The 230686-nt window shown below is 64.8% G+C and carries 197 protein-coding genes, 3 rRNA genes and 8 pseudogenes (2 of these 208 cut by a window edge); 124 read left to right on the forward strand and 84 right to left on the reverse strand.

What is annotated here, in order from left to right; genetic code table 11:
• The 8 genes from CNE_RS08000 to mdcH all read left to right on the forward strand — a co-directional run.
• Positions 1-24, forward strand: the 3' portion of a protein-coding gene (locus CNE_RS08000; protein WP_013956620.1) for a LysR family transcriptional regulator. It extends 894 nt beyond the left edge of the window; only the last 24 of its 918 coding nucleotides appear in the window; the start codon falls outside the window, past its left edge; its stop codon occupies positions 22-24.
• 136 nt (positions 25-160) lie between these two features.
• Positions 161-1819, forward strand: coding sequence for a malonate decarboxylase subunit alpha (gene mdcA / locus CNE_RS08005; RefSeq protein WP_013956621.1), 1659 nt, complete (start codon positions 161-163; stop codon positions 1817-1819).
• Positions 1819-2760, forward strand: a complete 942-nt coding sequence (locus tag CNE_RS08010) for a triphosphoribosyl-dephospho-CoA synthase (protein WP_013956622.1) — start codon at positions 1819-1821, stop codon at positions 2758-2760. Before mdcA ends, CNE_RS08010 begins: the two co-directional genes overlap by 1 nt.
• Positions 2741-3058, forward strand: coding sequence for a malonate decarboxylase subunit delta (locus CNE_RS08015; protein WP_013956623.1), 318 nt, complete (start codon positions 2741-2743; stop codon positions 3056-3058). Before CNE_RS08010 ends, CNE_RS08015 begins: the two co-directional genes overlap by 20 nt.
• Positions 3055-3906 (forward strand): biotin-independent malonate decarboxylase subunit beta, encoded by an 852-nt coding sequence (locus tag CNE_RS08020; protein ID WP_013956624.1) that lies wholly within the window; start codon positions 3055-3057, stop codon positions 3904-3906. Before CNE_RS08015 ends, CNE_RS08020 begins: the two co-directional genes overlap by 4 nt.
• Positions 3903-4739 (forward strand): biotin-independent malonate decarboxylase subunit gamma, encoded by an 837-nt coding sequence (gene mdcE, locus CNE_RS08025; protein WP_013956625.1) that lies wholly within the window; start codon positions 3903-3905, stop codon positions 4737-4739. The genes CNE_RS08020 and mdcE overlap by 4 nt, the downstream gene beginning before the upstream one ends.
• Positions 4727-5374, forward strand: a complete 648-nt coding sequence (locus CNE_RS08030; protein ID WP_013956626.1) for a malonate decarboxylase holo-ACP synthase — start codon at positions 4727-4729, stop codon at positions 5372-5374. Before mdcE ends, CNE_RS08030 begins: the two co-directional genes overlap by 13 nt.
• The gene (gene mdcH / locus CNE_RS08035) at positions 5371-6288 is read left to right on the forward strand and encodes a malonate decarboxylase subunit epsilon (RefSeq protein WP_013956627.1); all 918 of its coding nucleotides are present in this window, start codon (positions 5371-5373) and stop codon (positions 6286-6288) included. The genes CNE_RS08030 and mdcH overlap by 4 nt, the downstream gene beginning before the upstream one ends.
• Positions 6289-6346: 58 nt before the next feature.
• Here mdcH and CNE_RS08040 read toward each other — a convergent pair whose 3' ends face one another.
• The gene (locus CNE_RS08040) at positions 6347-6913 is read right to left on the reverse strand and encodes a YbhB/YbcL family Raf kinase inhibitor-like protein (protein ID WP_013956628.1); all 567 of its coding nucleotides are present in this window, start codon (positions 6911-6913) and stop codon (positions 6347-6349) included.
• Positions 6914-6962: 49 nt separating this feature from the next.
• Positions 6963-8165, reverse strand: a complete 1203-nt coding sequence (locus CNE_RS08045) for an MFS transporter (RefSeq protein WP_013956629.1) — start codon at positions 8163-8165, stop codon at positions 6963-6965.
• A gap of 361 nt (positions 8166-8526) precedes the next feature.
• Between CNE_RS08045 and CNE_RS08050 the strand changes: the two genes are divergently transcribed.
• Positions 8527-8907 carry a hypothetical protein gene (locus CNE_RS08050; RefSeq protein ID WP_013956630.1) on the forward strand — a complete coding sequence of 127 codons (381 nt, stop codon included), beginning with the start codon at positions 8527-8529 and terminating at the stop codon, positions 8905-8907.
• 50 nt (positions 8908-8957) lie between these two features.
• Here the strand turns inward: CNE_RS08050 and CNE_RS08055 are convergent, their stop codons facing one another.
• The 7 genes from CNE_RS08055 to cyoA are packed head-to-tail and all read right to left on the reverse strand — an operon-like array spanning position 8958 to position 15514.
• Complete coding sequence (locus CNE_RS08055) at positions 8958-9206, reverse strand: hypothetical protein (RefSeq protein WP_041227897.1); 249 nt, start codon at positions 9204-9206, stop codon at positions 8958-8960.
• Between the two features lie 28 nt (positions 9207-9234).
• Positions 9235-9774 carry a DUF934 domain-containing protein gene (locus CNE_RS08060; RefSeq protein WP_013956631.1) on the reverse strand — a complete coding sequence of 180 codons (540 nt, stop codon included), beginning with the start codon at positions 9772-9774 and terminating at the stop codon, positions 9235-9237.
• Positions 9767-11506: a nitrite/sulfite reductase gene (locus tag CNE_RS08065; RefSeq protein WP_013956632.1), complete on the reverse strand. Its 1740-nt coding sequence runs from the start codon at positions 11504-11506 to the stop codon at positions 9767-9769. The genes CNE_RS08060 and CNE_RS08065 overlap by 8 nt, the downstream gene beginning before the upstream one ends.
• 27 nt (positions 11507-11533) lie before the next feature.
• Entirely contained in the window at positions 11534-11911 is a 378-nt protein-coding gene (cyoD, locus tag CNE_RS08070) for a cytochrome o ubiquinol oxidase subunit IV (RefSeq protein WP_013956633.1), read from the reverse strand.
• Positions 11908-12540, reverse strand: coding sequence for a cytochrome o ubiquinol oxidase subunit III (gene cyoC, locus CNE_RS08075; RefSeq protein WP_013956634.1), 633 nt, complete (start codon positions 12538-12540; stop codon positions 11908-11910). The genes cyoD and cyoC overlap by 4 nt, the downstream gene beginning before the upstream one ends.
• Before the next feature lie 2 nt (positions 12541-12542).
• Positions 12543-14519 carry a cytochrome o ubiquinol oxidase subunit I gene (cyoB, locus tag CNE_RS08080; RefSeq protein ID WP_013956635.1) on the reverse strand — a complete coding sequence of 659 codons (1977 nt, stop codon included), beginning with the start codon at positions 14517-14519 and terminating at the stop codon, positions 12543-12545.
• A gap of 2 nt (positions 14520-14521) precedes the next feature.
• On the reverse strand, positions 14522-15514 hold the full coding sequence (gene cyoA, locus CNE_RS08085; protein ID WP_013956636.1) for a ubiquinol oxidase subunit II: 993 nt from the start codon (positions 15512-15514) through the stop codon (positions 14522-14524).
• Between the two features lie 167 nt (positions 15515-15681).
• Between cyoA and CNE_RS08090 the strand changes: the two genes are divergently transcribed.
• On the forward strand, positions 15682-17064 hold the full coding sequence (locus CNE_RS08090) for an aminotransferase-like domain-containing protein (protein ID WP_013956637.1): 1383 nt from the start codon (positions 15682-15684) through the stop codon (positions 17062-17064).
• A 21-nt stretch (positions 17065-17085) separates the two neighbouring features.
• Here CNE_RS08090 and CNE_RS08095 read toward each other — a convergent pair whose 3' ends face one another.
• Positions 17086-18015 (reverse strand): LysR substrate-binding domain-containing protein, encoded by a 930-nt coding sequence (locus CNE_RS08095; RefSeq protein WP_013956638.1) that lies wholly within the window; start codon positions 18013-18015, stop codon positions 17086-17088.
• A 163-nt stretch (positions 18016-18178) separates the two neighbouring features.
• Here CNE_RS08095 and CNE_RS08100 point away from each other — a divergent pair, with 163 nt between their 5' ends.
• The 3 genes from CNE_RS08100 (at position 18179) to CNE_RS08110 (ending at position 21115) form a co-directional block, all read left to right on the forward strand.
• Complete coding sequence (locus tag CNE_RS08100; RefSeq protein WP_013956639.1) at positions 18179-19171, forward strand: tripartite tricarboxylate transporter substrate binding protein; 993 nt, start codon at positions 18179-18181, stop codon at positions 19169-19171.
• Between the two features lie 35 nt (positions 19172-19206).
• Entirely contained in the window at positions 19207-20418 is a 1212-nt protein-coding gene (locus tag CNE_RS08105; RefSeq protein WP_013956640.1) for an aminotransferase-like domain-containing protein, read from the forward strand.
• A 91-nt stretch (positions 20419-20509) separates the two neighbouring features.
• The gene (locus CNE_RS08110) at positions 20510-21115 is read left to right on the forward strand and encodes a glutathione S-transferase family protein (protein WP_013956641.1); all 606 of its coding nucleotides are present in this window, start codon (positions 20510-20512) and stop codon (positions 21113-21115) included.
• Between the two features lie 21 nt (positions 21116-21136).
• On the opposite strand, the gene CNE_RS08115 is transcribed toward CNE_RS08110, so the two are convergent.
• Positions 21137-22105 carry a Bug family tripartite tricarboxylate transporter substrate binding protein gene (locus CNE_RS08115; protein WP_013956642.1) on the reverse strand — a complete coding sequence of 323 codons (969 nt, stop codon included), beginning with the start codon at positions 22103-22105 and terminating at the stop codon, positions 21137-21139.
• A 32-nt stretch (positions 22106-22137) separates the two neighbouring features.
• Positions 22138-23637 carry an argininosuccinate lyase gene (gene argH, locus CNE_RS08120; RefSeq protein ID WP_013956643.1) on the reverse strand — a complete coding sequence of 500 codons (1500 nt, stop codon included), beginning with the start codon at positions 23635-23637 and terminating at the stop codon, positions 22138-22140.
• A gap of 126 nt (positions 23638-23763) precedes the next feature.
• Between argH and CNE_RS08125 the strand changes: the two genes are divergently transcribed.
• The 11 genes from CNE_RS08125 to CNE_RS08175 all read left to right on the forward strand — a co-directional run bounded on the left by CNE_RS08125 (position 23764) and on the right by CNE_RS08175 (position 40740).
• Positions 23764-24642: a LysR substrate-binding domain-containing protein gene (locus CNE_RS08125; RefSeq protein WP_013956644.1), complete on the forward strand. Its 879-nt coding sequence runs from the start codon at positions 23764-23766 to the stop codon at positions 24640-24642.
• A 120-nt stretch (positions 24643-24762) separates the two neighbouring features.
• A complete protein-coding gene (locus CNE_RS08130; RefSeq protein WP_013956645.1) occupies positions 24763-25254 on the forward strand; it encodes a VOC family protein in 492 nt (163 codons plus the stop codon).
• An 81-nt stretch (positions 25255-25335) separates the two neighbouring features.
• A complete protein-coding gene (locus CNE_RS08135; protein ID WP_013956646.1) occupies positions 25336-25590 on the forward strand; it encodes a hypothetical protein in 255 nt (84 codons plus the stop codon).
• Between the two features lie 92 nt (positions 25591-25682).
• Positions 25683-28049 (forward strand): DNA polymerase II, encoded by a 2367-nt coding sequence (locus tag CNE_RS08140; RefSeq protein ID WP_013956647.1) that lies wholly within the window; start codon positions 25683-25685, stop codon positions 28047-28049.
• 289 nt (positions 28050-28338) lie between these two features.
• Complete coding sequence (locus CNE_RS08145; RefSeq protein WP_013956648.1) at positions 28339-29490, forward strand: efflux RND transporter periplasmic adaptor subunit; 1152 nt, start codon at positions 28339-28341, stop codon at positions 29488-29490.
• Positions 29491-29517: 27 nt separating this feature from the next.
• The gene (locus tag CNE_RS08150) at positions 29518-32679 is read left to right on the forward strand and encodes an efflux RND transporter permease subunit (RefSeq protein ID WP_013956649.1); all 3162 of its coding nucleotides are present in this window, start codon (positions 29518-29520) and stop codon (positions 32677-32679) included.
• Complete coding sequence (locus CNE_RS08155; RefSeq protein ID WP_013956650.1) at positions 32676-34139, forward strand: AdeC/AdeK/OprM family multidrug efflux complex outer membrane factor; 1464 nt, start codon at positions 32676-32678, stop codon at positions 34137-34139. Before CNE_RS08150 ends, CNE_RS08155 begins: the two co-directional genes overlap by 4 nt.
• Positions 34140-34381: 242 nt before the next feature.
• On the forward strand, positions 34382-36706 hold the full coding sequence (locus CNE_RS08160; protein ID WP_013956651.1) for a xanthine dehydrogenase family protein molybdopterin-binding subunit: 2325 nt from the start codon (positions 34382-34384) through the stop codon (positions 36704-36706).
• On the forward strand, positions 36675-37139 hold the full coding sequence (locus CNE_RS08165) for a (2Fe-2S)-binding protein (RefSeq protein WP_013956652.1): 465 nt from the start codon (positions 36675-36677) through the stop codon (positions 37137-37139). The genes CNE_RS08160 and CNE_RS08165 overlap by 32 nt, the downstream gene beginning before the upstream one ends.
• 113 nt (positions 37140-37252) lie before the next feature.
• Positions 37253-39139: a preprotein translocase subunit YajC gene (locus tag CNE_RS08170; protein ID WP_238553064.1), complete on the forward strand. Its 1887-nt coding sequence runs from the start codon at positions 37253-37255 to the stop codon at positions 39137-39139.
• Entirely contained in the window at positions 39136-40740 is a 1605-nt protein-coding gene (locus CNE_RS08175; RefSeq protein WP_013956654.1) for a GMC oxidoreductase, read from the forward strand. The genes CNE_RS08170 and CNE_RS08175 overlap by 4 nt, the downstream gene beginning before the upstream one ends.
• 46 nt (positions 40741-40786) lie before the next feature.
• Here the strand turns inward: CNE_RS08175 and CNE_RS08180 are convergent, their stop codons facing one another.
• Together CNE_RS08180 and CNE_RS08185 are read right to left on the reverse strand one after the other, a co-directional pair.
• On the reverse strand, positions 40787-42310 hold the full coding sequence (locus CNE_RS08180; protein ID WP_013956655.1) for an amidase: 1524 nt from the start codon (positions 42308-42310) through the stop codon (positions 40787-40789).
• Between the two features lie 27 nt (positions 42311-42337).
• Positions 42338-43333, reverse strand: a complete 996-nt coding sequence (locus CNE_RS08185; RefSeq protein ID WP_013956656.1) for a Bug family tripartite tricarboxylate transporter substrate binding protein — start codon at positions 43331-43333, stop codon at positions 42338-42340.
• Between the two features lie 170 nt (positions 43334-43503).
• Here CNE_RS08185 and CNE_RS08190 point away from each other — a divergent pair, with 170 nt between their 5' ends.
• The 3 genes from CNE_RS08190 to CNE_RS08200 all read left to right on the forward strand — a co-directional run bounded on the left by CNE_RS08190 (position 43504) and on the right by CNE_RS08200 (position 46766).
• Positions 43504-44424 carry a LysR substrate-binding domain-containing protein gene (locus tag CNE_RS08190; protein ID WP_013956657.1) on the forward strand — a complete coding sequence of 307 codons (921 nt, stop codon included), beginning with the start codon at positions 43504-43506 and terminating at the stop codon, positions 44422-44424.
• A 151-nt stretch (positions 44425-44575) separates the two neighbouring features.
• Complete coding sequence (locus CNE_RS08195; protein ID WP_013956658.1) at positions 44576-45820, forward strand: NAD(P)/FAD-dependent oxidoreductase; 1245 nt, start codon at positions 44576-44578, stop codon at positions 45818-45820.
• Positions 45821-45854: 34 nt separating this feature from the next.
• Positions 45855-46766 carry an ATP adenylyltransferase family protein gene (locus tag CNE_RS08200; protein ID WP_013956659.1) on the forward strand — a complete coding sequence of 304 codons (912 nt, stop codon included), beginning with the start codon at positions 45855-45857 and terminating at the stop codon, positions 46764-46766.
• Positions 46767-46783: 17 nt separating this feature from the next.
• Here CNE_RS08200 and CNE_RS08205 read toward each other — a convergent pair whose 3' ends face one another.
• Positions 46784-48079, reverse strand: a complete 1296-nt coding sequence (locus CNE_RS08205; protein ID WP_148271573.1) for a DUF3422 family protein — start codon at positions 48077-48079, stop codon at positions 46784-46786.
• A 107-nt stretch (positions 48080-48186) separates the two neighbouring features.
• Here CNE_RS08205 and CNE_RS08210 point away from each other — a divergent pair, with 107 nt between their 5' ends.
• On the forward strand, positions 48187-49038 hold the full coding sequence (locus tag CNE_RS08210; protein WP_013956661.1) for a LysR family transcriptional regulator: 852 nt from the start codon (positions 48187-48189) through the stop codon (positions 49036-49038).
• Between the two features lie 239 nt (positions 49039-49277).
• Here CNE_RS08210 and CNE_RS08220 read toward each other — a convergent pair whose 3' ends face one another.
• The 3 genes from CNE_RS08220 to CNE_RS08230 form a co-directional block, all read right to left on the reverse strand.
• A complete protein-coding gene (locus CNE_RS08220; RefSeq protein ID WP_013956662.1) occupies positions 49278-50252 on the reverse strand; it encodes a Bug family tripartite tricarboxylate transporter substrate binding protein in 975 nt (324 codons plus the stop codon).
• Positions 50253-50340: 88 nt separating this feature from the next.
• On the reverse strand, positions 50341-51099 hold the full coding sequence (locus CNE_RS08225) for an SDR family oxidoreductase (protein WP_013956663.1): 759 nt from the start codon (positions 51097-51099) through the stop codon (positions 50341-50343).
• A gap of 47 nt (positions 51100-51146) precedes the next feature.
• Entirely contained in the window at positions 51147-52100 is a 954-nt protein-coding gene (locus CNE_RS08230; RefSeq protein ID WP_013956664.1) for a 2-hydroxyacid dehydrogenase, read from the reverse strand.
• 108 nt (positions 52101-52208) lie between these two features.
• Here CNE_RS08230 and CNE_RS08235 point away from each other — a divergent pair, with 108 nt between their 5' ends.
• Positions 52209-53363 carry a citrate/2-methylcitrate synthase gene (locus tag CNE_RS08235; protein WP_041227904.1) on the forward strand — a complete coding sequence of 385 codons (1155 nt, stop codon included), beginning with the start codon at positions 52209-52211 and terminating at the stop codon, positions 53361-53363.
• Positions 53364-53395: 32 nt separating this feature from the next.
• On the opposite strand, the gene CNE_RS08240 is transcribed toward CNE_RS08235, so the two are convergent.
• Positions 53396-53959 (reverse strand): c-type cytochrome, encoded by a 564-nt coding sequence (locus CNE_RS08240; RefSeq protein ID WP_238553081.1) that lies wholly within the window; start codon positions 53957-53959, stop codon positions 53396-53398.
• Between the two features lie 88 nt (positions 53960-54047).
• Positions 54048-55778, reverse strand: coding sequence for a pyrroloquinoline quinone-dependent dehydrogenase (locus tag CNE_RS08245; protein ID WP_013956667.1), 1731 nt, complete (start codon positions 55776-55778; stop codon positions 54048-54050).
• Positions 55779-56131: 353 nt separating this feature from the next.
• Between CNE_RS08245 and CNE_RS08255 the strand changes: the two genes are divergently transcribed.
• Entirely contained in the window at positions 56132-56812 is a 681-nt protein-coding gene (locus CNE_RS08255) for an ankyrin repeat domain-containing protein (protein WP_013956669.1), read from the forward strand.
• A gap of 11 nt (positions 56813-56823) precedes the next feature.
• Here CNE_RS08255 and CNE_RS08260 read toward each other — a convergent pair whose 3' ends face one another.
• Both CNE_RS08260 and CNE_RS08265 read right to left on the reverse strand, forming a co-directional pair.
• Complete coding sequence (locus tag CNE_RS08260; RefSeq protein ID WP_013956670.1) at positions 56824-57888, reverse strand: YVTN family beta-propeller repeat protein; 1065 nt, start codon at positions 57886-57888, stop codon at positions 56824-56826.
• Between the two features lie 37 nt (positions 57889-57925).
• Entirely contained in the window at positions 57926-60247 is a 2322-nt protein-coding gene (locus CNE_RS08265) for a TonB-dependent receptor (protein ID WP_013956671.1), read from the reverse strand.
• Positions 60248-60468: 221 nt separating this feature from the next.
• Between CNE_RS08265 and CNE_RS08270 the strand changes: the two genes are divergently transcribed.
• The 4 genes from CNE_RS08270 (at position 60469) to rrf (ending at position 66747) form a co-directional block, all read left to right on the forward strand.
• Positions 60469-61233, forward strand: coding sequence for an NADPH-dependent F420 reductase (locus CNE_RS08270; RefSeq protein ID WP_013956672.1), 765 nt, complete (start codon positions 60469-60471; stop codon positions 61231-61233).
• Positions 61234-61770: 537 nt separating this feature from the next.
• Positions 61771-63302: ribosomal RNA gene (locus tag CNE_RS08275) — 16S ribosomal RNA — on the forward strand.
• Between the two features lie 325 nt (positions 63303-63627).
• Positions 63628-66508, forward strand: a 23S ribosomal RNA gene (locus tag CNE_RS08280).
• A gap of 126 nt (positions 66509-66634) precedes the next feature.
• Positions 66635-66747: ribosomal RNA gene (gene rrf / locus CNE_RS08285) — 5S ribosomal RNA — on the forward strand.
• The 16S, 23S and 5S rRNA genes sit together here, the layout of an rRNA operon.
• A gap of 74 nt (positions 66748-66821) precedes the next feature.
• Here the strand turns inward: rrf and CNE_RS08290 are convergent.
• From CNE_RS08290 to CNE_RS08305, 4 genes are all read right to left on the reverse strand, one after another.
• Positions 66822-67073: a hypothetical protein gene (locus CNE_RS08290; RefSeq protein ID WP_013956673.1), complete on the reverse strand. Its 252-nt coding sequence runs from the start codon at positions 67071-67073 to the stop codon at positions 66822-66824.
• A gap of 23 nt (positions 67074-67096) precedes the next feature.
• Positions 67097-67555, reverse strand: coding sequence for a MarR family winged helix-turn-helix transcriptional regulator (locus tag CNE_RS08295; protein WP_013956674.1), 459 nt, complete (start codon positions 67553-67555; stop codon positions 67097-67099).
• A 176-nt stretch (positions 67556-67731) separates the two neighbouring features.
• Positions 67732-67968 carry a hypothetical protein gene (locus CNE_RS08300; RefSeq protein WP_013956675.1) on the reverse strand — a complete coding sequence of 79 codons (237 nt, stop codon included), beginning with the start codon at positions 67966-67968 and terminating at the stop codon, positions 67732-67734.
• 87 nt (positions 67969-68055) lie between these two features.
• Positions 68056-68508, reverse strand: coding sequence for an Ohr family peroxiredoxin (locus tag CNE_RS08305; protein WP_013956676.1), 453 nt, complete (start codon positions 68506-68508; stop codon positions 68056-68058).
• Between the two features lie 195 nt (positions 68509-68703).
• Between CNE_RS08305 and CNE_RS08310 the strand changes: the two genes are divergently transcribed.
• Positions 68704-69348 (forward strand): TetR/AcrR family transcriptional regulator, encoded by a 645-nt coding sequence (locus CNE_RS08310; RefSeq protein ID WP_013956677.1) that lies wholly within the window; start codon positions 68704-68706, stop codon positions 69346-69348.
• Positions 69349-69355: 7 nt separating this feature from the next.
• Positions 69356-70465 carry an alkene reductase gene (locus CNE_RS08315; protein ID WP_013956678.1) on the forward strand — a complete coding sequence of 370 codons (1110 nt, stop codon included), beginning with the start codon at positions 69356-69358 and terminating at the stop codon, positions 70463-70465.
• 107 nt (positions 70466-70572) lie between these two features.
• Here the strand turns inward: CNE_RS08315 and CNE_RS08320 are convergent, their stop codons facing one another.
• Positions 70573-70956: a hypothetical protein gene (locus tag CNE_RS08320; RefSeq protein WP_013956679.1), complete on the reverse strand. Its 384-nt coding sequence runs from the start codon at positions 70954-70956 to the stop codon at positions 70573-70575.
• A 362-nt stretch (positions 70957-71318) separates the two neighbouring features.
• On the opposite strand from CNE_RS08320, the gene CNE_RS08325 reads away from it, so the two are divergent.
• Positions 71319-72524 carry a M48 family metalloprotease gene (locus CNE_RS08325; RefSeq protein ID WP_013956680.1) on the forward strand — a complete coding sequence of 402 codons (1206 nt, stop codon included), beginning with the start codon at positions 71319-71321 and terminating at the stop codon, positions 72522-72524.
• Positions 72521-78043, forward strand: coding sequence for an AAA domain-containing protein (locus tag CNE_RS08330; protein WP_013956681.1), 5523 nt, complete (start codon positions 72521-72523; stop codon positions 78041-78043). Before CNE_RS08325 ends, CNE_RS08330 begins: the two co-directional genes overlap by 4 nt.
• 24 nt (positions 78044-78067) lie before the next feature.
• On the opposite strand, the gene tolA is transcribed toward CNE_RS08330, so the two are convergent.
• The 4 genes from tolA to CNE_RS38920 all read right to left on the reverse strand — a co-directional run bounded on the left by tolA (position 78068) and on the right by CNE_RS38920 (position 81066).
• On the reverse strand, positions 78068-78820 hold the full coding sequence (gene tolA, locus CNE_RS08335; protein WP_013956682.1) for a cell envelope integrity protein TolA: 753 nt from the start codon (positions 78818-78820) through the stop codon (positions 78068-78070).
• Between the two features lie 41 nt (positions 78821-78861).
• Complete coding sequence (locus CNE_RS08340; protein ID WP_013956683.1) at positions 78862-79386, reverse strand: hypothetical protein; 525 nt, start codon at positions 79384-79386, stop codon at positions 78862-78864.
• A 168-nt stretch (positions 79387-79554) separates the two neighbouring features.
• On the reverse strand, positions 79555-80085 hold the full coding sequence (locus CNE_RS08345) for a VOC family protein (RefSeq protein ID WP_404997189.1): 531 nt from the start codon (positions 80083-80085) through the stop codon (positions 79555-79557).
• 48 nt (positions 80086-80133) lie between these two features.
• Entirely contained in the window at positions 80134-81066 is a 933-nt protein-coding gene (locus tag CNE_RS38920; RefSeq protein WP_013956685.1) for a hypothetical protein, read from the reverse strand.
• A gap of 102 nt (positions 81067-81168) precedes the next feature.
• On the opposite strand from CNE_RS38920, the gene CNE_RS08355 reads away from it, so the two are divergent.
• Both CNE_RS08355 and CNE_RS08360 read left to right on the forward strand, forming a co-directional pair.
• Positions 81169-81591 carry a hypothetical protein gene (locus CNE_RS08355; protein ID WP_013956686.1) on the forward strand — a complete coding sequence of 141 codons (423 nt, stop codon included), beginning with the start codon at positions 81169-81171 and terminating at the stop codon, positions 81589-81591.
• Between the two features lie 53 nt (positions 81592-81644).
• The gene (locus CNE_RS08360; protein WP_013956687.1) at positions 81645-85058 is read left to right on the forward strand and encodes an adenylate/guanylate cyclase domain-containing protein; all 3414 of its coding nucleotides are present in this window, start codon (positions 81645-81647) and stop codon (positions 85056-85058) included.
• 64 nt (positions 85059-85122) lie between these two features.
• On the opposite strand, the gene CNE_RS08365 is transcribed toward CNE_RS08360, so the two are convergent.
• The gene (locus CNE_RS08365) at positions 85123-86226 is read right to left on the reverse strand and encodes a tartrate dehydrogenase (protein ID WP_013956688.1); all 1104 of its coding nucleotides are present in this window, start codon (positions 86224-86226) and stop codon (positions 85123-85125) included.
• 852 nt (positions 86227-87078) lie between these two features.
• Between CNE_RS08365 and CNE_RS08370 the strand changes: the two genes are divergently transcribed.
• From CNE_RS08370 to CNE_RS08390, 5 genes are all read left to right on the forward strand, one after another.
• Positions 87079-87960 carry a lyase family protein gene (locus CNE_RS08370; RefSeq protein WP_404997188.1) on the forward strand — a complete coding sequence of 294 codons (882 nt, stop codon included), beginning with the start codon at positions 87079-87081 and terminating at the stop codon, positions 87958-87960.
• A 370-nt stretch (positions 87961-88330) separates the two neighbouring features.
• On the forward strand, positions 88331-89854 hold the full coding sequence (locus CNE_RS08375) for an aldehyde dehydrogenase family protein (protein ID WP_049800555.1): 1524 nt from the start codon (positions 88331-88333) through the stop codon (positions 89852-89854).
• A 222-nt stretch (positions 89855-90076) separates the two neighbouring features.
• A complete protein-coding gene (locus CNE_RS08380; RefSeq protein ID WP_013956691.1) occupies positions 90077-90742 on the forward strand; it encodes a haloacid dehalogenase type II in 666 nt (221 codons plus the stop codon).
• 28 nt (positions 90743-90770) lie between these two features.
• Complete coding sequence (locus CNE_RS08385; protein ID WP_013956692.1) at positions 90771-92060, forward strand: NAD(P)/FAD-dependent oxidoreductase; 1290 nt, start codon at positions 90771-90773, stop codon at positions 92058-92060.
• Between the two features lie 74 nt (positions 92061-92134).
• Positions 92135-93754, forward strand: a complete 1620-nt coding sequence (locus CNE_RS08390; protein WP_013956693.1) for an ABC transporter substrate-binding protein — start codon at positions 92135-92137, stop codon at positions 93752-93754.
• Between the two features lie 382 nt (positions 93755-94136).
• On the opposite strand, the gene CNE_RS08395 is transcribed toward CNE_RS08390, so the two are convergent.
• The 4 genes from CNE_RS08395 to CNE_RS40970 all read right to left on the reverse strand — a co-directional run bounded on the left by CNE_RS08395 (position 94137) and on the right by CNE_RS40970 (position 98371).
• The gene (locus CNE_RS08395; protein WP_013956694.1) at positions 94137-95774 is read right to left on the reverse strand and encodes an ABC transporter ATP-binding protein; all 1638 of its coding nucleotides are present in this window, start codon (positions 95772-95774) and stop codon (positions 94137-94139) included.
• Entirely contained in the window at positions 95775-96659 is an 885-nt protein-coding gene (locus CNE_RS08400) for an ABC transporter permease (protein WP_013956695.1), read from the reverse strand.
• 27 nt (positions 96660-96686) lie between these two features.
• The gene (locus CNE_RS08405; protein WP_013956696.1) at positions 96687-97643 is read right to left on the reverse strand and encodes an ABC transporter permease; all 957 of its coding nucleotides are present in this window, start codon (positions 97641-97643) and stop codon (positions 96687-96689) included.
• A gap of 491 nt (positions 97644-98134) precedes the next feature.
• Complete coding sequence (locus CNE_RS40970) at positions 98135-98371, reverse strand: hypothetical protein (protein WP_148271574.1); 237 nt, start codon at positions 98369-98371, stop codon at positions 98135-98137.
• Between CNE_RS40970 and CNE_RS08410 the strand changes: the two genes are divergently transcribed.
• The 4 genes from CNE_RS08410 to CNE_RS08425 all read left to right on the forward strand — a co-directional run bounded on the left by CNE_RS08410 (position 98354) and on the right by CNE_RS08425 (position 103365).
• Positions 98354-98989: a response regulator transcription factor gene (locus tag CNE_RS08410; RefSeq protein WP_238553065.1), complete on the forward strand. Its 636-nt coding sequence runs from the start codon at positions 98354-98356 to the stop codon at positions 98987-98989. The genes CNE_RS40970 and CNE_RS08410 overlap by 18 nt on opposite strands.
• Positions 98990-99306: 317 nt before the next feature.
• Entirely contained in the window at positions 99307-100422 is a 1116-nt protein-coding gene (locus CNE_RS08415) for a porin (RefSeq protein ID WP_013956698.1), read from the forward strand.
• Between the two features lie 440 nt (positions 100423-100862).
• Positions 100863-102845 carry an acetate--CoA ligase gene (acs, locus tag CNE_RS08420; protein ID WP_013956699.1) on the forward strand — a complete coding sequence of 661 codons (1983 nt, stop codon included), beginning with the start codon at positions 100863-100865 and terminating at the stop codon, positions 102843-102845.
• 223 nt (positions 102846-103068) lie between these two features.
• The gene (locus CNE_RS08425) at positions 103069-103365 is read left to right on the forward strand and encodes a hypothetical protein (protein WP_013956701.1); all 297 of its coding nucleotides are present in this window, start codon (positions 103069-103071) and stop codon (positions 103363-103365) included.
• A gap of 158 nt (positions 103366-103523) precedes the next feature.
• Here CNE_RS08425 and CNE_RS08430 read toward each other — a convergent pair whose 3' ends face one another.
• Entirely contained in the window at positions 103524-104381 is an 858-nt protein-coding gene (locus tag CNE_RS08430) for a GNAT family N-acetyltransferase (RefSeq protein WP_013956702.1), read from the reverse strand.
• A 512-nt stretch (positions 104382-104893) separates the two neighbouring features.
• Here CNE_RS08430 and CNE_RS08435 point away from each other — a divergent pair.
• From CNE_RS08435 to CNE_RS08445, 3 genes are all read left to right on the forward strand, one after another.
• Entirely contained in the window at positions 104894-105646 is a 753-nt protein-coding gene (locus CNE_RS08435; protein ID WP_013956703.1) for a cupin domain-containing protein, read from the forward strand.
• 194 nt (positions 105647-105840) lie between these two features.
• Positions 105841-106542: an HAD-IA family hydrolase gene (locus CNE_RS08440; protein WP_013956704.1), complete on the forward strand. Its 702-nt coding sequence runs from the start codon at positions 105841-105843 to the stop codon at positions 106540-106542.
• Between the two features lie 96 nt (positions 106543-106638).
• On the forward strand, positions 106639-106989 hold the full coding sequence (locus CNE_RS08445; protein WP_013956705.1) for a cupin domain-containing protein: 351 nt from the start codon (positions 106639-106641) through the stop codon (positions 106987-106989).
• Between the two features lie 170 nt (positions 106990-107159).
• Here CNE_RS08445 and CNE_RS08450 read toward each other — a convergent pair whose 3' ends face one another.
• From CNE_RS08450 to CNE_RS08470, 5 genes are all read right to left on the reverse strand, one after another.
• The gene (locus CNE_RS08450) at positions 107160-108326 is read right to left on the reverse strand and encodes an NAD(P)/FAD-dependent oxidoreductase (RefSeq protein WP_013956706.1); all 1167 of its coding nucleotides are present in this window, start codon (positions 108324-108326) and stop codon (positions 107160-107162) included.
• Positions 108323-109723, reverse strand: coding sequence for an FAD/NAD(P)-dependent oxidoreductase (locus CNE_RS08455; RefSeq protein ID WP_013956707.1), 1401 nt, complete (start codon positions 109721-109723; stop codon positions 108323-108325). The genes CNE_RS08450 and CNE_RS08455 overlap by 4 nt, the downstream gene beginning before the upstream one ends.
• A complete protein-coding gene (locus CNE_RS08460) occupies positions 109720-110094 on the reverse strand; it encodes a (2Fe-2S)-binding protein (protein ID WP_013956708.1) in 375 nt (124 codons plus the stop codon). The genes CNE_RS08455 and CNE_RS08460 overlap by 4 nt, the downstream gene beginning before the upstream one ends.
• Before the next feature lie 51 nt (positions 110095-110145).
• A complete protein-coding gene (locus CNE_RS08465) occupies positions 110146-111549 on the reverse strand; it encodes an aspartate aminotransferase family protein (RefSeq protein ID WP_013956709.1) in 1404 nt (467 codons plus the stop codon).
• Positions 111550-111743: 194 nt separating this feature from the next.
• Positions 111744-112631, reverse strand: coding sequence for a GNAT family N-acetyltransferase (locus CNE_RS08470; protein WP_013956710.1), 888 nt, complete (start codon positions 112629-112631; stop codon positions 111744-111746).
• Positions 112632-112900: 269 nt separating this feature from the next.
• Here CNE_RS08470 and CNE_RS08475 point away from each other — a divergent pair, with 269 nt between their 5' ends.
• The gene (locus tag CNE_RS08475; RefSeq protein WP_013956711.1) at positions 112901-114520 is read left to right on the forward strand and encodes an ABC transporter substrate-binding protein; all 1620 of its coding nucleotides are present in this window, start codon (positions 112901-112903) and stop codon (positions 114518-114520) included.
• A gap of 61 nt (positions 114521-114581) precedes the next feature.
• On the opposite strand, the gene CNE_RS08480 is transcribed toward CNE_RS08475, so the two are convergent.
• The 8 genes from CNE_RS08480 to CNE_RS42700 form a co-directional block, all read right to left on the reverse strand.
• Positions 114582-115370, reverse strand: coding sequence for a transporter substrate-binding domain-containing protein (locus CNE_RS08480; RefSeq protein WP_013956712.1), 789 nt, complete (start codon positions 115368-115370; stop codon positions 114582-114584).
• Between the two features lie 179 nt (positions 115371-115549).
• On the reverse strand, positions 115550-116866 hold the full coding sequence (locus tag CNE_RS08485; RefSeq protein ID WP_013956713.1) for an aspartate aminotransferase family protein: 1317 nt from the start codon (positions 116864-116866) through the stop codon (positions 115550-115552).
• Positions 116863-119820 carry an FAD-binding and (Fe-S)-binding domain-containing protein gene (locus CNE_RS08490; RefSeq protein WP_013956714.1) on the reverse strand — a complete coding sequence of 986 codons (2958 nt, stop codon included), beginning with the start codon at positions 119818-119820 and terminating at the stop codon, positions 116863-116865. Before CNE_RS08490 ends, CNE_RS08485 begins: the two co-directional genes overlap by 4 nt.
• A 253-nt stretch (positions 119821-120073) precedes the next feature.
• Positions 120074-121555, reverse strand: coding sequence for an NAD-dependent succinate-semialdehyde dehydrogenase (locus CNE_RS08495; protein ID WP_013956715.1), 1482 nt, complete (start codon positions 121553-121555; stop codon positions 120074-120076).
• Positions 121556-121581: 26 nt separating this feature from the next.
• Positions 121582-123225 carry an ABC transporter ATP-binding protein gene (locus CNE_RS08500; RefSeq protein ID WP_013956716.1) on the reverse strand — a complete coding sequence of 548 codons (1644 nt, stop codon included), beginning with the start codon at positions 123223-123225 and terminating at the stop codon, positions 121582-121584.
• Positions 123226-124110, reverse strand: coding sequence for an ABC transporter permease (locus tag CNE_RS08505; protein ID WP_013956695.1), 885 nt, complete (start codon positions 124108-124110; stop codon positions 123226-123228).
• A 27-nt stretch (positions 124111-124137) separates the two neighbouring features.
• Positions 124138-125094: an ABC transporter permease gene (locus tag CNE_RS08510; RefSeq protein WP_013956696.1), complete on the reverse strand. Its 957-nt coding sequence runs from the start codon at positions 125092-125094 to the stop codon at positions 124138-124140.
• A 24-nt stretch (positions 125095-125118) separates the two neighbouring features.
• Positions 125119-125244 carry a hypothetical protein gene (locus CNE_RS42700; RefSeq protein ID WP_269148712.1) on the reverse strand — a complete coding sequence of 42 codons (126 nt, stop codon included), beginning with the start codon at positions 125242-125244 and terminating at the stop codon, positions 125119-125121.
• A 212-nt stretch (positions 125245-125456) separates the two neighbouring features.
• On the opposite strand from CNE_RS42700, the gene CNE_RS08515 reads away from it, so the two are divergent.
• The 3 genes from CNE_RS08515 (at position 125457) to CNE_RS08525 (ending at position 128015) form a co-directional block, all read left to right on the forward strand.
• Positions 125457-126479 (forward strand): GNAT family N-acetyltransferase, encoded by a 1023-nt coding sequence (locus CNE_RS08515; RefSeq protein ID WP_238553066.1) that lies wholly within the window; start codon positions 125457-125459, stop codon positions 126477-126479.
• Between the two features lie 5 nt (positions 126480-126484).
• The gene (locus CNE_RS08520; protein WP_013956718.1) at positions 126485-127423 is read left to right on the forward strand and encodes a 2-hydroxyacid dehydrogenase; all 939 of its coding nucleotides are present in this window, start codon (positions 126485-126487) and stop codon (positions 127421-127423) included.
• A gap of 97 nt (positions 127424-127520) precedes the next feature.
• A complete protein-coding gene (locus CNE_RS08525; RefSeq protein ID WP_013956719.1) occupies positions 127521-128015 on the forward strand; it encodes an Lrp/AsnC family transcriptional regulator in 495 nt (164 codons plus the stop codon).
• Here CNE_RS08525 and CNE_RS08530 read toward each other — a convergent pair.
• The 4 genes from CNE_RS08530 to CNE_RS08545 all read right to left on the reverse strand — a co-directional run bounded on the left by CNE_RS08530 (position 127979) and on the right by CNE_RS08545 (position 132008).
• Positions 127979-128566 (reverse strand): helix-turn-helix domain-containing protein, encoded by a 588-nt coding sequence (locus CNE_RS08530; RefSeq protein ID WP_013956720.1) that lies wholly within the window; start codon positions 128564-128566, stop codon positions 127979-127981. The two genes, CNE_RS08525 and CNE_RS08530, sit on opposite strands and share 37 nt — an antisense overlap.
• Before the next feature lie 188 nt (positions 128567-128754).
• Positions 128755-129486, reverse strand: coding sequence for a maleate cis-trans isomerase family protein (locus tag CNE_RS08535; RefSeq protein ID WP_013956721.1), 732 nt, complete (start codon positions 129484-129486; stop codon positions 128755-128757).
• Between the two features lie 71 nt (positions 129487-129557).
• On the reverse strand, positions 129558-130895 hold the full coding sequence (locus CNE_RS08540; protein WP_013956722.1) for an MFS transporter: 1338 nt from the start codon (positions 130893-130895) through the stop codon (positions 129558-129560).
• 459 nt (positions 130896-131354) lie between these two features.
• Positions 131355-132008, reverse strand: a complete 654-nt coding sequence (locus CNE_RS08545; RefSeq protein WP_013956723.1) for a TetR/AcrR family transcriptional regulator — start codon at positions 132006-132008, stop codon at positions 131355-131357.
• 236 nt (positions 132009-132244) lie between these two features.
• On the opposite strand from CNE_RS08545, the gene CNE_RS08550 reads away from it, so the two are divergent.
• The 17 genes from CNE_RS08550 to CNE_RS08630 all read left to right on the forward strand — a co-directional run bounded on the left by CNE_RS08550 (position 132245) and on the right by CNE_RS08630 (position 149108).
• Positions 132245-133513 carry an aromatic ring-hydroxylating oxygenase subunit alpha gene (locus CNE_RS08550; protein WP_013956724.1) on the forward strand — a complete coding sequence of 423 codons (1269 nt, stop codon included), beginning with the start codon at positions 132245-132247 and terminating at the stop codon, positions 133511-133513.
• 18 nt (positions 133514-133531) lie between these two features.
• Positions 133532-133918: a hypothetical protein gene (locus CNE_RS08555; RefSeq protein WP_013956725.1), complete on the forward strand. Its 387-nt coding sequence runs from the start codon at positions 133532-133534 to the stop codon at positions 133916-133918.
• Positions 133919-133943: 25 nt separating this feature from the next.
• Entirely contained in the window at positions 133944-134369 is a 426-nt protein-coding gene (locus tag CNE_RS08560) for a cupin domain-containing protein (protein ID WP_013956726.1), read from the forward strand.
• Complete coding sequence (locus CNE_RS08565) at positions 134366-134746, forward strand: cupin domain-containing protein (RefSeq protein ID WP_013956727.1); 381 nt, start codon at positions 134366-134368, stop codon at positions 134744-134746. Before CNE_RS08560 ends, CNE_RS08565 begins: the two co-directional genes overlap by 4 nt.
• Positions 134743-135978, forward strand: a complete 1236-nt coding sequence (locus CNE_RS08570; protein ID WP_013956728.1) for an NAD(P)/FAD-dependent oxidoreductase — start codon at positions 134743-134745, stop codon at positions 135976-135978. Before CNE_RS08565 ends, CNE_RS08570 begins: the two co-directional genes overlap by 4 nt.
• The gene (locus tag CNE_RS08575; RefSeq protein WP_013956729.1) at positions 135975-136541 is read left to right on the forward strand and encodes a nuclear transport factor 2 family protein; all 567 of its coding nucleotides are present in this window, start codon (positions 135975-135977) and stop codon (positions 136539-136541) included. Before CNE_RS08570 ends, CNE_RS08575 begins: the two co-directional genes overlap by 4 nt.
• A gap of 21 nt (positions 136542-136562) precedes the next feature.
• Positions 136563-136937, forward strand: coding sequence for a non-heme iron oxygenase ferredoxin subunit (locus CNE_RS08580; protein ID WP_013956730.1), 375 nt, complete (start codon positions 136563-136565; stop codon positions 136935-136937).
• On the forward strand, positions 136934-137983 hold the full coding sequence (locus CNE_RS08585) for an asparaginase (protein WP_013956731.1): 1050 nt from the start codon (positions 136934-136936) through the stop codon (positions 137981-137983). Before CNE_RS08580 ends, CNE_RS08585 begins: the two co-directional genes overlap by 4 nt.
• A gap of 31 nt (positions 137984-138014) precedes the next feature.
• On the forward strand, positions 138015-138929 hold the full coding sequence (locus CNE_RS08590) for a dioxygenase family protein (RefSeq protein WP_013956732.1): 915 nt from the start codon (positions 138015-138017) through the stop codon (positions 138927-138929).
• A 181-nt stretch (positions 138930-139110) separates the two neighbouring features.
• Positions 139111-140205: a porin gene (locus CNE_RS08595; RefSeq protein ID WP_013956733.1), complete on the forward strand. Its 1095-nt coding sequence runs from the start codon at positions 139111-139113 to the stop codon at positions 140203-140205.
• Between the two features lie 65 nt (positions 140206-140270).
• Entirely contained in the window at positions 140271-140876 is a 606-nt protein-coding gene (gene maiA, locus CNE_RS39130; RefSeq protein WP_013956734.1) for a maleylacetoacetate isomerase, read from the forward strand.
• A gap of 616 nt (positions 140877-141492) precedes the next feature.
• Positions 141493-142464: a LysR family transcriptional regulator gene (locus CNE_RS08605; protein ID WP_013956736.1), complete on the forward strand. Its 972-nt coding sequence runs from the start codon at positions 141493-141495 to the stop codon at positions 142462-142464.
• A 328-nt stretch (positions 142465-142792) separates the two neighbouring features.
• The gene (locus tag CNE_RS08610; RefSeq protein ID WP_013956737.1) at positions 142793-144133 is read left to right on the forward strand and encodes an MFS transporter; all 1341 of its coding nucleotides are present in this window, start codon (positions 142793-142795) and stop codon (positions 144131-144133) included.
• 45 nt (positions 144134-144178) lie between these two features.
• On the forward strand, positions 144179-145657 hold the full coding sequence (locus CNE_RS08615; protein ID WP_041227916.1) for an amidohydrolase: 1479 nt from the start codon (positions 144179-144181) through the stop codon (positions 145655-145657).
• Positions 145654-147084 (forward strand): M20 family metallopeptidase, encoded by a 1431-nt coding sequence (locus tag CNE_RS08620; RefSeq protein ID WP_013956739.1) that lies wholly within the window; start codon positions 145654-145656, stop codon positions 147082-147084. The genes CNE_RS08615 and CNE_RS08620 overlap by 4 nt, the downstream gene beginning before the upstream one ends.
• Positions 147085-147119: 35 nt before the next feature.
• Complete coding sequence (locus CNE_RS08625; protein ID WP_013956740.1) at positions 147120-147812, forward strand: hypothetical protein; 693 nt, start codon at positions 147120-147122, stop codon at positions 147810-147812.
• Positions 147813-147986: 174 nt separating this feature from the next.
• Positions 147987-149108 (forward strand): porin, encoded by a 1122-nt coding sequence (locus CNE_RS08630; protein WP_013956741.1) that lies wholly within the window; start codon positions 147987-147989, stop codon positions 149106-149108.
• Between the two features lie 137 nt (positions 149109-149245).
• On the opposite strand, the gene CNE_RS08635 is transcribed toward CNE_RS08630, so the two are convergent.
• On the reverse strand, positions 149246-150670 hold the full coding sequence (locus tag CNE_RS08635) for an amidohydrolase (RefSeq protein ID WP_013956742.1): 1425 nt from the start codon (positions 150668-150670) through the stop codon (positions 149246-149248).
• 580 nt (positions 150671-151250) lie between these two features.
• Here CNE_RS08635 and CNE_RS08640 point away from each other — a divergent pair.
• The 5 genes from CNE_RS08640 (at position 151251) to CNE_RS08660 (ending at position 154824) form a co-directional block, all read left to right on the forward strand.
• Positions 151251-152051, forward strand: coding sequence for a dihydroorotate dehydrogenase electron transfer subunit (locus CNE_RS08640; RefSeq protein WP_238553067.1), 801 nt, complete (start codon positions 151251-151253; stop codon positions 152049-152051).
• Entirely contained in the window at positions 152045-152983 is a 939-nt protein-coding gene (locus CNE_RS08645; RefSeq protein ID WP_013956744.1) for a dihydroorotate dehydrogenase, read from the forward strand. Before CNE_RS08640 ends, CNE_RS08645 begins: the two co-directional genes overlap by 7 nt.
• Positions 152984-153009: 26 nt before the next feature.
• Positions 153010-153705, forward strand: coding sequence for a hypothetical protein (locus CNE_RS08650; RefSeq protein ID WP_013956745.1), 696 nt, complete (start codon positions 153010-153012; stop codon positions 153703-153705).
• 104 nt (positions 153706-153809) lie between these two features.
• Entirely contained in the window at positions 153810-154145 is a 336-nt protein-coding gene (locus tag CNE_RS08655) for a hypothetical protein (protein WP_041227918.1), read from the forward strand.
• A 133-nt stretch (positions 154146-154278) separates the two neighbouring features.
• Positions 154279-154824 carry a winged helix DNA-binding protein gene (locus CNE_RS08660; protein ID WP_013956747.1) on the forward strand — a complete coding sequence of 182 codons (546 nt, stop codon included), beginning with the start codon at positions 154279-154281 and terminating at the stop codon, positions 154822-154824.
• Between the two features lie 31 nt (positions 154825-154855).
• Here CNE_RS08660 and CNE_RS08665 read toward each other — a convergent pair whose 3' ends face one another.
• The 4 genes from CNE_RS08665 to CNE_RS08680 are packed head-to-tail and all read right to left on the reverse strand — an operon-like array spanning position 154856 to position 160070.
• On the reverse strand, positions 154856-156277 hold the full coding sequence (locus tag CNE_RS08665) for an amidase (RefSeq protein WP_013956748.1): 1422 nt from the start codon (positions 156275-156277) through the stop codon (positions 154856-154858).
• 32 nt (positions 156278-156309) lie between these two features.
• Complete coding sequence (locus CNE_RS08670) at positions 156310-157638, reverse strand: M20 family metallopeptidase (protein WP_013956749.1); 1329 nt, start codon at positions 157636-157638, stop codon at positions 156310-156312.
• Positions 157639-157672: 34 nt separating this feature from the next.
• Positions 157673-158695: a ring-hydroxylating dioxygenase ferredoxin reductase family protein gene (locus tag CNE_RS08675; protein WP_013956750.1), complete on the reverse strand. Its 1023-nt coding sequence runs from the start codon at positions 158693-158695 to the stop codon at positions 157673-157675.
• A gap of 25 nt (positions 158696-158720) precedes the next feature.
• Positions 158721-160070 (reverse strand): Rieske 2Fe-2S domain-containing protein, encoded by a 1350-nt coding sequence (locus tag CNE_RS08680; RefSeq protein WP_013956751.1) that lies wholly within the window; start codon positions 160068-160070, stop codon positions 158721-158723.
• Between the two features lie 137 nt (positions 160071-160207).
• On the opposite strand from CNE_RS08680, the gene CNE_RS08685 reads away from it, so the two are divergent.
• The 10 genes from CNE_RS08685 (at position 160208) to CNE_RS08730 (ending at position 169359) form a co-directional block, all read left to right on the forward strand.
• Entirely contained in the window at positions 160208-161398 is a 1191-nt protein-coding gene (locus tag CNE_RS08685; protein ID WP_238553068.1) for a porin, read from the forward strand.
• An 87-nt stretch (positions 161399-161485) separates the two neighbouring features.
• A complete protein-coding gene (locus CNE_RS08690) occupies positions 161486-162607 on the forward strand; it encodes an alcohol dehydrogenase catalytic domain-containing protein (RefSeq protein WP_013956753.1) in 1122 nt (373 codons plus the stop codon).
• A gap of 37 nt (positions 162608-162644) precedes the next feature.
• The gene (locus CNE_RS08695; RefSeq protein ID WP_013956754.1) at positions 162645-163175 is read left to right on the forward strand and encodes a cupin domain-containing protein; all 531 of its coding nucleotides are present in this window, start codon (positions 162645-162647) and stop codon (positions 163173-163175) included.
• 107 nt (positions 163176-163282) lie between these two features.
• Complete coding sequence (locus CNE_RS08700; RefSeq protein ID WP_013956755.1) at positions 163283-163792, forward strand: bacteriohemerythrin; 510 nt, start codon at positions 163283-163285, stop codon at positions 163790-163792.
• 2 nt (positions 163793-163794) lie between these two features.
• Positions 163795-164736: a 3-carboxyethylcatechol 2,3-dioxygenase gene (locus CNE_RS08705; protein WP_013956756.1), complete on the forward strand. Its 942-nt coding sequence runs from the start codon at positions 163795-163797 to the stop codon at positions 164734-164736.
• A gap of 29 nt (positions 164737-164765) precedes the next feature.
• The gene (gene mhpD / locus CNE_RS08710) at positions 164766-165557 is read left to right on the forward strand and encodes a 2-keto-4-pentenoate hydratase (RefSeq protein ID WP_013956757.1); all 792 of its coding nucleotides are present in this window, start codon (positions 164766-164768) and stop codon (positions 165555-165557) included.
• Between the two features lie 13 nt (positions 165558-165570).
• Positions 165571-166539 carry an acetaldehyde dehydrogenase (acetylating) gene (locus CNE_RS08715; protein ID WP_013956758.1) on the forward strand — a complete coding sequence of 323 codons (969 nt, stop codon included), beginning with the start codon at positions 165571-165573 and terminating at the stop codon, positions 166537-166539.
• The gene (gene dmpG, locus CNE_RS08720; RefSeq protein ID WP_013956759.1) at positions 166536-167570 is read left to right on the forward strand and encodes a 4-hydroxy-2-oxovalerate aldolase; all 1035 of its coding nucleotides are present in this window, start codon (positions 166536-166538) and stop codon (positions 167568-167570) included. Before CNE_RS08715 ends, dmpG begins: the two co-directional genes overlap by 4 nt.
• Positions 167571-167586: 16 nt before the next feature.
• Positions 167587-168456 (forward strand): alpha/beta fold hydrolase, encoded by an 870-nt coding sequence (locus CNE_RS08725; protein WP_013956760.1) that lies wholly within the window; start codon positions 167587-167589, stop codon positions 168454-168456.
• A gap of 159 nt (positions 168457-168615) precedes the next feature.
• Positions 168616-169359 carry an SDR family NAD(P)-dependent oxidoreductase gene (locus tag CNE_RS08730; protein WP_013956761.1) on the forward strand — a complete coding sequence of 248 codons (744 nt, stop codon included), beginning with the start codon at positions 168616-168618 and terminating at the stop codon, positions 169357-169359.
• Positions 169360-169435: 76 nt separating this feature from the next.
• Here the strand turns inward: CNE_RS08730 and panP are convergent, their stop codons facing one another.
• The gene (panP, locus tag CNE_RS08735; protein WP_238553069.1) at positions 169436-171094 is read right to left on the reverse strand and encodes a pyridoxal-dependent aspartate 1-decarboxylase PanP; all 1659 of its coding nucleotides are present in this window, start codon (positions 171092-171094) and stop codon (positions 169436-169438) included.
• A 580-nt stretch (positions 171095-171674) separates the two neighbouring features.
• Positions 171675-171935 (reverse strand): XRE family transcriptional regulator, encoded by a 261-nt coding sequence (locus tag CNE_RS08740; RefSeq protein ID WP_013956763.1) that lies wholly within the window; start codon positions 171933-171935, stop codon positions 171675-171677.
• 149 nt (positions 171936-172084) lie between these two features.
• Here CNE_RS08740 and CNE_RS39135 point away from each other — a divergent pair.
• Positions 172085-172332, forward strand: a pseudogene (locus CNE_RS39135) (MFS transporter); the annotation flags it as partial.
• A gap of 30 nt (positions 172333-172362) precedes the next feature.
• Here CNE_RS39135 and CNE_RS08750 read toward each other — a convergent pair.
• Together CNE_RS08750 and CNE_RS08755 are read right to left on the reverse strand one after the other, a co-directional pair.
• Positions 172363-173094, reverse strand: coding sequence for an enoyl-CoA hydratase/isomerase family protein (locus tag CNE_RS08750; protein ID WP_013956765.1), 732 nt, complete (start codon positions 173092-173094; stop codon positions 172363-172365).
• Entirely contained in the window at positions 173091-174323 is a 1233-nt protein-coding gene (locus CNE_RS08755) for a CaiB/BaiF CoA transferase family protein (protein WP_013956766.1), read from the reverse strand. Before CNE_RS08755 ends, CNE_RS08750 begins: the two co-directional genes overlap by 4 nt.
• An 82-nt stretch (positions 174324-174405) precedes the next feature.
• Here CNE_RS08755 and betC point away from each other — a divergent pair, with 82 nt between their 5' ends.
• From betC to CNE_RS08785, 6 genes are read left to right on the forward strand one after another with little or no spacing between them, the layout of a single operon-like run.
• Entirely contained in the window at positions 174406-175929 is a 1524-nt protein-coding gene (betC, locus tag CNE_RS08760; protein WP_013956767.1) for a choline-sulfatase, read from the forward strand.
• 10 nt (positions 175930-175939) lie between these two features.
• On the forward strand, positions 175940-177442 hold the full coding sequence (locus CNE_RS08765; RefSeq protein WP_013956768.1) for an aldehyde dehydrogenase family protein: 1503 nt from the start codon (positions 175940-175942) through the stop codon (positions 177440-177442).
• A complete protein-coding gene (mmsB, locus tag CNE_RS08770; RefSeq protein ID WP_330995907.1) occupies positions 177358-178344 on the forward strand; it encodes a 3-hydroxyisobutyrate dehydrogenase in 987 nt (328 codons plus the stop codon). The genes CNE_RS08765 and mmsB overlap by 85 nt, the downstream gene beginning before the upstream one ends.
• Positions 178345-178382: 38 nt before the next feature.
• Positions 178383-179354: a Bug family tripartite tricarboxylate transporter substrate binding protein gene (locus tag CNE_RS08775; RefSeq protein ID WP_013956770.1), complete on the forward strand. Its 972-nt coding sequence runs from the start codon at positions 178383-178385 to the stop codon at positions 179352-179354.
• A gap of 4 nt (positions 179355-179358) precedes the next feature.
• Entirely contained in the window at positions 179359-180102 is a 744-nt protein-coding gene (locus CNE_RS38670) for a hypothetical protein (protein WP_013956771.1), read from the forward strand.
• 30 nt (positions 180103-180132) lie between these two features.
• Positions 180133-180819, forward strand: coding sequence for a GntR family transcriptional regulator (locus CNE_RS08785; protein ID WP_013956772.1), 687 nt, complete (start codon positions 180133-180135; stop codon positions 180817-180819).
• Positions 180820-180849: 30 nt separating this feature from the next.
• On the opposite strand, the gene CNE_RS08790 is transcribed toward CNE_RS08785, so the two are convergent.
• Genes CNE_RS08790 through CNE_RS08800 form a run of 3 tightly spaced genes read right to left on the reverse strand, consistent with a single transcriptional unit; the run spans position 180850 to position 184120 of the window.
• Positions 180850-181647, reverse strand: a complete 798-nt coding sequence (locus CNE_RS08790) for a class II aldolase/adducin family protein (RefSeq protein ID WP_049800559.1) — start codon at positions 181645-181647, stop codon at positions 180850-180852.
• A gap of 47 nt (positions 181648-181694) precedes the next feature.
• Positions 181695-182690: a tripartite tricarboxylate transporter substrate-binding protein gene (locus tag CNE_RS08795; protein ID WP_063712330.1), complete on the reverse strand. Its 996-nt coding sequence runs from the start codon at positions 182688-182690 to the stop codon at positions 181695-181697.
• Complete coding sequence (locus CNE_RS08800; RefSeq protein ID WP_013956775.1) at positions 182687-184120, reverse strand: amidase; 1434 nt, start codon at positions 184118-184120, stop codon at positions 182687-182689. The genes CNE_RS08795 and CNE_RS08800 overlap by 4 nt, the downstream gene beginning before the upstream one ends.
• 125 nt (positions 184121-184245) lie before the next feature.
• On the opposite strand from CNE_RS08800, the gene CNE_RS08805 reads away from it, so the two are divergent.
• Complete coding sequence (locus CNE_RS08805; protein WP_013956776.1) at positions 184246-185127, forward strand: LysR family transcriptional regulator; 882 nt, start codon at positions 184246-184248, stop codon at positions 185125-185127.
• A 362-nt stretch (positions 185128-185489) separates the two neighbouring features.
• On the opposite strand, the gene CNE_RS08810 is transcribed toward CNE_RS08805, so the two are convergent.
• From CNE_RS08810 to CNE_RS08825, 4 genes are read right to left on the reverse strand one after another with little or no spacing between them, the layout of a single operon-like run.
• Positions 185490-186803, reverse strand: coding sequence for an NAD(P)/FAD-dependent oxidoreductase (locus CNE_RS08810; RefSeq protein WP_013956777.1), 1314 nt, complete (start codon positions 186801-186803; stop codon positions 185490-185492).
• Complete coding sequence (locus CNE_RS08815) at positions 186800-187558, reverse strand: amino acid ABC transporter ATP-binding protein (protein ID WP_013956778.1); 759 nt, start codon at positions 187556-187558, stop codon at positions 186800-186802. The genes CNE_RS08810 and CNE_RS08815 overlap by 4 nt, the downstream gene beginning before the upstream one ends.
• On the reverse strand, positions 187555-188226 hold the full coding sequence (locus CNE_RS08820; RefSeq protein WP_013956779.1) for an amino acid ABC transporter permease: 672 nt from the start codon (positions 188224-188226) through the stop codon (positions 187555-187557). The genes CNE_RS08815 and CNE_RS08820 overlap by 4 nt, the downstream gene beginning before the upstream one ends.
• 5 nt (positions 188227-188231) lie before the next feature.
• Positions 188232-189005, reverse strand: coding sequence for an ABC transporter substrate-binding protein (locus CNE_RS08825; protein WP_013956780.1), 774 nt, complete (start codon positions 189003-189005; stop codon positions 188232-188234).
• A gap of 177 nt (positions 189006-189182) precedes the next feature.
• Between CNE_RS08825 and CNE_RS08830 the strand changes: the two genes are divergently transcribed.
• From CNE_RS08830 to CNE_RS38925, 3 genes are all read left to right on the forward strand, one after another.
• Complete coding sequence (locus CNE_RS08830) at positions 189183-189983, forward strand: IclR family transcriptional regulator (protein WP_013956781.1); 801 nt, start codon at positions 189183-189185, stop codon at positions 189981-189983.
• Between the two features lie 383 nt (positions 189984-190366).
• The gene (locus CNE_RS08835; protein WP_013956782.1) at positions 190367-193780 is read left to right on the forward strand and encodes an adenylate/guanylate cyclase domain-containing protein; all 3414 of its coding nucleotides are present in this window, start codon (positions 190367-190369) and stop codon (positions 193778-193780) included.
• A 137-nt stretch (positions 193781-193917) separates the two neighbouring features.
• A complete protein-coding gene (locus CNE_RS38925) occupies positions 193918-194205 on the forward strand; it encodes a hypothetical protein (protein ID WP_238553071.1) in 288 nt (95 codons plus the stop codon).
• A 167-nt stretch (positions 194206-194372) separates the two neighbouring features.
• Here the strand turns inward: CNE_RS38925 and bluB are convergent, their stop codons facing one another.
• Both bluB and CNE_RS08850 read right to left on the reverse strand, forming a co-directional pair.
• Positions 194373-195035 carry a 5,6-dimethylbenzimidazole synthase gene (bluB, locus tag CNE_RS08845; RefSeq protein ID WP_013956784.1) on the reverse strand — a complete coding sequence of 221 codons (663 nt, stop codon included), beginning with the start codon at positions 195033-195035 and terminating at the stop codon, positions 194373-194375.
• Between the two features lie 116 nt (positions 195036-195151).
• Positions 195152-196381, reverse strand: coding sequence for a tyrosine-type recombinase/integrase (locus tag CNE_RS08850; RefSeq protein WP_041227924.1), 1230 nt, complete (start codon positions 196379-196381; stop codon positions 195152-195154).
• A gap of 150 nt (positions 196382-196531) precedes the next feature.
• Here CNE_RS08850 and CNE_RS08855 point away from each other — a divergent pair.
• From CNE_RS08855 to CNE_RS08880, 6 genes and pseudogenes are all read left to right on the forward strand, one after another.
• A pseudogene (locus CNE_RS08855) lies at positions 196532-197731 on the forward strand (DNA-binding protein).
• A complete protein-coding gene (locus CNE_RS08860) occupies positions 197715-197990 on the forward strand; it encodes an H-NS family nucleoid-associated regulatory protein (protein WP_013956787.1) in 276 nt (91 codons plus the stop codon). The pseudogene CNE_RS08855 and the gene CNE_RS08860 overlap by 17 nt, the downstream one beginning before the upstream one ends.
• 882 nt (positions 197991-198872) lie before the next feature.
• Complete coding sequence (locus CNE_RS08865; protein ID WP_238553072.1) at positions 198873-199328, forward strand: dethiobiotin synthetase; 456 nt, start codon at positions 198873-198875, stop codon at positions 199326-199328.
• Between the two features lie 167 nt (positions 199329-199495).
• Positions 199496-200107, forward strand: coding sequence for an RNA polymerase sigma factor (locus CNE_RS08870; protein WP_013956789.1), 612 nt, complete (start codon positions 199496-199498; stop codon positions 200105-200107).
• A 7-nt stretch (positions 200108-200114) separates the two neighbouring features.
• On the forward strand, positions 200115-200777 hold the full coding sequence (locus CNE_RS08875) for an anti-sigma factor family protein (protein ID WP_041228392.1): 663 nt from the start codon (positions 200115-200117) through the stop codon (positions 200775-200777).
• 158 nt (positions 200778-200935) lie between these two features.
• The gene (locus CNE_RS08880) at positions 200936-201163 is read left to right on the forward strand and encodes a hypothetical protein (protein WP_013956791.1); all 228 of its coding nucleotides are present in this window, start codon (positions 200936-200938) and stop codon (positions 201161-201163) included.
• A 313-nt stretch (positions 201164-201476) separates the two neighbouring features.
• Here the strand turns inward: CNE_RS08880 and CNE_RS08885 are convergent, their stop codons facing one another.
• Together CNE_RS08885 and CNE_RS08890 are read right to left on the reverse strand one after the other, a co-directional pair.
• Complete coding sequence (locus tag CNE_RS08885; protein ID WP_013956792.1) at positions 201477-201746, reverse strand: VOC family protein; 270 nt, start codon at positions 201744-201746, stop codon at positions 201477-201479.
• A 132-nt stretch (positions 201747-201878) separates the two neighbouring features.
• Positions 201879-203039: an RNA-guided endonuclease InsQ/TnpB family protein gene (locus tag CNE_RS08890; RefSeq protein ID WP_049800573.1), complete on the reverse strand. Its 1161-nt coding sequence runs from the start codon at positions 203037-203039 to the stop codon at positions 201879-201881.
• Positions 203040-203093: 54 nt separating this feature from the next.
• Here CNE_RS08890 and CNE_RS39145 point away from each other — a divergent pair.
• Positions 203094-203177: pseudogene (locus CNE_RS39145) on the forward strand (transposase); the annotation flags it as partial.
• An 88-nt stretch (positions 203178-203265) separates the two neighbouring features.
• Here the strand turns inward: CNE_RS39145 and CNE_RS42880 are convergent.
• Positions 203266-203394: pseudogene (locus tag CNE_RS42880) on the reverse strand (VOC family protein); the annotation flags it as partial.
• Positions 203395-203477: 83 nt separating this feature from the next.
• Positions 203478-205175: an adenylate/guanylate cyclase domain-containing protein gene (locus CNE_RS08895; RefSeq protein ID WP_013956794.1), complete on the reverse strand. Its 1698-nt coding sequence runs from the start codon at positions 205173-205175 to the stop codon at positions 203478-203480.
• Positions 205176-205535: 360 nt separating this feature from the next.
• Here CNE_RS08895 and CNE_RS08900 point away from each other — a divergent pair, with 360 nt between their 5' ends.
• The 9 genes and pseudogenes from CNE_RS08900 (at position 205536) to CNE_RS08930 (ending at position 213645) form a co-directional block, all read left to right on the forward strand.
• A complete protein-coding gene (locus CNE_RS08900) occupies positions 205536-206480 on the forward strand; it encodes a metallophosphoesterase family protein (protein WP_013956795.1) in 945 nt (314 codons plus the stop codon).
• 36 nt (positions 206481-206516) lie between these two features.
• Positions 206517-206864 carry a cupredoxin domain-containing protein gene (locus CNE_RS08905; protein ID WP_013956796.1) on the forward strand — a complete coding sequence of 116 codons (348 nt, stop codon included), beginning with the start codon at positions 206517-206519 and terminating at the stop codon, positions 206862-206864.
• A gap of 293 nt (positions 206865-207157) precedes the next feature.
• Positions 207158-207250 (forward strand): annotated as a pseudogene (locus CNE_RS43025) (DUF3141 domain-containing protein); the annotation flags it as partial.
• A gap of 148 nt (positions 207251-207398) precedes the next feature.
• Complete coding sequence (locus CNE_RS42705; protein WP_080569539.1) at positions 207399-207596, forward strand: putative sulfate exporter family transporter; 198 nt, start codon at positions 207399-207401, stop codon at positions 207594-207596.
• 428 nt (positions 207597-208024) lie between these two features.
• Positions 208025-208606 (forward strand): annotated as a pseudogene (locus CNE_RS08910) (TrkA C-terminal domain-containing protein); the annotation flags it as partial.
• Positions 208602-209174, forward strand: a pseudogene (locus CNE_RS08915) (NAD(P)-dependent oxidoreductase); the annotation flags it as partial. The pseudogenes CNE_RS08910 and CNE_RS08915, both read left to right, overlap by 5 nt.
• A gap of 965 nt (positions 209175-210139) precedes the next feature.
• A complete protein-coding gene (locus CNE_RS08920) occupies positions 210140-211120 on the forward strand; it encodes a quinone oxidoreductase family protein (RefSeq protein WP_013956802.1) in 981 nt (326 codons plus the stop codon).
• A gap of 9 nt (positions 211121-211129) precedes the next feature.
• Positions 211130-211978 carry a TauD/TfdA dioxygenase family protein gene (locus CNE_RS08925; RefSeq protein ID WP_013956803.1) on the forward strand — a complete coding sequence of 283 codons (849 nt, stop codon included), beginning with the start codon at positions 211130-211132 and terminating at the stop codon, positions 211976-211978.
• A gap of 20 nt (positions 211979-211998) precedes the next feature.
• Entirely contained in the window at positions 211999-213645 is a 1647-nt protein-coding gene (locus tag CNE_RS08930; RefSeq protein WP_013956804.1) for a fatty acid--CoA ligase, read from the forward strand.
• An 88-nt stretch (positions 213646-213733) separates the two neighbouring features.
• Here CNE_RS08930 and CNE_RS39160 read toward each other — a convergent pair.
• The 5 genes and pseudogenes from CNE_RS39160 to CNE_RS08950 all read right to left on the reverse strand — a co-directional run.
• A pseudogene (locus CNE_RS39160) lies at positions 213734-213946 on the reverse strand (VOC family protein); the annotation flags it as partial.
• Between the two features lie 123 nt (positions 213947-214069).
• Positions 214070-215056 carry a Bug family tripartite tricarboxylate transporter substrate binding protein gene (locus CNE_RS08935; RefSeq protein ID WP_013956805.1) on the reverse strand — a complete coding sequence of 329 codons (987 nt, stop codon included), beginning with the start codon at positions 215054-215056 and terminating at the stop codon, positions 214070-214072.
• Between the two features lie 123 nt (positions 215057-215179).
• Positions 215180-215890, reverse strand: coding sequence for a DsbA family oxidoreductase (locus CNE_RS08940; protein ID WP_013956806.1), 711 nt, complete (start codon positions 215888-215890; stop codon positions 215180-215182).
• Positions 215891-215951: 61 nt separating this feature from the next.
• Positions 215952-216155: a DUF1289 domain-containing protein gene (locus CNE_RS08945; protein ID WP_013956807.1), complete on the reverse strand. Its 204-nt coding sequence runs from the start codon at positions 216153-216155 to the stop codon at positions 215952-215954.
• 70 nt (positions 216156-216225) lie between these two features.
• Positions 216226-217281: a BKACE family enzyme gene (locus CNE_RS08950; RefSeq protein ID WP_013956808.1), complete on the reverse strand. Its 1056-nt coding sequence runs from the start codon at positions 217279-217281 to the stop codon at positions 216226-216228.
• Between the two features lie 173 nt (positions 217282-217454).
• Here CNE_RS08950 and CNE_RS08955 point away from each other — a divergent pair, with 173 nt between their 5' ends.
• From CNE_RS08955 to phaZ, 7 genes are all read left to right on the forward strand, one after another.
• Positions 217455-218501, forward strand: coding sequence for an AraC family transcriptional regulator (locus tag CNE_RS08955; protein WP_013956809.1), 1047 nt, complete (start codon positions 217455-217457; stop codon positions 218499-218501).
• Between the two features lie 84 nt (positions 218502-218585).
• Complete coding sequence (locus CNE_RS08960; RefSeq protein ID WP_013956810.1) at positions 218586-219584, forward strand: AraC family transcriptional regulator; 999 nt, start codon at positions 218586-218588, stop codon at positions 219582-219584.
• Positions 219585-219828: 244 nt separating this feature from the next.
• Positions 219829-221631, forward strand: a complete 1803-nt coding sequence (locus tag CNE_RS08965; RefSeq protein WP_013956811.1) for an acyl-CoA dehydrogenase — start codon at positions 219829-219831, stop codon at positions 221629-221631.
• Between the two features lie 59 nt (positions 221632-221690).
• Positions 221691-222155, forward strand: a complete 465-nt coding sequence (locus CNE_RS08970; protein ID WP_013956812.1) for a MaoC family dehydratase — start codon at positions 221691-221693, stop codon at positions 222153-222155.
• 225 nt (positions 222156-222380) lie between these two features.
• Positions 222381-224012: an alpha/beta fold hydrolase gene (locus CNE_RS08975; protein WP_148271630.1), complete on the forward strand. Its 1632-nt coding sequence runs from the start codon at positions 222381-222383 to the stop codon at positions 224010-224012.
• A 58-nt stretch (positions 224013-224070) separates the two neighbouring features.
• Entirely contained in the window at positions 224071-224502 is a 432-nt protein-coding gene (locus CNE_RS08980) for a phasin family protein (RefSeq protein ID WP_013956814.1), read from the forward strand.
• A 72-nt stretch (positions 224503-224574) separates the two neighbouring features.
• Positions 224575-225405 carry a poly(3-hydroxyalkanoate) depolymerase gene (phaZ, locus tag CNE_RS08985; RefSeq protein WP_013956815.1) on the forward strand — a complete coding sequence of 277 codons (831 nt, stop codon included), beginning with the start codon at positions 224575-224577 and terminating at the stop codon, positions 225403-225405.
• Between the two features lie 138 nt (positions 225406-225543).
• Here the strand turns inward: phaZ and CNE_RS08990 are convergent, their stop codons facing one another.
• The 3 genes from CNE_RS08990 to CNE_RS09000 all read right to left on the reverse strand — a co-directional run bounded on the left by CNE_RS08990 (position 225544) and on the right by CNE_RS09000 (position 228751).
• Positions 225544-226707, reverse strand: a complete 1164-nt coding sequence (locus CNE_RS08990; RefSeq protein WP_013956816.1) for a porin — start codon at positions 226705-226707, stop codon at positions 225544-225546.
• A gap of 112 nt (positions 226708-226819) precedes the next feature.
• Positions 226820-227389: an RBBP9/YdeN family alpha/beta hydrolase gene (locus CNE_RS08995; protein WP_013956817.1), complete on the reverse strand. Its 570-nt coding sequence runs from the start codon at positions 227387-227389 to the stop codon at positions 226820-226822.
• A 27-nt stretch (positions 227390-227416) separates the two neighbouring features.
• Entirely contained in the window at positions 227417-228751 is a 1335-nt protein-coding gene (locus CNE_RS09000; RefSeq protein WP_013956818.1) for an MFS transporter, read from the reverse strand.
• Between the two features lie 685 nt (positions 228752-229436).
• On the opposite strand from CNE_RS09000, the gene CNE_RS09005 reads away from it, so the two are divergent.
• Together CNE_RS09005 and CNE_RS09010 are read left to right on the forward strand one after the other, a co-directional pair.
• On the forward strand, positions 229437-230390 hold the full coding sequence (locus tag CNE_RS09005) for a hypothetical protein (RefSeq protein ID WP_013956819.1): 954 nt from the start codon (positions 229437-229439) through the stop codon (positions 230388-230390).
• A protein-coding gene (locus tag CNE_RS09010; RefSeq protein WP_013956820.1) for a HesA/MoeB/ThiF family protein crosses the window boundary here: on the forward strand, positions 230387-230686 show its start. It continues 585 nt past the right edge of the window; only the first 300 of its 885 coding nucleotides appear in the window; it begins with the start codon at positions 230387-230389; its stop codon lies off the right edge, out of view. The genes CNE_RS09005 and CNE_RS09010 overlap by 4 nt, the downstream gene beginning before the upstream one ends.

Consider the following 230686-nt stretch of genomic DNA (forward strand, 5'->3'; position numbering starts at 1 on the left):
GCCATGCGCGACGCGGAGCCATAGGACGCCGAGGCTGGGTCCGGCCGCGCTTCAGGCCTTGCTTCCGGCCAGCGTAATGGTTCTCCGCCCAACGTGATTGTTCGGTGAGCGCCGCCTGTTTAAGGTGGGCACATCAGACAGACGTCAGCCCGGAGATGCAATGACCACCACCAGCACAGGCCGCCAATGGAACACCCGCAGGGAAGCCAAGGCGCGCCGCAAGCAGAACGCCGCCGCCATTGCCCAGGGCAAGCTGGTGCCGACCAGCGATATCGTGCCCTTCCTGGAGGCAGTGCTGCTTTCGGGCGACCGCGTGGTGCTGGAGGGCAACAACCAGAAGCAGGCCGACTTTCTGTCGCGCTCGCTGGCACAGGTCGATCCCGCGCGTGTGAATGCACTCCACATGATCATCCCGAGCGTCAGCCGGGTGGAACACCTGGACCTGTTCGAGCGCGGCATCGCGCGCAAGCTGGATTTCTCGTACGCCGGCGCGCAGAGCATCCGCATCTCGCAGTTCCTGGAGGACGGCCAGCTCGAAGTGGGCGCGATCCACACCTATATCGAGCTTTATGCGCGGCTGTACGTGGACCTGGTCCCCAACGTCGTGCTGATCGCCGGCTACAAGGCCGACCGCGAGGGCAATCTCTACACCGGCCCCAGCACCGAGGACACGCCGGCACTGGTAGAGGCCGCGGCCTTCCGCGACGGGCTGGTCATTGCGCAAGTCAACGAGATCGTCGACGACCCCACCGGCCTGCCGCGCGTGGACGTGCCCGGCTCCTGGATCGACTACGTGGTGCAGGCGGACAAGCCTTTCTTCTGCGAACCTCTGTTTACGCGCGACCCGCGCCTGATTAAGCCGGTCCACGTGCTGATGGCGATGATGGCGATCCGCGGCATCTACGAGCGCCACCAGGTGCAGTCGCTCAACCATGGCATCGGCTTCAACACCGCGGCGATCGAGCTGATCCTGCCGACCTACGGCGAGTCGCTGGGTCTGAAGGGCAAGATCTGCAAGTATTGGACCCTCAACCCGCATCCGACGCTGATCCCCGCCATCGAGACCGGCTGGGTCGAGAGCGTGCACAGCTTTGGCAGCGAACTGGGCATGGAGGGCTATGTCGCCGCGCGGCCGGATGTCTTCTTTACCGGTGCGGATGGTTCGATGCGTTCGAACCGCGCGTTCTGCCAGCTTGCCGGCCAGTACGCGGTGGACCTCTTCATCGGATCGACCCTGCAGATCGACGGCGACGGCCACTCGTCCACAGTGACGCGCGGGCGGCTTTCCGGCTTTGGCGGCGCGCCCAACATGGGTCACCAGCCTGGCGGGCGCCGGCATCCGACGCCGGCATGGCTGGATCTGATCGAGACGGACGACCCGCTCGCGCGCGGCCGCAAGCTGGTGGTGCAGATGGTTGAGACCTTCCAGGCGGGTGGCAAGCCCACCTTCGTGGAATCGATGGACGCGGTCGACGTGGCGCGCGAAAGCGGCATGCCGCTCGCCCCGGTGATGATCTACGGCGACGATGTCACGCACGTGCTGACCGAAGAGGGGATCGCCTACCTGTACAAGGCGCAATCGCTGGAAGAGCGGCGCCGGATGATCGCCGCGGTGGCAGGCGTCACGCCGATCGGCATGAAGCATGATCCTGCCACCACGCGCCGGATGCGAAGCGACGGCCTGATCGCGCTGCCCGAAGACCTGGGTGTGCAGCGCAGCCAGGCCACGCGCAGCCTGCTGGCGGCCAAGAGCATGGCCGAACTGGTGGACTGGTCCGGCGGGCTGTACGCGCCGCCCGCCCGCTTCCGGAGCTGGTAATGGCGAGCGCAGCAGCAAGGATCCTGCACACGCCGGCGCAGCACTGGCACCAGCCGGCGGCCGTTCCGCGCGCCCAGGCACTCGCTGGCCTGGCGGTCAGCGCGATCGTGGAAGAAGCACGGCTGTCGCCCAAGCCTGGCCTGGTCGACAGCCGTGGCAGCGGCGCTCATGCCGACCTGACATTGTCGCTGATGCTGCGCTCAGCGCACTCGCTGGGCCCGTCGTTCGCGGCGATGGCCGATGCCGGCCTGCAGGCGCCGCGCGTCGGGTATGGGCTGCGCGAGCAACTGGGCGCGCTCGGCCGCGAGGCAGAGGCGGTGATGCTGTCCGCCACCGGCGGTGTCAATACGCATCGCGGCGCCATCTGGTGCATCGGCTTGCTGGTCGGCGCCGCAGGACAGCTCGGCGCCGCCGGGCAGCCCGCCAATGCCGCGGCGATCAGTGCCACGGCGGGTGCCATCGCCGCGCTGCCCGACCGCCACCGGCCGGTGGTTACCGGCAACAAGGGCGAGCTCGCCTGCCTGGCGTACGGCGTTGGCGGTGCGCGGGCGCAGGCACGGGCAGGGTTCCCGCACGTGATGCGGCTGGCGCTGCCGGCCCTGCAACGCAGCCGCGCGCGCGGCGACACCGAATCCACGGCACGCCTCAATGCGCTGCTGGCGTTGATGAGCGAGCTGGACGATACCTGCGTGCTGGCGAGGTCGGGGCGCAAGGGCCTGGACTACATGCAGGCCGGCGCAAAGGCGGTGCTCGCTGCCGGTGGCACGGGCACGGTGGCGGGACGGCGGCACCTGCGCAGCCTGGACGCCGGCATGCTGGCGCAGCGCGCCTCGCCGGGCGGCGCGGCGGACTTGCTGGCCGCGACGATCTTCCTCGACCGGCTGTCGCAGGGCTCGATGGGCAACAATTCAGGGGACTTTGATGGAACAACTGCGATTTGAATTTCCGGCGGGGCAGCCTGCCAGGGCGCGCGTGCTGGTGGGCGTGGTGGGGTCGGGCGACCTCGAGGTGCTGGTCGAGCCCGGCAGCGGCGGCGTGACCACGGTTGAGATCACCACTTCGGTCAATGGCTATGGCCGTGTCTGGGATGCGCAGCTCGCGCGCGTCTTCGCCGCCGAGCCGCGCGCGTCGATGCAGATCCGCATCCACGATTTCGGCGCCACGCCGGGCGTGGTCGGCATGCGCCTGGCGGAGGCTTTCGAGGCGCTGGGCGACCCCCAACAAGGAGAGGGCGCATGAACACGGCGGAACTGCTGGCGCGCAACAGCTTTATCGAACTGGGGGCACGCGAGCGCGCTCGTGCGTTGCTGGACCCGGGCACCTTCCGCGAATTGGCGGGGCCGTTCGACGGCCTGCAGTCGCCGTGGCTGCCGCCGCAGGGTGTGGTGCCGCAGAGCGATGACGGCGTGGTGGTCGCCAAGGGGCGCATCGACGGGATGCCGGTGGTGGTGCTGGCCATCGAAGGCGCCTTCCAGGGCGGCAGCATGGGCGAAGTCGGCGGCGCCAAGATTGCCGGTGCACTGGAGCTGGCCGCCGAGGACAACCGCCGCGGTGAACCGACGCGCGCAGTGCTGCTGCTGGAGACCGGCGGCGTGCGCCTGCAGGAAGCCAATCTCGGCCTGGCCGCGATTGCCGAGATCCATGCGGCCATCGTCGACCTGCGCCGCTACCAGCCGGTGGTCGGCGTGATCGCGGGGCAGGTGGGCTGCTTCGGCGGCATGTCGATTGCCGCGGGCCTGTGTACCGCGCTGGTGATGACGCAGGAAGGGCGCCTTGGCCTGAACGGTCCGGCCGTGATCGAGCAGGAGGCGGGCATCGCCGAGTACGACTCGCGTGACCGGCCCTTTATCTGGAGCTTCACCGGCGGCACGCAGCGCGTTGCCACCGGCTTCGCCGATGCGTATGTCGATGACGACTGCGACGCGATGCGCAGGCAGGTCGCCGAACTGTTGCGCGGCCCGGTCGCGGGAAGCCATCGCAGTGAACAATACGCCCAATACCTGGCCGCGCTGCAGGCGTACGACGCCAGTGCGCAGCCCACGCCGGCCGATGTGCAGGCGTTGTTGCAACGGGGGACCGACGCATGAACTCACCAACCCAAACCGCTACCGCGCGCGAACCCAGCCGCGGTGAACGCTGGCTGCAGGCACTGGCGCCCGCGGCACGGATCCAGCCGGGGCTGCCGGACTCAGTGCTGGTTGCCGACGGCGAACTGGCGGGGACCGCGGTTCGCTGGATCGCGCTGGTGCCTGACGCCGACAGCCGCTTCCCGCGGGCACGTCATGGCGAGGCCGGTCTGCTCGAAGGCTGGTCGCTGGCGCGCGCGGTGCGCGAAGCGATCGAAGCAGACCGCGAATTGCCGGTCAAGCGCGCCATCGTGGCGATCGTCGATACGCCCAGCCAGGCCTACGGCCGGCGCGAAGAAGCGCTCGGCATCCACCAGGCGCTGGCCGGCGCTGTCGCTGCCTATGCCGAGGCGCGGCTGGCCGGCCATCCGGTGGTGGCGCTGATCGTCGGGCGTGCCATGTCGGGAGCCTTCCTCGCGCACGGCTACCAGGCCAACCGCATCATCGCGTTCAATGACGAGGGCGTGCTGGTGCATGCGATGGGCAAGGAGGCCGCCGCCAGGGTCACCATGCGCACAGTCGAGGACCTCGAAGCGCTGGCGTCGACGGTTCCGCCGATGGCCTACGACATCGAAAACTTCGCCACGCTGGGCATCCTGTGGCGGCTGATCGACGTCGAGTCGGCAAGTGCCCCGGTGCCGGCCGATGTGCACCTGGCGCGCGACACCATCCTTTCTGCGCTGGCGGAGATCCGACGCGACCCGGCGCACGGACTGTCCGGCCGGCTGGCGGGCGCAAACCGCAAGGCGTCGGCTGCAGTGCGTGACTGCCTGTCGCGGCAATGGCAAGCCTGAACACGGCGACGCCCGCGCCACACGACCTGGTCTGGCTGGGCGATCCGGCAAGCGACCTGGGCCGCGACGCCTTGCCGGAATGGGTCTGCCTGCCAGCGCTGCGCGAGACCCCGCTGGTCGTCCGGCGCGACGGCCGCCGGCCTGGCGCAGTCCCCGTCGGGCTGCGCGGCCGCACGCGCGCGGAACGCTTCGGCACCTGGATCACGCCCGCGGCGATCCGCAAGATTGTCACGCCGATGGACCTGGCCGCGCAGCGTGCATGGCGGCGGCGGCCGGAGCTGGCGGCCCTGCCAGCAATCCTCGCGCTCGAGGCCATCGCCGACTGGCTCGACGCCGCCGGTATCCGGTGGGGCGTGACGGGCAGCGCCGGCTTCTCGCTCGCCTGTCCGCACAACGTGCTGCGTGCCGACAGCGACCTTGACCTCGTCGTGCAGGCCGCACAACCCCTCCCGGCCCCGCATCTGGACCTGCTGGCCGAGCTGCAGCGCGCCGCGCCGGCCAGGCTCGATATACAGGTCGCGACCCCGTTTGGTGGCTTCTCGCTGCTGGAACGCCTGCGCAGCGGCGGCAAGGTGCTGCTGAAGACGGATCACGGCCCGCGGCTGTGCGACGATCCCTGGCAACCCACGGCATGAATGTCCTGCTTACCTTCCCCGGCCAGGGCACACAGCGGACCGGCATGCTGAAGGACCTGCCCGCGCATGCCGCGGTGGCAGCGGTGCTGGCCGAGGCGGAAGACGTGCTGCAAGTGCCGGCGGCGGAGATGGATACGCCGGCAAGCCTGCAGTCCACGGTATGGACCCAGCTTTGCCTGCTGACGGCGGGCGTGGCCATGGCGCGCTGCCTGGCCGCGCATGACGCCCGCGCCGACGCGGTGGCCGGTCTCTCCATCGGCGCCTATGCGGCGGCGGTGACCGCAGGTGTGCTGGACTTTGCCGATGCGTTGCGGTTGGTGCGTTTGCGCGGGGAGTTGATGGCGCAGGCCTTTCCGCATGGCTATGGCATGACGGCGATCCTCGGCCTGGACCGGAACCGGCTTGAACCGCTGGTGGCGCAGGTCTGCACGCCGCAGCAACCGGTGTACCTGGCCAATTTCAACGCCCCCACGCAGATTGTGATCGCGGGCAAGCTGTCGGCGCTGGCGGAAGTGTCGACGCTGGCGCTGGCGGCTGGTGCGCAGGCGGCCAGGCCGGTCGCCATCCACGTGCCGTCGCACTGTCCGCTGCTGGCTGACGCCGCGCGCTCCCTGGGCGAAGCCATGCAGGGGGTGGCGATTTCGGCGCCTGCGCTGCGCTACTTCAGTGCGAGCAAGGCGCGCGAACTGCGCGATCCACGCAGAATCGCGGAGGATCTCGCGCAGAACATGGCGACGCCAGTGCGCTGGCATGAAACCATGTTGCTGGCCCACGCCAATGGCGCCAGGCTGGTGGTGGAGGCACCGCCGGGCGATGTGCTGACACGGCTGGCGCAGCCGGTGTTTGCGGACGGCATGGCGCTGGCCTGTGACAGAACCCGGCTGGATTCGATCGTGGCAATCATGCGGCGCTGATTTTGCATCCGGCCGGCTACCCGACGCCGCACTACCGCACCGGGACACGCCGCGCCCTTCAACGCCCAAACCGTCCGACAAAGCTCTGTGCCTCCAGGGCATGCCCCTTGAGCGCAGCCATCAGTTCCTCGCGCGTCATGCCCGCAGGCAGGTTCGGCGCCAGATCCGTCGCGATGACCGTGACGACGTAGTGGTGGGGCGCCTCGCCGGTTGGCGCGCAGGGGCCGCGGTACGTTGCCTCGCCACGCACGTTCTTGCCGACCGTGATGCCTGGCCCGTCCGCCTTGCCTTCGCCTTCCTTCAGCTGGCCGCGATTTGCGGCAATGTTGTAGGCGACCCAATGCGAGACCCCGAGACCGGCGACGCCGTCCATGTCATACATCAGGATGGCGACAGACTTCGCGCCCGCGGGAAGCTTCGTCCACGAGACCTGCGGCGACACGCCCTTGCCACCGCAGGGCTTCTGGTCGCCGCCAACGCCATCATGCGCATACTGCGAGCCGATCGTGGCTCCCTCGGCGTACGAGGTGGACGACACCTGCATGCCGGCGGCGTGTGCGGTGCCGATGCACAGGCACATCAACGCCCCGGCCACCGGAGCGGAAACTGCGCTAGCGATCTTCATTCGAATTCTCCAGATAGGTAAGCAGCGGACCAGGAAAGGGAAGGCCCCGCTAACCGGAACCGACCTGCTGGCGCAGCACCTGTCTGCGTGCCATCAGGTAGGTCAGGTTTCCTGACAGGAAAGCCGCCAGCAACAGGGCACCGGCACTCCAGGCCACGGCTGGCAGCCATGGCAGCAGGCTTGCCAGCACGGCGGTCTTGCTGGCGCCCGATGACACCAGGGCAATGCGCATGAACGCGGCAACCGCCAGGGCGGCAAATACGAGCCCGGTGTACATCCCTTCGCGGCCGACTTGACCGGCGTCGAGCGCCGCATTGGCCGTCGCGGCGAACATGATTCCCCACAGGCCGCCGGCAAGACACTGCACGGCGAGGATGGCCCGGAGCGAGCCCGCAATGGTGAAGCCGAACAACGACAGCGCGCCAAGGGCCGCGGCGGTCACCAGCAGCGTATAGGGCGGATAGCGCCGCAGCAACGATGTCGCGGGCAGCAGCGCGCCCAGCGCGAAGCCAATCCAGAACACCGGCGTCACGCGCTCCAGCCCGGCAGCCGTGACAAAGCGCAGGTAGGCCGGCGCGGAGTTGACGGTGGTGTGGATCTGGAAGCCGAGCGCAAGCACCCAGACTGCGGCAAAGAGCAGCCAGACGCGCCTGAGCGCAACGCCGGCTGCCGGCGCGGGCACGGCGTCGGCATCGTGGCGCGCCGGGCCGGATTCCATCCATCGCAGCGCGGCCACGGCCACCACCAGCCCCGCGCTGGCGGCCAGGAACGGCAGCATGGGCGACGCATCGCGCAGCCGGGCGGTCAGCAGCGGCGCCACGGCTCCGGCAAGGCCGACGCCGAGCAGCGAGCATCCCACCAGGAACGACGACGCGGTCGCGGGCAGCTGCCGGGCAATGATCACCATGGGCGGCGCGCGCAATGCCGAAGAGGTGGCCGCCCACAGCGCGGTCAGGCCCAGCAGCAGCACCGGTGAAGTTACCCGGGGCAGCAGCACGAACGCCATCGCGGAGATGACGGACAGCCCCAGCACCCAGCCTCCCAGCCTGCGCATTGCGTTGGCGACACGGTCGGCCGCGATGCCCAACGTGAAGTCCATCGCGACAAAGATCAACTGGTCCATCAGCAGGATCAAGGCGACGTGCGCGCGCGCGATGCCGGCCTGCGCGGCCAGTTGCGGCAGGAAGGCCACATAGAGGGTCCATGTCACCGCCAACAGGAACTGCACAGAGCAGAAGACCAACGCGCGCATGCCGCCCTCCCGCCGGGATTGACCAACAGCCGATTCCTGTGCCCGACGGCAGGATCGCCGCGCGGAGCCTCCCATAGCAAGGATAGGGCAGCGCCTTGCCATGGGAGTGGCGGGTTGTGCAGGTGCGATTGGGCCTCGCGAGTCGCTTGCGGCCCAACAGTCCTCGGGAAGTGCCGGGCCGGTGCCAACACCGGACCAATAGCGCCGCACCGGCGCCGCGCTCAACCGCCGCTCGCGCAGCCAATGCCGGGGCGTAATGTCATAAACGGGCGGTAGGCTGCACTTTTGGCATGGCCTGGCCAGGAACTTGCTTGGTCAATGCGTAGGATCGCAAGGCGACAACCATCCGTTGGGAGGATCTATGCAGCACGCACGCATCACCGCGCACAGGGGGATTCTGGTCGTCGAGCTGTTACCTGACCAGGAAAACGGCGAGACCACCTCGACCAACAAGCTCCGCAACCTGGCCACGGTCATTCATGACACAGGGCGGCACCTGGGGGTTTCAGAGGAAGCCCTGGCGCTGCTGAAGATGGTGAAGCGCGGCCTTGACGCCATCGGCGACTTCGCGTGGTTCCGGAGTGACGACGGGAGAGATCATTTTGCGTGGCTGGGCGGCCCGAAGCGGCTGGTGAATCCCGCCGCAGTGGCGGCTGCCCGGAGCTACGCGATACTCGCGCACCGTGTCATACCGAACGAGGTGCCAGAGGGCGCCAGGAAGGCCATCGAAGCCAATTTTTGAACGCGCGGCATCGCTCCGGGTCGGGCCGATCTTCCGAATGATCCGCACAGCTAGAGCGCGGAGAGTGTGGAGCGATACCTTTCCCAGAGCTCTTGCAGGATGGATTCCGAAGGCGGTGTGATTTCAAAACCGGCGACGTTTCCGAAGACACCGAGAATGCGAGCCCTGAACGAAGCCATATCCGTCGTCGCCTTCCGTGAGAGCTGCGCGATATCGATAATCGTATGCAGTTGCTCGCCCGAGAGTTCGGCGATAGCGGACCACAAGCTATCAGGCTTGGCGCAGGGCTGGGCGGGCATCTTTCGTATCGGCGCCAGGCAGCGCTTGCTATCGGCTTGCCGGGCCATAGCTACGCTGGTACGAAGACGAGAACGTGGCCAGAGCGCGCAGCGCCGCTGCCGGGTCGTGCCCGGGCTTGAGCGCAAAGCTGTTGAAACCGCAACGCGCCAGGTAGTGCACGGTGTCGATCATCACGTCACCCACGGCGCGCAGCTCTCCGGTCCAGCCTAGCTGGTGCCGGAGCAGCTGTGCGATCGAATAGCCACGACCATCCGTGTAGACCGGGAAATCGATGGCAATCATCGCTATGCCGGTCGGGTCAACGACCGTGGCACCAGGTTCCAGCAGGGTCTGAGGCTCCGCGTCCGGCGACAGGTAGACCGCGAGCGGATACTGTCGCAGCCGATATCGCTGGCAGTGGGCGATCCAGTTCTCCAGTGTCACCAGGTAGCCGGGCGCGTCGGGCGGGCAGGTGTTGTCGGCGTCTTGCGCATCCCCGATGTGAGCCAGCCAGTCATCTGCGATCAGTCGTCCGTCACGGATGACGTTGTGCCGGTCCTGCCCGGCGCAATGGTCATGGTCAGGCATTTACTGCCTCCTGGCGAGCTCGCCGCGAGCCGCTGTCAGGGTCCGGGTACACCGCGCGCTGGAAGGGTTCGATGCCGATACGGCCAACCACGTCGACAAAGCGTTCGGCTTCGCTGTCCCGATGCAGCAAATAGGTCTCGATCAGCCGCTCCACCACATCCGGAACCTGCTCCTGGGCAAAGGACGGCCCAATGATGCGGCCGATGGCTGCGCCGCTGGCCGCCACGCCATCCGGGCGGCGTTGGCCGTCGCCGCCGTTCTGCCGGCCGCCGATGGTGATCTGGTACCAGGCCTCGCCGGCCTTGTCGACGCCGAGGATGCCGATGTGGCCGATATGGTGGTGGCCGCAGGAGTTGATGCAGCCGGAGATGTTCAGGTCCAGCTCGCCGATGTCGTGTACATGGTCGAGGTCGTCGAAGCGCTCCTGGATCGCCTGTGCCAGAGGGATCGAGACCGCATTGGCCAGCGAGCAGAAGTCGCCCCCGGGGCAGGCGATGATGTTGGTAATCAGGCCCACGTTCGGCGTGGCCAGCCCGGCAGCGTCCAGCGCTTGCCACAAGGCGTGCAGGCCGCTGCGGCGGACATCGGCAAGGATCAGGTTCTGCTCATGCGACACGCGCAGTTCGCCGAAGCCGTGGCGCTCGGCCAGGTCAGCCATGATTTCCATCTGCTCCGCAGTGATGTCGCCGGGCGCCTGGCCCGCGGCTTTCAGCGATGCCGTGACGGCTGCGTAGCCAGGCACCCGGTGCCGATGCACATTGCTTTTCAACCAGAGGCGGAAGGCACGGTCAGTCTTGGCCAGTTCGGCTGACTCGTCCGGCTCGTCGGCGGCCGCGGGCTCATACGGCGGGATCGTGAAGCGCTCGGCAATGGATGCGACAAAGCCTTCAGACACGGTGTCCGGGCCCCCGCGAATGCGTTGCCACTGCTCATCCACCTGCGCCCGGAACACTTCCGGGGTCAGGTCCTTCACCAGGATCTTGATGCGCGCCTTGTACTTGTTGTCGCGGCGGCCGTGCAGGTTGTAGACGCGCAGCGTGGCCTGCAGGTAGGTCAGCAGGTCCTGCCAGGGGACGAAGGGGTTGATCAGCTTGCCGACCATCGGCGTTCGGCCCATGCCGCCACCGACCCAGACCTTGAAGCCGGCCTGGCCGTCCTGTTCAACGGCCTGCAGCCCGATGTCATGGACGCCAACCGCGGCCCGGTCCGTCTGCGCGCCACTGATGGCAATCTTGAACTTGCGCGGCAGGAAGGCGAACTCCGGATGCAGCATCGACCATTGCCTGACGATCTCGCACCACACCAGCGGGTTCACCAGTTCGTCGGGCGCAATGCCGGCAAAGTGGTCGGTGGTGGTATTGCGGATGCAGTTGCCGCTGGTCTGGATCGCGTGCATCTGCACCGTGGCCAGCTCCGCGAGAATGGCAGGCGCATCCTCGAGCCGCGGCCAGTTGAACTGCAGGTTCTGCCGCGTGCTGAAGTGCCCGTAGCCGCGGTCCCAGCGGCGCGCGATCTCCGCAAGCTTGCGCAACTGCCGCGACGCCAGCATGCCGTAGGGAATCGCCACGCGCAGCATGGGTGCATGGCGCTGGATATAGAGGCCGTTCTGCAGCCGCAGCACGCGGAACTCATCCTCGGTGAGCTGGCCGCTCAGGAATCGGCGGGTTTGGTCGGCGAACTGCACGACGCGTTCGTCGACGAGCTTCTGGTCAATGGCGTCATAGATATACATGGTGGAAAGCCTCCTTGCGCGCGAGCGCTAGTCTTTTGCACGTGCCCGTTCGATGGACATGTCGGTCGGCATCATGTTGATATCGGCGTTGTGCATCACCCACAGCGAGCCGGCCACGACGATGACGATCAGGAAGCCGGTACAGGCAAAGATGGCGGTGTTGCCGCGCTGGCCGGGACCGGTGCCCAGATGCAGGAAGTACACCAGCTGCACCAGCAGTTGCGCGACACAAAGGCCCACGACCAGCGCGATCGCGGCCTGCGTTGGCAGGGATCCGGTCATCACTGCCGCAAACGATGCCATCGTCAGCGCGACCGACAGCAGCAGTCCGATGGTGTAGCTGCGCACGCTGCCGTGCGCGGCCGTCTGGTCCGCATGCACCGAATGAAGGTGGGACGATTTCATGCGAACTCCCGCAGATAGACGAAGGTGAAGACACAGATCCAGACCAGGTCCAGGAAGTGCCAGAACAGGCTCAGGCAGGCCAGGCGGCGGCGCACGATATCGTCCAGCCCGAAATGCCTGATCTGGTGGATCATCACCGCAAGCCACAGCAGGCCAGACGTGACATGCAGCCCGTGCGTGCCGACCAGCGTGAAGAAGGCCGACAGGTAGGCGCTGACGCCGGGGCCCGCACCCTCATGCAACAGGTGCGCGAACTCATAGACCTCCATGGCGATGAACAGTGCGCCGAGCGCGAAGGTCACCGCCAGCCAGCGGATCATCCGCGGCGCGTCGTCGGCGCCCTGCCTGAGCATGGCCAGGCCGAAGGTATAACTGCTCAGCAGCAGCACCATGGTTTCGGCGAACACGAACGGCAGCTCGAACAGTTGCCGCCCGCCGGGGCCGCCGGCCGTGTTTCCGGACAGCACGCCGAAGGTGGCGAACAACACCGCGAAGATCAGGCAGTCGCTCATCAGGTAGAGCCAGAACCCCAGCGGAGTGTGCGCGCCGGCTTCGTGATGGTGGTGCGCCGCGTCGTGGGCCGCCTCGTGCCCGGGATGGTGCAGGGTAGGGGAGAGAGTCGGAGTCATGGTCAGGCAGCTTCCTGCAGTTGTGCATAGCGCGCGCGCTCGATCCGCTCGACTTCGGCGGCTGGCACGTAATAGTCGACGTCGCGGTCATAGCTGCGCACGATGAAGGTGGCGATGGCGCCGACCAGGCCGACGGCGGCCACCAGCCACATGTGCCAGACCAGCGCGAAGCAACACAGCAGCCCGAACGCCGACACGATGAAGCCTGCCGAGGTGTTGCGGGGCATGTGGATGTCTTCGTAGCGGGCCGGCTGGCGCCATGCGCGCCCGGCTTCCTTGTCGTCCCAGTGCTGTTCCAGCGAGGTGATATGCGGCACGTGCGCGAAGTTGTAGAACGGCGCGGGCGAGGCGGTCGACCATTCCAGGCTGCGGCCATCCCACGGGTCGCCGGTCAGGTCCTGGTTCTGCTTGCGGTCGCGGATACTGACCGCGAACTGCACGATCATCGCCAGGATGCCAGCGCCGATGACGAAGGCACCCACCAGCGCCACCACCAGGTAGGGATGCCAGTCGACGTTGGCATAGTGGTTCATCCGGCGGGTCATGCCCTTGAAGCCGAGCACGTAGAGCGGCATGAAGGCCAGGAAGAAGCCGGTCAGCCAGCACCAGAACGACACCTTGCCCCAGAACTCGTTCAGCTTGAAGCCGAACACCTTCGGGAACCAGAAGGTGATCGCGGCCAGGCAACCGAACAGCACGCCGCCGATGATCACGTTATGGAAGTGCGCGACCAGGAACAGGCTGTTGTGCAGCACGAAGTCGGCGCCGGGAATGGCGAGCAGCACGCCGGTCATGCCGCCGACCGCGAACGTCACCATAAAGCCGATGGTCCACATGGTCGAGGTATGGAAGCGGATCCGGCCCCGGTACATGGTGAACAGCCAGTTGAACAGCTTGACGCCAGTGGGGATCGAGATGATCGAGGTCATGATGCCGAAGAAGGCATTGACGTTCGCCCCGGAGCCCATGGTGAAGAAGTGGTGCAGCCAGACGAAGAACGACAGCACGCCGATCGAGGAGGTGGCGTACACCATCGACTTGTAGCCGAACAGGGGCTTGCGCGAGAACGTGGCGATGATCTCGGAGAAGGCGCCGAACGCCGGCAGGATCAGCACGTAGACCTCCGGGTGGCCCCAGATCCAGATCAGGTTCACGTACATCATGGCGTTGCCGCCCAGCTCGTTGGTGAAGAAATGCATGCCGAGGTAGCGGTCGGCGGTGAGCAGGGCGAGCGTGGCGGTCAGTACCGGGAAGATCGCCACGATCAGGATGTTGGTGATCAGGGCGGTCCAGGTGAAGACCGGCATCTTCATCAGGTTCAGGCCCGGCGCGCGCATGCGCAAGATTGTGACGATGAAGTTGATGCCCGTCAGCGTGGTGCCAAGCCCGGATATCTGCAGTGACCAGATGTAGTAGTCAACGCCTGGCGTGGGGCTGTAGCCCAGCTCGGACAACGGCGGGTAGGCGACCCAGCCGGTGGCGGCGAAGTCGCCGACGAACATCGACATCATCACCAGCACCGCGCCCATTGCCGACATCCAGAAGCTCAGCGAATTGACGAACGGGAAGGCAACGTCGCGCGCGCCGATCTGCAGCGGCACGATCACGTTCATCAGGCCGAGCACCAGCGGCGTCGCGACAAAGAAGATCATGATCACGCCGTGCGCCGTGAAGATCTGGTCGTAGTGGTGCGGCGGCAGGTAGCCCGCGGCATCGCCATAGGCGATCGCCTGCTGGGCGCGCATCATGATGGCATCGGCAAAGCCGCGCAGCAGCATCACCAGCGCCAGGATGATGTACATCACGCCGACCTTCTTGTGGTCGACCGAGCATATCCAGTCGTTCCAGAGGGTCTTCCACTTGCCGTAGTACGTGATGGCGCCCATCAGTGCGATGCCCAGCACGATCACGACGGCCAGCGTCCCCATGATGATCGGCTCATGGAGAGGGATGGCGTCCAGGTTGAGTTTTCCAAGCATTCTTATTGCTCCATGCGGCCAGCGGGCGCCGGCGGGACGCGCTGGAAGGCCTGCAGAGATTCCGGGGTGTCCGCGCGGCAGATCTGGCCGTTTGCCAGCATGTATTTGTCGACGACCTGGTCGAACAGCTTCGGCGCGACGGCGGCGTACAGCGTCACGGGGTCCTTGCTGCTGGGCAGTTCAAGCGTGCGGTAGGTCTTGAGGTCGAGCGCCTGCGACGAAGCGCGGGCAGCCTGGATCCAGGCATCGAACTCCTCGCGCGAGGTGGCCAGGGTCTTGAAATGCATGTCCGAGAAGCCGGGGCCGCTGTAGGCGGCGGACTGGCCGAGATAGACGCCGGGGGTGTCGGCGATCAGGTGCAGGCGCGTCTGCATGCCCGCCATGGCGTAGACCATGCTGCCGAGCTGCGGGATGAAGAACGAGTTCATCATCGATTCCGCGGTCAGCCGGAAATTGACCGGCGTGCCGACCGGGATCGCAAGCTGGTTCAGCGACGCGACGCCGTATTCCGGATAAATGAACAGCCATTTCCAGTTCAGCGCGATTACATCGACCTGGATCGGCTTGACCTGCGATTCCAGGGGCCGATAGGGATCGAGCTTGTGCGTCGAGTCCCAGATCAGCACAGCCAGGCAGGCCACGATCACGCAGGGGATGCCCCAGACCACGACCTCGATCTTGGTGGAGTGCGCCCATTTGGGGGCATAGGGGGCGCTCGTATTGGTTTCGCGGTAGCGCCAGGCGAACCACAGCGTCAGGACGATCACGGGGATGACGACCATCAGCATGACGAACAGGGAGATCAGGATCAGTGACTTTTCCTGTTCCCCAATGCTGCCCTTGGGGTTGAGCAGTTCGAGGTTGCAGCCGCTCAGCAGGGCGCTCAGGCAGGCGCACAGCAACAGGGTGGGAAGACGGCGCTTCGAGCCGGGGGATGGGCGGGGGAGCGGGCCTTGTCGATTCTTGTCTGCCGGCCCGGCAATAGGTTTGAGCATTTCGGACACCTTGGTTACGGATCACCGAAGGCTCCCGGCCACGCGCTCCGATTCAAGTGCTGGCTCAGCCCCGCGCGGGCGTGGTTTGTATGGATTCCCTCGGTGATGTCTGGCATGCTAATGCAAGACAAAACCCATACATCGAAGAAATATACGGGATGAAATCCATGCAAGGAAGCGATGTCAGTGCTAAATGGGATCTTGAGATCACAATCGGTGGCGGTGCCCGCTACTTGCAGATCGTGGACTTTATCGAGCGGGCGATCGGCGAAGGCCGGCTGGTAACCGGCGATCGCGTGCCGCCACAGCGCAGCCTGGCCAAGACCCTCCGCGTGGACCTGACCACCGTCACGCGTGCCTACAACGAGGCCAAGCGCCGCCATCTGATCGATGCCCGCGGGGCCCTCGGCACCTTCATTGCCGCGCCGCGGGCGGAGCTGGCGCGGGTGATCGACATGAGCATGAACGTGCCGCCGCCACCGGCGGGGCTGGATTTCCAGGACCTGTTGCGGCGCGGCCTGTCGCAGGTGCTGCTGCATAGCGACCCGCACCTGCTGATGACCTACCAGCTCGGCGGCGGCAGTGCTGCCGACCGGTCGGCCGGAGCGCTCTGGCTCGCGCAGATATTCGGGCCCATCGCCACTGGGCGGCTGGTGGTATGCCCGGGCGCCCAGGCTGCGCTGGCCGCCGTGATCCTGGCCCGGACCCGGCCTGGCGATGCGATCGTGAGCGAGCCGCTGGCCTACCCCGGCATTCGCGCGGCCGCGGCACAACTCGGGCGGCGTGTGATCATCGCGCAGGTCGATGCCGACGGGATGCTCCCCGACGCCCTCGAAGCGGCCCGTGCCGACGGTGCAACGCTGGCCTACCTCAATCCGACAGCCCAGAATCCCACTACGCACACCATGCCGGCCTCACGCAGGGAGGCTATTGCCAGGGCCGCGGCGCACTGTGATGTCACCTTGCTGGAGGATGATCCCTACTGGCTGCTGACGCCGTCAGCGCCGCCGCCGCTGTCCAGCTTCGCTCCCGAGCGCACGTACTATGTCTCGACCCTGTCCAAGACGCTCAGTCCGGGGCTGCGGACCGCATATGTCATGCTGCCCGAGGGCAGGCGCGGCGACGATCTGCTGGCATCGCTGCGGGCTTTTGCCCTGATGGCGGCACCGATGACCGCCGCCCTGGCGACCCAATGGATCCACGATGGCTCGGCAATGCAGCTGCTCGACGGCATCAGGACCGAAGCGTTGGCCAGATGCGCGCTGGCAAGCCGATGGCTGAGCGGGATCGGCCAGCTCCCGCCCAGCGCCATCCACGCATGGCATCGCTTGCCCGAGCACTGGTCGGCGCAGCAGCTCACCAGGGCCGCGCTGGCGGAGGACCTGCGCGTGACGCCGTCCGACGCCTTCTGGGAGGGGCCCAACGCGCCGAATGCCATCCGCATCTCGCTCGGTGGCGTGGAGGACCGCGCGCAGTTATCGGCTGCGCTGCGCAGGCTGGCCGCATTGCTGGAACGCCGGCCGACGCCGGGTCTGGAAATGGTGGTGTGAATTGCGGCGTGCGTCGGCTTGCTAGTTGCCAGCATCGTCCGCAGGCGCAGACTGTTTTGTCGCAAACTCGCCCGCGGCTTCCAGCAGCCACTCGCGCAGCCGCTGCATCGCCTCGCTCATCGGCCGCGTATCCGGCGAGACCAGGTGATACGCGCTCGTGGAGCGCTGCGAATGGGCGACGGGCATGACCAGCTGGCGGTTTGCCAGGTATTCCCCCACGAGGAAGCGCGGCACCAGACCAACGCCCAGCCCGGTGCGTGCGGCGGCGATGACCATGGAGTGGTGGTCGAAGCGTGCACCGCGCATGGCGTTGACGTCGTCGATGCCGGCCGCTTCCATCCATTGCTTCCAGCCGAGAATGCGCGTGGCGAGGTGCAGCAGCGGGGACAGGGCGATGTCCTGCGGGGTGATCCGCTTTTTGCCTTCGAAGAAGTCCGGATGGCAGACCGCGACCGATTCTTCGTCAAACATCCGGTCGGCACGCGCGCCGGGATAGACGGCCTCGCCAAAGTGAATCGCCGCGTCGTAGGGCGTGCCGTCGAACAGGAAGATGTCTGACTGCGCGCTGATATTGACGACGATCCCCGGATGGCGCGCATAAAAGGCCGGTAGCCGCGGTATCAGCCACTCGACCGCCAGCGTGGGCACGCAGGCCAGCTCGACGGTGCCGCCCGCGCCCTCGTGCGCCATCAGGTCGAGCGTGTCGCGCTGCAGCTTGCGCAGCAACTCCCGCACCTGCCCGCTGTAGAGCGTGCCGGCCACCGTCAGCGTGATGCGCTGGTTGGCGCGGTGGAACAGCTGCACGCCAAGCAGCCCTTCCAGCGACGCAATCTGGCGCGACACCGCGCTCTCGGTGATAAACAGGTCCGCCGCCGCGCGGCGCAGGTTCAGGTGCAGCGCGGCTGCCTCGAAGGCGCGCAGGCTGGACAGGCTGGGGAGTCGTTGCCGCATCGGGGGGCTGAGTTGATGATTTTAGGTCATCATCCTATACGGAAATCTCGCTTGAAAGCTTGGAGTTGATGAGAAATCATTCGATCCTTGCGTTGCCGCCTCTTCTCGGCATCGTCATCGCGACAACCTCATAACGACAACCATCAGGTAGACAGGAGACTGCATGAAACACTTGTTCAGCGCGCTCGCCGCCGGCGCCCTTGCATTCGGCGCGACCATGCCCGGCATTGCCGGCGCGCTCGAGTTCCCGGCCAAGCCGGTGCGCATCATCGTGCCGTACCCGCCGGGCGGCACCACTGACATGGTGGCCCGGCTGATCGGTGAGCAACTTGCCACGCAATGGAAGCAGTCGGTGGTGGTCGACAACCGCCCCGGCGCGGGCGGCATCGTCGGCACCGGCACGGCGGCCAAGTCCACGGCGGACGGCTACACCTTGCTGATGGGCTCAGTGGGCGAGTTCGGCATCAACCCGGCGTTGTACAAGAAGCTGCCCTATGATGCCGACGCCGATTTCGCGCCGGTCGCGATGGTGGCGCGCGTACCCAACGTGGTGGTGCTCTCGCCGGCGTTTGCGGAACGCGCGCGCGTGCAGACGCTGCCCGAGTTCATCGCCTACCTGAAAGCCAATCCGAAGCGCGTCAACATGGCGTCGGCCGGAAACGGCACCTCCACGCACCTTGCGGGCGAGCTGTTCCAGCGCATGACCGGCACGGAGATGAGCCACGTCGCCTACAAGGGCAGCAGCCCGGCCATCGCCGACCTGATGGGCGGCAGCGTCGACGTGATGTTCGACAACCTGCCGGCGTCGCTGCCGTTTATCCGCTCGGGCAAGCTCAAGCCGCTGGCCGTGACCACGCCAGCGCGCTCGTCGGCGCTTCCGAATGTGCCGACGGTCGCCGCCGCGGGCCCCGTCCCCGGCTTCGATGCCAGCCCATGGTTCGGCCTGCTTGCGCCGCGCGGGGTGCCCGCCGCGGTGGCCCAGAAAATCAGCCAGGACCTGACGCGCGTGCTTAGCGAGCCAGGCGTGCAGGCAAAAATGCGCGAGCTGGGCGCGGAACCGGCGCCCAGCTCGCCGGAGGCGTTTGCCGACGTGTTGAAGAAGGACCGCCAGAAGTGGGGCGAGATCGTTCGCCTGTCCGGTGCTTCGGTGGACTGAAGCACGCCCATATCCAGCACGCTCTGCATCCGCTCATGATTTCCGACGCCGCTTATCCCTTCGTCCCCGCGCTGCGCGACCCGGCAGGCTCGCCAATCCGGGAACTGTTCAAGTACCTGTCCGACCCCGGGATGATCTCGTTCGCCGGCGGCTACCCGTGCGCCACGCTGTTCGATGTCGACGGCATTGGCGCGGCGTCGTCGACGGTGCTGCGCGAGCGGCCCGCCGAATGCCTGCAGTACGGCGCCACCGAAGGCGCGCCGGCGCTGCGCCAGGCGCTGGCGTCGTTGATGGCCGGGCGCGGCGCGCCTGTGGCCCAGGACGAACTGCTCGTGACCAGCGGCTCGCAGCAGGGCTTCGATTTCCTCGTGCGTGCACTGGTCGAGCCCGGCAGCGTGGTGCTGGTCGAGGAGCCGACCTATTCCGCGACGCTGCAGGCATTGCGGCTGGCCGGCGCCGACATACGCGGCGTGCCGTCTAATCACGACGGCATGGACGTGGCTGCACTTGAAGCCATGCTGGCCGAGCCGTCGTTGCGGCCCCGGCTGATCTATACGGTGCCAACCTTCGCCAACCCCACCGGCGCCACGCTGTCGCCCGCACGCCGGCTGCAGTTGCTGAAGCTGGTGGCGCGGCACCGCGTGGTGCTGGTCGAGGATGATCCCTACGGGGCGCTGAGCTTCGATGGCGCACCGCCGCCTTCGCTGCTGGCGCTGTGCGCGTCGGTACCCGAGGCGCGGCCGTGGCTCGTGCACCTGGCCAGCCTGTCGAAGACGCTGGCCCCCGGCCTGAGGATCGGCTGGATGGTCGCCGCGCCCGGGATCGTGCGCCGCGCGGTGATTGCCAAGCAGGTATCCGACCTGTGCACGCCGCCATGGATCCAGCTGGCCGCGGCGCAGTATCTGGAAGCGGGCCGGCTGCCGGCACAGGTCGCGCGGGAAGTCGCGGCCTATCGTGACAAGCGCGACCAGCTCGCGGCGGCGCTGCGCCAGGCCTTTGGCGACCGCATCCGCTTCGCATCGCCGGCGGGAGGGATGTTCCTTTGGGCCGCGCTGGATGGCATCGACGATGCCGCCGCACTACTGCCGCACGCGATCGCGGAAAAGGTGCTGTTCGTCGCCGGTGCCGGATTCTATGTGGAGCGGCGCCAGCGCGCCGCATTCCGGCTGTCCTTCGCGAGCACGAACCTGACGCAGATCGGGGAGGGCGTCGCACGGCTCGCGCGGGCGGTTGCGCGGGCCGGATGAGGGCACCCACGACGCAAGCGGTTTGTGGCAGCCGGCGGATGCTATCCTGCTGCGGTCGAAACCACACGGCCGAACGCGGCAGGAGGACGGTATGACCATGACGCTCTACTACAACCCCCAAAGCCGCGCCTCGGTGGCGCGCTGGATGCTGGAGGAGGTCGGGGCTGACTACAAGCTGCAGCACATCGATTTCACCAAGGGCGAGAGCCGCTCGCCGGAGTTCCTGGCGATCAATCCGATGGGGAAGATTCCAACGCTGGTCTTGCAGGACGGCACGGTCCTGACCGAGAACGGCGCGATCATCGCCTGGCTTGCAGATGCCTTTCCGCAGGCCGGGTTGATGCCGCCCGCAGGCTCGTCCGCGCGCGGCACGGTGCTGCGGTGGCTGTTCTTCTGCGGCAGTTGCTTCGAACCGGCGCTGACTGACCGGATGATGCGCAAAGAGGCGCCGCTGCCGAAGCAGGCGGTCGGCTGGAGCGACTATGACGATGTGATCGACACCATCGAGAAAGCCCTGACTCCCGGCCCCTTCGTGCTCGGCGCAACCTTCAGCGCGGCGGACGTCTATCTCGGTGCCTCGCTGGCATGGGCGGGGCGATTCGGTGCGCCGCGCATCAGCGAGAGCCCGTGCATCCAGGACTACGTCAAGCGGATCACTGCGCGCGACGCGTTCGTGCGCGCGGCGCAGGCCCGGTGAGACGCGGCATGTCCTGCGGCCTCAGTCCAGCGCAATGTTCGCCTTGCTGATCACCTCGCGCCAGCGCTGGGTCTCGAAGCGCACCAGGTTGGCATAGTCGGCACTGGTGCCGGGCAGCGGGACCGCCCCTTGGGCAGCGAGACTGTCGGCAGTCGACGTCTCCTTCGCGATCTTGTTGATCTGGAGCGAGAGCTTGTCGATCACAGCCTTGGGCGTTCCCGCGGGCGCCAGCACGCCGGACCAGGAGTCGACCACGAAGTCAGGGACGCCAGCTTCCGCCATGGTCGGCACGTCCGGCAGCGAAGCGGCCCGTCGCGCGCTCGCGACCGCGAGGGCGCGCATCTTCCCGCTCTGGATGTGCGGCAAGACGTTAGGCAAGTTCACGAACATCAGGTCGATCTGCCCCGACAGGAGGTCGACTGTCGCAGGGCCCGCGCCCTTGAACGGCACATGCTCGAAACTGGTGCCGGTCTTGTGCTGGAAGAGTTCGCCGACCATCTGGTTGACGCTGCCGTTGCCGGCGGAGCCCATGAACAGTGTCTTGCCGCCTGCTTTGGAATAGGCGATGAACTCCTTGACAGTCTTCGCCGGTACCTTGTTCGAGACCACGAGCACGTTTGGCACGGCCGCGAACAGCGCCACCTGGACAAAGTCCTTGTTCGCGTCGTAGGGCAGCTTCTTGTAGATGAGCGGGTGGATGGACTGGTGGCTCGATGACGCGAGCAGGAGCGTATAGCCGTCAGCCAGCGACTTGGCGACCACGTCCGCACCCAGCGTGCCGCCCGCGCCGGGCTTGTTCTCCACAATGACCTGCTGGCCCAGGGTCTCCGAGAGACGTTGTGCCAGCACACGGCCAATGAGGTTCACGGTGCCTCCCGCCGCGAACGGGACGATGAGGCGGATCGGCTTGTCCGGGTACGCGGCGGAGGCGCCAGGGGCAACGCAAGCAGCGGTAAGCGCCGCAATCAGGAACTTGGCGATGAGCTTCATGGTTCTTGGCGATAGAAGGACGGGTTGGTGAATCAGGCGGCTGCCAATGCGGCGATGTCACGCTTCATCCGATCGCGCGCTGCATCGAGGCGCGCTCGGGTGGACTTCACCGAAGCCAGCACGGTGTCAACGTGGCCGCGTTGCCGCTGGATGGCGAGGGTGACCTCCGAAGGCGCCGGACCGCCGTTGCCGCGCGCGTTGACGCTCTCGACGGGATCCAGGTACTGCCGCAGCTTGTGCTCGGGCCATTCGATTGCCCGCCCGATCACGTCCACCGCGGCACGGTCCAGCATGGCACTGGTCAGCTCGCCTGCGGATTGTCCGGAATCGAGTGCCAAGCGCACCAGTCCGCCCACAACGTGGTGAGCGTCCCGGAACGACAGTCCGGCCTCGGCCACAAGCCCATCGGCCAGGTCCGTCGCCACGGAAAAGTCGAGGCTGACGCGCTGCAGCATGTTCGGCAGCCTCGGCTCCACGCTGCCGAGGATCAGCTCGAACAGGGACAGGCAGCGCGCGGTTTCCTCGCTGCATTCCCAGAAGCTGCGGATGCTCTCCCGGCTGCTGTCACCGGTGTGCGTGAAGTGCGTTCCCTTGACGGTAACCAGGGACGTCGTCAACAGGCCAACGATATGGGCGCTCTTGCCACGCAAGTACTCCAGCACTGCGGGATTCTTCTTCTGCGGCATGATGCTCGAGGTACTTGCCACCCGGTCGGGAAATGCAAGGAGGCCGAACTCGGGCGTGGACCACACGTAGAAGTCCTGCGCGACCCGGCCCCACGTCAGCGCGATGATGGCCATGGCGGACATCGCCTCCCAGGCGAAGTCGCGCGACGCCACCGCATCCAGCGTGTTGTGCACCAGCGAGCCGAAGCCAAGCCCGTCCGCCGTGACTTGCCTGTCGATCGGGAAACGCGTGCCGGCCAGCGCTCCCGCACCCAGCGGCATGGCGTCGATCCTCGGCAATGCCGCATGGAGCCGGTCCATGTCCCGGCCCAGGGCCTCGGACACGGCGCTCAGGTAGAAGCCGAAGGTGATCGGCTGCGCAGGCTGCAGGTGCGTGTATCCCGGCATGACGGCATCGGCGAATTCGCTGGCGCGCTGCAGCGCCACCTTGCGCAGCCTGCCCAGCGCCTCGATGGTGTCGATAACGATGGTGCGGGCGCGCATCCGGTCAATGGTGGCCGCAATATCGTTCCTGCTGCGCGCCATGTGCAGCCGCCCGCCGATGTCCCGGCTGGTCACCGTCATCAGCCTGGCTTCGTAGTTGAAATATGGGTCTTCCTTGGCGGGATCGAGGGTCACCGCGCTGGGGCCTTCATTTTCCATCTGCTGCAGGCCGCTGGCCAGCTTCCTGGCGATCTCCGGTGACACCAGGCCGGTCTTGTGCAGCATCAGCAGGTGTGCCTGGTTCACCTCGGTGAGGTAGGCGAATTGCCTGGAGAAGTCACGCGCAAGGCGCGGACCGTAAATGTGCTCGCAGATTTCTTTTGCAAGCGGCTCCTTGAGCCGGCGGCTGACTTTCGATTCCATGGTTTCCGATACGTTCTGTGGTGAATTGAGTATCGGAGGCCGATGGCATACCGGTCAAATGACAGATTTTGCCGTCGGCATGCATTTTTGATATGGACACGAAGGAAGGGCTGTACCATTGCGGGCATGAACTTCAAACAGATCGAGACCTTCCGGGCCGTCATGCTGACCGGCTCCATGACAGTTGCCGCGCAGCAGTTGCACACGTCCCAGCCAAACGTGAGCCGGGTCATCGGCAAGCTCGAGGCGGAGCTCGGCTTCGAGCTGTTCGACCGGCTGCCCGGACGTGTCGTGGCGACCAAAGGGGCCGAGGCGCTGTTCAAGGAAGTGGAGCGCGCCTTCGTAGGGCTGGACAGCCTGGGCGAATCGGCGCGGGCCATCCGCGACGCCGGCGTCGGAACGCTGCGTGTGGCGGCTGCCGCGTCGATATCGCTGAGCGTGCTCCCGCTGGCGGTCCGGATGTTCAGCGAAAAGTACCCCCTGGTCCGCATTGTTCTCGATACCAGTGAGTCCCACGTCATCGCCAACTGGATCGCCACCCAGCACTGCGACATCGGCTTCGTCTCCAACATTGCCGATAAGCCGGGGGTCGTCGCGTCCGTCATACACACCGAAAGCGCGGTTTGTGTCGTGCCGGCACGACACCCGCTGGCGAGGAAGAAGCGGCTCGTTCCGCAGGATCTGACCGGCGAGCGCTTCATTTCCCTGCCCAGCGGCAGCATGTCAAGGCGCGCAATCGATGCCGCCTTCAGCGACGGGGCCCGGATCATGGCGCTTGAAACCCCCTTCGCGGCGACAATCTGCAGGATGGTCAGCGAAGGTCTGGGGGTAAGCCTGGTGAATCCCATCGTCAGCCGGACGATGAAGTTCCCGGGCGTCGTGGCAATCCCGTTCAAGCCGGAAATCCCGTTCAGGAGCTACATGCTGCGCGCGAAACTGGCGCCACGCGACACGCACGTCAATGACTTTGTCGCCTGCATGCGAGCCGCCTTCAAGTCCATGTGACAGAGGCCGCTGGCGGCTCCTCAGTCCACCCTTTGCGCAGCCTGCGCCCGCCATCGGAATATGAGACATTGGAGTCCCGGTCGCGGATTCCCGGTGCTCGACTTTCCAGGAGACACGAAAATGCAAAGCAAGAACACAATCTGCTTGTGGTACGACCACGACGCCCTTGATGCCGCAAACTTCTACGCTGAAACATTTCCCGACAGCGCTGTCAGCGCCGTCCACCGCGCGCCGGGCGACTATCCCGACGGCAAGCAGGGCGATGTCCTGACGGTCGAGTTCACCGTCGCCGGCATTCCCTGCCTCGGGCTGAACGGCGGCCCGCATTTCAAGCACAACGAAGCCTTCTCTTTTCAGATTGCGACGGACGACCAGGCCGAAACCGATCGCTTGTGGAATGCGATCGTCGGCAATGGCGGCCAGGAAAGCGAATGCGGCTGGTGCAAGGACCGGTGGGGACTGTCATGGCAGATCACCCCGCGCGCGCTCAGCGCGGCGATCACCGACCCTGACCGCGCGGCGGCCAAGCGCGCATTTGACGCCATGATGACGATGAAAAAGATCGATATCGCCACGATCGAGGCGGCACGGCAGGGCAGAAGCCCATCCTAGAATTGAGGTAGCGGGTCTCAGTGCCGGACCGCAATGGGGGCTGGGGCAGGGCCGCTTTTCCATCGACCGGGAGAGACCATCATGAGTCGTTTGCTGCTAGGCAACATCGAACCTGGCACCTCGGACGAGGAAATCGCGGCCTTCCTGGAAAAGTATGGGTTTCCCCCGTTCGACAACCTCGAACACGAGGAAGGCGATGGCTCGCAGCCTGCCGTGCTGTTGACCTATGGCAGCCTCGACCCCATGGTGCTGGGCAAATTGCAGCAGCGCATCCACCACATGTACTGGAAGAAGCGCGAATTGACCGCCTCTATCCTGCACGACCGCTTTGCATGAGCCGAAGATGCCTCGGGGTGGCTTACGCGGCTCACGCATCCGGCCCCATCCGCTAGAATCCTGACCGGTAGCCGTTTCCCAAAGTACCTAACGTGGCACTTCAGCAGGGTTTCATCCTGACCCGACACTGGCGCGATACGCCGGCCGGCACCGAAGTCGAATTCTGGCTGGCGACCGATGATGGTCCGCGCCGCCTGCGCCTGTCCTGTCAGCCGTCAGTCGCGTTTATCCCCGAGTCGCAGCGTGAGCGTGCCGAGGCGCTGCTGTGCCGCGAGCGCGATGTCGAGCTGCGCCCGCTCAGGCTCCAGGATTTCCAGCGCCGGCCCGTACTGGGCCTGTACTGCCGCCAGCATCGGCAACTGATCCAGCTCAGCCGTTCATTGCGCGACGCCGGCGTGGATGTCTACGAAGCCGATATCCGCCCGCCCGAGCGCTACCTGATGGAGCGTTTCATCACCGCTCCGGTCTGGTTCGACGGCGAGCCGGATGCCGGCGGCGTGCTGCGCAATGCCCAGATGAAGCCGTCGGTGGACTACCGGCCCAAGCTGCGCCTGGTCTCGCTCGATATCGAGACCAACGCGTTCGGCGAACTCTATTCGATTGCGCTCGAAGGCTGCGGTCAGCGCCAGGTCTACATGCTGGGCGCGGCGCCGCAGATGCCCGCCGACGTCGATTTCTCGCTCGCATACTGCGCCACACGGCCCGAGTTGCTGGAGCAGCTGAACCAGTGGCTGGCCGATCACGATCCCGACGCGATAATCGGCTGGAATCTCGTCCAGTTCGACCTGCGCGTGCTGCAAGAGCATGGGCGCAAGTTCCAGATCCCGCTGCGCCTCGGCCGCGGCGGTGCCGAGATGGAATGGCGCGAGCACAACGCCCAGCAGCACTATTTCGCCAGCGCACCGGGCCGGTTGATCATCGACGGCATCGAGGCGCTGCGTTCCGCCACGTGGAGCTTCCCGTCGTTCAGCCTGGAATCGGTGGCGCAGACACTGCTCGGCGAGGGCAAGGCGGTCGACAACCCGTACGACCGCATGGACGCCATCGACCGCATGTTCGAGCAGGACAAGCCGGCGCTGGCCCGCTACAACCTGCGCGATTGCGAGCTGGTGACGCGGATCTTCGAAAACACGGAGCTGTTGCCGTTCCTGCTGGAGCGCGCCACGGTCACGGGCCTGCCGGCCGACCGGAACGGCGGCTCGGTCGCCGCTTTCACGCATCTCTACATGCCGCTGATGCACCGCCAGGGGTATGTCGCGCCCAACCTCGGCGAGAAGGCGCCCGAGGCCAGCCCCGGCGGCTTCGTCATGGACTCGCGGCCGGGGCTCTACGAATCGGTGCTTGTGCTGGACTACAAGAGCCTCTACCCGTCGATCATCCGCACCTTCCTGATCGACCCGATCGGCCTGGTCGAAGGCCTGGCGCATCCGGACGATGCCGATTCGGTGCCTGGCTTCCGCGGTGCGCGGTTTTCCCGGACGAAGCACTGCCTGCCGGCGATCGTCGCCAGGGTCTGGCAAGGCCGCGAGGCCGCCAAGCGTGACCGGAACAAGCCGCTCTCGCAGGCGCTCAAGATCATCATGAACGCGTTCTACGGCGTGCTCGGGTCCAGCGGCTGCCGGTTCTTCGATGCGCGGCTGGCGTCGTCGATCACCATGCGCGGGCACGAGATCATGCGGCAGACCCGCGCGCTGATCGAGGCCCGCGGCTATGAGGTGATCTATGGCGACACGGATTCCACATTCGTCTGGCTGCGCCGCGCGCGAACGGAAGCCGATGCCAACCAGATCGGCCGCAGCCTGGTCGCCTACGTCAACGACTGGTGGCGCGACCACCTCGGCCAGACCTATGGACTGGAAAGCGCGCTGGAACTCCAGTTCGAAACGCACTTCCGGCGCTTCCTGATGCCGACCATCCGCGGCACGGACCTTGGCAGCAAGAAGCGCTATGCCGGCCAGGTGGAACGGCCTGACGGGAAGGTCGAGATGGTGTTCAAGGGGCTTGAGACGGTGCGTACGGATTGGTCGCCGCTCGCCCAGCGCTTCCAGCAGACCCTTTACGAAAAGATCTTCAACCGCGAGCCGTACGCGGATTATGTGCGGGACATCGTGCGCCGCACCCTGGCCGGCGAGCTCGACGAGCAACTGGTCTATCGCAAGCGGCTGCGCCGCAAGCTCGATGACTACCAGCGCAACGTGCCGCCGCACGTCCGCGCCGCCCGTATTGCCGATGCCTATAACGAGCGCCAGGGACGTCCGCGCCAGTATCAGCATGGCGGCTGGATCAGTTATGTGATGACCGTTTCAGGGCCGGAGCCGCTTGAGACCCGGTCGGCGCCGGTCGACTATGACCACTACGTCAACAAGCAGTTGCAGCCGATCGCCGATGCGATCCTGCCGTTCCTGGACGACGATTTCGAGACGCTGCTGGCTGGGCAGATGTCGCTGTTCCCGCAATAGCCCGGGCGCCGGGTGTGCCGTGATCGCGGAGCGCCTTGTGCCTGTGCTTTCCCGTGTTGCGCGGCTCACGCCGGATCGCGATGTAAGTTCTTGAAATATGGGTAGCCGATAATCGGCCGAACCATTTCTTCGAGTCGGGATAGACTTTCTCGGCTACGTCTTCTGCAATTGGCGCTGGCGCAACGGCGGGCATGGCCCTTGCTTCATCCCGCTGTTCCGCTCTGGCACAGGTCAACCGGCTTGCCGGTGACGTTTTGACTCGGCCTTGATTCTTACGCAGGAAATCGCAATGCAACGATCACGCGGCTGCAGCGCCTGGGTTTCGGTCACGCTGGCCATCGCCATGTCAATGCTTGCCGGATGCGGAAGCAAGAAAGAGGCCGCCGCCCCGCCGCCACCGCAAGTGAGCGTGGTCACGCTCAAGACCGAGCCGCTGACGCTGGATACCGAGCTGCCGGGGCGCACCACGGCGTTCCGCATTGCCGAAGTCAGGCCGCAGGTGGACGGCATCATCCTGCGCCGCCTGTTCAAGGAGGGCAGCGACGTCACGCAGGGGCAGCAGCTCTACCAGATCGACCCGTCCACCTACGAGGCCACCTACAAGAGCGCCAGGGCGACGCTGGAATCCACCCGCCTGCTGGCAGAGCGGTACGGGCGCCTGGTCGGTGACGAGGCCGTCAGCAAGCAGCAGTACGACGAGGCCAGGGCCGCTTGGCTGCAGGCGCAGGCGGCGGTGGACCGTGCCGAGATCAACCTGCGCTATACCAGGGTGCTGTCGCCGATTTCCGGGCGCATCGGGCGCTCGAATGTGACGGAAGGTGCGCTGGTCACCAACGGCCAGGCTACCGCGCTGTCGGTGGTGCAGCAGCTCGACCCGATCTACGTCGACGTGACCCAGCCCTCTGCCTCCCTGCTGCGGCTGCGGCGCGAACTGGCCAATGGTGCGCTGCAAAGTGCCGGCACCAACGCGGCCCAGGTCAGCCTGGTGCTGGAAGACGGTACCCGCTATCCCGAAACCGGCCGCCTGGAGTTCTCCGAAGTGGCCGTGGACCAGGGCACCGGCTCGGTGACGCTGCGCGCGGTGTTTCCCAACCCGCGCCATGACCTGTTGCCGGGCATGTTCGTCCATGCCCGCCTGCGTGAAGGCGTGAAGACCAATGCCCTGCTCGTGCCCCAGCAGGGTGTGACGCGCGACCTCAAGGGCCAGGCCACGGCGCTGGTGGTCAATGCCAGGGACGAGGTGGAACTGCGCCAGATCCGCACCGACCGCGCCGTTGGCGACAAGTGGCTGGTTTCCGAGGGCCTCGGAGCCGGCGACCGCGTCATCGTTGAGGGCCTGCAGTTCGTGCGGCCAGGCGCGAAAGTGCGCGTCGCCCAGGCCGGGAGCGGCGCGGGCGCCCCGGTGGCCGCCGCGTCGGCCCCGTCCGCGGCCAAGCCCTGAGCGCGCTGCCAGGGCAAGGGAGTAGCCATGTCCAACTTCTTTATCGATCGGCCCATCTTCGCGTGGGTGATCGCCCTGGTCATCATGCTGGCCGGCGTGCTGTCGATCCGCGCGCTGCCCATCAGCCAATATCCTGCCATCGCGCCGCCCACCATCGCGATCTCGGTCAACTACCCCGGCGCCTCGGCCGAGACGGTGCAGGACACCGTGGTGCAGGTGATCGAGCAGCAGCTCAACGGCCTGGACCGCCTGCGCTACATCTCCTCGGAAAGCAATGCCGACGGCAGCATGACGATCACGGTGACCTTCGAGCAGGGCACCAATCCGGATATTGCCCAGGTGCAGGTGCAGAACAAGCTGGCACTGGCGCAGCCCCTGCTGCCGCAGGAAGTGCAGCAGCAAGGCATCCGCGTGACCAAGTCGGTGCGCAACTTCCTGGTCATCGTGGGCCTGATTTCCACTGACCCCAAGGTCACGCGGGAAGACCTGTCGAACTACATCGTCTCGAATCTCCAGGACCCGCTTTCGCGCACCTACGGCGTGGGCGACTTCCAGGTGTTCGGCGCGCAGTATGCGATGCGGGTATGGATCGACCCGGCCCGGCTCAACAGCTACCAGCTCACGCCGCTGGATGTGAGCACTGCCATCAGGGCGCAGAACGTCCAGGTGGCCTCCGGCCAGCTGGGCGGCCTGCCGGCGGTGCGGGGCCAGCAACTCAATGCCAGCGTGATCGGCAAGACCCGGCTGCAGACCGGCGAGCAGTTCGGCAACATCCTGCTCAAGGTCAACCCCGACGGCTCCCAGGTGCGCCTGAAGGACGTGGCAGAGGTGGGCCTGGGCGGGCAGGACTACAACATCAACGCGCAATACAACGGCCAGGCCGCCTCGGGCATTGCCGTGCGGCTGGCAGCGGGGGCCAACGCGCTGGAGACCGTGCGCGCCATCCGCAAGACGCTGGACGGGCTGGAGCCTTTCTTCCCGCCCGGGATGAAGGTGGTGTTCCCGTATGACACCTCGCCGGTGATCGCGGGCTCCATCCATGAAGTGGTGAAGACGCTGATGGAAGCCATCGTGCTGGTGTTCCTGGTGATGTACCTGTTCCTGCAGAACGTCCGCGCCACGCTGATCCCCACCATCGCCGTGCCGGTGGTGCTGCTGGGCACCTTCGGCGTGCTGGCGGCGTTCGGCTACACCATCAACACGCTGACCATGTTCGGCATGGTGCTGGCCATCGGGCTGCTGGTGGATGACGCCATCGTCGTGGTGGAGAACGTCGAACGCGTGATGGCGGAGGACGGCCTGCCGCCCAGGGAGGCCGCAAGGCGCTCGATGGGCCAGATCCAGGGCGCGCTGGTGGGCATTGCCATGGTGCTCTCGGCGGTGTTCCTGCCGATGGCGTTCTTCGGTGGCTCGACCGGCGTGATCTACCGGCAGTTCTCCATCACCATTGTCTCGTCCATGGTGCTGTCCGTGCTGGTCGCACTGATACTGACGCCGGCCCTGTGCGCGACCATGCTCCAGCCCATCGAAAAGGGCGACCATGGAGAGAACAAGGGCGGCTTCTTCGGCTGGTTCAACCGCAAATTCAACTCGACCGTCCAAAGCTACGAGCGCAGCGTGTCGGGCATCCTGAAGCGCCGCCTGCCTTTCCTGCTGATTTACGTGGCCATCCTGGTGGTGATGGGCTTCCTGTTCACGCGCATCCCCACATCGTTCCTGCCGGAAGAAGACCAGGGCGTGCTGTACGCCCAGGTGCAGACGCCGGCCGGCGCCACGGCCGAGCGCACGCAGAAGGTACTCGACCAGATGCGAGAGTACATGCTGAAGGAGGAGGGCGGCGTGGTGAGCTCCCTGTTCACCGTCAACGGCTTCAACTTTGCCGGTCGCGGCCAGAACTCGGGCCTGGCCTTCATCCTGCTCAAGCCATGGGAGCAGCGCAGCGGGGACAGCACCAGCGTGTTTGACCTGGCCGCGCGCGCGCAGCGCAAGTTCATGACCTTCCGCGATTCGATGTCGTTCGCGTTCGCCCCGCCCGCGGTGCAGGAACTGGGCAATGCCATCGGCTTTGACCTCTACCTGCAGGACCAGGCCGGCATTGGTCACGTGGCGCTGATGAACGCGCGTGACAAGTTCCTCGCGCTGGCCTCGCAAAGCCCGGTGCTGCAGCGCGTGCGTCCCAATGGCCTGAATGACCAGCCGCAGTACCAGCTGGTGATCGACGATGAAAAAGCGCGCGCGCTTCGCGTTTCGCTGGCAGACATCAACAGCACGGTGTCGATCGCGTGGGGTTCCAGCTACGTCAACGACTTTATCGACCGCGGCCGGGTCAAGCGCGTCTACGTGCAGGGCCGCCCGGATTCCCGGATGAATCCGGACGATATCGACAAGTGGTTCGTGCGCAACGACAAGGGCGAGATGGTGCCGTTCTCCGCCTTTGCCGACGGCAAGTGGGCCTATGGCTCGCCCAAGCTGCAGCGCTACAACGGCGTGGCGGCGGTGGAACTGCTGGGGGAGCCCGCGCCCGGGCGCAGCTCCGGCGAGGCCATGGCGGCGATCGAGGAGATCATGAAGCAGATGCCGCCGGGCGTAGGCTATGCCTGGACCGGCCTGTCCTATGAGGAACGGCTGTCGGGCTCGCAGGCGCCGGCGCTCTATGCGCTCTCGCTGCTGGTGGTGTTCCTGTGCCTGGCCGCGCTGTACGAGAGCTGGTCGATCCCGTTCTCGGTGATGCTGGTGGTGCCGCTCGGCGTGATCGGCGCACTGCTGGCCACGCTGGGGCGTGGCTTGTCCAATGACGTGTTCTTCCAGGTGGGCCTCTTGACCACAATCGGCCTGTCCGCCAAGAACGCCATCCTGATCGTGGAATTCGCCAGGAGCCAGTACGAACAGGGCAGGGGCCTGGTCGAGGCCACCGTGGAGGCGTGCCGCATGCGCCTGCGCCCCATCGTGATGACCTCGCTGGCCTTCATGCTCGGCGTGTTTCCGCTGGCCGTATCGACCGGCGCCGGGGCCGGCAGCCAGCACGCCATCGGCACCGGCGTGATCGGCGGCATGATCACTGCCACGGTGCTGGCGATCTTCTGGGTGCCGCTGTTTTTCGTCGTCGTCACCTCCATGTTCGGGCGCAAGCGCAGGCCGGAGCCGCCGGGGCCGCATGTGGCCTCCCTGGAAGAAGAGGCGCTTGAATGAAGAAGACCTTGCTCTGCGCTGCCGCCATGGCCATGCTGGCCGGCTGCAGCCTGATCCCCAAATTCGAGCGGCCGGACTCGCCGGTGGAGGCAGCCTACCCGCAGGGCCCGGCCTACCTGCCTGCCGATGCCGCAGCCGATGCCGGCCAGGTGCCCGCGGTCGAGCTGGGCTGGCACGATTTCTTCGCTGATCCGCGCCTGCGCCGTTTCATCGAACTGGCGCTGCAGAACAACCGTGACCTGCGCGTGGCCGCCCTCAACGTGGAGGCGTTCGGTGCACAGTACCGCATCCAGCGCGCCGACCTGTTTCCCGCCGTCGGCGCGGCCGCACAGGGCACGCGCCAGCGCATTCCCGCCGACCTGTCTCCCACCGGACAGCGGACGATCGGCAGCCAGTACGGCGTGTCGATAGGCACCACGGCATGGGAGATCGACCTGTTCGGCCGCCTGCGCAGCCTCAGCGAAGCCGCGCTCGAGCAATATTTCGCCAGCGACGAAGCGCGCCGCAGCGCCCAGATCTCGCTGGTGGCGAGCGTTGCCAGCGCCTACCTGACCCAGCGCGCCGATGAAGCCCTGCTGCAGCTCACCCGTGAAACGCTGGCCAATTACGAGCGCAGCTATGGCCTGACCCGGCGCAGCTACGAGGAAGGGATCGCTTCCCGGCTGGACCTGCGCCAGGCGCAGACCGCCGTGGAAACCGCCCGCGCGAGCCTTGCGCGCTATACCCGGCTGGTTGCCCAGGACCAGAATGCCCTGGTGCTGCTGCTCGGCACGTCCCCGCCCGCGGACCTGCCGGAAGGCCTGCCGCTGGAGCAGAAGCTGTTTGCCGATGTGCCGGCCGGACTGCCCTCAGACCTGCTGCAGAACCGTCCCGACGTGCTCGCGGCCGAGCACCGGCTGCGCTCCGCCAACGCCGACATCGGCGCCGCGCGTGCGGCGTTCTTCCCCAGTATCAGCCTGACCGCATCGGCGGGCACCGCCAGCAGCCAGCTTTCGGGCCTGTTCGCGGCAGGCTCCGGCACGTGGCTGTTCCAGCCGCGGATCAACCTGCCGCTGTTTACCGCCGGCAGCCTGCGGGCCAGCCTGGACTTCGCCACCATCCAGAAGGACGTCAACGTCGCCCAGTACGAGCGTACGGTGCAGACCGCCTTCCGCGAGGTCGCCGACGGGCTGGCGGCACGCGGCACCTACACCAGCCAGCTCCAGGCCCAGATCCGCTTCGTGGAAGCCGCCCAGGACGCCTATGGTCTGGCCGACCGGCGCTACCGCACCGGTGTCGACAGCTACCTTGCCGTGCTGGACGCGCAGCGCTCGCTTTACAACGCGCAGCAACTGCTGATCCAGGCACGGCTCGAGCAGCTGACCAGCGAAGTCAACCTGTACAAGGCCCTGGGCGGCGGCTGGCACGAGCCGACCGGCAAGCGCGCCGATACGTCTGCGGCAGCCGTCGGACCAAGCTGACGCGCTGGCCGGGCGGCCAGCCTGCGCCGTCGCGCGAGCATCGGCACGAACGGTCGGTGGCCTGCGTTGCACAGCCAATCCTGGTGCCGGACCCGCGATGGCGCCCAGGGAAGCGGGGCAAGTGTTGCGCGATAGCGCCAACCACGTGTTCGCATTCGCGCTGCGGCACTTCCCGACCTAATATAGGCCATGCCATCGGCGGCACGGGGCCTTTCTATGATGATCGATCCGCCAGTCTTGCCATGTTGACGCGCAGAGCCTTCCTGCTCGGCGGTGCGGGCGCTGCCGGTGCGCTGGTGATCGGATGGGCCTGGCTGCCGCCGCGCCAGCGCCTGGCGGGCGGCGAGCCGCTGGCCGTGCGCGACGGGCAGGTCGCGCTGAACGGCTGGGTCAAGGTGGCGTCCGACAACACCGTCACGGTTGTCATGAACAAGGCCGAGATGGGGCAGGGCGTGCATACCGGCGCGGCGATGCTGCTGGCCGAGGAGATGGAGGCCGACTGGTCGCAGATCCGCGTCGAGCCGTCGCCTGTCGACAACCTGTACAACAACATCGAGGGCGTGGTCGCCAACCTGCCATTCCGTCCGGACGATAAGGGGTGGCCCAGGCGCGCCGCCGAATGGTTCACGCGCAAGGGCGTGCGCGAGGTGGGCCTGATGTTCACCGGCGGCTCTACCAGCATCAGAGACCTGTGGACGCCGATGCGCGAGGCCGGCGCCGCTGCGCGCATGATGCTGTGCGCGGCAGCGGCGAAGCAGTGGGACGTCAAGGCGGAGGCGTGCCGCGCGCAGGCCGGCAAGGTGGTGCATCCGTCGGGGCGCAATGCCACCTTCGGCGAACTGGCCGCGGCAGCTGCGCGTGAGCCTTTGCCGCGCCAGGTCGAACTGAAGGATCCGGCCAGCTACAGGCTCATCGGCACCCGCGCGGCGCGCCTTGATGCCGCTGCCAAGCTCCATGGCACGGCCAGTTTCGGTATCGACGTGGTGGCGGACGCGATGGTCTACGCCAGCGTGCAGATGTGTCCGACCCTGGGCGGCACGCTGCAGGGATCCCCGCCCGACGACGTCAAGAAGTTGCCCGGCGTGCTCGACGTGGTCGCGCTGCCTCCGCTCCAGGGCGGCAGCGGCGGCGTGGCGGTGATCGCCAGCGATGCGTGGATCGCCATGCAGGCGGTGGAGAAGGTCCAGTGCAAGTGGGACGAGGGCGGGGCGCGGACCCTGTCGAGCGACGGCATCCGCGATACGCTGGTGAAGGCGCTTGACGCCTCCAACCCGCGCGTCTGGTACGAGCATGGCAATGGGCGCGCCATGAAGCAGGGCAAGCCCGCCATTCAGGTCTTGTACTCGGCGCCTTATCTCGCTCACGCCGCGCTGGAGCCGGTCAACTGCACGGTACTGGTCCAGGAGGACCGCGCCATCGTGTGGGCCGCCACGCAGATGCCCGGACTGGCTCGCCGCTGCGTGGCGAAGACGCTCAGGCTGGACACGGACAAGGTCGAACTGCGCCAGCAATCCATCGGCGGCGCCTTCGGGCGCCGGCTCGAAGTCGAATTCATCTGCCAGGCGGCCGCCATCGCCGCGCAGCGCAAGGGCGTGCCGGTGCAGACGATCTGGTCTCGCCCCGAGGACATGCGGCATGACTTCTACCGTCCGGCCAGCGTGTCGCGCTTCGAGGCCTGGCTCGACGGGAACCGCAAGGTCATTGCCGTGCGCAATATCTCGGCCAGCCAGTCAGTGCTGGAGGGCGTCGCGAAGCGCAACTTTGGCCTGCCCGACATCTTCGTGTCGCGGCTGGACAAGTCCACGGTGGAAGGCGCCTTCGACCAGGCTTATGACTGGCCGGACGTGTGGGTCGGCCACCAGACGGTGGACCTCGCCATCCCCGTGGGCTACTGGCGCTCGGTGGGGCACTCGCACCATGCCTTCTTCATGGAGAGCTTCGTCGACGAGCTGGCGGTGGCGGTCGGGGTGGACCCGCTCGACTACCGCATGAGCCTGCTCAGGGATGAGCGCCAGCGCGCGGTGCTGGAGCAGGCAAGAAAGATGTCGGGCTGGGGCCAGCCCCTGCGCAAGCAGCCTGGTGTGGTGAAGGTGGGGCGCGGCGTGGCCCTGCACGAGTCGTTCGGCAGCGTGGTGGCGCAGGTCGCCGAGGTGTCGGTGGACAACGCGGGGCAGGTCCGCGTGGATCGCGTTTACTGCGCCATCGATTGCGGCATGCCGGTCAACCCGACCCTGATCGAGCAGCAGGTCGAGGGCGGCATCGTGTTCGGGCTGTCGGCGGCGCTGTGGCAGAAGATCACGCTGAAGGCAGGTAAGGTGCAGGAGGACTACTACACCGCCTTTCCGGCCATGCGCCTGCGAGACTGCCCGGACATCCAGGTGCACGTGATGCCTTCGATGCGCTCGCCACAGGGCGTGGGCGAGTCCACCACGCCGCCGATCGCGCCGGCGGTGGCGAATGCCTTGTTCCATGCGACCGGCGAGCGCTTGCGCGACCTGCCGCTGCTGAAGACCCTACCGCCTTCCGGAGCCTGCGATGCCCGACAATCAGATCAGTGTCAACGGTAAGAGCGTCGAAATCCGCTCGGACGGCTGCACGCCGCTGTTGTGGGTGCTGCGCTGCGAGCTCAAGCTGACGGGCACCAAGTTCGGCTGCGGCGTGGGGGTGTGCGGCGCCTGCGCGGTGCATGTCAACGGCAAGATGCTGCTGTCGTGCCAGCACCACGCGAGCGAGATGGAAGGGAAGAAGATCGTCACCATCGAAGGACTCGACGGCCCCGAGGCGAGCGCCCTGCGGGCGGCCTGGCTGAAGCACGAGGTGGTGCAGTGTGGCTACTGCCAGAGCGCGCAACTGATGGCGGCGAGCGCGCTGCTCAAGCGCACACGGAATCCGAAGGAGACGGAGATCGCCGACCAGATGAGCTGCGTGATCTGCCGGTGCGGCACGTACCCGCGGATCAGGCGGGCGATTGCGGAAGCGGTGGGGATGTTAAGGGGGTGATGGTGGAACATTCCGGGTCAGCACCAGCGTCGCTATATCCGGGTGGTTCGCAAGCGGCGACCGATGCTGCCGGCTCCGCGGCGATCCCTTCCGCATCTGCTGCGACCGGGCGCGTGGAACTCTACACCCAAAGAACAATGGTGAACTGGCTGAGCCCGCTACAGCTGCCGTTCACCGCCATGCGCGTCGCCGTGGCGATGGCAATCGGCGCCTTTGCCGACCAGCGCATGGTGCAGGCGGCACTCACCACACTGAATCCGAATCCACCGCTCCCGGTGCCCGCTGACGAGCACGGCGGTGTCTGGGTCGACTATCTGGCCGACACCGGCGACGGTTGGAACTCGACCTACTCCATGGCCTTGTGCGTCAGTCACGCGGTGACGCTGCGCGAGCAAGGTGTGACGCTGCCGCGGGCAAAGGTGCTGTTGCTGGGCGGCGACCAGGTGTATCCGACGCCTGCTCATGATGGCTATCGGACGCGCTTCGTCGATCCTTTCCGCGCGGCGTTCCCTGCGCCAGTCGAGGCTGTTCACCCCGTGTACAGCGACCAGACGATCAAGTTGCCGCTGGACGCGCCGTGGATGGTCGCCACGCCTGGCAATCACGACTGGTACGATGGCTTGCGTGGCTTCGCCCGCTTGTTCTGCAGCGGCAAGCCCGTGGGCGGCTGGGAGACACGCCAGCGCACCGGCTACTATGCCTTGCAGCTGCCCGGCGGCTGGTGGATCTGGGGCCTGGACCTGCAACTGGAGTCGGAAATCGACCGGCCGCAGCGCGAGTACTTCCAGAAGCTGTGCACGGCGCTGCAGCCCGGTGACCGCGTGGTCTTGTGCGCGCCCGAGGCGAGCTGGATCGACGAGATGGAGCGCGTGCGCCGCGGCGAGCGGCGGGCCATGCCTTCGATCGAGACCAAGACCCCGCGCTTTCGGAGCCTGAGCGAGATCGAGGGGATGCTGGGCGATCGGCTCGCACTGGTGCTGGCCGGCAACTCGCACCACTACGCGCACTACGTGCCGCGAGCGGGCACGGCGGGACCGCATCGCATCACCTGCGGCGGCGGCGGCGCATTTCTTCACGGCACACACCTGCTGCCGGATCCACCGAGGCCTATCGTGGTGGGTCCGGCCAGACAGTTCTACGAGCTGAAGTCGGCGTATCCGGAAAAGGCGACCGCCCGGAAATTGCGCAATCGCGCGTGGCAACTGCCTGCGCGCAACCTCTCGTTCTGTGCGCTGGTGGCGATCCTGTATTTGTTGTTCGACTGGAGCATTCAAAGCGCGAGCCTGGTATCTGTTCCCGGGCGCGATCAACGCGGCTTCGTGGGCCGGCTGGCCGGCCTCGAAGTGACATTCGGGAATATCGGCGAGATGTTCCACCAACTGTTCCGGGTCATGGCGCACAGTCCGGCGTCGGTGGTGTTCGCAGCGGCCATCGTCTTTAGTTGTGCTGCGCTGTCGACCAGGGATGTCAGGCGCGGCGTCCGGCTGGCGTGCGTTGTCGGCGCGTTGCACGGGCTGCTGCACCTGGCACTGGCAGTCGCGCTGCTATGGCTCGTCTTGCGCCTCAACTTCCATGTCTTTGGCGCCGACAACGCGCCCCCCGTCTTGCTGTTCGTGGTCGAGGCCATGCTGCTGGGCGGCGCCCTCGGCGGCCTGCTGTTTGGCGTCTGGATGGTGTTGGGCAATGCCCTGTGGCGTCTGCACGCCGAGGAGGTGTTCTCCTCCCAGCGCATCGCCGATTACAAGTGCTTCCTGCGGATGCGGTTCGAGGGGGGGCAATTGACAATCTACCCGCTCAAGCTGGAGAAGGTTTGCCGCCATTGGCAACTGGGCGAGGGCGTCGCGCGCCTGGCGAAGGTTAACAGCACCTGGCGCGTGCGCGCCCAGCCCGGCGCAGCCGGCCCCCGCTTCGTGCCGGCAGACGGCCAGGTATCGCCGCCGGAGGCGGTGCGGATGATTGAGGAGAAGCCAATCATCATCCAACGACAGGGAGCGTCATGATGAGCCATGCCCTGGCCTACGATGTCGTCGTCATCGGCAGCGGCTTCGGTGGTGCGGTCTCGGCGTGCCGGCTCGCGCAGGCCGGCCGCAAAGTGCTGGTGCTGGAGCGCGGCCGGCGCTGGAGCCCAGCGACTTACCCGCGCGACGAAAGTGATCCCTGGCTGTGGAACCAGGAGCGCGCCAATCGCTTCAATGGCTGGGCCGATATCCGGACATTCTCTGACGTATGGGTCATCGCCGGGGCCGGAGTCGGTGGCGGCTCGCTGATCTACGCCAACGTTTCCGTGGAAGCCAGGCCGGAAGCCTTTGAGCACGGCTGGCCGAAAGAGGTGACCTATGCCGGCCTGCAGGCCCACTACGAGGAGGTCGGGCGCATGCTCGCAGTGAGCGAAGTGCCGGATAACCAGTTGAGCGAGCGAACCCGGCTATTGCGCGAGGGCGCGGAAGCCTGCGGATGGGGCGGGCGCTTCCGTAAATTGCCGCTGGCGGTGACATTTTCCGAGCATTGGGACCCCACACGGCAAGACCCCCGCGATGACCGTCATTCGGAGAGATTCCTGAACCAGCACGGCAGGTGGCAGGGCACTTGTGTCCATTGCGGCAACTGCGACGTGGGGTGCCAGGTATCGGCCAGGAATACGCTGGACCTGAATTACCTGGCGGTGGCTGAAGACAATGGCGCCGAGATTCTCCCGTTGCACCTGGTAGACAGGATCGAGCCGCTGCAGCAGGGCTGGCGGGTCTGCTTCAGGAAGATCGACCCGGAAAACGAAACGACGAGCCCTGGCACAGTCACGGCCGCCAGGGTGATACTGGCCGCCGGCTCCATCGGCAGCACCGAGCTACTGCTGCGCTGTCGGGATGAGCATCGCACGCTGCCCGCTCTTTCACCAAGGTTGGGATTTGGCTGGGCCCACAATGGCGACTTCGTGACGCCAGCCTTCTATGGCAACAGGACGATCTCTCCTTCTCATGGCGTGACCATCTCCGCCGCGATCGACCTGCTGGACCACGGCGGCCCGAACGGACAGGCGCTCTTCGTCGAGGACGGCGGCATCCCGAACCTCGCAGGCAACTTTATTCGACGTCATATGAAGAGAACGCGTTCCCGCAAGCTGCGCGCGGTGTGGAAGGACGTCGGAGGACTGTTTGACGACGGCGATCCGGTCGAGCGGATGATGCCGTGGTTCGGGCAAGGCGTGGATCCTGGCGATGGCCAGCTGAAGCTGGGCCGCAGGTGGTACGCGCCGTGGCGTCGGGTGCTGCGGCTCGACTGGTCGTATCAGGCCTCGATGGCGGTCATCGAGGCCATGATTGCAGCGCATACGCAGCTCTCGGGAGCGACCGGCGGGGATCCGTGGGTGCCGCTCACCTGGCGGCGGTGGCACAACCTGATCACCCCGCACCCGCTGGGAGGCTGCAACATGGGGGCCTCCGCCGCGGACGGTGTCGTCGATGCATGGGGCCGGGTATTTGGCTACAAGGGCCTCTATGTCATGGACGGTGCGATCGTCCCGCGCCCGCTCGGCCTGAACCCTTCGCGCACCATCGCGGCGCTCGCGGAGCGTAACGTGGCGATGCTCTTGCGCGAGCAGGATTGACGCGGGGGCGGCGACGCTCGCATTCCTGTGTCTTCAGCCCCTTTGCCTATACCGCAGAAACGCCGCCCGATTGCTGCACTGTGCCAGAGGCCGGCGGCGCGGTGACAATCGAGCGCAGCGACGGGTTGGCGGGCCTGAGGGCGGCGAGGTCGGGAACGGGGCGGCGCAACGCTGGCAGCATGGCAAACGCAGCTTCCATCGCCTGGGCCGCCCCCAGCGTTTCCAGGTCGCCCCGGAAGCGGCCGGTCACCTGCAGCCCGAACGGCATGCCGGCCTCGTCCGTGCCGCACGGCAGGGAAATGGCAGGGTGCGTAGTCAGTGTCACGACATAGGTCAAGGCCAGCCAGCGGTAATAATTTTCCTGTTTCTCGCCATTGATGGTGTCCGCGAACAGCCTGGTCCATGCGAAGGGCGATACCGGCGTGGTTGGTGACAGGATCAGGTCGTATTCCTGGTAGGCCCCCTGGAAGCGCTGCAGGATACGGTTCTGCTCGGCCTGCGCCCATGCGCTGTCGCCCAGTGACATCTTCGCGCCGAGCTCGTAGTTGGCGCGGGTATTGGGGCCGAGAGAGGCGGGGTCGCGCTGGTAGGCGTCATGCAAGCCGGCGACAAAGCTCTCGGCGCGCAGGACATCGAAGCAGCGGTGCACATCGCCAAGCTCGAAGCGGACCTCGTCGCATTGCCGGAACAGGTGGCGCATCTCTGCGATCCTGGCGCGGAACACGCGGCGGACACCGTCGTCGACCGCGCAGCTGCCGAAGTCTTCGGTCCAGCCGACCCGCAAGCTCGACAGGTCCACCGGTGCCGGCGACAGGTACGCTGCGGCGTCCACCGCGTAGCTCAAGGGATCGGTCACCGACACCCCGGCCGAAGCCGCCAGCTGCAGGCAGGTATCGGCAACGGTGCGTCCCATCGGCCCGACCACCGAGATCGGCGTCCAGCCCAGCAGTTTGCGCGAGTTGGGGACGATGCCCGGCGAGGGCCGGAATCCGACCACGCCGCACTTGGCCGCGGGAATGCGCAGCGAGCCACCGGTGTCCGACCCGGTGCAGACCGGCAGGAAGTCCGCGGCCAGCGCCGCGGCCGAGCCGCCGGAGGAGCCGCCCGCATTGAGGTTCGGGTTGAAAGGATTGCCGGTCGCGCCCCAGACCGCGTTGCGCGAGTTCGCGCCGGCGCCCATTTCGGGAATATTGGTCTTGCCCACCACGATGGCACCGGCCGCCCGCAGCCGTTTCACCAGCACGTTGTCGTCGGTCGGCACGTGGTTGCGGAACAGCGGCGAGCCATAGGTGGTCAGCAGGCCCTCGGTGGCCTCCAGGTCCTTGACCCCTAACGGCAGCCCGTGCAGCAGCCCGAGTGGTTCGCCCCGCAGCATGGCCTGTTCGGCGGCGCGCGCTTCCTTGCGGGCGCGCTCGAAGCAGGTTGCCGTGATGGCATTGATCAGCGGGTTATAGGTCTCGATGCGCGCGATGCACGCCTCCAGCAGTTCTACCGGCGAGATTTCCCTGGAGCCGATCAGTCGTCGGAGTTCGACCGCCGAGGCCGAGGTCAGTCTGTCTTGCGTGGTCATGGAACAGGTGTCTCCGGGGCCTTGCTGTCAGTCAAGCTTGATATGGGCGCGTTGCGCGATGGCACGCATCTGCGGGATTTCCTTGTCGATCATGGCCGCGACCTGCTTGCCGGGCGCGTAGAAGGGCTCGATGCCGTTCTCCGCCAGCTGGCTGCGCGTTGCCGGATCGGCGATGGTGTCTGCCAGTGCCTTTTCCAGCCTGGCCCGGACCTCCGCTGGCAGGCCGCGAGGCGCGACCAGCGCGATCCAGGTACTGGTGTCCATGCCCGGATAGCCGCTTTCGGCGACGGTCGGCACATTCGGCAGCAGCGACGAGCGCTTCGCCGTAGTGACCGCAATGGCCTTGATCTTGCCGGACTTGAGCTGTGGAATGGCCGCAGCCACCGTATCCACGCTGAAGGGGATCTGGCCCCCCATCAGGTCGGTCATCGCCGGCGCGCTGCCCTTATAAGGCACATGCAGCAGTTTGGTGCCGGTGAGGTTCAGCAGCTCTTCGCCGGCAAAGTGGGCAGTGGTGCCGGCGCCGAATGAGCCGTAGGAATACTTGCCCGGGTCTGCCTTGACCGCGGCGACAAACTCCTTGAGGTTGTTCACCGGCACGTCGCGGTTTGCCAGAAGGATCAAGCCGGTCGACCCGATCATGCCGATGGGCTCGAAGTTCTTCTGAGGGTCGTAGGGCAGCTTTGCATAGACCGCCGGATTGACCGTGAACGTGGTGCCGGACGTGGCCATCAGCGTGTAGCCGTCCGGTGCCGCTTTGGCCACGTAGCTCGCCGCGACAATGGTGCCGGCCCCGGGCCGGTTCTCAACCACCACGGTCTGGCCAAGGCGCTCGCCGAGTCTGCGGGCGATGGTGCGGCCGACGATGTCTGTGGCACCGCCTGGCGGAAACGGCAGGACCAGCTGGATCGGCTTGGATGGATAGCCACCCTGCGCAGTGGCAGGGGCGGGCGCCAGCGCGGTTCCGGCAGCCACGCTGCAGGCCGTGAGGAAGAACAAGGTGCGGTGGGCGGGGGATCGCATGTTGATGCTCCGGCAGGGTAGGTATCGCGCAGCGCAGCAGGGTGGGGGCACCGCGTGATCTCATCGTACGATCAATCCGGCGTGACATCGTCGCAATGTTTCGAAAGCTTGATTGCCGAAAAGGCAATCCATAAAATGAATCTGACCTTGGCTTCGCTTTCGCCCCGACCATGTCGTATCGCATCCTGCAGGAAACCGCCGTCCGCTACTTCCTTGAGGTCGTACGCACCGGCTCGGTCAAGGACGCCGCCCTCAAGCTGAACGTGGCGCCATCGGCGGTCAGCCGGCAGATCGCCAAGCTGGAGAGCGAGCTGGACACACTGCTGTTCGACCGGCGCGCGCGCGGCCTGGTACCCAATGCGGCGGGGGAGATGCTGGCGGCGCACGCCAAGCGCGCCCAGCAGGAGATCGATCGCGTCACGGGCGACATCCAGGCGCTGCGTGGCTTGCGCGTGGGGCAGGTCCACCTGGCAAGCGTCGAGGGCATCGCGCACGATTTCCTTCCGGCTCTGGCCGCCAGTTTCCGGGAGAAATACGATGGCATCCGCTTCGACCTGGACGTGTGCCCGCAAGGCGACATTGCCAGGCGCATTCGCGACGGCGAGGCGGATATCGGCGTCACACTGAGCGGCCTCCCCGAACTCGATATCGAGGTGGAACTGCGCCACCCGGCCCCGGTGCTCGCGGTCATGGCGCCGGACCACCCGCTGGCGGGCCAGCGCCAGATCTCGCTGTCGCAGGTCATCGGCTATCCGCTCGCGCTGCCGCCCAAGGACAGCTCACTGCGGCAGTTGCTGGACACCAGTTGCAGCCGCCAGGGGCTCAGCTACCAGACCGTTTTTTCCAGCAATCACCTGGACTCGCTGGTCGGGTTCGCTGCGGCGGGTGGCGGTATAGTCACTTTCTATGGGGAGCTTTCGGTCCGGCGGCGGTTGAAGGAAGGGTCCATTGTCGCGGTGCCGCTACGCGACCGGGAAATGAACGAGCGCTATATCGAGATCCAGACACTGGCCCGGCGCAACCTCCCGCCCGCGGGGCGCGCCTTCGTGCAGCATCTGGCCGATGCCATCACGCGCATAGGCGACCCATGATTGCCGGATCGGCAACCATGGATTCCAATAATTGATTGCGACGGATATTCCGCCCGGACGCGCCGGCATTGCAGAATCAGGGCATTAGCATCCATTGCCTGACTCCCTATGACCCGGACCGCAAACCTGCCCTCCAGGATCCGCATCTGCCATGGCTTCTAAAGACATTCTGGTACTTGGTGCGGGCATGGTCGGCGCCTGCACGGCGCTGGCGTTGCGCCAGCGCGGCCATGCGGTCGTACTGGTCGACCGGCAGGCGCCCGGCAGGGAAACATCCTATGGCAACGCCGGCATCATCCAGCGCGAAGCGGTGCAGCCCTACGCCTTCCCGCGCGAGTGGATGGCGGTCCTTCGCGTCATCACCCGCCAGGGCAACGATGTCCACTATCACCCCGCGGCACTCGCCAGCCTGCTGCCCGCGCTGGCGCGCTACTGGCGTGAATCGGCGCCTGACCGGTACGCGGCCACCGTCACGGCATACAGTGCCCTGATCCGGCACTGCCTGACTGAGCACGAGCGGCTGATCGCGCTGGCCGGCGCACAGGACCTTGTGCGCAGATCGGGATGGCTGCAGGCGTATCGCAGCGCTGCGCCGTTCGACCAGGCGGCGCGCGCTGCGACGGAAGTCGCGCAGCGGCACGGACTCGATTGCCGGATTCTCGACCAGGCCGGGCTGATCGCTACCGAGCCAGCGTATTGCGGGCCAGTGGCCGGCGCCATTCACTGGCGCGATCCCTGGACCATCGTTGATCCCGGCGAGCTGGTAAGCCGCTACGCGGCGCTGTTCAGCAAGGAGGGCGGAATCTTTAGCCGCGGTGATGCCGCAACGCTGAAACAGACGGAAGGCGGCTGGACCGTGGAGACGGAAGATGGCCCGGTCAAAGCTGCCGAGGCCGTGATTGCACTTGGGCCGTGGGCCACGACCCTGACCAGACCGCTTGGCTATCGTTTCCCGCTATTCGTCAAGCGGGGATACCATCGCCACTATGCCGCTGAGCCGATGCCGTCCATGCCGCTGCTCGATGTCGAGAACGGCTATATGCTGGCGCCGATGCAGCGCGGCCTGCGCCTGACCACGGGGGCCGAGTTCGCGCACCACGATGCCACGCCGACCCCCATCCAGCTGCAGAATGCCGAGCGCCACGCCCGCGAGCTGGTGCGCCTCGGTGCGCCAGTCGAAGACACGCCCTGGCTCGGCGCCCGGCCATGTGTCGCCGACATGCGGCCGATCGTCGGCAGGGCACCGCGCCATCGTGGCCTCTGGTTCAACTTTGGACATGGCCACCAGGGCTTCACGCTCGGCCCCGTCACGGCCCGGCTGCTTGCCGAACTGATGGGCGGTGAGCAACCGTATGTCGATGCCCGCCCGTATGATCCGATCCGCTTCGGCGCGTGAGACGGCTATGCTGAAAGGGGAGTGAAAGCGGATCATGCACCCTCGACACCTTCAGCCCGGCACGCTGTGGCCGGCAATCACGCAGCGGACGGCGCACGCCCTGCAGAGCGGGGCGTTGTGCCCGATCGAAACCGCCCAGGCGGCGATTGAGGACGGCGGCGTGCGGTTCCTGGTCCGCCAGGTGTCCAGCCTGGCGCGCAAGGACAAGGCACGCGGGACGAGCAGTGCCGGGGGCAATCCATTCCTGCCCTATGACCCGGAACTGTTTGTTGCGGATATCTCCGACACCCATGTGGCCTTGCTCAACAAGTTCAATGTCATCGAGCATCATCTGCTCATCGTCACCCGGCGCTTCGAAGCGCAGGAATGCCTGCTGACCGTGGCGGACTTTGAAGCGCTGCTGGCTTGCATGGCGGAATTCCCGAGCCTGGGCTTCTACAACGGTGGGGCAGCCGCGGGAGCGAGCCAGGGCCACAAACATCTGCAGATTGTGCCCTTGCCGCTCGCCGAGGGTGGCCCGGCGCTGCCGATCGGCCCCTTGCTGGCGTCAGCACGGATCGCCGGCGCCATCTGCGTCGTTCCCGGCCTGGCATTCGCGCATGCGTTCGCGCCGCTGGATCTGTTCGCGGGGCCCGCGGAAGAGGTGGCGCGCACGGCGTGCGAGCGCTACCGCGCGCTGCTTGATGCGGTTGGCGTGCGGGCGGTGGATGTCGAGGGCGGCCTGCGCCAGTCGGCGCCGTACAACCTGCTGATCATGTCCGCAGGGCTGCTGCTGGTGCCGAGAACCAGGGAGTGCGTGGAAGGCATATCGGTCAATGCCCTGGCGTTCGCCGGCTCGCTATTTGTCCGGGATGCGGCGCAGATGCAAACCATTGAGGACCTTGGCCCGATGCGTCTCCTGCGGCGAGCCGCGGCAGCCGTGGAGCAGGGCGGGACAGCCGCCTAGCTGCCCCTGACGTGACCCTACGCAGCCTGATTCGCAGCCGGCTGCCGCGCGGCCGCTTTTTGCCCGGCATGCTTGCTGCGCCGGGTTGCACGCAGCACCAGCAGCACTACTGGCAGGATCAGGACACCCTTGATCAGTTCCGGGTCCAGCGGGAGATGCACCGCATGCAGCGCCTTGAGCCCCGTACCCGCCAGCGACAGCACGTAGTAGGAAATGGCCGCGACCGACAGGCCTTCGACCGCGTGCTGCAGCCGCAGCTGGCTGCGCGCGGTCTGGTCCATGCCTTCGAGCAGGCGCGTGGTGTCCTGCTCCTGCGCGAGGTTGACGCGCGTGCGCAGCAGGTCGAGCGCGCGCGCCACGCGGCCGGCAAACTGCTCGTGCCGCGCCCAGACCGACCTGCACGTCTCCATGGCAGGCGCGAAGCGGCGCTCCATGAATTCGGCGATGGTCGGTATGCCTTCGATGCGCTCTTCACGCAATTCCTGGATGCGCGCCAGCACCAGTTTCTCGTAGGCGCGCGACGCGCTGAAGCGGTTGCCGGATTCCGCCAGTGCCTCGATGCGGACCGCCAGGTGCGTCAGCCGCTCCAGCAACTCGGCATCGTGGCGGCCGCCCTGGCTGGTGTCCATGCTGCGCATCAGCGGCGCGAGCGAGCGCTGCAGGTTGTCCACGCTGCGGCCCAGGTCACGCGCCACCGGCAAGGCCAGCAGCGCCATCATCCGGTAGGTCTCGATTTCATACAACCGCTGCAGCAGCCGTCCGCCTTGGACTTCGCGGAAGCCGTTGTCGATGACCAGGAAGCGCGAAAAGCCGTCGGGCGGGATGGTCCAGTCGCAGAACACCTCACCGCCGCCCAGAACGTGGCTGCCCGCCAGGATGGGGCCGTCGATCCATTGCCTCACGCTGTCGCGGGCATGGGCTGCGGCCTCGCCCGAGACCAGTTCCATGCGCAGCGCCACCAGGCGTTTGCCGGCGAAGCTGTCGAACCAGTCGGCCGGGATATGGGAGGTGGCCAGGTCGGAGAAGTAGTCCGCGTCACCACGCCGCGCCACGAACGTGAAGGTGGAGAACTCGGTGTGCCGCTCCCACTTCAGCTGCTTGTCATCGCCCCATCGTCCTGAATAGTGGGTCACGCCGTCGGCCGGGTCTTCCAGCCCGGTCAGCCGGCACAAGGAGGCCAGCAAGGCATGGTGGACCGCGGTATCGCCGTCCGCATAGATGGCGAAGTGCGTCAGCGAGGCGGAGCCGCCAATGCGCAGGAAGGGGCGGGCATGCAGTTCGCGCGCAAGGCTGTCGCGCAAGGGGTGGTCCATGATCGGCTGTGGCATAGGTCGTCAACGTTTCTGGCCAGTATGCCCGAGGGCTATTGATTAAGAAAAACGCGTAAAATTGATCTGTTGCTTCAGTTTTTCTGATACCAATGAAAGCGCTTGACCTCGATGTGCTGGCCATGATGGTGGCGGTTGCCGATACGGGCAGCATTTCCCGTGCGGCGGAACTCGTGCATCGGTCGCAGTCGGCAGTCAGCATGCAGATCAAGGCGCTAGAGCGGGCTTTGGGCAAGCCACTGTTCGTGCGCAAGCCGAGAAACGTAGTGCTGACCCCGGAAGGCGAAGTCCTGCTGGGCTTCGCGCGCCGCATGCTGGCCTTGCGTGACGAGGCCTGGGCGGCCGTGGTCCGCCCCGACGTGACCGGGCGTGTGGTGCTCGGCATGCCGGACGACTATGCCTCATCCCTGCTGCCCACGATCCTGAAGAAATTCTCCGCGACTTACCCCAAGGTCGAGATCCAGGTCATTGGCTTGCCGAGCGTGGCCCTGGCGCCGATGGTCAAGGACGGATCGGTCGACTTGGTCTGTGCAACGAGAGTGAAGGGGCTGTCCGGGGAGTTCATCCGGCTGGAACCGATGGTGTGGGCCGCCTCGCCGGCGGCGCACGAGATCTGGAACGAGCGGCCGCTGCCCATTGCCGTGTTCCAGTCGGGCAGCGTCGCCCGCGACATTGCGATCCGCAGCCTGGAGCAGGCCAGGATCGCTTATCGCATGTCCTATGAAAGTCCCAGCCTGCTCGGCCTGCTCAGCATGGTCGAAGCGGGACTGGCGGTGGCGCCGCTCGCGCGATGTGCTGTCCCGGCGCATTTCACCATCCTTGGCCAGGCCCAGGGGCTGCCAGAGTTGGCCGGGCTGGAGCTGGTGCTAGCGCGCAGCGCAAAGTCGAAGCGGCCGCCTTGTGACTTCCTTGCCGAACAGATCCTGGCGGAGCTGCAGCGCTGACAAGCGTAGAGTGGTGCTCGCCATCGTGCAGCGGCGGCCTAGGGGCGACTGAAGCAATGCGCGAATCGCGATACCAGGGTAGCGGCTATTTTGCGTGCAGGATGACGGTCCCCTCCGAAATCGCCGGCGGGCTGGCGCTGGTGCCGGCGGCATTCGCAGCGATCCAGTCCTTTGCCTTCTGGACGCTCTCGTCCACGCCCGCCTTGTCATTGCAGGTCGTGACCGAGAAGCCGCCAGTACTATTCCGGCTGAATCCCCGCCTTCTTGACCACATTTCCCCACTTCGCCAGGTCAGACTTGATCAGCGCCGCGTAAGCCTGCGGCGTGCCGCCCTGGGCCTCGATCCCGGCCGCTTCCAGCTTGGCGCGCACCTCGGGCAGCTTCAACACCGCATTGATCTCGGTGTTGAGCCTGGCAACGATCTCCTTCGGCGTCCCCGCGGGCGCCAGGAAGCCCCCATTGGTGTTGGCGTCATATCCCTTGAGTCCTTGTTCTTCGGCAGTCGGCACATTGGGCAGGGCCTTGGAGCGCTTTCGGGTCGATACCGCGACGGCGCGCACGTTACCAACCTTGAGCTGCTCCTGTATGGCGCTGAGGGAGTCGATGTAGAGGACGGTGCGGCCGGCCAGCAGGTCGGGGTGGGCGGCGGATGATCCCTTGTAGGGGACCAGCAGCATGGGCGCACCGCTGACCATGCGGAACATTTCGGCGGCCATTTCCTGGGCGCTACCGCGGCCGGAGGTGGCGACCTTGGCCTCGCCGGGATTGGCCTTCATCCAGCTGACCAGTTCCGGCATCGTTTTGACCGGGAGTTTCGGGTAGACCGCGAACACCAGGGGGATTTCGTGGGTGTAGACGATGGGCTCGAAGCTCTTTTCCGGATCCCAGCCGAGGTTCTTGAAGAGGAATTTGTTGATGTTGTGGCTGCCGCCTACGATGCCGATCGTATAGCCGTCGGGTTTGGCGTTGGCCAGTATCGCGGTGCCCAGGTTGTTGGACGCGCCCGGACGGTTGTCGACAATAAAGGGCTGCTCAAGCTTGATTGAGAGCTTTTCTCCCACCACGCGGGCAATCAGGTCGATGCCGCCCCCGGGCGGCGCCGGGACGATGATGGTGACGGGTCGGGTCGGGTAGTTCTGTGCCGACGCCAGGCCGGGTGCCAGTAGCAAGGCGGCCGGGACGGCCAGGAATTTGATCCGCTTGGTAAATTGCATCGTTGTCTCCGTTTGCATTGGGTCAACTTGTGTCGACTCTGATGACACACCCACGATTGCCAGGGAGGCCGGGGCGCGGTAGCGGCTGTCAGCCGCGCCCGACGAACGGCATGGCGCTCGCCATGACGGTCATGGTCAGCACGTTGGCATCCAGCGGTAGCGAGGCCATGTGCCGCACGGCGTTGGCGACATGGCTGGCATCCATCATGGGTTCTGGCGCGATCGTGCCGTTGGCCTGCGGCACGCCCCGCGTCATCCGTTCGGACAGTTCGGTCAGCGCGTTGCCGATGTCGATCTGGCTGGCCACGATATTGAAGGCGCGGCCGTCCAGCGCCAGCGCCTTGGTCAGGCCAGTGACCGCGTGCTTGCTGGCGGTGTAGGGCGCCGTGAAGGGGCGTGGAGTGTGCGCGGAGATCGAGCCGTTGTTGATGATGCGGCCGCCCTGCGGCGACTGGCGGCGCATGAGCCCGAAGGCCGCACGCGCGCAGAGGAAGACGCCGGTGACGTTGGTGTTGATGACGCTGAACCATTTGTCGAGCGGCAGCTCGTCCATCGGCACGGCAGGGGCATTGACGCCGGCGTTGTTGAACAGCAAGTCCAGTCGGCCAAACTCGCGCTCGATGGTGTCGAACAAGGCTTGCACGCTGCAGGGGTCGGTGACGTCGGCGGGCACGGCCACCGCAGTCTGGCCGCGCGCGGCAGCCTCGGCTGCCAGGGATTGCAGGGGATCGGCGCGGCGGCCGGCCAGCACCACCGTCCAGCCGTCATTGAGCAAGGCAATCGCGGTGACGCGGCCAACGCCGCTGCCGGCTCCGGTGACGAGGGCGATCTTGCGGGAAGCGGTCAAGCGAGGTCTCCTAAAGTAGTGTGAGGTCGCGGAACTCGGCCGTGCATTCAGGTGGTCAGGCTCATGGTCGGACGCTCGCCGGCCAGGGCCTGGGCGACGCTGTCGAGCACCATGTGCGCCATGGCGGTACGGGTTTCCCAGGTCGCGCTGGCGCGGTGGGCCTGCAGCGTCGTGCGGTCGGACTGGCGCAGCGTCAACGGCACGCGCGGCTCGTCGACGAACACGTCGAGTCCAGCGCCCGCGATGCGGCCGGCGGCCACGGCCTCGGCCAGGTCAGATTCGTTGACCAGCCGGCCACGCGCCACGTTGACGAGATAGCCGCGCGGGCCCAGCGCGTCCAGCACCGCGGCATCGACGATGCCTTCGGCCTTGTCGGCCGCCGCGCACAGCACCAGCGCATCGCTGTCGCGCGCCAGGTCCTGCAGGTACGGCACGAACGCATGCGGCACGTCATCCATGCGGCGCAGGTCGGTATAGCGGATGGGGCAGCCAAAGGCTGCCGCCCGCGTCGCGACCGCGCGGCCGACGCGCCCCATGCCGACGATGCCGAGGCGCATGCCACTGAAGCGCCGGGCCAGCGGGATGGCGTTGGGCTGGGGGTGCAGTTCCCACTGGCCCGCGCGCACAAAGCGGTCGCCGGCGCAGAGGTTGCGGCAGGCTGCGATCAGCAAGCCGATGGCCAGGTCAGCCACGTCTTCGGTCAGCGCCCCCAGTGTCGCCGTGACGGGCAGGCCACGGCCACGGCAGTAGGCCAGGTCCACCGCGTCGGTGCCGACGCCATTGACGGCCACCACCTTCAGCGCGGGCAGCTGTTCCAGCATCGCCCGCGAGATCCCGGTGTGTCCGCCGGTAATGACGGCCTCGATGGCAGCACCATGTTGCCGCAGCCAGGCCGCCTGGTCTGCGATCTCGAAGTACTTGTGCACCTCATAAAGTGCGGCGAGCTTGTCGTTGACCGCCGGGATCAGGATGGGATTGAGTTGCAGGATCTGGGGCTTCATATCCGTGGCAGGAAGGGCGCGTTGAACTTGACTGCATAGTAAGTAATAGTTGATTGACAAGGCAATATTGATCTATAAAATCAATATAAAATCTTGCAACAAGTCATCATGGGATCCTGGATATCGATGGACGAGGCCTGCAGCCGCCTTGGCGTGCGCCCGCAGACGATCTACGCTTACGTCAGCCGAGGCAAGCTGGAAGTCATTTCCGATCCGGCCGACACGCGCCGCAGCCTCTACCGCGCCGAAGATGTCGCCACCCTCGCCAAACGCAAGCAGGCCGGGCGCAAGCACGAGACCGTGGCGACCAATACGCTGTTTGGCGCGGAACCCAGCATCCCGACCGCTCTCTCCACGTTCGTGCGCGAGCGCTTGTACTACCGCGGACAAGACGCGGTGACCCTGGCCGGCTCGGCCAGCCTGGAGGAGGTGGCGCAATTGCTGTGGGACGCCGAGCAAGCCGTCGACTTTTCATGCTCGACACGCATCGGCAAGCCGCCCGGGCGCGTGGCGGCGTTCACGGGCCTGGCTACACTGGCCGCCACCGGACACTCCACGCACGGGCGCATGACACGCGTCCTGCACCAGGAATGCCAAAGCCTGGTGGGCCAACTGGCCAATGCCTTTGGTGCGCACGCGGGGCAACAACCCTTGCACCTGCGTCTTGCGCAAGGGTGGAAACAATCCCTGCAGGTGGCAGAGCTGCTGCGGACCGCCATGGTGCTACTGGTCGACCACGAACTGACGAGCTCGGCCTTTGCCGCGCGCATCGCGGCGTCCACTGGCGCATCCTTGCCGGCCTGCCTGCTGTCCGGCCTGACCACGCTGTCCGGGCCCTTGCATGGCGATGCCTCGGGCCGCGTCAAGGCGCTGTTCAACGAAGTGGAACGGCAAGGCGAGGATCAGGTGATCGCCCACCATCTGTCCACCGGATTGCCCCTGGCAGGCTTCGGACATCACCTCTATCCCGATGGCGATCCTCGCGCGGCAGCCCTGTTGGCCCTGTTCGACCCACCGGAAGTCATTCGGCGCTTTATCGAGAAGGCAACCAAACTGACCGGCTTGCAGCCCAATATGGACGTGGCCCTGGCGGCCCTCGTCACACACTATGGGCTGCCGGACGATGCCGCGTTCGGGATGTTTGCCACGGCACGCAGCATTGGACTGCTGGCCCACAGCCTGGAGCAGTTGGGCGTGGGGCAGGTGATACGTCCGCGGGGGCGCTATGTCGGGACGATGCCTGAAAAGGTTGGCGAGCGTTGAATCACAGGTAGCGGCCGGGCCTGATTGGCAGATCAATTCAGGCCGGTAATGTAGTTGGCGAGATTCCTGATGTCGTCATCACTTAGGTTGCGCGACACGCTGGTCATGCTCCCCGCGTCATTGGTACGCCGCCTGGCGCGGAAATCCTCCAGCTGCTTGACGATATACGCGTACTGCTGCCCGGCTACCCGCGGTATTTCGTTCTGCCCGGCAAATCCTCCGAGGTGGCACATCGTGCACAGCACTTCTTCGGACTTTCTGCGCCCGGCGGCGACCCGCGCTGTGTCGACCTTGTAGGTCGACGCTGTCGGCGTCTGCGCGGCAAAGTAGTCGGACAGGTCCTGCATGTCCTCTTTTGACAAAGGCGTGGCCATTGGCGACATGGCAGGGTCGCTGCGCCGTCCTTCCTTGAAGTCACGCAACTGCAGGTAGAGGTAGCGCGCGGTCTGTCCCGCCAGATGCGGATAGGCAGGATTGGTGGAATTGCCCTGCGGACCATGGCAGGCAACGCAGACCTGCGCCTTGGCCTGCCCGGCGGCCGCTTCGGCACGGGTATTGCCGCTTGCGGCCAACAGTGCCAGCAGTGCAGTCACCATGGCGGGCACCGCGGCGCGCCGCGCCGCGGGAAGGCGGCGGCGCGGACGGAGCGGGATAGTCGGCATTCCGGGATCGCTTTCGGCGAACCTATTGCACCGCAAAGACAAAGATGCTGTTGCCACGCTTGAAGTCGAGCTGGGTGTTGCCGCCGGCCGCGACGGCAATGTACTGCTTGCCGCCGACGGTATAGGACACTGGCGGCGAATTCACGCCGGCCCCGCACTGGAACTGCCACAGCATCTTGCCGTTGGCCGCATCGAATGCCTTGAACAGGCCGTTGCCTTCGCCAGTGAAGACGAGGCCGCCGGCCGTTGCCAGCACGCCGCCGATCAGCGGCTGCTCGGTCTTGTAATCCCACGCCACCTTGCCGCTATCGATATTGACCGCCGAGAGCTTGCCCCACTGCTGCTCGCTCGGGATGACCTTGAAGGCGCCGCCCAGCCACAGCTTGCCGCCTGGATAGGGGACATCTTCGACCTGGTAGGTCATTGGCTGATGCAGGTTGGCGGCATAGGCAAGCCGCATCTTGGGGTTGAACGCCATCGGCGACCATTCCACTCCCCCGTTGGCGCCCGGCAGCATGCGCGCACCTTGCGGGGTGGGCAGGGTCCACATGTTCTCCTGCGGGATCATTGCCTGCGAGAAGCGGATCAGTCGGCCGTCGCGGCGGTCGTGCACATAGACGTGCCCGGTCTTGCCGCCGTGGATGACGCCCGGGATCATCTGGCCTTTTTCATCGCGCACGTCGACGAGGATCGGCGGACTGGCTGCATCCAGGTCCCACACGTCATGGGCGATATATTGCGAGTGCCACTTGTAGGCGCCGGTGTTCAGGTCGACCGCGACCAGGGAATCGGTGTACAGGTTGTCTCCGGGACGGATCGCGCCGTACAGGTCGGGCGACGGATTGCCCACCACGAAGATCGCCAGCTTGTTGGCGCGGTCGACCGCCGGGGCCATCCACACGCCACCACCAAGCGTCTTGTAGAAGTCGCCGCCCTTGTCGGCCAGCATCTTCTTCTCGGCGGCGATGTCGCGCTTCATGTCGCGCCCGGTGGCGTCCTTGGTGGCCCACACCCCTTCATGGCCCTTCTCGGGGATGGTGTGGAAGGTCCACAGCAGCTTGCCGTCGGTCGTGCTGAACGCCTTGACGAAGCCGCGGATGCCGTATTCGCCGCCATTGGTGCCGATCAGGACCTTGTCGTCGACGACCACCGGCGCCATGGTCTCGGAGTAGCCGAGTTCCGGGTCAGCGATCTGGGTTTCCCACAGCAGCTTGCCGGTCCTGGCATCAAGCGCGACCAGCTTGGCATCGAGCGTGCCCATGTAGAGGCGATCGCCGCTGATTGCCACGCCACGGTTGTTAGGCCCGCAGCAGAACGTGGTGACCGGTCCCATCTTGTGCTTGTAGTGCCAGAACTCCTTCCCCGTCACCGCGTCGATGGCATAGACGTGGTTGTAGGAAGTCGTCAGGAACATGACCCCGTTTACGACGATCGGCGCAGTCTCCATCGACTCCATCACTGCCGTCTGGAAGATGAAGGCGGGGCGCAGCCTGGCGACGTTCTTCGTGTTGATCTGCGCCGCTGGATGGTAGCGCATCTGCACGTACGACCCGTTGGAGTGCAGCCAGTCGTTGCCGTTGGTGCCTGCAGCATCCAACTGTGCCTGGGTGACCGGGCGCAGCGCACTGGACATAGGCGCGCCTGGCGTGGTCGCGCTGCCCTGGATATCCTCGGCGGCGAGCGCGGCGGATGCATGGAAGGCGAGGAACAGCAAGGGGAGGGTGTGCCGGGAGAGGCGAGAGAATGAGAGCATGGGGCGCTCCTTATTCGATTCTTGTCGACCTGGCCGCTTGGGTGAGCGACACGCACAAGCCGATGCGTATCGTGGCGAGGCAAAGCAGGCCCTGCCGCGCGTCGAAGCGGCCCCGAGGTGAAGTGCAGTATAGGCAAGAACCCAAGCAAAACAACAAGCACACGCAGCGCGGCTTTCTGCACTGCAAGGACATCGTTGAACCGATGCATTGCAGCATGAAAAGGCCGCTTGAATTTGTGCTTCCTGCGCACAAGACTTAGCGGGCGGGTAAGCAGAAGAACCGGGAATTGCCTTGCGTTGCGGTACCCGTCTTGCGCAATGCATCGCGCCGGTTGTCATCGGAGGAGCCGGATATGAATCGTGATCTGCGAAGGATTTCAATGGTGTGCGTGTGCGCGCTTGGCCTGCTTGCAGCTCGGGCACTTGCCGATGACGACATCAGCCTGAACGCGCGGTTGCTGGCTTCGGCGCGCGCCGGGGACGAGGCCGGGGTGCTCGGCGCGCTGAAGCAGGGCGCCGCGCCGGACTCGCGCAGCCGCATCGGCGACACGCCATTGCTGACGGCATCAAAGCGCGGCCTGACCGGCATGGCGCGTGTGCTGGTGGAACACGGCGCTAACGTCAGCCTGCCGAACGTGCAAGGCGTGACGCCGCTGATGGCGGCTGCGTTTGGTGGCTACCAGGAGATCACCGCGATGCTGCTGGCGCGTCATGCCGAGCTGAACGCCACCGACCGCGTCAGCAAGACCGCCATGATCTACGCAGCGGGAGAGGGCCGCACGGCGGTGGTGAGGCAGTTGCTCGATGCCGGCGTCGATATCAACGCGCGCTACGCACATGGCCTGACGGCACTGATGTGGGCGGCCGGCTATGACATGAGTGACGTGGTCCAGTTGCTGCTCTCGCGTGGTGCAAATGCCTCGTTGCAGGATGATCGCGGGCTGACTGCGCGCGAGATTGCCGAGCAGGCTGGTGCGAAGAACGTGGCCGCCGCGCTGGCGGGCAGCCAGACCGCAGCGGCACCGGCGAAGTAGCGCCGCTGCGCTTACGGCGAATCGATCGAACCCACGCTCTTGGGATAGGTCACGATGCCCCAGCTCAGCGGCAGCCCGTCGAACTGGCGCACCGGCTCGTAGGTGCGTGCGTCGATGACATAGACCGCATTGGAGCGCCCGCAGGCCACCAGCAGCCGCGCATCGTCCGGCGTGAAGCTGAAATGCCAGCAGCGCTTGCCTATCGCGATGTCGGCCAGCGACGCGAAGGTCTGCGCATCGAACACCTGCAGCGTGTCGGCGCGCGAGGCGGCGACGAACAGGCGCTCACCGGCGCGATCGAACGCCACCCCGTAGGGACCCGTGCGCGTCGGCACGGTGCGCAGCACGCGGAAGTTCGTGGCGTCGAGCACGACGAAGGCATTGGCTGATTCCAGCGTCACCACATAGCGGTTGCCGTCCGGGCTTGCCTTGATGCCGCGCGGGCGCGAACCGGCGGGCATTGGCAGCAGCTTTACTTGCCTGCCGCTGGCGTTCTCATAGACCGTGACGGTGTCGTCGCCTTCATTGGTGACCAGCATCAGCTTGCCGTCGCGCGAGAACTCGATACCTTCGGTTTCCAGCCCGCTGCGGATCCTACGGTTCACGCGCCAGTCCTTGAGGTCGATCACGGCGATTTCCGCCGGCAGGGGCTTGTCGTCATCGCTTTTACCCTTCGCGGATGGGGGCGGCGCGGCCCCGGGCGGGCCGGAGCGCTCGCCCGGTTCGTAGGTGACGAAGGCCTGGTTCCCGGCCACGCGCACGAACTCCGGGTTCTGTCCGATCGGCACGCGGCGAACCAGCTGCCCCGTGGCAAGGTCAATTACCGACAGGTCGCCCGTACCCTTGTTGGCCGCCAGCAGGTATTTGCCATCCGTGGTCACAGCCAGTCCGCGCGGCCCCTTGCCCCCGGCCGGGAGGCTGGGCATGACTTCGAGCCGGTCCAGGTCGATGACGGCGATGCCGCCGCCTTCGGTCGACACATAGGCCTGCGCTGCGTCGGCGGCGACCGGGCACACCAGCGCCAGGAGGCCAGCGGCCAGCATGTGTCGCGTACGGGATGGAAGGTGCGAAGGCATGACGTTCTCCTCGTTGCCCGGATGCATGGCGGCCCGCTCAGGGCCCGCCCCATTCATAACGCACGCCGACCAGGAACAGCCGGGGCGCGCCCGGTGCCACAAAGCGCTCGACGGGTACGGCCGCGCCGGGCAACAGCAGCGTGCCGCCCGGGAACAGGTTGTAGCCCGCCTGTCCGTAAGTCTCGTAGCGGCGGTCGAACAGGTTGTCGATGCGCCCATAGAGTTGCCAGCGCGGCGAGAACTGCCAGCTGGCGCGCAGGTTCAGCAGCAGGTAGCCAGCGGTGCGGGCAAGGCCGGGGTCCTGCGCGCTGAGCGCGCCATCCTCGTTGCCCGCGACTGGACGCGATGACGATACGATCACGTCGCCGCCCACGCTGATGGTGGCGGTCGCGCGCCAGTCTGCGCCGAGCTTGAAGCTGTGCAGCGGGATTCCTGCCATGCGCGTGCCCGGATGCACCGCCACCGGCGCAGCGAAGGGGGTATGCAACTGGCCGTCCGCCTGGTAGGTCGCTTGCGTGTAGCTGTAGCCGGCGCGCAGCGTCAGCCGGCCCAGCCGCTGCCGCAAGCCCAGCTCAAGGCCCTGGTTGCGGGTCTTCGGGAAGTTCGAGAAATAGCCCAGCGGACTGAACGGCGAGCGCTGAAAGATGATGTCGTCGGTGTTGTTGCTGCGGTATAGCGCCAGGGTCAGTTCAGTGGTGTCAGCCGGCTGCCAGCGTCCGCCCAGCTCCAAGGTGCGCGTGACCACCTGGCGCAGGGGGGGATCGGCCTGCAGGCCGGTAGGAAGCTGGCAGGCATTTGCAGGGTCCGCGCAACCCAGCTCGATCGCCGTGGGCATGCGTGTGCCCTGCGAAGCGGAGCCGAATATCGTCAGGCTGTCGAACAGCGCGTGCGATGCGCCCACCGACGGGTTGAGCCGTGTGAACGTGAAGCGTTCGTCCGATGGCGTGGGCGCGCCCAGCACTGTATGCCGTCGCCCTTCGTTCCAGCGGGCGGCCAGCGTCAGGAAGGTCTGGGGAAGCAGTCGGATGGTGTCGGTAGCGTACAGCCCCACCGTGCTGTCGTGGCCGTCCAGCAAAGCATTGGTGACCACTGGCGCATTGGGATCGCCAAGCGCCGTGCGCGCTGCGTCGAAGCTGGCCAACTGCGTCGTTTGCGCGTAGCGCGACTGGTTCAGGTCCAGCGCGGCACCCAGTGCGAAACGGTGCGTCTCGCCATCGTGCGACCACTGCGCAGACACGCCATAGCTGGTCTCGCTCACGGTGGAAGCGTTGAGCACGGCATTGGCGGGCGCCTCGTCCGCTTCGCAGCCTGCGGCGCCGGAGGTGCCCTGGCAGTCGCGCAGGGTGTCCACGTAGTCGTCGTGGATATCGCCGCTGTTGGTGCGCGAGCGCGTGCGGCGCACATAAGCCGTTAGCAGCAGCTGGTCCTGCGCATTGAACTGGTGCGCACCATTGAGCGTCAGCTGCAGCGATTTCGCGCGCGTGACATCGGGCGCGGTGTAGATGGCGCTTCGGTCGGCGCGGTAGATGCTGTCCGGCGTCAGGCCGTTGCCCGACAGCCGGCTGTTGCTGCCGAGCAGGCTGAGGCTCCATTGGGTGGCGCTGGTCGAGCGGCCCAGCTTGAAGAAGAGGTTGCCCAGATCGCTGTCGGAGCTGTCGCGCCAGCCATCCTCACGCCAGCCGGTGCCGGCAAAGTAGGCGTGCCAGCCGTCGCCCAGCGACTTGCCCGTGCTGACATCGAGCCGCGCTCGGCCATGGCTGCCGATGCTGAGGTCGGCCTCCACGCCCTGGTGCGTTTCGCCCGACTTGGTGACCAGCGCAAGCGCGCCGCCCAGCGTATTGAGCCCATACAGCGGGTTGCTGCCCGGCACCAGCGTTACCGTGCTGATGGCGGCCTCCGGCATGCCGGCCCAGTTGATGACGTCGCCCAGGGCCGCGTTCTGGCGCACGCCGTCCAGGTACAACGACAGCCCTTGTGCCGAACCCAGCGTCGGCGAGAGCCGGTAGCCGCGATACAGGATGTCCTGCGCGAACGGATTGCCCTGCGCGTCATTGACCACGATGCCGGTCATGTTCTCCGCCAGGAAGGACGGGAGGTTGACGGACTTCGCGCGTTCCAGGTCGCCATCGGTGGCGGTCTGGACGTTGGCGGGAAAAGCCTGGCGCTCGATGGTGAAGCCGGGCAACGGCGTCGGGGCGACCACGGTGACCTCTTTCAGGTTGTGGACCTGGTCCGCCAGCCTGCCCGCGTCAGGCTGGCTGGCCTGCTGCGCCGCGACAGGCGCGGCCGTTACCAGCGCAATGGCGACCATGCCCGGCGCATGCCGGGACGGGCGGGTGCGGCGGCGGGCGTGGGCCATGAGGTTCCCCTCTCGTGCCGCATCGCGCGGGCGGCTGTGGCTGTGAAGGAGACTTCCTGGAGTGGCGCAAATGCTACCTAATCTAGTCCAGCGCGCAGGCGGTGCCAAGGGCGATTGCCCGGCAGGTCGTTTTTTCGCCTAGAGTTTTTTGGGCGGCCAGTGTGCAGGAGGATATCTTGCGTACTGGCCGCAGGGCCAGGCAATCCTCGCAGGAGCGCGCGATGCAAGATCCGGCAGTTGTCATCGATCCTGAACGCCGCCGCATGCTGTTGCGGGTGGGCGCACTGGCCATCCTGGCGCTGAGCCTTCCGCCGCTGGGCGCCTGCGCTCAGGGAGCGGGCGCCGCGGGTCACGCGGGGCCGGCGTGCATCGGCGTAATCGGATCGGGGCGCATCGGCGGGACGGTCGGAGGGCTCTGGGTCAAGGCAGGGCACCCGGTCCTGTTCTCGTCGCGTCATCCTGAATCGCTCAAGCCGCTGGTCGACGGCCTCGGCCCGCTGGCTCGGGCGGGCACGGTTGCGGAGGCCATCGCCTTTGCCGACGTGCTGTTCCTCGCCACCCCCTACGGCGCGTTGCCGCAACTCAGCCAGGAGAATGCCGGGGCATGGTCAGGCAAGATCGTGCTGGATGCCACCAATGCCATTCCCCAGCGCGACGGCGCGATTGCCGAAGAAGCCCAGCGCAACGGCATTGGCATCACCACGGCGAAATACCTGCGCGGCGCACGTGTGGTGCGGGCGTTTAATTTCATGGGGGCGACCAACTTCGCCAGTGAACATCACCGGCCCGGCGGCCTGATTGCCGTGCCGATTGCCGGTGACGACCAGGTGGCGCTGCAGGTGGCGGCACAACTGGTTCGCGATGCGGGTTTCGAGCCGGTGATGGTGGGACCGCTGGCCAGCGCGGACAGGTTCGCGCCGGGCGGGCCGCTGTTCCGGCAGATTGGCACCGCCGAGGAATTTCGCAGGAAGATGAGCGGGAATTAGGGGCTAGTCCCGGTGCTCGCCGATGTGTTCACCTTTCGGGTCGCAGGGGAGGGCACTTAAGTGGCAAAAGAGGCGCTTTCAGGTTTTCCTCAAAAACGCTTGCAAGGCAGGCATCCAGGCATTAAGATTCGCCCCCTCGTTCGCAAGGCACCGCGCAACGGGGGTGGGAAAAGACTTGCAAGGATTAACTCGGTTCGAAAGAGCGAGCCTTCCAGAATAAAAGAATTTCTCGAAAATGATTGATTAATCGCAGAAAGTTCTTTATAGTCTCGTTTCTCCGCTGCAAACAAAACGCAGCGACGCAAACGGCAAAGCCGGATGCGGTGCTCGAAAGGGCGGGTTCTTTAACAACCAAACAACCGATAAGTGTGGGCGCTTGATAACGGATGCGGAAGACTTCGGTCTTTTAGCTTTACAAGTTATACAGTGCTCGCACAGCAAAACGTGACTGGATCTTCGGATCTGGTCAGTCAGTTTTCTGAGAGTGAGCGACCGCTCGAAAGAGCGAGGGAGCCGCGAGGCTTCCACACAGAGATTGAACTGAAGAGTTTGATCCTGGCTCAGATTGAACGCTGGCGGCATGCCTTACACATGCAAGTCGAACGGCAGCACGGGCTTCGGCCTGGTGGCGAGTGGCGAACGGGTGAGTAATACATCGGAACGTGCCCTGTAGTGGGGGATAACTAGTCGAAAGATTAGCTAATACCGCATACGACCTGAGGGTGAAAGCGGGGGACCGTAAGGCCTCGCGCTACAGGAGCGGCCGATGTCTGATTAGCTAGTTGGTGGGGTAAAAGCCTACCAAGGCGACGATCAGTAGCTGGTCTGAGAGGACGATCAGCCACACTGGGACTGAGACACGGCCCAGACTCCTACGGGAGGCAGCAGTGGGGAATTTTGGACAATGGGGGCAACCCTGATCCAGCAATGCCGCGTGTGTGAAGAAGGCCTTCGGGTTGTAAAGCACTTTTGTCCGGAAAGAAATGGCTCTGGTTAATACCCGGGGTCGATGACGGTACCGGAAGAATAAGCACCGGCTAACTACGTGCCAGCAGCCGCGGTAATACGTAGGGTGCGAGCGTTAATCGGAATTACTGGGCGTAAAGCGTGCGCAGGCGGTTTTGTAAGACAGGCGTGAAATCCCCGAGCTCAACTTGGGAATGGCGCTTGTGACTGCAAGGCTAGAGTATGTCAGAGGGGGGTAGAATTCCACGTGTAGCAGTGAAATGCGTAGAGATGTGGAGGAATACCGATGGCGAAGGCAGCCCCCTGGGACGTCACTGACGCTCATGCACGAAAGCGTGGGGAGCAAACAGGATTAGATACCCTGGTAGTCCACGCCCTAAACGATGTCAACTAGTTGTTGGGGATTCATTTCTTCAGTAACGTAGCTAACGCGTGAAGTTGACCGCCTGGGGAGTACGGTCGCAAGATTAAAACTCAAAGGAATTGACGGGGACCCGCACAAGCGGTGGATGATGTGGATTAATTCGATGCAACGCGAAAAACCTTACCTACCCTTGACATGCCACTAACGAAGCAGAGATGCATTAGGTGCCCGAAAGGGAAAGTGGACACAGGTGCTGCATGGCTGTCGTCAGCTCGTGTCGTGAGATGTTGGGTTAAGTCCCGCAACGAGCGCAACCCTTGTCTCTAGTTGCTACGAAAGGGCACTCTAGAGAGACTGCCGGTGACAAACCGGAGGAAGGTGGGGATGACGTCAAGTCCTCATGGCCCTTATGGGTAGGGCTTCACACGTCATACAATGGTGCGTACAGAGGGTTGCCAACCCGCGAGGGGGAGCTAATCCCAGAAAACGCATCGTAGTCCGGATCGTAGTCTGCAACTCGACTACGTGAAGCTGGAATCGCTAGTAATCGCGGATCAGCATGCCGCGGTGAATACGTTCCCGGGTCTTGTACACACCGCCCGTCACACCATGGGAGTGGGTTTTGCCAGAAGTAGTTAGCCTAACCGCAAGGAGGGCGATTACCACGGCAGGGTTCATGACTGGGGTGAAGTCGTAACAAGGTAGCCGTATCGGAAGGTGCGGCTGGATCACCTCCTTTCAGAGCGTGCATCCCAAGTCGAGCGTTCACACTTATCGGTTTGTTTGTGGTTAAGGCCAGGTGGCCAAATGAAAGCGCTTCGCGAGAGCGTTTTCATTTGGCATTGCCAAGCGATCTAACGATCGGCTGTTCTTTAAAAATATGGGATGTAGTAAAGGTGTCGCGAAGCGTTGATGAGACGCTGCAGTACAAAACGCGATACCGGGTTGTGATTGTATCAACCAAAATGTATTTAAGTGATCGAAAGATGACTTGGAATACGGCACAAATGCGAGAACTCATCCTGTAGCGACTGTTTCGAGCAATCGAGACACACTCGTTATAGGGTCAAGCGAACAAGTGCATGTGGTGGATGCCTTGGCGATCACAGGCGATGAAGGACGCGGTAGCCTGCGAAAAGCTTCGGGGAGCTGGCAAACAAGCTTTGATCCGGAGATGTCCGAATGGGGAAACCCGGCCCGTATGGGTCATCCCTGACTGAATACATAGGTCAGGGAAGCGAACGCGGCGAACTGAAACATCTAAGTAGCTGCAGGAACAGAAATCAACCGAGATTCCCAAAGTAGTGGCGAACGAAATGGGAAGAGCCTTGTACTCTTTAGCAGCATTGTTAGCAGAACGGGATGGAAAGCCCGGCCATAGCAGGTGATAGCCCTGTATGCGAAAACAGCGTTGTGGAACTAGGTGTACGACAAGTAGGGCGGGACACGTGAAATCCTGTCTGAAGATGGGGGGACCATCCTCCAAGGCTAAATACTCGTGATCGACCGATAGTGAACCAGTACCGTGAGGGAAAGGCGAAAAGAACCCCGGGAGGGGAGTGAAATAGATCCTGAAACCGCATGCATACAAACAGTCGGAGCCTCGTAAGGGGTGACGGCGTACCTTTTGTATAATGGGTCAGCGACTTACATTCAGTGGCAAGCTTAACCGATTAGGGAAGGCGTAGCGAAAGCGAGTCCGAACAGGGCGTTGAGTCGCTGGGTGTAGACCCGAAACCAGATGATCTATCCATGGCCAGGTTGAAGGTGCGGTAACACGTACTGGAGGACCGAACCCACTAACGTTGAAAAGTTAGGGGATGAGCTGTGGATAGGGGTGAAAGGCTAAACAAATCTGGAAATAGCTGGTTCTCTCCGAAAACTATTTAGGTAGTGCCTCGTGTCTCACCTTCGGGGGTAGAGCACTGTCATGGTTGGGGGGTCTATTGCTGATTACCCCGCCATAGCAAACTCCGAATACCGAAGAGTGCAATCACGGGAGACAGACATCGGGTGCTAACGTCCGGTGTCAAGAGGGAAACAACCCAGACCGCCAGCTAAGGTCCCCAAATATAGCTAAGTGGGAAACGAAGTGGGAAGGCTAAAACAGTCAGGAGGTTGGCTTAGAAGCAGCCACCCTTTAAAGAAAGCGTAATAGCTCACTGATCGAGTCGTCCTGCGCGGAAGATGTAACGGGGCTAAGCTATATACCGAAGCTGCGGACGCACAGTAATGTGCGTGGTAGGAGAGCGTTCCGTAAGCCTGTGAAGGTGTCTTGTAAAGGATGCTGGAGGTATCGGAAGTGCGAATGCTGACATGAGTAGCGATAAAGGGGGTGAAAGGCCCCCTCGCCGTAAGCCCAAGGTTTCCTACGCAACGTTCATCGGCGTAGGGTGAGTCGGCCCCTAAGGCGAGGCAGAGATGCGTAGCTGATGGGAAGCAGGTTAATATTCCTGCACCGTCGTATGATGCGATGGGGGGACGGATCGCGGAAGGTTGTCCGGGTGTTGGAAGTCCCGGTCCCTGCATTGGAGAAGGCGCTCAGGCAAATCCGGGCGCGGAATTCAAGGATGTGGGGCGAGCGGCCTAGTGCTGCGAAGCAATTGGAAGTGGTTCCAAGAAAAGCCTCTAAGCTTCAGTCATACGAGACCGTACCGCAAACCGACACAGGTGGGCGAGATGAGTATTCTAAGGCGCTTGAGAGAACTCGGGAGAAGGAACTCGGCAAATTGGTACCGTAACTTCGGGATAAGGTACGCCCTGGTAGCTTGACTGGCCTGCGCCAGAAGGGTGAAGGGGTTGCAATAAAATGGTGGCTGCGACTGTTTAATAAAAACACAGCACTCTGCAAACACGAAAGTGGACGTATAGGGTGTGACGCCTGCCCGGTGCCGGAAGATTAAATGATGGGGTGCAAGCTCTTGATTGAAGTCCCGGTAAACGGCGGCCGTAACTATAACGGTCCTAAGGTAGCGAAATTCCTTGTCGGGTAAGTTCCGACCTGCACGAATGGCGTAACGATGGCCACACTGTCTCCTCCCGAGACTCAGCGAAGTTGAAGTGTTTGTGATGATGCAATCTCCCCGCGGCTAGACGGAAAGACCCCATGAACCTTTACTGTAGCTTTGCATTGGACTTTGAACCGATCTGTGTAGGATAGGTGGGAGGCTTTGAAGCGTGGACGCTAGTTCACGTGGAGCCGTCCTTGAAATACCACCCTGGTTTGTTTGAGGTTCTAACCTTGACCCGTGAATCCGGGTCGGGGACAGTGCATGGTAGGCAGTTTGACTGGGGCGGTCTCCTCCCAAAGTGTAACGGAGGAGTTCGAAGGTACGCTTGGTACGGTCGGACATCGTACCTAAAGTGCAATGGCAAAAGCGTGCTTAACTGCGAGACCGACAAGTCGAGCAGGTGCGAAAGCAGGACATAGTGATCCGGTGGTTCTGAATGGAAGGGCCATCGCTCAACGGATAAAAGGTACTCTGGGGATAACAGGCTGATACCGCCCAAGAGTTCATATCGACGGCGGTGTTTGGCACCTCGATGTCGGCTCATCTCATCCTGGGGCTGTAGCCGGTCCCAAGGGTATGGCTGTTCGCCATTTAAAGAGGTACGTGAGCTGGGTTTAAAACGTCGTGAGACAGTTTGGTCCCTATCTGCCGTGGGCGTTGGAATCTTGACGGGGGCTGCTCCTAGTACGAGAGGACCGGAGTGGACGTACCGCTGGTGTACCTGTTGTCTCGCCAGAGGCATCGCAGGGTAGCTATGTACGGAAGAGATAACCGCTGAAAGCATCTAAGCGGGAAACTCGCCTGAAGATGAGGATTCCCTGGAGGCTTGACCTCCTTGAAGGGTCGTTCGAGACCAGGACGTTGATAGGCTGGGTGTGGAAGCGCAGTAATGCGTTAAGCTAACCAGTACTAATTGCCCGTAAGGCTTGATCCTATAACCAGTGTGTTTTGCCTGGTGTGTGATCGTGACTGTGCCGAAACAGTTGACACAAGACGCACAACCCCAACTACATCCCTATTCGCAGCGTTGACCTCAACCTCAGCGTTGCAACCCCTTATGCCTGGTGACCATAGCGAGCTGGAACCACCCCTTCCCATCCCGAACAGGTCCGTGAAACAGCTCCGCGCCGATGATAGTGCGGATACCCGTGTGAAAGTAGGTCATCGCCAGGCTCTTATTCCCAAAACCCCTCGACAGCGTGTGCTGCGAGGGGTTTTGTTTTTTTCCGGCTCGGAATCTTGCGGGCTCAGTAGTCCGCCAGCTTCTCGCCGTCGACTTCCAGGAGCTGGTCCAGGCGCAGGGTCTCGCCAGTCTTGAGCGTCAGATACTCGGCGCCGCCCCGGCTGTACACGTCGGCAATGGTCGCGGTGCGCTGCTGGAGCAAGCCATCGGCGTCGCGGTAGTGGATCTGCGTGGGCCTGCGCACGGTGGCGAGGTCTTCCAGGCGGTCGTGGAACTCGCAGCTGATCGGGCTGTACTGGGCGGCTGTGCTGGTCATGGCCATGTATCCGGTGTGCTGGTTCATTCGCTGTCTTTCACCGACTGGATCAGGTTGTTGCGCAGCGACGCAACCGCCTTCTGGATCCGGGCGAATTCGTCCGGGGCCAGGCCGGTCGCTCCGGCGAGGCTGGATTCCAGGCGCCGCTCGCGCAGCTTGCGGCCGGCCTTGGTCAGGCGCACGCGTACCTGGCGCTCGTCTTCGGGGTCGCGCTGCCGCTCCACATAGCCCATCGCCTCCAGCTTCTTCAGGATCGGCGTCAGGGTGTTCGATTCGAGAAACAGCTTCTCCCCCAGGCTGCCGACGGTCTGGTCGTCCTGCTCCCATAGCGCAACGATGGTGATGTATTGCGTATAGGTCAGCCCCAGTTGCTCAAGGATCGGTTTGTAGGCCTTGCCGAAGGCGAGGTTCGCGGAATAGACCGCGAAGCACAGGAAGTCTGAGAGCGTCGGGGTTGCGGCGGGCTTGTCGGTGGGTTTCATTTGCTGCCTCGTTGGCCAAAGACGGATGGATCGCAAGCGTCAATTATAGGTCGTGTGCGATTTGATCGCAGGTGCTATAACTTTCCGCGGCGGCGGTTCCTGGAGCCCGAGGAAAGGGCGCCAGGAACCGGCGGAGAATCGTGCGCACGATCTGGCCGCCGCGGCGCTACGCGGTCTCAGGCCCGTGCGCCGTCGAGGTAAGGGTCGACCTTGCCGCGGGCGCCGTCGTAGTACGGGCTGCGCGTGCCGTGTACCGAGCGTGCGCCGTCGGTGTACGGATCGGCTGCGCTGGTGACCGAGCGGGCGCCCTCGGTGAAAGGGTCGCGCGCCGAACCGGCGGCTTGCGCGGCGGCGGCGGTCAACAGGGCGGCGGCGACAACGGTGTAGCGGACGATGGAGGTGAGCGTGGTCATGGGATGCATCCTTGTATCATGTGATTTATAGTCGCATGCGATTATATCGCATGCGACTAATGTGAAATAACGAAAAGGTCAAGGGAGTTACGACGTAAACACGTTCAGCGCCACCTCGATATTGCCGCGGGTTGCCTTCGAGTAGGGGCAGATCGCATCGGCGGCGTGAGCGAGTTGCGTAGCGACATCCTGCGGCAGGCCCGGCGCGCGCAGGTTCAGGCGTGCTTGCAGGAAATATTCCGCGCCGGTCTGGCCCAGGTCGACTTCGATGTCCACGGCCAGGTCGGACGGCAGTTCCAGCTTCATCTCCTTGGTCACCAGGCCGACTGCGGCGATGTAGCACGCCGACCAGGCGCCCGCGAATAGTTGTTCCGCGGTCGGGTGGGGCTGGACGGTCGTGAACACGTGCGCCGGGTTGGTGCTGTTGCCGGGCGACAGCGCGATGTCCAGCGTGCCATTGTGGCCACGCGAGGTAACGCCGGCGCTGCTGTGCATGGTGTGGGTCTTGCCGGTGGCGAGGACTTTTTCGATCTTGCTCATGGAATGGATCTCTGCTGGTTGTCAGTTGTAGTTAAATCGCATCCGTTTAGATCGCATGCGATTGAATGCATATTGGAACATGGGTCTTCCCTTGTCAAGGAAAAATATCGTGTGCCCGGAAGAGGGCCGGAAATGCGTCCTTGCCTACGTCAGTGCCGTTTGACATCTTAAGACGACTGGTCATATTATTCCGCCATGGCACGCACTGCAGACAAAACCGACATCCCCAACCGCCTGACGAAGGCGGGGCGCGAACTGTTTTCGCGCCACGGCTACAACGCCACCGGCATCCAGCAGATCACCGATCACGCCGGCGTGCCGAAGGGCTCGTTCTACAACCATTTTGAGAGCAAGGAAGCTTTTGCCGCGGTCATCGTCGCGCAGTATGCGGACTACCTGCAGCGGTCGTGGGAAGCCATGATGGAAGCCGCGCCGCCAGAGCCGATGGCGGCAATCCGTTACGTCTTTACCCAGATGATTGCCTACCACCTCTCCAGGACGGTGCAGGCGGGGTGCCTGATCGGTAACTTTGCGGCGGAAATCGCTTTGTCGAGCGACACCTGCCGGTCAGCCCTGCAGGCAGCCCAGATGGCCTGGCGCGAACGCCTGGCCGGCATGATCAGCCAGGCCCAGGCGCAGGGCGCAATCCGTACGGACATTGCGCCTGCCGAGCTGTCCGGGCTGGTCTGGGATGTCTGGGAGGGCGCCTTGCTGCGCATGAAGCTCGAACGCTCAGTCGAGCCGCTGCGCCGCAGCGTCGACCTGATGTTCGACCACCTGTTCCAGCCGGCTGCTACGCACGTTGTGGCCGCTGCAAGCCTTAGACCAACCACGGAGTAAGCCATTCATGGGCGCACAGAAAGAAGCCTTTCTCGCGGATGCTTTGTTCCAGCCGATCAAGCTGGGCAAGCTCGAACTTGCCAACCGCATGGCCATGGCGCCGCTCACGCGCAGCCGGGCCGACGACAACCTGGTGCCGACCGACATGGTGGTCGAGTACTACAGCCAGCGCGCCAGCGTGGGCCTGATCATCGCTGAAGCCACGCAGGTCTCGACCACTGCCCAGGGCTACACCAATACGCCGGGCATCTACACCGCCGAGCAGATCGCTGCCTGGAAGAGGGTGACCGACGCGGTCCACGCGAAGGGCGGCAGGATCTTCCTGCAGATCTGGCACACCGGCCGCATGTCGCACACGTACTTCCAGCCGGATAATCAGCCCCCGGTCGCCCCGTCGGCCATCGCCGCCAATGCCAAGACCTACATCAACGGCAAAGGCTACGTCGAATGCTCGGTCCCGCGTGAGCTTGAGGCTGCAGAGATCGCTGGCATCGTGGACGACTTCCGCATTGCTGCGGCCAACGCCGTTCAGGCTGGGTTCGACGGCGTCGAAGTCCATGGTGCGCACGGCTACCTGCTTGACGCTTTCCTGCGCGACGGCACCAACAAGCGCACCGACGCGTATGGCGGCAGCATCGAAAACCGCGCGCGCTTCCTGCTCGAAGTCATGGCTGCCGTGGTCAAAGAGATCGGTGCCGACCGGGTCGGCGTTCGCCTGGCACCGGTATCGCCCGTCAACGACGCGTTGGAGAGCAATCCGCAGCCGCTATTCGAACATGTCATGCGTGAACTGGAGAAGCTGCACCCGGTGTATATCCACGTCGTGGAAGGCCACACCGGCGGTCCGCGCGACAACGCGCCTTTCGACTATGAAGCGCTGCACCGCCTGTACACCGGCGTATGGATGGTCAACAACGGCTACTCCAAGGAGATGGCCGAAGAGGCGATTCGTCGTGGCAGTGCCGACATGGTCTCGTTCGGCCGCAAGATGATTACCAACCCCGACCTGCCGCGCCGCTTCCGCGAAAACAAGCCGCTGAACCGTCCCTTTGAAGACGCTTCGCTGTACGGCGGCAATGGTGCACACGGCTACGTCGACTACCCGGAACTGGGCTGACGCCAGCAAAAAAGCGCCCTTTGGAGCCGGGAGAAATACGTTCCAAAGGGCGCACAAGCGCATTTGAAGATGGCTGCCTGCCTGAGACAGGCTCGCTGTGCACGGGCTTATGCCAGGGCGCCGTCGGTATAGACGTCGAACTTGCGCGCGGGATCGGCTGAAGGACCGTTGCGGTCCATGCCGGCCAGGGCACCGTCGGTGTAGATGTCGAATTTGCGGGCAGGATCGGCCGACACGCCACCGCGGTCCAGGCCAGAGACGGACAGCTCGTTGACGGCGGGAGCCTCAACGCGGGTACCGTCGATGAAGACGTCGAAGCGGCTGGCCCGCGCACCGTCGCTATAGACGTCGCGCATGTCGACGCGGAAGGTGTAGCCGGACTTGTCGCCGGCAGGAGCGCTGTCGCGGGCGGCGGCATGCGCAATGCCGACCGTGCAGGCGGCTGCAATCGCGGCGGTGGCGAAGATCGTGTTAGCGAGCTGGCGGATCATGGCGGTACTCCGATTTGCGGTAAGAAGGGCAGAACGCTGCGGGCGTCCTCTCGCTTATACGCAGAAGCTGTGCCACCGGATGCGGACCGGCAAAAATGGAGCCGCAGGCCCGTCATCAGCGAAGTCCGCCCGGTTGGCGGAGCAAATGTTGGGCAGAAACAAACTAGCGGCGTATCAGCCGCCCGCCAAAACCAACAGCTTCAGCCGTCTGCCGCTTCCCGCGTCGGCATCCCCCGCCTCCGACTAGTCCCGACAGCATCAAGCTGGCCATGCCAATGTGGGCATTGCCCGCGCTGATGGACGGCGCCTACGCCATGTTCCCCCTGTAGAATCGGCCTCCACGCAACCCTGGAACGTCCCGCATGGACTCTCACGCCCCGGATCGCGGCGCGCTGGTGCCGCTGGCCTATCACGCAACGGTGGTCGACTACCTGCGCCGCCATGAGCCCGAGGTCTGGCGCTGGGCCGGCGCCCGCGCGACCGGCGCCGATCAACGCGAGGCACTGCGCTCGATGCTGCTGCGCGACACCTACCGCATCGAGGCGGACGCGCATGCCGACGTGCACGCGGCGCTGGCCGAGGCGATGGCGCGGCTCGGCATCGGCGCGCCCGCGACGCTCTACCAGTCCCCGGGCCAGGACATGAACGCCTCGCTGGTCTACGTGCCCGGCGAGGTCCACATCGTCCTGCAGGGGCCGCTGCTGGACCGGCTGTCGCCGCCGGAGCTGCTGGCGGTGTTCGGCCATGAGCTGGCCCACTACCTGCTGTGGTCGCGCGACGACGGCCAGTTCCTGGTGGCCGACCGCATCCTGAACGACGCGCTGGCCGCGCCGGGCGCCAGCGCCAGCCATCGCGAGACCTGGCGCCGCTACGCGCTGCACACCGAACTGTTCGCCGACCGCGGCGGTGCCGTGGCCGCGGGCGCGGTAGCGCCGGCCGTGTCGACGCTGGTCAAGGTGCAGACCGGCATCGGCAGCGTGGACGCGGCCGCCTACCTGCGCCAGGCGGCCGAGATCGAATCCCACGAGGCGGGCGCAAGCGCCGCCCACAGCCATCCCGAGACCTTTATCCGGGCCCGTGCGCTGGCGCTGTGGTGGGAAGGCGCGGCCGATCTCGATCCATGGATCGAAACCCGGCTGCACGGCCCGCTGGCTCTGGAGAAGCTGGACCTGCCGGGACAGGTCCGCCTGCGGGCGCTGACGCGCGGCTTCCTCGCCCACTTCCTCGCCGGCACGCCGCTGGCGAGCGAGGCAGTGCTCGCGCAAGTGCGCATGATGTTCCCCGACTGGCGCGACGACGAACCGGTGATCGGCCCAGACGGGTTGGGGCCGGACGTGGCCGACGACAGCGTGCGCGCCTACCTCAACACACTGATGATGGACCTGGCGCTCGCCGACCCCGACCAGCAGGACGCGGCGCTGCTGCGCGCCGGCCAGGTGGCGCAGGCGCTGGGCAGCCTGGAAGCGCTGCAAGGCAACCTGCGCCGCGACGCCGGCTTCGGCAAGCGCGAGCTGGACCGCTTCCAGCGCCAACTCCACCGCGAACTGGCCAGGGAGGGCCGGGCATGACTGACAGCAAGACTCACGGCACCAACACCGTTCCGGATATGACCGGCAGCAGCGAGCCGCGCACGCTGCGCGCCCTGGTCGACGCGCAGGCGGGCGCGGCGCTGCCCACCGACGACGTCCTGGTGCTGGTGCTGCCGCTGTTCGCGCAGGTCGCCGCGCTGCACGCGCATGGCAGGGTGGCCGCGCTCGACCCCGACAGCATCCTGGTGGACGAGGACGGCGGGCTGCGCCTGCGCCGGCCCGATGGCGAAGCGCCCGTCATGGACATCGGCGCGGTGCACCGCGTGCAGCCGCATCCGGCCTCGGGCCTGAACATCGTCGGCGCGCTGCAGCTCGGCCACGCCGATGACGGACAGCGCGACCAGGCCGACCTGGCGCTGCAGCTTGACGCTACGGCGCCGGTCGAACGCCCGGTCTATCTACGCGGTCCGGCCAGCTGGGAACGCCTGCTTGGCCACCACGACGAGATCGGCGACGTGTTCCTGCTCGGCATGGTGCTCGCGAGCCTCGCCTGCGGCCTGGACTTTGCCGATGAGGACGACCTGCGCAGTTTCGTCGCGCAGCGCCGCAACCTGTTCCTGCTGCACGAGCGCCTGCATCCGATCGTCGCGGCGGTGATCGTCGAGATGACCGAGATCAACCGCCACGACCGCGCCACCGATGTCGCCGCGCTGGCGACCCGGCTGCGCACGTGGCGCGAGCAGCCGCTGGGACTGGACGTTGAACGCGCACTGGCCGGCACGACCGGCGCCACGCCGCGCCGCGCCGCCGTGCTCACGCACCTGCGCGACCGCCTGTTCGATCTCTCGCGGCGCAACCGCCTGCTGCACTTCCGTCCGACCGCGGCCACCGTCAACGTCACCGTGGCCAGCGTGCCGCTGATGCTGCAGATCGAAAGCGTGCGGCCCGAGCATATCTGCACCTGGGGCGGACCGTTCGCGGCCGACCTGGTGGCGGGCAAGCCGGTGTCGTTGCAGCAATGGCTGCGCTTCGACGACCAGCCCTACCTGCCGGCGTCGCTCGACCGCCTGATCGCCGAGACCCGCCGCGACCGCGCCGAATACGGCTTCAGCAACCTGCGCCTGGTGGTGGCGTTCCTGCGCTGGCACAACCTGAAGGAGGCGCCGGACGAGCGCATCGTGACGCCGCTGCTGTGGCTGCCGGTGGAGCTGGTCAAACGCAAGGGCGTACGCGACCAGTACGTGATCCAGTGCGCGGGCGGCGAGGCCGAGTTCAACCCGGTGCTGCGCCACTACCTGCACCAGCTGTACGACATCCGGCTGGACGAGACCGTGGATCTCGACAAGACCTCGATCGAGGAGATCCATGCCGGCATCCTCGCGCAGATTCGCCGCTCCGAGCCCTCGGTCGAGTTGCGCCTGGTCGACAAGGCCGCGGTGCGGCTGGTGCGGCAGAAGGCGCTGCAGCGGATGCAGCAGTTCCAGCGCCGCAGGCCGGGCACGGCCGCCGTGCGCAGCGGCGGCTGGCTGCCGCCGTACAGCTATGCGCAGGACGACTACCGGCCGCTGGGGCGCGCGCTGTTCGAGCATTGGGTGCGGCCGAGCGAACTGCCGCAGCGCTTCGAAGCGGGCGCCGCGCCAGGCGCCGGCCCGCGGCAGCCGCACATGGGCGGCTCCGCCGCCGCGCAAAGCGAAGAGCGCCAGGGCTACGTGCTGGAGGAGTCCGAGGGCCACCGTTATGCCTGGGACCTGGACCTGACGCAGGTGACGCTCGCCAACTTCAACTACCGCAAGATGTCGCTGGTGCGCGACTACGCGCAGTTGCTGGACGAGCCCGGCGCCAATCCGGCGTTCGACCGCGTATTCTCGATCGATCCGCGCGACGTGGAGACCCAGGCGCCCGCACCGCTCGCACCGGCCGAGCAGTGGAACGTGGTGGCGGCCGACGCGACCCAGAACGCAGCGGTTGGCCTGGCGCGCAGCCAGCGCAGCTTTATCATCCAGGGCCCGCCGGGCACGGGCAAGTCGCAGACCATCACCAACCTGATCGCCGACTACGCCGGCCGCGGCAAGCGCGTGCTGTTCGTCTGCGAAAAGCGCGCCGCGCTCGACGTGGTGTTCCATCGGCTCAAGCAAAGCGGGCTGGACTCGCTGTGCTGCCTGATCCACGACTCGCAGACCGACAAGAAGGCCTTCATCGCCGACCTGCGCGCCTGCTATGAGCAGTGGATCGCGCAGCCGCATGACGGCGACGCGCTGGCTGCGCGCCGCGCGCAGGTGGCCGAGGCACTGGCCGCGCACCAGCAGCGTATCGACGCGTTCGAGGTCGCGATGGCAGCAGTGCCCGAGGCACTTGGCGACAGCGTGCGTGCACTGCTGCGCCGCGTGGCGGCGCTGCCGACGGTACCGGACGCGGGGCCTGCGCTGCGCGAGCGCCTGCCGGCGCTGGCCGCTTGGGACCGTCAGCGCGATCTCGCGCACCGCGTGCACCGCGCGATGCGCGAGCGCTTCGGTCTCGACAGCCTTGCCGCGCATCCGTTCGCGCGCCTGTCCCCGCAACTGCTGTCCGACGAGCGCGCCTATGGCCGCGCCGAGCAGCTGTGCCATGACGCCGAGGCGCTGTTCGATGCGCTCGACCCGCTGCTGGACAGCACCGCAAGCCTGACCAGCCAGGACACCGCGCTGGAACAGGCACGCGCGATTGCCGCCGACAGCCAGTGGCTGCTCGACACGGGCCTGGCTGCACACCTGGACCTGCTCGATCTGGCCTCGCCGGCGCAAGGCGCGCTGCGCGAGGTTCGCGCGGACCTGGAGCGGCGCGCGCAGGCATTCGCCGATGCGCAGGCCGCAACCTCGAACTGGCAAGACAAGCTGAGCCCCGGCGATACCGAATCGGCGCTGGCGCTCGCGCGGCGGCTGGAGCCGTCGTTCGCGCGCTGGCTGCAGCCCGCATGGTGGCGACTGCGCGGCGAACTGAAGCGCCGCTATGACTTTGGCAAGCACGCCGTCCACCCGGGCTACGGCAAGGTGCTGGAAGTGCTGGCCGCCGAGCATGCCGCAAGCGCCGCGCTGGCAGCGGCCGATGCCGACAGCCGCCGCCGCTACGGCGTGAGCGAGATGCAGGCCTTCCTGCGCGCGCTCGGCGAACTCGAGCAGCGCCTGCAGTCGGGCGCAGGCCCGCGCGAGCTGGTCGCGCATCTGCGCCAGGCCGTCGACCCGGTCGCCGCGGCGCGCGCCGAAGCCGGTGCGCGCGAGGCGCTGGAGAAGCTCGCGCAGCGTGTGCGCGGCGGGCTGGCGCTGGCCGCCGACGCGCGCCTCGGCGATATCGCCGAACTGCTGCGCGACCTGCGCGAGGCGCTCGATGACCTGCCAGACCTGTTGCCGCTGTTGCGCGCGGTGCACGCGGGTGACCCCGCTTGCGCCGCCACGCTGCAGTGGCTCGATCATGCACCGGCACAGCTCGAGGCGCTGGTGGCTGACGAGGCGCTGCGCCGTCTCGCGCGTGAGAACCCGGTGCTGGCGCGCTTTGGCGGCGCGGCGCTGGCGCAGGCTGCGCGCGCCGTGGCGCAAGGGCAGCGCGAACTGCTCGCGCTGAACGCGCAAGTGGTGCGCGCCACGCGGCACAAGCAGTTCGCCGAGAACGTACGCGTGTCCTCGTTGTCGGCCACGATGCTGGACGCCGACGGCAAGGCGTTCAAGAAACAATACGCCACGGGCCGCCGCGAACTGGAGCACGAGTTCGGCAAGAGCATGCGCCACCGTTCGATCCGCGATCTCTCCGACGACGAGACCGGCATCGTCATCAACGACCTGAAGCCGATCTGGCTGATGAGCCCGCTGTCGGTATCCGACACACTGCCGCTGTCGCCGGACCTGTTCGACGTGGTGATCTTCGACGAGGCCAGCCAGATCCCGACTGAAGAGGCCGTGCCTGCGCTGAGCCGCGCGCGCCAGGTGGTGGTGGTCGGCGACGAGATGCAGCTGCCGCCGACAAGCTTCTTCACGGCCGGCGGCGCCGAAGGCGATGACGAGATCGTGGTGGAAGAGGAGGGCGACCGCATCGCCATCAACCTCGATTCGGACAGCCTGCTGAACCAGGCCGCGCGCAACCTGCCTGCCACGCTGCTGGCGTGGCACTACCGCAGCCGTCATGAATCGCTGATCAGCTTTTCCAACGCGGCGTTTTACGACGGGCGCCTCGTCACCATTCCCGACCGTTTGCTGGAGCAGGCCGAGGACGAGGCGCCTGCGCTGCGCTCGGACCAGGAGGATGCCGGCATCGCGGGCGCCGACGCGCTGCTGGCGCGGCCGGTCAGCTTCCACCGGCTGGCAGACGGCGTCTACGCCGACCGCCGCAATGCGCCCGAGGCGGGCTACATCGCCCGGACCGTGCGCGAACTGTTGCGCCGCGAGACCGGGCTGAGCCTGGGCATCGTGGCGTTTTCCGAGGCGCAGCAGGGCGCCATCGAGTCCGCGCTCGAGACGCTGGCCGCCGAGGACGCGGACTTCGCGATGCGCCTCGAACGCGAGTACGTGCGCGAGGACGACGACCAGTTCAACGGGCTGTTCGTCAAGAACCTGGAGAATGTCCAGGGCGACGAGCGCGACGTCATCATCCTGAGCATCTGCTACGCGCCCGGGCCGGACGGCAAGATGCTGATGAACTTCGGCCCGATCAACCAGCGCGGCGGCGAGAAGCGCCTGAACGTGATCTTCAGCCGCGCGCGCCATCGGATGGCGGTGGTGTCGACGATCCAGGCCGAGGCGATCACCAATGTGCACAACGACGGCGCGGCCGCACTGCGCGCGTTCCTGCAGTTCGCACAGGCCAGCGCGCGCGGCCAGTTCGAGCGCGCCCAGTCGGTGCTGGGCGCACTGAACCCCGGCGCGCGCGACGCCTTTACGCGCGAACCCACGCCGGACAGCATCCGCGACGCACTGGCCGAGGCGCTGCGTGCGCGCGGCCACCAGGTGCACGCCAACGTCGGCCGCTCGCAGTTCCGCTGCGACCTGGCCATCGCCGATCCGTCGGGTCAAGGCTACGCGCTGGCGATCCTGCTCGATACGCCGTCCGAGCCGGTGTCGGACACCGCCGAGCGCTATGTATTCCGCCCCGGCATCCTGCGCAGCTTCGGCTGGCGGGTGCTGGACATCCCCGGCAAGGACTGGCTCGACGATGCGGAAGCGGTGCTGGCCCGCATCGAGGCCATGCTGGCCGATGGCGAGGATCGCGCGCTGGACATGGAGGTCGAGATCCCGGTGCCGTTGGCGAACCCGGCCACGGTGCAGGCTGCGGCGTCAACGGGCGAGGCCCGGGCGGACGCGGCGACGGCATCGGCTGCGCAAGCCGAACTGGTGCGGACGCTGCGCTTCGAGCAGGGCACGTCGCGCAAGTTCTGGCGTGCCAGCGTGCGCGGGGCGGAGCTCTCCGTCACCTACGGCCGCATCGGCAGCACAGGGCAGACCAGCGTGAAGGCGTTCGACAGCGCCGAGCGGGCGCGACGCGAGGCGGACAAGCTGGTGGCAGAGAAACTGCGCAAGGGTTACGTGGAGGCATAGCGCCTGGACAGGGTGCCGACGCGACTAGCCGCCTTCGTCCCTGGGCCAGAAGGTAATGAGGATATTGGAGGGCGCGACGCCGTTCTCGTCGCGCGGCAGCGGGTCGGATCGCTGCACCGCGCGCAGCACGGCGTTGTCCCAGGCCGCATTGCCGCTTGACTTGGCGAGCCGCGCCGACAGCACTGAGCCATCCGGCGCCATGGCCACGGCCACCACCGCCGCCGGATTGCCGCTGACCTCATCATTGAAGATGATATTCGGCTTGACCCGCTGCCGGACCCGCTCGGCATAGCCGGAAGAAGGCTTCGCGCCGGAGCCGGAACCGGCCCGCGTGCCCGTATTGCCCGCCTGGGCCCGCAACCGCGCCAGTTCGCCCTGGCGCTGGGCATTGTCGGACTGGCGCTGCGCTTCCATTGCCTTTCGCTGCGCCTCCTTGCGCGCGGCTTCGGCACGGGCCTGGCTCTCGCGCTGCCGCGCTTGTGCTTCATCGCGCGCGGCCTGCTGGGCCTTGCGCTGCTTTTCCTGCAGCGAGATGTCGGCCTCTTCCTCTTCGACCGGCTTTGGGCTTGGCACCGGCGTGATTGCAGGCGCTGGCGTTGCGGCTTCGGGGATCGCGTCCCACAGTTCGGCCGCGACACCCTCCGGCGCCGCGCTGCGCCAGCGCACGCCGTAATAGAGCAGGACACCCAGCAGCAGGTGCATGAACAAGGCCAGCAGGAAGCACTGCAGGGTGCCCCGTTCAGGCGCTGGCTGATAGGGATAGGCGACGGTCTGCATGGATCACGCGCCTTGCCGCTGCTCGTTTTGCGCTTGCTCTCCTAGGTACCACCGGTTCCGCCGGCGGGCGCATCCGCGTGCCTCTCCAGTTTCAGGTACGAGTCAGCCGCGACCAGGCCGAACACGATGTGGGCAATGGCGGTCACCCAGCCTCGCGCTTCAGCAAACCATGGGAAGGCGGCAGTCATGCCGTGGAAATTGACCAGGTACAGGACCAGGCCGAACAGCGCCCCCACCACCGAGGCCATGCCGACGCTCGAATCAAAGCGGAACGGCGCCATGATCGTTGCCAGGATTACCGCAAACACGACAGAGAGTACGAAGTGGACCACCACGGCCGCTACCAGCACGCTCATCTGGAAGGTGGCAGCTTGCGCCAGCACATCCGGGCCCAGCATGATGGCCGCGATCATGGTCAGCGGCTTCCAGACGCTGGCCCCCATCAACATGGCCGCCAGCAAGTCGAGCACCAGGAATACCACCCCGGCGACGAGACCCGCCAGCGCCGCTGCACGCCAGTCCGGCCACCGGTGCGTGTAGCGATGCGATTGCATATGAAGTTCCATGACATCCTCCTTTGATGCGGCAGAAACCAGAGCCGCTTTCCAAGGCGCAACTTCATTCTATGGGGTGCAACCGCATCAACCAAGCGCAGTCAACGCTGCAAAACATCGCGCGGGCGTCGCAGGGCGTCTGTGTCTCTTCAAAGGCTCACGGCAGCGGGCGCTTGCGTCCTAGCCCTTCGTGAAGATCTCCAGAAAGTGCTTGCTCGGATCCTCGAAGTAGATCCGGCGGCCGCCATCGTCCGTGTTGACCTCGCCGGGGCGGCGGCGGTATGGGTCCGCCCAGTAGGTCAGGTTGCGCGCGCGGATGCGGGCAAAGCCCTGATCGAATTCGGCGTCGCTGACCTGGAAAGCATAGTGCTGCATCGCAACATCACCTGCCGCGTCCATGAAGTCCAGGGTCACGTCATTGTCCAGCCGGACGCCGAGAAACGGCCCGAACGGCTCGGCCGGGGGGCGTCCGAGGATTTCGCAGAGGAAGTCGGCGGAGACCTTCTTGTCATGAGAAAAGACGATGGTGTGGTTGAGCTGGATGGCCATGTCGCAATCTCCGGGACGGGGGCAAGGAACGGCGAGCAGCCCGGCCTGGGACGGCCTGCCGGCCGTCATGCAGAAGCCGACGTGCGCCACGCTTGCAGGGTAGCCAGCGCCGGTGATGACGGCAACCTTGCCTTGCAGGCCAGGCTTGGCTAGCGCTTCCATTCAGCCGTGGCGTGAAGGTCTGAAAGTCCGGCCGAGTCAGATGCAGCCCTACTCAATGTCCACCACATCGACAACCTGGTGCTGATTTTTGTAGCGAACTTCCTGACGCATGACGAATCGCCGGGCGGGACAATACCAATCGGTCATGTCGAGCACCGTCGGCTCCAGTTCGATATCCGTATCGACCAGCCGAAAGCGGCCAGGATCCACGAACTTGGTATATCGGATCGGCCAGCAGAGCAGTGTGCCGGAGGCAAGCTTCAGGCGCTGCAGCGGACCCACCGTCCGCTCAGACAAGGTCAGGCGAACATTGGAACCCACGAAATCAGAGACAGTGGTGCCGGTCCGGCGATCCACAATACGAAAGTCGTAGCGGGACGCGAAGGTTTCCGCGGGGAGTACCTGGCCCTCTGTCAGCGCCGGCGGATACAGCAGCAGTCCGTTCGAGTTGGTACTCATTTCCCCGACCAGCTCAGTGTACTGGCCGTGGGCCTGAACGCGTGCATTCAGACTGCGCACGACTGGTTGTCCCGAGCGTTCGTCGATCACGAGCCGGTGACGCTGCACGGTCTCGACGGGCGGCCCCATCAAGCGCCGGAGGGCGGACTTGGAGTAAATATCCAGATCGAACGAACAAAGGTCGCGCTCGAGGTCGTTGACGTTGCGGAAGAAGGCAATGGTTGTCATCGGCGTCAATCCGTCCGCTTCGAAGCGGATCCGTCCGCCGTCATGGACATAGGGCGCGTCGCATATCTGGCCGGCGTACACGCGGTGCGACGCGGTCCCGAGCAGACCGCCTACGGCGAGCCAGGCCGCGGCAAGCGAAGGCCAGATTGGCTTGCACGGGCGTATCGGTGGATGGGGTTGGTGTCGGTGCGCCGGCCGAACCAGGACCTTATCTGGACGTGGATTGTCGAGCTCCAGTTCGCGACAAGCAAAGGGTCCGGATTTGTGCCGGGCAACTGCCGCTCGTATCTTCATCACGTTTCGTTCAGCACTTGCGTGGGAGTCCAAGTGTAAGCGGAGTGGGGCCAGCGTCAATGGCTGTGCGTGCCATGTGTATGGCGTGGGGTGCCAGCATTGTTGAGCGTCGATGCGCACGAAGCCGGCGTTGCGTCGCTATGGATCACCAGCGAGCCAGTTGCTTTCACGGCAATCCGCAGCGACTCGCGGCTAAGCCCGTCCCTTCGCCTGGCGCTGGCCAGTGCGCATACCGCGTCCAAGCTTGCGACGAGCGTGCGCTATCAATCCAGGCCTGTGGGCCTGATCTGCCCGGACCTGCTGGACAAGGTACGAGCCTGGTCGGAGCAGGATGCGATGCAGCTCAGACGCGTGGCGGCCGACGTGATTGGTCCAGTTCTTCATACGACACGCCAGCTCGCCGCGCAGCAAGGGATTTTGCCGCCTTCACTTCCGGGAATCGCAAGCCTGAACATACGAGTTATCAGGCCTAACGAAGCGCTCACCGACGCACTTCTGGCCGTCCATCGATGCTCACACAACTAAAGTTGTAACTACCATAATGAGTTCGTGGCAGCCGAGGGCTGGCAGAGGGCGATATGCGCTGCACAAAATGCGGGTTCGAGAACCCAGCGGGAGGAAAATTCTGCGAGGAGTGCGGGCAAAGGCTTGCGCAGATTTGCCCGCAATGCGGCCATGAGTCCAGCCCGACGGCGAAGTTCTGTGGTGCTTGCGGCGTGCCCCTGACGGAACTGCCGGCAACGCCAGTTCCTGCCGCAGAGGCAATGCCCGCCGTCCTCGCACCGGTTCTTTACACGCCGCCCCATCTCGCTGAACGCATTCTCGCCGAGCAGGCGGCGATGGAGGCCAGGGGACAGGCCGCCGGCGAACGCAAGACCATTACGGCACTGTTTGCGGACATGGCCGGCTCGACCGCTCTGATCCAGGACCTGGACCCCGAAGAAGCGCGCGGGCTGATCGACCCCGTGATAGCGCTGATGATGGAGGCCGTGCATCACTACGAGGGATACGTTGCCAAATCCTTGGGCGACGGCATCCTGGCGCTATTTGGCGCGCCGATTGCGCACGAGGACCATCCCCTGCGGGCGTTGTACGCAGCGCTGCGCATGCAGGAAGCGATGCGCCGCCATGGCGACCGGGTCCGTCTGGAGCAGGGTGTCCCGCTGCAGATCCGGGTCGGCATCCATACCGGCGAGGTGGTCGTACGCTCGATCCGCAAGGACGACTTGCGCGCGGACTACGACCCGGTCGGGCACACGATCCATATCGCCTCCCGGATGGAAGGCGTCGCGACACCGTCGTCGATTCTCGTCAGCGAATCGACCCATAAGCTGACCGAGGGATACTTCGAGTTCAAGAGCCTAGGGACCACGCACGTAAAGGGTATTCGGGAGCCGCTTGCGGTCTACGAGGTGCTCGGCCTCGGCGCATTGCGCACGCGCATGCAAGTGGCGGCGCATCGCGGTCTGGCGCGGTTTGTCGGCCGCCAGGCCGAATTGGAGCGCTTGCAAGTGGCGTTGGAGTCGGCCAAGGCGGGGCAAGGGCAGATCGTCGGAGTAGCGGGCGAGGCGGGTGTCGGCAAGTCGCGGCTGTACCACGAATTCAAGGCACGTTCGCAGCGGGGCTGCATGGTGCTCGAAACCTTCTCGGTTTCGCATGGCAAGGCCTTTCCCTATCTGCCTTTGATCGATCTCTTAAGAAACTACTTTCAGATCACCGCGCAGGACGACGAACGGTTGTACCGCGAGAAAGTCACCGGCAGGTTGCTGACCCTGGATCGCACACTGGAGGACCATTTGCCCTACCTGCTTTACCTGCTCGGTATCAGAGAGGCGGGCTCGGCGCTGCCCAGGATGGACGCCACCATCCGGCGCCAGCGCACATTCGAAGCCATTGCACGGCTACTGGTGCGTGAGAGCCGGAATCAGACGCTGATGGTCTTGTTTGAAGACTTGCAATGGCTGGACAGCGAGACCCAGGCCTTTCTCAATATCCTCATCGAGCATGTGCCAGATACCAGGTTGCTTCTGCTCGTCAACTACCGCCCGGAATACGCGCATAACTGGGACCGGAAGCCTTACTTCACCCAATTGCAGCTGGAACCCCTGGAGCAAGGGGAAGCACAGGGCCTGCTCACGGCCCTGCTGGGAGACCATCCCTCGCTCGTGCCCCTGAAACTGCTTATCCAGGCGAAGACCGAGGGTAACCCGTTCTTTATGGAGGAAGTCGTGAAGACACTGGCCGAGGAGAGCGTCTTGCTTGACCAGCCCGGCAGCTACCGGATTGAGAAGGCCCCTTTGTCACTTCATATTCCGCCGACCGTGCAAGGGGTGCTCGCCGCCCGTATCGACCGGCTTCCGGTCGCCCAGAAGGACTTGCTGCAGACCCTCGCGATCATCGGCAAAGAGTTTCCCTTAAGTCTAATCGAACATGTCACCGCGCAACCGGAAGAGCAACTGCGCCCGCTTCTGAGCGACCTCCAGGCCGGCGATTTCATTTACGAGCGTCCCGCATTCCCCGAAGTGGAGTACGCGTTCAAACACGCGCTTACCCAGGAGGTAGTCGCGAATTCGCTGTTGACTGACCGGCGCAGTGTGCTGCATGAACGCACGGCCCGGGCCATTGAGATACTGTTTCCAGGCCGGCTGAAGGACTACTGTAGCGAGTTGGCTCACCATTACAGTAAGAGCGGCAATACCCGGAAGGCGATCGAATATCTGGAGCTGGCGGGTCAGCAGGCCTTGCAGCAGTCAGCTCATCTCGAAGCGGTGCCTCATCTCAGCGCTGCTCTCGAGTTCCTCAAGTCGTTGCCTGACACTCCCGAACGTGCACGCCAGGAACTCAGCCTGCTGCTGGGTCTTGGCATTGCCTGCATCACTGCTCGAGGTCATGGAGCGCCGGAGGTGCAGACGATCTACACGCGTGCGTTAGCCCTGTGCGAACAGGGCGGGGAAACTCCACAGTTGTTCTCTGCGCAGTTGGGGATGTGGTCTTTTTATCTGTTGCGGGGACAACTCGAAACGGCGCAGGCTTTGGCAGAGCGCCTACACGGTCTCGCGCAGGACACACAGGAGCCGGAACAGCTCGCGGAGGCGCACCGCGTTCTGGGGGTGACGCTGTTCCGCCGGGGGAAGCTAAGCCTGGCCCGTACCCACATGGAAGAGGCGCTGACCCTGCACCGGCCCGATCGGCAGTCATACAGTCATCTTCTGCGTTATGCGCGAAACCCGGCCGTTCACATGCGGAGCACCTTGAGCTGGATTCTTTGGTATCTGGGCCTGCCGGACCAGGCCTGCACCCGAAGTGAAGAGGCGATAGAGTTGGCCAGAAAGGCCTCTGATCCGTTCGGCCTGGCGCTGAGCCTGATATTCGCGGCTGAATTGCATCAGCGCCGGTGCGACGAGCAGCGAGCACTGGAGTGTGCCAACGCAGCGATCGCACTGTCGAATGACCATGGGTTCCAGCTCTATCTGGCGTGGGGAACGATCCTTCGCGGCTGGGCGCTCGCCGGGCAGGGTTCTCATGAGGACGGCATCGCTCTGATGCAGCAAGGCTTCAGCGCCCTTGATTCTACCGGAGCGATACTCGGGCAGCCCTCACTTCTGGGACTGCTAGCCGATGCTTATGGAAGAGCCGGACAATGCGACGCGGCACTTCGCGTCACGAGAGACGCGCTGACACTGGCACGTGGCACAGGCGAACGGTTTGATGAACCGACACTGATTCGGCTTAAGGGAGAACTGCTGCTGCAGATGACGGCCGAAGACAATGAAGCGGAAGCGTGTTTTCTGAAAGCGATTGCGCTAGCCCGGGACGAAGGGGCCAGGTCAATCGAATTGCGGTGCGCGCTGAGCCTGGCCCGGCTTTGGCATAGCCAGGGCAAAAACCTTGCGGCGCGGCAGATCCTCGCCGAGATACAAGGCCTCTTCAAGGAGGGCTTTGATACCGTGGATTGGCGTCAGGCAAAAGAGCTGCAAGAGCATTTGTCCTGACGCCGAGGGAATCAGGACGTTGCCGCCGGGGCCACAGATGCAGTTGTTTTGTTTGGCGTCACAGTCAAGCGTTTTCCACTTCGGCAGCAATAGCCTTGCCCATTTCCGTTGTCGACGCCTTGCCGCCGAGGTCGGCGGTGTGCGGACCGTGGATCAGCACACGCTGAATGGCGGCAAGAATGGCATCGTGCGCCTTCCGCCCGGCATCGGCATCGGCATCGGCATCGGTGTCGAGGAAATCGAGCATCATGGCGCCTGACCAGATCATCCCGATGGGGTTCGCCAGATTCTTCCCATAGATGTCCGGCGCAGAGCCATGCACCGGCTCAAACAGCGACGGGAACTTGCGCTCCGGATTCAGGTTGGCTGAAGGCGCCAGTCCGAGCGTTCCCGTGCAGGCAGGGCCGAGGTCCGACAAAATATCGCCAAACAGATTGGAAGCCACCACCACGTCGAACCGTTGGGGCTGCAGCACGAAGCGGGCACAAAGGATGTCGATGTGCTGCTTGTCCCAACTCACGTCCGGATACTGCTCGGCCATGGCTGCGGCCCGGCCGTCCCACCACGGCATGCTGATGGCAATGCCGTTGCTCTTGGTGGCAACGGTGACGTGCTTGCGCTGGCGCTGCCGCGCCAGCTCGAACGCGAAACGCAGCGCACGATCGGTCCCAAGCCGCGAAAAGACGGACTGCTGCATCACCACTTCACGATCCGTGCCTTCGTACATCACACCACCGACTGACGAATATTCGCCTTCGGTGTTCTCGCGCACGATGATCGCGTCGATATCGCCCGGCTTGCGGCCGGCAAGCGGGCAGGGCACGCCTTCGAACAAGCGTGCGGGACGCAGGTTGATGTACTGATCGAACTCGCGGCGGAACTTCAGCAGCGACCCCCATAGCGAGACATGGTCCGGCACGGTGTCCGGCCAGCCGACAGCGCCGAAATAGATGGCATCCATGCTGGAAAGTTGCGTCTTCCAGTCGTCCGGCAGCATCTTTCCCGTGGCGGCGTAGTAGTCACAGCTTGCCCACTGAATATGGGTAAAGTTCAAGCGGATACCAAAGCGACTGGCGGCGGCATCGAGCACGCGCAAGCCTTCGGGCATTACTTCCTTGCCGATGCCATCACCTGGGATCACGGCGATGTTGAAAGTCCGGGTCGTCATGACGATCTTCCTGAGAGATAACGAGATTCCGCCATGGTCGATACCAGGGCTGCGGGTAATGGGGCCAATTCTAGACGGGGATATTCAACGGGAGCTTGCGTAAGCCGGCAGGAAAACGGAAGGAAATTCTTTATTTGTGCTCGCCTTCGGCACGCTGTGCGCTGGCGGGCTTGCAGGCTGTCGACGTGCCATCCCTTGCCGATGGCATCGATCCGAAATCAGAACTGATATCGCAGTCCGACGACAAATTGACGTCCTGGCCCGGGGACGACCGCAAGTTTGCCCCACGACACAGACGGCCGCCCAAGCTTTTCGAGGCGGCCCAACAATCTGCTTGTACGCTGCGGCAAAACGCAATTCACTGCCGCACGGTGCGTTGCGATCGGTACCATCGTCGGTACGACTGCTCTTAAGCTTGTTGCCATGCAGCATGGTTGCGCCACTGTGCTGTAGATCTGCGTGGCATCCAACTCTCAGGAGAGTTCTCATGGCCCTTCGGATCTGAAAGTCCTTATTCCGGACGATCACTTTCCCACGCTGGCTCCGCTGGCGGACGCTGCGGAGGCCCGCTAGTGACGTGGAGCACGATCGCCGAACCCGTGGCCGATCTGCTGCCGGACCTGTCGAGGTCGCCCGGCGGGCGCTGGCGTCCGCGCCCTAATCCAACCCATCAGCACTTCAGCCAAACCATGACCACACTGCAATCCACTCGCCAGGAGAAGGACTTCCTGGGCGTCCGCAACCTCGATAACAGCTTGTACTACGGTGTGCAGACGCTGCGGGCAAAGGAGAATTTTCACCTCTCCGGCCGCCGGCTTGGCGAGTATCCCGAGTTTGTCAAAGCACTGGCCCTTGTTCGACGCCATCCTGAAAATGGGCCGCACCCAGCTCCAGGATGCGGTTCCCATGACGCTTGGACAGGAGTTCCGTGCCATGGCCGACACCGTATCCGCGGACCTCGAGCAGCTTCGCACGCTCATCCCGGCTGCGCTATGCGCCGTGAATCTGGGGGGAACGGCGATCGGCACGGGCATCAATGCCGACCCGCGCTATCAGGCGATCGCCATTGAGGAGCTGGCGGCGCTCTCCGGCTTCCCGATCCGTTCCGCAGCCAACCTCATTGCGGCGACATCGGACATGGGCGACTTCGTACTGCTCTCAGGCCTGATCAAGAAAACCGCGCTGAGGCTCTCGAAGATCAGCAATGACCTGCGTTTGCTGTCGAGCGGTCCGCGGGCCGGCCTTGCGGAAATCAACCTCCCGGCGCGCCAGCCCGGTAGCTCCATCATGCCCGGCAAAGTCAATCCGGTCATTCCGGAAGCGATGAACCAGGTGGCCTATGAAATTGCAGGTAACGATGCCGCGCTGACCCTGGCCGCCGAGGCGGGTCAGTTGCAGCTCAATGCCATGGAGCCGCTGATTGCCTACAAGCTCTTTGACTCCATCCGGCTACTCGGTCGGGCGGTGCGGATGCTGGACCGCGAGTGCATCGAGGGCATTACCGCCAACCCGGATCAGTGTTCCGCACTGGTTCAGCGGTCGATTGGCATTGTGACTGCGTTGAATCCGTACATCGGATATGAGAATGCCACGCGCATCGCCAGGCTCGCTCAGGAGACTGGCCGCACCGTCGTGGAGCTGGTGCAATCCGAGCAGCTGATCAGCAATGAGCTGCTGGCCGATATCCTGCGCCCGGAGAACATGGTGGCGCCTCGTGCGGTAGCTAGAGCCTGATAACAACGAAGTGACCCGCGTCGGTATGCCACGGCGCAAACCGTCACGCATCGCCTGCTCGCACACCTGACAGCGCCGAGAGCTCACGGCAACGCACCCCTCTCCCGCGAAGTGGAAGAGGAGTGGGGGAGAGGGCCGTTGCGTCAACGAAGTAACGCGCCGTCCGGTATTGCCAGCGCCTGCCCTCTCCCCGACGCTCCCGCAAGCGGGAGAGCGGCAGCATCAGTTCCCCGCGCCGGAGCCCGAACGCCCTCGGGTTTATACGTAGGATGCAAGAATCGTCCGCCTGAGGTGGCAGTTTCGCAATTCGATGCGGTAGCGCGGTCCGTAACGAATGCAAATGCTGAGCCTTCTTGTCTAGCATTTAGTCATGAATCCACTAACGGTGCCGACCCGCGGCGCCCCGCCTTCCGTGCAAATATTCGACCCCCAGACTGTCTCCGTTCCCTCGGGCCATTTCATTGGCGGACGGCTCGTACCTGATGCCGGCCGCATTCCCGTGCGGCGCCCCTCCGATAACCAGGTGCATGCCGAGCTGCCGCTGGCTGACGCCGCCGCCGTGGATGCGGCGGTGCAGGACGCGTGGAAGGCGTGGCGCACCAGCGACTGGGCGCGCCGTGCCCCGCGCGAGCGGGCGCGCGTGCTGCGTCGCTGGGCCGATCTGATCGAAGCGGATGTGCAGTGTCTGGCGCCGCTTGAAGCCGTGTGCTCCACGCGGCCGGTGCGCGCTGCCGCGGCCTGGGATGTGCCTTTCACCGCCGAAGGCTTGCGATTCTTCGCCGAATACGCCGACAAGATCGGTGGAGACGTGGCGGCCACGCAGCACGATCACCTGGGCATGGTGGTGGCCGAGCCGTATGGCGTGGTGGGAGCGATCACCCCGTGGAATTTCCCGCTGGTGATGGTGTCGTGGAAGGTGGGCGCGGCGCTTGCCGCCGGCAACGCGGTAGTGCTCAAGCCTTCCGAGATGACGCCGTTCTCCGCCGTGCGCCTGGCTCAGCTGGCGATCGAGGCGGGCGTGCCACCGGGGTTGTTCAACGTGGTGCAGGGCGATGGGCGGACCACGGGCGATGCGCTCACGCGCCACCCGCTGATCTCGAAAATGACCTTTACCGGATCGACGCAGACGGGCGCCGCGATCATGGCCAGTTGCGCCTTGCATGGCCCCAAACCAGTCACGCTGGAGCTGGGCGGCAAGAGCCCGCAACTGGTATTCGACGATGCGCCGGACCTCGACCGGTTGGCCGGCATCATTGCCGGCGCCATCACCGGCAATGCGGGCCAGGTATGCGTCGCGGGCTCGCGCCTGATTGTGCAGCGCGGCATCGCCGAGGCACTGGTCGAGCGCGTCGCGGCAAGCTTTGCCGCGCAGCGGCCTGGTGCGACCTGGGATGACGCGGCGACGCTGCCGCCCATCATCTCGGCAGCGCAGGCGGCGCGCATCCTCGACATCGTCGAGCGCGCGTGCGGCCCGGGCGCGCAGGTGCGCAGCGGCGGCGGGCTGTTCGACGGCGGGCCGGGCGGCGCATACTTCCAGCCCACGCTGATCGAGGGCGTGCGCGCGGACAATCCTGCCGTGCAGGAGGAAATCTTCGGTCCGGTGCTCACGGTGCAAACCTTCGACGACGAGGAAGAGGGCCTGGCGCTGGCCTCGCACGAGCGTTACGGCCTGGCCGCCGGCGTACACACTGCCAATATCGGAAGAGCGCTGCGCGCCATGCGCGGCATCGCCGCCGGCACGGTGTGGATCAACCGCTACGGGCGCAGTTCGGATTTTGTGATTCCCACCGGCGGCTACCATCAATCGGGCATCGGCAAGGATCTGGGGCGCCAGGCCGTGGAGGCGAATTTGCGCTTCAAAAGCGTGCTGATCGATTTTGCTGCGGCGCGTTAGCGGTGCGTCATCGCTCGCCTGCGCACCCCTGCGGTGCCGACCGCATGACATGCCGCGGGACCCATGACAAACCGCAGTTTCGCCGCGTGCCATGGGCTCATTTCCATATAAACGCGGTGCGGCCGCGTGCTTTAATCCCTTCGAAATAATTCTGTCGCCCGCGCCGGACAATGCGCGGCTCCACGCCGGTCGCCGACCGGAAAACCCTGAGGATCAGAGACCATGACCTTCCGTCCCAAGTACGTGACCTTCGACTGCTATGGCACGCTTACGCGTTTTCGCATGGGCGAAATGACGCGCGAGCTGTTCGCCGATCGCATCCCTGCTGAGCAGATGGAGCAGTTCATCGCCGACTTCAGCGCCTACCGTTTCGACGAGGTACTGGGCGACTGGCAACCTTACGAAGTGGTGCTGAAGAACGCCGTGCGCCGCCTGTGCAAGAAGTGGAAGATCCAGTACTTCGACACCGATGGCCAGCAGTACTATGACGCCGTGCCGACGTGGGGCCCGCATGAGGATGTGCCCGCCGGCCTGGCCAAGGTCGCCAAGGAGATTCCCCTGGTGATCCTGTCGAATGCCTCGGATGCCCAGATCCAGAAGAATGTGGCCATGCTCGGCGCGCCGTTCCACCGCGTCTACACCGCGCAGCAGGCCCAGGCGTACAAGCCGCGCCTGAAGGCCTTCGAGTACATGCTCGACTCGCTGGGCTGCAACCCGGAGGATGTGCTGCACGTGTCGTCGAGCCTGCGCTACGACCTGATGTCGGCTGACGACATCGGCATCGTCAACAAGGTTTTCGTGAACCGTGGTCACGGCCCGGGCAACGCGGCGTACCGCTACACCGAGATCCAGGATATCGGTGGCCTGCCCGGTGTCGTCGGTCTTTGAACTGACCTTCCACAATTCCGTCCCCACCATGAAGCTTGATTCCTACTGGAACGATTCGGTGCCGACACTGGCACTGGACGCGCACGAACTGCCGCCGCAGGTCGATGTGGCCATCGTCGGCGGTGGCTTCACCGGGCTTTCGGCGGCGCTGGCGCTGGCCCGACATGGCGCAAGCGTGGTGGTGCTGGAGGCTGGGGCCACCGTGGCGCCCGAGGCCTCGGGGCGCAATGGCGGCCATGTGAACAACGGGCTGGCGGTGGACTACGCGGAGCTGGCTGCCAGGGTGGGCGTGGAACGCGCCCGCGGCTGGTACCACGCCTATGACGACGCGGTCGATACCGTGGAGCGCATCGTGCGCGACGAGGGCATTGCCTGCGACTTCCAGCGCAACGGCAAGCTCAAGCTCGCCACCAAGGCTCACCAGATGGAAGCGCTGCGGCGCAGCGCCGAGCGCCTGGTTGCCGACGGCGTGGATACCGACGTGGAAATTCTCGACGCGGCGCGCGTGCGTGCCGAGGTGCAGAGCGAGCGTTTTCACGGCGGCCTGCTGTACAAGCGCAGCGGCCAGATGCATATGGGCCGCTTCGCGCAAGGCCTGGCCGTGGCCGCGCAGCGCCACGGCGCACAGATCCACACTGGCACCTGCGTGCGCCGCATCGAGCGCGTGCAAGGCCAGGTGCACCGCCTGCACACCGCGCGCGGCACGGTGCTGGCCCGGCAGGTGCTGCTCGCCACCGGGGCTTCGCGCCACGGTGGCTATGGCAGCTTCGGCTGGCTGCGCCGGCGCATCGTGCCGATCGGCAGCTTCATCGTGACCACGGAGCCGCTGGGCGCTGAACGTGCCAGGGCGCTGCTGGCCAAACGCCGCACCTATGTCACGGTGGCGAACATTCACCATTACTTCCGCCTCACGCCGGATCACCGGCTGGTGTTCGGCGGCAGGGCGCGCTTTGCCGTCTCCAGCCCGCAGCAGGATGCTGCGAGCGGGGAGATCCTGCGCGCCGGCCTGGCCGAGATCTTCCCGCAGCTCGGCAACGTCAGGCTCGACTATTGCTGGGGCGGACTGGTCGACATGACGCAGGACCGCCTGCCGCATGCCGGCGAGCGCGACGGGCTGTTCTACTCCATGGGCTACAGCGGCCACGGCACGCAGATGTCGGTGCACATGGGCGAGCGCATGGCTGCGGTGATGGCCGGCGACGCGGCTGCCAATCCATGGCGCGAGCGCGACTGGCCCGCCATTCCCGGGCATTTCGGCCCGCCGTGGTTCCTGCCGGCGGTAGGCCTGTACTACCAGCTCAAGGACCGGCTTGCCTGAGCTTTGCGCACCTGCTGAGCTTTCGCCGCGATCCCTCTGTTTCCCACTCAGAATAATCAGGAGCACAACCAACCATGAACGATAGCGGTAACGAGTTCGAGAACCTTGTCGGCCCCGGCGAAAGCCTTCGTGTGATGGGTCTGCTCAAGCGTGGCGCCACGCGGCGTGACGTGCTGGCGATGCTGCTGGCAGGCGGCATGCAGGCCACGCTGGCCGGCAGCCTGGCCGGCGTGGCCGTCAAGGCCCATGCAGAGACACCGAAGCGTGGTGGCCGTATCCGCGTGGCCGTCGCCACGGCAGCCGCCTCGGATACGCTCGATCCGGCCAAGCAGTCGAACCAGAACGACTACGTGCGCTGCAACATGGTCTACAGCGGGCTGACCTCGCTCGATAGAAGCCTGACGCCGCGGGCTGCCCTGGCCGAGTCGTTCAACACCACCGACGCCAAGACCTGGGTCTTCACGCTGCGCAAGGGCGTGACCTTTCACGACGGCAAGGCATTGTCCCCGGCCGACGTGGTGTATTCGATCATGCGCCACAAGGACCCCGCCACCGCTTCGAAGGCCAAGGTGCTGGCCGAGCAGATCGAGAGCGTGAAAGCCACTGGCCCGAATGAGGTCACGGTGGTGCTGACCAGCCCCAATGCCGACCTGCCGGTGATCCTGGGCACCTTCCACTTCCTCATCGTCAAGGATGGCACCACCGACTTCAGCGCAGGCATCGGTACCGGACCTTACAAGATCAAGGAATTCAGGCCCGGCGTGCGCACGCTCGTGGTGCGCAACGGCGCCTACTGGAAGCCCGGCAAGCCCTATCTCGACGAAATCGAGTTCGTCGGAATCGCCGACGACAGTGCGCGGGTCAACGCGCTGCTGTCCGGCGGGATGGACCTGGTGGCCTCTGTCAACCCGCGCTCCGTGGCCCGCGTCAAGGGTACGCCTGGCTACGGCATCCTCGTCACGCAATCGGGGCAATACTCAGACCTGATCATGCGCAAGGACGTGGGTCCTGGCGTGAGCCCGGACTTCTTGATGGGGATGAAGTACCTGCAGGACCGCGAGCAGATGAAAAAGGCGATCGCGCTCGGCTATGCGGTGGTCGGCAACGACCAGCCCATCGACCCCACCAACCGGTTCTTCTTCAAGGAACTGCCGCAGCGACCCTTCGACCCGGAAAAGGCGAAGTTCCATTTCCGCAAAGCCGGCGTGACGGGCAAGGTGCCGGTGGTGACCTCGCCGGCCGCTATGTATTCGGTGGAGATCGCGATGGTGATGCAGCAGACTGCGCAGCGTGTGGGCCTGGAACTCGACATCAAGCGCATGCCTGCCGACGGCTACTGGTCGAACCACTGGCTCAACAGCCCGGTGGGCTTCGGCAACGTCAACCCGCGCCCCAGCGCCGATACCATCCTCACACAGTTCTTCAAGTCCGATGCGCCGTGGAACGAATCGCGCTGGAAGAACCCCAAGTTCGACCAGCTGCTGCTGGCGGCGCGGGCTGAGACCGATACCGGCAAACGCAGGCAGGTGTATGCCGACATGCAGTCCATGATCCATGAGGACGCCGGCATCGGTATCCCGTTGTTCCTGGCCAGCATCGACGGACATTCGTCGAAGCTTAAAGGGTTGTCACCGATCCCGCTGGGGGGTCTGATGGGCTATTCGTTTGCGGAGAACGTCTGGCTGGATGCCTGACCTGGAAGGGGGGCTTTGCTCCCCTCTCCCGCTTGCGGGAGAGGGGCCGGGGGCAAGCTCATGGCAAGCACCGTGACGGCTGACTTCGTGGATACGCCTGGCCCTCACCCCGACCCTTTCCCGCACGGGGAGAGGGAGCGCACAAGCGGTGAGGGGAGGGCGTGGATTTGCCTCGCTACTTCTTAGCGTCTTTCAGATTTGTCAGCTTTGGGCCGGCGCAAGCCGGCCGCTTTGCATTTGAAGCCCGCGCGGCAAGCCCGTCATCTGTGCGCGCCCTGAGCGCCAGACGGCTTGCCGAACAAAGCCACGCGCGCCGATGGCGGCGAAATTCGCGTGGATGTTCCCGGCCGGCGCCTGCTGGCACCGCGCCGGCCGGTTGGCGTTATCGCGAAGCCGCGATTTCGCCTTCGCTGTGCAGATCGACTTCATCGATCCAGCCGCGGCGCAATTCGGGCACCGAGCGCGCCAGCAGCGCGTAGTAGGGGTGGTGTGGCCCGCGGTCGTAGTCGGCGTGCGCGACCTGGGTCAGCTTGCGGCCATGCTGCATCACCACGATCTCGTCGCAGATCGAGCGCACGGTGTGCAGGTCGTGGCTGATGAAGAGGTAGGAGACGCCCAGTTCCTTGCGCAGCTCGGCCATCAGGTCGAGGATGGCAGCGCCGACCACCGTATCCAGCGCCGAGGTGATCTCGTCGCACAGGATCAGTTCCGGATCGGCGGCGAGCGCCCGGGCCAGGTTCACGCGCTGCTTCTGCCCGCCGGACAGGCCGCCAGGCGTGCGCTGCGCCACGCCGGGGGGCAGCCGCACCAGATCGAGCAGCTGGCGGATCCGTGCCCGTTTCGCTTCGCCGCGCAGGCCGTGGAAGAACTGCAGCGGCCGCGCCAGGATCTCCTCGACGGTGCGCGCGGGATTGAGTGCGGTATCGGCCATCTGGAACACGATCTGGATGCGCCGCAGCTCATCGTGGCTGCGCTGCGCCACTGTCGGTTTCAGCGGGCGGCCGTTGAAGGCGATGCTGCCGTGGCAGGGTGCCACCAGCCCGGCGATCGCGCGCGCCAGCGTGGTCTTGCCCGAACCCGACTCGCCGATGACGCCAATCGCCTGGCCCCGGTACAGCTTCAGGTCGACGCCTTCCAGGATCTTCGCGGCCGGCTGGCCGTGCGCATCGAGCACACCGTAGCCGGCGGACAGATCGCGGACCTCCAGCAGCAGCGGGCTCTTGTCGGGGTCCACCGGCGCACCCGGACGCTCGGTCGGCCGCGCCGCGGCCAGCAGGCAGCGCGTGTAGTCGTCGGCGGGCTGGTACAGGATCTGGTCGGTCTCGCCCAGCTCGCGCATCTTGCCGTCGCGCAGCACCAGGATGTGGTCGGCCACCTGGGCCACCACGGCGAGGTCGTGGCTGACATAGACCGCGGTGGTGCGGCGTTCCTGCACCGCGCGGCGGAACACGCGCAGCACTTCGACCTGCGTGGTGACGTCCAGCGCCGTGGTCGGCTCGTCGAGGATCACCAGGTCGGGATCGGTGATCAGGGCCATCGCCGCCATCAGGCGCTGCAGTTGCCCGCCGGAGACCTGGTGGGGGTAGCGCTCGCCGATGGAATCAGGGTCGGGCAGCGCCAGTTCGCGGAACAGCGCGACCGCCTTCTTCTCGGCGGCCTTGCGATCCATGAGCCGGTGGATCAGCGCCGGTTCGACCACCTGGTCCATGATGGTGCGCGACGGGTTGAACGAGGCCGCCGCGCTCTGCGCGATATAGGTGATCTCGCGCCCGCGCAGCCGGCGCTGGTCGCCGGGCGAGAGGTGCAATACGTCGGTGGTGCCGACCCGGATGCTGCCGGCGATCTCGCAGCCGTGGCGTGCAAAGCCCATCAGCGCCAGCGCGGTGGTGGTCTTGCCCGAGCCGGACTCGCCGATCAGTGCCAGCACCTTGCCGGGCTCGATCTCGAAGTCCACACCATCGACCAACGTCGCCTGGCCTGCGGTGATGCGCAGATTGCTGACCTTTACGGACGTGCCCATTTATTTGACTCCGTTACGTGCCGAGCGACCCGGCAGATTGTCGATGACGAGGTTGACGGCGAGGGTCAGGCTGGCGATGGCCAGCGCCGGCGCCACCACCGCCATGCTGCCTTCAGACAGCGCGCCGATGTTCTCGCGCACCAGCGAACCCCAGTCGGCATCGGGCGGCTGGATGCCCAGGCCCAGGAAGCTGAGGCTGGCGAGCAGCAGCACGACGTAGACGAAGCGCAGCCCCAGGTCGGCGAGCATGGGCCCGAGGATATTGGGCAGGATCTCCTGGCGCATGATGTAGGCGGTGCCTTCGCCGCGGGTGCGGGCAACCGTCACGTAATCCATCGCATTGATGTTGACCGCCAGCGAGCGCGCGATGCGATAGGCGCCCGGCACGTAGATGATCGCCGCCGTGACGGCGAGCATCCACACCGACGAGCCGAAGGCCGCGACCATGATCAGCGCGAACATCTTGCTGGGGATGGCCGTGAGCGTATCGACGCCGCGGCTCAGGCAGGCATCGATCCAGCGCCCGCTGACGGTGGCGAGCAAGGCCAGCGTGATGCCGATGCCGCTGGCGCACAGGGTCGAGACCAGCGCGACGCAGACGGTGTAGCGGGCGCCCAGGACGACGCGCGCCAGCATGTCGCGCCCGAGGTAGTCGGTGCCGAGCCAGTGCTGGGCGCTGATCGGGGCGAAGACCTGGATCTCTCCCGCGGGCGTGCCGTCAGCGTGGATCAGGATCGGGCCGAGGATGGCGGCGAACAGCCAGCCGATGAGGATCAGGCAGCCGATCCAGCCGGTGAGACCCAGGCGGGGCAGGCGCGGACGGCGACAGCCTTGGTCGGGGGCGCTCACCGCGGTGGTGGCTTGCGTGTGGGAGGAAGTGGACATGAATTGCAGCTCCTGCATGGCGAGGCTTCAGCGATGGCGCAGACGCGGATTGGCGACGATGCCGCACACATCGGCAAGCGTGACGAGGGTCAGGTACGCACAACAGAAGATCATGGCGCACACCTGGACCACGGGCATGTCGCGCTGGGCGACGCTGTCGACCATCAGCTTGGCGATTCCCGGGTAGTTGAAGATGGTCTCGATGATGATGACGCCGCCAAGCAGGTAGGACAGGCTCAGCGCCACGGCATTGGCAATCGGGCCGATGGCGTTGGGCAGCGCGTGGAACAGCACCATGCGGGTCGCGGAAGCGCCCTTGAGCCGCACCATCTCGATGTAGGGCGCGTTGAGCTGGTCGATCACCGCGGCGCGGGTCATGCGCAGCATCTGCGCGACGATCACGCAGCACAGGCTCAGCACCGGCATGGCCAGCGAACGCAGGATCTTATCCCACGAATCGTCGGTGCCGATATAGGCGAGCGCGGGCAGCCAGCGCAGTTGGACCGCGAACAACAATACGGCCAGCGTGGCGACCAGGAACTCCGGCACCGAGACCACCGCCACCGCGCCGAGGCTGACGCCGCGGTCAAACCAGGTACCACGGTAGACCGCCGCCAGGATGCCGAGGCCGAGCGCCACCGGCACCGAGATCAGTGCGGTCAGGCCGGCCAGCAACAGCGATTGGGGCAGGCGGCTGCCAATGGCCTCCGACACCGGCTGACGGGTGACCAGCGACTCGCCGGCATTGCCGGTCACCATGCCGCCCAGCCAGTGCACGTAGCGCACGGGCGCGGGGACATCGAGGCCCATCTGGGTACGCAGCGCGGCCAGGGCCTCGGGTGTGGCGTCCTGGCCGAGCTGTTCCTGCGCGGCATCGCCGGGCAATACCGCGGTGATGGCGAAGACGATGGCCGAGACGGCCAGCAGCGAGATCAGCGCCAGTCCGACGCGCCGCGCCAGCAGACGCAAGATGAATGGGTTCACGGGGTCTCCTTTCTTAGTGGATAAATCAGGCCGCGAGTCGCAAGTGATCGACTGACGAATCACCCATCAGACGCCCGCAGGGATCTGGCAAAAAGCCGTGGATCCACTTCGGCTGCGGGGGGAACGTCTCGCGTTGCAAGATTCCGAAATCCGGTGGTGCAGGGCGCTCATGATCCGGGTTGATTCGTCTGGGCCGACAAAGCTCTCGAACGGCTTTTTCTCTGACAAGGCAATGACTCCTGGGACGGGGGCCAGGGTCTTTGTGGGATGCGACATTGAAGCATGTGCGCCCAAGCGCTTGGTGGGGTATTCCGGGCCATGACGGTAATAGCTGCGGTTTCATATGTCCCGTTTGGCATTGCATGCCGTGCGCTCAGCGCGCGTGCATGTGCACCGCAATATTCGTCGGGATTTACCCTGGGAGTGCGTCATCCTGGTGCGTGCGTGGATGCAGTAATTTTTTCCTATCAGATGCTGGCGTGTTCATCGCATCATGATTCCCCTTTTTCGCCCGGCGCTGCTACGACTGCGATGACATACCCACGACCCCGCACGAGGTAGACGATATGGCAGTCCTGGCCGACGCGGACAATCTGCGCCGCGGCGAGCGCGGTGAGCGGCTCAGCGGTCTTGTCGACCGTGCGAAAGGAAACTGAAAAGATTGTGCGGCTCCATTCTGCTTCCAGGCAATGAGCACCAAAACTACCGCTGTGATTGCCGACGATCATCCCGTGGTGCTCGCCGGACTGGCGCCGTACATGGCGCGTCAAGGCATTGACGTCATAGCCATCGCGGATAGCGTCAATGGGCTTCTCTCGGAACTCAAGAAGCATGCACTGCTACTGCCGGATATCGTGATCACCGGCTATGACTATGGCGGAGAGATCGACGGGTTGCGCTTGATCGAACGGTTACACCGGATGTACCCCAAGGTGAAGATCGTGGTCTTCTCGGGGCAGCGTCCACACGGTCTGGTTCGTCAATTGCTGGCGAAAGGTGCCGACGCGTTTGTCGCAAAATCGATGGCCCTGCAGTTCGTGGCCGATGCATGCCAAACCGTCCTCTCAGGTGCGAAGTACATAGACCCGGACACTGAGGGGTTGTTGATTGCTCCGACCCGCCATTGCGAAGACAAGTGCGACGATCGTCTTAGCCCGCGCGAACGCGAGGTCCTTCGCCTTCTGGCGCAAGGCTATCCGCTGCAGGAGATTGCACGGAAATTCCAGCGCAGCGTCAAGACGATCAGCGTCCAGAAGTGCTCGGCCATGAGCAAGCTCGGGCTGCGAAATGAAATAGAACTGGCGTTGTATCTGGTCAAGCACAGGCATGCGGTGATCCCGTCCTGAATACAAGCGCTGCGGTGAGTAACCGCTGCAAAAAGAAGGGCTGCCCAAGGGCAGCCCCGGACGGGCTCTGCCGCAAAGCCATGGAAAGTGTCGATATATGCTGATGACATACACGCGACAGCAGAGCTCTCGCACATCCTAGGCTGATAATTACTGAAAAAAAATAGGCGCTGGCCTAAAAAACGCTTTAGATGTAATACCAACATCATGGCTCGAATACGGATTGTTAAGTCTTGCAGATTCAATGCAGAATCTGCTTCGCCCGAATTCGAACCGATGCGGATGGGCTACTTACCATTCTTGGAGCAAATCATTTCATGAAATTCAAACTGTCAGCCTTTGCGGCTGTTTTGCTGGTGGTCCCCAGCGCGTATGCGCAATCGAACGTCACGCTGTACGGTGTTGCTGATGTGGGTATTGAGTACCTGAACAAGGCTGTTGCTTCGACGGGTACCGTACCCGCCGGCGCCCAGGGCAACAATCTCTGGGCCCTGCAATCGGGCAACCAGTCCGGATCGCGCTGGGGATTGCGCGGCGTAGAAGACCTGGGCGGCGGCATGAAGGGCATCTTCCTGCTGGAAAGCGGCTTCAACCTCGATACCGGCGCCTCGGGGCAGGGTGGTCGTCTCTTTGGTCGCGGCGCCTACGTCGGTCTGCAGAACCAGTGGGGCCAGCTGACCCTGGGCCGGCACACGACCCCGTTCTATGACTTTGGCGTTACCTACGACCCGATGTCGATCGCGAGCCGCTATTCCATCGGTGCACAAGACCCGTTCATGGGCGGGGCGCGTGCCGACAACTCCGCCAAGTATATGGGGACGTTCGGCGGCCTGAGCGTGACTGGCCTGTATAGCTTCAACAACAACAACCAGGAGGTCGCGGGCAATTTCACCAACGGGCGTGAGTACTCGTTCGCTGTGAACTATGCTGTGGGCGGATTCGCCGTTGGCGCCATTTACGACCAGTCGAACCGGTCGGCCGCCACGGCTCTGTCGACCAATAGTCTGATCAGACGGGCCGCAGTCGCCGGGACATACACTTTCGGTCCTGCCAAGCTCTACGGCGGTTACCGATATGCCCACGCGTTCAACGGTGCCACCCTGCCTGGCGTTGCGCTGACCAACACAGTGTCGAACCTGGGTTGGGTTGGCGTTGGCTACCAGGTATCTCCGGCGCTGTCGGTCAGTGGCTCTGCGTACTACCAGAACCTGCGTCAGTCGAACGCCGGCAACCCGTGGCAGTTCGTGGCGCTGGTGGACTATGCACTGTCGAAGCGTACGGATCTTTACACCACGGTTTCGTACGCACTGAACCGCGGCAAGTCGAACCTGGGGGTGAACGGTTTCAATGACCAGCTGGGTGCGAGCAGCGAAGCCGTGCAGCCGGGTGCAAACCAGTTTGGCGCTGTCGTTGGCATCCGCCACAAGTTCTGAGCTTAAGTCCGTTAGTGCAGACCCGGGGGCAACTCCGGGTTTTTGATACAACTCCGCTCGGCTTCAGGGTTGCCAGGTTTGGAGCGCCGTCCCTCCCGGGACGGCTTTGCGTTGGCCGCCGGCCTCCGCATCATGCCAGCCACAGCGGCGCAGCGTCCGGCCTCCAACAGCGGGCGAGAAAACACCGGAAATTGCAAGTTCAGAGCGTATTCGGCAGCTTCTGCCAGCGCTGCGATGCGATACTTTATCCGGATCGCGGGCCTGCTCTCGCTGTTCATGGCGAGGAAATGCAAAGTACGTACCGCCATAGCCGACAGCCATCACTGTCGTGGGCTATGCCGAGCCCCTCGTCGCCATGCTGCCCTTCAGACATCGCCACTGGTGATACCAGACCCCTGGGTCATCGGTAGAAAATTTTCTAAACGCTCAGAGAAGTAGTCATGTCCGATATTGCGCCCATGAATCGGGAACCCGAGCTTTTCAATCCGTCCGCGCTGTTTGTCAACAACGCGAACATTTCCGGCATGGAAGGCTACCGGGCGATATGCGCCGCAGCCGAAGACGATTACGAAGGCTTCTGGGCCCGGCATGCACGCGACCTCATCACCTGGCATAAGCCGTTCACCAGGACGCTGAACGAGGAACACGCTCCGTTCTACCGTTGGTTCGAGGACGGTGAGCTCAACGTTTCGTACAACTGCCTGGACCGGAACCTGGCGAACGGCAATGCCGAAAAGACAGCGGTCGTCTTTGAGGCCGACGACGGCCGTGTCACCCGAGTCACGTATGCGCAGCTGCACGCCAGGGTCTGTCAGTTTGCTAACGGCTTGCGGGCGCTTGGCATCGGGAAGGGTGATCGCGTGGTCATCTACATGCCGATGTCCATCGAAGGTATCGCCGCCATGCAGGCTTGCGCGCGCATCGGTGCGGTGCATTCCGTGGTCTTCGCCGGCTTCTCGGCCAGGTCCCTGCGCGAACGGATTATGGATGCTGGCGCGGTGGCAGTGATCACGGCCGACGAGCAGGTGCGTGGCGGCAAGCATCTGCCGTTGAAGTCGATCGTCGATGAAGCCCTCTACTTGGGCGGTTGCGACACCGTGAACAACGTCATCGTTTACAAGCGCACGGGCGCCAGCATCGATCTCGTCTCCGGACGTGACCTGTGGCTGCATGCGCTGACCGTCGACCAGCCCACCATCTGCGAACCGGAATGGGTCGAGGCCGAGCATCCGTTGTTTATCCTCTACACCTCGGGTTCTACCGGCAAGCCCAAAGGGGTGCAGCATGCATGCGGTGGCTATCTGCTGTGGGCGATGCTGACGATGAAGTGGACGTTCGACATCAAGCCTTCCGACGTCTTCTGGTGCACGGCCGACATCGGCTGGATCACCGGCCACACCTACATCGCCTACGGCCCGCTTGCGGCGGGCGCGACCCAGGTCGTTTTCGAGGGTGTGCCGACCTACCCCAACGCCGGCCGCTTCTGGGACATGGCCAGCAAGCATCAAACCACGATCTTCTATACCGCCCCGACGGCGATCCGCGCGCTGATAAAGGCTTGCGACAATGACCCGGAGCTGCATCCGAAGCAGTACGATCTGTCCAGCCTGCGCTTGCTTGGCACGGTAGGGGAGCCGATCAACCCGGAGGCGTGGATGTGGTACTACGACAACGTTGGCAATAGCAAATGCCCCATCGTCGACACCTTCTGGCAAACCGAAACCGGCGGGCACATGATTAGCCCGTTGCCTGGCGTGACGCCGTTGCTGCCGGGCTCCTGCACGCTGCCGTTGCCTGGAATCATGGCGGCGGTGGTCGATGAAGGCGGCAACGAACTGCCGCACGGGCAAGGCGGCATCCTGGTCTTCAAGCGCCCGTGGCCGTCCATGATCCGCACGGTCTGGGGCGATCCTGAGCGGTTCAAGGCAAGCTATTTCCCGCAGGAACTGGGCGGCAAGCTTTACCTGGCAGGTGACGGCGCGGTACGCAATGAATCGACCGGCTACTTCAGCATCACCGGTCGCATCGACGATGTGCTCAACGTTTCCGGTCACCGCATGGGCACCATGGAAATCGAATCGGTGCTGGTCGCCAACCCGCACGTCGCGGAGGCCGCCGTGGTGGGCAAGCCGGACGATACCACCGGGGAAGCCATCTGCGCCTATGTCATGCTGAAGGGCGCCCGGCCCCAGGGAGCCGAAGCGCAGCGGATCGCCAGGGAGTTGCGCGACTGGGTCGCCAGGGAGATCAGCCCTATCGCCAAGCCTAAGGAAATCCGTTTTGCCGACAACCTGCCCAAGACCCGTTCGGGCAAAGTGATGCGCCGGCTGCTCCGTGCCATTGCCAAGGGCGAACCGATCACGCAAGACCTGTCTACTCTTGAGGATCCTGCGATCCTGGAGCAACTCAGGCAAGCGCAGTAATCGGGCAATTTGACCGGCGCTCCGCACACTGTGCGAGGCTGCCCGGTCAATGCACATCTTTTTGGAAGACGACTATACAAGTGGGCCCAGGAGTTGATGATGGAGATTGCGATCAAGGTCAGGCACTGCAACCATGATCTGAAAATCGTTGAAATGCTGAACGCTGGCAACATCGAGCCCGACACGGAGGTTTGCAATGTCGCCTAAGCGACGATGGACGGCAATGCGGCAGCGCTACCCGTTGCTCGGTGAATTCGGGTACATCGACATGATGCTCAATTCATCCATGCATCCCAGGACTCAGCATCGCGTCCTGGACTGCGTCGAGGAACAGCGCGTATGGGAGCGGCCGGAATTGCCGGGCATCGGTATCACCCGTTTCGGTCGCTTCGAACATTCTTGCTGTGTCACGTTCGCAGGCGGCCGCCATCACGCCATGTACTACGTGTGTCAGAATGGCCGCTATCGCATGGAAGAAGCGCCGGCATTTGTATCAGAATTCCATGCAGGCGATGAGTAGCCCACCTCATGCTGTCGGCAAGGCCGACAGACCCGGGTTCATGCGACCGGTCCAGTGGAGCATGTGGGTGATCCGCATCACCCGCGTTTTCAGCGTAATGCCCGCTTTGTAGGCCTTGAAGATAAACTCGCGACCACAAGAGGCGGGTTCGACGTGGCTCAGCAGAGCGCCTGGCTGATGATGGCAAACTGCTTGAGCGCGCCATCCGCCGTCGGTACGCCATGACGCGCCATCGCCACCACGGTATCCACCTGCACCAGTCCCGCCTGCGCGAGCCAGTCCTGCAGGGCGCTCGTTCCCGTGACATCCACGCGCACGAAAGACCCGGTGCAGGCGCCAGACCAGCAGGCAATCAAGGCTTTCGCGCGTTCGCTATCGGAGGCCACCACCGGCCCGATCGCATTGCCTCGCCCGAAGCGGCGCATGACCGAGAATCCGACCGCTTCCCCATTTCGCTCCAGCACCACCGTCTCACCCACGGCGAGCAATGACTTCAGCACTTCGCCGCGCGACATGCCGGTTGCGCGATTCCCGAGTTCGACGATCGTCTCGATATCGGCTGGCGCGAACGGACGCAGCGATTCTCCTGCGGCCAGTGCCACCGGGTCGACGGCATTCATCGTGCCCTGATGCTGATTGATGGTGCCCGTCGCGACGAAGCCGAGGCGCTCATACAGCGGCTGTCCGGCGGGGGTTGCGTTCAGCAGCGTGCAGCGGTCGCCAAGCGCTTCCAGCACCAGGCGCATCAACTCGCCGCCGATGCCCTTGCCTTGATGCGACGGCGACACGATGATCATCCCAAGCGATGCCTGCTGTCCCTGCTTCCAGTAAAGCCCGGTACCGATCACTACCCCGGCTTCCTCCGCGACGAAGCCAGTACCCAGACGAAGGATAAATTGCCAGTCTTCAGCACGATGCGGCCAGCGCAAGGATTGCGACAGTTCATATGCGGCGGGCACGTCCTCTTCGCTCATGGCGCGGTAGGTGACTGGAGCATGGGTTGCGTGGCTTGGCATGGTGTCTTCCTTTTGAGTAAGCCGAATCTTCAACACGTCTGGCAGGACTACTGACTGAAGCCATCTTGCCACAGTGTCCGTCCCGCTTTACGGCGTCAATGCGATTCCACAGGTTCGTCTGGCAGCCGCCTTATCGCGCGGCGCTTATGCCGTTCGGCCGGCGCCAGACCGCACAAATTGCTACGCCCGCGCTCCGCCAAGGGGCTTACGGGATGCAGTCCGCTGTTCCGCACCATGGCATTGGCCGGCGCCCATGTCAGCAGCGACCTGTTCGGGATGCAGCAAATTATGCTGAACGGCACGCCAAATGCCGCTGTTTCTATGCTTGGACACTGTCCGAACGCGATACTCCGGAGGCTCGATAGTGCTGTAATGCTGTTCAGGGCGTATGCGACGCGAGGGCGGACACGATCCATCTCGGGCAACGCCTGCGCCGAGAGAATTTTTCCTATTGAGGGCTTGCGCGGCTCATGGCTCATGCAGCGTAATCCTTGTTATCGCGAGAACAAGTCATGTCAAGTTTGCTGCAGGGCGTCACCGAGCGCGCCACGCCGGCTACGTTTGTCGATTTGCGCGCGTTTGCGCAAGACCATTCCCTCGGTGTTCCCTTTACCGACGCTTCCGGGGAAGACGACTTCCTTTCCCGGCGTCGCATGCTGGACTTGCCACCGGGACCGGTAACGCTCGGCGTTATCACGCTGGACGGCGGGAGCGGGCTGGTCAAGGCACAGCCCGCGGATGAGTTCATCATCGTCTGCGAGGGCAAGCTGACACTGACCCAGCGGGATCGCACGGTCGTGCTGGGTCCGGACAACAGCGCTGTGCTGTTGCATGATGCCGAATTCGCTTGGTCGGCTGAATGCCCGGTGTCGATCCTGTTCATGCGCTACCAGTACAGCAGTCCTGGTGCGCGCGCGCTGCTGCCGATCGCGCAAGGGCCGGTACTGGAACCGTCCGGCGCGCCTGCGGCCGAGTTGCTGCTCACGCCGACCCCCGCTTGTCGCAACTACACGGACTATCGCTCCGAGGACGGGCAGTTCGTCTGCGGCACCTGGGATTCGACACCCTACCATCGCCGGGCGATGTTCTATCCCCACTACGAGCTGATGTACCTGTTGGAGGGCAGCGTGACGTTTGAAGATGAAACCGGCCGTAGCGGAACGTTTTCACGCGGCGATATCTTCCTGGTCGAACAGCATGCGCGGTGCAGCTGGGATAGCCGCGAGCAGGTCGCCAAGGTATATGCGATTTTCCGTCCGGCGTAGTTCGTACTGCGGGCCGTTGAGGTTCACTGGTGGTCTCCGCTTCACTGTGAAGCCTTGCCCGCAGGCAGTCATGCCTGTGGGCTTTTCTCCATGGTGCCTCGGACCTGCCGCTTTGGATGCTGGCGCCGCGGTCGCGTCCATACGCGAACGGGGTAGGCGGCTTTTTGTGTGTTTCTTTCTAGCAGAGGTTCTTCATGGCACTCAAAGACTTCAAGGTACTTACGTTCGACGTGGTTGGCACGCTGATCGACTTCGAGGGCGGAATGCTCGACTATCTTCGTCGCGCCGTTCCCGACAGCGCCATCAGCGATGAGGATTTCCTCGCCGCCTATCGCCGCACGCGCGCCGCAGACAAGACGATGTGGTATCCCGATGACCTGGAGCGTTGCTGGCACCTGATGGCGCAGAGCCTGAGCTTGCCCGATTCCGAAGAACTTGCACGCGGCCTGCGGGATTCCGTGGTCAACTGGAAGGCGTTTCCCGATTCGGTCGAGGCACTGAAGCGCCTGCGCAAGCATTTCAAGCTGGTGGCGATGACCAACGCCCAGCGCTGGGCATTGACTCACTTCGAGAAGACACTGGACTTCCCGTTTGACGATACCGTCACCTGTGACGATGCCCTGACGGAAAAGCCCGATCCGCAGTACTTCGCCTATGCGCGTGGCCGCTATGAGGCCAAATGGGGTTACAAGCAACAGGACAACCTGCATGTGGCGCAGAGCCAATACCATGACATCGGCATTGCCAGAAAGCTCGGCCTGAAGACCTGCTGGATCGAGCGCCGTCATGCGCAGCCGGGTTTTGGCGGCACCATGGAAGTGCCGGAACTGACCAGGCCGGACTACCACTTCCATTCGCTGGCGCAACTGGCGGATGCGGTCGAGGACAACGAGTAAGGCGTTCTCGCGCCGGGGCGGTGTGCATGCGTGGCACCGCCCTTGTCCATCGCTTATCTTTCCCGCCTCGTTCCCGCTCTCACTGTTCTGACCTCCATGCCCATCACCATCATTCCGCATTCCGCCTCTGGCAGCGACCTCACCGACGACGGCCCTGTCGGCAGACCGCTAAGCCAACCACCGTGCCATACCCGCAGCTTCGAGCTTGACCTGGAGGGCGCCGGACAAAACCGCACCGGCTTGTGGGAATGCACAGTCGGCTCCTACGAACGGCAAATCGCGGAAGCCGAAGTCATGCACATCCTTGCCGGTGAATGCCTGTTTACGCCGACGGGTGGCACGCCGATCCGGATCAAGACCGGAGACACCCTGTTCTTCCCGGCCAACACGACCGGCATCTGGGAGATTGTGGAACCCTTGCGCAAGGTCTATGTGATCCTGCAGTGATCGGCACGCGAGCGGGGATCCGGCGTCTTTGAAAGTCACGGGGTCCCCGCATTCGCGCGGATGACGCAGGCATGACTGAACGGCATTGCACCGTGGCCAAGATCGTCACCGTCGTTCCCGCGCAGGCGGGAACCCGATGACTTTTACAGGCGCATCGCTGTCGGTGCGGGTCAGACTACTTCCTGCAGCACCTGCGCACGGGCAAAGCGCCCGATGGCATAGGGCTCAAGCGGAATCGAGGTATTTCCCGTGCCGATCAGCTCGGCCATGGTCTCGCCCACGCCGGGGCTGATCGCGAAGCCTTCACCATTGAAGCCGAAGGCATAGTACAGGCCAGGCACCGTGGCGCTGGGGCCCATCACCGGCTGCCAGTCAGAGGTATAGCCTTCGATGCCGCTCCACACGCGAATCAGCTGCACATGCTCGAATGCCGGCACGAAGCGGCGCAGCTCGCGCAGCTGGCGCAGCACGTTATCAGGCTTCACATAGGCGCGAATGCGGTCGGTGTACGCCGGCCCCTTGAGGCCGCCGCCGAAGACGATGTTGCCGCGTGAGATCTGGCGGAAGTACAGGCTCTCATGCTCGATCGGCGTCGAAACGCCGATGGAGGGGCCGATGGCATAGGGCAGCGGCTCGGTCACGCCCATCTGTGGCCCGCGTGCATCCATCGGCACGCCCTCGCCGAACTGCTCGGCCATGCGATTGGACCAGGCGCCACAGGCCACCAGCATCTGCGGTGCGCGGAAGCGCCGGCCATCGGCGGTGTGGGCAACAAAGCCATTGGCGTCGCGCTCGACCTGCATCACCTCGGCGTGCTCGACGATCTGCGCGCCGGCGCGACGCGCGGCGCGCGCGAAGGCCGGGCCGGCCAGGCGCGGGTTGGCATGGCCGTCCTGCGGCGAGTACGATCCCGCGACCACGCCGGGCGCAAAGATGCCCCAGCGCCGGCGCAATTGCTCGGCCGTGAAAAGCTCCAGGTCCAGTCCGAGCGGCTTCACGTCGTGCGCATGTTGCTCGAGCACGGCGGCCTGCTGTTCGGTGTAGCACACGCGCAGGTGGCCGTACGGGACGAACTCGAGATCCTCGCCCAGCAGTTCCTTCACGCGGCCCCAGACGGCGCGCGCCCGGTTGGCCAGCGGCATCTGGTGCAGGGCGCGTCCCTGGCGGCGCACATTGCCGAAGTTGGTGCCGCTGGCCTGGCGCCCGACCAGCTCGCGTTCCAGCAGCACCACCGAGAGGCCCTGCTGGCGCAGGAAGAAGGCGGTGGTGGTGCCCATCAGGCCGCCACCGAGCACCAGCACATCGGCGTCGTGCGTTTTGGTTGCCGTGCTGCTCATGCCTTCACCTCGTGTGTATTCATCATCAGTGGCTTGACCGGTGCCTGCGAGCGCAGGCGACCGACTTGTTCGACCGGAACGCCGCAGGCCTGCGCCACGATCTCGGCCGCGGCATGGCCGCAGAAGCGGCCCTGGCAGCGGCCCATGCCGACGCGGCTGAAGGCCTTGGCGCGATTGACTTCCTGGCTGTCCAGCTCTGTCACGCAGCGCCGCAGTTCGCCCACCGTCACGGCCTCGCAGCGGCATACCACCGCGGTATCTGGCAGTGCGGCGGCCTGTGTATGCGGCCACGGAAAGGCCCGCGCCAGCCCTTGGCGGAAGCGGTCCATCTGGTCGAGGGTGCGGCGCAGCGCGGCCGATTCCGCGGCGTATTGCGTGCCGCCCCGCTCATGCCCCAGGTCGGCCAGAGCGGCCAGCGCCGCAAGCCGCCCCGCGGCCTCGGCGCCATCGGCGCCGAGGATGCGCGCGCCGTCTCCGGCCAGGTAGACGCCGCGCGTGCTGCTGCGGCCGTCCAAGTCGATGCGCGGCAGCCACTGGCGGCTCACGGGTTCAAAGGCGAACTCGCAGCGCGCCAGGTCGGCTAGTTGCGTCTCGGCGCGCAGGTGCCAGCCCAGCCCTACGGCGTCGCATTCGAAGCGCTGCTCGCGTCCGCGCGCATCGCGCACGGTCACGCCCCGCACGCCAAGGCGGTCATCGCCGTCGATGGCCAGCGGGGTCACGCCCTGCAGCACCGGTACGCCGGCATGCTTGAGGCCGCGGATCAGTCCGAGCCCGCGCAGCGCCAGCCGGGGGCGCGCCAGCAGGCCGGTGATGGCACCCCAGGATTTATTCGCGGGGGAGGTGTCGAGTACTGCCGCCACGCGCGCGCCGGCCTGCACGTACTGCGAGGCCACCAGGTAGAGCAGCGGCCCGCTGCCGAGGAAGACGACCTGCGCGCCGATGGCGCAGGCCTGTGCCTTGAGCGCGATCTGCGAAGCGCCCAGGCTGTAGCAGCCGGCGCGGTGCCAGCCGGGCACCGGCATCAGCCGGTCGGTCGCGCCGGAGCAAACCAGCAGTGCGTCGAAGGGCAGCGTCTGCGGTTCGTCCCCGCACACGACGTGCAGCTCGCCCTCGGTCAGGTTCCACGCCAGCGTGTTCGGGCGGTAGTCGATCCGTGCGCGCAGGGCGTCGAAATCGCGGTGGAGCGCCTGGGCCTTGTCGGCCTCGCTGCCATAGAGCTTGGCGTAGGAGCGCTTGAAGCCCTCGGGCTGGCGGCGGTAGATCTGGCCGCCGTCGCGCCGGCCTTCATCGACCACGGTCGGGCGCAGCCCGGCCTGCACCAGTGCCTGGGCCGCGCGTACGCCGGCGGGGCCGGTGCCGACCACGACGATGCGGGGCAATACTGACTGCGTGCTCATGCGGCGGCTCCTTGCGCGTGGCGCGCGAGCGATTCCTGCAGGTCTGGTGTCGCGGGCCAGTGGTGCGCGGGCGGTCGGGTCAGCACTTCCATGCCGGCCTCGGCAGGCGTGGAACAGGCGCGCAGGCGCTCGCCGGCGGGCGTCCATACCCAGCAGTCCTGGCAGGCGCCCATCATGCAGAACCCAGCTCTCGGGCCGTCGCCGAATTCGCTGTCGCGCACGCGCCGGCCATTCAGCAGCAGCGCGACCAGAAGGGTGTCGCCCGCCAGTGCGGTGGCACTATGGCCATCGATCCGCAGCATGATGGTGGGGCGGTCGGATTCTGCCAGCCGCATGAATCGCGCAGGCAGTGAAGGAGCGTTGTCGGGCATGGGGCGGCGGCTCGGCTTTGGTTTGGAAACAATGGTCTGACTGCTGCTGTCTCAGCTCGCAAGTGCGGCACGCACGTCAGGCAAGGCGAGCACGTCGTCGAGCGTCTTCTTCAGGCGCGCGAACATCAGCTCGAATTCGTCTTCGGTGTACGTCAGCGCCGGGGCAAAGCCGAGGATATTGTCGCCGAAGGCGCGGAACACGACGCCGTTGCGGTAGGCGGTCGCGGCAATGCGATCGGACAGGCCCAGCGTTGCGTCGAAGCCGCGCTTGCTGGCCTTGTCGCTGACCAGCTCCAGCGCGCCCAGCAGGCCGCGATGGCGCGAGTCGCCCACCAGCGGATGGCTGCGCAGCGCATCCAGCCCGGCTGCGAAGGTGGCCGCGCGACGCTGTCCGTTGGCCAGAATTCCGCCTTCCTCATACAGGCGCAGGACCTCCAGCGCGACTGCCGCACTGACGGGGTGAGCCGAATACGTGGCGCCGTGGCCGATGGGCGCCGCGCCGGGGGCGCCGTCGGCGATGCCGGCATAGACCTGGTCGGAGATCACCGTCGCGCCCATCGGGACGTAGCCGGCGGTAAGGCCCTTGGCCAGCGTCATGATGTCCGGGTCGACGTTTTCGGCTTCGCAGGCAAACATCGGGCCGGTGCGGCCGAAACCGGTGATGACCTCGTCGACGACAAAGAGGATGTCCAGCTCGCGCGCGGCGTCGCGCATGGCCTTGAGCCAGCCCTTGGGCGGCACGATCACGCCGCCCGAGCCCTGGATCGGTTCGCAAAAGAACGCGGCCACATTGTCCGCGCCCAGCTCGGCCACTTTTGCACGCAGTGCCGCCACCGAGGCGGCGATGATGCTTTGCGCATCGGTGGGATCGGCAGCGCGGTAGGGATTGGGCGAGGGGATGTAGTGCTGCGTCGGCAGCGGCAGGTCAAAGCCGCGGTGGAACGCGGGCAGGGCAGTGAGACCCGCGCCGGTCGACGAGGAACCGTGATAACCGCGCTCCAGCGAGATAAAGTGCTTTTTCGACGGGCGTCCGGTTGCGTTGAAGTACTGCGTGATGAAACGCACGGCCGTATCGACTGCCTCGGAGCCGCCGAGCGTGAGATACACGTGATTCAGCGAGCGGGGCGTGATCTGCACCAGCTTGTCGGCGAGGCGGATCGCCGGCTCGCTGCTGAAATGAAAGTAGCCGGTGGCGTAGGGCAGGCGGCGCATCTGCTCGGCAGCGGCCTGCACCACACTCTCCTGGCCGTAGCCGACGTTGACGCACCACAAGCCGGCGAAGGCGTCGAGCACTTCGTGGCCGGTGGCGTCGGTCAGCCACGCGCCGCGGCCCGACGACAGCACGGTGGGGCCGCGCTGCTCGTGCGCGCGCCAGGACGACACAGGGTGGATCAGGTGTGCGCGATCGGCGGCATCAAGCGCGGCGAGCTGTGGCAAGTCGGTGAGTTGGGTCATGGGAGGGTCCGTTCGCGTCCGTCATTTGCGTCTAATCATGCGCCAGCACTACCGGCCTGGCCTTTGCATGAAGCTTAGGGCCGGTGGCACATGGCGTGGTGCTGCATTGAGGGGGCTGAACGAAGTACGCTGCTGTTATGCGGGCCGTGGCAGCAGATTGTTTGGCAGTGCGCTTTCCGCGGCCTGGCACATCTTCAGCCTGTGGCCTGGGTGACCAGCGCGAACAGCGCCGCCGCGCCCGGCCGTGTGGCCGGCGGCGCACCTCGCACCATGGTCGTGGGCACATCCACGCGTGGCAGGCCTATGCTCTGCAGCCATTCGCCCAGCCCGCTGGCTCCGTCGATGTCGATGCGCGTGAAGTTGCCCGCATTCAGGCCGGCCAGGTACGCGATCAGCGCCTTGGCGCCATTGGCGCCGGGCGCTACCACGGGACCGATGGCATGGCCGCGCCCGAAGCGGCGCAGCATGGCGAAGCCGCGCGGCTCGCCCTCGAAGTCCAGCACCACGCAGGCCTCGGCGCTGGCCAGCAGGTCGTCGACCAACGCCTTGCGCGGCATGCCGCGTGCCTGCGCGTCGAGCCGGTGCAGCGCGGCGGCCTCGTTGTGGCCAGCGGGGCGCAGGCGCCAGCCGTCGGGCAGGGCGATCAACGGGGCAGGCTGGGCCGCGCCCTGGTGCTGGCAGACCTCGCCGGTGCGCGCAAAGCCCAGGCGCTCATACAGGCCGCGGCCATCGGCCGTGGCGTGCAGCAGCACGGTGCAGTCGTCCAGGCCTTCAAGCAGCGCGCGCATCAGCCGGTAGCCGATGCGCCGGCCCTGGCACGCCGGCGTGACGATCACCATGCCGATGGTGGCGTGGTGCTTGCCCCAGCGCCAGTGCAGGGCAGTGGCGACGAGCTGGCCATCGAGTTCGGCCACGATGCCCTCGGCGTGCGCGAACATCTGCTCCCAGTCGGTCAGGCGATGGGGCCAGCGCTGTTCCTGCGACAGGGCGTGGGCCCGCGTCAGGTCGTCGGCAGTCATCGGGCGCAGCACCACGCCGTCGTCGGCGATGGTGTCCTGGGCATGGGGAAGCGGGGCAAACATGGGCGATGTCCTCGTCGCGGAAAGGTTGGCACCGGCATTTATCTTGGACGACAACGGGCGGTCGGGCCAGAACGAGTTGGGGTTTATCCGAAACTTGCAAGATTCGTCTGCGGGAGGTGCTGGTTTTGCAATTCAATGCGGTAGCGCAGGCAGCAACAGGGACAAATGCTGAGCCATCTTGACTAGCATGAATGACCTGCAGTCACTCGCGGTGCGTTGTGACAAGTCCGCGCCTGCCGGCCTTTCCAGACAAAACCAGGAGCACTTCGATGAGCGAAAGCCGTAAAGAGTTCGAGAACCTTGTCGGCCCCGGCGAAAGCCTTCGTGTGATGGGTCTGCTCAAGCGTGGCGCCACGCGGCGTGACGTGCTGGCGATGCTGCTGGCGGGCGGCATGCAGGCCACGCTGGCCGGCAGCCTGGCCGGCGTGGCCGTCAAGGCCCATGCGCAGACGCCCAAGCGTGGCGGACATATTCGCGTGGCGGCCATCACGGCGGCAGCTTCCGATACGCTGGATCCGTCCAAGCAGTCGAACCAGAATGACTACGTGCGCTGCAGCATGGTGTACAACGGCCTGACCTCGCTCGATGGCAGCCTGACGCCGCGGCCGGCGCTGGCCGAGTCGTTCAACACCACCGATGCCAAGACCTGGGTCTTCACGCTGCGCAAGGGCGTGACCTTTCACGACGGCAAGGCATTGTCCCCGGCCGACGTGGTGTATTCGATCATGCGCCACAAGGACCCCGCCACCGCTTCGAAGGCCAAGGTGCTGGCCGAGCAGATCGAGAGCGTGAAAGCCACTGGCCCGAATGAGGTCACGGTGGTGCTGACCAGCCCCAATGCCGACCTGCCGGTGATCCTAGGCACCTTCCACTTCCTCATCGTCAAGGACGGCACCACCGACTTCAACGCGGGCATCGGTACCGGTCCCTACAAGATCAAGGAGTTCAGGCCGGGCGTGCGCACGGTGGTGGTGCGCAACGATGCGTACTGGAGGCAGGGACGGCCTTACCTGGACGAGATCGAGTTTGTCGGTATCGGCGACGAGGGCGCACGCGTCAACGCGCTGCTGTCGGGCGGGATGGACCTGGTGGCCTCTGTCAACCCGCGCTCCGTGGCCCGCATCAAGGGTACGCCGGGCTTCGGCATCCTCGTCACGCAATCGGGTCAGTACACAGACCTGGTCATGCGCAAGGATGCGGGTCCTGGCATGAACCCGGACTTTGTGATGGGGATGAAGTACCTGCAGGACCGCGCGCAGATGAAGAAGGCGATCGCGCTCGACTATGCGGTGCTCGGCAACGACCAGCCCATCGACCCCACCAACCGCTTCTTTTTCAAGGGCCTGCCGCAACGCGCTTTCGACCTCGACAAGGCTAAATACCATCTGCGCAAGTCCGGCGTGACAGGCAAGGTGCCGGTGGTGACCTCGCCGGCTGCCCTGTATTCGGTCGAGATGGCGACCGTGATGCAGCAGACTGCGCAGCGTGTGGGCCTGGAACTCGACATCAAGCGCATGCCTGCCGACGGCTACTGGTCGAACCACTGGCTCAACAGCCCGGTGGGCTTCGGCAACGTCAACCCGCGCCCCAGCGCCGATACCATCCTCACGCAGTTCTTCAAGTCCGATGCGCCGTGGAACGAATCGCGCTGGAAGAATCCCAAGTTCGACCAACTGCTGCTGGCGGCGCGGGCCGAAACCGATACCGCCAAACGTGCGCAGATGTATGCCGATATGCAGTCCATGATCCATGCTGACGCGGGCATCGGTATCCCGTTGTTCCTGGCCAGCCTCGACGGACATTCATCGAAGCTCAAGGGATTGTCGCCGATCCCGCTGGGTGGGCTGATGGGTTATTCGTTTGCGGAGCATGTCTGGCTTGATGCCTGACGGGGCGGGCGGCCTTTTTGCGCAAGGTTTCCGCCTGCGCCCCTGCGCGGTTGAGCCAGGCTTATTTGCCGAGCCACTTGGCCGCATGCACCTGGTAGTCACCGCCTGCCCTGGCCAGGTGCAGCCATTGGTCGACAAAGCCCTTGAAAACGGTGTCCCCGTTGGGCAGCAGGAAGGCCATCTCCGCATATTGCAGCGGATGCTCGGGATTGATGGCGCAAAGCTCCGGATGAATCCGGCTTTGCGCCACCGCCTCCGCCGCCTCGGTGACAAAGACATCGGCGCGGCCGGCGATCAGTTCGTCGAAGATGGTGAGGTTGTCGCGGTGAACGGTGAGCTGGGCACGTTGCAGCCGCGTCTTGGCAAAGCGCTCGTTGCTGCCGCCGGGATTGGCGATGACGCGCACCTCCGGCCGGTTGATGGCCTCGACGCTCTGGTACTTTGCCGCATTCTCGCAGCGCGCGATCGGCGTCTTGCCGTTGACCATGTAGGGCGCGCTGAAGAATGCGAGCTTCTGGCGCTCCAGCGTGACCGAGATGCCGCCGGCCGCAATATCGCATTTGCCCGCGACAAAGTCGGGCATCAGGTTCGCCCAGGTGGTCTTGACGAATTGCGGCTTCGCGCCGAGCGCCGTCGCCAGCGAGCCCATCAGGTCCACATCCAGTCCCTCGAAACTCCCGTCCGGGCGCTGGAAGCTGAAAGGCTTGTAGTCACCTGGCGTACACACGCGCAGGGTGCCGCTCTGGGCGACCCGGTTCAGGGCAGACGGGGCTGACGTTACCGCGGACACCGTTTGTGCCGCGGCCACGGACGACAGCAGCGCGAAGACTGGCGCAATCAGGAATTTCACGTGTTGGCTCCAAGGCGAGGATTCGAAACGGCGGCTCCCGATGGCGCCGCCACGGCCACGCTCGCTATCACGGCAGCACTCGTTGGAAAGCCGGACAGGGGCGCCTCCGGTCCGGAGGCGCCCCAATCATACTGCGGCCGGGCCGCGTACCGTAGGCCTGACCCGGTGAACCCTGCGCGTTACCGCGCCTGGTCGCTGGTCAGCGCAATCGCCGCCCGCAAGATCTCCAGCGCTTCCTGCGCCGTTTCCACGGAGGTGTTGAGCGGCGCCAGCAGGCGCACGGTGTTCCGATGCACGCCGCACTTGATGACCAGCAGGCCACCTTCGCGGCAGCGGTCGATGACACCTTGGGCGAATGCCGCCTCGGGCTGGAACGGGTCGCCGCCCTTGACGAATTCCAGCGCCAGCATCGCGCCAACGCCGCGCACGGTGCCGATGGCGGGGAACTCGCGTGCGAGCTGGTCGAGCCCGGCGCGCAGCGTTTCACCCAGCGCATGCGCGCTGGCCAGCACCTGTTCTTCCTCGAACAGGTCGAGCACCGCCAGCGCGGCGGCGCAGGCCAGCGGATTGCCCCCATAGGTACCGCCCAGGCCGCCAGGCGCGGGCGCATCCATGATTTCGGCGCGCCCGACGACGCCGGACAGCGGCACGCCGCCGGCTAGGCTCTTCGCCACCGTGACCAGGTCGGGCTGGATGCCCGCATGCTGGAAGCCGAACATCTTGCCGGTGCGGCCGAAGCCGGCCTGGATCTCGTCCAGGATCAGCACGATGCCATGCTTCTGCGTCAGCGCGCGCAGGGCTCGCAGGAACTCGTTGCCGGCCGGCAGGAAGCCGCCGTCGCCTTGCACCGGTTCCAGGATGATGGCGGCGACGCGGTCCGGGGCGATCTGCGTGGCAAACAGGTCTTCCAGCGCGCGGATCGCATCCGCGCCCGAGAAGCCGCGGAATTCATCGGGATAGGGCGTGTGGTAGACGTCGCCCGCCAGGGGCCCGAAGTTCTGCTTGTACGGCGTGCTGATGCCGGTCAGCGTCGAGCCGAGCAGCGTGCGTCCGTGGAAGCCGCCGCGGAACGCGATGATTCCCGGCACATTGCGGTAGGCACGCGCGATCTTGACCGCGTTTTCCACCGCTTCCGCACCCGTTGTCGCGAACAGCGTCTTGTAGTGCTCGTTACCGCCGACCAGCTGGTTCAGCCGCGCGGCCAACTCGACATAGACGTCATAGCCGACCACCTGGAACGCCGCGTGCGTCACGCGCCCCAGTTGCCTGCGCACCGCCTCGACGACCTTGGGGTGGTTATGGCCGATATTCTGCACGCCGATGCCGCCGACGAAGTCGATATAGCGGCGTCCTTCCACATCCCACAGGAACGAGCCTTCCGCCTTGTTGGCAAAGACCGGATGGGCGGTGACGATGCCATGCGGCACATGTCGGGTGCGGGCCTCGATATGGGACTGGTTGGAGGCCTGGTTGGAGGCCTGGGTCGACTGGGTCATTGGCATACACCTCTTTCAGGTTCCGCGAAGCCGGTGTCGCGGTGTGGTTGCGAAGGGTTGGAGCCGGCAAGGATCTCTGCGAGATGGCGCGGTTCGCGTCCGGTCAGCTTGCGGATCTGGCTGCGGCAGCTGAACCCGTCGGCGGCAACCATGGCATCGGGCGGAAGTGCGGCAAGCTTTGGCTGCAGCGTGCTCTCGCCGATCCGCTGCGACAGCTCGGCGGTCTTGCGGTGATAGCCGAAGGCGCCGGCCATGCCGCAGCAACCGGTGTCGAGAACGCTGGCGCCGAGCTGGCTTTCAGCCGCGGTGCCGCCGCAGGCGCGATGATGGCAGTGGGCGTGCAGGTGGACCGTGGTGTCGTGGTCCAGCGCCATGCCGGCCCGGGTGGCGAACTCGGCCATGGTGATCGTCAGCGCTGCCAGCGTCCGGGCGCGCGGGTCGTCCGGCAGCAGGGCCGGCATTTCATCCCGGAACACGGACAGGCAGCTGGGCTCCAGCACCAGCACCGGAACGCCGGCGGCAATCGGCGCGGACAGTACATCCAGTATTTCGATCAGGTTGCGGCGCGCCTGGTCCAGCATGCCGACGTCATAGAACGGCCGGCCGCAGCAGACGTGGCGCGTGCTCAGCCGGGCGTTCCATCCCTGCCGCTCGACCACCGCGACGGCGGCTTCGAGCACATGCGGCGTGAAGCCGTTATTGAAGGTGTCGGTCCAGATGACGACGTCGCGCTGGCGGTAGGACAGCGCACCGGCCTGTTGCAGGCGGGAAGCCGTACCGGTGCGGCGGAATTCCGTGGCGGCGATCTCGGGGAACACGGCGGAGCGGGCCAGGCCGAACACGTGGCCGACGCGCCGGGTCAGCGGATTGCGCATCAGGCCATTGAGCAGGCCGGCCGCACGCGTGGCCGCGGGCAGCCACTGGCCCAGCCGGCCGATCGCGGCATCCATCGGCGCGCGCAGGTGCCGCTTGTAATAGCGATACAGGAACTCGCTGCGGTACTTGGGGATATCGACATTCGTCGGACAGTCGTGCTTGCAGCCCTTGCACGACAGGCACAGGTCCATCGAGTCCTTGACCGCCTCGCCGTCGCGCGTTTCGCTGATGACCTCGCCGTTGAGCATCTCGAAGAACAGGCGTGCGCGGCCGCGGGTGGCGTAGCGCTCTTCGCGGGTGGCCTTGAAGCTCGGGCACATGGTGCCGCCATCGAGCGACCGGCACTTGCCCATGCCGATGCAGCGCTCGGTCTCGCGGCCAAAGCCGGTGCCCGGGCCATCTCCCATCGGATAGGTGAAGACGCTGGCTGCCTTGTCCTGCCGGTATGACGGGCCCATGCGCAGGTTGGCGTCCACCGGCATCGCATCGATCAGCTTGCCGGGGTTCATCAGGCCGTTCGGGTCCCAGATGGCCTTGAACTCGCGGAACGCCTGCATCAGCCGGGGCGTGAACATCAGGGGCAGGAACTCTCCCTTGGCCTGGCCGTCACCATGCTCCCCGGACAAGGAGCCCTGGTATTTGACGACCAGCGCGGCTGCTTCGGCCAGGAACCGACGCCAGTCGCCAAGGCCTGTGCGCGAACGCAGATCGAAGGTGATGCGCGAGTGAATGCAGCCATCGCCAAAGTGGCCGTACATATTGGTCTTGTAGCCATAGCGCTCGACCAGGGCGGAGAATTCCCTCAGGTAGGCGCCAAGCCGCGCCGGCTCGACCGCGGCGTCTTCCCAGCCGACGGTGGGATCAGGTTCTCCGAGAACGGTCGACAACGACGTTGCCGAAGCCCCCGTCTCGCGGATCGCCCACAGGCGTCCCATCAGCGAGGGATCGTCGACCAGCCTGACATTCGGCCGCGTGGGGAATGCGCGTGCCGCGCTGGCCGCACGGGCTGCCAGTTCGCGGGCCTGGTCGGGCAGGGTAGCGCCGAACTCCACCATCAGCCAGGCATTGCCGGCCGGCAGCTCGGCAATGTCGTCTAGCTTCAGTCCGAGCTGCTTCAGTCCGCCGATGATGCCGGTGTCCAGCCCTTCCATTGCGATCGGCCCGAGCGGCAGCAGCTCGGGCACGCAGTCGGCGGCATCGAAGATGGTCTGGAAGCCGAGCACGAGCAGTACGCGCTCGGGCAGCCCTTCCACCAGTGTGGTGTCAGCATGCAGCACCGTCGCGCAGGTCCCTTCTGACCCTACTAGTGCGCGCGCAATGTGGAAGCCGTTTTCCGGCAGCAACTGGTCCAGGTTGTAGCCCGACACGCGGCGCTTGAGCCGCGGAAAGCCGGCGCGGATATCGTCGGCATAGCGCCCGGCCAGTTCGCGCAGGGCCTTGACGATGCGCGCCTGTTCGCCGCCCGCCGCCAGGTGTTCGGCATAGCCGGCCTCATCGGTGGCGCCGACCCAGAAGCGTGCACCGGTGGCGGTGACAATCTCCAGGCGCTCGATGTTCTCGACCGTCTTGCCGGCCATCACAGAATGGGCGCCGCATGAGTTGTTGCCGATCATGCCGCCCAGCGTGCAGCGGCTGTGGGTGGCCGGATCGGGGCCGAAGGTGAGGCCGTGCGCGGCGGCGGCCTGCTTCAGCTGATCGCAGATGACGCCGGGCTGCACGCGGCCGATGCGTTGGACTGGATCGACCAGTGCGACCGCGTGCAGGTACTTCGAATGGTCGATGCAGACGGCGGCGTTGACCGATTGCCCGCTCATCGACGTGCCGGCACCGCGCGGCACCATGGCAACGCCCAGCTCGCCGCACAGGCGCACGGTGGTCTCCAGGTCTCCGACAGATTTTGGAACGACGACGCCAAGCGGGACCTGACGATAGTTCGAGGCTTCCGATGCGTAGATGGCGCGGGTCACCGCGTCGAAGCGCACTTCCGCAGTGGTTTCGGCTTCCAGGCGCTTGCGCAATCTCAGCAGCGCATTAAGGTCCGCGAGGGCACTGGGCTGGCGTTGGGGCATTGCTGTCATGGAGTTCGTTCGCGGTATGGTCGAAGCCTGCCGGGGTCATATCGCCAACGCTTGCGGGCAATCAGCGGGACCAGTATAGGGACGAGGCGGATCGCGCTTTGACCGAATGCGAGGGCTCGATCAGCAGCGAATCCTGTTGTGGCGGGATGAACAGCAGTTCCTTCGACGGGGATGCATGGCAGGCTTTGCCAGCAAGGCCCGCCATTCAAAACGGCCGGCTTGCGCCGGCCGCTCGAGAGGAAGCGGAGCGTTATCAGTCCAGCAGCCCCTGGCAGACGTACTTGATATGCATGTACTCTTCGAGGCCATGGCGCGACCCCTCGCGTCCGTAGCCGGAGTCCTTCACGCCGCCGAAGGGGGCCGCTTCCGCTGCCAGCGCGCCCTCGTTGATACCGACAATGCCCGACTCAAGCGCATCGGCAAGGCGCCAGATCCGCCGCACGTCATTTGAGTAGAAGTACGCCGCCAGCCCGAACGGCGTGGCGTTGGCCGCCGCGACCACATCCGCCTCGGTATTGAAGCGCGTAACCGGCGCCACCGGCCCGAAGGTCTCCTCGCAGGAGCAGTCCATCGCCGCATCCACATCGACCAGCACCGTCGGCGCATAGTAGTTCGGCCCGGGGCACTGCTCGTTGCGGATTCGCTCGCCGCCGACGACCACGCGGGCACCACGGCTGACCGCGTCCTTCACATGGCGTTCGATCTTGTCGACCGCGCGCGCGTTGACCATCGGGCCGATCTGCGCGGCCGGGTTCGTGGCGGGGGCAACGACCAGCGCGCCGACGCGCGCGGCAAGCTTTTCGACAAAGGCGTCGTGCACCTTGTCCTGGACATAGATGCGGTTAGGGCACACGCAAGTCTGTCCACCGTTGCGGAACTTGGCGGCCATCAAGCCTTCGACGGCGGCATCGAGATCTGCATCGTCGAACACGATAAACGGGGCATTGCCGCCCAGTTCCAGCGACAGCTTCTTCAGCGTATCGGCGGAGCGGCGCGCCAGGTGTTTGCCCACCGGCGTCGAGCCGGTAAAGGTGATCTTGCGCACCCGGGCATCGTCCAGCCATACATCGACGACTTCGGCCGCGCGCTCGCGCGAGGCGGTGACGATATTCAGCACGCCCCGCGGCACGCCCGCCTGTTCGGCGAGCCTGACCAGCGCCAGCGAAGTCAGCGGCGTATCCTCGGCGGGCTTGCACACCACTGTGCAGCCGGCGGCCAGCGCCGGTGCGATCTTGCGCGCGATCATCGCGGCGGGGAAGTTCCACGGTGTGATCGCGGCGATGACGCCAACCGGCTCGCGTAGTGCCAGCATGCGCCGGCCGGGGACCGGTGCGGCGATCACGTCGCCATCGGCGCGCGTGGCTTCTTCGGCAAACCATTCGACGTAGCTCGCGGCATACAGCACCTCGCCTTTGCCTTCCGCCAAGGGCTTGCCCTGCTCGCGCGAGATCAGGCGGCCAAGGTCTTCCACATGGCTGACGACCAGGTCGTTCCAGCGCTTGATGATCTGCGCGCGCTGCTTGGCAGGCGTTTTGCGCCAGCTTGGGAACGCTGCGTGCGCGACATCGACGGCGCGGCGTGCGTCCGCCGCACCGCTATCCGGTACCGCCGCAAAGACTTCATCCGTCGCAGGGTCCGCCACTGACAGTGTGCGATCGTCGGCCGCGCCGCACCATTCGCCGCCGATATAGTTGCGGCCGGGAAGCAAGGCCTGGTTCTGTAGGGACAAAGGCATGAACAAACTCTCCTTGAGAATGGGAATCAGGCGGTGGCAGCGGCGGCCACTGCCCCTTCGCTATGCAGATCGACTTCATCGATCCAGCCGCGGCGCAACTCGGGCACCGAGCGTGCCAGCAGCGCGTAGTAGGGGTGGTGCGGCCCGCGGTCGTAGTCGGCGTGCGCGACCTGGGTCAGCTTGCGGCCATGCTGCATCACCACGATCTCGTCGCAGATCGAGCGCACGGTGTGCAGGTCGTGGCTGATGAAGAGGTAGGAGACGCCCAGTTCCTTGCGCAGCTCGGCCATCAGGTCGAGGATGGCAGCGCCGACCACCGTATCCAGCGCCGAGGTGATCTCGTCGCACAGGATCAGTTCCGGATCGGCGGCGAGCGCCCGGGCCAGGTTCACGCGCTGCTTCTGCCCGCCGGACAGGCCGCCAGGCGTGCGCTGCGCCACGCCGGGGGGCAGCCGCACCAGATCGAGCAGCTGGCGGATCCGTGCCCGTTTCGCTTCGCCGCGCAGGCCGTGGAAGAACTGCAGCGGCCGCGCCAGGATCTCCTCGACGGTGCGCGCGGGATTGAGTGCGGTATCGGCCATCTGGAACACGATCTGGATGCGCCGCAGCTCATCGTGGCTGCGCTGCGCCACTGTCGGTTTCAGCGGGCGGCCGTTGAAGGCGATGCTGCCGTGGCAGGGTGCCACCAGCCCGGCGATCGCGCGCGCCAGCGTGGTCTTGCCCGAACCCGACTCGCCGATGACGCCAATCGCCTGGCCCCGGTACAGCTTCAGGTCGACGCCTTCCAGGATCTTCGCGGCCGGCTGGCCGTGCGCATCGAGCACACCGTAGCCGGCGGACAGATCGCGGACCTCCAGCAGCAGCGGGCTCTTGTCGGGGTCCACCGGCGCACCCGGACGCTCGGTCGGCCGCGCCGCGGCCAGCAGGCAGCGCGTGTAGTCGTCGGCGGGCTGGTACAGGATCTGGTCGGTCTCGCCCAGCTCGCGCATCTTGCCGTCGCGCAGCACCAGGATGTGGTCGGCCACCTGGGCCACCACGGCGAGGTCGTGGCTGACATAGACCGCGGTGGTGCGGCGTTCCTGCACCGCGCGGCGGAACACGCGCAGCACTTCGACCTGCGTGGTGACGTCCAGCGCCGTGGTCGGCTCGTCGAGGATCACCAGGTCGGGATCGGTGATCAGGGCCATCGCCGCCATCAGGCGCTGCAGTTGCCCGCCGGAGACCTGGTGGGGGTAGCGCTCGCCGATGGAATCAGGGTCGGGCAGCGCCAGTTCGCGGAACAGCGCGACCGCCTTCTTCTCGGCGGCCTTGCGATCCATGAGCCGGTGGATCAGCGCCGGTTCGACCACCTGGTCCATGATGGTGCGCGACGGGTTGAACGAGGCCGCCGCGCTCTGCGCGATATAGGTGATCTCGCGCCCGCGCAGCCGGCGCTGGTCGCCGGGCGAGAGGTGCAATACGTCGGTGGTGCCGACCCGGATGCTGCCGGCGATCTCGCAGCCGTGGCGTGCAAAGCCCATCAGCGCCAGCGCGGTGGTGGTCTTGCCCGAGCCGGACTCGCCGATCAGTGCCAGCACCTTGCCGGGCTCGATCTCGAAGTCCACACCATCGACCAACGTCGCCTGGCCTGCGGTGATGCGCAGATTGCTGACCTTTACGGACGTGCCCATTTATTTGACTCCGTTACGTGCCGAGCGACCCGGCAGATTGTCGATGACGAGGTTGACGGCGAGGGTCAGGCTGGCGATGGCCAGCGCCGGCGCCACCACCGCCATGCTGCCTTCAGACAGCGCGCCGATGTTCTCGCGCACCAGCGAACCCCAGTCGGCATCGGGCGGCTGGATGCCCAGGCCCAGGAAGCTGAGGCTGGCGAGCAGCAGCACGACGTAGACGAAGCGCAGCCCCAGGTCGGCGAGCATGGGCCCGAGGATATTGGGCAGGATCTCCTGGCGCATGATGTAGGCGGTGCCTTCGCCGCGGGTGCGGGCAACCGTCACGTAATCCATCGCATTGATGTTGACCGCCAGCGAGCGCGCGATGCGATAGGCGCCCGGCACGTAGATGATCGCCGCCGTGACGGCGAGCATCCACACCGACGAGCCGAAGGCCGCGACCATGATCAGCGCGAACATCTTGCTGGGGATGGCCGTGAGCGTATCGACGCCGCGGCTCAGGCAGGCATCGATCCAGCGCCCGCTGACGGTGGCGAGCAAGGCCAGCGTGATGCCGATGCCGCTGGCGCACAGGGTCGAGACCAGCGCGACGCAGACGGTGTAGCGGGCGCCCAGGACGACGCGCGCCAGCATGTCGCGCCCGAGGTAGTCGGTGCCGAGCCAGTGCTGGGCGCTGATCGGGGCGAAGACCTGGATCTCTCCCGCGGGCGTGCCGTCAGCGTGGATCAGGATCGGGCCGAGGATGGCGGCGAACAGCCAGCCGATGAGGATCAGGCAGCCGATCCAGCCGGTGAGACCCAGGCGGGGCAGGCGCGGACGGCGACAGCCTTGGTCGGGGGCGCTCACCGCGGTGGTGGCTTGCGTGTGGGAGGAAGTGGACATGAATTGCAGCTCCTGCATGGCGAGGCTTCAGCGATGGCGCAGACGCGGATTGGCGACGATGCCGCACACATCGGCAAGCGTGACGAGGGTCAGGTACGCACAACAGAAGATCATGGCGCACACCTGGACCACGGGCATGTCGCGCTGGGCGACGCTGTCGACCATCAGCTTGGCGATTCCCGGGTAGTTGAAGATGGTCTCGATGATGATGACGCCGCCAAGCAGGTAGGACAGGCTCAGCGCCACGGCATTGGCAATCGGGCCGATGGCGTTGGGCAGCGCGTGGAACAGCACCATGCGGGTCGCGGAAGCGCCCTTGAGCCGCACCATCTCGATGTAGGGCGCGTTGAGCTGGTCGATCACCGCGGCGCGGGTCATGCGCAGCATCTGCGCGACGATCACGCAGCACAGGCTCAGCACCGGCATGGCCAGCGAACGCAGGATCTTATCCCACGAATCGTCGGTGCCGATATAGGCGAGCGCGGGCAGCCAGCGCAGTTGGACCGCGAACAACAATACGGCCAGCGTGGCGACCAGGAACTCCGGCACCGAGACCACCGCCACCGCGCCGAGGCTGACGCCGCGGTCAAACCAGGTACCACGGTAGACCGCCGCCAGGATGCCGAGGCCGAGCGCCACCGGCACCGAGATCAGTGCGGTCAGGCCGGCCAGCAACAGCGATTGGGGCAGGCGGCTGCCAATGGCCTCCGACACCGGCTGACGGGTGACCAGCGACTCGCCGGCATTGCCGGTCACCATGCCGCCCAGCCAGTGCACGTAGCGCACGGGCGCGGGGACATCGAGGCCCATCTGGGTACGCAGCGCGGCCAGGGCCTCGGGTGTGGCGTCCTGGCCGAGCTGTTCCTGCGCGGCATCGCCGGGCAATACCGCGGTGATGGCGAAGACGATGGCCGAGACGGCCAGCAGCGAGATCAGCGCCAGTCCGACGCGCCGCGCCAGCAGACGCAAGATGAATGGGTTCATGGTGTCTCTCCTTTCCAGTCCGGATCAGGCGGCAAGCCAGATACGGAACCTCTGGATGTCGCGCCGGCTGGCGCCATGGCGCAGGGCGGCTATGACCCGAGTGGATTCGGCAGGGCCGATGAGGCCGTCGAGCGGCTTCTTGTCTGACATGGCAATAGCTCCTGGGGGGCCGGAGTTCGGGGGATCGCGAAAGTGAAAGCGCACGACCATGCGGCGCGGGGCAAGCTCTTGCTTTGGCAGCACGGGCGCGCAATGTGTCATCCCCTGCCATTGAAGCATGTGGGACCGATGGCTTTGTGGGGTATTGCAGGCCGTGGCAGTAAAACCTGCGGTTTCGCGAGGGCGGTTTGGCATTGCCTGCCATGCGCACTGTGTACGTGCATGTGCACCGCAACAATCCTCGGGATTACCCTAGGCATGGCACTGCGTCGGTGCACCGTCCGACGCAGCAAATTTTTCCTATCCGGGCCTTGCCTGTTCATCGCATCATCAGGGCTCTCTGGCTTCGTCCGGCGCTGACACTTACTGCAATGAACTCCGCGCAGCTTCCAGCCATCCGCGTGATGGCACAGTCCGATCTGCCCGTCGCGCTTTCGCTTTCCGAAGATGTACGCTGGCCGCATCGCCTCAGCGACTGGAAGCGGCTGTTCCAGATGGGCGAGGGCCGCGTCGCCGAAGTCGGCGGCGCGGTTGTCGGTGTCGGCATGCGCTGGCTATGGGACGAGCGCGGCGCATCGGTCGGACTGCTTATCGTCGCCCCGGCTTTCCGCGAGCGGGGCATTGGCAGCGTGTTGCTGGAGGCGCTGTGTGCCGGCCTGGAAGGCCGCACGGTGCTGCTTCACGCCCCCGGGAAGCTGCATCGCTTCTACGCGCGCATGGGGTTCGAGCGCATCGGCGAGGTGCATCAATACGAGGGTAAAGCGTTGCCGGCACCGTTGATGGCGCTGCCTGAAGGCTGCCGCCTGCGGCCTGGCGGGCGCAATGACCTGCAACTTCTGGTCGAGATGGAGCAGGGGGCCCGCGGTGTTGCACGGCCGTCCCTGATCCAGGCCTGGCTGCGCCAGTCGATCGGCACAGTGGTGATCGATCACGCCGACGGGCCCCGCGGCTTCGCGATCCTGCGGCGCTTTGGCCGCGGCGCGATGGTCGGCCCCGTGGTCGCACCCTGCGCGATGTCGGCCAAGGCCATGATCGCGCACCTGGCCGGCCTGGTGACCGGGCGCGTGCTGCGCCTGGACGTCTACGCCGATGGCGAACTCGAGGACTGGCTCGGCTGCCTGGGCCTGGCGCACGTCGCCGACGCGACGGTGCTGGCCCGCGGCACCCCGGCTTCGCCAACGGCACCATTTCTTCCCTTTGCGCTGGCCGACAAGGCCCTCGGATAAAAACAATGCATCAAGACACGACATTTCTGTACAAGGCTGATCCCGTGCGCGGCCGGGACTGGGCCAAGGTCTTTGCGCGCGAGGCGCCTGACATCGATTTCCGCATCTGGCCCGAAATCGGGGATCCCGACAAGGTCCGCTACCTGGCAGCGTGGGAGGCGCCAGACCGCATCGCAGAGCGGTTCCCGAACCTGCAGGTACTCTTTTCGACCGGAGCCGGCATCGACCAGTTCGACCTGAACGCGCTGCCTGCGCACGTACCGCTGGTGCGGATGATCGAGCCCGGCATCGTCGATGGGATGGTGGAGTACGTTGTGTTCTCGGTCCTTGCGCTGCATCGCGACATGCCGGCGTACCGGCGGCAGCAGGCGCAGGAAGCCTGGAGGCCCCTGCAGGTGCGCGCGGCACACGAGTGCCGCGTCGGCGTGCTTGGTCTGGGCTCGCTGGGCCAGGCCGTGCTGGAGCGGCTGCGGCTGTTCGGGTTCGACTGTGCCGGCTGGGCAAGGTCGCCGCACAGCCTGGAAGGGGTGCAGTGCTATGCCGGCCCGCAGACCCTGGACGCGTTCCTGGCCCGCACCGATATCCTGGTTTGCCTGCTGCCATTGACGGATGAAACAAGTGGAGTATTGAGCGCTCGCGTGTTTGACGCCCTGCCACATGGGGCAGGGCTGGTGCATGTCGGGCGCGGGCAGCACCTGAACGATGCCGACCTGCTGGGCGCGCTGGATGCGGGGCAGATCGGCGAGGCCATTCTCGACGTCACGCACCCCGAGCCGCTGCCTGCCGGCCACCCGTTGTGGCGCCACCCCAGGGTATGGCTCACGCCCCATATTGCCAGCATGACGCAGCCGGGCACCGCGGCGCGGGTCGTACTCGACAATTTGCACCGCCTGCAGCGCGGCGAGCCCCTAATCGGGCTGGTGGACCGTGCGAAAGGGTACTGAAAGGCGATGCGAAACCTCACTTTCCGGGCGTGCCCCGATTGCCCCCGCTGAACCATGCGGGGACAATGTGATCCAGTCATTCCAGTCTTGAAAGCCCATGTCCGCCCCCATCAAACTCGACCGACTCGACCTCCGCATCCTTGCCCAGCTGCAAAAGAACGGCCGCATGACAAACGTGGACCTCGCCGATGCCGTGGGTCTTTCTGCAAGCCCGTGCCTGATTCGCGTCAAGCGGCTGGAGCAGGCCGGCTATATCGGCGGATACAGCGCCCAGATCCGGATGGACAAGCTGGGCGATATTCTCACGGTGTTCACCGAGATCACGCTGGAGGACCACCATCGCGAGGACTTTGCGCGCTTCGAGAAGGCAGTGTGCGCGGTGGACGAGATCGTCGAATGCCACCTTGTCAGCGGCGGCTATGACTACCTGCTCAAGTTCATCACCCGTGGGGTCAACCACTACCAGGAACTGATGGAAAGCCTGCTGGAGCGCAATATCGGGATCGAGAAGTACTTCAGCTTCATCGTGATCAAGTCGCCTTTCATCAAGACGCACTATCCGATCGAACGCCTGTTTCCATCGGCAACCTGAGCCCTGGGCATTGGCGGGCTGCGGCCCATATCGGCGGGGAGCGGGGCACTTGCCGTCTGGAACTGCCGGGGCGTCATGCCGCAGACGCTCTTCAGGCAGCGCGTCAGGTGGCTCTGGTCATAGAAGCCGCACTCGTGCGCCGTCAGCGCCGGAGAGTGGCCGTGCCTGAGCAACCACTGTGCGTGCCGGACGCGCTTCAGGCTGATGTAGCGGTGCGGCGTCATTCCCACCGTCTGCCGGAACACGGTCACGAAGCGCCCGACGCTGAGCTGGACGAGCTCGGCAAGCAGCGGCAGCGGCAGCGGTTCGCTTAGGTGCTGGTGAATATAGGCGAGCGCGGCGCCCAAGCGGGGATGGGCGTGGCCGTCCGCCGCGGGGCCGGCGATCTGCGGTTGAGAGGATGCAACGGTCGTACTCATGCTATCGAGCATAAGTGCAACGTTGCCGTGCATCACGCCGATCTTGCCGCTCCGGCCCACATCGAATTGCGAACTGCGCTGTCGAGAACGCAGAATCTGCGGTACGGGTGCAGCCGAGCTGATATGGACCATGGCGGGCACGGCCGTTCAAGTGTCGCATCGCGGACTTGACATGGCCCCCGGGAATGCCAGGAGGGGGCGTGCGAGAGCGTGCAAATGTTGGGAGGCCCCCAAGCGAGGGCCGCTCGGGGTGCCTGTGGACTACGCTGATGGAAGGCGGAAGCCCGGCCAGCGCGACTGAGAAGCGCTGGCTCAGCTCGTCAAGGGAGGTATGTGCCCTTGTCGAAATTGCCCGCCAGCAGCCTGCCGAATCCTGTGGGGCGGTCCGCCAGGCCCAGCGTGCGCAAGCAGTGCCAAAGCAGGGCCTGATTGCTGGTGATGACGGGTGTGCCGGCACGCTCGATCTCTTCGATGACGTCGCTCACCTGTATGCCGGCGCAGCTGATCAATACTGCATCGGCGTTGTCGGTATCGAGTTGCCGCGCCAGGTCCGCCCAGTGCGAGGCAGGAAACGAGCCCTGCTGAATCGGCGTGGAACAAGGGGCCGCGATTTCGCAGACAACTTCGACGCCGTGTCGGGCGAGGAACGCGATTTCCATCTCGACCACCTCGCGCGGATAGGGTGTCATCAGTGCGACACGGCCCGCGCCAACCGCATGCAAGGCGGCGAGAATGGCGTCGGTGGTGGTGACCGAGCGGATGCCCGTTGCGTCAAAGATGCGCTGGTTGATGACTTGCGCCCCCACTGCCATGCTTGCTGCCGTGCAATTCATGGCGATCAGGCTGACCCCGGCAGTGGCCAGCAGCGCGGCGTGGGACTCCACATCGGCGACAACGGCCTTGTCGCTTTCCAGCGAGGTGCGCGCGAACGGCATGCGCGTAGTCACGAACTGCACGCCGGGTGGCGCCATCCTTTGCACTTCGAAGTCGCACAGGCCGCCGGACGGGTAAAGGTGGCCAATGCGTGCCAGATAGCCAAAGCCAAGACTCATGCTGCATTCCTGTTGATAGAGGCGGCCGGCACCGTCGCGTGCGCAAGCGATGCCGGCCAGCTTCCGGGGCGTTACTTCGTTGCTCGGGCGTGCTTCATATGCTCGGGTGTCGGCGCGATGTACACCGCCAGCGCCGCCAATACCGCGGCTGCCGAAAACATGACGAAGTTCCACACCGGATTCACGTTCAGCCCTGCCATATAGCCGCCCAGCACCGGACCTGTCATGGCACCGAAGCGGCCGACGCCAACCGCCCAGCCGGTCGCGGAAGCGCGGGCATGCGGTGCATAGTAGTTCGCGATATAGCCCAGCAGCACCAGCGCCACGGCAATGCTGCCGAAGCCGGCGAGCGCGACCAGTACATAGTTGACCAGCAACACATTCTTTTGCGAGAGCGCGAAGATCGACACGGCTCCGACCAGGAAGCTGACAGCGATGGTCTTGCGCGGTCCGAAGTAATCGGCGATCCGTCCGATCATCACGCCGCCGATTGCCGCGGCCACGTTGAAGACCGCGAAGAAGGACAGGCTGGAGCCAAGGTCATAGCCGCTTTTGCGCATGATCTGCGGCAGCCACGTGCCCAGGCCATAGACCACCGTGATCGCCATGAATTGGGCGGCCCACAGGCAGATCGTCCCGAACGCGTTCTTGCGCGAGAAGACCTCGGTGAACACGTCTTTCAATGGCGTGCGCGGCGTGTCGTCATGCGCCGGCGTAGCGGTTGCGGAGGGCGCGGAGGGCGCCTGCACACCGAGACGCTCGGCGAGCGCCTGGGCCTCCCGATGCCGGCGCTTGCCGACGAGGAACTCCAGCGATTCCGGCAGCCATAGCATCAGGACCGGAATGAACAGCAGTGGCAGCGCGCCGATGGCCACGATGGCGCGCCATCCATATTGCTCCATGTACGCCATGCCGGCCAGTGCCGAGACCACCGCGCCGATCGGGTAGCCCGAATACATCAGCGCGAAATTCAGGTTGCGACGCCAGGGCGGTGAGTATTCCACCGTGAGTGCGGCGGCGACCGAGATGACACCGCCCAGGCCGAGCCCGCCGATGCCGCGGATCAGGGCAAAGATTGCCGGCGTCGGGGCCCAGACCGCTGCCAGCATCGACAGCGAGAACAGCGCCACGCAAGCGATCAGGAGCTTTTTCCGGCCCGTGAGGTCGCTGAGCGGGCTGATGAGGTAGGCGCCGAACAAGGTGCCAACCAGCGCGGCGCTGCTCATCTGGCCAAGTTCGAGGGGTGTCAGCTTCCACTGCGGATCGTTGATCAGTGCCGGGACGATGGTTCCCATCACGCCGATGTCGTAGCCCTCGGAGAGGATGGCGCCCCAGCAGAGGAGCAGGACGAGATAGGTGGTCCGCTGGGGCACGGATCGGGTGGTTTCGGAAGTACCAACTGCATGCATGGCGAAGACTCCAGGGGGCGGCTTGGACGGGGCGATAGCTGCCGGCAGGCGATGCGGCAGGCCTTTATGAGTAGCAGGCGAATAAATAGTAGTATTCGTTTATATGCGTGCGGCATCAGGACATACCCTAGGCGCAGGCAGAACCGCCCGTCATCACCACGTTGGACGTCACGCCCGGGGGTCGCCTGGGGCAGTTCTCCACGCACAGATCGCAAGAGCAATGCCGGCGCGTTGCCGACTTTGGCGTTGCTACCGGAAAATCGGCGGAGTTTCAGGTGTGACCGACGTCCTTCCATGCCGGCAGTTGTAAGCCGGCATGGGAGAAGGATAGTGCTGCGGGGAGAGAAAGAATCAGGGCGCGAATGGGAAGCGGAATGCGGGGCCGCGAGGTGCGGAGCGCGCTACCTGATGAGTATCATTTCTTATTCGAAGGGGCCATCGGCCGACCCCTTGGCGCGTTCAGGATGCCGCGGAGGTTGCCAGGTCCTTGCGCGAGCGCGTCGCGCGGCCCTTGCCGCGGGGCGCGGCTTCCCTGGTTTCCTCCGGCCCCAGCATCATGTCTGTCATCAGGGTGGCGATCGCCTCCAAGTCGCGCGTATCGCCGATACGGCTGTTGATGGCGAAGCCGTCGTAGGCCATCCACAGGATGTGGGCCAGCAGCCGGTCCGAGGCCAGGTAGGCACGCTCGGGCGGCAAGCTTTCCAGGACCAGGTCAGTGATCGCGACTTCGCACCGTTCCAGCAGGTTGTTGGGCTTGGGCGTGTCTTTGGGGGCACTGGCAAGCGCTTCGATCATCGCGTTGGCGAAGGAGTGATCGGCAGCGGGAATGTCGCCCCACAGGCCGACGAGGATGCGCCGCAGCCGCGTGCGGGGCGTCGGGAACTTCTGCACCGACTCGCGCAGGGTGTCCAGACGAGCGAGCAGCCATGGCGTATAGATCTCGTAGAAGATCAGCAGCTTGGAATCGAAGTACACGTACAGGTTGGCCACGGTCATGCCGGCCGCGCGCGCGATCTCCGACATCGTTGTCGCCGTATAGCCCTTGCGGCAGAACAGATCGAACGCCGCCGCGAGTATCGCCTCGCGCATCCCTGGTTTCTTGACTTGTGGCATTGCCCTTCCTTCTTGCCCGCTCCCGGGCCGTCTTCCCATCTGGCGTGTGTAGCTGGTGCATTTGATGCCCCAACGTGGTTCGGTATTGTACCAAGAGGGGGCGTGAGTGATGACGGCATCGCCTCACCGCACGCTTTTACGTTTTGTCTTGACTTTTCCGCACCTGAAAATAAAATGCCATTCATTATTGGACGGCGAGCCCATCGCCGATGTCCCCATCCAGGAGGAGATGCGCAATGACATCGCAGCAGACGTTCTTCACTGACCGCTACCCGGAACTAGGCAAAGGGCCGGTCCCGGTCGAGCCTTATATCTCGCCCGAGTACTACGAGCGCGAAAAGGCCCAGATCTTCAAGAAGACTTGGCTGCAGGTCGGCCGCGTGGAAGAGATCCCCAATCCGGGCGACTACTTCGTCAAGGAACTGGCGGTCTGTGACACCGAGATTATCGTGGTGCGCAACAAGCAGGGTGAGATCCGCGCCATGCATAACGTCTGCGCGCACCGGCTGAATCAGGTCGTTTATGAAAAATGCGGCAACACGCGCAAGTTCTTCTGCAAGTTCCACGGCTGGGCCTACGACCTCGACGGCCGCCTGACCGGCGTGCCGGAGGAGGGCTGCTTCTTTGACATGCAGCGTGAAGACTATGGTCTTTCGCAAGTCTCCTGCGACGTCTGGCAGGGCTTCATCTTCGTCAATATGCAAGCCCGGCCGGAACAGACGCTGGCCGAGTTCATGAAGCCGGTCTATGGCGATGTGGAGGGCTACCCGTTTGACAAGCTGACGTGCGCGTTCCAGTGGACCAGCGTCGTCAACTGCAACTGGAAGCTCGCTCTCGATGCCTTCCAGGAGGCCTATCACGTTGCCTACGTCCACGGCAATTCCATCGCGGACGCGATCGACAAGAGCGATGGCGGCAGCATGCGGCCACTGGACGTCGTCTGTGGGGACCTGCACCGGCGCCTGTCGCTGGCGGGGAACCAGAAGTCGGTCTACGGCAACCCGAAGGCGGTGACCAGTGGCGGCGCCGCGGCGGCGGAAGCCCTGGCGGAATCCGCCGCATCGCGCCCGATCGCAGCCGCGGCCTTGCGTGCCGGCATGGGCAGCGCGAAGCACGAGTTTCCGCTCGAAGCTTTGCCGAAGGGCGTCAACTGGACGCAGAGCAAGAACTGGCTGTTCGACATCAACGTCATCTTCCCCGACTTCTACGTCTCATTGCGGCCCAACTACTACCAGGCCTACACCTTCCGCCCGATCGCGCACAACAAGATGTTATTCGAGGGGCGTGTGTATTACCCGGAGATGACCACTGCCGGTGGCCGCTTCTTCCTCGAATACATGAAGGTCGCCCTGCGCGACGTGCTGCTGGAAGACATGAGCACGCTGGAGCGCACACAGGCAGCGGCGGAAACCGGCGCCAAGACACACATGATCCTGCAGGACAGCGAAATCCTGGTCCGCCACGGCGCCCACGTGGTCGACCGCCTGGTCGGCGCAGATCAGTAAGACATTCGGAGCCAAGTCATGGAAGAAAAGATCATCAATATCGGCGGCCTGCAGACGCAACGCGCGGCGGCCTTGCCCGAGCGCTTTGCACATCTGAACCCGATCGCGCACTGGAGCCTGCCGACCGAAACCGCGCGCAATATCCAGCGCCACCGCGCCTCGATGGAAGAGATCCGCGCCTTTGCAGCGACCATGCTGGGTGAAATCGACGCGATTTCCGCATACCTGGACACCTTCGAACCCGGCACGATGCCGGCGGAGGCCCAGGCGCTGATGAACCTGCTGCTGTCGCTGGCGGAGGTGGCGCCGGCCATCGAGTTCTACCGGCAACAGGCGGTGATCGATGGTTTCGATCCACGCCGCTTCGTGGCCGACGAGGCCTTCAAGTTGTCCCCGGCGCTTTGATCGCGCGGCCGCAGAGGAGTCCATCATGCCGAAATGCCGAGTGTTCGCCATCGACAACAACCTGAAGGAAGTGGTCGCCGATGGCCTGTACATGAAACACATGTTTGGCGAAACGGTCAGCGTTGCCGTCGTCAAGTTCGTCGAGACCGCCGGCAGGGACCTGCCAGCGAAATCCCACCAGCATGGCGAGGAAGCGTCGCTCCAGTTCTCGGGAGCCTGCTCCGTATTCGAAGGGCTGGGTGAAGACGGCGACCTCGAGACCGTCATGGAGCAGGGCGATGCGCTGCTGATCCCGGCCGGCCTGATGCACTACGGCAGTAATCGCTTCGAGCCCGCCGGCGTCAGCATGCGGCTGAACGTGGTGACACCCGCCCGCAAGGAGTACGGCGCCGAGGATACGGTTCCTTACTACCCGCTGGCCGACCGGGGAGAACAGGGGGAGCGGGCATGAACGCGCAAGGACATCCGGACGTGGACGCACGCGCCAGCCAGCCGCTTTGCCGTCGCGTGGCGGCCGGGCAATCGACTTCAACCGGACCGGCGCGACATGAAACCAGCGGCGACGCCTTCGACATCGCCGTCCATGTGCTCAGTCAGGGCCAAACACTGAGCGCCGCGGCCGGCCAGGCGGGCGAGGAGGTGGCAGCGGTGCTGGAAGGCACATTCACGATCGAAGCCGCCGGCGAGACTTATCGCCTGTCGAAGGGGGAGGGGATCATCATTCCCAGTGCCGAGCCCCGCCTCTGGACCTGCGACACCGAGGGCGGGCGCCTGTATCGCGTCATCAACCGCACCTCGCTGGGCGCGCAAGCTGGAGCCGCGGCATGAACACGCCCGAACACATCGTCATCGTGGGCGCCGGCCATGCCGGTGGCCGCGTCGCACAGCACTTGCGCGCGCTCGGCTACGACCGGCGCCTTACCCTCGTGGGAGAGGAGCCGCATGCACCGTACGAGCGGCCGGCATTGTCGAAAGAGCTGCTCAAGGGCGAGCGCTCCGCGGCGGAGCTCGTGCTGGGTCCTTCCGACTTCTGGATGGATGGCAGCGCGGTCGAGCATGTGCGCGGACGCGCTAGCGCGCTCGACGCCGGGGCGAAGCTGCTGACCCTGGACGACGGCAGCACGATCGGCTTCGACCGGCTGGTCGTTGCGACCGGCGCGCGCGCGCGTACGCTCAACATACCGGGGGCTGACCTGCCCGGCGTCGTCACCTTGCGCACCATCGACGACAGCCTTGCGTTGCGCGAGACGCTTGCGCCCGGCCGGCGCGTGGCGATCGTCGGGGCCGGCGTGATCGGCATGGAAGTGGCCGCCAGCGCCAGGGCGCTCGGGGCGGACGTGACCGTGCTCGAGGCAGGGCAGCGCATTCTCGCGCGTTGCCTGCCGCCCGCGGCCTCGGAATGGCTGCATGCCTTGCACACGGCCGACGGCACCCGCATCGAGACCGGCGTACAGGTCAGCCGCATCGAGCGCGACGGCACCGTACTGCGTGTCCATGTCGCGCGCGATGGCGAAACCTGGACCCTGGCAGCGGATATCGTGCTGGCGGCAGTGGGCATCGACAGCGGCGTGGATTTCCTCCAGGGCACCGGGATCGCCAACGAGCATGGCGTTGCGGTAGGTGCCGATTGCCGCAGCCCCGTTGCGCCGTGGTGCTTTGCCGCGGGCGATGTGGCTCTGACCTACAGCCCGCTGTACCAGCGTGCCGTGCGGCAGGAAACCTGGCGCAATGCCGAGAACCAGGCACAAGCGGTGGCCGGGTTCATCCTGGGCCGTACCGAGCCGTACGTCGAAGTCCCGTGGATGTGGACCGACCAGCTCGGGCACAACATCCAGGTGGTCGGGCATCCGGGCGACGCCGACGAGATCATGGTGCGCCACGGCGTGTCCGGCGATCCCGCCACCATGCTGCTGCTGCGCGGCGAGCAAGTCGTTGGCGGTGTCCTGATCAATAACGGGCGCGACCGCAAGCACCTGGAAGCGCTGGTGCGCCAGGGCACGCGGGTCGAACGCAGCCGTCTCGCCGACACCGCCGTCCCGCTCAAGGCGCTGGCGTCATGAGCGCGTCCACCACCGAAGAGCGGCTGGCGCGGCTGGAGGCGGCCGAGGCGATCCGGGCCCTGAAGGCCCGCTATGCCTCCCTGGCCGATGCCAAATACCGGCCCGACTACACACGCCTGGCGGATGACGCCATGCGTGAGGTGGCGTGGGAGCAGGCGCTGTGCTTCACCGAGGACGCCATATGGGTAGGCGGGCAGGGATTCGGCGATTCGCTGGTGGGCCGGTCACAGCTGCACGACTGGTTCCAGCGTTCGCCCTGGTGCTTCGCCGTGCACTACTACGGCAGCCCGCAACTCGATATCGACGGGGATCGCGCGCACGGCGTCTGGCGCCTCTGGCAGCTGGCCTTGCGTGAAGACAACTGCGATGCCGTCCTGCTGGCCGCTACCACGCACGAGGACTACCGGCGCGACACCGATGGCGACTGGCGCTGCTGCCGCATGCGCTTTGCCGGGATCCACATGACATCGCTGGGGCAGGGCCCCATGCCGCTGATGGCGACGCTGGCGGCGCTGGATGCCAGGATGGCAGACCGGGCGCGGCATGCTGAGCCATACGCCTGAATACATTTGGGAGGAAGCACCATGATTGCCGAGGAAGCAAATCCGGTCCGCGAGCCACAGGCACGCGAAGACGTCATCCGCTGGTATCGCGCTGGCGAACTCGGTACCTTGTTTGCCGCCGGCGATTGCCATGGCCTGGATGTCGACGGCCAACGCATCGGGCTGTTCAAGGTCGATGAAGCGGTCTATGCGCTGGATGACATCTGCACACACGGCAACGCGCTGCTGTCGGACGGCGAAATGGACGGGCATGGCATCGAATGCCCGCTGCACGCCGGGCTGTTCGATGTACGTAACGGGCGAGCCATGTGTGCGCCGCTGACCCGCGATGCCCGTTGCCATGCGGTGAAGGTCGAAGCCGGCGTGGTCTATGTTGCCGCGCCGGAGAAGTCATGAACGCTGTCGCTGACACGATTGCCATGTCCGCAGGCAACACCGCCCAGCCTCGCATCGCCGTGATCGGCACCGGCGGTACCTTTGCCATGCACGCCCGGCACCGCTTCGACTGGGTGGAATACGGCGAGAGTGGCGTGGTCCATCCCATTGAGAAGTTGCTGGATGATCTCGGCAGCCTTGGAGATGTGGCAGATGCGGTCGAACTGGTGCCGGTACCGTTCCGCGCCCTGGGCAGTACCGGCATCACGCAGGCGGACTGGCTGGCGCTGGCGCGCCTGATCGAGGACTCCGCGCGGCGCGATCCGGGCCTGGCCGGCTTTGTGATCACGCACGGCACCGCTACGCTGGAAGAGACCGCATGGTTCCTCGACCTGGCGCTCACGCTCGACCAGCCCATCGTGATCACGGGGGCGCAGCGTCCGGCGAATACCGCTGGCAGCGATGTGCCGGCCAACCTGCGGGCGGCGCTCGCGGTGGCGCAGTCCGGCGCGGCCCGCGGCGCCGGCGTGCTGGTCGTGATGGACGGGCATATCTTCGCCGCCCGGGACGTTACCAAGGCCGCCAGCTTCGATCTCAATGCCTTCGAGGCGCCGCCGTTCGGCCCGCTCGGCCGCGTCGAGGCCAGCGGCGCGGTGACCATGCGGCGGCTGCCGGTGCGGCGCCGGGGCATGCCCGCGCCCAGCCTCGCGAACCTTGAAGCATTGCCGCGCGTGGACATCGTCATGTCGTACGCCGGCGCCGACCGCACCGCGATCGATGCGCTGGTGGCTGCCGGCTGCGCGGGCCTTGTCAGCGCGGGACTGCCGCCTGGCCGGCCGGCGAATGCCGAGGCGCAGGGCCTGGCCGACGCCGTGCGCGCCGGTACCACCGTGGTCCAGTCCACCCGCGCGTCGCGCGGCATGGTGCCGCCGCAGGCGTTCCTGCGCGCCGCCGGCGTGCTGGCGGGTGGCGACCTGTCGCCGCAGAAGCTGCGCATCTTGCTGATGCTGGCGCTGACGCAGACCCGCGATCCTGGGTTGCTGCAGCAGTGGCTGCTTGAGAACTGAGTTGCCCCACAACACACATAAGGAGACAGCGATGTCCGAACTCGATATTCATCAACTGCTCGACCTGGTGAACACCCGTCAGGTGGAAACCGGCGACGCACGCGTGCGCGCCATTACCGCGCGTATTGTCAGCGACCTGTTCCACACCATCGACGAATTCGACGTCAAGCCGGACGAATTCTGGGCCGCAACGAAGTGGCTGACCCGGCTGGGCAAGGCCGACATGGTCGGCCTCATTACCGCCGGCCTGGGCTTCGACCGGCTGCTCGATATTCGCGAGGACGAGGCTGACCGCGCGGCCCAGCGCGCGCTGGGCACGCCGCGCGCGATCGAAGGCCCGCTCTATATTGCCGGCGCGCCGCTGCACCAGCACGAGGTGAAGCTCGATGAAGGCAACGAAGGCAAGGGCCAACCACTGGTGATGGAAGGCCGCGTCCTCGACGTGCAGGGCAATCCTGTCCCGAACGCGGTGGTCGATGTCTGGCATTGCAACGAACTGGGCCGCTATTCCCATTTCGACCCGGATCAGCCGGACTATAACCTGCGCCGACGCATCCAGGCCGACGGCGAGGGCGCCTACCGTTTCCGCAGCTTCCTCCCGCCGGGATACGCCATTCCGCCGAACAGCCCGGTCTCCGAACTCTTTGCACTGCTTGGCCGCCACGGGAACCGCCCGGCCCATATCCATTTCCTCGTCTCGGGCGGCGCAAAGCGTGCCCTGACCACGCAGATCAATATTCCGGGCGACACTTTCCTGGACGACGATTTTGCGTTCGCCACCCGCGACGGGCTGGTCGTTGAGCTGGAAACGGTGCAGAGCGCGGCAGGCTATGAATCCCTCGGTTTGCAGGCGCCATTCACCCGCGTTCGCTTCGATTTCCGCTTGCAGGACGTGCTCAACGAGGACGAAGCCACCCCCGCCAGCCGCTACGCCAGGGCCGCGTGATTCATGCCATTCAGATAACGCTTTAACCGCTACCGTCATTCCCGCTAAAGCCTTTTCAGAGCACGTAAGCGGGAATCCAGTGTCTCCAGGAGCCAAGGGTCCCCGCTTTCGCGGGGACAACGGTGGGTCGTCCTCTTCAGCAAAGCATCGACCACAGCACTGAGAAACAGGGAAACGCAAATTGACTAACTACGGGCGAACGTTACTTGCTGTTCTTTCGGCGGCCCCTCTGATGGCCGCCGCGCAATCGGTCACGATCTACGGTGTGGTCGATACCGGCGTGGAGTACGTGAACAATATCGGCGCACGCAAGAGTAGCGTGGTCCGCATGCCAAGCCTGACAGGGATGGTGCCGTCACGGTGGGGAATGCGGGGGAGCGAAGACCTCGGCGGGGGGCTGAAAAGCATATTTGTGCTGGAGTCCGGCTTCGCTCCGGATTCCGGCGTGTCCAACCAGGGTGGCCGCCTGTTTGGCCGGCAAGCGCTGGTAGGCCTGTCGGGCAACTGGGGTCAGGTTGCGTTCGGCCGGCAGTACACCATGCTGTTCTGGGCCATGCTCGATCCGGACATCCTTGGACCGAACGTCTACGGGTCCGCTTCGCTGGATAGCTATATCCCCAATACGCGCGCCGACAATGCCATCTCCTACAAGGGCACGTTTGGCGGGCTGACCTTGGGCGCGACTTATAGCTTCGGTCGCGACACGGTCAACGCCGGACCGAGTCCCTCCGGGGCCAATTGCGCTGGCGAGAACGCGGCCGATCCGCGGGCATGCCGGGAATGGTCTGCCCTGCTGCAGTACAGCACCGGCTGGTGGGGCGTTGCCGCGGCCTACGATTCGCTGCGCGGTGGTCCCGGCGCGTTTGGCGGCCTGACCAAAAGCAGCTTCACGGACGATCGCCTGTCGCTCAATGGCTACATGATTCTCGCGAAGACCAAGCTGGGCCTGGGCTGGCTGCGTCGCGACAACGATAGCAGCCCGACACCGCGTAGCGATCTGTGGTATGCCGGCGCTGCCTATGACATCACGCCGGCGTTCACACTCGCCGGCCAGGTCTATTACCAGCGATACCACCACAGCGACAACAAGGCCATGCTGTACGCATTGCGCGGCAGCTACGCTTTCTCCAAACGCACCTCGGTGTACGCCACTGCCGGCTTCATCGACAACGGCGGTCAGCTTGCCGCGTCGGTCAGCGGCGGGCAGACCGGCTCAAATCCCGTACCCGGCGGCAATCAGTTCGGCACCATGATCGGCATCAAGCACGTCTTCTAGACGCTGCGACTTCGCCGCCCCGCGGAACGCATGGAAGCCTCACTGAAGACGGAGCTGCGAAATTAATGAAGCTATGCTCATTCCGAAACAGCTCGGCAAGCCGACGCGTGCGGATCGCGACTGCGCTGAAGGGCGCTAGTCTTGATATTGTAGAAATCGACCTACCTGCCGGTGAGCAGTTCGGTCATGAGTACCTTTCCGTTAATCCGCAAGGCTTGGTGCCGGCGTTGATCACGGATGACGGGCTTGTGGTTACGCAATCGCTTGCCATCCTGACTTGGTTGGATGCCAAATTTCCAGAGCCGGTATTGCTTGGCCTGACCCAGGCATGCCGCGTGAAAATTCTGGAGTTCCTTAGTGTCGTTGGCTGCGATGTTCATCCGCTTCAGGGGCTAAGGCTTTCGCGATGGCTTGACGAAGCCGGATCGCCGCCGGAAGCCTTTTCGGTCATTGCCAGACGCGCTATATCCGATGGATTGGCGACTTGCGAGCAACTCGTGCATGGCGGAACCCAAAGGTTTTGCTTCTCCAATGAACCTTCGGCTGCAGATATCTGGCTGATTCCGCAGCTGAATAATGCAAGGCGGTTCGGAGTTGACATTACCTCCTACCCGAGGCTAGTCGGCATCGAACAGAGTTGCCTTGCATTGCCTGCGTTTCGCGACGCTTGACGACCTCCGCACATGCGAACGTGCTGCTTGTCGGAGCCACGGCGCTCCAGGCAAAAGCGACCTGCAGCGGTGGATTGCTGCAACTTCTATTTCCGTCTGCAGGATGCGCTGAGCGAGGACGAGGTAACGCCAGCCAGTCGCTATGTCATGTCGGGGGCGTGATCCCCTAAAAGCGGCCGTCATAAGCGAGGGACACACGTGTCCGGACGCTGCCTGACGGCTGCCGTCGTATCTTCGTTGTGGTCGCCGCATGCCAGTTCTGGCCCCCTTGCGGCCCTGCGGCCATCCCCCTTCTGGCCACGCCTTCCCCCGGCAGTGCACCGATTACCCTTCGTCCGCTGATTGCGCGGCGAAGCATCGGTGTGCGCCTGCGGTCGCTCCCGTGAAGGTTCAAATTGACCCCTCCGGAGGCCCATTGGCCTTGTCGGCGGGGCGCACCTCAGGACGGTGACGACAAAAGTCTGCGTGGAGAACAAGGTCGGACGAGCGCTTTTGGTGTTGCTGTTCACTGTTGGTTGCCACCCTGTATGACGTCGACGTCAGCCGGTCAATCGCTATGCTGGCGTACACTTTTGGTTGCCGTGATCCCCGCCCCACATCAGACCGTTACCCCATCATGAAGCTGCATCAGTTTCGCGCACTGGTTGCGATTGCCGATAGCGGCAGCATTCGGAATGCCGCCCGGAATACGGACTACTCCCCAGCCGCAATCACCAAAGCAGTGCGTGAGCTGGAAGAGGAGGTGGGGGTTACCTTGATCGTTCGCGAGACCACGGGCATCACGCTGACGCCAGCGGGACAGGTCCTGCTCGAGCATGCGCGTTTCACAATGGGGGCGATCGCACGCGCTCGCGAGGAAATGGAGGCCTTCGCCAGTCAGCGTAAAAGGACGCTCAAAGTCGCGGTGCCGTCATGGCTTGGCATGACTTTGCTGGGCGAGATCATTGACCGCTTTCAGATCCTGATGCCGGAGACCCAGCTCGAGTTATTCGAGAGCTTTCCGTCCCTGACATTGCCAAAACTTCGTGACGGTACCCTGGACCTGTCGATCGGGCGGTCTTATTCACCAACGCCTGCCGAGCTCAATCAGCTGTCGCTGTTCTCGACGGGATACGCCGTCGTGGCACGCGCAGGGCATCCATTGGCGTCGTGCCGTTCGCTCCAGGAGCTTGCCGGTGCCAGCTGGATCCTCAGCCGCAACTACAAGAGTGAGGACGGCGCATTCCAGGCTGCGTTCCAGGAGTATTGCGACCGCTACGCTCCCCGGATCCACATATCGCATTCGAGTGCCGTCGCAAATAGCCTGGTCGCCAGGACGGACCTGCTCAGCCTGATGCCGTGGCCAATGGCAGAGCTGCTTGTCGCAAAGGATGGGCTGTGTGTGCTTCCGATTCGGGATGCGCTAGCGGATGCGGAAATCACGATTACCTACCGGCGCGGCGTTCCGCTCAGCGCGCCGGCAAAGTGCTTTATCGAGGCGACGATAGCGGTAATCCGCGAGTCAGAGCATTCCACCGACCCGGATAAACGCCGGTTCTTCCATACCGTGGAGTGCCTGCTGAAGGACAAGGACAACATTCCGGCTTAAGGGTAGGAGGGGGTAGGTCTTATTCCCCGAGTTCCCCATCCTCCCATTCGCGAGCATTGATGCTGATCCCTAGTCAGGTGCAGGCCAATAGGCGAACTCGCACCAGGCATGTGCCTGGGCCAGCGATGCTCGCCGGGACCCGTGAAGCACATCATCTCCCTTTGACGGGACATGCACATTCCATCGCGTTTGGCAAGCCAGTGGGCAGCGTGCCAAGGCAAGCGTCCGAGCTTCAGGGAAGCCACCACATTGACGTACTCAAAAACGAGGGCCACTATTTATTGCGTTGTGACGACAGTGTCATCACCAGTTCAATACGGAGACAGATGTGCCCCAGGACTCAATCGCAGCCGATAAGGCGATCCGCAACAAAGCGAAGAGCTCATCCCATGGAAGCATCATTGCGGTTGTGGCCGGCAATGCGCTTGAGTTCTACGACTTCACCGTTTACGCCTTCTTCGCCGTATTTATCGGGAAGGCATTCTTCCCATCCTTCTCGCCGGCGAGTCAACTGATTGCCTCGGTCGCCGTGTTTGGCGCCGGATTCGTTGCGCGGCCGCTCGGCGGGATCCTCATCGGCGCCTATGCGGACCGGGCGGGGCGCAAGGCAGCGCTGACGCTCACGATCGGCCTGATGGCCCTGGGTACGGCCATTATCGCGTTCACGCCGACGCATCAGTCGATCGGTCTTGCTGCCCCTGTCCTGGTGGTCATTGGCCGTCTGTTGCAGGGGTTCTCCGCAGGCGGCGAAACCGGACCCGCCACGACCTACCTGCTTGAGATGGCATCGGAGGGTCGCCGGGGTTTCTATACGAGCTGGCAGATTGCCACCCAAGGCATTGCCGCATTGCTTGGCGGCCTGGTTGGCTACATCGTGTCGTCGGTGATGTCGGAAAGCGCGCTCGCGGACTGGGGATGGCGTATTCCGTTTGTCTTCGGCCTGCTGATTGCCCCGGTCGGCCTGTATATCCGAAACCGGCTGCATGAGACGCTGGATGCCGAGAGTGCCGTCAAGAACACCGGCGAACTGATCTCGACCATCGTCCGTGGTCATTTGCCGGATCTGCTGATCGCATGCTGCGTGCTGATCGGCCCGACCGTGACCGTCTACATCGTCGGTCATTACATGACCTCGTATGGCATTCGCGTGCTGCACCTTCCCACGTCGACTTCCATGCTGGTGGGACTGACTACCGGAGCGGTCGGTCTCGTCACCTCGCTGTTCGCGGGTCTCCTCTACGACCGTTTCCCACGGTCCAGGCTGATCGTGCTGCCGCAGTTCATTTCTGTGACCGCGATCCTGCCCGTCTTCTCCTGGGTGATCGAGCGTGGCACCGGCAGTGTGTTCCTGACCATGATTGCCGTGCTGACCTTCTTCCGCGTGCTGATGGCCCCGTTCCATCTCTGCTTCATACCGGAGATCTTCCCGAAGGCGGTTCGCAGCACTTGCGTGTCGATCTGCTACAGCGTTCCCACCACGATCTTTGGCGGCAGTGCGCAACTGGTCGTCGCCTGGATGGCCAGCGTGTTCCCAAATCCCATGAGCCCCGCCTGGTACCTGGTCGCTACCAATGTCGTATCCCTCGGTGCGGTGTTCTGGCTGTACCTCCGTCGGAACCGGAAGGCCCAGGGGCGCTCCAGCACGCTGGACAGCGCTATCCAGGTCTGAACAGATATCAACCAAGAGGTCCAAGGGATGGAGCCTTCAGAGAACATGCATGAGATCGACCAGGAAATCGCCGAGCGAATCGAGGCTTATCGTCCGCTTTGCTCGCATCTGAGTGATCGTCTTTGGGATTTCGCGGAAACGGCGTACGACGAGCATGAGTCGGTCGAACTCCAGGTCCGCGAACTCGAAACGAACGGCTTTCGCGTGACGAGAGACGTGGCGGGGATCCCTACCGCGTTTATCGCGGAAGCGGGCAGCGAGGGGCCGGTCATCGGTTTCCTTGGCGAGTACGACGCATTGCCCCAACTGAGCCAGGAAGCGGACGCCACGGCGCGGGCGCCACGCGTCGCCGCGGGAAACGGGCACGGTTGCGGGCACAACCTGCTGGGTGGCGCAACGCTTCTTGCCGCCCTCGCGGTGAAGGACTGGCTGCAGAGCACCGGGCGCCCCGGGCGGGTGCGGTACTACGGTTGCCCGGCGGAAGAGGGTGGCGCCGGCAAGGTCTTCATGACGCGGGCGGGTGCCTTCGACGGACTCGACGCGGCGCTGACATGGCATCCGGCCAGCATCCTTGCCATCGACGCGATGGCTACGCTTGCGACCATCCATGTCCGCTTCACGTTCACGGGTGTCGCCGCGCATGCCGCGGCCGCGCCGCACCTCGGGCGCAGCGCCCTGGACGCGGTGACGCTGATGAACGTGGCGGCCAACTACCTCAGGGAACATATCCCGAGCGATGCACGGCTGCACTACGCCATCCACGATACCGGAGGCATTGCACCGAATGTGGTGCAGGCGAGGGCGGAGGTGGTTTACCAGCTTCGCTCCCCGGAGCTTGCCGTGGTGCAGTCGATCATGGAGCGCCTGCGCAAGATCGCGCAAGGCGCGGCCATGATGACCGGTACCTCGATGGCGTATCGCATTGAGCGGGCAATGTCCAATATGCGCCCCAACAATGTCCTGTCCGAGCTGATGTATGCGCGCATGCAGGCGCTTGGGCCCACGCCCTTCGATGAGGCCGATCGCGCCTTTGCGGCCCGGATGCAGGCAGCCATTTCGGCGGAGGAAGCGAAGGCGAGCCTGCAGATATTCGGCGCCCAGCGGCTGTCAGGCGTGCTGCATGAGGGCGTGCTGCCGGCAGTGGTCATGCCGGCGGTCCTCAGCGCCTCGACAGATGTCGGCGACGTGAGCTGGGTCGTACCGACGGCACGGTGCCTCGGCGCGTGCTTTGCGCTCGGCACTCCCTTCCATTCCTGGCAGCTCGTCGCACAGGGCAAGGCGTCCGTGGCCCACAAGGGCATGACCCATACGGCAAAGATCATGGCGGCAACCGCTGCCGCACTGTTTGCCGATCGGGAAGCCCTCGCGCAGGCAAAGGAGGAGTTCCGGCAGGCAGCGGCAGAGCATCCGTACAAATGCCCGATTCCGGATGACGTCCGGCCACCCGTGGTCAAGCCTGCGGCCCGGCTACGCGGCACGATGCGTGGCGCATTCCCGAATCAATATGCAGGAGTCAGCGCGTGAGAGCAGAAGGACAAAAATATACGGACCTCGTCGGCAACGTGATCGAGGCCAGGCGGGACGCCTATATCGCGCTGGCGGACCGTATCTGGGACCTTGCGGAGACGCGCTGGCAGGAATTTCAATCGGTCGAGGCCCAGATTGAATTGCTTGAGCGCGAGGGCTTCCGCATCACGCGCAATCTCGGGGGGCTGCCCACCGCGTTCATGGCTGAAGCCGGCGAGAGCGGTCCCATCGCGGGATTCCTGGGGGAGTACGACGCATTGTCGAACATGAGCCAGAAGCCGGGGGCCATCGAAGCACGCCATCTCTGTAACGGGGCCAGCGGACATGGCTGCGGTCATCACTTGCTCGGGGTGGGCGCGATGCTCGCTGCCGTCGCCGCCCGGGATGGCAACGCCAGGCATGGCCGGGCGGGCATCGTTCGATACTATGGCTGCCCGGCGGAGGAGGGCGGCGCTGGGAAAGCCTTCATGGCCCGCGAAGGCGTTTTCGACGATCTGGATTTTGCGTTGACCTGGCATCCGGGGCCTTTCTCCGGAATCTTCAGGTACAAGGCGCTCGCTGTCATCCAGGCCGCATTCCGTTTCTCGGGCATTGCGTCACATGCCGCGGCATCGCCGCACCTGGGCCGGAGCGCGCTCGATGCTGTCGAGCTGATGAACGTCGGGGTGAATTTCCTGCGCGAGCACATGCCCCAGGAGGCCAGGGTGCATTACGCGATCACCGACGCAGGCGGCAAGGCGCCCAATGTCGTGCAGGAGAAGGCAGAGGTGCTCTATGTCGTGCGCGCGCCGGATATCGTGGGGGCGCGTGAGCTGTTCGAGCGCGTCCGGCAGATCGCTGAGGCTGCGGCGTTAATGACCGAGACATCTGTCACGATGGAGTTTGACCGGGCCTGTTCGGATGTCATTCGCAACGGAGTCATCGAGAACCTGATGATGCGCAATCTCGAGGCGCTGGGCAGTCCGCCTTTCGACGAGTCGGACGACGCCTTTGCCGCGCGGCTGGAAGCAAGTTTCAGCGCCGAGGATCTGCGTGAATGCATGGCTTCCTATAACGGCCCGGCGAACGCCCGCGGGCTGTGGCAGGCGCCGCTTGCCCTGGCAGGCGAGCCTGGCACCTTGACGGGCTCCAGCGATGTGGGCGACGTGAGCTGGATTGTGCCGACGACCCAGTACCTCGGCGCTTGCTACGCCGTGGGAACCCTTATGCATACCTGGCAACTGGTTGCCCAGGGCAAGCTGCCGGCTGCCCATAAGGGAATGCTGCACGCTGCCAAGGTCATGGCGGCGACCGCCCTGGATATGCTCAGTCATCCGGAGTGGATTGCCGAGGCAAAGGCTGAGCACCGGTGGCGCACTGGTGGGCGCAGCTACATCAGCCCGATTCCGCCGGACGTTATTGCGGCGCCACTACGAGGCCGCTGAGTTGGTCTGGTTCTCTGATTTTCATTCTTCGTGTCATGACATTCTCCTACTTCCTCACCGCCGCCAAGCCATCCGATCCCACGCTACGTCTTGATTCCGGGCAAAAATCGCAACTGGCCAATGCAGTTCGCATGACGCCGGGGCTGGTACGCGCGGAGCTATATACGCCTGCCGAAGTGCAGACCTACCACCGCGACGGATCCGGACCCATGCTTGGCTTGCGGCTGGAATTCGCCACCCTGCCGGAACTTGAATCCCAGGTTTGTCGGGGCGGGTATCTGTACCGCGAATTTGGCGCATCGAGCTTCTTCGCTCAGGCAGGCATGCGTGTCGATCACCAGGCGATGCTGACGCGCAATCTTCTCCGGTTGAATTCCGAAGGGCTGGAAACCGAACTCTGCAGCTATCTGGTCCATTACCCCGGGGCTGCGGAAAACCTGAATGACTGGCTCGGATACTACCTGAGGCACCATCCGCAAATCATGCGGGAATATCCTTCCGTGCGTCAGATCAACGTTTTCACGCGCGTTGACTGGTACGACGACATGCCGTGGGAGCGGGTGGACTACATGCAGAGAAATATGTTGTCCTTCCCCTCTGCCGAGGCGTTGCTGGCGGCGCTCGGCTCACCGGTGAGAGACAAGATGCGGGCGGACTCCGCATCATTTCCGGCATTTAGTGGTGGTGCGATGCATTACCCGATGCTCACCCGGATCATCACGCCGTAATTAACCGGTCGCCCGCCATCGGGCGGCAGTATTCCCCCCCTCAATTCACATGGGCCGGCCTTGCCTTGCAAGGCCGCAGAGGGCTTCGTCCGTTGAAAACAATAACTTGTCTGCACAGCCTTTGCTGGTAGCGGACGGGATTCCCTCATCCCAAATAAAGTAGTCGGAGAAATCATGTTATCCCTGCAGCAGGTCGCACGTTTTTTCGTTGGCTCTTCATTTGCCGTGGGCTGTTCCATGGCTTATGCGGAGGAGCCCTTCCAGATACTGGTGCCGGATAACCTGGCAGGAAAGAGCGGCCTCATCCTTTATGGTGTAGCGGATGCGGGGATCCAGTATTCCCGAGCGGGCAGCAACCGGCTACTCCAGGAGGAGAGCGGCGCTGGCGCTACCTCGCGCATCGGCTTTCTGGGCGTCGAGCAGCTAGGAAATGGCTTGTCCGTTCGTTTCAATCTGGAGAGTGCGCTCAAGCTGAAGAACGGCACCGCCGGTGGCACCACCATGCAGGGGGATTCGAGCCTGTTCAACCGGGAATCGAACGTGTCCCTGGTGTCCACTCAATGGGGGCGCATCCGGCTCGGACGGCAGTATCCGACAGAGCTCTCAACCAATATTGATCCCTTCTATGGCGTCGGTGCATTCTCGCCGCTCGCATCGTTGGTGGCGCTGAGCTCCGATCTTGGCAAGGGAGCGACCATTGGCGACTCCCGGATCAGCGACGCTGTCTCCTACACTACGCCGATCATCGGCGGGCTCCAGGTGGAGTACTTGTATGCGCCGCGAGGCGTCACGACGCAGGGGTTTCCCAAGGCGAGCTTCCAGGGCGCGCAGGTCGAATATACGAACGGACCGCTTTACCTTGGTGCCTTCTACGATGTGATCAAGACCGACCCCACGGCAGGCCTGAGCTCTGTCAAGAACCGGTGGCTGGGTGCAGGCGGGATGTACACGTTCAAGGGCGGCGTGAACCTGACATACGAGTACAACATGACCAACCCGGACAAGGAGGGCTACCTGGTCGCCAACAGCCACATGATCGGGCTCAGTGTGCCGAATGGTCGTGACTGGATCAAGTTTTCGGCGGTCTACCGCACCGTTGCCGGGCAAGCGGACCGTGATTCCCTCGCCATCGGGCTTGGCTACGACTACAACATGTCGAAGACGTCGGCCTTGTATGCTCGGCTGGGTTATGTGCTGAACCAGAAGAAGGCTATCGGTTCACTGGCGAATGTGGTGCTCAGCCAGCCCGGTGACGATGTCAGCGTCGTTGCCTTGGGTATTCGGATGCGCTTTTGACGGGCATCGAAATGCGAGCGGCGCCGCGCACGTAAATGCGCGGCGCCGCTCGGTGTGGATGGATTTGAAGGTGAGAAAGTGGGGATGAGTATCCCGGGGTAGCGCCTGGCAGCGCCCCCGGAAATTACGCTTCCTGGCTATGAGCGTGCAGGCGGCGGAAGGACATCTGGCGGGATCGGACATGCATACGGACGCCGACCCCGCTTTCGCAGGAGTTCTTCCTTGGCTTGCAGTAGCGTCTCCGGCTTTCCGGCAAGATCGATTGCGGTGGCGGCGAGCGTCTTGGCTGCGAGCAACATGCCCTTGTGCGCCAGCGAGAGCTTCCCTTGCGACACCATCTGCCAGGAATGGAAACCGGTGCCAAATGCGTAACATGCGGTCAGGCATTGGGTGGTAGGCACGACCCAGCTCACGTCACCGACATCGGTCGATCCCGTGACGGGACGTACGACGTCGGGGGAATAAGGGAGAATCTCAGGGACGATCGGCCGCGGGTCGCGCAAGGCGGCGGCAAAGTGGCGGGAGGAGTTGGCAAGATCCTCTTCGGCGATCGTGGACTGGATCGCGGTAGCAAAGCGGGTCTCGTCGGTGCTGACGTCAAAGCCGCCGATCGCGCGCATATTGCGATCCAGGACGTGATCCAGGGTGTCATTGTGCAGGACATTCGAGACCGCCTTGTCGAAGACAATCTCCAGGCGGGTTCCGGTCATGAGCGCCGCGCCCTCGGCAATATCCTTGACCCGTTTGAAAAGGTCCATGGCCTCCTCGCTCCGAGGGGACCGGATCGTGTAGAGGACTTCCGCAAGCACGGGAATCACATTGGTCGAGATGCCCCCGGAATTGATGTACGCAAAATGTACCCGGGCCTGATCTGGCATGTGCTCACGGAGGTAATTGACGCCGATATTCATCAGCTCGGCCGCATCCAGCGCACTGCGTCCCAGGTGGGGCGCCAAGGCGGCATGCGATGCCTTTCCATGAAAGCGGAAATACGCCTGGACATTTGCCAGGGTTGCGTTCATGAACACGGAGTTGGCGACCGAAGGGTGCCAGCTCAGCGCGACATCCAGGTCGTCAAACAGGCCATCGCGCGCCATGAATGTCTTACCCGCGGCAGCCTCTTCGGCCGGGCATCCGTAGAAGCGGACGGTCGCCCCGATATTGTTGGCGGCAAAGTAGTCTCGCGCCACCACCGCGGCCAGATGCGCTGCGGTGCCAAGCAGATGGTGGCCGCAGCCGTGCCCGTTGCCATTTTCAGCCCCGGCCGCCGGCATGCAGCTGAGCGCGCCGCTTTCCTGGCTCAGGCCTGCGAGTGCGTCGTACTCGCCAAGGAAACCGATGACCGGCCCACCGGAGCCGGCCTCGGCAACAAAGGCAGTTGGCATGCCAGCCACACCACGCCTGACCTTGAAGCCGCTCTGTTCAATCTGCGCGGCATGCAGCTCCGCCGAGCGGAACTCTGCGTAACGCATCTCGGCGAACGACCAGATATTGTTGGCCAGGGAGATGTACTGGTGCCGCTTCGTCTCGATGAGGTCGACGACGCTTTCTATGTGTTTCACTGGAACTCCGGGGGATGGTCACATGGCCTGACAGGCTAGTCCTCCCACCGGGCTTGCGGAAGGCTGGCGCACGTGCCGGCGTTCACTGCTGGTTGCCCCCTTGAAGCGAGGTTTCACCAGCGTGCGGAAGGCCCCGCGGCGTCACGACGGCGTGGCGTTGCCGACCGGTTTCGGCATCTGGCTGGAGCAGGGACCGCGTAAATAGGTATCCCTGATAGGCAAACATAATTCGCTAATGGGAAGATTGCCCCCCAATGGCGCACACGGCTGGCAATAGACCGGCGAACGCTGCACACGCAAGTAACCTTCCTTGACTTTCGCCTAGTCCAAAAATAGAATGACATTCGTTATTCGATTGCGGTGACGCCATCGATATCGGCAGAGGTAGTTCGCAGTCGCCGAGACGCGCATGCCTCACGGACTGGTACCCGTAACCCGGTGGACATGGAGGAGGCGCCACCCGCCGAGGACATAGCAACCCCTATATGGAGGAAGTCGGATGTTAGAGCTAGAGGACGCAGTGGAAGCACCGCCGTGCTGCCATTCATCGCAGGGTTGCGGGCCAGAGCCGCAATTCGCGGTGGCCGAGAATCTTTGCCGGGTGGTCAGCAACCAGTGGGTGAACGACGAATACAAGCATCTCATCGTCAATGCGCCCGAAGTCGCGTTACGCGCACAGCCTGGGCAGTTCTTCCATCTGGCCTGCCCGCCGGACCAGAACGGTGCCGCCTTGTTGCGCCGGCCCATGAGCTTGTACAGGGTGTCGTCGCACGAGGGGACGATTGAGTTTCTGTACAAGGTCCAGGGCCTGGGCACGCGAGGCCTGGCCGGGCTGCGCGCCGGGGATACGTTGGATGCGCTGGGACCGGTGGGCCGCGGCTTCGCCGTGCCTGCCAGCGCCGCGCACATCCTGCTGCTGGCCCGCGGAGTGGGGCTGGCGACCCTGACGCCCCTGGCAGACTGGGCGCGCAGCAAGGGGGTGTCGGTCACCGCTGTGCTGAGCGCAAGGTCCGAGGGTCTGGTGATGTCCGCGGACTACCTCAGGGAGGCCGGCGCCAACGTGCTCATCGTCACGGACGAAGACGGCACCAGCCAGGTGGACCACGTCGAGGCCCTGATCCGCAGCACGCACGCCGCGCGCAGGCTGGACTACGTCGCCACCTGCGGTTCGAACCGGCTGCTGCAGTTGCTGCAGCGGATTACCGCCGACCTCGACGTCCCGGGACAGATTGCACTTGAGCAGCATATGGGCTGCGCACTGGGCGCCTGTTTTGCCTGCGTCCGGCCGTTCCGCAGGCAGGCGGACACGCAGGATCTCACCTATCGCAGGGTCTGCTGGGAAGGCCCCGTGTTCGACCTCCAGGAGACCGTATCGTGGTAGATCTCAGTGTGGAAATTGGCTCGCTCAGGTTGCAGAATCCGGTCATGCCGGCGTCCGGCACCTTTGCCGAAGGCCTGGCCGATGTGTTCGACCTGAACCGGCTTGGCGCCATCGTGACCAAGACGATCACCGACGACTTGCGGGAAGGCAATCCGCCGCCTCGCGTGGCGGAATTCAAGGACGCGACGTTATTCTCGATCGGTATCCCGAGCAAGGGCGGGGACTACTATCTGAAGGAGACGGTGCCTTTCTATCGGGCATACCAGCCGCCGCTGATCGCCAGTATCTCGGCAAACACGGTGGAAGAGTTTGGCAGGCTGGCGCGCAAGCTGTCCGTACCGGGGGTGGCGGCGATCGAGGCCAATGTGTCCTGTCCGAACCTCAAGAAGGACGGGCAGGCCTTCGGCATGGACCCAGATGCGACCTTTCAGGTGGTTCGCGCCATGAAGGCCGCCTCTGACCTGCCAGTCTGGCCCAAGATGACACCCAATGCGGGCAATGTCGTGGAAGTTGCACTGGCGGCCCAGGCCGCTGGTGCGGACGCGCTTGTCGTCAGCAATGCCATCCTGGCCATGGCGATCGATGTGGAGACGCGCCGTCCCCGGGTTGCCAACCTAATGGGCGGCCTGACGGGGCCGGCCACCAAGCCAATCATGCTGCGTATCGCCTATCAGTGCGCGCAGGCGGTGACGATTCCGGTGATCGGATGCGGCGGCATCACGACAGCGGAGGACGCCATCGAGTTCCTGCTCGCTGGCGCGACAGCCGTGCAGGTGGGCACGGCCAGCTTCCTCTCTCCGCAAACGATGCCCAACGTCATCGATGGCATCATGGCGTACTGCGAGCGCAAGGGGGTCGCCCGGGTGCGTGACCTCATCGGCGCCATGGAGTTGTTCGATGCGCCCGCCATTGCGGCGGGGGCAGGGCACTGACGGACACAGGACTCGGGAGACACATCGTGCAATTTTCCTATCTTGTCACCTTCGAGAGCGCGGATCCGGCTATCCGTATTGGCGCCGAGGACTTCCAGCGGGTTGCCGACATCGTCAGGGGCACGCCACAGCTGCGTCGCGCGCGGCTCTATACGCCCGAAAGCGCGAAGGACTACTACACGGATGACGGTCCTTCTCCGCCATTTGCGATGCAGCTGGATTTCGACACCCTCGCGGCGCTGGAAGCGGCAATCGCGGCGGACGGTCACCTTCAGGCCGTGGCGCGGCTGGCGCTGCCAAGCTTGCAAGGGTGCACAGTCACGCAACAGGTCATGGCCCGGCGTCCGTTTCCCGTCGACGATCCTGTCGGCCGGACGCCCGCCGACAGCGTGCCATGCAGCTTCCTGGTTCACTATCCCGGATACGCCGACGATTTCGATGCGTGGCTGAACTACTACCTGTCCCACCATCCGCAAATCATGCGCTTCTTTCCGGGGGTACGCGAAATCGAGATCTTCACGCAGGTGGACTGGGTGGATGCGATGCCGTGGAAGCGGGTTCATTACATGCAGCGGAACAAGCTGGTCTTCGATAACGCAGCGGCAATCACCGCGGCGATGAATTCTTCCGTCCGGCATGACATGCGCGCGGATTTCGAGAAGTTCCCACGATTCCACGGCAGCAATGTCCACTTCCCGATGGCGACGTACACCTGGCCGTAGTGCAGGCCTTCTGGCAACGCGATCAACTGGATTGACGCAGCTGGCTATATCTTAGCGAGATCAAAGGAGAGGGATATTCATTTCCGCGCAGCTTGCGCCTCGAGATGGCAGGCAACTTGCCCGTCTATCGAATGATCGATGGAAAGGGCCGGCCGCATACGGTGTCCGCAACTGACGGCCGCGTGATCGATCACGTCGATGCGGGCATCGCGCGCGCCACGGCGCAGCAGGTCACCGGCAAGCCGGCTCGCCGGATGGAGACAATTGAGCGCGACCAGTGGACCGTGCCGAACGGTCTGAATGCATGGCGTCCGCTGCATCGGATCGCGGTCGATGACGGGCGGGGCACCGAGCTCTATGTTTCGGCGAAGATCGGCGAGATCATGCGCCACACGCATCGCGCCGAGCGTTTCTGGAACTGGCTCGGATCGGTGCAATGAAGGGCGGTCGGCACAATCCGCTGTCCGGCAACCTGTCTGCTTCCAAGTACGCCTCAGCGTTGTGGGATAATCCAGTCTCGCTCTTCTGCCGCCTCCGCCAGGTGGCTCTGAAATCAATAGGCGCAGTCAACTCATGGAACCGAAATTTCAACGCGGGTGGCATCTGGCAAAAACCGACCTGGAGCAGAAGGCCACCGAGTTCGAGTGGGCCTTGATCCGGTTCCATGAATCGTTTTCCAGGTTCGTGTTGTCCACCGGGATGGTGACGATTGCCGCCGACGTGGATATGAAGTACGAAGAGCACGTCATTCTCCACGTCATCAGGATGCAGGACCGGCCAAAGAATAGTGCCACCATTGCGCGCCTGATGAACCGCGACGATATCCCGAATATTCAGTACAGCTTGCGCAAGCTGGAAGCGGCCGGTCTGATCGAAAAGCAGCGAGAAAAGAACAGCAAGACCTTTGCGTACACCGTCAGTGAACTGGGAGTCCGGCTGACGGACGAGTATTACAAGGTCAGGGCCGAGATCCTGGTGAAGCGGCTGGAGGAAATCAGCGAGGTGTCTGAGAAATTTGAAAGGACATCGCGCTTCCTTTCGCTGCTGACCGGCATCTATGAGGAAGCCGCGCGCGATTCGGCGACGATCACACCGTTGCGGGAAGACGGGCAGGAGTGAGATCAGGCCAGCATTGCCCAGCCTGATCTCATCATGCAGCGTCAGCGCGCCTGACGCCAATCTCCGGGTGATAGCGGTGCCAGTCGGTGGCCTGCTGGAATGCCATGCCGGCACGGCACAGCAGAGCTTCGTCACCATGACGCGCCACCAGCTGGAATGCGATTGGCATGCCGTCCGCCGTGAATCCACATGGCAGCGTGATCGCGGGATGCCCGGTGGAGTTGAACGGCGCCGTGAACTGGATCAGCCGGCTGTTCAGTTCCGGATCTTGCGCCAGCGCACCCAGCTGTTCATGCGTCGGTGCGGCGAAAGGCTGTACCGGGACGACCAGCAGATCGATGTCCTGCATCAGCTTGTTGACCTTGCCACGGAAGGCAGCACGGTTCAGCAAGGCTTGCTGATAGCGCATGCCGTTGGTAGTGCGACCAATCTCGATCAGCCGGGTCAGCGCTGGCCCATATTCCGCCGACAGGCGCGGGAACGTCCCCGCATGCGCCACGGCGACTTCGACGCCGCAGTTGATTTCCCATTCGTCGACCACGGTGCGTACTGCGGGAAAGCGAACCTCCCGGACCTGCCCGTCAAGCGCCTTGAGCACGTCGATGGCCCGGTCCACGGCCTGGCTGATGACGTCATCCGTCCCATCGCTGTTCCATTGCACATCGACACCGATGCGCAGACCGCGCAGGTCGCTCCCCTCGGCAGGTAAATCGAGGTGCGAGGGTGGCAGCGAAGTCGGATCCAGCGGGTCGTGGCCGGCAATGGTCCCTAGCATCAGCGCGGCATCGGCTGCGCTGCGTGCGATCGGACCCACATGATCAAGGCTCGCACCGAGCTCGAATACCCCGTGGCGGCTGACCCGGCCCCACGTCGGCTTGATGCCGGTCAGGCCGTTGGCTGCCGCCGGGAAGCGGATCGAGCCGCCGGTGTCCGTGCCGATCGATGCGTAGCAAAGCCCGGCGGCCGTGGCGACACCGGAGCCGCTGGAAGAGGCGCCGGCCCAGTGGTTGGGGTGCCAGGGATTGACCGGCTCCGGTATGCTCGGGTGATGGGTGGCGAAGGCGCCTTCGGTCAGCTGCAGCTTGCCCAGCACGATGGCGCCGGCATCCCGCAGCTTGCGCACGACGGTGGCATCTTCCGTCGGGATAAAGTTCTTGTGAATCGTGGTGCCGGCGGCGGTTGGCGATCCGGCCAGCCAGCAGAGGTCCTTGACCGCCACCGGCACGCCGTGCAGTGCGCCGAGCGGGCCGCCGTGCATCAGCGCCCGTTCGGCGTCGCGTGCCTGTTCCAGCGCCTGTTCAGGCAGGACCAGGGCGTAGCTGTGCAGCGCCGGATCGAGGTCGGAGATTCGTTCAAGGATGGCTTCGGTAGCTTCTACAGGCGAGATGTCGCGCGCGCGGATCTTGCGTGCAAGCTCCGCGGCTTCCCAGTAGTGGAGGTCTGCGTTCGGCATAAGCAATGGGTCGGGAAGTTTGTCGGGAGTCCTCAGCGCAAGCCGAGTTCTGCGCGTCTGCGCGTCAGCGTATCGATCACGGCGTACATGATCTTGCGCGCGCAAGGCAGCAGGTCCGGGACATAGGTGGCACCCATGCCGCCCAGGCCTTCGGCCACGCTTTCGGGCGAACCCTGCGCCGGCCATGGCCAGCCGATGCGTGCGGTTGGAATGCCGAAGCGGCGCAGCGCTGCGCCGTCGGTCTGTCCGCCCAGCAGCTCGGGAATGCCATGCGGGCGCGCTTCGATATGCTCCCATCCGCGCCTGGCCGACTGGACGATCCAGTTGGACGGCGCGGTGGTGCCGCCCGGAACGGAGCCATACATCTCCCAGTCCAGATCGAGTTCCGGGTGCCGTGCGCGCAGTTCCGCGACGAACTGCGCGAACTGGGCCTTGACGTCGGCCGGGCTGGTGCGCGGATTGATGCGGACATCAAAGAAGATCTCTGTGACCGCCGAAGGAAACGCCGGCCGCTCCGGCCAGCCGGCGCGCACGCCGGCGATCCAGCCGTGCGGCTTGACGACGCCGGAGGTATTGCGGTCCGCATAGTCGACCAGCCACTGCTCCAGTTCCAGGATGAACTGCGCGGCTGGTACCACCGAGCTGCGAAAGCCGGGGGTGCCGCGCGGAACGCCCGCATAGCCCAGCGTGCCGTTCACCCGCAGTTTGAACCAGCCCATGCCCGGCTCTTCGTGATAGACCCAGTTCCACGGCTTCATGATGATGGCGAAGTCCGGCGCCACACCGCGGGACAGCAAGTGTGTGACGCCCCCTGACATGCCGGCATGGTCCCGTTCGGCGATATCGACGGGCATGCCGCCGTCGGCCGTCGCCAGGATCAGGTCGCCAACCAGCGGAACGCCGGCCTCGATCAGCGCCGTCGCGACCTCCGTCAGCGTCGCCACCATGGCCTTCGGGTTGGACGAGCCGAGGCCATAGACCCAGTCTCCCACCGTTCTTGCGGCAGGCTGCAGGTCGACATGGTCGGTGGTGCCTGTCCATGGATGGTCACTGGCATCGCCTTCCAGATGTGTGTCGATCGGTGCGTACAGCATCAGCGCGGCGCCGCCGCCGCTGCCCCGCTTTTCCCCGACGGCATTGCCCGTACGGGCATTCATCGGGCGGTATGCCGAGCTAAGGCCCACGCTGGACATATAGCCGGCCATGAACTGGTTGATGTCGCGCACAGCGCCGGTCGGGCTATGGATGTCCGTCAGGTTGGACAGAAGTTGCTGCAGGCGCCTGGCATCGATCCGGGCGCATGCCTTTTCGTACCAGTCTTGCTGCTCTGGCGAAAAGGGAAGGGCAATGGTGGGCTCCACGATGGCTGTCTCCCGTGATTCCTGTGGTGATCCGCTAGTTCGACGGTGCGAACTGCTCGGCGTAAATGTTCTCCGGGCGAACCCCGATCTGGGCGAGACGGTGCGTGGCCGCCTCGATCATCGCGGGAGGGCCGCACAGATAGGCGACGGTGTCGGCGTGCATGGCATCGTCTTCCCGGATGGCATCGACCGGGTTGCCGCTCAGCAACTCTCCCGTCGCGCCCCGGTCCACCGATATTCGCGCCGACAGGCCGGGCAGCCATTGCTCGCGCAGCGCGATGTCATCCAGGCAGAACAGCGTATCGGGCGTGGCGCAGCCAAAGCTGAGCATCACGGGCGGCTTGCGGCCCGACGTGTTGCGGATCGTATCGATCATGGACAGGATCGGCGCCAGGCCGGTCCCGCCCGCCACCATGATGTGCGGCGCCCGCACCTTCTCCCGCAGGAAGAAGCTGCCATAAGGACCCTCAAGCTCCAGCACGTCGTCGCGCGCGGCGCGATGTTCCAGATAGCCGGACATGACGCCGTCATGCAGCAGGCGGATCAGCAGCTCGATCTTCGGCAGCTCGGCAGCGGTGCTGGCAGGCGAATAGCTGCGCACGATGTCGGTGCCGGGAACGCGGACCTGGATGAACTGGCCCGGCTTGAAGTCGAAGGACTCGCCTTCGGCCAGCTCCAGCGTGAGACGCACGACATTGGGCGCCAGCTTTTCGACGCTGTCGACAAAGGCGTTGACCTTCACAGCACGCCCGGCGCCGGCATCGCTCTCGTAGTTCAGGTCGAAGGTACAGTCGGTTTCGGGCTCGGTCAGGCACAGCAGGCGCTCGCCCGCCTCGTATTCGCTGCGCAGCAGCGTCGAGCTGGCGCCGGCGCGCATGCCCGCCTGGCCTTCGGCCAGCCGCGCCGTGCAGCTCGAACAGCTGCCGGAGCGGCACTGGTGGATCAGCGGCACGCCGGCGGCGAGAGCGGCGTCAAGCACGCTCTCGCCGTGCGGCACGGCAACCGATCGGGTGGTTCCGTCGCGAAAACGCAGTGCGACGTTCTTGACAGTAGACATACAGATACCTCGGTTGCCGCCTGGATTACTCGTCTTCTTCGATCTTGGTGACGAAGTACGCCGTGGCCTGCTTGCCTTCCGACGCCTTCTTCAGCCGCATGGCCGACGCCTTGACGGCGCCATCCACGCCACGCCCCGGCTTGGCAATGCCACGGTTCCAGCGCGATGCCAGCTTGCGCCAGGTGATCGGGGAAATATCCGTTGCCATCAGCTGCTCGTTATCCCAGCCGGTGCCATCCGCGTAGAAGTCCTGCATCGCTTCGCGCGCATAGAGGTCGCAATCATTGAAACCGTGCAGGCACAGGGGCTTGTACAGATAGTCGAAGCGGTACTGGTAGTCCTTGCGCTCCTGCTCCGTGTTGCAGACCTTGACCAGGACTTCCCAGTATTCATAGGTGTCGTCGGTGATGGGTACATACCACTCGTACTGGACGACATGCTCTTCCGGCCAGTTCTCCACCATCAGGACGCCCGGCAGGACCACGGAGGTGCGATACGGACGCGCGTTCAGGTTCTCCACCTTGAGGCCGACCTTCTCGTTTTCGAGGATGGGCTTCCACTTGTCGGTGAACAGCCACTGCACCAGCCCCTTGGGGCCGTTGTCGTCTTCGACTACCGCAATGCAGTCGTCGGCGGTCGGCACGATGCCCAGCGGCAGCACCCAGTCCTTGGCATGGATGATGGCGTTGTCCTTGTGGACCAGGATGTGCGCATTGTCGAAGCCGTTCTCGCAGGCGATGCGCCAGTTGGCATAGCCGGTACGGTGCATGCCGTGGGCGACGACGTTTTCATCGAGCAGGCTCGGCGCGGACGGCCACAGCGGGTGCGGGAATTTCTCGCTGTTCTCGGGGAAGCGGAACGGCAGGTCATGCGACAGCGGAGGCACGTCTTCGTCCGGGTAATCGTCCTCGCGCACGAAGACAAAGATCATGCCGGCGACTTCCCGCACCGGGTAGGTGGTGAGGCCGGTGGTGCCGATCAGCTTGTCATCGGGGTTGCCGGCGATGGTCGCCAGGTTGCCGCTCTCCAGGTCGAAGGTAAAGCCGTGGTACCAGCAGCTGATGGTGTCCTTGGTAAGGCACATCGGCTTGGCCGAGAGACGGACGCCGCGGTGAACGCACTGGTCCTTCAGGGCAAAGATCTTGCCGTCCACGCGGCGCAGCACGATCGGAATGCCGCAGATCTGGATGCCCTCCACACCGTCCTCCGGGAGTTCCTTGCTGAACAGGGCCGGGTACCAGTGGTTGATAAACCCCCAGGCGGCGTCCTTGTAGGGCTGGTACTGGCTCTGCACCTTGGCGTCGTTGACGCGTGCGCTGCTGATCTCGTTTTTTGTCTCGCTGCTGCGCCGGCGGATGACGGGCTTGTCGCTCATCTTCAGGTTCTCCTCGATATGGGCTTTGTGGGCTGCAACCCTGGTCGTGTGCCAAGGGCGCGATCGAAGATTACCGAAATCTATAATTGACTGTCAATCGAAGTTCAATCAAACTTCGATTCACAATTGATCGATAAATGATTGATTGTGTAGAGTTAGACGCTCAAAAGCGGTGGATTGGCGCACGCCAAGGGTTAACCCTGATCAAATACGCCAGACACCGCCTTCGAAATCAAGAAACGGGGAGACATCCAATGAGGAGACTGAAGGCGATTGCCGCCTGCAGCGTTGGCCTGGCGGGCGCGGCGCATGCAGAGGGCAGCGTGCAGGCATACGGCATCGTCAATACCGGTGTGATGTATGTGTCCAACCAGGGCGGGAGCAGCAACCTGGTTGCGGATCCGGGAACCCAGGCGCCAACGCTGTTCGGCTTCAGGGGCACGGAAGAGCTTGGCGGCGGCCTGCAGGCCGTGTTCAAACTGCAGGGCCAGTTTTCCATGAAGAACGGCCAGTCCATCGGGAACCTGTTCGGGCACGAAAGCTATGTCGGCTTGCGTGACGACAAGCTCGGGACGCTCACGCTCGGGAATCAGATCGACTTCATGTTCTATTCGCTGGCGCTCGATCACTGGGGCTCGGCGTTTCCGTTCATCAGCTGCATCAGCCTTCGCCAGGGGCCATTCTCGGGGCTGGGCGTGCCCAACACGCCGGGCGGCTCCTTCGACTTTGACCGGGTTGCGGGCCTTGCCATGCCGAACTCGGTCAAATACCAGAGCCCGGACTTCGGCGGCCTGTCGGTCGGTGCGCAATACAGTCTTGGCGGGCAGCCCGGTTCGTTCGGGAACAGCAGTGGCCAGAGTGCCGGCGTGAATTACCACGTCGGCAACCTGCGGCTGAACGGTGCATACACCTACGTCAAATATCCGCAGCTGAATGCCGGCAACGATGGCATCAGGAACTTCGGGTTTGGCGGGTCTTATGCAATTGGGCCCGCAGTAGCCGCGCTGATGTACACGAATACCGAGAACACCGCGACCGGCGCACGGGTTGCGGTCTACGAGGGCGATGTGACCTGGGCTTTTTCCCCCGCCTGGCACCTGAATGCCGCCTACCAGTACATGCGAGGCAATGACACGCTGGACCGGCAGAGCGCCATGCAGGGGACACTGACCCTGCTTTATTCGTTCTCGAAGCGCACCAGCGTCTACGCCGATCTTGTCTATCAGAAAGCATCGGGGGCGGGGAAAGCCTGGATCAGCCTGGCGCCGGGGCCTTCGTCCGGCGCCACGCAGGTGGCGGCCAATATTGGCGTGCTGCATGCGTTCTGACCCGGCCAAATTTTTTTGACCACATCAGTCGACAATCAATTGATATTCAACTGATAAACATTGGATAACGTTGGAGGAGATGAACGAATGAAGGACCCTCATCAGACCACCATCCAGGCCGCGCGTGTCCATGAACCGGGTGGCCGGTTCCGCCTCGACACGATTGCGCGCCCAGCCTTGCTGCGCCCCACCGATGTGCTGATCGACGTGAAGGCGGCGGGCGTGGTGCCCAACCTGCGCAACGTGATGAGCAACTACGGCGAACGCGCCTACCTGACCGTACCGGACCTGCCCGCGATCTACGGCCTGGATACCGCCGGCGTCGTGGCGGAAGTGGGCAGCCAGGTAACCGGCGTGGTCCCCGGCGACCGCGTCTATATCAACCCGGGGCGCTCGTGCGGTTCCTGCCATGCGTGCCGGACCGGCGAGCCGATCAATTGCACGGCTTACACCTTCCAGGGCTATTTCGGCTTCGGGCCGGAGTCGAAGCGGATGTACCAGCAGTATCCATATGGCGGCTTCAGTGAATTCGCCACCGCGCCTGCGGATGGCTTGGTCAAGCTGCCCGACGCGATCACCTTCGAACAGGCCGCGCGTTTCGGCTACCTGGGTACGGCGTACTCCGGCCTGCGCAAGGCCGGCGTTGCAGCAGGCCGCACGGTATTGATCAGCGGCGCTACAGGCACGCTCGGGCTCGGCGCCGTGCAGATCGCGCGGGCCATGGGCGCTACCCGGATCCTGTGCATGGCGCGCAATGTCGACTTGCTGGAACGCGTCCGCGCGTTGGACCCGCAGCGTATTCGCATCCTTTCCTATGGCACGCAACCTCTCGCCGACTGGGTTCGCGCCGAGACGGACGGCATTGGCGCCGATGCCTTTGTCGATGCCATCGGCCCCGGCGCCTCGCACCAGATCACGCTGGACGGTATCGCGGGCCTCCGGCGTGGCGGCCGCATGGTGGAAATCGGGGCGATGTCGGACCCGTTGCCCGTCAACCTGCACCAACTGATGTGCGCGCAGGTCAGCCTGGTCGGATCACTCTGGTTCTCGGTGGCCGAAGGCCAGGAACTTGCCGCCATGGCTGCGGCAGGCACGCTCGACCTCACGGTCTTCGAGCACCAGCGGTTCGGCCTGCACCAGGTCAATGAAGCCCTCGCCACCGCCGAGAAGCGCGCTGGCGGATTTGTCAACGTGGTTGTCGTGCAATGAACCGGCAACCAATCTTCAACGGATTCAGGAGCAAGCAATGGTAAGACGCATCGTCACCGGCGAGCGCGACGGCCGTTCCGTGGTTGTCTCGGACGGCCCCGTGTCCACCACCCACGACTATGCCGCGGTCCCCGGCTTCCAGACCACGCTGGCGTGGGCCACGCAGGCTGTACCGTCGCTGCCGCAGGACGGCACCGATCCGGTCGTGACGGTCAGGTCGGTCACGCCCGACCCGCACGGAACGCGCCTGATCGTCGTGCAGTTCCCGCCCGACAGCGTGATGGCATCGCCGCAGTTCGATCCCGTGGCGGCAGGCGAGGAATATGCGCGCCACCTGCCCGGGCTGGCTGAAGCCTTCGAGCCGGATGGCTCCGGCATGCACAAGACCCGGTCGGTCGACTACGACATCATCGTTTCGGGTGAGCTCTGGCTGGAAGTGGATGGCGGGGAAACCCGTCACCTCAAGGCGGGCGATATCGTCATCCAGAACGGCACGCGGCACGCCTGGCGCAACCGCAGCGAGCAGCCAGCCGTCATGGTGGCGGTGCTGATTGGGGCCGACAGGTAAAGGGGTAAAGGCTGAAGCAGCTCACGTTGGGATCGGTGGCGCCAGTGCCACCGATCCCAGGCCGCGGCATATTGGTGCCGCTGGCGAGCTTGCCGGGAGGGTTTGCAATGAAAGATACATCGGATATCGGCACGCCGCCGCCCACCGCGGACGAGTGCCTGGAACTCGCATGGACGGATGCCATGCTGGTGGGCCATGGGCCGATCGACGCGGAGCACCAGGAGTTCGTTGAGGTGGTGAACGCACTGGCCCACTGCTCGGCGGACACGGCGGCAGCGTGCCTGCAGGACCTGGAGGCGCATGTGCATTCGCATTTCGCCGTCGAGAAGGCGTGGATGGAGAAGACGGATTTCCCAGCCGCCGATTGCCATATCGACGAGCACGAGCGTGTCATCGACGCCGTGCAGAAAGTCAACGCCAGGCTGCTGCTCGGCGAACTCGGGCTGCAGGACCTCAGGCGGCTCGCCAAGGCGCTGGCGGACTGGTTTCCCGCGCACGCAGCCTATATGGATTCGGCGTTGTCCGCCTGGATCAACAAGAAGACCTACGGTGGTGCACCGGTCGTGCTCCGGCGCGATCTCCACGTAGACCAGCGTCACGCCGAGGCGGGAGCATAAGCATGCCACTTCACCTTGAATGCCTCTCGCACACCCCGCTGCACGGCTATTTCGACCCGGCGCCGGAGATCCTTGCTGAAGTCGAGCGTGTGCAGGCCGCCGCCCGTGCCCGCGTCGAAGCCTTCGATCCCGAGCTGGTGATTGCCTTCGTGCCGGACCATTACAACGGCTTCTTCTACGACCTCATGCCGCAGTTCTGTGTCGGCGTGGCCGCCAGCGCGGTAGGCGACTTCAAGAGCCTGGCTGGCCCGCTGTCGGTCCCGTCCGATACGGCGCTGGCACTGGCGCAGGCGGCGCTGGATGCTGATGTGGACGTGGCGGTCTCGTACCGCATGCAGGTCGACCATGGCTGCGCGCAGGCGTTGGAAGTACTGACCGGCAGCCTCGATCGCTATCCGGTGGTTCCGGTATTCATCAACTCGGTGGCTCCGCCGATGGCGAGCTGCCGGCGCGCCCGGTTGCTGGGCGATGCCATCGGCCGCTTTGCCGGGCGTCTCGGCAAGCGCGTACTGGTGGTGGGATCGGGCGGCATTTCGCATGAGCCGCCCGTGCCGGAAATTGCCACGGCCACGCCGGAGAACGTCGAGCGGCTGATTGCCGGACGCCATCCCAGCCCGGAATCGCGTGCCGCGCGGCAGGCCCGCACGTTTGCCGCCGCGCAGGCGTTTGCCGCTGGCGAGAGCCACCTGCACGCGCTCAATCCCGAATGGGACCGCGCTTTCCTCGACACGCTGGAGAGCGGGAACCTCACGGCCGTGGATGGCATGACCAACCACGCGATCACCCGCGATGGCGGCAAGTCCGGCCACGAGATCCGGACCTGGATCGCCGCCTTTGCCGCGCTGGCGGCACACGGATCGTACCGGGCCGAACGCGACTACTACCGGGCCATTCCCGAATGGATTGCCGGCTTTGCCGTCATGCACGCACGGCCGGCCGCCTGAGGCCAAACCTGATTAGCAAGGACACTGACATGACCATCCCACAAACCGTGCTCGCGCTCGCCGAACGCCTGCGCCGGGCCGAAGAGAGCCGCACTCCGGTCGCACCGCTGCGCGCGGAGATTGCCGCTGACGACGTCGCCACGGCTTATGCCGTGCAAAGCGCCAACGTCGAGGCCTGGCGCGCGCAGGGCCGCCGCGTGGTCGGCCGCAAGATCGGGCTGACCTCGCTCGCGGTCCAGCGCCAGCTCGGCGTGGACCAGCCTGACTTTGGCACCTTGTTCGCCGACATGGTCTACGGCGACGACGAACCCATCCCCACTGCGCGCACGCTGCAGCCCAAGGTCGAGGCTGAAGTGGCGCTGGTGCTCAAGCGCGACATCACCGCTCACGATGCCACTGTGGTGGACCTGATCAATGCGGTCGACTACGTGCTGCCGGCCATCGAAGTGGTGGGCAGCCGTATCGAAAATTGGAACATCTCCTTTGTCGACACGGTCGCTGACAACGCTTCCAGCGGCCTCGTGGTGCTGGGCGCGGTGCCGGTGCCGCTGTCCGGCCTGGATCTGAAAGGCGTGCAGATGGAGATGTTCCGGGGCGAGCAGCGCGTCTCGGCCGGCAAGGGCGCCGATTGCCTGGGGCATCCCCTGAATGCCGCGGTGTGGCTGGCCCGCACGCTGGCATCGCTGGGCGATCCGCTGCGCGCCGGCGATCTCGTCCTGACTGGTGCGCTCGGGCCGATGGTGGCCGTTGAACCCGGCCAGTGCTACGAAGCGCGTATCAGTGGTATAGGCAGCGTCCGTGCGACGTTCGCCGCAGAATGAAAGAGAGAACGACATGACTTCCAGGAAACTCAAGGCAGCGATCATTGGCTCGGGCAATATCGGAACCGACCTGATGATCAAGATCCTGCGCCACGGCAGGCATCTGGAGATAGCGGCAATGGTCGGCATCGATCCGGCCTCCGACGGACTGGCCCGCGCCGCGCGCCTGGGCGTCGCTACCACGCACGAAGGCGCCGAAGGGCTGATCCGCCTGCCGGTCTTCGATGATATCGACTTTGTGTTCGATGCCACCTCCGCCGGCGCGCATGTGAAGAACGATGCGCTGCTGCGCGAGCGCAAGCCTGGCCTGCGCATGATCGATCTGACGCCCGCCGCGATCGGGCCGTATTGCGTGCCGGTGGTCAACCTCGATGCGCATCTGGAGGCGTCCAACGTCAACATGGTCACCTGCGGCGGCCAGGCCACGATCCCCATCGTGGCCGCGGTCTCGCGCGTGGCGAAGGTCCACTACGCGGAGATCGTCGCGTCGATCAGCAGCAAGTCCGCCGGCCCGGGCACACGCGCAAACATCGATGAGTTCACCGAGACTACCTCCAAAGCGATCGAAACCGTTGGCGGTGCCGCCCGGGGCAAGGCCATCATCGTGCTGAATCCCGCCGAGCCGCCGCTGATGATGCGGGACACGGTGTACACGCTGTCGGAACTCGCCGACCGCGACAAGATTGAGGCATCCATCGAAGAGATGGTGCGCGCGGTCCATGCCTATGTGCCCGGCTACCGTCTCAAGCAGACCGTGCAGTTCGACGAGATTCCGGCCAGCGCACCGCTGAACATTGCTGGCCTGGGCCGTTTCAGCGGCCTGAAGACTTCGGCCTTTATCGAAGTGGAAGGCGCCGCCCATTACCTGCCTGCCTACGCCGGCAACCTCGACATCATGACTTCCGCCGCCCTGGCGACCGCCGAACGGATGGCGCAATCGCTGCTGAGCGCCAAAGAGACCACCGCAGGAGCCCTCGCATGAGCACCCCGAGCAAGAAACTCTATATCTCCGACGTAACGCTGCGCGATGGCAGTCATGCGGTCCGCCACCAGTATTCGATCCAGAACGTCCAGGACATCGCGCGCGCGCTGGACCGCGCCAGGGTCGACAGCATCGAAGTCGCGCATGGAGATGGCCTGCAAGGGTCTAGCTTCAACTACGGCTTCGGTGCGCACAGCGATCTCGAATGGATCGCCGCCGTCGCCGAGGTGGTGGAGCACGCGAAGATTGCCACGCTCCTGCTGCCCGGTATCGGTACCATGCACGACCTGAGGGCCGCCTACGATGCCGGCGCGCGCGTGGTCCGCGTCGCCACGCACTGCACCGAGGCCGACATCTCGAAGCAGCACATCGAGTATGCGCGCGAACTCGGCATGGACACGGTCGGCTTCCTGATGATGAGCCACATGACCACGCCGGAGAATCTCGCCGTCGAGGCGAAGAGAATGGAAAGCTACGGCGCGACCTGCATCTACGTGGTCGACTCCGGCGGCGCGCTGACGATGAACGATGTGCGCGCGCGCTTCCGTGCGCTCAAGGACGTGCTGAACGCGGACACGCAGACCGGGATGCATGCGCACCACAACCTGTCGCTCGGCGTCGCCAACTCGATCGTAGCCGTCGAGGAGGGCTGCGATCGCATCGACGCATCGCTGGCCGGCATGGGGGCCGGGGCGGGCAATGCGCCGCTGGAGGTATTCATCGCCGCGGCAGAACGCCTCGGCTGGAACCATGGCACCGACCTGTACGCGCTGATGGACGCGGCCGACGACATCGTGCGCCCGCTCCAGGACCGCCCGGTGCGCGTGGACCGCGAAACACTCGCGCTTGGCTATGCCGGTGTCTATTCGAGCTTCCTGCGTCACTCTGAAGTGGCGGCGAAGAAGTATGGCCTGAAGACGGTCGACATCCTTGTCGAGCTGGGCCGGCGCCGCATGGTTGGCGGCCAGGAGGACATGATCGTCGATGTTGCGCTGGACCTCAGCAAGCGCGCGTCCGAAGCGCGGCAGTGACAAGAAGGAACACCACATGAATGCGACAGCACAGGCTATCACGGAAGCCTCGACGAGCCGGTTCGTCTCCGTGCAGGACGGAGAGACCACTTTCCGGATTCACTACAACGATGCCGGGTCGGGGACCGAGACCGTCGTCATGCTGCATGGCTCGGGGCCAGGTGCAAGTGGCTGGGCCAACTTCAGCCGCAATGTCGAGCCACTGGTGGCGGCAGGCTACCGCGTGCTGCTGGTGGATTGTCCGGGGTGGAGCAAGAGCGATCCCGTGATCAGCACCGGTTCGCGCTCGGAGCTCAACGGCAGGGTGCTCAAGGCCGTGCTGGATGCCCTGGCGATCGAGCGGGTGCATATCATCGGCAATTCAATGGGCGGCCATAGCGCCGTTGCCTTTGCGCTGGCCAATCCGCGGCGCATCGGCAAGCTCGTCCTGATGGGCGGAGGCACCGGCGGCCCGAGCCAGTTCGTGCCGATGCCGACTGAGGGCATCAAGTTGCTGAACGGCCTCTATCGTGAGCCGACCATCGAAAACTTGAGGCGGATGATGAGCGTCTTCGTCTATGACGCGAGCGCACTCACGGAAGAACTGATGCAGGCCCGCCTGGACAATATGCTGGCGCGGTGCGATCACCTTGAGAACTTCGTCAAGAGCCTGGCGGCGAATCCCAGGCAGTTCACGGACTACGGTTCGCGTCTGGGCGAGATTGCCGCGCCAACACTTGTCGTCTGGGGCCGGGACGACCGCTTCGTGCCGATGGATGTGGGTCTGCGCCTGCTCGCTGGTATTCCGGATGCGCGGATGCATATCTTCAACCGGTGCGGGCATTGGGCGCAATGGGAGCATGCCGAGGCATTCAACCGGATGGTGGTTGATTTCCTCGCCCATTGAATCTTCCTGCGGCGTGGGGAGGGCGCAAGCTTGCGTTCGCCCCGAAGACTCGGACAAGGCCGTCGACTGTGACCATTGATGAAGCCGCCGGCCTGGTCCTTGCCATATGTGTGAGTCCATTCAGACTGGCAGCAGTTTGATTGTCAACAGGAGGCGAACATGCTGATGAAGGGAAAGGTCGGCCTGGTGACCGGCGGTGGCTCAGGCATGGGGCGGGCGGCTGCGCTGGCGCTGGCGCGTGAAGGCGCGCATGTCGTGCTGGCGGGCCGCTCCGAGGAAAGGCTCGCCGCCGTACGCGACGAGATCCTCAGGAACGCGGGACAGGCTGAAATCAGGATCACCGACGCATCGCGTCGCGAAGACAATGAACAGCTCGTAGCGTTTATCGAATCCCGCTTCGGGCGATTGGACTTCGCCTTCAACAACGCCGGTGGCCATGCCGATTTCAAGCCCATCGACCAGACTTCGGTAGATGAATCGGAGTGGGTGATTGACCTGAACTTCAAGGGCGTTTATTACGGCGTCAAGTACCAGGTCGAAGCAATGCTACGCCACGGCGGTGGCGCCATCGTCAACAACGCTTCGATTTTTGGGCTACGCGGGATGAACGGAATCGCCCATTACGTGGCGAGCAAGCACGCGGTTGTCGGTCTCACAAAGGCCGTCGCAAAGGAGTATGCCGGCCAGGGTATCCGCATCAACGCGGTGTGCCCAGGTGCGACGCAGACGCCAAACTACATGCGCTCGACCAATGGCGATGTGCATCTGCTTGACGACATGATTCCGATGAAGCGGATCGGTCAGCCGGAGGAAGTTGCCGAAGCCGTTTTGTGGCTGCTCTCGGACAAGGCAGCCTATGTCACGGGTGCAACATTGTCGGTGGATGGCGGCATGACTAGCTGAGCTTGTCGCCCTACGAGTCTCGGACCGTTACCAGCGGCACACGGTCGACGACTGGCGCCTGCCAGCCGTAAATGCCTCACGCGGCGTCCGGCGCCCCCATCAGCGCCATTAGCGGCGCCATGCATGGGCTGGCTGCCGCCAGCGCGCGCTGTTCGTCGAGGATGTCCTGCAGGATGGCATGCGTCGTATCCGGGTTGGCCAGCACTACGCGGAAAACGGCAATCGGGCGGCCACCCCACTGTGTCGACATCAACTGCGTGCGCGATACGAACGAGCGGCCGGAATCGCGCTGCATTTCCTGAATGCTGATGGTCAGCGCATCCAGCGCTTCCAGGATCTTCTCGCGCCGGTCGGCCGAAGCCGTTGCCAGCGCGGCACGCACGGTCCCGGGCACATGGCGATAGGTCAGGATGCAAAGCTGCGGGTGGCTATCGAGCTCGAAATCCGGCTGCTGCGCAATCAGGGATGCAAAGTATTGAGCGTTATCGATGCTTCGATCGATCAACTGCGCCAACCCCTTGCGACCGAGCAGATGAAGGTTCGCATAGAGCATGACTGCCGCCGCGCCGCGCGATCCTTCGAGCGTATGGCGCCCCAGGTCCACCGAGCCCTTGCGCACGATGTAGTTCGCATGCTGGATGATTTCCTGCGTCCACGCCGGGCTCCGGAACAGCACCATGCCGGCACCCATCGGCACGTAGAACTGTTTGTGCGCATCGATGACGACGGAATCGGCACGCTCGATGCCCGCGAAGCGCCAGCGCTCGCGCTCCGACAGCAGTGTTGCGCCGCCCCATGCGGCATCCACGTGGAAATGACAGCCGGCCTCATGAGCAACATCCGCAATCGCGTCGAGTGGATCGACCGCGCCCGTCTCCGTCGTCCCCGCTATGCCGACGATCGCCATCGGCCGGATGTTGCGCTGCTGCAGGTCACGCAGGGTGTCGCGCAGCAGGTCGACGCGCATGCGACCGTCTGCATCGACCCCGACCGGCACGAGATTGTCGCGCCCGATGCCAAGGACGTCGGCTGCCTTTCGCAACGAGTAGTGCCCGCGCTCCGAGACGACGATCGCAAGCCCGTCATGGCCGTAATGGCGCAGCGCAGCCACCAGTCCGGCGCGATGGATGCCGGCGAAGCCATCACGCGCGCCCAGCAACTTGTTGCGGCTCGCCCATAGCGCGGTGAGGTTGGCGACCGTGCCGCCAGAACAGATCGCGCCGAGCGCGTGGTCGGCATCGTGCAGCCATCTCGCATAGAACGCGCTGTCCTGCGCAAATACCAGCTTGTGCAGCATGCCGACGACCTGGCGCTCGAGTCCTGTCAGCGCGCCCGACGTCTCGAGCTTCACAACGTTCTGGTTCAGCGCTGCCACCACCTTGGCCAGCGAGGGCATGAACGACGGCAGCGACGACGTCATGTGTCCGACGAAAGTAGGCGATGCCACGGGCATCACGTGCCGAAACACGTCGTTGAGCAGATGATCGGCGTGCGCTTGCGGCGATGTCGGAGTCTCGGGCAGCTCAACCGACGCGAACACCGCCTCGCGTGTGGCGCACGCGCCAACCGGATCAAAACGCTCGCCCGCAAAGAAATCCGCCGGATGCTCGGCGATCAATCGCTCGAGCGATTCGAATGCACCCAGATCCGCGTCGAACCAGCGCAAGGGGCAGTCGTCGCCCCCGTCCGTGCTTTGTGAGGTCTCTTCGCGAGAGATGTCCGGCTTCATTTTCATTACCCAGTTCAATCCAGTAGCGCCATGGTGCGCCGGGCATTATGCCGGATCGGACGGATGCGGATTGGCCGAGGGCCCCGACCGGCACCTTTGACGACGTCGCCGCCGCCCGATGACGGCCATCAATCGCCTTCTTTATTGGGCGCCCTGCGGAGCGGTCAGCACCAGCACCAAACACCAGGTCTGTGGAGATGATCGCATGCCTCAAAGGGGCGAGTATCCGTTGGTGGATGCCGAGCGCGCCTCGCTGTCACTCCGATTGCTCCAGCAACCGGGACAGTACGGCTAGCTGCGCCAAGCGCGCTCGAGCAACTGGCAGTGGCGCGCATAAAAGCCCCGCTCTTTATTACTTATGGAAATATGTGTCATTTCGGGGCTTTCTCCCGGCGCGCCCCGTTGCAGCGCCGCTTACAGGATCAGTCGATCCACCACACGGCGGCAGGCCGACAGCGTTGCCGCACTGTCTGCATAGTGCGCAAGTCCCGCAGTGAGGGGCAGGTCGTCCGCCACGACAATGCGGATGCCAGACGCAGCGGAGCGTTTGTTGCGTGTGCGGCCGGGCGGCGGCTTGCAGGGGAAATCACCGCAAGAATATGCTTAGCCTATCCAGCCAGTTGTGCAGTTCGGCTGCGCGGAAGGACTGGAACTTGCCGCAAAGTGCCAGAAGGAGATCCGATTGCGAGGTCTCAAGCAGGGTGGCGGCTTCCGACAACCTCAGCCCACTGACCTGAATGCGGTGGGTGATGTCTTTCACGATGTTTGCCTTCAGCGGGATCTCTTCGGCGTCGGCGAAGCCAAGCTGCGCATAGACATTGCTGGTTCCATACTCGAAGCAAAACATGTGATCTCCTTTCATTCACTAGACAACAACCCCTTTCTGCATGTGCGTGATGGTGGCTGAGGGCGCGATTATTCAGCGAAGACAATGTCAACACAATCTCGGGGAAATACTGAGGCCAGGGCTGCATGGCTCCCGGCCGGGAGCCATCCCCGGCCTTCTGGGCCCTTCCTCCCAAGCTGGTCACCGGCGCCGGTGCGGCTGCGGGTATTGCGCTGATCAATACGCTCGGCCAGATGGGGGGCATCGTGAGTCCGGTCGTGGTCGGCCGGATCAAGGATCTCACCGGCAGCACGACTCCGGCATGATCGGCGGTCTGGGGCTTGTCGCGGCCGCAATCCTGTCGTTCTGCATGCCGGCACGGCTGTGCGTCAAGGAAGGAAACGATCCGCCGCGCTAGTCGCGCTCGAAGTCTTCATCGCGGCGACGTCTACCTGGTCGCGAGTTTGGCAAGGCGTCGCACCGTCTCCTCTGAGCGCAGCGAGGCTTCATAGGCCGACCTGCCGATGCTTTCGTTCCATGCACCGCCGGCGATCGCGTCGATGTGCCGCTTCATGGAGCGAACAGCGCCAGCGTCGCAACGCCCGATGCTTTCTGCATACTTGTCGATGGCAGCGGGGAGGTCCTCACGGCGAACAAGGTCAGTGAGAAAGCCGATCCGGAGCAATTCCTCGCTTTCGAGCGTCATGGAGGTCAGGAAGATTTTCTTGGTTGCGGTAGGGCCCAGGCGCGAAACGAAGCGCCGCAGCCCCCCTGGATAGTAGTGCAGCCCAAACTTCGCGGCGGGCATGAACAGCTTGCAACCGTGAACGCCAATTCGAAAATCGCAGGCCAACGCGAGGTCCGTGCCACCACCGTAGGCGCTACCGTTCATCGCGCATAAAGTCGGAAGCTCGAGGGTTTCCAGGGCGTCGATCATGTCTTCGAGCGATCGGTCCAGACGGGTGCCGATCTGGCTCAGTGTATAGCCTGAACAGAAGGTCTTCTCGCCTTCGCCCGTCAGCACGAGCAGCCGCAAGGTTGGGTCCCGCCTCACTTGTTCCACGAGCCGCAGCAGGACCCCGATATCGTCAGGGTCAAGCCGGTTGTGCTCGGCAGGGCGTCGCAGTGTGATCGTCGCTGTCGCGCCGGCGATTTGAAGGGCAGGCTGTGTGGATGTCATGGCTTGATTTCATCGCTTGCGTGGCCATGCTGCAGGATGACGCCTTCGCGCGCCAGGGCTTCCAGGTCAGACGTGATGAACCCATGCTCCCGCAGGACGTCGAACGTGTGCTCGCCGAGCAAGGGCGGCGCGCGGCGAATGGATTCCCCGTGGCGGCCGTCGAAGGCGATCGGGCTGCCGACCTGCCGGATGGAACCCAGCTCTGGATGCTGGACTTGCTCCACAAGTCGGGAGTGAATGACCTGTTCGTCAGCGAAGACATCCGCGACGTTGTAGATCGGGCCAGCCGGAATATCCGCCTCTAGCAGTCGTTGCGTCCACTCGTTGCGGCTGTGCGCCTTCAGCCTGGCCTCGATGATCTCCTTGAGTTCGGCACGCCGCTCGATCCGCGCTGCATTCGTCGCGTAGCGCGGATCATCGACCAGGTCCTGGAGCCCAACCACTTCGCAGAGGCGCTTCCACATCTCGGCTGTCGCCGGCGCGATGTTCAATGGCCCATCCGCGGTCTGGAACACGCCGTATGGCGCAATCACAGGGTGCGTATTCCCGGCAAGACTGGGAATCTCCCCCAGACTCAGGTAACGCTGGGCCTGGACGCTCATGAGTCCGACCAGTCCTGCCAGCAGTGATGTCTCCACCCGGCGACCGCGCCCGGTTGCATGGCGCTGCGCTATGGCAGCCAGGATGCCGATGGCACACCACATGCCGGCAGTCTGGTCGCCGATCGCCACACCCACCCTGACCGGTCCCGTTTCCGGCATGCCCGTCACGCTCATGAGTCCGGAGTATCCCTGGGCAATCTGGTCGAACCCGGGACGTTGACTCGCAGGTCCCGTACGGCCGAAGCCGGTGACACTCGCATAGATAAGCCGGGGGTTCGCTTCGGCAAGCGCTTCGTAGCCAAGACCCATGGATTCCATGGCGCCGGCTCGAAAGTTTTCCACGATCACGTCGTACTGGCCGGCGAGTTCGCGCAGCAGGCCAAGCGCGCGAGGATCGCGGAAGTTGACGGCGATGCCGCGCTTGTTGCGGTTGCCGCTCAGGTAGTAAGCGCTGGTGCCGCGGTCGAAAGGCCCCCAGTGGCGGATCATGTCCCCGCCCGCGGGCTCGACCTTGATCACGTCGGCGCCCAGGTCGCCCAGGACCATCGTGCAGAACGGGCCCGCAAGCGCCCTGGTGAGATCCAGGACACGAATCCCCGAAAGCGGCAAGGAAGTTGGGTCGGTCATGCTTTCTCCCCTTGTAAGATCGCATGCCTCACTCTATATTGCATACAACAGAAATGCAACCGTTATCCAAAAGAGGAGACACATGCGCAAGCCCAACATTCTTTTCGTCATGGCCGATCAACTCTCCGCACCGGTGTTGCCATTCCACGGCAACACCGTCGTGAAGGCGCCGCACCTCGAGGCGCTCGCCGCACGCTCGGCGGTTTTTGACAACGCCTACTGCAACTTCCCCTTGTGCGCACCCGCCAGGTTCTCGCTGCTTGCCGGCCAGTTCGCCACGCGCATCGGCGCGTTCGACAACGCGTGTGAGTTCCAGGCCGCCACGCCCACGCTGCCTTATTACCTCGCGCAGCAGGGCTACAAGACCATCCTCGGCGGGAAGATGCACTTCGTGGGGCCTGACCAGAAGCATGGCTTCCAGGAGCGCCTTACTACCGACATCTACCCGGCGGACTTCGGCTGGGCGGCGGACTGGGCGGAGGGCGAGTTCAGCTTCTATTCACCCGGGCACAACCTGAGCACTGTGGATGAGAGCGGCTCTTGCTTCCGCAGCCTGCAACTCGATTACGACGAGGAGGTCGAGGCGAAGGCGATCCAGCGCCTGTACGACCTTGCGAGGGAAGACGAGCAACCGTTTTTCATGTGCGTTTCCTATACGCACCCCCATCCGCCGTATCACATACTTCCCGAGTACCTGGATCGTTACTCGCCGGAGGAGATCAACCTGCCTCTCGTCGGTGACATGCCGATGGAGGCGCGCGACAAGCTCAGCCAGTGGGTGCAGTATTCCCACGGGTTGGACAAGCAGGGGGCGACCGACGAACAAGTGCGGCGTGCGCGCCACGCCTACTATGCGATGGTGAGCTACGTCGACGACAAAGTGGGCCGCCTGCTGGAGACGCTTAAGCGCGCGGGCTTCGAGGACAACACCATCGTCGTGTTCACCTCCGATCACGGTGACATGCTGGGCGAACGCGGCATGTGGTTCAAGCGGGTGTTCTTCGACTGGTCGGCCAAGGTTCCGCTGCTCGTCTATGACCCGCGCAAGCGCAACCCCCGGCGCATCGCGGAGCCGGTTTCTCACGTGGACCTGCTGCCCACATTGCTGGATCTTGCGATGGATGGCAGCACACCGGCCTGGGTCGAGCCGATCGACGGACGCAGCCTCGCGCCGCTGGTCGCAACGGGCGATGACAACGGCGAGGCGGAAGCGTTCGTCGAGTACACCGCCGAGGGCGTCACCGGTCCATGCTGCATGCTGCGACGTGGCCGATACAAGTACGTGTACACCCATGGTCATCCAGACCTGCTTTTCGACATGGAGGCCGATCCGAGCGAGCTGGTGAACATCGCGCAAGAGCAGCCGCAGGTGCTTGCCGAGCTCAAGGCACGCGTGCTCTCCCGGTGGGATCCCGCTGCCATCACGCAGCAGGTGCTTGCCAGCCAGGCGCGCCGCAAGTTCATCAACTCGCTGCCCGAGGGCATCCAGCCCACCTGGGACTTTCAGGCGGGCACGGACGACACGCGCCGGTTTGTACGCCGGGGCAGCGCTCGTGTGATCAAGGTTAAAAAGCGCTGGCCGGCTGTGGCACCTGTCGCCAAGTGAAAGGAGCCCGATGATGACTCAGAACAAGCTCACGGCGGACGTCGATCCGCACCGTCTGGCTCGCGCGATAAGCGGCTACAACCTGATTGACGGCGAGCTGGTGGAGGCCCGTTCGGGCAACAGGTTCCCGGTAACCAACCCTGCAACCGGACGCGAGATCGGGCACGCGGCGCAAAGCGACGCAAGCGACATCGATCGCGCAGCAAGTGCAGCGGTCCGGGCGCAGCCCGCTTGGGCTGCGATGTCCGCTCGCAAGCGTGGCACCCTGCTGGCCGACTGCTCGCGCCTGATTGCCGAGCACGTGGAGGAGCTGGGGCGGCTGGTGGCGCTCGAGACCGGCAAGGCACTGCGCACCGAGAGCCGGGTCGAAGCCTCCGTCGTTGCCGACGCCTTGCAGTTTTACGGCGGCCTGGCTTCCGAACTCAAGGGCGAAACCGTGCCGTTCAGCCCGGACATGCTGACACTCACGCAGCGCGAACCAATTGGGGTGGTGGGCGTCATCATTCCCTGGAATGCCCCCATGATGCTCATGGCGCTGAAGATCGCCCCGGCGCTGGTGGCCGGCAACACGGTCGTGGTGAAATCGGCGGAAGAGGCGCCACTGGCGGTCCTGAGGCTGTGCCAGATCCTCAACCAGGCGCTGCCAGCCGGGGTGCTGAACATCGTCTCAGGCTTCGGCCCCGAATGCGGGGCGCCCCTGGTCGCGCATCCCGCCGTCGGCAAGGTGACGTTCACCGGCTCCGTCGAGACCGGGAGAATCGTGGCGCGCACGGCCGGGGAGAAGCTCATCCCCGTCACGCTGGAACTTGGCGGCAAGAGTCCGATGATCGTGATGGACGACGCCGACATCGCGAAGGCCGTCGCCGGCGCGGTGAGCGGCATGCGCTTCACTCGCCAGGGACAGAGCTGCACGGCCGCCAGCCGTATTTTCGTGCACGACAAGGTGCACGATGAGTTCGTCGCATTGCTCAAGGCGCGCGTTGACGCGTTGAAGATGGGGGATCCGTTAGACGAAGCGACGGATATCGGCACGGTGATCTCGCGCACCCAGCTCGACAAGGTTCTCGGCTATATCGAAAGCGGTCGGACCGAGCCGCATTCCCGCGCGCTCGAATGCTCCCAATTGCCCGCAGACGAGTCCCTTCGGCAAGGTCTGTTCGTCCGGCCGGTCATCTTTACCGGTCTGGACAACGCATCGCGGCTGGCGCGCGAAGAAATCTTCGGACCCGTGACGTGCGTGATCCGCTTCTCGACTTACGAAGAAGCCGTGGCGCAGGCCAACGACAGCGACTTTGGACTGGCTGCAACCATCTGGACGCAGAACCTGAAGACCGCGCTGGATGCCACCCGGCGCCTGCAGGCAGGCTTCGTGCAGGTGAATCAGAACATCGTGGTCCAGCCTGGACTGTCCTACGGGGGCGTGAAGCAATCCGGCCTTGGCCGCGAGGCGTCGCTGGAGGCAATGCTGGACCACTTCACGCACAAGAAGACCGTGATCTTCAATATGAACTAAGTGACGCTCGTTACGAGGAGACAAAAATGGCTGTGATCGGTTTCATCGGGTTGGGCAATATGGGATTTCCCATGGCGTGCCGACTGAAGGAGGCAGGGCATGAGGTTCGCTGCTTCGATCTCAACGCAGGCTCGATGGCCCGCGCCCTGGATGCGGGCCTCCGGCCGCGGGCTTCGGTCGAGGAAACGGTATCCGGGGCGGAGGTCGTCATCACCATGCTGCCCAGCGGCAGGCACGTGCTGGACGTGCTCACTGCGGACACCCTGCCGCTCGCGCCTGGAGCGCTTGTGATCGATTGCTCGACGATCGATGTCGCGTCCTGCGCCGCTTTCCACGAAACGCTGCAGAAGAAGGGGCTGGTCACGCTTGACGCTCCGGTTTCCGGCGGCGTAAGCGGCGCGGCGGCGGGGACGCTCACGTTCATGGTTGGCGGTACAGAATCAGCCTTCGCGCGTGCGCTCGAACTGCTGCGCGCGATGGGCAAGAATATCTTCCATGCGGGCGCGGCGGGCGCAGGCCAGGCGGCGAAGATCTGCAACAACATGCTGGCAGGCATTTCCATGGTGGCCGTCTCCGAGGCCCTGCATCTGGCCAAGCGGCTGGGGCTGGATCCAAAGAGGTTCCACGAAATTGCCTCGACGTCGTCGGGCCAATGCTGGGCGCTCACGAGCTATGCGCCTGAGCCCGGCCTGGTGGCGTCCGCGCCGGCCAATCGCGGGTACGAAGGCGGATTCGCTTCCGAGCTGATGCTGAAGGACTTGCGCCTGGCGGAGCAGGCTGCAGTTGCCAGCCAGTCGCCGGCATTGCTAGGCGCGGCGGCCGCCTCGGTCTACGCCATGCATTGTGCCGCAGGGCGTGGCCGGCTCGACTTTTCCTCCATCATCAAGATGCTCGGCGCATAAGCTGCCAGCAGCTAAATCGAGAAGCAAGGAGACCAACCATGGCAATCGTCCGACGCGTCTTTCAGCTGGCTGTTGTTGCGGCGCTGTTCGCCAGCGGCGCAGCCTTCGCGCAGAAGGAAACGGGTAAGTTGATCGTGGGTTATCCCTCGGGCCAGTCTGTCGACGTGGTCGCCCGGATCCTGGCCCACCGCCTCGGTCCGGCGATCGGGCGGTTGCTGATCGTCGAGAATATGCCGGGGCAGTCCGGCAGCCTGGCTCTGGCAGCGGTTGCGCGGATGCCCGCCGACGGCAGCGTGATGACGCTGTCGGCCTCGGCGGCTCTGGCTGGCAATCCTTTCCTGTATCGGAACCTGCGTTATGACACGGCCAAAGATTTCGAGCCGATCGGCCTGGTCTACGATGCGCCGCTGCTGCTGATGGTCAATAGCGCGCTTCCCATTCACTCTCTCAAGGAGCTGATTGCCTACGTGAAGGCGAATGCGGGAAAGGTCAACTATTCTTCCCCCGGAAACGGCTCGGTGTCCCATCTTGCGATGTCGGAACTCCTGCGGCGAACCGGCATGGAAATGATGCATGTCCCCTATGCCGGTTCCGCCAAGTCGCTGACCGACCTTGCCGCAGGTGAGGTGCAGGTTGCGTTCGATGCCGTTGCAGGCGCGCAGCCCTATCTCGCCAGCGGCAAGGTGCGTGCGATTGCGGTGAGTTCCCGGGAGCGCCTGACGACACTGCCGTCCGTACCGACAGTCGCTGAGAGTGGAGTGGGCATGGACGACTTCGACATGGTCCCGTGGGTGGGTCTGCTCGCGCCCGCCGGCACCCCAAAACCTGTCGTGGACAAGGTGAGCGCGGAGCTCGCCAGGATCGTCCAGTCTCCCGAACTGTCCCAACGGATCGCCGCCCTGGGTGGCCGCCCCCGCAGCAGCACCGCGGCGGAATTCAGGACCTTCCTGCGCGGCGAAATGGGGCGGTGGGCGGCCGTCGTCAAGGCGTCCGGCGCCCGCGTGGAGTGATGTCATGATTGCTGTCGGCTCTGCCACGCTCGCTCGTGACACGCGGCACCATCGGGTCCTGGAGAACGGATTCAGCTTCCATCGCAGTGAGTGGATACAGGCCGGGTCCGACCCGCAGCTGTCTCCCACCGTCTTTCTGGTGGAGCAGCCTGCGCATTCGGTGCTGCCTGCACACTTTCATACGCAGAATCAATTCCAGGTCTTCAAGCAGGGGGCGGGATCCCTGGGATCTCGTGCGGTCGGGCCCGGCTCTGTCCACTACGCCGGCGCGTTCACAGGGTATGGGCCGTTGGTGGCCGGGCCGCAGGGGCTGAGTTACTTCACTATCCGTGCGGTGTTCGAAACGGGCGCGAACTTTCTTCCCGTGGCGCGGGACAAGCTGCGCCGCGGACCGAAGCGGCACGCGCACGGGGTAACGCATGAACCCCGAACGCTCGAACAGCTCCGTGCCCTGAAGGCCCCCGTGCGTGCGGTACTGATTGAAGCCGATGCAGGCGGCCCGGAAGCCTTTGCATTGCAGCTGCCCCCGTTCTCGGAATTGAGGGGCCCGGCTGCCCGCGGCTCGGGGCAATTCCAGCTCGTCCTTGCCGGTGAACTGAACACCCCGGAACGCCGGTTGCAGCAGTGGGAGAGTCGGTTCCTGTCAACTGGTGAGCATGGCGGCGCCTGCAGCGCCGGTCCGCAGGGCCTTCATCTCCTCGTGCTGCAGGTGCCGGTCATGGCTGCTGAGTACTTGCCCGTCCGTTGAAGCGCGTCGCATCTTCTGTATACTGGATGTATGACCACAGCAAAATCGAGCGCATTGCGAAAACGGGATCCACAGCCGCTGTCCGTGGAGCAGGTCTGCGAGCGGATTCGCTCCGCCATCCTGCGCGGGGACTTGCGGCCAGGCGCAAAACTGACTGAGCAGGATCTCGCCGCGGAATTCGAAGTGAGCCGCACGCCCATCCGGGAGGCGATCCGCCAACTCGAAACCGAACGGCTAGTCACCCGGACGCCTTTCGTCGGTGTCACGGTGAGGCAGCTGACCCCGGAAGATGTGCTTGAGCTCCTGGACATCCGCGAGGTGCTCGAGGGTCTGGTAGCACGTCAGGCGACGCGGCATATGGATTCCGCGCACCTGCAGAAGCTGAAGAAACTGCTCCAGCAACTGACTGCCTGCGCGAAGAAGGAAGATGTCGCCGGCTATCTTGACCACGCGCTGGCGTTTCGCCGTGTGCTCGTTGAATGCTGCCGCAGCGACACGCTGGCCGAGTACGTCCTCGCCATCGAGAATCAGTTGCGCCTGATGGGCAATCGAACCGCTGTGCTGCCCGGCCGGATGGAAGCCGCGATCGAGGAACACGAGAAGTTGCTGGATGCCATCAGTCGCGGCGATGGCGCTGCTGCGGAGCAGCTGAACCGGGAGCGCATCCAGCACATCCGTGACGCGGTTGCGAAGACGATTACCTTCTCGATCTTCTAGACCGCAGGCTGCAGCCGCCAGGGCAGGCTCTCAAGTGCGGTACGAGGTGCCGCGCTCCCGCTCGAGCTTGCGCAACAGGCCGGGCCATTCCACCTTGCCAACCTCCAGGAAGCCGCCAGGACCAAGCATCTTGCGCCCTTGGGCGCGGGTATGCCGGATGGTGTCCTCGGACAATTCATGAAGCGGTACGCCACCAGCCTGGCCATCGATCTGGTACTGACAGGCCGTCTCCAGGCGCAGCATCCAGCAGAACGCCTCTCCCACACTGCGGCCAACTGTTAGCGCACCGTGGTTGCGCAGGATCAGCACGCGCCCCTCGGGGCCGAGGTCGCGCACCAGTCGCTGCCGTTCGTCCTCATCGAGCGCCGCGCCTTCATAGTCGTGGTAGCCGAGAAAGTCCAGCATGACGCAGGCCTTCTGGCTGAGAGGCCGCAGCCCCATGGCCTGCATCGCGATCGCGTTGATGGCGCGCGTGTGGCTGTGCATGACGCATTGCAGATCAGACTGCGACATGTGAATGGCGCTGTGGATGATGAAGCCGGCGGGGTTGAGCAGCGACGGATCGCCCGCCAGGACGCGGCCGGCCAGGTCCACCTTGAGCAAGGACGAAGCCGTCATCTCGTCGAAAAGCGTGCCCAGTGGGTTGACCAGGAAATGATGTTCGGGGCCGGGCAGCAGGACCGAGATGTGCGTCGACGCGAGGTCGGACATGCCATAAAGGTCGGTGAGCTGATAGCACGCGGCAAGGTCGCAGCGCAGCCGCCACTCGACCGGATCCCTGCCGTCTGGCATTGTGGGGGAAGAAAGCTGCTCGGTATCGCTTCTCATGGCTTTGTCTCCTTGTAATCTCTGTTGGTGGTCTGCGCGACGCCTGCTCAGTCCTCGTTGCGGAACCTCGATGCCTGGACGAGCGGACGCCAGAACTCGCGCTCGGCGTGCAGCGTGCGGGTCACGGTCGCGCCAGGCAGACCAGTCGCTTCCAGACCGACACGCGACATCAAGACTTTCATCTGCGGTTTCTGCATGGCGGCAACGAACGCCCGTTCCAACCGTTGCACCACCTCCGGCGGAGTCCCCGCGGGCACAAAGGCGCTGTAAGATGCATTCGCGTTATCGAAGGCGTCGATGCCTGCCTCGCGCACGGTCGGCACGTCGGGGAGGGCCGGGTTGCGATGGGTGCCAGACACGGCCAGGATCCGAATCTTTCCTGCGCGATACAACTCCAGCTGGCTGGCCAGGGCGTCGGTGGCCAAGGGGACGTGCCCGCCTACGAGGTCCGTCACGAGCGGCGCGCCGCCTTTGTATGCGACCGGTCTCAGCGGTACGCCTACGGCCCGCCCCATGCCGAGGACGGCGAAATGCAGTGTCCCGCCCAGCGAGGTGAGGCCGATACTGCCCTGCGAAGGGTTAGCACGGACCCAGCTCACGTACTCCTGCAGCGTCTTGTAGGGGCGATCTGCGCCCGCCGATATCACCGTGGGGACTTCTGCAAGCTGCGCTACGGCAATGAAGTCGCGATCGACGTCGTAATCAAGCCGCCGGTAGGTCATCGGGAAGATCACCATCGGCGCATTCGATGAAAGAAGCACAGTCCTGCCGTCGGGCTGCGACCGCTTGACGGAGTCGATGGAGATGCGCGTCGATGCGCCCGGCCTGTTTTCCACGATCACCGAGCCCATGCCAGCCAGGCGAAGTTGATCGGCCAGCGCGCGCGCGAGGGTGTCCAGTGCGCCCCCGGGCGGGAAGCCGACAACAAGCCGCAAGGGCGTTGCGTTCGTTGCAGGGGTTTGCGCGCTAGCCGGGTTCGCTGCCAGGGCGGCCATTGTGGCCAGCGAGGCAACCGCAAGCAAATGGCGTATCGATTTCATCATGACACCTCCACATCTGGCCAGCGTGACAAGAGATTCTGCGAAGCCTCGAGCAGCGCAGCCGCGCCGAGAAGCTCGGACTCCCCGCGCAGACGACCGACCAACTGCAGCCCGATGGGCAGTCCGCCACGGCCGAAACCGCAGGGCAGGGTGATGGCGGGGTGGCCGGTCAGGTTGAACGGCATGGTCCAAGGGAACCAGTTGGATCGCACCTCGTCGTACAGCCGGCCGTCGATCTCGATCTGCCCGAACAGGTCCTGGTCAATCGGCAGCGCTGTGCGCGCAATGGTGGGAACGGCGATGAAGTCGTGGTCGCGAAGCAGCGCCTGCACGTGCCGGAACAGCCGGGTGCGTTCGAAGTTGGCCCGCTGGTAGTCGACCGCGCTGTAGTCATTGGCAAGGGCCAACTGTTGCAACAGCGACGGGCTGAGCCGCTCAGGCTGCTCCCGGGCCATCTGGCCGAAGCGCGCTCGCCATACCGTGTGGTTGATGGTGCGCCAGAGCGGCTCGATGTTGAAGCCCGAGCCGGGCATTTCCGCGAGCTCCGCACCCAGGTCCTGCAGCCGCTCCAGAGCAGACCCGAAGCACTTGGCCACATCTGCCGCCAGCGGCCGGCCTGGCGGCACGCTTGCGAACAGGATCCGCTTACGCCGCAGGTCAGTGACAGCGCGCATTGCACCGAGGTAATCGGTGGCGCGCACGCCGGCAGACCATGGGTCCGACGCGTCTTCGCCGGCCATTGCCTGGAGCATCAAGGCTGTGTCGGCCACCGTGCGCGAGATCGGGGTGACATAGGTGAGATTGCCGAAGACATCCTCCACCTGAGAATGCGGAACCAGCCCGATGCTTTGCTTCAGGCCTACGACACCGTTGCAGGCCGCCGGGATGCGGGTGGAACCGCCGCCGTCCGTGGCGATGCCGATCGGGGCGAGGCCAGCCGCCACCGCCACCGCCGCGCCGCCGCTGGAGCCACCGCTGGTGCGGTCGGGGTGCCAGGCATTGCGCGTGCGTCCGAACAGCGGTGCATCGGTAAGGCACTTCGCCCCGAACTCCGATGTGGTCGTTTTCCCGATGAGGATGGCGCCCTGGCTGCGCAGTCGGGCGACGGCTACCGCGTCCTCGGTCGGGACGTTGTCCGCGAACAGTAGCGAGCCAAAGGTGGTAAGCACGCCGCGTGTGTTCACCAGGTCCTTGCAGGCGTATGGAATGCCGTGCAGCAATCCTGCCGGCTCCCCGCGCATGAGCGCTTGCTCCGCGGCTCTTGCCTCGCGCATGGCCTCGTCCGGGCAGAGTGTGATGAAGCAGTTGAGCGTCGATTGAAGCCGGGTGGCACGGTCCAACACGGCGCGCGTCACTTCGACCGGAGAAACCTCACGGGCAGTTATCGCTTCGCGAAGCCGCACGGCAGGCAAAAAGCAGAGTTCCTCATTCATGCAAGACACCCTCGGAGATTCCGGCACAAGTGACCGGCGACGAATCCAAGTTGACACCCACCGCTCCACCCGGTCAAATACCCGTTCACAATCAGGCCATATCAGAATCGTATGACCCATGGACCATGGACCTTAAGAGCCTGCGTTATTTCGTTGCCGTAGCGGAGGCCCGCAGCGTGGGCAAGGCCGCCGAGCGCCTTCATATGGCGCAACCGCCGCTGTCCGTCCAGATTCGCAACCTCGAGGCACAACTCGGCACGCCGCTCTTTGTGCGCGAATCCACCGGAATGCGACTGACAGACGCGGGAAGCGCGCTTTTCGCGCGCGCGCGGGAAGCCCTGGCGTTGGCTAACGAGGGGTTCGAAGCGGCACGCGCCGTTGCGTCCGGGCGGCTCGGGCGGCTGTCTGTCGGCTACATGTTTTCGCTCGGCTACGCTGTATTGCCGAAGCTCGTGCCACAGTTGCGCCGCTTGCTTCCGGACGTGGAACTGCAGTTCGTCGAGATGAGCACCGCGACGTATGAAGCGCAGATTGTCGACCACAAGGTAACGCTTGGTTTGTGCATGCCACCGATTCAACGGCCCGACATGGCCACGACGATCGTGGGCGTGCAACCACTACGACTGGCCTTGCCTGCACGTGCACAGCTCGCGCGGCTTTCGTCGGTACCGGTGGCACGGCTGCAGGGGCAGAGACTGATTGCGCTGCCCACACTGAAAGAGGGCGCGGACACTTCGACGGTTGCCGCTCTGCTGCGGTGCAACCAGGTAACCATGCAAATCGTCGAACGGGTGGAAACGGTTCACGCAGCACTGGCCCTGGTACTTGCAGGCGAGGGGTATGCGATCGTTCCGGCGTGCGCGGAAGTCGGCCGGCCTCCGGGTGTCGTGTTCCGGAAGTTCAAGGACGTCGCGGAAGGGTTCGAGGTGGCGGTCTGCCGGCGCCGCGACCTGGAAAGTCCTTTCATCGAGCCATTCATCGCGGCGGCGCGGTATGCGCTCCGATGACGGCTATGCGAGCGCCGCGACTGTAGTCTTGCGGACCTAGGCCTGACCCTCGCGGAGAGCTCCATTCCTCGTCCGACACGTCCATCGGGTAGCGCGTCCCTTATTGACACCCAGCAGGGCTTTGCCGGTGAAAATTTCACTTGGCGTGCCATAGGGGGTTTTTCTCTATCGGCGTCGTGGGCAGCTTGAAGTGACAGTTTTACCCACGAAGTTGTGACATTTTTTTGGTTTGGTCTACGCGGCCGAAGATCAAGCGCCTTCCCACCGAGCTGAGCGTATGGCCTTCCCGTACGCTCCCACGTTTCCGCGGTTCGAGCGCGATACAGCGGCCGGCCCCGGGGCAGGGCGGACACGTCGCCTTGTCAGCCAAACTTGTCGAGCAAGCTGTACCAGGCGACCCCCGCGGCAATATAGAAGCGCTGCAGGCCATGCAGCGGAATCGGTGCCAGAGGCGAAAGCGGGTAGGGAAATGGCTCACCATTTGACGTCAGCCTAGCTGCCAGATGCTTTCCGAAGCTCGTACACAGTGCGATGCCCCGACCGTTGCAGCCCACCGCAATCGTCACACCTGGGGCCGGTTCGTGGATATGCGGCATGAAGTCGCGGGTGACGGCGATGCGGCCCGCCCAGCGGTACTCAAATTCCAGCGGCCCTAGCTGCGGGAACAGCAGCGCCAGCGAGCGCTCCAGATGGGCAAAGTCCTGTGGGTGGCGCGGATCGGCGAAAAAACCGCGGCCTCCCATCAGCAGCCGTCCGGCGTGGTCCTTGCGGAAGTAAAGCAGCAGGCGTTGCGAGGTCGACGCCGTCTCGCCGCGTGCCAGGATGGCCCGGGCATTCTCGCCTTCGAGCGGGCGTGTGGCCACGATAAAACTGTTGGCGCTGAGCAGCGTCTGCTGCAGGCCGGGCCAGAGCGAACCGGTATAGCCGTTGGTGGCAATCACCACGCGGTCGGCAGTGACTGTCGCGCCCGTCGCAATGTTCGCCACCCACTTGGCACCTTGCCGCGCCAGCGCCGTGACGCCGCTGCTGCCATGGATGGCGGCTCCCGCTTGCTGCGCAGCCCGGACCAGCCCGCGCGCGTAGGCCAGCGGCTGGATGCCACCTGCGCGGCCATCGAGCCAGCCGCCTGCGAACGCCTGCGTCCCGACGCGCCGCGCCACTTCCGCCTGGTCAAGCATCTCGACGGGGGCGCCACGACGTTCCCACTGGCGCGCTCGAGCGTGCATGGCCGGCACGGCCCCGGGCGAATAGGAGAGCTGCAGCCAGCCGCTGCGCACCGGCTGGCAGTCAATGCCGTGGCGGGCGATCAGGTCGAACACCAGGTCGGCGGAGCGCGAAACGGCGTCGATCAGGGGTTCGGCGCGCTCGCCGCCAAGCATCCGGACCAGTTCGTCCGGATCGTGCTTCAGGGTGGGATTGACTTGCCCGCCGTTGCGCCCCGATGCGCCCCAGCCAGGCTCATTGGCTTCGACCACGCACACCTGGGCGCCGGCCTCGGCGAGGTGCAACGCCGTCGACAGGCCGGTGTAGCCGCCGCCGATCACGAGCACGTTGACCGTCCTCGAGTCCCGCAATGGGGGCGTGGCGGGGGCGGGCGGGGCGGTGGCGGCCCACAGCGACGGCGGCAGCGGGGCGGCGCAGGCTGGCTGGCCCGGCGCGGACTTGGTGGGGATCATAGGGCGAGATCTCCCGTCGCCTCGGCCGGCTTGTGCAGCACGCGGCGCAGGAAGTCCTGCGTGCGCGGCTGGCGCGGCGCGCCCAGTACCTGCGCCGCGGGGCCTTCTTCGACGATGGTGCCGCTGTGCAGGAAGCAGACACGGTCGGCCACTTCCCGCGCAAAGCCCATCTCATGCGTGACCACGATCATGGTCATGCCTTCGCGCGCGAGGTCGCGCATGACCTCAAGCACGTCGCCGACCAGTTCGGGGTCGAGGGCCGAGGTCGGCTCATCGAACAACATGGCCTCGGGCTTCATCGCCAGTGCGCGGGCGATCGCCACGCGCTGCTGCTGGCCGCCGGAGAGTTGTGCCGGGTGCGCCTGTGCCTTTGCCGCCAGCCCGACCTTGTCGAGCAGGCTCATCGCATCGGCGCGCGCTTTGTCGCGGCTCTCGCCTCTCACGTAGACCGGGCCTTCCATCACGTTCTCGAGCACCGTGCGATGCGGAAACAGGTTGAAGCGCTGGAACACCATGCCCATGCGGCTGCGCAGCCGATGGATGTCCTTGCTGTCCCGGTCCACGCGCTCCCCGAACGCGCGGATCTCGCCGCCGTCATACGATTCCAGCCCGTTGATGCAGCGCAGGACGGTGGATTTGCCGGAGCCGGACGGGCCGATCAGGCAGACCACCTCGCCTTTGCTGACATGCAGGCCCACGCCGCGCAGCACGTGGTGATCGCCGAAGTGCTTCTGCAGGTTCTGGATGTCGATCATGGTTTCTTCCTTCCGGCACCGAAGCGCTGCTCCAGGCGGCGCAGGCCATAGACGAGCGGCAGGCTCATCAGCAAGTAGAGCAGGGCCACCAGCGTGTAGACCGTCATGTTCTGGAACGTCGACGAAGCGATCAGCTGGCCCGCGCGCGTCATCTCCGCCACTGTGATGGTGGAAACGAGCGACGAGTCCTTGAGCATCATCACCAGCGTATTGCCATAGGGCGGCAGCGCGATGCGGAACGCCTGCGGCAGGATCACGCGGCGCATGATGAGCGGTCCGCGCATGCCCATCGCCTGCGCCGCCTCGCGCTGCCCAGGATCGACGGCCTCGATGCCGGCGCGGAAGTTCTCGGCCTGGTAGGCGGAGTAGGCGATGCCAAGCCCGATCACGCCCGCCTGGAAGGCGGTGAGTTGGATACCCGCATCCGGCAGCACGAAGTAGATGTAGAAAAGCTGGACGATGATCGGCAGGCCGCGGATCACATTGATCGCCGCCGCCGCCCCGTTTGACAGCACCCTGACGGGAGACAGCTTCATCAGCGCCAGCCCCAGCCCGATAACACTGCTGAGCAGGAACGACAGCACGGTCACCTGTACCGTGACCACCGCGCCCTGAAGCAGGATCGGCAGGAACTCGCGCGCGTGGTTGAGGAACGTTGCGCCGTCCATGGCGGTTACAGCCCCCATTTCTGCACGATCTTCGCCAGCGTGCCGTCGGCCTTGATCTGCGCGATGGCCTTGTTGAGCTTTGCCAGCGTTTCGGTGTCACCCTTGCGGACCACCAGGCAGACGTCGCCCACATTGACCGGCTTGTAGCTGGTGGCGAGCTTGACGCCAGGGAACGTGTGCTGGCGAAACTGGTAGGCGATCAGTGGCTGGTCCCCCAGGCCTGCCTTGATGCGGCCAAGCGCCAGGTCGCGCGTCATGTCCGCAATCGAGTCGTAGCTGCGCACTTCCTTGAAGATGCCCTTCTTGTTGAGCATGTCGAGGAATACCGTGCCGACCTGCGCGCCGACGATCTCGCCCTTTAGCTCGTCCAGCGTGGTGTAGGCCTTGTTGTCCTCGCTCTTGACGACCAGCCCCTCGCCGTAGGAATAGACCGGCTCGCTGAAATCCACCACTTGCTGCCGCGCGGGCGTCTTGAGCATCGCCGCCGAGATGATGTCGATCTTGCTGGAGGTCAGCGAAGGAATCAGTGCCGCGAACGCGGTTTGCTGCACATTGACGTTGAAGCCGCCAGCCTTGCCCACGGCGGTCACCGTGTCGACCATCATGCCCTGGATGCTGTTGGTCTTCACATCGAGGAACGTAAACGGCACGCCTGTGGCTGTCGCGCCCACATTGTAGGTTGGTGCGCCTCCCTGAGCCCAGGCGAACGAAGCGGTCGAAACGGTGCCGGCCACGCACAGAACCAGTGCAGCGCGGCGAGAAATGGTGGCGATAGACATGGGAACACTCCTAGCTTGGGGGTCAGGGGGCGCGCCAAGGTGCGCGTTTCGCGGTTTACGCAACCTGCATGCCAATATTCGATCCGCTTCGATCAATTCGTAATAGATAAAAACCACTAGTTGCTTCAGACGAATCGATATGCGATTCTTATGACATCAATCCTGAGGTTCTACGTGATGCCAGACTCTCATCCCCCGGTCGAAGAAGCGGGCAGCCTGCTGTTCAACCAGTCGCTGGAAAAAGGGCTGGCCGTGCTGGCCGCCTTCAGCGCCGTGCGGCGCACCATGACCATCGGCGAGGTTGCCGAGGCGGCTGGGATCACCAAGAGTTCCGCCCAGCGCATGGTCTTCACGCTGGAGCACCTGGGCTACCTGCGCAAACATCCCAAGACACGGCGCTATCAGTTGACGCCGCGGGTGATGCGGATCGGATTCAATTACCTGGCCGCCGATCCGCTGATCGACGTGGCCAATCCATTCCTGTCGGAACTGACCAAGCTGACGACGGAAACCACCTGCCTGACGGAGCCGGACCAAGCGGACATGGTCTATGTCGCGCGCTTTGTCAGCGCCCAGTTCGTGCCGGTGCACATGCCGATCGGCAGCCGCATCCCCATGTACTGCACCGGCTCCGGCCGCGCTTACCTGAGCGCTTTGCCGGAAGGCGAGGCGCTGACGCTGATCGAGCGCTCGGAACGCGTCGCGCACACGCCGCATACCCGCACGGATGTCGCAGAAATCGTGGCGACGCTGCGTGAAGCGCGACAGCGCGGCTATGCGATCAATTGCGAAGAATTGTTTCACGGCGACATGACGCTTGCCGCGCCGGTGATCGCCGGCAACGGACGGCCGCTTGGCGCCATCCATGTGGTCGCGCCCACCAGCCGGTGGTCGTTGGAAGAGGCGCAGGCGCGGCTGGCGCCGCCGTTGCTGCAGAGTGCGCGTGCCATCAGCAGTTCGGTGCGTGCGCTGGGTTAAGCCGGGTGCAGGGACAGGGGCGATGGAGGGAGAGGTCCAGCGCGAGGATACGCCTTAAGCCTTGCCTGAAGCCTTGTTGCTCCAGCCGATACGATGCCGCTCCTGCGTCGCCGCGTGTCGCGCATCCTCTTCGCTGTGCAGTTAAGCGCTGGACCATTGCCCGTCAAGATTCCCGAGGTCGAAGTCACGGTGCACTGGCATGAAACCAGTGGCTGCGCGAACAGATCATCGAGACCTTGAGAGAGTAGGCAGGGCAGAGGAGCGCCCCAAGTGCGCCGTGCAACGCTCAGCCCGATCCAGGCGATCATGCAGAGACGAGTCGGTCTTGCGATGAAAGGCAATGGGGCGTTTAATTTACCCGGAGGAAGTCCGGGGAGGCTCCCATGGCGCGCTGCACAATTTGCGGGTTTGAGAATGCCATTGGCGCCAATTTTTGTGAGCAATGCGGCAACCGGCTGGCGCGCCTCTGCCCGCGCTGTGGCCACGAACTGAGCCCGGCGGCGCGCTTCTGCAACGCTTGCGGCGAGCCCGTCAGCGAAATACCGCAAGCCTCGTCCGCCGCCCCCGTTCATTACACTCCACCGCACCTGGCCGAGCGCATCCGGGCCGAGCAGGCGGCGCTGGAAGCCCGGGGAGAGACCGCCGGCGAACGCAAGACCATCACCGTGCTGTTTGCCGACATGGCGGGCTCGACCGCACTGATCCACGACCGGGACCCGGAAGAGGCAAACCGCCTGATTACCCCCGTCATCGAGCTGATGATGGAGGCCGTGCATTACTACGAGGGCTACGTGGCCAAGTCGTTGGGCGACGGCATCCTCGCGCTGTTCGGTGCGCCCATCGCCCATGAGGACCATACCCAGCGCGCGCTGTACGCGGCGCTGCGCATGCAGGAGGCAATGCACCGGCACAGCGACAAGCTGCGGCTGGAGCAGGGCATCTCGCTGCAGATCCGGGTGGGCGTCCACACGGGCGAGGTAGTCGTGCGCTCGATCCGCAAGGACGACCTGCACACCGACTATGACCCGGTGGGGCACACGATCCACATTGCTGCGCGGATGGAGACGATGGCCGCGCCCTCGTCCATTCTCGTGAGCGAAACCTCCCACAAGCTCGCGCAGGGGTACTTCGAGTTCAAGGCGCTGGGAGAGGCCCAGGTCAAAGGCATCCCCGAGCCGCTCGCGGTCTATGAAGTGCTTGGTCTGGGGGCATTGCGTACGCGCTTGCAAGTGGCAGCGCACCGCGGCCTGGCCCGCTTCGTGGGCCGCGCAGCCGAACTGGAGGCGCTGCACCTGGCGCTGGACCAGTCCACCGCCGGACACGGGCAGATCGTCGCGGTGGTGGGGGAGGCCGGGGTCGGCAAGTCGCGGCTGTTCCACGAGTTCAAGGCGCGCTCGCAGAGCGCCTGCCTGGTGCTGGAGACCTTCTCGGTGTCGCACGGCAAAGCCTTTGCTTATTTGCCGCTCATCGAACTCCTGAGGAATTATTTCCAGCTCACCGCTCAGGACGACAAGCGGCGCTGCCACGAGAAGGTCGCGGGCAAGATCGTCACGCTGGAGCGCAGTCTTGAAGACGTCATGCCTTACCTGCTGTATCTGCTGGGCATCAGCGAGCTCGGCTCGGCGCTGGCGGACATGGGTGCCAGCCTTCGGCGCGAGCGCACGTTCGAGGCCATCACGCGTCTTCTGGTGCGAGAGAGCCTTAATCAGCCCGTCGAGTTGCTGTTCGAGGACCTTCAGTGGCTGGACAGCGAGACCGAAGCCTTCCTCGCTTACTTCATCGAGCGAATGGCGCAGGCCCGGATGCTGCTGCTTGTGAACTACCGCCCCGAGTATCAGTGCGCGTGGGGGCACAAGGACAATGGCACCGCATTGCGGCTCGCCCCCCTCGGTCCAGCCGAGGCGCAAGGCTTGCTCGGCGACTTGCTGGGCAATGACCCCAGCCTCGCGCCGCTCAGGCAGCTTATCCTCGAAAAAACCGAGGGCAATCCCTTTTTCTTGGAGGAGGTCGTCCAGACTCTGGCCGAGGAAAAGGCGCTGCTCGGTGAACCCGGCCATTACCGTATCGAAAAGACCCCGGCCGCGCTGCATATTCCGACCACGGTACAGGGCGTGCTCGCGGCGCGCATGGACCGGCTGCCACTCGCGCAGAAGGAACTGCTGCAGACCCTGGCCGTGATCGGCAAGGAATTCCCCTTGAGCCTGATCCGGCAGGTCACCGGGCAGTCCGAGGAGCGCCTCTATCCACTGCTGGCCGGCCTGCAGGCGGGAGAGTTTATCTACGGGCGGCCGGCATTCCCGGAAGTCGAGTATGCGTTCAAGCACGCCCTCACCCAGGAAGTCGCAGGCCACTCTCTGCTCTCGGAACAGCGCGGCGCGTTACATGAGCGCACAGGCCGGGCCATCGAGATCCTCTTCCGGCATCACTTGAGAGACCACTGCAGCGAACTGGCACATCACTACAGTCTCAGCGGCAATATCCCCAAGGCGGTGGAGTACCTGCATTGCGCCGGGCGTCAGGCCGTTGAGCGTTCGGCGCATCTTGACGCCATCCGTCACCTGAGTACGGCGCTGGAGTTGCTCAAGCGCCTGCCCGACGCGCCCGAACGCGCGCGCCAGGATCTTGCCTTGCGCGTCACCCTTGGCCCAGCCTTGATTGCTGCGAGAGGTTATGCCTCGTCGGAGGTGGAGGCCAACTATGCCCGAGCCCTGACCTTGTGCGAACACGGTGGTGAAACCCCGCAGCTGTTCCAGGTGAAGTTGGGATTGCGCACTTTCTTTTCACTTCGTGCGCAGCATCACACGGCGTATGAATTAGGGGAGGCGCTGCTCGAGTTGGCTGAGAACGCGCAAGACCCGGTGCTGCTCGAGCACGCTCATATCGCGCTGGGAGGATCGTCGCTCTTTCTGGGCAAGTTCCACCAGGCCCGGGCGCACCTGGAGCGGGGGCTTGCCCACTATGACCCTGAACGGCGTCAGGCCCATAACGCACTCTATGAGATGGACCATGGGGTCCGTGGCCTCTGCCTTCTGGGATGGGTCTTATGGCTGCAGGGCTTTCCGGCTCAGGCCAGCAAGGCTGCCCAAGAGGCGCTGGCGCTGGCCCGCAGGCTTTCTCATCCTTTCAGCCTCGCTCTCGGCCTGGCCTTTGCCGCCGAATTGCATCAGCTGCGGCATGAGACACAACTGGCCCGGGAGTGCGCCGACGCCACCATCACGCTCTCGACCGAGCAAGGATTTCCGTTCTGGCTCGCATGGGGAACCATCTTGCGGGGCTGGGCGCTGGCCGAGCAGGGGAGCAGTGAGGAGGGCATTGCCCAGATACGCGAGGGCCTGGCCGCCTACCAGGCCACGGGCGCCGAGCTGGGGCGGCCTTATTTTCTGGCCCTGCTGGCCCAAACCTACCAGAACGCCGGCCAGGCGCAGGCGGGACTGGACGTGCTGGCTGACGCGCTGGCCACGGTCGGCAACACGGGGGAACGTTTCTTTGAAGCGGAGTTGCATCGGCTCCAGGCGGAACTGCTTCTCCATCGCCCGGACGGGGCTGCTGACCCCGAAGCGGCGGCAGCGTGCTTTCATCGGTCCATCGCCATCGGCCGCCAGCAAGGCGCGAAGTCGCTCGAGCTGCGCGCGGCGCTGGGTCTGGCTCGGCTATGGCAAGACCAGGACAATGCGGAAGTTGCGCGGCAGATGCTGGCCGGCCTGCATGAGTCCTTCACGGAAGGGTTCGACACCGCTGAGTGGCAGCAGGCCAGGGCACTGCTGGATGCTGCGCGACCATCCGGCCAGCGCGACTGAGAAGCGCTGGCTCACCTCGTCAAGGGAGGTATGCTCCCTTCTCGAAATTGCCCGCCAGCAGGCTGCCGAATCCCGTGGGACGATCCGCCAGGCCGAGCGTGCACCAGGCGGCAAGGCATTGCGGGGTCTCCATCGGCATGCTGTCCAAGCTGGAGAACGGCAAGGGCGTCAATCTCGAGCACGCCTTGCGTGTGATGGACGAACTGGGGTTGACGATGCTGGTCGTTCCCAAGGCACACGCGCCTTGGCTCGAACAGGCAGCGGCCCATGCGGCCAAGATCGCGGCGAGGCTGTGGCCAGGGAACAGCATGCCTGGCGGGAAGAGTAGGGCCGCGCTCAGGATGGGCGTCATTCTCGGATACGGTCCGCGATCGGTGCGGAAATGCCATTCGCTTGGCGTGCGGATGTGCCTTCCGCCTTGCTGAGAGCTCTTGTCCCGATTCAGCGTGGTGACGACGTCTTCGACGGTTTGGGTCGCGCCGTTGGCGTACGCCTTGCTTGCAGTTGCTGCGCAGGTTTTGCATCCTCCGCTCGGACGTGCCCGGCCTCCTGGCCGGCCAGATTTCTAAGAACACAATTGCCGGATCAATCATCAGCCCGGGCGATTGGGGGGGGTGGTCCAGCCATTCTCGAACACCATCTCGTCCAGGGATTGCCGTCTGGCCCAGTCTTCCTGTTCCAGCATCGGCTTCTCATAGAAGGTGTCGACCTGGCCGAGGCACAGCACAGCCACTGGCCGGGCACCGGGCGGCAGCCGCAGCAGCCGGCCAAGCTGTTCCGGGTCGAACAAGGAAACCCAGCCCACGCCGATTCCCTCCGCGCGCGCAGCAAGCCAGAGGTTCTGGATGGCGCAGGCCACCGAAGCGAGATCCATGTCCGGCATGGTGCGCCGACCGAAGATATGCCGCTCACGTCCATCCATCAGCGCCGCCACCAGGACTTCCCCGCAGTCCAGGATGCCCTCTACCTTGAGTCGCATGAACTCGTCCTCGCGTTCGCCCAGGGCGATCGCGGTGCGCTGGCGTTCGGCATCGACCAGCGCGTGGACCTGCGTTCTCAGGCTCCTGTCAGTGATGCGGATGAAGCGCCAGGGTTGCATGAAGCCGACGCTGGGGGCGAGATGCGCAGCGTGCAACAAGCGTTCCAGCAATGCAGGATCGAGCGGGTCCGGCCGAAAGTGGCGCATGTCGCGACGCTCCCGGATGACGCGATAGACGGCGGCAATTTCACTGTCGCTGTAGCGATATGGGTTCATGGCTTGAATAGCGTGGTGGTGGCGCTTGGGCGGGAGGGAAAGTCGCAATGCAGGGAGCTTGCCTCGATGGTACCGTGACGATAGACGGCTATGCGATGTTGCGATGCGGGCTCATCCTAGGTCTTGCTGGTCCAGCCGATCCGGTGCCGCTCCTGCGTCGCCGCGTGTCGCGCATCCTCTTCGCTGTGCAGGTAAGCGCTGGTGGTGGCGATCGAGGCATGGCCAAAGTTGTCGCGCACGAAACGCAGGTCGACCTGCTGGTCGGTCATGTGCGAGCCGGCGGTGTGGCGCAGCCAGTGCGCCGAGGCGCTGGCCAGGACATCGGCCTGCGCCTCCCACTCGGGCCCGCGCGCCCGCAGGCGCTCGGCCGCCATGCCGAACACCTCTTTCAGAATCAGGTGCAGGGCCCCGCGTGACAGGGCCTTCTCGCGGCCCGTCTCACGGCCGATCACCGACAGCACCAACGGGCGCGTTTCCCCAGGCTGCGGGTTAGGCGGCAGTCCGTGGGCGCGGCGGTAGCGCGCCAGCTCGGCGATGAGCTCGTCGGTGGCCGGTACCAGGCGCACCTTGTTGCCCTTGCCGGTCACCTCCAGCCACCAGCGCTCGATGCCTTGGGCATCGCGCCGGCAGAAGAACGCACCCATGGTCGTGGCTGTCAATTCGGACGCGCGCAAGCCACCCAGATAGAGCACGGTCAGTATCCATCGGCAGCGCGCCGCATGCAGGCGCTCGCGCGCGGTGGCGGTCGGCATCGCCGCGACGGTGTCTTTCACGGTCGCCCACCAGTCATGGCTCAGGTAGCGCGTGATGCGCGGCCTGGTGGGCGTGCGCCGGCGGCGGGCGAGCGCGAGCGGGTTGCCAGCCAGGTAGCCGGCCTCGGTCAGCCAGGCGAAGAGGGCGTTCAGGATTACCATCGCCTGGCGCACGCTGCCGGCCGACAACGACCCGGCAAAGGGGCGCCAGTCCGAATGGCTGCGCGCGAGCTTCTTGCTGCCGCTCAGGACCCAGCGCGCGGCCGGTTGCGGGTCGGCCAGGAAGCGCTCGTAGGCGAGCAGGTCTTCGTGCGTGAGCGAGGACAGCGGCTTGCCCAGTTGCAGGACCGCCCACAGGATCAGCCGCTCGACCTCGCGCCGGTAGGTGGCGAGTGTCGCCGCGCTATCGGCATAGCGCGCGAGCCAGGCGGTGACGGCGGCCAGGTCGTCGGCCGCAGCGATCCGTGTGGCCGTGGCTGGGGCGCGATTACTGCCGGCGGCACCAGACAACGGCGGGGTGAGGCGCAGGCGCTCGAGCGGGATGGGGAGCGGGGCGGGCAGGCTTTCTACCGGTTGAATGGGGAGCAGTTCCATGAGCGGGTGACGGCAGGGGCGCATCGTTTTGCATCAATATACCATCATGATAGACATAAGCGCAGTTATGTCTAAAGTATTCGCCTAGAAATTAGTTTTTATACGTATTACGTAGTAATATTTTGATGTCACTCCACTCATTTTGCCCTGATGCCCGCTGCCGACATGGATCTGAACGTCGCCACCCTGCAGGCCGCGATGGCCAACGACATTGCCGAGCTGCGCAGCCGTTTCCCCGAAACCCGCGCGCTGTACCGCGAGGTCTGCGGCCTGCTGTTCTTCCGCTACGGCATCACGCCCACCGCGAACAAGCTCTATAGCCTGGTACGCAAGGGCAGCATGGGCACGCCCGCTGAGGTGCTGCAGGCGTTCTGGCAGGAGCTGCGCGGGCGCACGCGCGTCACCATCGACCATCCCGACTTGCCGGATGCGTTGAAGGACATCGCCGCCGGGGCGGTCCAGACCATCTGGCAGGCGGCCAACGAGGCCGCCACCGGCGAGCTGGCTACGCTGCGCGCCGAGGCCCGCCATGCGGCCAGCGTCGCCGAGGCCGAGCGCGACGCGGCGCGGACCGAGACCGCGGCAGCCCGGGAGGAGGTGGCCGCCACCTCAGCGCAGCTGGCCGAGGCGCGCCAGGCGCACGACGCCGTGCACGCGGAGCTGGCCGCGGAGCGGCAGGCGCACGCGGCGACCCAGGCCCGGCTGGAGGCGGGGCGGGCGGAACTGGACGCTGCCGGGCGGCAGCTGGCGGAGCTGCGCACCCAATTCTCGACCGAGCTGGAGCGCGCCCGCGAGCAGGTGACCCTCGCGCAGGAACGGGCCGAGGCCAGCGAGCGGCGGAGCCTGCGCGAGCTGGACGCCGAGCGTACCGCGCGCCAGAAGAGCGAGCGCACGGCCGAAGAGCTGCGCGGCGAACTGGTGGCGGCGCGCAGCGAGGCCCGCGACGCGGCCGTGGTGCAGGCCGAAGTCCGCGCACGGCTCGAGGCCCAGGCCGCGGCGCTCACTGAGCGGCTCACCGAGCGGCTCGCGGCCGCCGAAGCGGCGCAGCGCCAGGCAGCCGTCGACCGGGACGCGGCGCAGGCGAAGTTGGGCGCGGCGCAGCGCCGGGCCGAACGGGCCGAGGTCGAAGCGGCGCTGGCGCGCCAGTTGTTGGCAGAATTGCGGGTGGCGCCACCCGGGCGGGAGAGCGGGCGGCGGCGCAAGGCCGGCGGCCCGGCGCCGACCGACAAGCAGGCGCAAGGCGAAAAGCTGGACGAATAGCAAGAAGACAAGCAGGGCGCGCCGACGGCCGCCTCCAACCCGGATGACAGTAGCGACAGCAGTGACGACAGCAATGACAGCAAAAACTGAGCGGGCGGCGGCGATCCGCTGGATCCAGGCGGAGATGGCCGACTACGGGCTGACCATGGAGGAGTTGGCAGCGGCGGGGTGCTTCGATCCGCCGCCCCCTCCGCCACCGCCGCCACCCGCCCCAGCGCCACCGCCACCACCAGTGGTCTGCTACCGCAACGCCGCGGGGCAAAGTTGGGACGGGCAGGGCGAGATGCCCGACTGGCTGCGGCGGGCGGTCAATGCGGGGCAGAGCGTGGAGTTTTTTCGGGTCGGATAGAACTGATCGAAAGGTTGCAGCCTTGCAGCGGGCCGAATCCGAGGGGGCGTTCGAACGCCCAACTGCTGGCCGGGTGGGGATGCGATGCTTCAGGTGTACGCCCGTCCGACAGCGGAGAGTATCGCTGCGAAGTTGGGCTTGACTGGTCCCTGAGCAAATGGATTGGGCGCGGTTCTCGAAAGGGGCCGCGCCTTTTTGTTTGCTGGTGGCGGTAGTAAGGGGAGACCGCGCCAAAGCGGATTGCTCCCGCGATAACGCCATGGGTGCTATCGCGAGCACGGGCGAGCGGGCAAATGGGGGGCTACATTCGCTGTACCTGTTGCGCTAAGGCGCATACGGGGTCGCCGCAGAACTCGGGGAATATTGCATCAAGGCCGAGTTCGCTCGAATAGCTTCCCGTGAGTTGCAGTTATACAGGTGCCGGCACGCAGGGGCGGACGCCACGGGCCAGAATCTCCATGACTGGATGGCAACGCCGCAGCGGGTGCGTCGCGGCGCGGGAAGACTCGGCCCGCGTGGCGTTGTTCCGCCATCGCTCCTGCGTTGCTGCGTGCCGTAGATCGCGGCCACATAGGAGACCATCATGCCACTTGCAAGAACCACACTCGTGCTTTGCGTCATGTACCTCGCCCTCGCAACGGGCGGATGCGCGCCAGTGGACCCGGCCACAGCCACAACCACATCGTGCATCACGCTGGCGCAATGCGACCTCTATTCAGGCTGAATCGCAAGGGAGGCCCTCGACGTCACGTCCCGGTGCTGCGCTCGTGCATCCCGGCTGGCAGTTCTCTCCATGATTCCTGACGGAGACCCATTATGATTCCCGTTCTTCCGATGAAGCCCGCCCGGCGGCCACCCCCGCGCCTTGCAAGCAGCCTCCTCATGCTGGCGGCAGTTGCCCTGGCTGCTGGTTGCGCGAGCCCGGCATGGCAATCTGTGGCGCCCGGCGCCAGCGAGGCAGAGCTTCAAGCCCGGCTGGGTGCGCCGCGCGAGATCTATCAATTTCCAGATGGCTCCCGGCGCTGGCTCTATCCCGCGCCAGGCGAGACCAGATGGGCCGCCGACATCGGTCCCGACCGGCGGGTCGTCAGCGTCCGGCAGGTGCTGAGCGCGGAGGAGTTTGGCTGGGCCAGAATCGGCGAATGGACCACGCGCGATGTCCTGACTCACTTCGGGAAGCCCGCTGAGATAAGTCGCTTTCCGCGCATGCTCCGCGAGGTCTGGGGCTACCGGTTCGCACAAGATGGCCTGGAGTACGCGACGATGAACTTCTACTTTGATCCTGCTGGCGTCCTGCGCCTCACCCAAGTGATTCCGGATTTCCTGACGGAGTCATAGGCAATGCCACGTGCGCCATGGGCTCGTCCTGGCGTTGTACCCTGCCGTTCCGTATATCGCCTGGCGTCGCGACTCTATTCCCGGAACGACCTCCGAAAAAAAACGCGGCGCCGGGAATAAATCGCGGTGTCAGGCGGTTTTACATGGGCCAGGGACAGGAGAACACCGTGATCGCAACCGACAAGTCCAGCCGCTTCTCGGAAGTGGCGTTACCGCATCTGGACGCGGCCTATAACCTGGCGCGCTGGCTGAGCGGCAGCGCAAGCGATGCGGACGATATCGTGCAGGATGCCTACCTGCGTGCATTTCGGTTCTTTGAAGGCTTTCACGGCGACAATGCGCGCGCGTGGCTGCTGGCCATCGTCAGGAACACGTGGTTCAGCGAATGGCGCAGGCGCTCCGATGCCGCCGATGGCACACCGTACGACGAAACGCTGCATGGCGACGAGCGCTTGCCGGGTTGGATCGACGATATCGGCAGCAATCCCGAAACGCTTGCAGTGCGCCACGGCGATGTGGAACTGGTCCACCGCGCGCTCGAACGTTTGCCGGTCATCTATCGCGAAGTGCTTGTCCTGCGTGAGCTCGAAGAAATGAGCTATCGCGATATCGCCCTGGTTGCCGACATTCCAATCGGCACCGTGATGTCGCGCCTGGCGCGCGCACGTCACCTGCTCTGCGCGGCAGTGCGCGCCGAGCAGGCGAGGGTGCGCGGCGGCATTGGCGGCATCGCGCTCCGCCCGGTGCGGGGTCATTCAACGGGAGCGAATCATGAATGATGATGCGATGGAAAACTCGCTGCACGGCATGCTGCACGACGGATCGCTCTATCACCGCGCGCCGGCGCATCTGCCTGCGCGTGTGCTGGCCCGACTGCCGCGCCAACCGCGTTCTCGCATGGCCCGCTTCACCTGGCCCACGCTTTCCTCCGGCGGCGCGCTGGCGTGGGCAGGCGGCGGTCTTGCCGGGGTAGCGGCCTCGGCGCTGGTGTTGGGCGCGCTCACCCTGGTGCGGCCGCCGCAGGCCGATGCACTGGGGCAGGCGATCGTATCGAGCCACGTGCGCGCGCTGTTGTCGCAGCACCCGATCGATGTGGTATCGACCGACCAGCACACAGTCAAACCGTGGTTCAACGGCCGGCTCGACTATGCGCCGCCGGTCACCGACCTCGCGGCGCAGGGCTTTCCGCTGGCAGGCGGCCGGGTGGACTATATCGACCGCCGCACCGTTGGCGTACTGATCTACCGTTACCAGCAGCATCCGATCGATCTCTACATCCTGCCGGCGACGAACGGCGCATCGGCACCGGCAAGCTATTCCACTGACGGATACGCGATTGCCCGCTGGCACCAGCACGGCATGAACTTCTGGGCCATCACCGATGCCGAGCCCGCGCACCTGCATGCCTTTGTACAAGCGCTCCGGGCCACGCAAAACGAGCAGGAATAAACCGCGCTCAGCCAGCGTCTTACTAGTGCACGGCGCACTGGTTTCCGCGGGATCCTGGATCGCCACGGAGACAGAGCGTCGTGCAGCACCAGGGCACAGCCCACGTGGCGACACGCTCTGTGCCTCGCGCCCTGGACTTACCGCATCTGGAGATTGTCATGAAAATCCTGATTCCGCTGGCTGCTGCCGCGCTGGCATCCTTCGCAGCCCAATCCTATGCCTTTGCTGGTCGCACCGACAGTACCTGCGCCGACTGCAATACCCACGTTGCCGGGCCTCGTGATCCGTTCACCAACGGCGCGAAGACAGGCAAATTCGATGTCTTCACGGACGGTGAGAAGGTCACGGACCCGCGCGATCCGTTCACCGACGGCGCTCACGCCTGAAATGCTGCCTTTGTGCCGCCGCCGCACGGTAACCGCTGTCGTGGGTTCCTGTGCGGCGTGCCGAACGGTCAGTTCTTCCACAACGGCGGCCTGTACCTGGGCGGCGGATCGCGCATGAAGCGTACTGTGGCGGAGCGACTGAAGTCATCGGGGACGAAGCTGTGCGTGCCGAGACGTGCCCAGATTGCGGCGACCCTGAGGAGGCATCGACCTGCTCCGTACTTTCCACCTTCCGATTGCGCACTTACACCCTTCGGCGGCAACCAAGTGCACCGGGCCTGCCGTTGCAGCAACGCATTGCATCGCCCAACCCTCAGAGACCATCTTTCCAGGCCCCATGCTGAAGTACCGCCCTGTAGCCGTCCGGATCCTCGAAAGTGAGCCCCTCCCGGTCCCAGTAAGGGTTGCGCGACGGCACGGCCTCGAAGCCCGCTTGCGGCATGCGCTCGACTGCCGCCTGCCACACCGCGTGGTCTTGAATATAGAACACGACAAGGTTGTCCTGCGTCGGCGCCCGCCCTGCGCCGTGCCCCCGGTGGTGTGTGAACTCAAAGTGATTGGGGCCCTGAGGGACCCCAAGCATGAGTCCTTGACATCCTCCCCGTCCTCAGCCTTCGGCTGCCGCCTTACGGCGGAAAGGACGAGGATTCCTACGGCGCTACGTGATGCTCTACGTAGTCACTTCGGTGGGTTCCTGCTTCGTAAAGCGGCTTGACTACGCCGACTCTCCACAGGCTGCAACGCGGTGCCCCCGCGCCAAAATGTTGATCGCGCCGACCACGTCGGCGTGATTCGCATAGCCGCATGCCACACAGGCGAAGCTCGCCTGGCTCTGCCGGTTCTCGGCAGATACATGCCCGCAGCAAGGGCACGTGCGACTGGTGTGCTGTGGCGGCACAGCTATTAGCCAGCCGCCATTCCACGCTAGCTTGTATTCCAGTTGACGCCCGAACTCGTACCAACCCTGATCGAGGATGGCCTTGTTCAGGCCGGACTTGGCCCTGACGTTCTTGCCCGGTTGCCCGCTTGAACCGGCCGCTGACTTGGACATGTTCCGTACCTTCAGGTCCTCGATACACACCATCGCTTGATTTTCGCTGATCGTGGTCGTGGCTTTGTGCAGGTAGTCGAGGCGGGCGTTACCGATGCGTGCGTGGATACGCTGGATTCGGGCCTTGGACTTCTTCCAGTTGTTGCTGAATTTCGTCTTGCGGCTCATCGCCCGCTGCGCACGGCGCAGTCTGGCTTCGTGCTTCCTAAAGCTGTTGAGCGGCGCGAGGAAAGTGCCATCGCTCATGGTGGCAAAGCGAGCGATGCCCATGTCGATGCCGATGGCGCTGGTGGCTTTCGGCACAGGTCGCTCGACCTTCCGCTCAGTCTGGATCGAAACAAACCACTTGCCGCCCGAAAGACTGACGCAGGCATTGCGTACCTCACCGAGTACGTCGCGGCTGTTCCTGTATCGCAGCCAGCCCAGCTTGGGCAAAAAGATACGCGAGTTGGTCTGATCAAGCTTGATTTGCTTCTGGTCGGGATAGCGGAAACTGTCGCCCAGACCCTTCTTCTTGAAACGCGGGAAGTCGGCCCGTTTTGCGAAGAAATTTGTGTAGGCCCGCTCCAAGTCCTTGAGCGTCTGTTGAAGAGGATGGACTGGTGCATCGGCCAGCCATGCTGTTTCCGTGCTGTTGCGCCACTCCGTGAGTTGCTTACACAGACCGGCATAGCTGAGCTTCTTTTCGCCTTGATCGTAACGCTGTTTCTGCAACGCCAGCGCCTTGTTATAGACGAACCGGCACGATCCGGCATAACGGCGCATGTTGCGCTGCTGCTCGCCGTTCGGCATCAATTCGTATTTGAAGGCTTGAAGACGCTGCATGGCCCAATCATACTCTTGGCCTATGAGCGACGACAATGACATTCGGCAGAGGACCTGCGCGACATATTTACCGGCGTTTGCGCAGATTTCGAAGCTGAACTGGTGGAGTTCGATGGGGAGGACGATCACGTTCACCTAACAGACGCCGCATTAGCCGCCGAAAGGACGCCGACGGCGTCCGCGCTATCCTTCTCCGGCCTAAAGGCCGAGGCTTGCCGCGCACCTGGTCAAAGCCTTCGTGATCTTCGAACTCCCCGAGGACCTGCAGACCCAGGCCGTCGCGATAGAACGGCAAGAGCGCCTTGATGTCGTCTGTTGGCCTGGCGACCCGCAGCTTGGAGGTGGGTATAGTCATGTTGCTCCTAATTTAGCTGGCAGCACGTCTGCCCGGTCACGGTCAGCGGCGGCGCCACGGGCGGCCGTGCCGGAGAGGCGCAGTCAGGCCCGAGGCATCTGTGCCGACTTGGACAGCACGCGGACAGTTACCGGCTCATCGCGGCCTCGCAGGCGTGCGGAAAGTTGCGGCAGGTCGGCGGCCAAAACGCCAGCATGCTGGAAGACCTGTTCTGAGACGATCGCCTCGCAAGCGAGCTCTTTTGTCAACTGCTCAAGTCTCGAGGCCACGTTCAACGGGTCACCAATCGCAGTGAACGCGACATGCTCGCGAAAACCAATCTGTCCCATTACCGCCCGGCCGCAGTGCAATCCAATGCCAAACCGGATCCTGGTCTGCAGTTGCTGCTCGAGTGCAACGTTGAGTTCGTCGATGCTGGATGCCACCAGCGGCACCGCGCTTAGCGCCTGACGACAGGCGGCGGACGGCTCGCCGCTTAAGCCAAAGATCGCGAGCACTGCGTCCCCCAGGAACTGGTTTGGCACGCCGCCTGCCTGGACTACTGCGGAGCAGACTGCACTCAAGAAGCGACTGACCACGAATAGGCTGTCGAACGGTAGTTGTGCCGCCGCAAGCTTCGTGGAATCCCGCATATCCACGAACATGAACGCCGCGAATTGCTCATGCGGCATGACGTCCCACTGGCGCCGTTGCAAGAAGGCCGTGGATGCAGCCGGTGGCACCAGTGGCCACACGGAGAGGTCGTGGGTCGGCCGCAACTGGCAGGCGAGGCGCACTGTCTGCGAATCCGCTCCCAGCCGCTCTAGAACACGCCGCTCTGCCTCGGCCGGCGGGGACAGCGGCACATCGCTGAGCACGCGTACCCGGCACAAGGTGCATCGGGCGCGGCCGCCGCAGGTGCTGGCATGGGGAACGCCGGCCATGCGGCTGGCCTCGAGAACCGAAAATCCGAGCGGCGCGAATACCTTTCGTCCGTCCGGATACAGCACGCAGACGCGCCCAACCCGGCGCTCCCGCACCGTGCGCACCAGCCGCGCTGCGAGCACCAGCAGCAGAGCACCACCAGCGAAGAGCAAAAAATCGTTGCGCAGCTCGATAAGCCAGAGATTTTGCAGCTCTGTTCCGATAACCGTCGGCCGGGTCGCCGCCGCGCGCCAGACGGGATCCTGTGCAAGCGCCATCACTTCCCGTCCGCCCTGCAAGAAGCCTAGCAGCGCGAGCACCGGGAGCAGCACGGCGATGCTCAGCAGCACGCTCCGCCACGCAGCAAACCATGGTTTCAACCGCAACCAGAACCAGATGCCGTAACACCCGTGCAGCCAGGCGACCACCAACAGCATCAGCTGCACACGACCGAAGAACGGTGAGGTGATCCAGAACGAATACAGCAACTGTGCGTAACCCTTGTTCAGGCCGAACGCGGCAAAGGCGACCCGCGTATTGACAACATGGTTGGCTAGCAGCGGCGGTATGCACAAGCCGAGGACGAGTTGCGCGACCTCACCTGGCGTCCAGTTCAGCGAGCGCCGTTCGTATAGAGCCCACAGACCCAGGAAGAAATGCATCACCAGCGCGCTGTACAGTACGGCCGTTCCGAGCCATCCCTGCCAGATGAACTTCTGCACAAGCAGATCACGCTCCAGCCATGCGAGCGAGATATTCCCCAGCGAGTGATTCAGGAGGTGCGTCCCTACGTAAGTGAACAACACCAATCCGGTGGCCAGCCGGACCGTTCTGACACCCGCGGGCCGCAATCGTTGAAGATAGGGAAAGCGCGACATGCTCGACTCTCCAAGCTCTCGATGCGCCAGTCTTGATTACCCATCGCAACAAGCCGCACCCGATCAACATCCATGTGACCGAGCCACGATGCGTGCGCCGTGCTTCACCTATACGGGCAGCGAGTTGTCACCTCGGCCACCAGATTGCCGCAGGAATGAACTACAGGGCGATTACCAATGCCGGCCAAGCTGAACGCTTCATAACGGACCTGCGTGCGCATCCTGCTTCCGGGCCGACGCAGTGCGGTGCTTACGGTGGAATAAAACGGATGGCTTGACAGTCTAGCACTTGAACCCAATCGAGAGGGCCCGTCGGATAGTCCGGCGATCTACCTCTCTAACCTTAATCGTGAGGGCATTATGTCGTCAGATCTTCCATCCGATTCGTCGCGCCGCGCCGCGTTGAAGTGTCTCGCCTTCGGTGGTGCGGGGACCGTCTTTGTCTTGGCCGGCGGTGTTTTCGCGCCGGTGGAGTTGGCCATTGCCGCCTCAGGGAAGGACCCTTCAGTTGCCGCGGGGGTCCCCCTTTTCCTGCAGATCAGCGACACCCATATTGGCTTCAATAAGGAAGCCAATCCCGACGTAGCGGGCACGCTCAAGAAGACGATCGACTACGTCAACGCCATGCCGATCAAGCCGGCGCTGACGATTCACACCGGCGACATTACGCATCTTTCCAAGGCGGAAGAGTTCGACCACGCGGCCCAATTGATGTCGGGCCTGAATATCACCGAGTTCCATACCGTACCTGGCGAGCATGATGTGACCGATGGGCCCGGGACGGAGTACTTCAACCGTTTCGGTCAAGCCTCTGGCAATAGGGGCTACTACAGCTTCGACCACAGGGGCGTGCACTTCATCGCCTTGGTCAACGTGATGCATTTCAAGCCGAACGGTTTGGGGGGCTTGGGCGACGACCAACTCGCATGGCTGAAAGCGGATCTGAAGGAGCGCTCAACCAGCACACCGATCGTCGTCTTCGCTCACATGCCAATGTGGACGATCTACCAACCGTGGGGTTGGGGCACCGGCGATGCCGGTGAGGCAATGAGCAATCTGAAGCGCTTCGGTTCGGTCACTGTCTTGAACGGCCATATCCACCAGATTGTGTCGAAGGTGGAGGGCAATATCACCTTCCATACGGCGCGCTCGACGGCCTATCCGCAACCGACGGCCGGCAATGGTCCCGGACCCATGCCGCTGACGGTACCGCGCGATCAGCTTTCCAAGATGCTTGGCGTGACCAGCATCAAGATCTTGCGCCACCCGCTCACAGCGACGCTTGCCGACACAACGCTCGCCTGAATTGCCACGTACTGCTCACCAGCCAGGACCCGCATCATGCTAACGACTATCTTTCGCCGCGCCTATGTCGTCCCCCTCGGGGCCGGTATGCTCATGGCGGCATTGGTTTTCGAGTTCTCCGTCGCGCAAGCTCAGCAGACTAATGTCGTCGTTGTGAAGAACTTCACGTTCTCGCCGATGTCGCTCAAGATCAAAGCCGGCTCGACCGTGACCTGGAAAAATCTCGATGGCGAACCGCACACGGTTGTCGACGACGCCGGTCTGTTCCACTCCAGCGCGCTCGATCAGAACGACACGTACAAGTTCAGGTTCGATAAACCAGGTGTCTACAAGATCTTCTGCGGGATACACCCGCATATGAAGGCGACAATCAGCGTCCAGTAGGTGCGCTCTACAGGCTTTGGCGCCGCACATGACTTCCCCTCCTGTTCAGATTGATGGACGCGATCGTTATCGCGGGACGGGGAAGTCGTTAATATTTGATGAGCTCGCGTATTGCAGGTCCGCGGCTGCCCCCTGATCGGGCCGTAGAAAAATCGGGTCTCACACTGAGTTAATAATTTGTCATCCTGTCAACGCGATTGAGGCGTTCCTCGCCGCGCTCGCCGCCACGCTGACCCATTGAATACCGCATGGCATCCTTATCACGGCCGAGTTACCCGCGCAGCGGCTGAGGCGGCCCGGGCATCGGCGGCTTCAAGGACGACTCGCAGGTGGGCGTGGCCTTGCGTGCCGGCCATCCGGTCTATTTCGTCATCTTCTTTCGCGATCGCGGCGCCGACGCGATGACCGCCACAACCGCTGACTAAGGGAGCGACATATTCATCGCCGGCTCCCCGGAGGCAACGTAGCGCGTTCGGGAGACTGGGTCGCCGGCTGGAGGCGGAACAGGCCACCGACGCACGGCAGCAGGCGGAGGTGGCCGCGAGCGTTGGTTCGCATGCGGGTCAGGGGACGTCTCAGTGGTGCTCGGTCATGGCCATGGCCGCGATCGGAATGAAAACCCACATGAAGGATATCCTGACCGTGGGCTGGAAGCCCGTGGCTTTGATGGTGCTGGAGACCCTTTTCCTGGCGGTGCTGTTCTATGGAATGTTGGTCTGGATGCGTTCCTAGGCTCGATTGGTTAGCGCGCGGTTGGCCGCAGCATGTGGGCGAAAGCGAGGCCGGCGCTGCCGTAAGGCGGAGACAGGGCTTGGCAGAAGATTTGTGTTTAGAGGTGCCAACCGCCTGTTTGACCGCTTCTACCATGCCGACGGGGCGCGCAGCGACAGCCCGGCAGAGCCTCGGGCTGGGACTGGCCATCGTCAAGGGACCGCCACCAGCACGGCGGCCGCTTGTTCGCCCAGGTGGGACCTCACGCGATGCGGATCGGGATGATGCTGCCGGTCAGCCCGGCGGTGCCCGAAGCGACCCGCTCGCGCGTCCCGCCGCAGGCTGACGGAGGGCCGATTGCAGGTTTGGCAGAGTTGGGAAGTTTGGTAGCCCCGCTGCCGCGCCGCTTCAATTCTTGAATTCGTGCGGCGCATCGTATATTTTCGAGGCCGGACGGGGTGGCGATTGCCGCCGTGCGTCGCGCCCACCACAACCAGCCGTCCGCCGACGACCTGGTCCTGCAGGCCAACGATGTGCTGCTCGCGATCGCCACCGACCCGGCCGTGCTGCGTGAAGCAACCTCGCTGTGCGGGGAACTGCAGCCGGGCCACATGGCGAGCCATCGCGAAGACCTGGACTATATGCGCGTGTTCGCCTCAAGCCGCCTCGTGGTAGGGCACACGCTGCGCGATATCCGTTTTCCCGAAGGCATGGTCTGCTCGATCGCCCACGTGCGGCGCGGCGATGCCGACCTGATGCCCAGCGACGACCTCATCCTCGAGTTCGGTGACCGCGTCGTCCTGCTGGTCAATCGCGCCCACATGAAGCCGATTCACGTGCTGTTCGGCGACTCCATCAAGGGCACCGCCGAACTGAGCTTTATCTCGATCGGCATCGGCGCGGCCCTCGGGCTCCTGGTGGGGCTGATCCCGGTGCCGATTCCCGGCCTCGGCACGCTGGCGCTGGGGCTCGCCGCGCTGCTGCTGGTCGCCCTCGTGCTCGGCCGTGTGCGTCGTCTCGGGCCGCTACTCGCCCAACGCGGTCGCCGAGCACGCGGCGGCCCTGCTGATGGCGGTCAACCGCAAGATCCACCGAGCCTACAACCGCACGCGGGACTTCAATTTCTCGCTTGAAGGCCTGATGGGCTTCGACCTGTGCGGCAAGACCGTGGCCGTGTGAGAAATCGGCGCAAGCGCGGACTGCATCTCGCTGCACTGCCCGCTCACGCCCGAGACCCATCACATCATCAACGCCGAAACGCTGTCGCGCGCCAAGCCGGGAGCCTTGTTCATCAACACTAGCCGCGGCGGGCTGATCGACACGGAAGCAGTCATCGAAGCGCTCAGGAGCGGGCAACTCGGCGGGCTGGCGATCGACGTGTACGAGCAGGAGGCGGACCTGTTCTTCCGCGACCTGTCCGGCACCATCGTCGACGACTCCGTGCTGCAGCAGCTAATCACCTTTCCTAACGTGATCGTGACCGGGCACCAAGCCTTCCTCACGCGCGAGGCCGTGACGACCATTTGCGAAACAACCTTGCGCAGCGTGACGGAGTTCGAAAGCGGCAAGTCGCTCACGAACGAAGTCGGCGCCAGTTGAACACGGCTGTCGGCCTCATGTCGCGCCCCGCTAATGGCTTAAACCGCTCCCCGAAAAGCCCGCCGCGCAATCCACGATCGCGCGCACTCGAGACGCCAGATGCCGGGAGAACGAATACAGCGCCACCGGCAAATCTGGCCACCGCCACGGCGCCAACAACTGCGACCAGCCGGCCAGCACGGATCGTGCAGCGTGCCGTGCGCGGCTAGCGAATCGGGACTGGCACACAGCACCTCCGGCACATCCGCCAACCGCTGACCACCAGCGACGAATCGCGCGGATACCCGCGCGATTCGTCGCAGTAGATCCCATCGCCCAGCAGGTCGACCAGCCGGGTCGCCGCTGGTGACCAGCAAGTCGAGCTGGGGATAACGGTCGCAGTACCAGGACGTGCTGCTCGAAGCGGCGCCCTGGCAGCGTGCGGCCGCTTGCTCCATCCCACGAATCGGTGCTGGCCTGTTCAGCATGACAGTGGCCGCGTGGGGTAAGGCGATGTCTAGAAATATTCTTGCCACTGCGGGGTCGGCTTGCCATCTTGTAGCGCTATTGCGGTTGCGAAACATCCACGGGGCAGATCACCGTCGAAAAGGACCCACAGCCTCGAAATGACTAGCATGTGCGGCGGCGGCAATGTCATTGTGCGCGGCAGGGCAGTTATCTCCGGAATGATTGCCGGCGACTTGCTGGTCGACGGGGGAACGGTAGAACTGCGCAGCATGGTGAAAGGCTCTGTGTACGAAGGCAGCGGCCAGTTCCACGGTGGGCCGACTGCGCAAATCATGGGAAAGCGCATCAGGCGATCCGTGGCAGCGTAAGACCCGGCCTCTGGCCACGGCTTCTGTAGCGCTTGGCATGAAATGCAAAGTCGATGGAATCTGTTGCAAAGCGCCGGCACGCGCCCGGTTCTACATTGGTCTCCATACGCGGCGCACCTCGCGCCGCCCTTGACCCAGGAGACTAAAGCTGTGGAAAAAATTGTCCGGATGTACGAGATCGGCGGGCCGGAAGTGCTGCGCTATGAAAGCACTGAAGTGGGCGACCCCGGCCCCGGCCAGGTACGCATCCGCCACGTGGCGGTTGGCCTGAACTATGCAGATACGTATTTCCGCAACGGGACTTACCGCGTGCCGCTGCCTTCGGGCATGGGCGTGGAAGCGGCTGGCGTGGTGCAGGCGATCGGCCCGGACGTCACCAATGTTGCCGTCGGCGATCGCGTGACCTATACCGGCTTCATCAATACCCTGGGCGCGTACAGCACCTCGCGCCTGGTGCCCGCCGCAGCGCTGATCCGCCTGCCTGAGACGATCAGCTTCGAGACCGCGGCGGCCATGACCATGCGCGGGCTGACCTCGGCTTACCTGATGCGCCGTATCCACGCCTTCAAGGCAGGCGACAGCATCCTGCTGCACGCCGCGGCCGGTGGCGTGGGTCTGATCGTTTCGCAGTGGGCCAAGCTGCTGGGCCTGACCGTGATCGGCACGGCTTCCTCCGAAGCCAAGGCCGAGGTGGCGCGGGCGCACGGCTGCGATCATGTCATCAACTACAGCCATGAAGACGTGGCGGAGCGGGTGCGCGCGCTGACCGATGGCGTCGGCGTGTCGGTGGTGTTCGACAGCGTGGGCAAGTCGACCTTCATGGCGTCGCTGGATTCGCTCAAGCGGCGCGGCACCATGGTGTGCGTAGGCACCGCCTCGGGCCCGATTCCTCCGTTCGACCCGGTGCTGCTGGCCATGAAGGGCTCGTTGTTCCTGACACGTCCTGCGCTGGCGGACTACATCGCCGACCCGGCCGAAAAGGCCGAACTGGCCGGCGAACTGTTCGATCACGTCGGCGCGGGCCGTATCCGCATCGAGATCAACCAGCGCTATGCCCTGGAAGATGCGGTGCAGGCACACCAAGACCTGGAGTCGCGCAAGACCACAGGCTCTTCGATCTTCGTCATCTGAGGCAACGCCATGCAAGTCCAACAAACTACCTGCGCGCTTGGCGCCGAACTGAGTGGTGTCGACCTGGCCGATGCGATTCGCGACGACGGCCTGTTTGCCGAGATCCGCGCCTTGCTGCTGGAGCACCGCGTTCTGTTCCTGCGCAACCAGCAGTTCAGCCGCGCCGAACATGTCGCCTTTGCCCAGCGCTTTGGCCAGCTGGAAGACCATCCCGTCGCCGGCAGCGATCCCGAGCACCCGGGCCTGGTCCGCATCTACAAGACCCCGGACCAGCCCAACGACCGCTACGAGAACGCCTGGCACTCCGATGCCACCTGGCGCGAAGCCCCGCAGTTCGGCGCCGTGCTGCGCTGCGTGGAATGCCCGCCAGTTGGCGGCGACACTATGTGGGCCAATATGGCGCTTGCCTATGAGCGCCTGCCTGCGTACATCAAGGAGCAGATCGCCGACCTGCGCGCGCGCCACAGCATCGAGGCCTCTTTTGGCGCGGCGATGCCGATCGAGAAGCGCCTGGCGCTGAAGGCCCAGTATCCCGACGCGGAACACCCGGTGGTGCGCACGCACCCGGATACCGGCGAGAAGATCCTCTATGTGAACGCCTTCACCACGCATTTCACCAACTACCACACGCCTGGGCGGGTGCGCTCCGGCCAGGACGCCAATCCGGGCGCGGGCGACCTGCTGCGCTACCTGGTCAGCCAGGCGTATATCCCCGAATACCAGGTGCGCTGGCGCTGGGAACCCAACTGCGTGGCGATCTGGGACAACACCGCCACCCAGCACTACGCCGTGATGGACTATCCGCCTTGCCACCGCAAGATGGAGCGCGCGGGCATTATCGGCAGCAAGCCGTACTGATGGACAAGGCAGGACAAGCAATGCAAGACAACCTGATTACGGCCGCACAGTCGGCCTACGCTTACCCGCTGCTGGTCAAGCAGCTCCTGATCAACTCGGTCAGTCTCTACGGCGACCAGGAGATCAGCTACCGCGGCCAGATGCGCTACACCTTCCGCGATTTCCGCGGCCGCATCGGCCAGCTGGCCTCGGCGCTCACCGCGCTCGGTGCCGGCCACGGGACCACCGTGGCGGTGATGGACTGGGACAGCCATCGCTACCTGGAGTGCTACTTCGGCGTACCCATGATGGGCGCGACGCTGTTCACGGTGAACGTGCGGCTGTCGCCCCAGCAGATCCTGTACACGCTGAACGACGCCGGCGCGGACGTCGTACTGTTCCATGCGGACTTCGCGCCGGTGCTCGAGCAGATCCGCGGCGAGCTGACCTGCAACCCGCGCTTCGTGCTGATGGCCGACGGCCAGGACGCACCGGCGCTAACCTTGCCGCTGGCGGGGGAGTATGAGGCGCTGCTCGACGACGCGTCGCCCGACTTCGAGTTCAGGGACTTCGACGAGAACACCAAGGCCGCGACCTTCTACACCACCGGCACCACCGGCGATCCCAAGGGCGTCTGCTACAGCCACCGCGAGATCGTGCTGCACACGCTGGCATCGGCAACCAGCCTGTGTTCGCCGCGCGAGGGCCAGCGCATGCATCGTGAAGACGTCTATATGCCGATCACGCCGATGTTCCACGTGCTGGCATGGGGCATCCCGTACATTGCCATGATGCTGGGCCTGCGTACCGTACTGCCGGGCCGCTACGCCCCGGATGCGCTGCTGAAGCTGCGCGAGACCGAGAAAGTCACCTTCTCGCACTGCGTGCCGACCATCCTGCAGATGCTGCTGCAGTCCGCGCAGGGCAGCGCGCAGGACCTGTCGGGTTGGAAGATCATCATCGGCGGCTCGGCGCTGCCGCCCGCGCTGTGCGAGGCGGCGCTGGCGCGGGGCATCGACATCTTTGCCGGCTACGGCATGTCCGAGACCGGCCCGATCGTGTCGCTGGCCCAGATTCCGCCGGGTTGTACGCCCAGGGACCGCGCCGAGGAAGTCCGCATGCGCTGCTCGACCGGCCGCCCGGTGACGCTGGTGGACTACCGCATTGTCAGCGAAGACATGCAGGACTTGCCGCGCGACGGCAAGAGCCGCGGCGAGATCGTGCTGCGCGCGCCGTTCCTGACCAAGGGCTATTTCGGCAAGCCGCAAGCGTCGGAAGACCTGTGGTCGGGCGGCTTCCTGCATACCCAGGATGTCGCGGTGATGGGCGAGGACGGCTTCGTGCAGATCGTCGACCGTATCAAGGACGTCATCAAGACTGGCGGCGAATGGGTGTCTTCCATTGAAGTGGAGAACCTGATCACGGAGGTGCCGGGGGTGCAGGAATGCGCCGTGATCGGCGTGCCAGATGCGAAGTGGGGCGAGCGGCCGATGGCCTTCGTGGTGCGCAAGGCGGGCGCCGAAGTCAAGGCCGAGCAGATCCGCGACCAGCTGATGGCGCACGCGGATTCGCGCCGGATCAGCAAGTATGCCGTACCGGAGGCCGAGCGCATCACCTTCATTGAAGCGATCCCGAAGACCAGTGTCGGCAAGATCAACAAGAAGCAGCTGCGCGAAGACGCAGCCTGAAGGGTAGTAAAGGGAATTCGCGGCAGTCCTCGGGCGGGGACTGCCGCTTTTTTTTGCTTTATCGCCGATCGGTGTTTGACATGAGGGGCTAGGCCTCGGGTTGGTGGCAGACTACTTCGATGTTGTGCCCGTCCGGACCAATGACGACCGCTGCATAGTAGTTTGCGTGGTAGTGCGGTCGCAGGCCAGGCGCACCGTTGTCCTTGCCACCCGCCTCCAGAGCCGCGCGATAGAAAGCTTCGACTTGCTGCCGAGTCTCGGCCGCGAACGCCAGGTGAAGATGCGCCGGCTTTTCCTCGGGAGGGGTATAGCTTGCGTGATGGCTGGGGGAGAACCCGCGACGGTGGGTTCTTTCGCGCGCGTCACGGGCAAAAGCAAAGCGCCTCCCGAAGGAGGCGCACTGGCTGCCGGCGTGTGGCCGGGGTCAGGGCTGGATATTGAAGGTCTTTACGATCGCAGCATTGCGCTCAAACTCGGCATTCAGGGACTGGTTCAGTTCCGACAGCGTCTGCTCGCGCATCGGCTCATAGCTCAATGCCTGCATCCGTTCCTGCACCTTGGGCGTTGCCGCCGCCTTGTAAGTGGCGGCCTGGATCTTCTGCGCCAGCTCTGCGGGCACGCGCGCCGAGGCAATCACGCCGACCCAGTTGCTGAACTCCACATCCGGATAACCCAGCTCCGCGAAGGTCGGCACCTGGGGCAGCAGCGGCGAGCGGTTCTTTGAAGCCACGGCATAGGCTTGCAGCTTGCCGGCCTTGATCATCGGCAGCGAGGTCACCATGCCGTCGTACATCAGCGCGATCTGGCCGCCCATCACCTGGGCCAGCGCCGGCGAGGAGCCGGCAAAGGGAACGTGCGCAAGGTCGAGCCCGGCCTTCTGGTTCATGATCACGCCGGCATAGTGGGATGCGGTGCCGGCGCTATAGGAGGCAAAGCTCAGCTTGCCAGGGTTGGCATGCACGTAGTTCACTAGGCTCTTGAAGTCCTTGGCGGGCAGGGACGGCGCGCCCACCAGCAGCAGGCGCGAGCGTGCCACCGCGGCCACGGGCCGGATATCCTTCATCGTGTTGTACGGCGTCTTGAGCACGTGGGGGACTTCAGTCAGCACATTGGTGGCCGTCACCATGATGGTCTGGCCGTCAGGCGGTGCCTGCAGCATGGCGCTGATGGCGATGCCGCCGCCGGCGCCCGGCTTGTTGTCGACCACGACCGGCTGGCCGAGATCCTGCGACAGCTGGTCGGCCAGAAGGCGGGCAATCACGTCCATGGTGCCGCCGGCAGGGGCCGGCACCAGCATGCGTACAGGCTTGTTGGTCCACGCCATGGCCGAGGGCATGGACAGGGCCATGACGGCGCTGACGGCGGCTAAGGCGGCGTGGCGCAGGCGAAAAAGGGCAGGGCGTTGAGGCATCTGTGTCTCCGTTGAAAGTCTAGGGTATGGATACGCCCATGCCAGCCTTCTTGTCGGGGGCAGTTACACGGGATATTGCAGAAAAATCGAGGCGTGGGCGCAATGCCGCCGTCGCCAGGGTATTCAGGCGGTGGCCCGGGTGGCGCGCTGCTTCGCGCGCGCCAGCGTGTGCAGCATGGCTTCCAGCAGCGCGGCGGGAGGCCGCGCGCCAGACACGCTGCGGGTGCCGTCGAAGATAAAGTGCGGCACGCCTAGTCCGGCACGCAATACCGGTTCTTGCGGGCCGCCGAGTGACGGCAGCCAGTCCAGGTCACGGTGTGCATCCGCATCGGGTTGAGCCGGGACCTGATCCGGAATCGCGACGCCGCAGGTCGCGGCGGCCTGTCGCAGCACGCGCGGATCACCGATGTTCTCGGCGCGCAGGAAGTAGCGCGTGAACAGCTCGTCGATCAGCGCAGCGGCCGCGTCTGCCCCTGCCTGTTGCCGGGCAAGGCGTACCAGGCGATGGGCCAGCAGGGTGTTCGGGAAGGTCTCGATGCGATCCAGTGCCAGGGTGAGGCCGGCATCTTGTGCCGCGGCACAGACCTGTGCCTGGCGTGCCGCCACTGCCTGGGGGCTGCCCAGGCGTGCCACATAGAAGTCGCGGTAGGGCAGGCCGGCCGGCGGCATGGCCGGAATCAGCGGATAAGAACGCCATTCCACCTGCACGGCGACGTCGGGACGCTCCCGCCCGAGCAAGGCGATGGCGCTTTCCAGGTGCTTCTTGCCGATCAGGCACCAGGGACAGATCAGGTCGAAATAGGCCTCGACCGAAAGCGTGGACGGATGGTTCATGGCAGCAGCTTCAAGACGCCAGCCGGCGAGCCCGGCGCAGGCCGCAGCAGGCTGTGGAATATCAGGGGGTGGGCGCCGGGGCGCGGCTGCGCCACGACTGGCGCGCCGGCAGCGAAGCCATGACCTCGGCGCGCTCTGCGTCGGTCATCTGCGCCCAGCGGCCGATCTCGACCGCAGTCCTGCCGCAGCCCTGGCAATACTTGCCAGCGAGGTCCATGCGGCAGATGTTCAGGCATGGATTGATGACGGAGAGGGGCGGGTTCATGGCTTGCAAGGTAAGTTGGACGACGGTGCGGCGGCAGGCGCTTGCGCCCGCTGCCGCACCGGTGCGCGCGTCAGGCCGCGCGCAGGGGCAGGTTCTTCTGGCCGGCCTTGCGGTTCGGCGCCATGCCGTGCGCGGCCAGGGTTTCGTCGGCGCTGTCGTACCAGGTGCCGATGCGGTAGATCTCGCGGGCTTCCTTGCCCGAGGCGATCTCGCGGCCCAGTTCCTTGGCCACGCGCACGCACTGCTCGATCTGCTGCACGGAAGTCATGCGGTTGCCGTGCTGGTCGATGATGGTGTCCTCGATGCCGCAGCGCGGGTGCAGGCCCATTGACATCGCCATCATGTTGAACGGAAGCACGTTCTTCAGCAGCGATTCCGCGGTCAGCGTGCAACCGTCCGGCGCGCGGTGCACGAAGTTGAAGAAGTTGAACGGGTTGGGACCGTCAAAGCCGCCGCCGATGCCGATCCAGGTCAGGTTCAGCGGGCCCTTGTAGTGGCCTGCGCGCACCATGCGCTCCAGCGTTTCCATGGCATGGATGCCGGTAAGCTGGAAGTGCGGCTGGATGCCTGCGTTGCTCAGGCGGCGCAGGTGCTCTTCCACCCAGCCCGGGCCGGCCGGCACCGTCATTTCGCGGTAGGCAGCCTGGTAGGCGGGATGCTCCAGCGAGGTACCCTTCAGGTATTCGGGGTATAGCAGCTCCATGATGTTCATCTGCGTGGTGTTGATCGCCACGGTCACCTGGTCCGGCTTCGGATCCAGTTCAGCCAGCATGTGGCGGGTATCGTCCGACAGCCACTTGGCCGCCTGGCCGTCGTCTTCCGGCGCGAAGGAGATGGAGCCGCCCACCTGGATGATCATGTCCGGCACCGCGGCGCGCACGCCGGCGATCAGTTCGTTGAACTTGGACAGGCGCTTGGAGCCCTTGCCGTCCAGTTCGCGCACGTGCAGGTGCAGCACGGTGGCGCCGGCGTTGTAGCAATCCACGGCCTTCTGGATTTGATCTTCCATCGTCACCGGAATATCTTCCGGGAAATCCGCGGGCATCCACTCGGGGCCGTACGGCGCCACGGTGATGACCACCTTGTCCTGGTTTTCGGGGTGCAGGGAATCGTCGAGGAATTGCACAGTTGCTCCTGGTATGTTGTGGGCGGACCGCCTGGATTGCCGCCTGCCTGGCGGCACCTGACGGTCGCGTTTGCGGTATCAAGTTCAGTGGCTGAAGTATCGTGTATCGACACGCGGCGATTTGACGATCCGGGACGAACGATTTACATTTCGGGACAGTCAGGGAAAACACGATGTCCTACTACCTTCGCAGCGCCAGCCTCACCAACTATGTGGAAGTCGCCCGCGCGGTAGGGCTCGACCCGCACCAGCAACTGCGCGCGGCCAGCATCGGCCGCGACGTCCTGCTGGACCCCGATATCCGCATCCCGGCGGGGCTGGTGGGCCGCTTGCTGGATGCGTCGGCGCGCGCTTCGCAGGCGGACGACTTCGGCCTGCGCATGGCGGAGTTGCGCCAGTTCTCCAACCTCGGGCCGCTGGCCTTCGTGGTGCGCGAGCAGCCCACGCTGCGCCGGGCGCTGGAGTCCATGGTGCTTTACATGGGCCTGCAGAATGAGGCGCTCGCGATGCGCCTGGAAGAGGCCGAAGGCCTGGTGATGATCCGGCTGCAGATCCTGAGCGAGCAGCCCGGCACGCTGCGCCAGGCCACTGACCTGGCCGTCGGGGTGATGTACCGCATGCTCAGCCTGTTTCTCGGGCCGAGCTGGCGGCCGCGCAGCATCTGCTTCACGCATGCCGCGCCCGCCAGCCTGGCTACCTTGGCGCGCGTGTTCGGCATGCCGGCGTTGTTCAACCAGGACTTTGACGGCATCGTCTGCGTGGCATCGGACCTGGACGCGCCGCTGCCTTCCTATGACCCGGTGATGGCGGGGCAGGTGCAGCGTTATCTCGGCACCTTGCTCGCGCAGGCAAACAGCACCATGGCGGACAAGGTGCGCAAGCTGGTCTACGTGCTGCTGCCGGGCGGCATGTGCTCGGTTGATCGCGTGGCGCAGCATCTTGGCGTGGACCGCCGCACGGTACACCGGCGCCTGTTGCAGGAGGGCACCACGTATTCGCAGATCCTCAATGAGGCGCGCGCGGGGCTGGTGATCGGCTATATCGAAAACCCGGAGCGGCCGCTTTCGGAAGTGGCCACGCTGCTGGGATTTTCCTCGCTGAGTGCGTTTTCGCGCTGGTTCAGCGGGCAGTTCGGCTGCAGCGTGTCGAAGTGGCGCACGCAGCAGCAGGCGCAGGAGCGTGTGACGGACATCGCGGAGCCGGCGCAAGGACTGCTCTAGGCATCGATCCGCATTTCCATCGCGCACACGCTGTGACAGAATGCGCCGTCACCTTCTCTCCGGCATGCACTGCCTGCGCCCCGCGTGAACGGCCTGTCCGCTACCGTCCCAATCTCTGTCGTCAATGGCTTCCTGGCCGGCGCCGATCCCATGGCGATCGCGCGGCTGGCCGAGTGCTCAGGCATTGCCGGTGAGTTGCTGGCCGAGCCGGCCGCACGCGTCACGCAGGAACAGTTTTCTACGCTGTACCGCCTGCTCGCCAAGGAGGCCGACGATGAAATGCCGGGCATCTTCAGCCGGCCGCTGCGCAATGGCACGCTCAAGTACCTGTGCCTGAGCTTGCTGGATGCGCCAAGGCTGGAGGTGGCGCTGCATCGCTTCGGCCAGTTCTTCCACCTGATCCTCGATGACTTCCGCATCGAGTCGCGGCGCGATGGTGGGTCAGGCTATGTGGAGCTGGTAGACAACCCGGCCGGCCCCGCCGTCAGCGTGCTGGGGCGGGAACTGATGCTGAAGCTCGTGCATGGCGTGGCGTCGTGGCTGATCCGCCAAAAGATCCCGCTGCAGGCAGTGGAGTTCCAGTTTCATCACTCGCCGCTGGCCGGCGACCATCTCTACCTGTTTCCCGGCCCGGTGCATTTCGGTTGCCGCCAAAACCGCATCGGCTTCGATGCGGCTTACCTGGACATGCCGGTGCGCCAGCGCAAGCCGGATCTGGAGAAGTTCCTGTCGCGCGCGCCCGAGGACTGGATCTTCGTTTCCTTTGCCGAGCAGATGAGCTCCCACCGGGTCAGGCAATACGTGGCCGAGTGCCTGCCGGTGTCGCCCACCATCGAGGCGGTGGCCCATGCGTTGCACTGTTCGGTGCGCACGCTGTGCCGGCGCCTGTCGGCGGAAGGCACTTCCTTCCAGGCGATCAAGGACGACGTGCGGCGCGATATCGCCATCCAGCGCCTGACGCGCTCCGAGGATCCCATCGCGGCCATTGCCTTCGATGTGGGCTTCGACAATCCCACCGCATTCCATCGCGCCTTCCGCCACTGGACCGGCAGCACCCCCAACGCCTACCGGCGCGCGCTATAGGCCCGCCTGCACGGCTGGCAAAGCTGGACGGCGACTGACAAATCTGGCCACATTACCTGGCTCTTGCGACGCACGGCGGGCGCGCAGGGCTGCTGCCGCGCAAAGCGGCAGGATTTGTCAGTGAATGGGCAGGTTTGGGTATCAGCCTTTGTGCGTGCCGCTACTACGATCGGCACATAACGTTGCAGTGCCACCGGTTAGTGAATCGGATTCCGGCGCTGTGAACATCGCACAGAGGCCGAGAATGAGCTACACCGCACCTACCAAAGACATCCTGTTCGTCATCCGTGAACTGGCCGGACTGACAAAGATTGCCAGCCTGCCTGGCTATGAAGACGCCACCCCCGACACCGTCGAAGCCGTGATCGGCGAAGCCGCAAAGTTCCACGGCGAGGTGATCGCCCCCCTCAACGTTGCCGGCGACAAGCAACCCAGCAGCTGGCATGACGGCGAAGTCAGGACCACCCCCGGCTTCGCGGAAGCGTTCCGCCAGTTCGGCGAGGGCGGCTGGCAGGGCATCGTGCACCCGGTCGAGTTTGGTGGCCAGGGCCTGCCCAAGCTGGTCGGCACGCCGTGCATGGAAATGATGAACGCGGCCAACCTGTCGTTCGCGCTGTGCGCCATGCTGACCGACGGCGCGATCGAAGCGCTGCTCACCGCTGGCTCCGACGAGCTGAAGCAGCGCTTCCTGCCGCGCCTGATCGCCGGCGAGTGGACCGGCACCATGAACCTGACCGAGCCCCAGGCCGGTTCCGACCTGGCGCTGCTGCGCACGCGCGCCGAGCCGCAGGCTGACGGCAGCTACAAGGTCTTTGGCACCAAGATCTTCATCACCTACGGCGAGCACGACATGGCGGACAACATCGTCCACCTGGTGCTGGCGCGCACGCCGGGCGCGCCCGAGGGCGTGAAGGGCATCTCGCTGTTCGTGGTGCCGAAGTTCCTGGTCAACGACGACGGCTCGCTGGGGGCGCGCAATGACGTGCAGTGCGTGTCGATCGAACACAAGCTCGGCATCAAGGCCAGCCCGACCGCGGTGCTGCAGTTTGGCGACCATGGCGGTGCCATCGGTTACCTGGTCGGCGAGGAGAACCGCGGCCTGGAGTACATGTTCGTGATGATGAACGCAGCGCGCTTCGGCGTGGGCGTGCAGGGTATTGCCATCTCCGACCGTGCCTACCAGCAGGCGGTGGCCTATGCGAAGGATCGCGTGCAAAGCCGCCCGGTCGATGGCTCGTCGCGCGAGGCGGTGGCCATCATCCATCATCCCGACGTGCGCCGCATGCTGACCGAGATGCGCGCGCTGACTGAAGGCGCGCGAGCACTGTCGCTGGTGGCGGCTGCGTACTCGGATCTTGCCCACCACGCACCGGATGCCTATACGCGGGCACAGTTCAAGTCAGCCTACGAGTTCCTGGTGCCCGTCATCAAGGGCTGGAGCACGGAGATGTCGCTGGACGTGACCAGCCTGGGCGTGCAGGTGCACGGCGGCATGGGCTTTATCGAGGAGACCGGTGCCGCCCAGCACTTCCGCGACGCCCGCATCCTGCCGATCTACGAGGGCACTACCGCCATCCAGGCCAACGACCTGGTGGGCCGCAAGACCGTGCGCGATGGCGGCCTGGCCGCGCGCGCCATCCTGGCCGAAGTCGACCAGACCATCGATGCGCTCAGGGACTGCGCCGGTAGCGGCGCGGATGCGGCATGCAGCGCCATGTTCGTGCAACTCGGCTACGCGCGCATGGCGCTGGGCCGGGCCGTCGACTTTGTGCTGGAGAACGCGGCCAAGGAGCCGAACGCGGTGTTTGGCGCAAGCGTGGCCTACCTCAAGCTGGCCGGCATCGTGCTGACGGGCTGGCAGATGGCGCGCGCGCTGGTCGTGGCGACGCACAAGCGCAGCGAGGACGAAGCGTTCTACGCCGCCAAGATCGCCACCGCTGAGTTCTTCGCCAAGCAGATCCTGCCGCGCGCCGCGGCGCTGGAAGCGGCCATTACCGGTGCGTCGGGCGAGGACGGTTTCCTGAACCTGGACGAATCCCGGTTTTGAAACCCAAACTGTGGCGCAACGCGGCACGGGCAAAAAGATCAATCAATGTAGGAGGCCGTATGGCAATCGAGAACTACCGCATGGCGACGCTCAACGCGTTCGTCGGCAAGGAACTGGGCGTGTCCGACTGGGTGGAAGTGGACCAGGCGCGCATCGACGCATTCGCGCAATGCACCAACGATAAGCAGTGGATCCACGTTGACGTGGAGCGTGCCGGCAAGGAAAGTCCGTTCGGCGGCACCATCGCCCACGGCTACCTGACGCTGTCGCTGGTGGCAGGCCAAATGCAAGAGATGGGCGTGATCCCGGCCGATGCCAGCGCCGCAGTCAACTACGGACTGGAAAAGACGCGCTTCCTGGCACCGGTGAAGGCGGGCTCGCGCGTGCGCAATCGCGTCAGCCTGTTGGCTGCAGACAACAAGGGCGGCGGCCGCGTGCTGCTGCGCACGGAAAACACGATCGAGATCGAAGGCGAGGCCAAGCCCGCGCTGGTGGCGGAAGCCCTGGCGCTGCTGGTCGCCTGAAGCAATGAGCAAGACAGTAGTAGCAAGGAATAAGGCGGGAGACGCAGGATGACGAGGGTCAGCAGTACGAGAGAGCAGGGCAGCAAGGGCGGCAGGACCGGCAGGGCGAAGGTCGTTATGGCCAAGATCGATAGCGCCAAGGTCGATAGGGACGATAGTGCGGATCAGGCTGCAGCCGTGAGCGCGGCCACCGCGGTGGCGTCCATCGAACGCATGCCGGACATGATGGCCGGCCCCAACCCCTTCGTGGGCCTGCGCCTGGAAGACCTGGTCAGCACTGCGCAGCAGATCGGCGCGCAGTGCCTGCAGGAGCCGGTGCTGGTGCTTGAGCAGCAGGCGCAGCTGGCGCAGGACCTGGTCAGCGTGCTGGACGGCTCGGCCCCGTTGCCGTCGGCGCGCGACCGGCGCTTTGGCGACCCGGTCTGGCAGGACAACCCGCTGTACCGCATGTCGCTGCAGGGCTACGAGACCTGGCGCAATTTCATCAGCGGCTTTGTCCGGCGCTCGGTCATGGACGAGCGCAGCAAGCACCGCGCGGAGTACTTCACCTCGCTGGTTGCCGATGCGCTGGCACCGACCAACACGCTGCTGGGCAACCCGGCGGCGCTCAGGAAAACTGTGGAGTCAGGCGGCATGAACCTGATCAGCGGGTTGACCAACCTGGTCACCGACACCCTGACCAACCGCGGCATGCCCGCCCAGGTGGACAAGGAAGCGTTCAGTGTTGGCAAGAACCTGGCCACCACGCCGGGCGTGGTGGTGTTCCGCAACGATGTGCTGGAACTGATCCAGTACACGCCGTCCACCGAGAAGGTCCACTCGCGGCCGCAGCTCATCGTGCCGCCGCAGGTCAACAAGTTCTACGTGTTCGACCTGGCGCAGGGCAAGAGCATGGTGGAGTACCTGCTGGCCCAGGAACTGCAGGTATTCATCGTGAGCTGGCGCAACCCCACGGCAGCGCATCGCGACTGGGACATGGATACCTATGTCCGAGCGCTGGTCGAAGCCATCCACGCCATCCGCGACATCACCGGCAGCCCTAACGTGAACCTGCACGGCGCCTGCTCGGGCGCGATGACGATGTCGGCGCTGATGGGCTACTGCGCCGCGAGCGGCGAGAAGCTGGTGCATGCGGCCACGCTGATGGTGTCGGTGTTCGGGCTGGATGCCCAGTCCCAACTTGGCCTGTTCAGCACGCCCGAAGCCGTCACGGCCGCCCGGCAGGGCAGCCAGGCGCGCGGCGTGCTCGACGGCGAGGAGCTGGGTCGGGTCTTTGCCTGGCTGCGCCCCAATGACCTGGTGTGGAACTACTGGGTCAACAACTACCTGCTGGGCAATGCGCCGCCGGCCTTCGATGTCCTCTACTGGAACAACGACACCACGCGGCTGCCGGCCGGCCTGCATGGCCAGTTCCTCGACATGCTCACACTGAACCAGCTGGCCACGCCGCGCACGCTGCGCGTGCTGGGCCACGCCATCGACCTGTCCGAAGTCCAGTGCGACAAATACGTGCTGGCCGGCATGACCGACCACATCACGCCGTGGAAGGCCGTGTACCGCTCGGTGCGCGCCTTTGGCGGACGCACGGAGTTCGTGCTCAGCTCCAGCGGGCATGTCCAGAGCCTGATCAACCCGCCCGGCAACCCCAAGGCGAAGTTCTTCCGCAACGACGCCACCGAGGGAGACCCGGAGACCTGGCTGGAAGGCGCCACGGCCACCCAGGACTCGTGGTGGCAGCACTGGAGCCAGTGGCTGAAGAAGCGCTCCGGGCCGAAGTGCAACGCCCCGGCCAGCCCCGGCAGCCTGCAATACGCGCCTTGCGGCGAGGCCCCTGGCCTTTACGTGTCTGAAGCGTAGTCCACCGGCCCCACGGGGCCATCGTTTTCTGCAACCCAACCTGTCAGGAGAAATAAAGATGGAATCGACCAACACCGCGGGCACGTTGTCCGCACACACCGCCCCGCACAAGAAGCTGTTTGACTTCGTCAAGCAGAACCGCCTGGACCCAGCGGCTATCCTCGAATCGCGCCGCAAGGACATCGAGGCCCTGGCCGGCGTGAATATCGCGCTGCTGGCCGGCCTGCAGTCGCTGGTGCGCCAGCAGGGCGAATACCTCTGCGAGACCGCCGCCGACCTGCAGGCGCTGGCCCGTGGCGGCAAGGATGCCGACGGCCAGGCGGCCAAGGTCTCTGAAGTGCTGCCGCGCTCGCTGCACAAGGCCGTGAACGGCCTGCGCGGCCTGACCGACACCGTGTACAAGACCCAGGCCGACAGCATTGCCGCAGTAGGCCGGCGCATCGCCGAGAACGTCGAGGAAGTGAAGGGCATCCTGCGACCCAGGCAGTAAGCACCGGGGTGCACGGCCACGATCGCAGCGATCGCGGCCGTGCCTTCGCGCCAACGACTCCAGGACAGCTTGATGACAATAAGCAATGCCGGCATCAGCGCCGGCCACATGCAGGTCCAGACTGTAGATCTGGACGGGCAGCAACTCAGGGTCGGCATCCGGCCCGGCAGCGACGCGGGTCCGCCGCTGCTCATCTTCAACGGCATCGGCGCCAACCTCGAACTGATCGAGCCCTTCGTCGATGCGCTGGTGGGCGTGGAAGTCATCATCTTCGACGTTCCCGGCGCCGGCGGCTCCCCCGCGCCGCTGATGCCTTACCGCTTCTCCAACCTTTGCGTGCTTGCCGACAGGCTGCTGTCGCACCTTGGCTATGCGGGCCAGGTCGATACGCTCGGCGTGTCGTGGGGTGGTGCGCTCGCGCAGGAATTCGCGCGGCTCTATCCGCAGCGTTGCCGCCGCCTGGTGCTGGCGGCAACGTCGCCCGGCGTGCTCATGGTGCCGGGCAGGCTGTCGGTGCTGTCGAAGATGATCGGCGTGCGCCGCTACAGCGATCCGGAGTACCTGCGACGCGTTGGCGCCGACCTCTACGGCGGCGCCTTCCGCGACGATCCTGCACTGCTCGACGAACATGGACGGCACATGCAACCGCCACGGGGACGTGGCTACCTCTACCAGCTGCTGGCGGCCTGGGGCTGGAGCAGCCTGCCGTGGCTGGGCGCGGTCAGGCAGCCCACGCTGGTGATGCACGGCGCCGACGATCCCATCGTGCCGCTGGTCAATGCCAGGATCCTCGCCGCCCGAATCCCCAATGCGGAATTGCACGTACTCGACGACGGGCATCTCTTCCTCGTGACCGGCGCGGAGAACACCGCGCGCGTCGTCGGCGCCTTCCTGCGCCGCTAGACCCTTACTCAAGCCGCGGCACGTCCGCGGCTTTTTCTTGCTCCTCGAAACGAAAAAGAACGGCCGCGCGGGGGAATCCCCCGGGCGGCCGCAAACGAGCATATTGCCCGGTGTCGATCCGATGACCGGATCGCCTGGTCAGAACTTGTGGCGAATGCCGACGGCGGCTCCGAACATATTGCTCTGGCCATTGCCCAGCGCGTAGCTGTTGCCCAGCGACAGGCTGTTGGCGTAGACCGTTGCCAGCGATTCCATCATCAGGCCGGCGTTCTTGGCGTAGGCGGTCGTCAGGTAGACGTCGGTGCGCTTGGAGAACGCATAGTTCGCCACGAAAGCGATCTGCCAGGGATTGGCGACGTTGGTATTGCCGAACAGGCTCTTGACGTCGTCGTAGTTGTATTCCAGCGTCAGGCCAATGGCTGACGTGACCTGGTAGTTGGCGCCGATCCAGTAGAAGTCATCACGCTGGATCACGACATCCGCCGCGTTCTTGTTCTGGCCCCAGCGGTAGCCGCCCATGATCTTGGCCGGCCCGATGCTGTAGCTGGCGCCCACCACGGCCTTCTTGGCAGTGCCATTGCTGGTGCCGATGGTCGGGTTCCACTGATCGTAGCCAGCGGTCACGCCAAACGGGCCGCCCTGGTACGCAACCGCGGCGCCATAGGCGGTATCGCGCCGGAACTGGCCGGGGACCTCGCCGTTGCCACCGATCGGCGTGGCGATGCCCACGGTGGCCGGCAAGGCCAGGCCCGTGCCAAACGACCAGTGCGCCAGCGCCGTGACCGGGCCGAACTTGCCGGTGTACTTGACCGTGTTGTCCTCACGGAAGTTCGGGCCAGACTGCAGCACCACCGGTTCGTATTGCGTGGCATAGGCCGTGGGCGAGAAATTGGCCAGTGCCTCGAACATCGACGTGTACTGGCGGCCCAGGCTGACCATGCCGATGCCGGGCTTCTGCACGCCCACGTACGCCTGGCGCCCGAACAGCCTGCCGCTTTGCTGCGAGGTGCCGCTGTCGACGTTGAAGCCGCTTTCCAGCACGAACAGCGCCTGCAGTCCGCCACCGAGGTCCTCGCTGCCGCGAAGGCCCCAGCGCGAGCCGGAGACGCCGCCGGAGTTCATGCGGTAGACGTCGTTGGCCGGGCCGCGGTTGAATTGGTTGGCGGCAGTCGGGACCGCGCCGACGTGATTGGCATACTCCACATTGATGTCCGCCACGCCGTACAGCGTAACGTTCGACTGGGCGAAGGCGCCCCCCGAACAGGCGAGCAGCGCGGCCGCGGCCATGCTCCTGAGCTTCATTGGTATTTCTCCTCTTTTCCTTTGGTTGCGATGCGGATGAATCCGTCTCTGTGAGTACTACGGGATCTGCAATCTCTGTGGCGGCGTTGCGCTACGCGAAGGCTATTGCCGCTCAGTTGGCGCGCAGCAGCTTTTCCAGCAACTCGGTCGCGCGCGGCCACGGGCCATATCCGGCCGCCGGGTTCAGATGGCCGACTTCGCCGAGGTCGACCAGGCGGCTGCCCCAGTCGCTGGCCATCTGCGCGGCGCGCTCATAGCTGGCCAGCGGATCGTTGCGGCTGGCGGCGAGGAGGCTGGGGAAGGGCAGTTGTGCCCGGGGCACGGGCAGCCAGCCGTTCCCGGCCAGCGTGGCGTGGTCCGGATAGCCGGCCGGCATCGGCGTTTCAAGATCAGCAGGCGTGGCCAGCAGCGCGCCGCGGATCTTGCGGTGGTGCTGCGCGGCCCAATGCACGGTGATCATCACGCCGGCGCTATGCGCCACCAGCACCACCGGGCCGTCGATATCGGCCAGGGCAGCGTCCAGCGCGGTCACGCGGGCATCACGGCTGAGCTTGTCGTGCTCCAGCGGCGCCACCGAACGGGCGTTCGGCAGCTCGGCCTGGAGCAGGGTCTGCCAGTGTTCCGCCACGTGATCGCGCAGGCCGGGAACCATCAGGAAGGTGGTATCAGCGGGAAGGTTCATCAGTCGTCCAGGTAATCAGTCAGAAGATCAGGCCTTGTTCGGGTCTGCCTCACGCTGGTTTTCCAGGCGAAGCAGGTCGGCCATGTAGGTGCGGCGCCCCACCAGGAAGCACAGCGCGGCAAGCACGCCTGCCAGCGGGATCAGTTGAAGGGCGCCGAGCAGGCCAATGCGGTCGGCGATCAGGCCAGTGACAAAGGGTCCGGGCGCCAGGCCCAACAGGTTGTTTGCCAGCGTGAGCGTGGCAAAGGCGGTGGCATGGATGGCCGGATGGGTCAGGTTTGCAACCGCGGCACTGGCCGGGCCGGCCGTGCCACCGACAAACAGCATGCCGGCACCGATCAGCACCAGTTGCGCGGTGCCGGCGGGCAGGTGGAACGCAGTGAGCAGCAGCGCGCAGCAGGTCACGCTGTAGGCCACGGCCATCAGCCACTTGCGCCCGGGGGCGTGGCGAGCCGCCCAGTCCGTCAGCGCGCCGCACAGGACCATCCCTGCGCCACCCGCCAGTACGAATGCCGCGGCGGTCACGCCGGCACGGTCCGTCGCCATGCCGTAGTAGCGCGCCAGGAAGCTCGGCATCCAGGTGAGCAGGGCGCCCATGACCAGCAACTGCAGCGCACTACCCACATACGCGCAGAGGATCGAACGCGCCGAAAAGAGGGCAGACAGCAGCGGGCGCAGTGAGACGCTCTCGCGCCGAGCGGCACTGTCCGGTTCCTCGCCCAGCGCACGGCGTTGCGCATGCAGGCGCGGCTCGGTAATGAAGAGACGATAGAACCCGACCAGCACAAGCCCGAAGATCGCCATGCCGGCAAAGGCCCAACGCCAGCCAAAGTGAGCGGACAGGGCACCCCCCGCCGCCATCCCCAGCACGGAGCCAAACGCCCCGCCAGCGATGAACGCCGAACTCAGGCTCGCACGCAGATGGCGCGGAAACACCGAAAGCACCACGGCAATGCCGACGCTGCCATAGGCCGCCTCACCAATCCCCACGCACAGCCGCGCCACGAACATCTGCCCGAAATTGTTGGCCAGCGCGCAGCCCAGCGTGGCCAGGCTCCACAGCGCCGCCATCAGGATCAAGCTCCTGACCCGGCCCCAGCGGTCAGCCAGGATGGACAGCGGAAACGTCAGCAGGCCAACCATCAAGGCCACGATCCCGCCCAGCGCACCGAGCTCGGTGTCGCTCAGCGACCATTCCACCTTCAGCAGCGGAAAGACGGCGTTGAGCACCTGCCGGGACATGTAGTCCGACAGCAACAAGCCAAAGCTCAGCGCAAAGACGAGCCAGGCGTAAGAACGCGACGAACTCGCACCGGCCGCGCCGGCTGAGATGGGGGAATGCGTGGTGGTTTGCCCGAGCATGAAAAGCCTTTTCCTGGATGCGCTTGACTGCGTCATGGCTACGCATGCAGGGGACAAAACCCTCCTTTCAAACGCTGGCCACAGTCCTGTCGCGACCGGCGAAGTATCTAGGATTGGCTATCAGCAGTTTGACTAGCGGGGACAACTTGTTTGCAATTTGGGACAGTCGGGGAAAACGAGGAGTGGGTTGGGCGGGGGGTGGCTCCGAAGATGAGGCGCGCGCGTTTGTAGCTACGCAATACCCCAATGCAAAGACGACCCGCGTGGGCGGCGGCACGCCACCGAAGAGTGGTAATCAATGGCGCCCGTGGTTGCAGGAATAAGTATGGACTAGAGCACTGAATGAACCCGTATGCCCAATCGTTGCCGGGCGTGGCACCATCGTCACGTTCGATCAGGATCGGTAGATACGCGTTGGGCGACTCCAGGGAGCTTGGTGATATTTTTGTTATGTGCCATAACAATTTAACATAATATACATTCTGCGAAATTCGTTTGTTGGCCGTTTTTTCTAATGTCGTACTTGAGCCAAATAGAAATGTCGTACCCCCTTACCAAAACTGGCCAGCTGTCGGCCTTCTTCCCGTGGCCACGCCCGTGACACCATAGACTGGCTGTTATATGCTCCAATCCACACTTGCCTCCCAGTCCGGCCAAACAAGAACAAGGCACCAGCCAAACCTGCATGTTCAAATTCATCGGGCGTTTTCGACAGCGGCTGCGCTACCTGGACCTGAGCCTGAAGGCCAGCCGGTCCGTCCGGATCCGAGTCGTCGAGCGGCCCGGCCTGTGGATGGACGCGCAGCAGCTCGAAGCCATGCTGGCCGAGATGCGCGGCATCGTCCAGCGGGGAATCGGCAAGGATCTCGATTACGGGGTGCTTTCCGGCGACCCTGAAAGACTGCGGCGAGCCGTGATCACGCTGCTTTATGACCGGGACAGCGGCCAGGCGATTGCGTTCAATGCGCTGTCGGTCATGCCGATCGAGATCAAGGGCCGGCCGGCTGAAGCGATTCACCTGGGGCTGGTGATGGTCGATCCGGGCTATCGAACGCAAGGACTGTCCTGGGTGCTGTACGGGCTGACCTGCATCCTGCTTTTCTTCCGCCGCGGCCTGCGCCCGATCTGGATCAGCAATGTGACCCAGGTGCCGGCCATTATTGGCAAGGTTGCCGAGGTCTTTGTCACGGCCTATCCCAATCCCTTTGAGCCGTCGCGGCGCAGCTTTGAACACCTGAGCGTGGCCCGCGAGATCATGAAATCGCATCGGCATGTCTTTGGGGTTGACGGGGCGGCGGGATTTGACGAAGCGCGCTTCGTGATTACCGATGCCTATACGGGCGGCTCGGACAATCTCAAGAAGACGTTCGACCAGGCGCCGAAGCATCGGGATGAGCGCGCCAACGAACTCTGCCAGCGGGAACTTGATTACCAGCGCGGCGACGATTTCCTGCAGATCGCCTGCCTGGACCTGGCCAGCGCGCGGAAATACCTGTTGCGGGAAGTCCCTCGGGACTCCCTGCCCGCCATCCTTTATCAGATTGCGTTCCTGGCTGTCGGGCGGATCGTCCTGCCATTGTTCCACTGGCTGAATCCGCGCGAGCCGATGGGAGTCCTGCGCGCAAGGAAAAGCCAATGATTCCACCCTTTTCATACGAGGAATTCACCACCCGCAACATCGGCTTCATCACCGACGCGGAACAGCAGCAATTGCGCAGTGCACGGGTGCTGATCTGCGGTGTCGGCGGCATGGGCGGCGCCTGCCTGCAGGCGCTGGCACGGGTGGGCATTGGCGGCTTCGCGCTGGCGGACTTCGATGCGTTCGACGTGTCGAATCTGAACCGCCAGGTGTTTGCCAGCCTGGATACCGTTGGCGTGAACAAGGTCGAGGCCACCGTGGCGCAGATCCGGCGCATCAACCCGGAACTTGCCATC

The sequence above is a fragment of the Cupriavidus necator N-1 genome (genome assembly GCF_000219215.1).
GTDB classification, from domain to species: domain Bacteria; phylum Pseudomonadota; class Gammaproteobacteria; order Burkholderiales; family Burkholderiaceae; genus Cupriavidus; species Cupriavidus necator.

Coding starts and splice junctions, on each gene's coding strand:
- betC (WP_013956767.1), top strand. CDS start 174,406: ATGCGCAAGCCCAACATTCTTTTCGTCATGGCCGATCAACTCTCCGCA.
- CNE_RS08110 (WP_013956641.1), top strand. CDS start 20,510: ATGACCATGACGCTCTACTACAACCCCCAAAGCCGCGCCTCGGTGGCG.
- CNE_RS08190 (WP_013956657.1), top strand. CDS start 43,504: ATGTCGTATCGCATCCTGCAGGAAACCGCCGTCCGCTACTTCCTTGAG.
- CNE_RS08330 (WP_013956681.1), top strand. CDS start 72,521: ATGACTGACAGCAAGACTCACGGCACCAACACCGTTCCGGATATGACC.
- CNE_RS08030 (WP_013956626.1), top strand. CDS start 4,727: ATGGCAAGCCTGAACACGGCGACGCCCGCGCCACACGACCTGGTCTGG.
- CNE_RS08145 (WP_013956648.1), top strand. CDS start 28,339: ATGCAACGATCACGCGGCTGCAGCGCCTGGGTTTCGGTCACGCTGGCC.
- CNE_RS08045 (WP_013956629.1), bottom strand. CDS start 8,165: ATGCGCGCGTTGGTCTTCTGCTCTGTGCAGTTCCTGTTGGCGGTGACA.
- CNE_RS08665 (WP_013956748.1), bottom strand. CDS start 156,277: ATGCCGAACGCAGACCTCCACTACTGGGAAGCCGCGGAGCTTGCACGC.
- CNE_RS08255 (WP_013956669.1), top strand. CDS start 56,132: ATGAATCGTGATCTGCGAAGGATTTCAATGGTGTGCGTGTGCGCGCTT.
- mhpD (WP_013956757.1), top strand. CDS start 164,766: ATGACCATCCCACAAACCGTGCTCGCGCTCGCCGAACGCCTGCGCCGG.
- CNE_RS08520 (WP_013956718.1), top strand. CDS start 126,485: ATGCATCAAGACACGACATTTCTGTACAAGGCTGATCCCGTGCGCGGC.
- CNE_RS08180 (WP_013956655.1), bottom strand. CDS start 42,310: ATGACCACGCAAGACAGACTGACCTCGGCCTCGGCGGTCGAACTCCGA.
- CNE_RS08895 (WP_013956794.1), bottom strand. CDS start 205,175: ATGTCGCGCTTTCCCTATCTTCAACGATTGCGGCCCGCGGGTGTCAGA.
- bluB (WP_013956784.1), bottom strand. CDS start 195,035: ATGAACCCATATCGCTACAGCGACAGTGAAATTGCCGCCGTCTATCGC.
- CNE_RS08695 (WP_013956754.1), top strand. CDS start 162,645: ATGGTAAGACGCATCGTCACCGGCGAGCGCGACGGCCGTTCCGTGGTT.
- CNE_RS08345 (WP_404997189.1), bottom strand. CDS start 80,085: ATGGAAGCGCTAGCCAAGCCTGGCCTGCAAGGCAAGGTTGCCGTCATC.
- CNE_RS08885 (WP_013956792.1), bottom strand. CDS start 201,746: ATGCTTGGGGTCCCTCAGGGCCCCAATCACTTTGAGTTCACACACCAC.
- CNE_RS08450 (WP_013956706.1), bottom strand. CDS start 108,326: ATGAGCAGCACGGCAACCAAAACGCACGACGCCGATGTGCTGGTGCTC.
- CNE_RS08320 (WP_013956679.1), bottom strand. CDS start 70,956: ATGATCCGCCAGCTCGCTAACACGATCTTCGCCACCGCCGCGATTGCA.
- CNE_RS08050 (WP_013956630.1), top strand. CDS start 8,527: ATGCAGCACGCACGCATCACCGCGCACAGGGGGATTCTGGTCGTCGAG.
- CNE_RS08850 (WP_041227924.1), bottom strand. CDS start 196,381: ATGGAACTGCTCCCCATTCAACCGGTAGAAAGCCTGCCCGCCCCGCTC.
- CNE_RS08325 (WP_013956680.1), top strand. CDS start 71,319: ATGGACTCTCACGCCCCGGATCGCGGCGCGCTGGTGCCGCTGGCCTAT.
- CNE_RS08925 (WP_013956803.1), top strand. CDS start 211,130: ATGCAAGTCCAACAAACTACCTGCGCGCTTGGCGCCGAACTGAGTGGT.
- CNE_RS08865 (WP_238553072.1), top strand. CDS start 198,873: ATGCTGGCGGCAGTTGCCCTGGCTGCTGGTTGCGCGAGCCCGGCATGG.
- CNE_RS09000 (WP_013956818.1), bottom strand. CDS start 228,751: ATGCTCGGGCAAACCACCACGCATTCCCCCATCTCAGCCGGCGCGGCC.
- CNE_RS08060 (WP_013956631.1), bottom strand. CDS start 9,774: ATGCCTGACCATGACCATTGCGCCGGGCAGGACCGGCACAACGTCATC.
- CNE_RS08730 (WP_013956761.1), top strand. CDS start 168,616: ATGCTGATGAAGGGAAAGGTCGGCCTGGTGACCGGCGGTGGCTCAGGC.
- CNE_RS08560 (WP_013956726.1), top strand. CDS start 133,944: ATGCCGAAATGCCGAGTGTTCGCCATCGACAACAACCTGAAGGAAGTG.
- CNE_RS08530 (WP_013956720.1), bottom strand. CDS start 128,566: ATGGTCCATATCAGCTCGGCTGCACCCGTACCGCAGATTCTGCGTTCT.
- CNE_RS08935 (WP_013956805.1), bottom strand. CDS start 215,056: ATGCCTCAACGCCCTGCCCTTTTTCGCCTGCGCCACGCCGCCTTAGCC.
- CNE_RS08185 (WP_013956656.1), bottom strand. CDS start 43,333: ATGCGATCCCCCGCCCACCGCACCTTGTTCTTCCTCACGGCCTGCAGC.
- panP (WP_238553069.1), bottom strand. CDS start 171,094: ATGAAAATGAAGCCGGACATCTCTCGCGAAGAGACCTCACAAAGCACG.
- dmpG (WP_013956759.1), top strand. CDS start 166,536: ATGAGCACCCCGAGCAAGAAACTCTATATCTCCGACGTAACGCTGCGC.
- CNE_RS08130 (WP_013956645.1), top strand. CDS start 24,763: ATGCAAAGCAAGAACACAATCTGCTTGTGGTACGACCACGACGCCCTT.
- CNE_RS08415 (WP_013956698.1), top strand. CDS start 99,307: ATGAAATTCAAACTGTCAGCCTTTGCGGCTGTTTTGCTGGTGGTCCCC.
- CNE_RS08700 (WP_013956755.1), top strand. CDS start 163,283: ATGAAAGATACATCGGATATCGGCACGCCGCCGCCCACCGCGGACGAG.
- CNE_RS08220 (WP_013956662.1), bottom strand. CDS start 50,252: ATGCAATTTACCAAGCGGATCAAATTCCTGGCCGTCCCGGCCGCCTTG.
- CNE_RS08435 (WP_013956703.1), top strand. CDS start 104,894: ATGTCAAGTTTGCTGCAGGGCGTCACCGAGCGCGCCACGCCGGCTACG.
- CNE_RS08400 (WP_013956695.1), bottom strand. CDS start 96,659: ATGTCCACTTCCTCCCACACGCAAGCCACCACCGCGGTGAGCGCCCCC.
- CNE_RS08550 (WP_013956724.1), top strand. CDS start 132,245: ATGACATCGCAGCAGACGTTCTTCACTGACCGCTACCCGGAACTAGGC.
- CNE_RS08880 (WP_013956791.1), top strand. CDS start 200,936: ATGAAAATCCTGATTCCGCTGGCTGCTGCCGCGCTGGCATCCTTCGCA.
- tolA (WP_013956682.1), bottom strand. CDS start 78,820: ATGCAGACCGTCGCCTATCCCTATCAGCCAGCGCCTGAACGGGGCACC.
- CNE_RS08295 (WP_013956674.1), bottom strand. CDS start 67,555: ATGAAACCCACCGACAAGCCCGCCGCAACCCCGACGCTCTCAGACTTC.
- CNE_RS08555 (WP_013956725.1), top strand. CDS start 133,532: ATGGAAGAAAAGATCATCAATATCGGCGGCCTGCAGACGCAACGCGCG.
- CNE_RS08990 (WP_013956816.1), bottom strand. CDS start 226,707: ATGAAGCTCAGGAGCATGGCCGCGGCCGCGCTGCTCGCCTGTTCGGGG.
- CNE_RS08515 (WP_238553066.1), top strand. CDS start 125,457: ATGCGCACTGTGTACGTGCATGTGCACCGCAACAATCCTCGGGATTAC.
- CNE_RS08300 (WP_013956675.1), bottom strand. CDS start 67,968: ATGACCACGCTCACCTCCATCGTCCGCTACACCGTTGTCGCCGCCGCC.
- CNE_RS08245 (WP_013956667.1), bottom strand. CDS start 55,778: ATGCTCTCATTCTCTCGCCTCTCCCGGCACACCCTCCCCTTGCTGTTC.
- CNE_RS08955 (WP_013956809.1), top strand. CDS start 217,455: ATGTCCTACTACCTTCGCAGCGCCAGCCTCACCAACTATGTGGAAGTC.
- CNE_RS08380 (WP_013956691.1), top strand. CDS start 90,077: ATGACCTTCCGTCCCAAGTACGTGACCTTCGACTGCTATGGCACGCTT.
- CNE_RS08365 (WP_013956688.1), bottom strand. CDS start 86,226: ATGACGACCCGGACTTTCAACATCGCCGTGATCCCAGGTGATGGCATC.
- CNE_RS08135 (WP_013956646.1), top strand. CDS start 25,336: ATGAGTCGTTTGCTGCTAGGCAACATCGAACCTGGCACCTCGGACGAG.
- argH (WP_013956643.1), bottom strand. CDS start 23,637: ATGGAATCGAAAGTCAGCCGCCGGCTCAAGGAGCCGCTTGCAAAAGAA.
- CNE_RS08810 (WP_013956777.1), bottom strand. CDS start 186,803: ATGATCCCCACCAAGTCCGCGCCGGGCCAGCCAGCCTGCGCCGCCCCG.
- CNE_RS08310 (WP_013956677.1), top strand. CDS start 68,704: ATGGCACGCACTGCAGACAAAACCGACATCCCCAACCGCCTGACGAAG.
- CNE_RS08445 (WP_013956705.1), top strand. CDS start 106,639: ATGCCCATCACCATCATTCCGCATTCCGCCTCTGGCAGCGACCTCACC.
- CNE_RS08240 (WP_238553081.1), bottom strand. CDS start 53,959: ATGGTGACTGCACTGCTGGCACTGTTGGCCGCAAGCGGCAATACCCGT.
- CNE_RS08150 (WP_013956649.1), top strand. CDS start 29,518: ATGTCCAACTTCTTTATCGATCGGCCCATCTTCGCGTGGGTGATCGCC.
- cyoC (WP_013956634.1), bottom strand. CDS start 12,540: ATGACTCCGACTCTCTCCCCTACCCTGCACCATCCCGGGCACGAGGCG.
- CNE_RS08740 (WP_013956763.1), bottom strand. CDS start 171,935: ATGTTTTGCTTCGAGTATGGAACCAGCAATGTCTATGCGCAGCTTGGC.
- phaZ (WP_013956815.1), top strand. CDS start 224,575: ATGACAATAAGCAATGCCGGCATCAGCGCCGGCCACATGCAGGTCCAG.
- CNE_RS08795 (WP_063712330.1), bottom strand. CDS start 182,690: ATGATGAAATCGATACGCCATTTGCTTGCGGTTGCCTCGCTGGCCACA.
- CNE_RS08725 (WP_013956760.1), top strand. CDS start 167,587: ATGAATGCGACAGCACAGGCTATCACGGAAGCCTCGACGAGCCGGTTC.
- mdcH (WP_013956627.1), top strand. CDS start 5,371: ATGAATGTCCTGCTTACCTTCCCCGGCCAGGGCACACAGCGGACCGGC.
- CNE_RS08440 (WP_013956704.1), top strand. CDS start 105,841: ATGGCACTCAAAGACTTCAAGGTACTTACGTTCGACGTGGTTGGCACG.
- CNE_RS08360 (WP_013956687.1), top strand. CDS start 81,645: ATGCGCTGCACAAAATGCGGGTTCGAGAACCCAGCGGGAGGAAAATTC.
- CNE_RS08890 (WP_049800573.1), bottom strand. CDS start 203,039: ATGCAGCGTCTTCAAGCCTTCAAATACGAATTGATGCCGAACGGCGAG.
- CNE_RS08605 (WP_013956736.1), top strand. CDS start 141,493: ATGAAGCTGCATCAGTTTCGCGCACTGGTTGCGATTGCCGATAGCGGC.
- CNE_RS08460 (WP_013956708.1), bottom strand. CDS start 110,094: ATGCCCGACAACGCTCCTTCACTGCCTGCGCGATTCATGCGGCTGGCA.
- CNE_RS08305 (WP_013956676.1), bottom strand. CDS start 68,508: ATGAGCAAGATCGAAAAAGTCCTCGCCACCGGCAAGACCCACACCATG.
- CNE_RS08525 (WP_013956719.1), top strand. CDS start 127,521: ATGTCCGCCCCCATCAAACTCGACCGACTCGACCTCCGCATCCTTGCC.
- CNE_RS08210 (WP_013956661.1), top strand. CDS start 48,187: ATGAAAGCGCTTGACCTCGATGTGCTGGCCATGATGGTGGCGGTTGCC.
- CNE_RS08040 (WP_013956628.1), bottom strand. CDS start 6,913: ATGAAGATCGCTAGCGCAGTTTCCGCTCCGGTGGCCGGGGCGTTGATG.
- CNE_RS08585 (WP_013956731.1), top strand. CDS start 136,934: ATGAACGCTGTCGCTGACACGATTGCCATGTCCGCAGGCAACACCGCC.
- CNE_RS08750 (WP_013956765.1), bottom strand. CDS start 173,094: ATGACATCCACACAGCCTGCCCTTCAAATCGCCGGCGCGACAGCGACG.
- CNE_RS08260 (WP_013956670.1), bottom strand. CDS start 57,888: ATGCCTTCGCACCTTCCATCCCGTACGCGACACATGCTGGCCGCTGGC.
- CNE_RS08825 (WP_013956780.1), bottom strand. CDS start 189,005: ATGTCTATCGCCACCATTTCTCGCCGCGCTGCACTGGTTCTGTGCGTG.
- CNE_RS08105 (WP_013956640.1), top strand. CDS start 19,207: ATGATTTCCGACGCCGCTTATCCCTTCGTCCCCGCGCTGCGCGACCCG.
- CNE_RS08455 (WP_013956707.1), bottom strand. CDS start 109,723: ATGAGCACGCAGTCAGTATTGCCCCGCATCGTCGTGGTCGGCACCGGC.
- CNE_RS08125 (WP_013956644.1), top strand. CDS start 23,764: ATGAACTTCAAACAGATCGAGACCTTCCGGGCCGTCATGCTGACCGGC.
- CNE_RS08155 (WP_013956650.1), top strand. CDS start 32,676: ATGAAGAAGACCTTGCTCTGCGCTGCCGCCATGGCCATGCTGGCCGGC.
- CNE_RS08680 (WP_013956751.1), bottom strand. CDS start 160,070: ATGAGCGACAAGCCCGTCATCCGCCGGCGCAGCAGCGAGACAAAAAAC.
- CNE_RS42700 (WP_269148712.1), bottom strand. CDS start 125,244: ATGTCAGACAAGAAGCCGCTCGACGGCCTCATCGGCCCTGCCGAATCC.
- CNE_RS08425 (WP_013956701.1), top strand. CDS start 103,069: ATGCGGCAGCGCTACCCGTTGCTCGGTGAATTCGGGTACATCGACATG.
- CNE_RS08485 (WP_013956713.1), bottom strand. CDS start 116,866: ATGACCCAGTCGACCCAGGCCTCCAACCAGGCCTCCAACCAGTCCCAT.
- CNE_RS08980 (WP_013956814.1), top strand. CDS start 224,071: ATGGAATCGACCAACACCGCGGGCACGTTGTCCGCACACACCGCCCCG.
- CNE_RS08805 (WP_013956776.1), top strand. CDS start 184,246: ATGGACCTTAAGAGCCTGCGTTATTTCGTTGCCGTAGCGGAGGCCCGC.
- CNE_RS08375 (WP_049800555.1), top strand. CDS start 88,331: ATGAATCCACTAACGGTGCCGACCCGCGGCGCCCCGCCTTCCGTGCAA.
- mdcE (WP_013956625.1), top strand. CDS start 3,903: ATGAACTCACCAACCCAAACCGCTACCGCGCGCGAACCCAGCCGCGGT.
- CNE_RS08195 (WP_013956658.1), top strand. CDS start 44,576: ATGGCTTCTAAAGACATTCTGGTACTTGGTGCGGGCATGGTCGGCGCC.
- CNE_RS08685 (WP_238553068.1), top strand. CDS start 160,208: ATGATTGATTGTGTAGAGTTAGACGCTCAAAAGCGGTGGATTGGCGCA.
- CNE_RS08575 (WP_013956729.1), top strand. CDS start 135,975: ATGAGCGCGTCCACCACCGAAGAGCGGCTGGCGCGGCTGGAGGCGGCC.
- CNE_RS08765 (WP_013956768.1), top strand. CDS start 175,940: ATGATGACTCAGAACAAGCTCACGGCGGACGTCGATCCGCACCGTCTG.
- CNE_RS08505 (WP_013956695.1), bottom strand. CDS start 124,110: ATGTCCACTTCCTCCCACACGCAAGCCACCACCGCGGTGAGCGCCCCC.
- CNE_RS08270 (WP_013956672.1), top strand. CDS start 60,469: ATGCAAGATCCGGCAGTTGTCATCGATCCTGAACGCCGCCGCATGCTG.
- CNE_RS08395 (WP_013956694.1), bottom strand. CDS start 95,774: ATGGGCACGTCCGTAAAGGTCAGCAATCTGCGCATCACCGCAGGCCAG.
- CNE_RS08945 (WP_013956807.1), bottom strand. CDS start 216,155: ATGAACCCGCCCCTCTCCGTCATCAATCCATGCCTGAACATCTGCCGC.
- CNE_RS08675 (WP_013956750.1), bottom strand. CDS start 158,695: ATGTCTACTGTCAAGAACGTCGCACTGCGTTTTCGCGACGGAACCACC.
- CNE_RS08020 (WP_013956624.1), top strand. CDS start 3,055: ATGAACACGGCGGAACTGCTGGCGCGCAACAGCTTTATCGAACTGGGG.
- CNE_RS08835 (WP_013956782.1), top strand. CDS start 190,367: ATGGCGCGCTGCACAATTTGCGGGTTTGAGAATGCCATTGGCGCCAAT.
- CNE_RS08235 (WP_041227904.1), top strand. CDS start 52,209: ATGGGATCCTGGATATCGATGGACGAGGCCTGCAGCCGCCTTGGCGTG.
- CNE_RS08940 (WP_013956806.1), bottom strand. CDS start 215,890: ATGAACCATCCGTCCACGCTTTCGGTCGAGGCCTATTTCGACCTGATC.
- CNE_RS08715 (WP_013956758.1), top strand. CDS start 165,571: ATGACTTCCAGGAAACTCAAGGCAGCGATCATTGGCTCGGGCAATATC.
- CNE_RS08755 (WP_013956766.1), bottom strand. CDS start 174,323: ATGACCGACCCAACTTCCTTGCCGCTTTCGGGGATTCGTGTCCTGGAT.
- CNE_RS08015 (WP_013956623.1), top strand. CDS start 2,741: ATGGAACAACTGCGATTTGAATTTCCGGCGGGGCAGCCTGCCAGGGCG.
- CNE_RS40970 (WP_148271574.1), bottom strand. CDS start 98,371: ATGATCGTCGGCAATCACAGCGGTAGTTTTGGTGCTCATTGCCTGGAA.
- CNE_RS08975 (WP_148271630.1), top strand. CDS start 222,381: ATGGCCGGCCCCAACCCCTTCGTGGGCCTGCGCCTGGAAGACCTGGTC.
- CNE_RS08630 (WP_013956741.1), top strand. CDS start 147,987: ATGTTATCCCTGCAGCAGGTCGCACGTTTTTTCGTTGGCTCTTCATTT.
- CNE_RS08815 (WP_013956778.1), bottom strand. CDS start 187,558: ATGATCGACATCCAGAACCTGCAGAAGCACTTCGGCGATCACCACGTG.
- cyoB (WP_013956635.1), bottom strand. CDS start 14,519: ATGCTTGGAAAACTCAACCTGGACGCCATCCCTCTCCATGAGCCGATC.
- CNE_RS08205 (WP_148271573.1), bottom strand. CDS start 48,079: ATGGACCACCCCTTGCGCGACAGCCTTGCGCGCGAACTGCATGCCCGC.
- CNE_RS08875 (WP_041228392.1), top strand. CDS start 200,115: ATGGAAAACTCGCTGCACGGCATGCTGCACGACGGATCGCTCTATCAC.
- CNE_RS08465 (WP_013956709.1), bottom strand. CDS start 111,549: ATGACCCAACTCACCGACTTGCCACAGCTCGCCGCGCTTGATGCCGCC.
- CNE_RS08540 (WP_013956722.1), bottom strand. CDS start 130,895: ATGCATGCAGTTGGTACTTCCGAAACCACCCGATCCGTGCCCCAGCGG.
- CNE_RS08500 (WP_013956716.1), bottom strand. CDS start 123,225: ATGGGCACGTCCGTAAAGGTCAGCAATCTGCGCATCACCGCAGGCCAG.
- CNE_RS08930 (WP_013956804.1), top strand. CDS start 211,999: ATGCAAGACAACCTGATTACGGCCGCACAGTCGGCCTACGCTTACCCG.
- CNE_RS08115 (WP_013956642.1), bottom strand. CDS start 22,105: ATGAAGCTCATCGCCAAGTTCCTGATTGCGGCGCTTACCGCTGCTTGC.
- CNE_RS08820 (WP_013956779.1), bottom strand. CDS start 188,226: ATGGACGGCGCAACGTTCCTCAACCACGCGCGCGAGTTCCTGCCGATC.
- CNE_RS08475 (WP_013956711.1), top strand. CDS start 112,901: ATGAGCGAAAGCCGTAAAGAGTTCGAGAACCTTGTCGGCCCCGGCGAA.
- CNE_RS38925 (WP_238553071.1), top strand. CDS start 193,918: ATGCTGTCCAAGCTGGAGAACGGCAAGGGCGTCAATCTCGAGCACGCC.
- CNE_RS08625 (WP_013956740.1), top strand. CDS start 147,120: ATGACATTCTCCTACTTCCTCACCGCCGCCAAGCCATCCGATCCCACG.
- CNE_RS08905 (WP_013956796.1), top strand. CDS start 206,517: ATGCTAACGACTATCTTTCGCCGCGCCTATGTCGTCCCCCTCGGGGCC.
- CNE_RS08065 (WP_013956632.1), bottom strand. CDS start 11,506: ATGTATATCTATGACGCCATTGACCAGAAGCTCGTCGACGAACGCGTC.
- CNE_RS08705 (WP_013956756.1), top strand. CDS start 163,795: ATGCCACTTCACCTTGAATGCCTCTCGCACACCCCGCTGCACGGCTAT.
- CNE_RS08165 (WP_013956652.1), top strand. CDS start 36,675: ATGCCCGACAATCAGATCAGTGTCAACGGTAAGAGCGTCGAAATCCGC.
- CNE_RS08545 (WP_013956723.1), bottom strand. CDS start 132,008: ATGCCACAAGTCAAGAAACCAGGGATGCGCGAGGCGATACTCGCGGCG.
- CNE_RS08590 (WP_013956732.1), top strand. CDS start 138,015: ATGTCCGAACTCGATATTCATCAACTGCTCGACCTGGTGAACACCCGT.
- CNE_RS08100 (WP_013956639.1), top strand. CDS start 18,179: ATGAAACACTTGTTCAGCGCGCTCGCCGCCGGCGCCCTTGCATTCGGC.
- CNE_RS08160 (WP_013956651.1), top strand. CDS start 34,382: ATGTTGACGCGCAGAGCCTTCCTGCTCGGCGGTGCGGGCGCTGCCGGT.
- CNE_RS08655 (WP_041227918.1), top strand. CDS start 153,810: ATGGCAGGCAACTTGCCCGTCTATCGAATGATCGATGGAAAGGGCCGG.
- CNE_RS08535 (WP_013956721.1), bottom strand. CDS start 129,486: ATGAGTCTTGGCTTTGGCTATCTGGCACGCATTGGCCACCTTTACCCG.
- cyoD (WP_013956633.1), bottom strand. CDS start 11,911: ATGAAATCGTCCCACCTTCATTCGGTGCATGCGGACCAGACGGCCGCG.
- CNE_RS38920 (WP_013956685.1), bottom strand. CDS start 81,066: ATGAAGATACGAGCGGCAGTTGCCCGGCACAAATCCGGACCCTTTGCT.
- CNE_RS09005 (WP_013956819.1), top strand. CDS start 229,437: ATGTTCAAATTCATCGGGCGTTTTCGACAGCGGCTGCGCTACCTGGAC.
- CNE_RS08090 (WP_013956637.1), top strand. CDS start 15,682: ATGCAAGGAAGCGATGTCAGTGCTAAATGGGATCTTGAGATCACAATC.
- CNE_RS08800 (WP_013956775.1), bottom strand. CDS start 184,120: ATGAATGAGGAACTCTGCTTTTTGCCTGCCGTGCGGCTTCGCGAAGCG.
- CNE_RS08200 (WP_013956659.1), top strand. CDS start 45,855: ATGCACCCTCGACACCTTCAGCCCGGCACGCTGTGGCCGGCAATCACG.
- CNE_RS08775 (WP_013956770.1), top strand. CDS start 178,383: ATGGCAATCGTCCGACGCGTCTTTCAGCTGGCTGTTGTTGCGGCGCTG.
- CNE_RS08995 (WP_013956817.1), bottom strand. CDS start 227,389: ATGAACCTTCCCGCTGATACCACCTTCCTGATGGTTCCCGGCCTGCGC.
- CNE_RS08660 (WP_013956747.1), top strand. CDS start 154,279: ATGGAACCGAAATTTCAACGCGGGTGGCATCTGGCAAAAACCGACCTG.
- CNE_RS08230 (WP_013956664.1), bottom strand. CDS start 52,100: ATGAAGCCCCAGATCCTGCAACTCAATCCCATCCTGATCCCGGCGGTC.
- CNE_RS08965 (WP_013956811.1), top strand. CDS start 219,829: ATGAGCTACACCGCACCTACCAAAGACATCCTGTTCGTCATCCGTGAA.
- CNE_RS08860 (WP_013956787.1), top strand. CDS start 197,715: ATGACAGCAAAAACTGAGCGGGCGGCGGCGATCCGCTGGATCCAGGCG.
- CNE_RS08970 (WP_013956812.1), top strand. CDS start 221,691: ATGGCAATCGAGAACTACCGCATGGCGACGCTCAACGCGTTCGTCGGC.
- mdcA (WP_013956621.1), top strand. CDS start 161: ATGACCACCACCAGCACAGGCCGCCAATGGAACACCCGCAGGGAAGCC.
- acs (WP_013956699.1), top strand. CDS start 100,863: ATGTCCGATATTGCGCCCATGAATCGGGAACCCGAGCTTTTCAATCCG.
- CNE_RS08055 (WP_041227897.1), bottom strand. CDS start 9,206: ATGCCCGCCCAGCCCTGCGCCAAGCCTGATAGCTTGTGGTCCGCTATC.
- CNE_RS08495 (WP_013956715.1), bottom strand. CDS start 121,555: ATGCCTTTGTCCCTACAGAACCAGGCCTTGCTTCCCGGCCGCAACTAT.
- CNE_RS08265 (WP_013956671.1), bottom strand. CDS start 60,247: ATGGCCCACGCCCGCCGCCGCACCCGCCCGTCCCGGCATGCGCCGGGC.
- CNE_RS08290 (WP_013956673.1), bottom strand. CDS start 67,073: ATGACCAGCACAGCCGCCCAGTACAGCCCGATCAGCTGCGAGTTCCAC.
- CNE_RS08175 (WP_013956654.1), top strand. CDS start 39,136: ATGATGAGCCATGCCCTGGCCTACGATGTCGTCGTCATCGGCAGCGGC.
- CNE_RS08570 (WP_013956728.1), top strand. CDS start 134,743: ATGAACACGCCCGAACACATCGTCATCGTGGGCGCCGGCCATGCCGGT.
- CNE_RS08385 (WP_013956692.1), top strand. CDS start 90,771: ATGAAGCTTGATTCCTACTGGAACGATTCGGTGCCGACACTGGCACTG.
- maiA (WP_013956734.1), top strand. CDS start 140,271: ATGAAGCTATGCTCATTCCGAAACAGCTCGGCAAGCCGACGCGTGCGG.
- CNE_RS08615 (WP_041227916.1), top strand. CDS start 144,179: ATGCATGAGATCGACCAGGAAATCGCCGAGCGAATCGAGGCTTATCGT.
- CNE_RS08690 (WP_013956753.1), top strand. CDS start 161,486: ATGAAGGACCCTCATCAGACCACCATCCAGGCCGCGCGTGTCCATGAA.
- CNE_RS08900 (WP_013956795.1), top strand. CDS start 205,536: ATGTCGTCAGATCTTCCATCCGATTCGTCGCGCCGCGCCGCGTTGAAG.
- CNE_RS08785 (WP_013956772.1), top strand. CDS start 180,133: ATGACCACAGCAAAATCGAGCGCATTGCGAAAACGGGATCCACAGCCG.
- CNE_RS38670 (WP_013956771.1), top strand. CDS start 179,359: ATGATTGCTGTCGGCTCTGCCACGCTCGCTCGTGACACGCGGCACCAT.
- CNE_RS08095 (WP_013956638.1), bottom strand. CDS start 18,015: ATGCGGCAACGACTCCCCAGCCTGTCCAGCCTGCGCGCCTTCGAGGCA.
- CNE_RS08510 (WP_013956696.1), bottom strand. CDS start 125,094: ATGAACCCATTCATCTTGCGTCTGCTGGCGCGGCGCGTCGGACTGGCG.
- CNE_RS08580 (WP_013956730.1), top strand. CDS start 136,563: ATGATTGCCGAGGAAGCAAATCCGGTCCGCGAGCCACAGGCACGCGAA.
- CNE_RS08470 (WP_013956710.1), bottom strand. CDS start 112,631: ATGTTTGCCCCGCTTCCCCATGCCCAGGACACCATCGCCGACGACGGC.
- CNE_RS08390 (WP_013956693.1), top strand. CDS start 92,135: ATGAACGATAGCGGTAACGAGTTCGAGAACCTTGTCGGCCCCGGCGAA.
- CNE_RS08340 (WP_013956683.1), bottom strand. CDS start 79,386: ATGGAACTTCATATGCAATCGCATCGCTACACGCACCGGTGGCCGGAC.
- CNE_RS08830 (WP_013956781.1), top strand. CDS start 189,183: ATGCCAGACTCTCATCCCCCGGTCGAAGAAGCGGGCAGCCTGCTGTTC.
- CNE_RS08565 (WP_013956727.1), top strand. CDS start 134,366: ATGAACGCGCAAGGACATCCGGACGTGGACGCACGCGCCAGCCAGCCG.
- CNE_RS08790 (WP_049800559.1), bottom strand. CDS start 181,647: ATGAGAAGCGATACCGAGCAGCTTTCTTCCCCCACAATGCCAGACGGC.
- cyoA (WP_013956636.1), bottom strand. CDS start 15,514: ATGCTCAAACCTATTGCCGGGCCGGCAGACAAGAATCGACAAGGCCCG.
- CNE_RS08315 (WP_013956678.1), top strand. CDS start 69,356: ATGGGCGCACAGAAAGAAGCCTTTCTCGCGGATGCTTTGTTCCAGCCG.
- CNE_RS08010 (WP_013956622.1), top strand. CDS start 1,819: ATGGCGAGCGCAGCAGCAAGGATCCTGCACACGCCGGCGCAGCACTGG.
- CNE_RS08430 (WP_013956702.1), bottom strand. CDS start 104,381: ATGCCAAGCCACGCAACCCATGCTCCAGTCACCTACCGCGCCATGAGC.
- CNE_RS08490 (WP_013956714.1), bottom strand. CDS start 119,820: ATGACAGCAATGCCCCAACGCCAGCCCAGTGCCCTCGCGGACCTTAAT.